The 221,444-nt window shown below is 66.7% G+C and carries 233 protein-coding genes, 2 tRNA genes, 3 pseudogenes and 3 riboswitches; of the genes and pseudogenes, 147 read left to right on the top strand and 91 right to left on the bottom strand.

Going from position 1 to position 221,444, the window contains the following annotated elements; all coding sequences use genetic code 11:
* Positions 1–50 precede the first annotated feature (50 nt).
* From AX767_RS09160 to mrdA, 4 genes are read left to right on the top strand one after another with little or no spacing between them, the layout of a single operon-like run.
* A complete protein-coding gene (locus AX767_RS09160) occupies positions 51–1,094 on the top strand; it encodes a rod shape-determining protein (RefSeq protein WP_068630624.1) in 1,044 nt (347 codons plus the stop codon).
* A 15-nt stretch (positions 1,095–1,109) separates the two neighbouring features.
* Complete coding sequence (mreC, locus tag AX767_RS09155; RefSeq protein ID WP_068630620.1) at positions 1,110–2,066, top strand: rod shape-determining protein MreC; 957 nt, start codon at positions 1,110–1,112, stop codon at positions 2,064–2,066.
* Positions 2,063–2,584: a rod shape-determining protein MreD gene (mreD, locus tag AX767_RS09150; RefSeq protein WP_068630617.1), complete on the top strand. Its 522-nt coding sequence runs from the start codon at positions 2,063–2,065 to the stop codon at positions 2,582–2,584. Before mreC ends, mreD begins: the two co-directional genes overlap by 4 nt.
* Before the next feature lie 13 nt (positions 2,585–2,597).
* Positions 2,598–4,568, top strand: coding sequence for a penicillin-binding protein 2 (mrdA, locus tag AX767_RS09145; RefSeq protein WP_068630615.1), 1,971 nt, complete (start codon positions 2,598–2,600; stop codon positions 4,566–4,568).
* 12 nt (positions 4,569–4,580) lie between these two features.
* On the opposite strand, the gene AX767_RS09140 is transcribed toward mrdA, so the two are convergent.
* Together AX767_RS09140 and AX767_RS09135 are read right to left on the bottom strand one after the other, a co-directional pair.
* Positions 4,581–5,339, bottom strand: coding sequence for a sulfite exporter TauE/SafE family protein (locus tag AX767_RS09140; protein WP_068630612.1), 759 nt, complete (start codon positions 5,337–5,339; stop codon positions 4,581–4,583).
* 318 nt (positions 5,340–5,657) lie between these two features.
* Positions 5,658–7,298 (bottom strand): GMC family oxidoreductase, encoded by a 1,641-nt coding sequence (locus AX767_RS09135; RefSeq protein WP_068630610.1) that lies wholly within the window; start codon positions 7,296–7,298, stop codon positions 5,658–5,660.
* A gap of 200 nt (positions 7,299–7,498) precedes the next feature.
* Between AX767_RS09135 and AX767_RS09130 the strand changes: the two genes are divergently transcribed.
* Positions 7,499–8,959: an amidase gene (locus AX767_RS09130; RefSeq protein ID WP_237288600.1), complete on the top strand. Its 1,461-nt coding sequence runs from the start codon at positions 7,499–7,501 to the stop codon at positions 8,957–8,959.
* A 272-nt stretch (positions 8,960–9,231) separates the two neighbouring features.
* Here the strand turns inward: AX767_RS09130 and AX767_RS09125 are convergent, their stop codons facing one another.
* Entirely contained in the window at positions 9,232–10,749 is a 1,518-nt protein-coding gene (locus tag AX767_RS09125) for a CoA-acylating methylmalonate-semialdehyde dehydrogenase (RefSeq protein WP_068630606.1), read from the bottom strand.
* A gap of 118 nt (positions 10,750–10,867) precedes the next feature.
* Between AX767_RS09125 and AX767_RS09120 the strand changes: the two genes are divergently transcribed.
* The 6 genes from AX767_RS09120 to AX767_RS22065 all read left to right on the top strand — a co-directional run bounded on the left by AX767_RS09120 (position 10,868) and on the right by AX767_RS22065 (position 15,748).
* Positions 10,868–11,812 carry a LysR family transcriptional regulator gene (locus tag AX767_RS09120; protein ID WP_068633517.1) on the top strand — a complete coding sequence of 315 codons (945 nt, stop codon included), beginning with the start codon at positions 10,868–10,870 and terminating at the stop codon, positions 11,810–11,812.
* Positions 11,813–11,919: 107 nt separating this feature from the next.
* Positions 11,920–13,086: an MlaE family ABC transporter permease gene (locus AX767_RS09115; protein ID WP_068630604.1), complete on the top strand. Its 1,167-nt coding sequence runs from the start codon at positions 11,920–11,922 to the stop codon at positions 13,084–13,086.
* On the top strand, positions 13,083–13,907 hold the full coding sequence (locus AX767_RS09110; RefSeq protein WP_068630602.1) for an ABC transporter ATP-binding protein: 825 nt from the start codon (positions 13,083–13,085) through the stop codon (positions 13,905–13,907). Before AX767_RS09115 ends, AX767_RS09110 begins: the two co-directional genes overlap by 4 nt.
* A gap of 6 nt (positions 13,908–13,913) precedes the next feature.
* Positions 13,914–14,870, top strand: coding sequence for an MlaD family protein (locus AX767_RS09105; protein WP_068630600.1), 957 nt, complete (start codon positions 13,914–13,916; stop codon positions 14,868–14,870).
* A gap of 12 nt (positions 14,871–14,882) precedes the next feature.
* Positions 14,883–15,572: an ABC-type transport auxiliary lipoprotein family protein gene (locus tag AX767_RS09100; protein WP_082754935.1), complete on the top strand. Its 690-nt coding sequence runs from the start codon at positions 14,883–14,885 to the stop codon at positions 15,570–15,572.
* A gap of 44 nt (positions 15,573–15,616) precedes the next feature.
* Complete coding sequence (locus tag AX767_RS22065) at positions 15,617–15,748, top strand: hypothetical protein (RefSeq protein ID WP_257721716.1); 132 nt, start codon at positions 15,617–15,619, stop codon at positions 15,746–15,748.
* Positions 15,749–15,751: 3 nt separating this feature from the next.
* Here the strand turns inward: AX767_RS22065 and AX767_RS09095 are convergent, their stop codons facing one another.
* The 6 genes from AX767_RS09095 to AX767_RS09070 form a co-directional block, all read right to left on the bottom strand.
* A complete protein-coding gene (locus tag AX767_RS09095; RefSeq protein WP_237288599.1) occupies positions 15,752–17,479 on the bottom strand; it encodes a cbb3-type cytochrome c oxidase subunit I in 1,728 nt (575 codons plus the stop codon).
* 50 nt (positions 17,480–17,529) lie between these two features.
* On the bottom strand, positions 17,530–17,844 hold the full coding sequence (gene sdhD / locus AX767_RS09090; protein WP_156481003.1) for a succinate dehydrogenase, hydrophobic membrane anchor protein: 315 nt from the start codon (positions 17,842–17,844) through the stop codon (positions 17,530–17,532).
* Positions 17,841–18,224, bottom strand: coding sequence for a succinate dehydrogenase, cytochrome b556 subunit (gene sdhC / locus AX767_RS09085; RefSeq protein WP_068630596.1), 384 nt, complete (start codon positions 18,222–18,224; stop codon positions 17,841–17,843). The genes sdhD and sdhC overlap by 4 nt, the downstream gene beginning before the upstream one ends.
* 37 nt (positions 18,225–18,261) lie before the next feature.
* A complete protein-coding gene (locus tag AX767_RS09080) occupies positions 18,262–18,594 on the bottom strand; it encodes a cupin domain-containing protein (RefSeq protein WP_068630594.1) in 333 nt (110 codons plus the stop codon).
* A gap of 443 nt (positions 18,595–19,037) precedes the next feature.
* On the bottom strand, positions 19,038–21,599 hold the full coding sequence (locus AX767_RS09075; protein WP_068630592.1) for a YbcC family protein: 2,562 nt from the start codon (positions 21,597–21,599) through the stop codon (positions 19,038–19,040).
* 20 nt (positions 21,600–21,619) lie between these two features.
* Entirely contained in the window at positions 21,620–23,161 is a 1,542-nt protein-coding gene (locus AX767_RS09070) for an NADH-quinone oxidoreductase subunit L (RefSeq protein ID WP_068630589.1), read from the bottom strand.
* Between the two features lie 97 nt (positions 23,162–23,258).
* On the opposite strand from AX767_RS09070, the gene AX767_RS09065 reads away from it, so the two are divergent.
* Positions 23,259–24,221: a LysR family transcriptional regulator gene (locus tag AX767_RS09065; RefSeq protein WP_068630587.1), complete on the top strand. Its 963-nt coding sequence runs from the start codon at positions 23,259–23,261 to the stop codon at positions 24,219–24,221.
* Between the two features lie 282 nt (positions 24,222–24,503).
* On the opposite strand, the gene AX767_RS09060 is transcribed toward AX767_RS09065, so the two are convergent.
* Both AX767_RS09060 and AX767_RS09055 read right to left on the bottom strand, forming a co-directional pair.
* Positions 24,504–25,154: a MarC family protein gene (locus AX767_RS09060; RefSeq protein WP_082754931.1), complete on the bottom strand. Its 651-nt coding sequence runs from the start codon at positions 25,152–25,154 to the stop codon at positions 24,504–24,506.
* A gap of 1 nt (position 25,155) precedes the next feature.
* Entirely contained in the window at positions 25,156–25,902 is a 747-nt protein-coding gene (locus AX767_RS09055; RefSeq protein WP_068630584.1) for an SDR family oxidoreductase, read from the bottom strand.
* A 72-nt stretch (positions 25,903–25,974) separates the two neighbouring features.
* Here AX767_RS09055 and AX767_RS09050 point away from each other — a divergent pair, with 72 nt between their 5' ends.
* Genes AX767_RS09050 through AX767_RS09040 form a run of 3 tightly spaced genes read left to right on the top strand, consistent with a single transcriptional unit; the run spans position 25,975 to position 28,174 of the window.
* A complete protein-coding gene (locus tag AX767_RS09050; RefSeq protein ID WP_068630582.1) occupies positions 25,975–26,604 on the top strand; it encodes a 2-hydroxychromene-2-carboxylate isomerase in 630 nt (209 codons plus the stop codon).
* A 2-nt stretch (positions 26,605–26,606) separates the two neighbouring features.
* Entirely contained in the window at positions 26,607–27,290 is a 684-nt protein-coding gene (locus AX767_RS09045; RefSeq protein ID WP_068633511.1) for a dienelactone hydrolase family protein, read from the top strand.
* Entirely contained in the window at positions 27,290–28,174 is an 885-nt protein-coding gene (locus tag AX767_RS09040) for an amidohydrolase family protein (protein ID WP_068630580.1), read from the top strand. The genes AX767_RS09045 and AX767_RS09040 overlap by 1 nt, the downstream gene beginning before the upstream one ends.
* A gap of 15 nt (positions 28,175–28,189) precedes the next feature.
* On the opposite strand, the gene AX767_RS09035 is transcribed toward AX767_RS09040, so the two are convergent.
* A complete protein-coding gene (locus AX767_RS09035; RefSeq protein ID WP_068630578.1) occupies positions 28,190–29,110 on the bottom strand; it encodes a LysR family transcriptional regulator in 921 nt (306 codons plus the stop codon).
* A gap of 209 nt (positions 29,111–29,319) precedes the next feature.
* Between AX767_RS09035 and AX767_RS09030 the strand changes: the two genes are divergently transcribed.
* Positions 29,320–29,676 carry an alpha/beta hydrolase gene (locus AX767_RS09030; RefSeq protein WP_068630575.1) on the top strand — a complete coding sequence of 119 codons (357 nt, stop codon included), beginning with the start codon at positions 29,320–29,322 and terminating at the stop codon, positions 29,674–29,676.
* Positions 29,677–29,744: 68 nt separating this feature from the next.
* Here the strand turns inward: AX767_RS09030 and AX767_RS09025 are convergent, their stop codons facing one another.
* Both AX767_RS09025 and hemB read right to left on the bottom strand, forming a co-directional pair.
* Positions 29,745–30,893 (bottom strand): magnesium transporter CorA family protein, encoded by a 1,149-nt coding sequence (locus AX767_RS09025; protein WP_068630573.1) that lies wholly within the window; start codon positions 30,891–30,893, stop codon positions 29,745–29,747.
* Between the two features lie 2 nt (positions 30,894–30,895).
* On the bottom strand, positions 30,896–31,921 hold the full coding sequence (gene hemB, locus AX767_RS09020) for a porphobilinogen synthase (RefSeq protein ID WP_068630571.1): 1,026 nt from the start codon (positions 31,919–31,921) through the stop codon (positions 30,896–30,898).
* Between the two features lie 320 nt (positions 31,922–32,241).
* Between hemB and AX767_RS09015 the strand changes: the two genes are divergently transcribed.
* The 21 genes from AX767_RS09015 to AX767_RS08915 all read left to right on the top strand — a co-directional run bounded on the left by AX767_RS09015 (position 32,242) and on the right by AX767_RS08915 (position 46,831).
* A complete protein-coding gene (locus AX767_RS09015) occupies positions 32,242–32,670 on the top strand; it encodes a CopD family protein (RefSeq protein ID WP_068630569.1) in 429 nt (142 codons plus the stop codon).
* A 2-nt stretch (positions 32,671–32,672) separates the two neighbouring features.
* Positions 32,673–33,785, top strand: a complete 1,113-nt coding sequence (locus AX767_RS09010; protein ID WP_068630566.1) for a VanZ family protein — start codon at positions 32,673–32,675, stop codon at positions 33,783–33,785.
* Positions 33,786–33,794: 9 nt separating this feature from the next.
* The gene (locus tag AX767_RS09005; RefSeq protein ID WP_068630564.1) at positions 33,795–34,136 is read left to right on the top strand and encodes a (2Fe-2S) ferredoxin domain-containing protein; all 342 of its coding nucleotides are present in this window, start codon (positions 33,795–33,797) and stop codon (positions 34,134–34,136) included.
* A 2-nt stretch (positions 34,137–34,138) separates the two neighbouring features.
* Positions 34,139–34,771: an alpha/beta hydrolase gene (locus AX767_RS09000; RefSeq protein WP_068633509.1), complete on the top strand. Its 633-nt coding sequence runs from the start codon at positions 34,139–34,141 to the stop codon at positions 34,769–34,771.
* 33 nt (positions 34,772–34,804) lie between these two features.
* Positions 34,805–35,977: a D-alanyl-D-alanine carboxypeptidase family protein gene (locus AX767_RS08995; protein WP_068630562.1), complete on the top strand. Its 1,173-nt coding sequence runs from the start codon at positions 34,805–34,807 to the stop codon at positions 35,975–35,977.
* A 160-nt stretch (positions 35,978–36,137) separates the two neighbouring features.
* The gene (gene rpsL / locus AX767_RS08990) at positions 36,138–36,515 is read left to right on the top strand and encodes a 30S ribosomal protein S12 (RefSeq protein WP_068630560.1); all 378 of its coding nucleotides are present in this window, start codon (positions 36,138–36,140) and stop codon (positions 36,513–36,515) included.
* 166 nt (positions 36,516–36,681) lie between these two features.
* A complete protein-coding gene (gene rpsG / locus AX767_RS08985) occupies positions 36,682–37,155 on the top strand; it encodes a 30S ribosomal protein S7 (protein ID WP_068630557.1) in 474 nt (157 codons plus the stop codon).
* Positions 37,156–37,241: 86 nt separating this feature from the next.
* Positions 37,242–39,341: an elongation factor G gene (fusA, locus tag AX767_RS08980; protein ID WP_068630555.1), complete on the top strand. Its 2,100-nt coding sequence runs from the start codon at positions 37,242–37,244 to the stop codon at positions 39,339–39,341.
* Positions 39,342–39,454: 113 nt separating this feature from the next.
* Positions 39,455–40,645, top strand: a complete 1,191-nt coding sequence (tuf, locus tag AX767_RS08975) for an elongation factor Tu (RefSeq protein WP_068630553.1) — start codon at positions 39,455–39,457, stop codon at positions 40,643–40,645.
* A 24-nt stretch (positions 40,646–40,669) separates the two neighbouring features.
* Entirely contained in the window at positions 40,670–40,984 is a 315-nt protein-coding gene (gene rpsJ, locus AX767_RS08970; protein WP_007838118.1) for a 30S ribosomal protein S10, read from the top strand.
* Positions 40,985–41,220: 236 nt separating this feature from the next.
* Positions 41,221–41,901 (top strand): 50S ribosomal protein L3, encoded by a 681-nt coding sequence (rplC, locus tag AX767_RS08965; protein WP_068630551.1) that lies wholly within the window; start codon positions 41,221–41,223, stop codon positions 41,899–41,901.
* Positions 41,901–42,521, top strand: coding sequence for a 50S ribosomal protein L4 (rplD, locus tag AX767_RS08960; RefSeq protein ID WP_068630549.1), 621 nt, complete (start codon positions 41,901–41,903; stop codon positions 42,519–42,521). Before rplC ends, rplD begins: the two co-directional genes overlap by 1 nt.
* Positions 42,518–42,856 carry a 50S ribosomal protein L23 gene (gene rplW, locus AX767_RS08955; RefSeq protein ID WP_068630547.1) on the top strand — a complete coding sequence of 113 codons (339 nt, stop codon included), beginning with the start codon at positions 42,518–42,520 and terminating at the stop codon, positions 42,854–42,856. The genes rplD and rplW overlap by 4 nt, the downstream gene beginning before the upstream one ends.
* A 2-nt stretch (positions 42,857–42,858) precedes the next feature.
* On the top strand, positions 42,859–43,683 hold the full coding sequence (rplB, locus tag AX767_RS08950) for a 50S ribosomal protein L2 (RefSeq protein WP_068630545.1): 825 nt from the start codon (positions 42,859–42,861) through the stop codon (positions 43,681–43,683).
* Between the two features lie 13 nt (positions 43,684–43,696).
* Positions 43,697–43,975, top strand: coding sequence for a 30S ribosomal protein S19 (gene rpsS, locus AX767_RS08945; RefSeq protein ID WP_007838132.1), 279 nt, complete (start codon positions 43,697–43,699; stop codon positions 43,973–43,975).
* A gap of 9 nt (positions 43,976–43,984) precedes the next feature.
* Positions 43,985–44,317, top strand: a complete 333-nt coding sequence (rplV, locus tag AX767_RS08940) for a 50S ribosomal protein L22 (RefSeq protein ID WP_007838134.1) — start codon at positions 43,985–43,987, stop codon at positions 44,315–44,317.
* A 13-nt stretch (positions 44,318–44,330) separates the two neighbouring features.
* Entirely contained in the window at positions 44,331–45,254 is a 924-nt protein-coding gene (gene rpsC / locus AX767_RS08935) for a 30S ribosomal protein S3 (RefSeq protein ID WP_068630543.1), read from the top strand.
* 26 nt (positions 45,255–45,280) lie between these two features.
* Complete coding sequence (gene rplP / locus AX767_RS08930; RefSeq protein WP_068630541.1) at positions 45,281–45,697, top strand: 50S ribosomal protein L16; 417 nt, start codon at positions 45,281–45,283, stop codon at positions 45,695–45,697.
* 56 nt (positions 45,698–45,753) lie between these two features.
* The gene (rpmC, locus tag AX767_RS08925) at positions 45,754–45,963 is read left to right on the top strand and encodes a 50S ribosomal protein L29 (protein ID WP_068633507.1); all 210 of its coding nucleotides are present in this window, start codon (positions 45,754–45,756) and stop codon (positions 45,961–45,963) included.
* A gap of 9 nt (positions 45,964–45,972) precedes the next feature.
* Positions 45,973–46,242, top strand: coding sequence for a 30S ribosomal protein S17 (rpsQ, locus tag AX767_RS08920; RefSeq protein ID WP_068630539.1), 270 nt, complete (start codon positions 45,973–45,975; stop codon positions 46,240–46,242).
* Between the two features lie 82 nt (positions 46,243–46,324).
* Complete coding sequence (locus AX767_RS08915; RefSeq protein ID WP_068630537.1) at positions 46,325–46,831, top strand: peroxiredoxin; 507 nt, start codon at positions 46,325–46,327, stop codon at positions 46,829–46,831.
* Here AX767_RS08915 and AX767_RS08910 read toward each other — a convergent pair whose 3' ends face one another.
* Both AX767_RS08910 and AX767_RS08905 read right to left on the bottom strand, forming a co-directional pair.
* Positions 46,832–47,416, bottom strand: a complete 585-nt coding sequence (locus AX767_RS08910) for a GNAT family N-acetyltransferase (protein WP_068630535.1) — start codon at positions 47,414–47,416, stop codon at positions 46,832–46,834.
* A 17-nt stretch (positions 47,417–47,433) separates the two neighbouring features.
* Positions 47,434–47,931, bottom strand: a complete 498-nt coding sequence (locus AX767_RS08905; RefSeq protein ID WP_068630533.1) for a TlpA disulfide reductase family protein — start codon at positions 47,929–47,931, stop codon at positions 47,434–47,436.
* A gap of 80 nt (positions 47,932–48,011) precedes the next feature.
* On the opposite strand from AX767_RS08905, the gene AX767_RS08900 reads away from it, so the two are divergent.
* From AX767_RS08900 to AX767_RS08835, 14 genes are all read left to right on the top strand, one after another.
* Positions 48,012–48,542, top strand: coding sequence for a hypothetical protein (locus tag AX767_RS08900; protein ID WP_068630531.1), 531 nt, complete (start codon positions 48,012–48,014; stop codon positions 48,540–48,542).
* An 84-nt stretch (positions 48,543–48,626) separates the two neighbouring features.
* Entirely contained in the window at positions 48,627–49,082 is a 456-nt protein-coding gene (locus tag AX767_RS08895) for a PTS sugar transporter subunit IIA (RefSeq protein WP_068630529.1), read from the top strand.
* Positions 49,051–49,320: an HPr family phosphocarrier protein gene (locus AX767_RS08890; protein WP_068630528.1), complete on the top strand. Its 270-nt coding sequence runs from the start codon at positions 49,051–49,053 to the stop codon at positions 49,318–49,320. The genes AX767_RS08895 and AX767_RS08890 overlap by 32 nt, the downstream gene beginning before the upstream one ends.
* Positions 49,317–51,119 carry a phosphoenolpyruvate--protein phosphotransferase gene (gene ptsP, locus AX767_RS08885; RefSeq protein WP_068630525.1) on the top strand — a complete coding sequence of 601 codons (1,803 nt, stop codon included), beginning with the start codon at positions 49,317–49,319 and terminating at the stop codon, positions 51,117–51,119. Before AX767_RS08890 ends, ptsP begins: the two co-directional genes overlap by 4 nt.
* Positions 51,120–51,208: 89 nt before the next feature.
* Complete coding sequence (locus AX767_RS08880) at positions 51,209–51,679, top strand: Spy/CpxP family protein refolding chaperone (protein WP_068630524.1); 471 nt, start codon at positions 51,209–51,211, stop codon at positions 51,677–51,679.
* A gap of 28 nt (positions 51,680–51,707) precedes the next feature.
* Positions 51,708–52,400, top strand: a complete 693-nt coding sequence (locus tag AX767_RS08875; protein ID WP_068630523.1) for a response regulator transcription factor — start codon at positions 51,708–51,710, stop codon at positions 52,398–52,400.
* Complete coding sequence (locus tag AX767_RS08870) at positions 52,397–53,689, top strand: HAMP domain-containing sensor histidine kinase (RefSeq protein WP_082754927.1); 1,293 nt, start codon at positions 52,397–52,399, stop codon at positions 53,687–53,689. Before AX767_RS08875 ends, AX767_RS08870 begins: the two co-directional genes overlap by 4 nt.
* Before the next feature lie 84 nt (positions 53,690–53,773).
* Positions 53,774–54,013: a hypothetical protein gene (locus tag AX767_RS08865; protein ID WP_068630521.1), complete on the top strand. Its 240-nt coding sequence runs from the start codon at positions 53,774–53,776 to the stop codon at positions 54,011–54,013.
* A 109-nt stretch (positions 54,014–54,122) separates the two neighbouring features.
* Positions 54,123–55,166: an NADP-dependent oxidoreductase gene (locus AX767_RS08860; protein WP_068630519.1), complete on the top strand. Its 1,044-nt coding sequence runs from the start codon at positions 54,123–54,125 to the stop codon at positions 55,164–55,166.
* 7 nt (positions 55,167–55,173) lie between these two features.
* Entirely contained in the window at positions 55,174–55,965 is a 792-nt protein-coding gene (locus AX767_RS08855) for a CbbQ/NirQ/NorQ/GpvN family protein (RefSeq protein WP_068630517.1), read from the top strand.
* Positions 55,962–57,806: a nitric oxide reductase activation protein NorD gene (locus tag AX767_RS08850; RefSeq protein WP_068630514.1), complete on the top strand. Its 1,845-nt coding sequence runs from the start codon at positions 55,962–55,964 to the stop codon at positions 57,804–57,806. Before AX767_RS08855 ends, AX767_RS08850 begins: the two co-directional genes overlap by 4 nt.
* Positions 57,803–58,084 carry a DUF6719 family protein gene (locus AX767_RS08845; RefSeq protein ID WP_156481001.1) on the top strand — a complete coding sequence of 94 codons (282 nt, stop codon included), beginning with the start codon at positions 57,803–57,805 and terminating at the stop codon, positions 58,082–58,084. Before AX767_RS08850 ends, AX767_RS08845 begins: the two co-directional genes overlap by 4 nt.
* A gap of 14 nt (positions 58,085–58,098) precedes the next feature.
* Positions 58,099–58,980: a glutathione-dependent disulfide-bond oxidoreductase gene (gene yghU, locus AX767_RS08840; RefSeq protein ID WP_068633502.1), complete on the top strand. Its 882-nt coding sequence runs from the start codon at positions 58,099–58,101 to the stop codon at positions 58,978–58,980.
* Positions 58,977–59,612: a glutathione S-transferase family protein gene (locus AX767_RS08835; RefSeq protein WP_068630510.1), complete on the top strand. Its 636-nt coding sequence runs from the start codon at positions 58,977–58,979 to the stop codon at positions 59,610–59,612. Before yghU ends, AX767_RS08835 begins: the two co-directional genes overlap by 4 nt.
* On the opposite strand, the gene AX767_RS08830 is transcribed toward AX767_RS08835, so the two are convergent.
* The 6 genes and pseudogenes from AX767_RS08830 to AX767_RS08810 form a co-directional block, all read right to left on the bottom strand.
* Positions 59,609–59,896, bottom strand: coding sequence for a DUF3325 domain-containing protein (locus AX767_RS08830; RefSeq protein ID WP_068630509.1), 288 nt, complete (start codon positions 59,894–59,896; stop codon positions 59,609–59,611). The two genes, AX767_RS08835 and AX767_RS08830, sit on opposite strands and share 4 nt — an antisense overlap.
* Positions 59,893–61,542, bottom strand: coding sequence for a PepSY-associated TM helix domain-containing protein (locus AX767_RS08825; protein WP_068630507.1), 1,650 nt, complete (start codon positions 61,540–61,542; stop codon positions 59,893–59,895). Before AX767_RS08825 ends, AX767_RS08830 begins: the two co-directional genes overlap by 4 nt.
* Positions 61,539–61,838 (bottom strand): DUF3649 domain-containing protein, encoded by a 300-nt coding sequence (locus tag AX767_RS08820; RefSeq protein WP_068630505.1) that lies wholly within the window; start codon positions 61,836–61,838, stop codon positions 61,539–61,541. Before AX767_RS08820 ends, AX767_RS08825 begins: the two co-directional genes overlap by 4 nt.
* Positions 61,835–62,575: a cobalt ABC transporter substrate-binding protein gene (locus AX767_RS08815; RefSeq protein ID WP_068630502.1), complete on the bottom strand. Its 741-nt coding sequence runs from the start codon at positions 62,573–62,575 to the stop codon at positions 61,835–61,837. The genes AX767_RS08820 and AX767_RS08815 overlap by 4 nt, the downstream gene beginning before the upstream one ends.
* A gap of 19 nt (positions 62,576–62,594) precedes the next feature.
* Positions 62,595–63,095 carry a TonB-dependent receptor domain-containing protein gene (locus AX767_RS22025; RefSeq protein WP_250636737.1) on the bottom strand — a complete coding sequence of 167 codons (501 nt, stop codon included), beginning with the start codon at positions 63,093–63,095 and terminating at the stop codon, positions 62,595–62,597.
* A 95-nt stretch (positions 63,096–63,190) separates the two neighbouring features.
* A pseudogene (locus AX767_RS08810) lies at positions 63,191–64,519 on the bottom strand (TonB-dependent receptor); the annotation flags it as partial.
* Between the two features lie 493 nt (positions 64,520–65,012).
* Between AX767_RS08810 and AX767_RS08805 the strand changes: the two are divergent.
* From AX767_RS08805 to AX767_RS08795, 3 genes are all read left to right on the top strand, one after another.
* Entirely contained in the window at positions 65,013–65,576 is a 564-nt protein-coding gene (locus tag AX767_RS08805; protein ID WP_156481000.1) for a hypothetical protein, read from the top strand.
* A 174-nt stretch (positions 65,577–65,750) separates the two neighbouring features.
* Entirely contained in the window at positions 65,751–66,287 is a 537-nt protein-coding gene (locus AX767_RS08800) for a hypothetical protein (RefSeq protein WP_068630497.1), read from the top strand.
* Positions 66,284–68,371 carry a TonB-dependent receptor gene (locus tag AX767_RS08795; RefSeq protein ID WP_082754925.1) on the top strand — a complete coding sequence of 696 codons (2,088 nt, stop codon included), beginning with the start codon at positions 66,284–66,286 and terminating at the stop codon, positions 68,369–68,371. Before AX767_RS08800 ends, AX767_RS08795 begins: the two co-directional genes overlap by 4 nt.
* Positions 68,372–68,381: 10 nt before the next feature.
* Here AX767_RS08795 and AX767_RS08790 read toward each other — a convergent pair whose 3' ends face one another.
* A complete protein-coding gene (locus tag AX767_RS08790; protein ID WP_068630495.1) occupies positions 68,382–69,170 on the bottom strand; it encodes an IclR family transcriptional regulator in 789 nt (262 codons plus the stop codon).
* 105 nt (positions 69,171–69,275) lie between these two features.
* Between AX767_RS08790 and AX767_RS08785 the strand changes: the two genes are divergently transcribed.
* From AX767_RS08785 to AX767_RS08775, 3 genes are read left to right on the top strand one after another with little or no spacing between them, the layout of a single operon-like run.
* Positions 69,276–70,244, top strand: coding sequence for a Bug family tripartite tricarboxylate transporter substrate binding protein (locus AX767_RS08785; RefSeq protein ID WP_068630493.1), 969 nt, complete (start codon positions 69,276–69,278; stop codon positions 70,242–70,244).
* Positions 70,245–70,259: 15 nt separating this feature from the next.
* Entirely contained in the window at positions 70,260–72,620 is a 2,361-nt protein-coding gene (locus AX767_RS08780) for a cytochrome P450/oxidoreductase (protein ID WP_068630491.1), read from the top strand.
* A gap of 58 nt (positions 72,621–72,678) precedes the next feature.
* Positions 72,679–73,200 (top strand): hypothetical protein, encoded by a 522-nt coding sequence (locus tag AX767_RS08775; RefSeq protein ID WP_082754923.1) that lies wholly within the window; start codon positions 72,679–72,681, stop codon positions 73,198–73,200.
* 1 nt (position 73,201) lies between these two features.
* On the opposite strand, the gene AX767_RS08770 is transcribed toward AX767_RS08775, so the two are convergent.
* The 9 genes from AX767_RS08770 to AX767_RS08730 all read right to left on the bottom strand — a co-directional run bounded on the left by AX767_RS08770 (position 73,202) and on the right by AX767_RS08730 (position 81,039).
* A complete protein-coding gene (locus AX767_RS08770) occupies positions 73,202–74,047 on the bottom strand; it encodes a DMT family transporter (protein WP_068630489.1) in 846 nt (281 codons plus the stop codon).
* 34 nt (positions 74,048–74,081) lie between these two features.
* Positions 74,082–75,209 carry an SLC13 family permease gene (locus tag AX767_RS08765; RefSeq protein WP_443082777.1) on the bottom strand — a complete coding sequence of 376 codons (1,128 nt, stop codon included), beginning with the start codon at positions 75,207–75,209 and terminating at the stop codon, positions 74,082–74,084.
* Positions 75,190–76,716: a class I adenylate-forming enzyme family protein gene (locus AX767_RS08760; RefSeq protein WP_156481120.1), complete on the bottom strand. Its 1,527-nt coding sequence runs from the start codon at positions 76,714–76,716 to the stop codon at positions 75,190–75,192. Before AX767_RS08760 ends, AX767_RS08765 begins: the two co-directional genes overlap by 20 nt.
* A gap of 275 nt (positions 76,717–76,991) precedes the next feature.
* On the bottom strand, positions 76,992–77,363 hold the full coding sequence (locus AX767_RS08755; RefSeq protein WP_068630483.1) for a 6-carboxytetrahydropterin synthase: 372 nt from the start codon (positions 77,361–77,363) through the stop codon (positions 76,992–76,994).
* Entirely contained in the window at positions 77,360–77,995 is a 636-nt protein-coding gene (gene queE / locus AX767_RS08750; RefSeq protein ID WP_068633498.1) for a 7-carboxy-7-deazaguanine synthase, read from the bottom strand. Before queE ends, AX767_RS08755 begins: the two co-directional genes overlap by 4 nt.
* 16 nt (positions 77,996–78,011) lie before the next feature.
* Positions 78,012–79,004 carry a lipoyl synthase gene (lipA, locus tag AX767_RS08745; RefSeq protein ID WP_068630481.1) on the bottom strand — a complete coding sequence of 331 codons (993 nt, stop codon included), beginning with the start codon at positions 79,002–79,004 and terminating at the stop codon, positions 78,012–78,014.
* Positions 79,005–79,014: 10 nt separating this feature from the next.
* Positions 79,015–79,716 (bottom strand): lipoyl(octanoyl) transferase LipB, encoded by a 702-nt coding sequence (gene lipB / locus AX767_RS08740; protein WP_068630478.1) that lies wholly within the window; start codon positions 79,714–79,716, stop codon positions 79,015–79,017.
* A gap of 151 nt (positions 79,717–79,867) precedes the next feature.
* Positions 79,868–80,149 (bottom strand): YbeD family protein, encoded by a 282-nt coding sequence (locus AX767_RS08735; RefSeq protein ID WP_068630477.1) that lies wholly within the window; start codon positions 80,147–80,149, stop codon positions 79,868–79,870.
* Positions 80,146–81,039 carry a D-amino acid aminotransferase gene (locus AX767_RS08730; RefSeq protein ID WP_068630475.1) on the bottom strand — a complete coding sequence of 298 codons (894 nt, stop codon included), beginning with the start codon at positions 81,037–81,039 and terminating at the stop codon, positions 80,146–80,148. Before AX767_RS08730 ends, AX767_RS08735 begins: the two co-directional genes overlap by 4 nt.
* A gap of 138 nt (positions 81,040–81,177) precedes the next feature.
* On the opposite strand from AX767_RS08730, the gene AX767_RS08725 reads away from it, so the two are divergent.
* The 16 genes from AX767_RS08725 (at position 81,178) to AX767_RS08650 (ending at position 95,552) form a co-directional block, all read left to right on the top strand.
* The gene (locus AX767_RS08725) at positions 81,178–81,648 is read left to right on the top strand and encodes an ATP synthase subunit I (RefSeq protein WP_068630473.1); all 471 of its coding nucleotides are present in this window, start codon (positions 81,178–81,180) and stop codon (positions 81,646–81,648) included.
* Between the two features lie 26 nt (positions 81,649–81,674).
* Positions 81,675–82,553, top strand: coding sequence for a F0F1 ATP synthase subunit A (gene atpB, locus AX767_RS08720; protein ID WP_068630471.1), 879 nt, complete (start codon positions 81,675–81,677; stop codon positions 82,551–82,553).
* Positions 82,554–82,613: 60 nt separating this feature from the next.
* Positions 82,614–82,883, top strand: coding sequence for a F0F1 ATP synthase subunit C (gene atpE / locus AX767_RS08715; RefSeq protein WP_013543869.1), 270 nt, complete (start codon positions 82,614–82,616; stop codon positions 82,881–82,883).
* 33 nt (positions 82,884–82,916) lie between these two features.
* On the top strand, positions 82,917–83,387 hold the full coding sequence (locus AX767_RS08710; protein WP_068630469.1) for a F0F1 ATP synthase subunit B: 471 nt from the start codon (positions 82,917–82,919) through the stop codon (positions 83,385–83,387).
* Between the two features lie 7 nt (positions 83,388–83,394).
* Complete coding sequence (locus AX767_RS08705; RefSeq protein WP_068630467.1) at positions 83,395–83,925, top strand: F0F1 ATP synthase subunit delta; 531 nt, start codon at positions 83,395–83,397, stop codon at positions 83,923–83,925.
* A gap of 47 nt (positions 83,926–83,972) precedes the next feature.
* Positions 83,973–85,526 carry a F0F1 ATP synthase subunit alpha gene (atpA, locus tag AX767_RS08700; RefSeq protein ID WP_068630465.1) on the top strand — a complete coding sequence of 518 codons (1,554 nt, stop codon included), beginning with the start codon at positions 83,973–83,975 and terminating at the stop codon, positions 85,524–85,526.
* Positions 85,527–85,550: 24 nt separating this feature from the next.
* Positions 85,551–86,426: a F0F1 ATP synthase subunit gamma gene (atpG, locus tag AX767_RS08695; RefSeq protein ID WP_068630463.1), complete on the top strand. Its 876-nt coding sequence runs from the start codon at positions 85,551–85,553 to the stop codon at positions 86,424–86,426.
* Between the two features lie 50 nt (positions 86,427–86,476).
* The gene (atpD, locus tag AX767_RS08690; RefSeq protein ID WP_068630462.1) at positions 86,477–87,892 is read left to right on the top strand and encodes a F0F1 ATP synthase subunit beta; all 1,416 of its coding nucleotides are present in this window, start codon (positions 86,477–86,479) and stop codon (positions 87,890–87,892) included.
* Positions 87,893–87,910: 18 nt separating this feature from the next.
* Entirely contained in the window at positions 87,911–88,330 is a 420-nt protein-coding gene (locus AX767_RS08685; RefSeq protein ID WP_068630460.1) for a F0F1 ATP synthase subunit epsilon, read from the top strand.
* A gap of 213 nt (positions 88,331–88,543) precedes the next feature.
* On the top strand, positions 88,544–89,713 hold the full coding sequence (locus tag AX767_RS08680; RefSeq protein WP_068633496.1) for an ROK family protein: 1,170 nt from the start codon (positions 88,544–88,546) through the stop codon (positions 89,711–89,713).
* Positions 89,710–91,224, top strand: a complete 1,515-nt coding sequence (locus AX767_RS08675; RefSeq protein ID WP_068630458.1) for a sugar ABC transporter ATP-binding protein — start codon at positions 89,710–89,712, stop codon at positions 91,222–91,224. The genes AX767_RS08680 and AX767_RS08675 overlap by 4 nt, the downstream gene beginning before the upstream one ends.
* A complete protein-coding gene (locus AX767_RS08670; RefSeq protein ID WP_068630456.1) occupies positions 91,193–92,209 on the top strand; it encodes an ABC transporter permease in 1,017 nt (338 codons plus the stop codon). The genes AX767_RS08675 and AX767_RS08670 overlap by 32 nt, the downstream gene beginning before the upstream one ends.
* Before the next feature lie 43 nt (positions 92,210–92,252).
* Positions 92,253–93,221 (top strand): substrate-binding domain-containing protein, encoded by a 969-nt coding sequence (locus tag AX767_RS08665; protein WP_068630454.1) that lies wholly within the window; start codon positions 92,253–92,255, stop codon positions 93,219–93,221.
* A complete protein-coding gene (locus tag AX767_RS08660) occupies positions 93,221–94,375 on the top strand; it encodes a Gfo/Idh/MocA family protein (RefSeq protein ID WP_068630452.1) in 1,155 nt (384 codons plus the stop codon). Before AX767_RS08665 ends, AX767_RS08660 begins: the two co-directional genes overlap by 1 nt.
* On the top strand, positions 94,360–95,043 hold the full coding sequence (locus tag AX767_RS08655; RefSeq protein WP_082754921.1) for a phosphatase PAP2 family protein: 684 nt from the start codon (positions 94,360–94,362) through the stop codon (positions 95,041–95,043). The genes AX767_RS08660 and AX767_RS08655 overlap by 16 nt, the downstream gene beginning before the upstream one ends.
* Entirely contained in the window at positions 95,040–95,552 is a 513-nt protein-coding gene (locus AX767_RS08650) for a DUF3617 domain-containing protein (RefSeq protein ID WP_068630450.1), read from the top strand. The genes AX767_RS08655 and AX767_RS08650 overlap by 4 nt, the downstream gene beginning before the upstream one ends.
* A gap of 27 nt (positions 95,553–95,579) precedes the next feature.
* On the opposite strand, the gene AX767_RS21565 is transcribed toward AX767_RS08650, so the two are convergent.
* Positions 95,580–95,876 carry a DUF1090 family protein gene (locus tag AX767_RS21565; protein ID WP_068630448.1) on the bottom strand — a complete coding sequence of 99 codons (297 nt, stop codon included), beginning with the start codon at positions 95,874–95,876 and terminating at the stop codon, positions 95,580–95,582.
* Between the two features lie 277 nt (positions 95,877–96,153).
* Here AX767_RS21565 and AX767_RS08640 point away from each other — a divergent pair, with 277 nt between their 5' ends.
* Together AX767_RS08640 and AX767_RS08635 are read left to right on the top strand one after the other, a co-directional pair.
* Positions 96,154–97,233 carry a ligase-associated DNA damage response exonuclease gene (locus AX767_RS08640; protein WP_237288598.1) on the top strand — a complete coding sequence of 360 codons (1,080 nt, stop codon included), beginning with the start codon at positions 96,154–96,156 and terminating at the stop codon, positions 97,231–97,233.
* Entirely contained in the window at positions 97,230–98,900 is a 1,671-nt protein-coding gene (locus tag AX767_RS08635; protein WP_068630446.1) for an ATP-dependent DNA ligase, read from the top strand. The genes AX767_RS08640 and AX767_RS08635 overlap by 4 nt, the downstream gene beginning before the upstream one ends.
* A 27-nt stretch (positions 98,901–98,927) precedes the next feature.
* Here AX767_RS08635 and AX767_RS08630 read toward each other — a convergent pair whose 3' ends face one another.
* Together AX767_RS08630 and AX767_RS08625 are read right to left on the bottom strand one after the other, a co-directional pair.
* On the bottom strand, positions 98,928–99,137 hold the full coding sequence (locus tag AX767_RS08630) for a BrnA antitoxin family protein (protein WP_068630445.1): 210 nt from the start codon (positions 99,135–99,137) through the stop codon (positions 98,928–98,930).
* An 8-nt stretch (positions 99,138–99,145) separates the two neighbouring features.
* Entirely contained in the window at positions 99,146–99,427 is a 282-nt protein-coding gene (locus AX767_RS08625; protein ID WP_068630443.1) for a BrnT family toxin, read from the bottom strand.
* A 178-nt stretch (positions 99,428–99,605) separates the two neighbouring features.
* On the opposite strand from AX767_RS08625, the gene AX767_RS21325 reads away from it, so the two are divergent.
* The 5 genes from AX767_RS21325 to AX767_RS08605 all read left to right on the top strand — a co-directional run bounded on the left by AX767_RS21325 (position 99,606) and on the right by AX767_RS08605 (position 104,475).
* Positions 99,606–99,758, top strand: coding sequence for a hypothetical protein (locus AX767_RS21325; protein ID WP_156480999.1), 153 nt, complete (start codon positions 99,606–99,608; stop codon positions 99,756–99,758).
* Positions 99,759–99,891: 133 nt separating this feature from the next.
* Positions 99,892–102,522, top strand: a complete 2,631-nt coding sequence (locus AX767_RS08620) for a ligase-associated DNA damage response DEXH box helicase (RefSeq protein ID WP_068630441.1) — start codon at positions 99,892–99,894, stop codon at positions 102,520–102,522.
* A 74-nt stretch (positions 102,523–102,596) separates the two neighbouring features.
* Positions 102,597–103,145, top strand: a complete 549-nt coding sequence (locus AX767_RS08615; RefSeq protein ID WP_068630440.1) for a hypothetical protein — start codon at positions 102,597–102,599, stop codon at positions 103,143–103,145.
* Between the two features lie 48 nt (positions 103,146–103,193).
* Positions 103,194–103,880: a ligase-associated DNA damage response endonuclease PdeM gene (gene pdeM / locus AX767_RS08610; RefSeq protein ID WP_443082770.1), complete on the top strand. Its 687-nt coding sequence runs from the start codon at positions 103,194–103,196 to the stop codon at positions 103,878–103,880.
* A gap of 25 nt (positions 103,881–103,905) precedes the next feature.
* A complete protein-coding gene (locus AX767_RS08605) occupies positions 103,906–104,475 on the top strand; it encodes a cyclic nucleotide-binding domain-containing protein (RefSeq protein WP_068630438.1) in 570 nt (189 codons plus the stop codon).
* Between the two features lie 9 nt (positions 104,476–104,484).
* Here AX767_RS08605 and AX767_RS08600 read toward each other — a convergent pair whose 3' ends face one another.
* From AX767_RS08600 to AX767_RS08590, 3 genes are read right to left on the bottom strand one after another with little or no spacing between them, the layout of a single operon-like run.
* Complete coding sequence (locus AX767_RS08600; protein WP_068630436.1) at positions 104,485–105,012, bottom strand: TPM domain-containing protein; 528 nt, start codon at positions 105,010–105,012, stop codon at positions 104,485–104,487.
* A gap of 2 nt (positions 105,013–105,014) precedes the next feature.
* Positions 105,015–105,932 carry a TPM domain-containing protein gene (locus AX767_RS08595; protein WP_068630433.1) on the bottom strand — a complete coding sequence of 306 codons (918 nt, stop codon included), beginning with the start codon at positions 105,930–105,932 and terminating at the stop codon, positions 105,015–105,017.
* Between the two features lie 15 nt (positions 105,933–105,947).
* Positions 105,948–106,562 carry a LemA family protein gene (locus AX767_RS08590; protein WP_068630431.1) on the bottom strand — a complete coding sequence of 205 codons (615 nt, stop codon included), beginning with the start codon at positions 106,560–106,562 and terminating at the stop codon, positions 105,948–105,950.
* Between the two features lie 120 nt (positions 106,563–106,682).
* Between AX767_RS08590 and AX767_RS08585 the strand changes: the two genes are divergently transcribed.
* From AX767_RS08585 to AX767_RS08575, 3 genes are read left to right on the top strand one after another with little or no spacing between them, the layout of a single operon-like run.
* Positions 106,683–107,129 carry a YybH family protein gene (locus tag AX767_RS08585; RefSeq protein WP_068630428.1) on the top strand — a complete coding sequence of 149 codons (447 nt, stop codon included), beginning with the start codon at positions 106,683–106,685 and terminating at the stop codon, positions 107,127–107,129.
* Positions 107,130–107,137: 8 nt separating this feature from the next.
* Positions 107,138–108,130 carry a YheT family hydrolase gene (locus AX767_RS08580; protein ID WP_068630426.1) on the top strand — a complete coding sequence of 331 codons (993 nt, stop codon included), beginning with the start codon at positions 107,138–107,140 and terminating at the stop codon, positions 108,128–108,130.
* Positions 108,131–108,169: 39 nt separating this feature from the next.
* Positions 108,170–108,697, top strand: coding sequence for a DUF2946 family protein (locus AX767_RS08575; RefSeq protein WP_068630425.1), 528 nt, complete (start codon positions 108,170–108,172; stop codon positions 108,695–108,697).
* A gap of 47 nt (positions 108,698–108,744) precedes the next feature.
* Here AX767_RS08575 and AX767_RS08570 read toward each other — a convergent pair whose 3' ends face one another.
* The 4 genes from AX767_RS08570 to AX767_RS08555 all read right to left on the bottom strand — a co-directional run bounded on the left by AX767_RS08570 (position 108,745) and on the right by AX767_RS08555 (position 115,321).
* A complete protein-coding gene (locus AX767_RS08570; RefSeq protein ID WP_068630423.1) occupies positions 108,745–109,395 on the bottom strand; it encodes a c-type cytochrome in 651 nt (216 codons plus the stop codon).
* Positions 109,396–109,460: 65 nt separating this feature from the next.
* On the bottom strand, positions 109,461–110,876 hold the full coding sequence (locus AX767_RS08565; protein ID WP_068630421.1) for an efflux transporter outer membrane subunit: 1,416 nt from the start codon (positions 110,874–110,876) through the stop codon (positions 109,461–109,463).
* Positions 110,869–114,030, bottom strand: a complete 3,162-nt coding sequence (locus AX767_RS08560) for an efflux RND transporter permease subunit (RefSeq protein WP_068630419.1) — start codon at positions 114,028–114,030, stop codon at positions 110,869–110,871. Before AX767_RS08560 ends, AX767_RS08565 begins: the two co-directional genes overlap by 8 nt.
* Before the next feature lie 13 nt (positions 114,031–114,043).
* A complete protein-coding gene (locus tag AX767_RS08555) occupies positions 114,044–115,321 on the bottom strand; it encodes an efflux RND transporter periplasmic adaptor subunit (protein ID WP_068630417.1) in 1,278 nt (425 codons plus the stop codon).
* Between the two features lie 166 nt (positions 115,322–115,487).
* Here AX767_RS08555 and AX767_RS08550 point away from each other — a divergent pair, with 166 nt between their 5' ends.
* From AX767_RS08550 to AX767_RS08540, 3 genes are all read left to right on the top strand, one after another.
* On the top strand, positions 115,488–116,177 hold the full coding sequence (locus tag AX767_RS08550; RefSeq protein WP_082754917.1) for a TetR family transcriptional regulator: 690 nt from the start codon (positions 115,488–115,490) through the stop codon (positions 116,175–116,177).
* Between the two features lie 10 nt (positions 116,178–116,187).
* Positions 116,188–116,262: transfer RNA gene (locus tag AX767_RS08545), tRNA-Arg, on the top strand.
* Positions 116,263–116,355: 93 nt separating this feature from the next.
* A complete protein-coding gene (locus AX767_RS08540; RefSeq protein WP_068630415.1) occupies positions 116,356–117,084 on the top strand; it encodes a glutathione S-transferase in 729 nt (242 codons plus the stop codon).
* A gap of 9 nt (positions 117,085–117,093) precedes the next feature.
* On the opposite strand, the gene rsmI is transcribed toward AX767_RS08540, so the two are convergent.
* Positions 117,094–118,038 (bottom strand): 16S rRNA (cytidine(1402)-2'-O)-methyltransferase, encoded by a 945-nt coding sequence (gene rsmI, locus AX767_RS08535; RefSeq protein ID WP_068630413.1) that lies wholly within the window; start codon positions 118,036–118,038, stop codon positions 117,094–117,096.
* Here rsmI and AX767_RS08530 point away from each other — a divergent pair.
* Genes AX767_RS08530 through AX767_RS08520 form a run of 3 tightly spaced genes read left to right on the top strand, consistent with a single transcriptional unit; the run spans position 118,038 to position 119,884 of the window.
* Complete coding sequence (locus AX767_RS08530) at positions 118,038–118,445, top strand: YraN family protein (RefSeq protein ID WP_068630410.1); 408 nt, start codon at positions 118,038–118,040, stop codon at positions 118,443–118,445. The genes rsmI and AX767_RS08530 overlap by 1 nt on opposite strands.
* A gap of 54 nt (positions 118,446–118,499) precedes the next feature.
* The gene (locus AX767_RS08525; protein ID WP_068630408.1) at positions 118,500–119,120 is read left to right on the top strand and encodes an SIS domain-containing protein; all 621 of its coding nucleotides are present in this window, start codon (positions 118,500–118,502) and stop codon (positions 119,118–119,120) included.
* The gene (locus tag AX767_RS08520) at positions 119,117–119,884 is read left to right on the top strand and encodes a BON domain-containing protein (RefSeq protein WP_068630405.1); all 768 of its coding nucleotides are present in this window, start codon (positions 119,117–119,119) and stop codon (positions 119,882–119,884) included. Before AX767_RS08525 ends, AX767_RS08520 begins: the two co-directional genes overlap by 4 nt.
* A gap of 13 nt (positions 119,885–119,897) precedes the next feature.
* On the opposite strand, the gene AX767_RS08515 is transcribed toward AX767_RS08520, so the two are convergent.
* The 3 genes from AX767_RS08515 to AX767_RS08505 are packed head-to-tail and all read right to left on the bottom strand — an operon-like array spanning position 119,898 to position 123,049.
* Entirely contained in the window at positions 119,898–120,821 is a 924-nt protein-coding gene (locus tag AX767_RS08515; protein ID WP_068630402.1) for an NAD(P)-dependent oxidoreductase, read from the bottom strand.
* 34 nt (positions 120,822–120,855) lie between these two features.
* Positions 120,856–121,992 carry a PilT/PilU family type 4a pilus ATPase gene (locus AX767_RS08510; RefSeq protein WP_068630400.1) on the bottom strand — a complete coding sequence of 379 codons (1,137 nt, stop codon included), beginning with the start codon at positions 121,990–121,992 and terminating at the stop codon, positions 120,856–120,858.
* A 13-nt stretch (positions 121,993–122,005) separates the two neighbouring features.
* Positions 122,006–123,049: a type IV pilus twitching motility protein PilT gene (locus tag AX767_RS08505; RefSeq protein WP_068630398.1), complete on the bottom strand. Its 1,044-nt coding sequence runs from the start codon at positions 123,047–123,049 to the stop codon at positions 122,006–122,008.
* Between the two features lie 47 nt (positions 123,050–123,096).
* On the opposite strand from AX767_RS08505, the gene AX767_RS08500 reads away from it, so the two are divergent.
* Positions 123,097–123,825 (top strand): YggS family pyridoxal phosphate-dependent enzyme, encoded by a 729-nt coding sequence (locus AX767_RS08500; protein WP_068630396.1) that lies wholly within the window; start codon positions 123,097–123,099, stop codon positions 123,823–123,825.
* Here AX767_RS08500 and AX767_RS08495 read toward each other — a convergent pair.
* From AX767_RS08495 to AX767_RS08460, 8 genes are read right to left on the bottom strand one after another with little or no spacing between them, the layout of a single operon-like run.
* Complete coding sequence (locus AX767_RS08495) at positions 123,788–124,336, bottom strand: GNAT family N-acetyltransferase (protein ID WP_068630395.1); 549 nt, start codon at positions 124,334–124,336, stop codon at positions 123,788–123,790. The two genes, AX767_RS08500 and AX767_RS08495, sit on opposite strands and share 38 nt — an antisense overlap.
* A complete protein-coding gene (locus tag AX767_RS08490; protein ID WP_068633488.1) occupies positions 124,333–124,998 on the bottom strand; it encodes a helix-turn-helix domain-containing protein in 666 nt (221 codons plus the stop codon). The genes AX767_RS08495 and AX767_RS08490 overlap by 4 nt, the downstream gene beginning before the upstream one ends.
* A 35-nt stretch (positions 124,999–125,033) precedes the next feature.
* Positions 125,034–126,194 (bottom strand): CaiB/BaiF CoA transferase family protein, encoded by a 1,161-nt coding sequence (locus tag AX767_RS08485; protein ID WP_068630394.1) that lies wholly within the window; start codon positions 126,192–126,194, stop codon positions 125,034–125,036.
* On the bottom strand, positions 126,191–126,643 hold the full coding sequence (locus tag AX767_RS08480; protein ID WP_068630392.1) for a PaaI family thioesterase: 453 nt from the start codon (positions 126,641–126,643) through the stop codon (positions 126,191–126,193). The genes AX767_RS08485 and AX767_RS08480 overlap by 4 nt, the downstream gene beginning before the upstream one ends.
* Positions 126,640–127,890 carry a CaiB/BaiF CoA transferase family protein gene (locus AX767_RS08475; RefSeq protein WP_068630390.1) on the bottom strand — a complete coding sequence of 417 codons (1,251 nt, stop codon included), beginning with the start codon at positions 127,888–127,890 and terminating at the stop codon, positions 126,640–126,642. Before AX767_RS08475 ends, AX767_RS08480 begins: the two co-directional genes overlap by 4 nt.
* Positions 127,887–128,867: a tripartite tricarboxylate transporter substrate binding protein gene (locus AX767_RS08470; protein WP_068630388.1), complete on the bottom strand. Its 981-nt coding sequence runs from the start codon at positions 128,865–128,867 to the stop codon at positions 127,887–127,889. Before AX767_RS08470 ends, AX767_RS08475 begins: the two co-directional genes overlap by 4 nt.
* A gap of 39 nt (positions 128,868–128,906) precedes the next feature.
* Positions 128,907–129,884 carry a Bug family tripartite tricarboxylate transporter substrate binding protein gene (locus tag AX767_RS08465; protein ID WP_068630385.1) on the bottom strand — a complete coding sequence of 326 codons (978 nt, stop codon included), beginning with the start codon at positions 129,882–129,884 and terminating at the stop codon, positions 128,907–128,909.
* Positions 129,885–129,914: 30 nt separating this feature from the next.
* Positions 129,915–131,636 (bottom strand): acyl-CoA dehydrogenase family protein, encoded by a 1,722-nt coding sequence (locus AX767_RS08460; protein WP_443082769.1) that lies wholly within the window; start codon positions 131,634–131,636, stop codon positions 129,915–129,917.
* A gap of 102 nt (positions 131,637–131,738) precedes the next feature.
* On the opposite strand from AX767_RS08460, the gene AX767_RS08455 reads away from it, so the two are divergent.
* Positions 131,739–132,644, top strand: coding sequence for a LysR family transcriptional regulator (locus AX767_RS08455; protein WP_068630381.1), 906 nt, complete (start codon positions 131,739–131,741; stop codon positions 132,642–132,644).
* Here AX767_RS08455 and AX767_RS08450 read toward each other — a convergent pair.
* Positions 132,633–133,103, bottom strand: a complete 471-nt coding sequence (locus AX767_RS08450) for an Lrp/AsnC ligand binding domain-containing protein (protein WP_068630378.1) — start codon at positions 133,101–133,103, stop codon at positions 132,633–132,635. The two genes, AX767_RS08455 and AX767_RS08450, sit on opposite strands and share 12 nt — an antisense overlap.
* Positions 133,104–133,192: 89 nt before the next feature.
* On the opposite strand from AX767_RS08450, the gene AX767_RS08445 reads away from it, so the two are divergent.
* The 4 genes from AX767_RS08445 to AX767_RS08430 all read left to right on the top strand — a co-directional run bounded on the left by AX767_RS08445 (position 133,193) and on the right by AX767_RS08430 (position 138,586).
* Entirely contained in the window at positions 133,193–136,174 is a 2,982-nt protein-coding gene (locus AX767_RS08445) for an L-glutamate gamma-semialdehyde dehydrogenase (RefSeq protein WP_068630376.1), read from the top strand.
* Positions 136,175–136,218: 44 nt separating this feature from the next.
* Positions 136,219–136,503 (top strand): hypothetical protein, encoded by a 285-nt coding sequence (locus AX767_RS08440; protein WP_068630375.1) that lies wholly within the window; start codon positions 136,219–136,221, stop codon positions 136,501–136,503.
* Between the two features lie 102 nt (positions 136,504–136,605).
* The gene (locus tag AX767_RS08435) at positions 136,606–137,880 is read left to right on the top strand and encodes a Glu/Leu/Phe/Val family dehydrogenase (protein ID WP_068630373.1); all 1,275 of its coding nucleotides are present in this window, start codon (positions 136,606–136,608) and stop codon (positions 137,878–137,880) included.
* Positions 137,881–137,956: 76 nt separating this feature from the next.
* A complete protein-coding gene (locus tag AX767_RS08430) occupies positions 137,957–138,586 on the top strand; it encodes a DUF2242 domain-containing protein (RefSeq protein WP_237288597.1) in 630 nt (209 codons plus the stop codon).
* A 1-nt stretch (position 138,587) separates the two neighbouring features.
* Here AX767_RS08430 and AX767_RS08425 read toward each other — a convergent pair whose 3' ends face one another.
* On the bottom strand, positions 138,588–138,971 hold the full coding sequence (locus AX767_RS08425; RefSeq protein ID WP_068630367.1) for a response regulator: 384 nt from the start codon (positions 138,969–138,971) through the stop codon (positions 138,588–138,590).
* 92 nt (positions 138,972–139,063) lie between these two features.
* Entirely contained in the window at positions 139,064–139,978 is a 915-nt protein-coding gene (rocF, locus tag AX767_RS08420) for an arginase (RefSeq protein ID WP_068630363.1), read from the bottom strand.
* A gap of 128 nt (positions 139,979–140,106) precedes the next feature.
* Here rocF and AX767_RS08415 point away from each other — a divergent pair, with 128 nt between their 5' ends.
* The 5 genes from AX767_RS08415 (at position 140,107) to AX767_RS08395 (ending at position 144,322) form a co-directional block, all read left to right on the top strand.
* The gene (locus AX767_RS08415; protein ID WP_068630358.1) at positions 140,107–141,738 is read left to right on the top strand and encodes a WS/DGAT/MGAT family O-acyltransferase; all 1,632 of its coding nucleotides are present in this window, start codon (positions 140,107–140,109) and stop codon (positions 141,736–141,738) included.
* Positions 141,739–141,874: 136 nt separating this feature from the next.
* The gene (locus tag AX767_RS08410) at positions 141,875–142,348 is read left to right on the top strand and encodes a hypothetical protein (RefSeq protein ID WP_210392587.1); all 474 of its coding nucleotides are present in this window, start codon (positions 141,875–141,877) and stop codon (positions 142,346–142,348) included.
* Between the two features lie 50 nt (positions 142,349–142,398).
* On the top strand, positions 142,399–142,836 hold the full coding sequence (locus AX767_RS08405) for a phasin family protein (RefSeq protein ID WP_068630355.1): 438 nt from the start codon (positions 142,399–142,401) through the stop codon (positions 142,834–142,836).
* A gap of 6 nt (positions 142,837–142,842) precedes the next feature.
* Positions 142,843–143,475 carry a TetR/AcrR family transcriptional regulator gene (locus AX767_RS08400; protein WP_068630354.1) on the top strand — a complete coding sequence of 211 codons (633 nt, stop codon included), beginning with the start codon at positions 142,843–142,845 and terminating at the stop codon, positions 143,473–143,475.
* Positions 143,476–143,545: 70 nt separating this feature from the next.
* Positions 143,546–144,322 (top strand): esterase/lipase family protein, encoded by a 777-nt coding sequence (locus AX767_RS08395; protein ID WP_068630353.1) that lies wholly within the window; start codon positions 143,546–143,548, stop codon positions 144,320–144,322.
* Positions 144,323–144,332: 10 nt separating this feature from the next.
* On the opposite strand, the gene AX767_RS08390 is transcribed toward AX767_RS08395, so the two are convergent.
* Positions 144,333–145,805, bottom strand: a complete 1,473-nt coding sequence (locus AX767_RS08390) for a sulfatase-like hydrolase/transferase (protein WP_068630352.1) — start codon at positions 145,803–145,805, stop codon at positions 144,333–144,335.
* 76 nt (positions 145,806–145,881) lie between these two features.
* Positions 145,882–146,049, top strand: a riboswitch (yybP-ykoY riboswitch).
* Positions 146,050–146,066: 17 nt separating this feature from the next.
* Here AX767_RS08390 and mntP point away from each other — a divergent pair.
* Positions 146,067–146,633: a manganese efflux pump MntP gene (mntP, locus tag AX767_RS08385; protein ID WP_068630351.1), complete on the top strand. Its 567-nt coding sequence runs from the start codon at positions 146,067–146,069 to the stop codon at positions 146,631–146,633.
* 4 nt (positions 146,634–146,637) lie between these two features.
* Here the strand turns inward: mntP and AX767_RS08380 are convergent, their stop codons facing one another.
* Together AX767_RS08380 and AX767_RS08375 are read right to left on the bottom strand one after the other, a co-directional pair.
* Positions 146,638–149,865 (bottom strand): bifunctional cytochrome P450/NADPH--P450 reductase, encoded by a 3,228-nt coding sequence (locus tag AX767_RS08380; protein ID WP_068630349.1) that lies wholly within the window; start codon positions 149,863–149,865, stop codon positions 146,638–146,640.
* Positions 149,866–149,961: 96 nt separating this feature from the next.
* Positions 149,962–150,627, bottom strand: coding sequence for a TetR/AcrR family transcriptional regulator (locus AX767_RS08375; RefSeq protein WP_068630348.1), 666 nt, complete (start codon positions 150,625–150,627; stop codon positions 149,962–149,964).
* 74 nt (positions 150,628–150,701) lie between these two features.
* Here AX767_RS08375 and AX767_RS08370 point away from each other — a divergent pair, with 74 nt between their 5' ends.
* From AX767_RS08370 to AX767_RS08355, 4 genes are all read left to right on the top strand, one after another.
* Positions 150,702–152,321: an AMP-binding protein gene (locus tag AX767_RS08370; protein ID WP_068630346.1), complete on the top strand. Its 1,620-nt coding sequence runs from the start codon at positions 150,702–150,704 to the stop codon at positions 152,319–152,321.
* A 1-nt stretch (position 152,322) separates the two neighbouring features.
* Entirely contained in the window at positions 152,323–155,625 is a 3,303-nt protein-coding gene (locus AX767_RS08365; protein WP_068630344.1) for a carboxyl transferase domain-containing protein, read from the top strand.
* 75 nt (positions 155,626–155,700) lie between these two features.
* The gene (locus AX767_RS08360; protein WP_068630343.1) at positions 155,701–156,933 is read left to right on the top strand and encodes a GDSL-type esterase/lipase family protein; all 1,233 of its coding nucleotides are present in this window, start codon (positions 155,701–155,703) and stop codon (positions 156,931–156,933) included.
* 116 nt (positions 156,934–157,049) lie between these two features.
* On the top strand, positions 157,050–157,457 hold the full coding sequence (locus AX767_RS08355) for a YXWGXW repeat-containing protein (protein ID WP_068630341.1): 408 nt from the start codon (positions 157,050–157,052) through the stop codon (positions 157,455–157,457).
* 4 nt (positions 157,458–157,461) lie between these two features.
* Here AX767_RS08355 and AX767_RS08350 read toward each other — a convergent pair whose 3' ends face one another.
* From AX767_RS08350 to purU, 4 genes are read right to left on the bottom strand one after another with little or no spacing between them, the layout of a single operon-like run.
* Positions 157,462–158,187, bottom strand: a complete 726-nt coding sequence (locus AX767_RS08350) for an LrgB family protein (protein WP_068630340.1) — start codon at positions 158,185–158,187, stop codon at positions 157,462–157,464.
* Complete coding sequence (locus tag AX767_RS08345) at positions 158,187–158,537, bottom strand: CidA/LrgA family protein (protein WP_068630337.1); 351 nt, start codon at positions 158,535–158,537, stop codon at positions 158,187–158,189. Before AX767_RS08345 ends, AX767_RS08350 begins: the two co-directional genes overlap by 1 nt.
* On the bottom strand, positions 158,537–160,042 hold the full coding sequence (locus tag AX767_RS08340; protein WP_068630336.1) for an FAD-linked oxidase C-terminal domain-containing protein: 1,506 nt from the start codon (positions 160,040–160,042) through the stop codon (positions 158,537–158,539). The genes AX767_RS08345 and AX767_RS08340 overlap by 1 nt, the downstream gene beginning before the upstream one ends.
* On the bottom strand, positions 160,043–160,894 hold the full coding sequence (gene purU, locus AX767_RS08335; protein ID WP_068630335.1) for a formyltetrahydrofolate deformylase: 852 nt from the start codon (positions 160,892–160,894) through the stop codon (positions 160,043–160,045).
* A 58-nt stretch (positions 160,895–160,952) separates the two neighbouring features.
* Here purU and AX767_RS08330 point away from each other — a divergent pair, with 58 nt between their 5' ends.
* Positions 160,953–162,287, top strand: coding sequence for an aminotransferase class III-fold pyridoxal phosphate-dependent enzyme (locus AX767_RS08330; RefSeq protein WP_068630334.1), 1,335 nt, complete (start codon positions 160,953–160,955; stop codon positions 162,285–162,287).
* A 21-nt stretch (positions 162,288–162,308) separates the two neighbouring features.
* Here AX767_RS08330 and AX767_RS08325 read toward each other — a convergent pair whose 3' ends face one another.
* A complete protein-coding gene (locus AX767_RS08325; protein WP_068630333.1) occupies positions 162,309–163,124 on the bottom strand; it encodes a ChaN family lipoprotein in 816 nt (271 codons plus the stop codon).
* 66 nt (positions 163,125–163,190) lie between these two features.
* Between AX767_RS08325 and AX767_RS21890 the strand changes: the two are divergent.
* Positions 163,191–163,542, top strand: a pseudogene (locus AX767_RS21890) (AbrB family transcriptional regulator); the annotation flags it as partial.
* Here the strand turns inward: AX767_RS21890 and AX767_RS08320 are convergent.
* Positions 163,540–163,851 carry a BTH_I0359 family protein gene (locus AX767_RS08320; protein WP_082754915.1) on the bottom strand — a complete coding sequence of 104 codons (312 nt, stop codon included), beginning with the start codon at positions 163,849–163,851 and terminating at the stop codon, positions 163,540–163,542. The pseudogene AX767_RS21890 and the gene AX767_RS08320 sit on opposite strands and share 3 nt — an antisense overlap.
* A 55-nt stretch (positions 163,852–163,906) precedes the next feature.
* Positions 163,907–165,070 (bottom strand): DUF3108 domain-containing protein, encoded by a 1,164-nt coding sequence (locus AX767_RS08315; protein WP_068630332.1) that lies wholly within the window; start codon positions 165,068–165,070, stop codon positions 163,907–163,909.
* An 88-nt stretch (positions 165,071–165,158) separates the two neighbouring features.
* On the opposite strand from AX767_RS08315, the gene AX767_RS08310 reads away from it, so the two are divergent.
* Positions 165,159–166,208, top strand: a complete 1,050-nt coding sequence (locus tag AX767_RS08310; RefSeq protein ID WP_068630330.1) for a fumarylacetoacetate hydrolase family protein — start codon at positions 165,159–165,161, stop codon at positions 166,206–166,208.
* A 6-nt stretch (positions 166,209–166,214) separates the two neighbouring features.
* On the opposite strand, the gene AX767_RS08305 is transcribed toward AX767_RS08310, so the two are convergent.
* From AX767_RS08305 to AX767_RS08295, 3 genes are read right to left on the bottom strand one after another with little or no spacing between them, the layout of a single operon-like run.
* Positions 166,215–167,384, bottom strand: a complete 1,170-nt coding sequence (locus AX767_RS08305; protein ID WP_068630328.1) for a toxin-antitoxin system YwqK family antitoxin — start codon at positions 167,382–167,384, stop codon at positions 166,215–166,217.
* Entirely contained in the window at positions 167,372–167,971 is a 600-nt protein-coding gene (locus AX767_RS08300) for a MarC family protein (RefSeq protein WP_068630327.1), read from the bottom strand. Before AX767_RS08300 ends, AX767_RS08305 begins: the two co-directional genes overlap by 13 nt.
* A gap of 7 nt (positions 167,972–167,978) precedes the next feature.
* The gene (locus tag AX767_RS08295; protein ID WP_068630326.1) at positions 167,979–168,395 is read right to left on the bottom strand and encodes a VOC family protein; all 417 of its coding nucleotides are present in this window, start codon (positions 168,393–168,395) and stop codon (positions 167,979–167,981) included.
* A gap of 59 nt (positions 168,396–168,454) precedes the next feature.
* Between AX767_RS08295 and AX767_RS08290 the strand changes: the two genes are divergently transcribed.
* The 7 genes from AX767_RS08290 (at position 168,455) to AX767_RS08260 (ending at position 175,673) form a co-directional block, all read left to right on the top strand.
* On the top strand, positions 168,455–169,435 hold the full coding sequence (locus AX767_RS08290) for a TraB/GumN family protein (protein WP_068630325.1): 981 nt from the start codon (positions 168,455–168,457) through the stop codon (positions 169,433–169,435).
* A gap of 25 nt (positions 169,436–169,460) precedes the next feature.
* Positions 169,461–169,832 (top strand): DUF2946 family protein, encoded by a 372-nt coding sequence (locus AX767_RS08285; RefSeq protein ID WP_068630324.1) that lies wholly within the window; start codon positions 169,461–169,463, stop codon positions 169,830–169,832.
* A 74-nt stretch (positions 169,833–169,906) separates the two neighbouring features.
* A complete protein-coding gene (locus AX767_RS08280) occupies positions 169,907–172,219 on the top strand; it encodes a TonB-dependent receptor (RefSeq protein WP_237288596.1) in 2,313 nt (770 codons plus the stop codon).
* A gap of 20 nt (positions 172,220–172,239) precedes the next feature.
* On the top strand, positions 172,240–173,133 hold the full coding sequence (locus AX767_RS22155; protein WP_068630322.1) for a copper chaperone PCu(A)C: 894 nt from the start codon (positions 172,240–172,242) through the stop codon (positions 173,131–173,133).
* 71 nt (positions 173,134–173,204) lie between these two features.
* Positions 173,205–173,690, top strand: coding sequence for a copper chaperone PCu(A)C (locus AX767_RS08270; protein ID WP_068630320.1), 486 nt, complete (start codon positions 173,205–173,207; stop codon positions 173,688–173,690).
* A gap of 62 nt (positions 173,691–173,752) precedes the next feature.
* Complete coding sequence (locus tag AX767_RS08265; RefSeq protein ID WP_068630318.1) at positions 173,753–174,388, top strand: PhaM family polyhydroxyalkanoate granule multifunctional regulatory protein; 636 nt, start codon at positions 173,753–173,755, stop codon at positions 174,386–174,388.
* Positions 174,389–174,392: 4 nt separating this feature from the next.
* Positions 174,393–175,673, top strand: a complete 1,281-nt coding sequence (locus AX767_RS08260; protein ID WP_068630317.1) for an FIST signal transduction protein — start codon at positions 174,393–174,395, stop codon at positions 175,671–175,673.
* Positions 175,674–175,696: 23 nt separating this feature from the next.
* Here AX767_RS08260 and AX767_RS08255 read toward each other — a convergent pair whose 3' ends face one another.
* The 5 genes from AX767_RS08255 to AX767_RS08235 form a co-directional block, all read right to left on the bottom strand.
* Positions 175,697–177,196 carry a carotenoid oxygenase family protein gene (locus AX767_RS08255; RefSeq protein ID WP_068630316.1) on the bottom strand — a complete coding sequence of 500 codons (1,500 nt, stop codon included), beginning with the start codon at positions 177,194–177,196 and terminating at the stop codon, positions 175,697–175,699.
* Positions 177,197–177,204: 8 nt separating this feature from the next.
* Positions 177,205–177,621 (bottom strand): DUF2141 domain-containing protein, encoded by a 417-nt coding sequence (locus AX767_RS08250; RefSeq protein WP_068630315.1) that lies wholly within the window; start codon positions 177,619–177,621, stop codon positions 177,205–177,207.
* 110 nt (positions 177,622–177,731) lie between these two features.
* Positions 177,732–178,994: a D-amino acid dehydrogenase gene (locus AX767_RS08245; RefSeq protein ID WP_068630314.1), complete on the bottom strand. Its 1,263-nt coding sequence runs from the start codon at positions 178,992–178,994 to the stop codon at positions 177,732–177,734.
* A gap of 24 nt (positions 178,995–179,018) precedes the next feature.
* Positions 179,019–179,128, bottom strand: a riboswitch (glycine riboswitch).
* Between the two features lie 127 nt (positions 179,129–179,255).
* Entirely contained in the window at positions 179,256–180,491 is a 1,236-nt protein-coding gene (locus AX767_RS08240) for an FAD-dependent oxidoreductase (protein WP_082754911.1), read from the bottom strand.
* Between the two features lie 79 nt (positions 180,492–180,570).
* Positions 180,571–180,677, bottom strand: a riboswitch (glycine riboswitch).
* A 188-nt stretch (positions 180,678–180,865) separates the two neighbouring features.
* The gene (locus AX767_RS08235) at positions 180,866–181,597 is read right to left on the bottom strand and encodes a helix-turn-helix domain-containing protein (RefSeq protein WP_068633483.1); all 732 of its coding nucleotides are present in this window, start codon (positions 181,595–181,597) and stop codon (positions 180,866–180,868) included.
* A gap of 123 nt (positions 181,598–181,720) precedes the next feature.
* On the opposite strand from AX767_RS08235, the gene AX767_RS08230 reads away from it, so the two are divergent.
* The 7 genes from AX767_RS08230 (at position 181,721) to AX767_RS08200 (ending at position 188,280) form a co-directional block, all read left to right on the top strand.
* Positions 181,721–182,527, top strand: coding sequence for a hypothetical protein (locus AX767_RS08230; RefSeq protein WP_068630312.1), 807 nt, complete (start codon positions 181,721–181,723; stop codon positions 182,525–182,527).
* A gap of 22 nt (positions 182,528–182,549) precedes the next feature.
* Positions 182,550–184,505, top strand: a complete 1,956-nt coding sequence (locus tag AX767_RS08225; RefSeq protein WP_068630310.1) for an MFS transporter — start codon at positions 182,550–182,552, stop codon at positions 184,503–184,505.
* On the top strand, positions 184,502–185,128 hold the full coding sequence (locus AX767_RS08220; RefSeq protein ID WP_210392585.1) for a phosphatase PAP2 family protein: 627 nt from the start codon (positions 184,502–184,504) through the stop codon (positions 185,126–185,128). The genes AX767_RS08225 and AX767_RS08220 overlap by 4 nt, the downstream gene beginning before the upstream one ends.
* A gap of 219 nt (positions 185,129–185,347) precedes the next feature.
* The gene (locus tag AX767_RS08215; RefSeq protein ID WP_237288635.1) at positions 185,348–185,749 is read left to right on the top strand and encodes a hypothetical protein; all 402 of its coding nucleotides are present in this window, start codon (positions 185,348–185,350) and stop codon (positions 185,747–185,749) included.
* A gap of 116 nt (positions 185,750–185,865) precedes the next feature.
* On the top strand, positions 185,866–186,651 hold the full coding sequence (locus AX767_RS08210; protein ID WP_237288634.1) for a DUF2145 domain-containing protein: 786 nt from the start codon (positions 185,866–185,868) through the stop codon (positions 186,649–186,651).
* 52 nt (positions 186,652–186,703) lie between these two features.
* Positions 186,704–187,786 (top strand): serine endopeptidase, encoded by a 1,083-nt coding sequence (locus AX767_RS08205; RefSeq protein WP_068630306.1) that lies wholly within the window; start codon positions 186,704–186,706, stop codon positions 187,784–187,786.
* A 113-nt stretch (positions 187,787–187,899) separates the two neighbouring features.
* Entirely contained in the window at positions 187,900–188,280 is a 381-nt protein-coding gene (locus tag AX767_RS08200) for a DUF3597 domain-containing protein (protein WP_068630304.1), read from the top strand.
* 144 nt (positions 188,281–188,424) lie between these two features.
* Here the strand turns inward: AX767_RS08200 and tgt are convergent, their stop codons facing one another.
* The 3 genes from tgt to queA are packed head-to-tail and all read right to left on the bottom strand — an operon-like array spanning position 188,425 to position 191,881.
* Positions 188,425–189,621, bottom strand: coding sequence for a tRNA guanosine(34) transglycosylase Tgt (tgt, locus tag AX767_RS08195; RefSeq protein WP_068630302.1), 1,197 nt, complete (start codon positions 189,619–189,621; stop codon positions 188,425–188,427).
* Positions 189,618–190,838 (bottom strand): PQQ-dependent sugar dehydrogenase, encoded by a 1,221-nt coding sequence (locus AX767_RS08190; protein ID WP_068630300.1) that lies wholly within the window; start codon positions 190,836–190,838, stop codon positions 189,618–189,620. Before AX767_RS08190 ends, tgt begins: the two co-directional genes overlap by 4 nt.
* Positions 190,835–191,881: a tRNA preQ1(34) S-adenosylmethionine ribosyltransferase-isomerase QueA gene (gene queA, locus AX767_RS08185; protein WP_068630298.1), complete on the bottom strand. Its 1,047-nt coding sequence runs from the start codon at positions 191,879–191,881 to the stop codon at positions 190,835–190,837. The genes AX767_RS08190 and queA overlap by 4 nt, the downstream gene beginning before the upstream one ends.
* Before the next feature lie 95 nt (positions 191,882–191,976).
* Here queA and AX767_RS08180 point away from each other — a divergent pair, with 95 nt between their 5' ends.
* From AX767_RS08180 to ubiA, 5 genes are all read left to right on the top strand, one after another.
* Complete coding sequence (locus tag AX767_RS08180) at positions 191,977–192,924, top strand: TIGR01777 family oxidoreductase (RefSeq protein ID WP_068630297.1); 948 nt, start codon at positions 191,977–191,979, stop codon at positions 192,922–192,924.
* 2 nt (positions 192,925–192,926) lie between these two features.
* Positions 192,927–195,041 (top strand): ATP-dependent DNA helicase RecG, encoded by a 2,115-nt coding sequence (gene recG, locus AX767_RS08175; protein ID WP_068633477.1) that lies wholly within the window; start codon positions 192,927–192,929, stop codon positions 195,039–195,041.
* Positions 195,042–195,084: 43 nt separating this feature from the next.
* Entirely contained in the window at positions 195,085–196,050 is a 966-nt protein-coding gene (locus AX767_RS08170) for a LysR substrate-binding domain-containing protein (RefSeq protein WP_068630296.1), read from the top strand.
* A gap of 104 nt (positions 196,051–196,154) precedes the next feature.
* Positions 196,155–196,739 carry a Dps family protein gene (locus tag AX767_RS08165; RefSeq protein WP_068630295.1) on the top strand — a complete coding sequence of 195 codons (585 nt, stop codon included), beginning with the start codon at positions 196,155–196,157 and terminating at the stop codon, positions 196,737–196,739.
* Complete coding sequence (ubiA, locus tag AX767_RS08160; RefSeq protein WP_068630294.1) at positions 196,729–197,628, top strand: 4-hydroxybenzoate octaprenyltransferase; 900 nt, start codon at positions 196,729–196,731, stop codon at positions 197,626–197,628. Before AX767_RS08165 ends, ubiA begins: the two co-directional genes overlap by 11 nt.
* Here ubiA and proC read toward each other — a convergent pair.
* Positions 197,625–198,488 (bottom strand): pyrroline-5-carboxylate reductase, encoded by an 864-nt coding sequence (gene proC / locus AX767_RS08155; protein WP_068630291.1) that lies wholly within the window; start codon positions 198,486–198,488, stop codon positions 197,625–197,627. The genes ubiA and proC overlap by 4 nt on opposite strands.
* On the bottom strand, positions 198,485–199,627 hold the full coding sequence (locus AX767_RS08150; protein WP_068630289.1) for an esterase-like activity of phytase family protein: 1,143 nt from the start codon (positions 199,625–199,627) through the stop codon (positions 198,485–198,487). The genes proC and AX767_RS08150 overlap by 4 nt, the downstream gene beginning before the upstream one ends.
* Positions 199,628–199,871: 244 nt before the next feature.
* Here AX767_RS08150 and rplN point away from each other — a divergent pair, with 244 nt between their 5' ends.
* The 18 genes from rplN to AX767_RS08065 all read left to right on the top strand — a co-directional run bounded on the left by rplN (position 199,872) and on the right by AX767_RS08065 (position 208,722).
* Entirely contained in the window at positions 199,872–200,240 is a 369-nt protein-coding gene (gene rplN / locus AX767_RS08145; RefSeq protein ID WP_068630284.1) for a 50S ribosomal protein L14, read from the top strand.
* A gap of 13 nt (positions 200,241–200,253) precedes the next feature.
* Positions 200,254–200,571 (top strand): 50S ribosomal protein L24, encoded by a 318-nt coding sequence (gene rplX / locus AX767_RS08140; RefSeq protein WP_068630282.1) that lies wholly within the window; start codon positions 200,254–200,256, stop codon positions 200,569–200,571.
* Between the two features lie 11 nt (positions 200,572–200,582).
* The gene (gene rplE / locus AX767_RS08135) at positions 200,583–201,122 is read left to right on the top strand and encodes a 50S ribosomal protein L5 (protein WP_068630280.1); all 540 of its coding nucleotides are present in this window, start codon (positions 200,583–200,585) and stop codon (positions 201,120–201,122) included.
* 7 nt (positions 201,123–201,129) lie between these two features.
* Positions 201,130–201,435 (top strand): 30S ribosomal protein S14, encoded by a 306-nt coding sequence (rpsN, locus tag AX767_RS08130; protein WP_068630277.1) that lies wholly within the window; start codon positions 201,130–201,132, stop codon positions 201,433–201,435.
* Between the two features lie 20 nt (positions 201,436–201,455).
* The gene (rpsH, locus tag AX767_RS08125; protein WP_068630275.1) at positions 201,456–201,851 is read left to right on the top strand and encodes a 30S ribosomal protein S8; all 396 of its coding nucleotides are present in this window, start codon (positions 201,456–201,458) and stop codon (positions 201,849–201,851) included.
* Positions 201,852–201,875: 24 nt separating this feature from the next.
* Positions 201,876–202,409 (top strand): 50S ribosomal protein L6, encoded by a 534-nt coding sequence (rplF, locus tag AX767_RS08120; RefSeq protein WP_068630264.1) that lies wholly within the window; start codon positions 201,876–201,878, stop codon positions 202,407–202,409.
* Positions 202,410–202,423: 14 nt separating this feature from the next.
* The gene (gene rplR / locus AX767_RS08115) at positions 202,424–202,789 is read left to right on the top strand and encodes a 50S ribosomal protein L18 (RefSeq protein WP_068633475.1); all 366 of its coding nucleotides are present in this window, start codon (positions 202,424–202,426) and stop codon (positions 202,787–202,789) included.
* Positions 202,790–202,807: 18 nt separating this feature from the next.
* Complete coding sequence (gene rpsE, locus AX767_RS08110; RefSeq protein ID WP_068630262.1) at positions 202,808–203,326, top strand: 30S ribosomal protein S5; 519 nt, start codon at positions 202,808–202,810, stop codon at positions 203,324–203,326.
* Positions 203,327–203,352: 26 nt separating this feature from the next.
* Complete coding sequence (rpmD, locus tag AX767_RS08105; RefSeq protein WP_068630260.1) at positions 203,353–203,538, top strand: 50S ribosomal protein L30; 186 nt, start codon at positions 203,353–203,355, stop codon at positions 203,536–203,538.
* An 11-nt stretch (positions 203,539–203,549) separates the two neighbouring features.
* On the top strand, positions 203,550–203,981 hold the full coding sequence (gene rplO, locus AX767_RS08100; RefSeq protein WP_068630258.1) for a 50S ribosomal protein L15: 432 nt from the start codon (positions 203,550–203,552) through the stop codon (positions 203,979–203,981).
* Between the two features lie 24 nt (positions 203,982–204,005).
* A complete protein-coding gene (gene secY, locus AX767_RS08095; protein WP_068630253.1) occupies positions 204,006–205,319 on the top strand; it encodes a preprotein translocase subunit SecY in 1,314 nt (437 codons plus the stop codon).
* A gap of 44 nt (positions 205,320–205,363) precedes the next feature.
* On the top strand, positions 205,364–205,477 hold the full coding sequence (rpmJ, locus tag AX767_RS20980) for a 50S ribosomal protein L36 (RefSeq protein ID WP_013544106.1): 114 nt from the start codon (positions 205,364–205,366) through the stop codon (positions 205,475–205,477).
* A 23-nt stretch (positions 205,478–205,500) separates the two neighbouring features.
* Positions 205,501–205,866 (top strand): 30S ribosomal protein S13, encoded by a 366-nt coding sequence (gene rpsM / locus AX767_RS08090; RefSeq protein WP_068630251.1) that lies wholly within the window; start codon positions 205,501–205,503, stop codon positions 205,864–205,866.
* A 13-nt stretch (positions 205,867–205,879) separates the two neighbouring features.
* Positions 205,880–206,284, top strand: coding sequence for a 30S ribosomal protein S11 (rpsK, locus tag AX767_RS08085; RefSeq protein WP_009124825.1), 405 nt, complete (start codon positions 205,880–205,882; stop codon positions 206,282–206,284).
* A 131-nt stretch (positions 206,285–206,415) separates the two neighbouring features.
* Positions 206,416–207,039 carry a 30S ribosomal protein S4 gene (gene rpsD, locus AX767_RS08080; RefSeq protein WP_068630249.1) on the top strand — a complete coding sequence of 208 codons (624 nt, stop codon included), beginning with the start codon at positions 206,416–206,418 and terminating at the stop codon, positions 207,037–207,039.
* A 126-nt stretch (positions 207,040–207,165) separates the two neighbouring features.
* Positions 207,166–208,155 carry a DNA-directed RNA polymerase subunit alpha gene (locus AX767_RS08075; protein ID WP_068630244.1) on the top strand — a complete coding sequence of 330 codons (990 nt, stop codon included), beginning with the start codon at positions 207,166–207,168 and terminating at the stop codon, positions 208,153–208,155.
* Positions 208,156–208,228: 73 nt separating this feature from the next.
* Positions 208,229–208,627, top strand: a complete 399-nt coding sequence (rplQ, locus tag AX767_RS08070; protein ID WP_068630237.1) for a 50S ribosomal protein L17 — start codon at positions 208,229–208,231, stop codon at positions 208,625–208,627.
* An 18-nt stretch (positions 208,628–208,645) separates the two neighbouring features.
* Positions 208,646–208,722, top strand: a tRNA-Met gene (locus tag AX767_RS08065).
* A 76-nt stretch (positions 208,723–208,798) separates the two neighbouring features.
* Here the strand turns inward: AX767_RS08065 and AX767_RS08060 are convergent.
* The 6 genes from AX767_RS08060 to AX767_RS08035 are packed head-to-tail and all read right to left on the bottom strand — an operon-like array spanning position 208,799 to position 215,730.
* A complete protein-coding gene (locus AX767_RS08060) occupies positions 208,799–209,197 on the bottom strand; it encodes a RidA family protein (protein WP_068630235.1) in 399 nt (132 codons plus the stop codon).
* On the bottom strand, positions 209,194–210,807 hold the full coding sequence (locus AX767_RS08055; protein ID WP_068630233.1) for an AMP-binding protein: 1,614 nt from the start codon (positions 210,805–210,807) through the stop codon (positions 209,194–209,196). The genes AX767_RS08060 and AX767_RS08055 overlap by 4 nt, the downstream gene beginning before the upstream one ends.
* Positions 210,808–210,810: 3 nt before the next feature.
* A complete protein-coding gene (locus AX767_RS08050) occupies positions 210,811–212,010 on the bottom strand; it encodes an acyl-CoA dehydrogenase family protein (protein ID WP_068630231.1) in 1,200 nt (399 codons plus the stop codon).
* A 5-nt stretch (positions 212,011–212,015) separates the two neighbouring features.
* On the bottom strand, positions 212,016–212,870 hold the full coding sequence (locus tag AX767_RS08045) for an enoyl-CoA hydratase family protein (RefSeq protein ID WP_068630230.1): 855 nt from the start codon (positions 212,868–212,870) through the stop codon (positions 212,016–212,018).
* Positions 212,867–213,343 carry a MarR family winged helix-turn-helix transcriptional regulator gene (locus AX767_RS08040; RefSeq protein ID WP_068633472.1) on the bottom strand — a complete coding sequence of 159 codons (477 nt, stop codon included), beginning with the start codon at positions 213,341–213,343 and terminating at the stop codon, positions 212,867–212,869. Before AX767_RS08040 ends, AX767_RS08045 begins: the two co-directional genes overlap by 4 nt.
* Before the next feature lie 5 nt (positions 213,344–213,348).
* Entirely contained in the window at positions 213,349–215,730 is a 2,382-nt protein-coding gene (locus tag AX767_RS08035) for a bifunctional salicylyl-CoA 5-hydroxylase/oxidoreductase (RefSeq protein ID WP_068630228.1), read from the bottom strand.
* A gap of 108 nt (positions 215,731–215,838) precedes the next feature.
* On the opposite strand from AX767_RS08035, the pseudogene AX767_RS08030 reads away from it, so the two are divergent.
* Together AX767_RS08030 and AX767_RS21875 are read left to right on the top strand one after the other, a co-directional pair.
* Positions 215,839–217,098, top strand: a pseudogene (locus tag AX767_RS08030) (class I SAM-dependent methyltransferase); the annotation flags it as partial.
* Between the two features lie 18 nt (positions 217,099–217,116).
* Entirely contained in the window at positions 217,117–217,440 is a 324-nt protein-coding gene (locus AX767_RS21875; RefSeq protein ID WP_335338856.1) for a DUF1840 domain-containing protein, read from the top strand.
* 18 nt (positions 217,441–217,458) lie between these two features.
* Here the strand turns inward: AX767_RS21875 and AX767_RS08025 are convergent, their stop codons facing one another.
* Genes AX767_RS08025 through AX767_RS08005 form a run of 5 tightly spaced genes read right to left on the bottom strand, consistent with a single transcriptional unit; the run spans position 217,459 to position 221,321 of the window.
* Entirely contained in the window at positions 217,459–218,475 is a 1,017-nt protein-coding gene (locus AX767_RS08025; RefSeq protein ID WP_068630226.1) for a Bug family tripartite tricarboxylate transporter substrate binding protein, read from the bottom strand.
* Complete coding sequence (locus AX767_RS08020) at positions 218,472–218,855, bottom strand: hypothetical protein (RefSeq protein WP_068630223.1); 384 nt, start codon at positions 218,853–218,855, stop codon at positions 218,472–218,474. The genes AX767_RS08025 and AX767_RS08020 overlap by 4 nt, the downstream gene beginning before the upstream one ends.
* Before the next feature lie 58 nt (positions 218,856–218,913).
* On the bottom strand, positions 218,914–219,339 hold the full coding sequence (locus AX767_RS08015) for a MarR family winged helix-turn-helix transcriptional regulator (protein ID WP_068630220.1): 426 nt from the start codon (positions 219,337–219,339) through the stop codon (positions 218,914–218,916).
* A gap of 9 nt (positions 219,340–219,348) precedes the next feature.
* Positions 219,349–220,311, bottom strand: coding sequence for an alpha-ketoacid dehydrogenase subunit beta (locus AX767_RS08010; RefSeq protein ID WP_068630218.1), 963 nt, complete (start codon positions 220,309–220,311; stop codon positions 219,349–219,351).
* Positions 220,302–221,321 (bottom strand): thiamine pyrophosphate-dependent dehydrogenase E1 component subunit alpha, encoded by a 1,020-nt coding sequence (locus tag AX767_RS08005; RefSeq protein ID WP_068630216.1) that lies wholly within the window; start codon positions 221,319–221,321, stop codon positions 220,302–220,304. Before AX767_RS08005 ends, AX767_RS08010 begins: the two co-directional genes overlap by 10 nt.
* Between the last annotated feature and the right edge of the window lie 123 nt (positions 221,322–221,444).

Raw genomic sequence — 221,444 nt, 5'->3', positions numbered from 1 at the left:
AAGGGCGACGACATGCCGAAGCGCATGCCGTGCCCCAGAGGATTTCCGCAATGTTCGGTACTTTTCGTCGGTACTTTTCGACCGACCTCGCGATCGACCTCGGCACCGCCAACACCCTGATCTTTGCCCGCGGCAAGGGCATCGTGCTGGACGAACCTTCGGTTGTCGCCATCCGCCACGAAGGCGGCCCCCACGGCAAGAAGGTGATTCAGGCGGTCGGCCGCGAGGCCAAGGCCATGCTCGGCAAGGTGCCCGGCAACATCGAGGCGATCCGCCCGATGAAGGACGGCGTGATCGCCGACTTCGTGATCACCGAGCAGATGATCAAGCAGTTCATCAAGATGGTGCATCCGCGCTCGATGCTCACGCCGAGCCCGCGCATCATCATCTGCGTGCCCTGCGGTTCGACCCAGGTCGAGCGCCGCGCCATCAAGGACGCGGCCGAAGCGGCCGGTGCCACGTCGGTCTATCTCATCGAAGAACCCATGGCCGCGGCCATCGGCGCCGGCCTGCCGGTGTCTGAAGCCTCCGGCTCGATGGTCGTCGACATCGGCGGCGGCACCACCGAAGTGGGCGTGATCTCGCTCGGCGGCATGGTCTACAAGGGCAGCGTCCGCGTCGGCGGCGACCGCTTCGACGAAGCCATCATCAATTACATCCGCCGCAACTACGGCATGCTGATCGGCGAGCCGACGGCCGAAGTCATCAAGAAGACCATCGGCTCGGCCTTCCCGGGCTCCGAGGTCAAGGAGATGGAAGTCAAGGGCCGCAACCTGTCCGAAGGCGTGCCGCGCAGCTTCACCATCAGCAGCAACGAAGTGCTGGAAGCGCTCACTGATCCGCTCAACAACATCGTGTCGGCCGTGAAGAACGCGCTGGAGCAAACACCGCCCGAACTCGGCGCCGACATCGCCGACCGCGGCATGATGCTCACCGGCGGCGGCGCCTTGCTGCGCGACCTCGACCGCCTGCTGGCCGAGGAAACCGGCCTGCCGGTGCTGGTCGCCGAAGACCCGCTGACCTGCGTGGTGCGCGGTTGCGGCATCGCCCTCGAGCGCATGGACCGCCTCGGCAGCATCTTCACCTCGGAATAACCCCAGCGGTCGCGTATGCCGCTCGGCACGCTTGATCGCAGCGCTCCGCCCCTGTTCAACCAGGGGATGTCGGCACTCAGCAAGCTGATCTTCTTCAGCGCGCTCGCGCTGTTCCTGATGGTGGCCGACGCGCGCTTCCACATCGTGCAGCCCGTGCGCGCGGCCATCGGCGCGGTGCTGTATCCGGTGCAGTGGCTGGCGCTCAAGCCGGTACAGATGGTGCTGGGCGGCGGCCGCTACCTCGAAGACCTGCAGACCGCGCAAAGCAACGAATCCGAAGCGCGCAAGGCGCTCGCGCTGCAGGCCGAGCGAGCCGGGCAGTCGGACACGCTGGCGCTCGAAAACGCGCGACTGCGCTCCCTGCTCGAACTGCGCGCCAGCAAGACCACGCCGAGCCGCGCGGCCGAGGTGCTCTACGACGCAGCCGATCCCTACACCCGCAAGATCGTGATCGACCAGGGCCTGACGCACGGCATCGTGGCCGGCTCCCCGGTGATGGACGAGCGCGGCGTGCTCGGGCAGGTGACGCAGGTGCAGCCCTTCACGAGCGAGATCACGCTGGTGATCGACCGCGACCTGTCGATCCCCGTGCAGAACACCCGCACCGGCGCGCGCAGCGTGGCCTTCGGCGACGCGACCGCGCACGGCGGCGGGCTCGAACTGCGCTTCATGCAGGCCAACTCCGATGTGCAGGAAGGCGACCTGCTGTCCACCAGCGGCGTCGACGGCGTCTATCCGCCGGGCCTGCCCGTCGCGCGGATCGACCGCATCGAGCGCCGCGCCGACTCCGCTTTCGCGCGCATCCACTGCGTGCCGCTCGCCCAGGTGAATGCGGCGCGCTACGTGCTGGTGCTGGCGCCGACCGGGGCACCGACGGCGCCGAAGCCTGTGGCAGCACCGGCTCCCGCATCTGGCAAGAAGAAGCCGGCGGACGCCAAGGCGGCCGACAAGAAGGAAGGACGCGCGCGATGATCATGCGACCCGGCCAGCAGCAACTGCTGCTCCCCGTCAGCCCGCTCTTCATGTGGGCCAGCCTCTTCGCGGCGCTGCTGCTCAATATGATTCCGGTGGGGCGCGCAGCCTGGACGCCCGACTTCCTCGCGCTGGCCATCGTGTTCTGGAGCGTTCACCAGCCGATGCGCATCGGCATCGGCGTGGCGTTCGCGTTCGGCCTGGCGATGGACGTGCACCAGTCGGCCATGCTCGGCCAGCACGCGCTGTCGTACACCACGCTCGGTTACTTCGCGATCGCGATCCACCGTCGCCTGCTCTGGTATCCGGTGGTGTCGCAGGCGCTGCAGGTGCTGCCGCTGTTCGCGTTGTCGCACCTGATCGAGCTGGCCATCCGCATGATCGGCGGCGGCGCGTTTCCGGGATGGAACCTGTTGATCTCGCCGGCACTCGAATCGCTGCTGTGGCCGCTCGCCAGCCTGCTGCTGTTGGCGCCCCAGCGGCGCACGCCCGACCCGGACGCCAACCGCCCGCTGTGACACTCTTCGCCCCATGACCGAAATCCGCAACGTCGCTGCCGAACTCGCCCGCTTCAAGCACCGCGTGATCGTCATCGGTTTTGCGGTGCTCGTGGCCTTCGGCCTGCTGTGCGCACGCCTGGTCTACTTGCAGGTGGTGCGCCACGAAGACCTCGCCGAGCAGGCCGAAAACAATCGCACCGCGATCGTGCCGGTGGTGCCCAACCGCGGCCTCATCCTCGACCGCAACGGCATCATCCTCGCGTCGAACTACTCGGCCTACACGCTGGAGATCACGCCGTCCAAGGCCGGCGACGTCGACACCACGATCGACGGCCTGGCCGAGGTGATCGATGTCACGCCGCGCGACCGTCGGCGTTTCAAGCGGCTGCGCGAAGACTCGCGCAGCTTCGATTCGGTGCCGATCCGCACCCGCCTGTCGGACGAGGAAGTCGCGCGCTTCGCGGCGCAGCGTTATCGCTTTCCCGGCGTCGAAATCAAGGCGCGACTGTTCCGCAACTACCCCAACGGCGAGACCGGGAGCCATGTGCTCGGCTACATCGGCCGCATCAACCAGCGCGAGAAGGAAGCGATGGAAGAGTGGGAGGACGAGGCGCTCGCCAACTACAAGGGCACCGACTACATCGGCAAGCTGGGCGTCGAGCAGAGCTACGAAAAAGAGCTGCACGGCCTGACCGGCGTCGAGCAGATGGAAACCTCGGCCGGCGGCCGTGCGGTGCGCCGGCTCGCGAGCCATCCGGCCACGCCGGGCAACACGATCATGCTGTCGCTCGACATCAAGCTGCAGAAGCTGGTCGAAGAGATGTTCGGCGAGCGCCGCGGTGCGCTGGTCGCGATCGATCCGAAGACCGGCGAAATACTGGCATTCGTGAGCAAGCCGACCTTCGACCCGAACCTGTTCGTCGAAGGCATCGACAGCGAGAGCTGGAAAGAGCTGAGCGAATCGATCGACAAGCCGCTTTTGAACCGCGCCCTGCGCGGCACCTATCCGCCCGGCTCGACCTACAAACCCTTCATGGCGCTCGCTGCGCTGCACAGCGGCAAGCGCGCGCCGAGCGTGGTGATCAACGACCCGGGTTACTACAACTTCGCGGGCCACCGTTTCGGTAGCCCCGAAGGCAACATCGGCGGCGTCGACATGCGCCGCGCGATCCAGCTGTCGAGCAACATCTACTTCTATTCGCTCGCCAACGAGATGGGCGTCGACCTGATCCACGACGAGATGAAGCCGCTCGGCTTCGGCCAGATCACCGGCATCGACATCGGCGGCGAAGTGCGCGGCGTGCTGCCGAGCCAGGAGTGGAAGCGCAACGCCTACAAGCGGCCCGAAGCCAAGAAGTGGTACGCCGGCGAAACCATTTCGCTCGGCATCGGCCAGGGCTACAACAGCTTCACGATGCTGCAGCTCGCACAGGCGACGGCCATCGTGGCCGACGGCGGCATCAAGCACAAGCCGCACGTCGTGCTGGCCACGCGCGACACCGTCACCGGCAAGACCACCCCCATCGTGCAGCCGCCGGCCGACAACCTCGGCTACACGGCGGCCAACATCGCGGTGATCCGCGAAGGCTTGCAGAGCGTCGTGAGCGCCGGCACCGCACGCAGCGTGTTCGCGGGTGCGCCCTATGTCGCTGCCGGAAAGACGGGCACCGCGCAGGCCGTGACACAGGCGCAAGGCACCAAGTACAACTCCCGCGCGCTCGAAGAGCACCAGCGCGACCACGCCCTGTTCATGGCCTTCGCGCCGGCCAGCGATCCAAAGATCGCGGTGGCCGTGATCGTCGAGAACGCGGGTTGGGGCGCCGGTGCGGCGGCTCCCATCGCGCGCCGTGTGTTCGACTACTGGCTCGCGAACCAGTACCCCAGCGAGGCCGACATGGAGGCCATCAAGACCGGCAAGGCGGGCGCGCCTATCGGCAAGCAGCGTGTCGCAAGCGACGTGGCCTGGCCCGCCGTGACTGCGTCACCCGCCACAACGCCCTGAAGAAGCCGCACGCTAGCGCACGAACGCGTCGTACGCCGTCTTCAGGATCAGCGCGCTCACCACGAAGATGAACACGCCGCGCACGAAGCCAGCCCCGTGCTTGAGCGCCACGCGCGTGCCGTAGAGGCTGCCCGCCACGTTGGCCACCGCCATCACCAGGCCGTAGCGCCACCACACATGTCCCTTGAAGGCCAGCAGCAGCAGCGCGGCGGCGTTCGTCATCACATTGATGATCTTGGCCGAGGCCGACGCGTTCAGAAAGTCATAGCCCATCCAGCGGACGAACAGGAACACCAGGAAGCTGCCGGCGCCCGGGCCGAAAAAGCCGTCGTACAGGCCGATCGACAGCCCGACGGCGCAGGCGGCAAGGGTTTCGGCGCGGCCGGTGAAGCGCGGCGCGTGGTGGCGCCCCATGTCTTTGCGCATCACGGTGTAAACCAGCACCGCCACGAGGATGAGCGGCAGCGCCTTGCGCAAGAAGTCGCCGGGAAACACCGTGACCGCCCAGGCGCCGGCCATGGCGCCGGCGAAGCCGAGCAGCGCCGCGGGCCACAGCGCACCCCAACGGATCGTCACGCGCTGGCTGAACTGGGCGGCCGATGCCGCCGTGCCCCAGATGGAGGCGCTTTTGTTGGTGCCCAGGAGCGTCGCGGGCGGTGCGCCGGGAAAGACCGCAAAGAGGGCAGGTACCAGGATCAGCCCACCGCCGCCCACGATCGAATCCACGAATCCCGCGAGCAGCGAAGCGCCCGTCAACACCAGCATTTCCATCCGGAGATTGTCCCATCGGCCGTGCGAAAACGACGGGCAAAAAAAAGCGCCGACCAGCGGCGCTTTGTCAAAAAACCGGCATCTCGATTGGAGCCTTGTGAATGTCGTTATTCGTCAGAAAGCTTGTCTCCTCGGACCCTCGGCAGCAGGCTGTGCCCGCTTGCGAGTGGCGAGACTTTAGGGCGTGCACCGTTGGAGTGCATCAGGGCTAACCCGCCAGCTTTGCAACCCATTTGTTTCCGGAAGTTAATGGGTGGGACGGGGCGCTCGGGTGGCAGCGGCCTGGCGGCTTGCGCCAAGGCCAGAAGCCCCGGGGCCCTAGCCCGGCTGGATGCGCGCTTCCTCGCGCATCCAGCCCGCCGCCATTTCCGCCATCATGAGCGTGGGGCTGTTGGTGTTGCCGCTCGTGATGGTCGGCATCGCGCCGGCATCGACCACGCGCAGGCCCTGGATCCCGCGCACCCGAAAGCGTGAATCGAGCACCGCCATCGGGTCGTTGTCGGCGCCCATCTTGGTGGTGCCGACCGGATGGAAGATGGTGGTCGCGATGTCGCCGGCCAGTCGCGCGAGCTCTTCGTCAGTCTGGTACTGCACGCCGGGCTTCCATTCTTCGGGCCGGTACTTCGCCAGGGCGGGTTGCGACGCGATGCGACGTGTCACCCGCAGCGAATCGGCCGCGACCTTGCGATCTTCGTCGGTGCTCAGGTAGTTGGGCGCGATGGCTGGCGCGTCCTGGTAGCGCGGGCTCTTGATGCGCACCGTGCCGCGGCTGGTCGGGTTGAGGTTGCACACGCTCGCGGTGAACGCCGGGAAGCTGTGCAGCGGTTCGCCGAAGGCGTCGAGCGACAGCGGCTGCACGTGGTACTCCAGGTTGGGCCAGACGTGGTCGGGCGAGCTGCGGGTGAAGGCGCCGAGCTGCGAGGGCGCCATGCTCATCGGGCCGCTGCGCTTCATCAGGTATTCGAGGCCGATCTTCGCCTTGCCGACCATCGACGAGGCCAGCACGTTGAGCGTCGGCGCCCCGTTGATCTTGTAGACGGCGCGAATCTGCAGATGGTCCTGCAGGTTGGCGCCGACGCCCGGCAGATCGGCCACCACGTCGATGCCATGCTGGCGCGAGAGGTCGGCCGGCCCGATGCCCGACAGCTGCAAGATCTGCGGCGAGCCGATGGCACCGCCGCACAACACGACTTCGCGTGTGGCGTGCGCGGTCACCATCTCGTGGCCGTCCCACACTTGCACGCCGGTGCAGCGCTGCGTGCCGTCGGCTTGCGTCTCGACGACCAGCTTCGTCACATGCGCGTTGACCCACATCTCGAAGTTCGGCCGACCGTAGCAGGTCGGTCGCAAGAACGCCTTGGCGGTGTTCCAGCGCCAGCCGTTCTTCTGGTTGACCTGGAAGTAGCCCACGCCCTCGTTGCTGCCGCGATTGAAGTCGGTGGTGTGCGGCACGCCGGCCTGGACCGCAGCGTCGGCGAAGGCGTCGAGGATGTCCCAGCGCAGCCGCTGCTTCTCGACGCGCCATTCGCCACCGGCACCGTGCAGGTCGTCCGCGCCGAGGTAGAAATCTTCGTGCTGCTTGAACGCCGGCAACACGTTGTCCCAGCGCCAGGCGTCGTCGCCGGTGAGCTGGGCCCACTGGTCGTAGTCGCGCGACTGGCCGCGCATGTAGATCATTCCGTTGATGCTCGAGCTGCCACCGAGCGTCTTGCCGCGCGGATAGCGCAGCGTGCGACCGTTCAGGCCGGCATCCGGTTCGGTGTTGTAGAGCCAGTCGGTGCGCGGGTTGCCGATGCAATACAGATAGCCGACAGGAATGTGGATCCAGTGGTAGTCGTCCTTGCGCCCGGCTTCGATGAGCAGCGTGCGTTTCTGCGCGTCGCGGGTGAGCCGGTTGCACATCAGCGCGCCTGCCGTGCCGCCGCCGATGACGATGTAGTCGAATGTGGTGTCGCTCAACGCGTTGTCTCCAGGTCAAAAATGGCGCGGGCCGGTGTGTCCGGGCCTCGGATTTTGCAGTTTAGGCGTCAAAGGCTGGCGGCTTGCTGACACCGACAGGACGGTCCGTGTCAGGACGGCTACGCTCATGCTCCAGAGGCTGCATAGACGGGTCTCGATTCGACAACCGAAGAGAAACGGAAACTGAAATGACGATGGCAATGAGCTGGTCCGAATGGGCGGACCACGATGCGGTGGCGCTGGCTGCGCGCGTACGCAACGGAGAAGTGAGTCCAGCTGGACTGGCGGCGCAGGCGAAGGCCGCCATCGACAAGGTCAACGGCCCGCTCGACGCGGTGGTCGAGGTGTTCGACGACGCCGTCATCGACCCGTTGGGCAACGGCACGAAAACCGATGGCGCCTTCGCCGGCGTGCCCTACCTGATGAAGGACCTCGGGCCGACGCTCAAGGGTCGGCTGCAGGAATTCGGCTCGCTGCTGATGCAGGGCCATCGCCCGGCCGAAGACAGCTTTCTCACCGGCAAGATCCGCCAGGCGGGGCTGAACATCATGGGCCGCACCACCACGCCCGAGTTCGGCGTGTGCAGCTCGGTGGAGAACACGCTGCACGTCACGCGCAACCCCTGGGACACGGCCTACACCACCTACGGTTCCTCGGCCGGTACCGGCGCCATCGTGGCCGCGGGCGTGCTGCCGATGTCGCACGCCACCGACGGCGGTGGCTCGATCCGCATCCCGGCCGGCGCGAACGGCAACATCGGCCTGAAGGTGTCGCGCGGCGTGTTCTCGCTGGCACCGAACCTGTCGGACTTGTCGGGCCTGGTGTCGATCCAGGGCTGCCACAGCCGCACGGTGCGCGACACCGCGGCCTTCGTCGACCAGTGCCGCGGCGGCGCGCCCGGCGAGTTCATGCCCTTCTGGTCGCCGGCCGAACCGTACAGCGAACTGATCAAGAAAGACCCGGGCCGCTTGCGCATCGCGCTGTCGCACGAGTGGGGCGACTACCGCGCGGTGCCGCATTTCGTGGCCGAGCTCGAACGCGTCGGCCGCTTCCTCGAGGGCCTGGGCCACCATGTCGAATGGGCGCTGCCGAAGGTCGACTTCCAGACCGCCTTCGCCGCGCAGACGACCTGCTACATCAGCAACTTCGCGCAGGTCATCGCGGGCCAGATCGCGCGCCTGGGCCATGAGCGCCCGCCGGCCGAACTGCTGGAGCCGATCAACATCAAGATCTGGGAAGCGGGCCTGCACACCACGTACACCGAGCGCTCGAAGATGCAGGCGGTGTTCAACACCACCGCGCGCGCCTTCGGCAACTTCTTCGAGGACTGGGACATCATCCTCACCCCCATCACCGCGCTGCCGACGCCGAAGGTCGGCACCACCGAGTACCTCACCGTCAGCGACAACCCGTCGGTCTACGACTGGTTCGGCCACCTGTGGAAAAACTTCGCCTACACCCCGCTCGCCAACCTGTGCGGCATGCCCGGCATCTCGCTGCCGCTTGCGGCGCAGCAGAACGGGCTGCCGCTGGGCATCCAGGCGCAGGCGCGACAGGCGAACGACGGGCTGTTGCTGCAACTGGCTGCGCAGATCGAACGGGCCATTGACGGGAAGTGGAATGCGGGTCAGCGGCCGGGTGTGCATGTCACTGGGGCTTGAATCCGGACTCTCGTTCGGGACGAGGCTCAGGCCGGCGGGGTGCACTGCTCCGTTCGTGTCCTCCGGCCTGCGGCCTCCCCCTTGACCTCACTGCGCAGTACACCCCACCGGCCTGAGCCTTGGACGCGGCGGCGGTTGATCAAGCTGCACTACACATCGCGTCCAGGCCGAGGGTGATGGGTGACTCCTGCAGCGAAGTAAAGGAGGAGCCGAAGGCGGGGGACATGAGCGGAAGGAGTCACCCATCGCCCTCGAGCCCACCCCGACACTCACTACTTCGCAGTGGGCATCACGAACTCGGCGCCCTTGCCGATGCTCTCGGGCCAGCGCTGCATGATCGACTTCTGCTTCGTATAGAAGCGCACGCCTTCTTCGCCATACGCGTGCATGTCGCCGAACAGCGAACGCTTCCAGCCGCCGAAACCGTGCCACGCCATCGGCACCGGGATCGGCACGTTGATGCCGACCATGCCGACCTGGATGCGCCGTGAGAACTCGCGCGCCACGTTGCCATCGCGGGTGAAGCACGAGACGCCGTTGCCGAACTCGTGGTCGTTGATCAGGTCGACGGCTTCCTTCAGGTCGTGCACACGCACGCACGAAAGCACCGGGCCGAAGATCTCTTCCTTGTAGATGCGCATGTCGGGCGTGACATGGTCGAACAGCGTGCCGCCCATCCAGAAGCCTTCGTCGCAACCTGCGCCTGCGGTCTTCGCGTCGAAGATGCGGCCGTCGGCCAGCAGGGTCGCGCCTTCCTTCTCGCCCAGCGCGATGTAGCCGGTGATGCGCTCGTGCGCGGCCTTCGTGACGATCGGGCCCATCTCGGCGGCGAGGTTCTCGCCGTGGAGCACCTTCAACGTCTTCGTGCGTTCGAGCAGCTTGGGCAGCAGCCGGTCGGCCACGTCGCCGACCAGCACCGCGACGCTGATCGCCATGCAGCGCTCGCCGGCCGAGCCGTAGCCCGCGCCGATCAGCGCGTCGACCGCCTGGTCGATGTCCGCATCGGGCATCACGACCATGTGGTTCTTCGCGCCGCCGAGGGCCTGCACGCGCTTGCCGTGGCGGGCGCCGGTTTCGTAGATGTAGTTGGCGATCGGCGTGGAGCCGACGAAGCTGATGGCCTTGACGTCGGGGTGTTCCAGCAGCGCGTCGACCGCGACCTTGTCGCCCTGCACCACGTTGAACACGCCGTCGGGCAGACCGGCTTCCGTGAGCAGTTCGGCCATGCGGAGCGACGCGCTCGGATCGGTCGGGCTGGGCTTGAGCACGAAGGTGTTGCCGGCGGCGATGGCCACCGGGAACATCCACATCGGCACCATCACCGGGAAGTTGAAGGGCGTGACGCCGGCCACCACGCCGAGCGGCTGGCGCAGCGTCCAGTTGTCGATGCCGGTGCTCACCTGGTCGGTGAAGTCACCCTTGAGCAGTTGCGGAATGCCGCAGGCGAATTCGACGATGTCGATGCCGCGCGAGACCTCGCCCTGCGCATCGGTGAACACCTTGCCGTGCTCGGCGGTGATCAGGTGCGCGAGCTCGTCCTTGTGCTCGTTGAGCAGTTGCAGGAACTTGAACATCACGCGGGCTCGGCGGATCGGCGGCGTGTCGGCCCAGGCGGGAAACGCCGCCTGCGCGGCAGCGACGGCAGCGCCGACTTCATCCGCGCTCGCGAGGCCGGCGGCGCCCGTCACGATGCCGGTGGCGGGGTTGGTCACGTCCTGCATGCGGCCCGAGTTGTTGGCGACCTTGCGGCCGTTGATGAAGTGGTCGATCGGGGTCTGGGTGATGGGCATGGCGTGTCTCGTGCGGGCAGTGAGCAACAGTGGAAGTGCCCGCAGTTTAGGCAGCGCGCTCCCCAGTGCCAAGGCGGGAAAACTGAATTGATTGTTCGCAGTGGTGAACAATCGAAGCATGAAAATCCAAAAGATCGAGTCGCTCTGGACACACCTTCACTGGCTCACGGTGCTGGCGCAGCAGGGCAGCTACACCGCAGCGGCGCAGCGCCTGGGCGTGAGCAAGGCGGCCATGAGCCAGCGCATTGCCGAGCTGGAGCGTGCGGCCGGCGTGCCGCTGGTGCAGCGCACCACGCGCAGCGTGCGGCTCACCGAGGCCGGCCAGCGGCTGGTCGACGACATGCGCGATCCGTTCGAGCGCATCGCGCACAGTTTCGCGGGCGTGCGCGACCTGGCCGGCATGCCAACCGGGCTGCTGCGCGTCACGGCGCCCGTGGCTTTTGCGCGGCAGCAACTCGTGCCGAGGCTTGCGGAATTTCTGCGCGCGCATCCCGAAGTGCGGCTCGAGCTCGACCTGTCGGACCGGCTCCGTTCGCTCGCGATGGAAGGCTTCGACCTTGCGATCCGCCACACCGCCGCGCCGCCCGATACGCATGTCGCGTGGACGCTCTGCGCGACGCGCTCGGTGCTGGTCGCGAGCCGCGCGTACCTGCGGCGGCGCGGCACGCCGGCCACGCCGCACGACCTGGCCCTGCACGATTGCCTGCACTACCCGCGCGTGCAGGACACACCGACATGGCACTTCGAGACCGTCGACGGCCCCGACGCGCAGCAGCGCATCACGGTGCCTGTGTCCGGCCCCTTGGCAGCCAACAACAGCGAAGCGCTGCGCGACGCGGCGATCGCAGGGCTCGGCATCGCGTTGACGCCCGACTTCAGCGCGCAGGCAGCACTGCAGTCGGGCAAGCTGGTCGAAGTGCTGCCGCGTTGGCGCCCGGTCGGCGCGTTCGGCGAACAGCTGTTCGCGATCCGCCCCTATGCGACGCACGTGCCGCGTGCCGTCGAGGCCTTCGTCGCGTGGTTGCGCGGCGCGCTCGCCCCGGGGTTTGCGGCGCGGTCTTGAGGCCGGCGGCTTCGACGGCGGGACTGTCATTGCCTCATTGCAGACACGACCCTGCGGTTACGATGACAAGGCCTCCACCCCACACCGCCCCCGAGCCCCACGCGCCCATGCCGTCACCCGCTGCGCCAGCCCCTGCGCCCGACGCCGAGAGCGTGCTGCCGCGCGTCGCAGGGCGCGAGGAGGGCGGCAGGCAGTGGGCGGTTGCGACCGGCCGCTGGACCGCGCTGGCGATGTCGCGCCGTTCGAGCTGGGAGGCGCTCTCGCAAAACCTCGAAGCCGCACCGCATTCCGATGTGCGCGCATGGGACTTGCGCGGCATCGAACAGCTCGACCACATCGGCGCCCAGCTGCTGTGGGGCCACTGGCACAACGCGTGGCCGACCACGCTCGAAATGTCGGCGCAGCAAAAGGCGGTGCTCGAGCAGGTCGCGCAATTCACCGTCGACACGCCGCCGCTGCCGTCGCCGACGCTGCGGGACCGCCTGAAGGCGTTTGCGCTCAACGGCCCGCGCATCGCGATGGTGGCGCGCGACTTCACGCGGCTCATCGGCCAGTTGCTGCTCGACATCTGCACGCTGATCCGCGCGCCGCACCGTGCCCCCTGGCGCGATTTCTCGGGGCACCTCTACCAGTTCGGCGCCACGGCGCTGCCGATCACGGCGTTGGTCGGGCTGCTGATCGGCGTGGTGCTTGCGTACCTCACCTCGCAGCAGCTGCGGCAGTACGGCGCCGAGACTTTCATCGTCAACATCCTGGGCCTTTCGCTGGTGCGCGAACTCGGCCCGGTGCTGGCGGCGGTGCTGGTCGCCGGGCGCTCCGGCTCGGCCATCACCGCGCAGATCGGCGTGATGCGCGTCACCGAAGAACTCGACGCGATGCGCGTGATGGGCATTCCGCACGGCTTCCGGCTCGTGATGCCGCGCGTTCTGGCACTGGCCATCGCGATGCCGCTCATCAGCCTCTGGACATCGGCCGCCGCGCTGGTGGGCGGCATGATCGCGGCCGATGCGGCGCTCGATCTTTCGCCCGCCTATTTCCTCTCGGCCTTGCCGCGCGCGGTGCCGATCACCAACCTCTGGCTCGCGCTCGCGAAGTCCGCGGTGTTCGGCATCCTGATCGCGCTCGTGGGCTGCTACTTCGGCATGAAGGTCAAGCCCAACACCGAGAGCCTGGGCAAAGGCACCACGTCGTCGGTCGTGACCTCGATCACCGTCGTGATCCTGGTTGACGCACTCTTTGCCGTGCTGTTCAAGGGCGTGGGGTTTCGCGCGTGAACACGCCAGGCGCAAACGACAACGTGGTGGAAATCCGCAAGCTCTGGACCGTGTTCGAGAGCCCGGAAGGCGACCAGGTCGTGCACCGCGATCTAGACCTCTCGATCACGCGCGGCGAAGTGCTGTCGCTGGTGGGTGGATCGGGCACCGGCAAGACGGTGCTGCTGCGCCAGATCCTCGGGCTGGAGCATCCGACGAAGGGCACGGTCAGCGTGCTGGGCGAAGCGCCGGGTCAGTTGAGCGCCACGGGCGCGGCGAACGTCGGCATGTTGTTCCAGCACGGCGCGCTGTTCTCGGCCTTCAGCGTGCTGGAGAACATCGCCTTTCCGCTGCGCGAACTCAAGCTGCTGCCCGATGCGCTCATCCGCGATGCGGCGCTGGTCAAGCTGCAGATGGTCGGACTCGGCCCGCAGCATGCGTACAGGAACCCGTCGGATTTGTCGGGCGGGATGATCAAGCGCGTGGCACTGGCGCGTGCGCTCATCATGGACCCGCCGCTGTTGCTGCTCGACGAGCCGACGGCCGGCCTTGACCCCGAAAGCGCCGACGATTTCTGCGACCTGCTGCGCAGCTTGCACCGCGAGCTGGGCCTGACGGTCGTGATGGTCACGCACGACCTCGACACGCTGTTCGACCTGTCCACCCGGATCGCGGTGCTGGCCGACCAGAAGGTCATCGTCACCGGCGAGGCGCGCGACGTCATCGCCTATCCGCACCCGTTCGTGCACGATTATTTTCTCGGCGGGCGCGGTCAGCGCGCCATGGAGGCGCTGCACGAAAAGCGCGTCGTTCCGCTCGCGCCGAAAGCCCCTGAAAGGTAAACCGCCATGGAAAACAAGGCCCACGCCCTCGCCGCCGGCGCCTTCGTGCTCGGCCTCATCGCCGCGCTGGTGGCGCTCGTGGTCTGGTTCACCCGGGACAACACGGTACGCAATGTGTACGAGCTCTCCACGCGCGAAGCGGTGAGCGGTCTGCAGCCGCAGGCGATGGTGCGCTACCGCGGCATCGCGGTCGGCAAGGTCACCTCGATCGACTTCGACCCCAAGACCAAGGGCAACGTGCGCGTGCGCATCACGGTCGACGAGCGCGTTCCGCTCACCACTTCGAGCTACGCCACGCTGAGCTACCAGGGCGTGACCGGCCTCGCGTTCATCGGTATCGACGACAAGGCCGATGGCAGCGCGTCGCTGGTGCCCGACAACGACAACCCGCCGCGCATTCCGCTCAAGCCGTCGACGCTCGCGCAACTGCAGGACCGCGGCGAAGCCATCCTCAATCAGGTCGAAGAGGTGACCAAGCGCGCCAATGCGTTGCTCGGCGATGCCAACCAGAAACGCATCGCCGACGCGCTGGAAAACATCTCGCAGCTGGCGACCAGCGCTAATCAGGTCACGCGCTCTTTCGAGGCCACGCTCAAGACGCGCATCGACCCGGCGCTGGCGGCCATTCCGCCGCTGGCCAACACCGCCCGCGAATCCATCGGCGAGTTCTCGCGCGTGGCGAAGTCGGTCAACGGCACGCTCACGCGACTGAACGCCGAGGGCGGCACCATCGATCGGCTGGGCACCGGCACGGCGGCGCTGCAGCAGACGCTGGAGTCGCTCAACAACGCCACGCTGCCGCGCTTCAACCGCGCGGCCGACGACACCTCGCTCGCTGCGCGCCGCGTCGGTCGCATGGCCGACACCATCGCCGACAACCCGCAGTCGGTGCTGTACGGCACCGGCGTGCCTGCGCCCGGCCCGGGGGAAGCCGGCTTCGTCGCGCCCCAGGCCCGCCCTTGAGAAAGCACAGACATGACCTCATTCGCTGACAAGAAAACAGGCCTCGCGGGTGTGGGCGCTGCCGTGATGCTCGCCCTCGCGGCGCTCACCGTGGGCGTGACGACCGGCTGTGGGGCGCTGCCCGACAAGCCCGGCCGCGTCGTGCATTACGACTTCGGCCCCGGTCCGCTGCCGGCCGCGAACCCCACCTCGACCGCGCCGACCGCGCCGTTGCCGCCAATCACGTTGGCCGACCTCGACACCAGCGCCTCGCGGCTTGAAGGCACACAGCTCAACTACCGGCTGGGGTATGCGGACGCCAACGAAGTGCGACCCTACGCCGGCTCCCGCTGGACGCTGCCACCCACGCAGCTGCTGCGCCAGCGCCTGCGCGATGCGCTGTCGCAGCGCCGCACGGTGCTCGGCACGCTGGAGGCCGCGAACCTGAACCGCACCGAGGGCCGCAGCACCGACGTGTTGCGCATCACGCTGGAAGAGTTCAGCCATTACTTCGAGTCGCCCGGCCAGAGCGTGGGCCTGGTGCGGGTGCGTGCCACGCTCGTGCGCGGCACGCCTTCGGGCGAACGCGTGATGGGCCAGCGTGTCGTCGTGATGAGCAGCCCGGCGCCGAGCGCGGATGCGGCCGGTGGCGTGAAGGCGCTGAGTGTGGCGACCGATGCGGCGATTGCCGACCTGGTGCAGTGGGTGGATCAGCCGCGTTGAGTTGCGCTGAGTGATCGACGGCTTTGCGCGGGATCGAGGCAAAGATGGCCGCCGACAAGAACACGAACGGCTTGCTCGGGCAATACATGGCCAAGGGTGTCGATGCCGTCACTGTCGCGGACATGCCGCAGACCGGAATCCTTCAGCTTTTCGAGTCTCAAAAACGAACGCAATAAAGTTCAGACCGCAGGTCGCTCGGCACCCTCATCGCCCGCTGCCTTTGCGCGCAAAGACAGAGAGGCTTTGCAAGTCGCAATCACCAGCGGCACAGCCCCGAACGCGATGAAAACCACGTCGCCCGGCATGCGCAGCCACTCGATCAGATGTGATCGTTCGCTTGCGATGTAGTCCAAACTTCGCGCGTGCCAATAGCCGTTTTGCAGCACGTCCCAAACTTGTAGAAGTCCGCCCGGGAAGAGGCTCATCACCACCATCATCGCGAGGCCGACATTCGTACCCCAGAACGCGCAGCGAACGTACTTCTCGATGCTTGGCCACTCCTCGTCGCGGCTTGTCTGTCGAAGCACGAACACCATGAGCGCGATCGCCAGCATGCCGAAGACGCCCATCATCGCGGCGTGCCCATGGTTCGGCGTCAACAAGGTGCCGACTTCGTAGTAGCTGACGATCGGCAGGTTGATCAGAAAGCCGAAGATGCCCGCGCCGACGAAGTTCCAGAACCCCACCGCCATCAGGAAATAGAACGTCCACTTGTGCGGAATCACCATCTGCTTGCCAGCGGCATCACGCTCTCCGCGCGTGGTGCGAACGAAGTCCCATGCATCCAGCGTGAGCAAGGTCAGGGGCACGACTTCCAGCGCCGAGAACAGCGCCGACAGTGCCATGTTCAGGTTCGTCTGTCCGGTGAAATACCAGTGGTGGCCGGTGCCCATCAAGCCGCCCAGGAAGTAAAGAATCGCGTCGAGGTAGATCACCCGCAGCGCCACGTTGCGGCGGGTGAGACCCAGTTGATAGAACGTCAGGGCGACGATCGTGGTCGCGAAGAATTCGAAGAATCCTTCGACCCACAGATGGATGATCCAGAAGCGCCAGGTGTCGACCACCGTGAAGTTCGTCTTCGCGCCGAACACCATGGCCGGGATGTAGAACACCGGGATGGCGAGCGCTGCCACCAGAAACATCCGGACGATCGGCCGCGCAGCGGGCTCAGTCAGTGTCCTCGGTCGAACCAGCGACCACAGCAGCGCGAACCAGGCGAACAACCCCACGACGAGCAGGACCTGCCAGACGCGGCCGAGCTCAAGGTACTCCCAGCCTTGGTTACCGAGCCAGAACCACAGTGGTCCCAGCAGCTGCGCGATGCCGGCCCATTCGCCCAGCAGGCTGCTGAAGATGACCACCGCAAACGCAGCGAACAGCGCATGGGTGCAACCCGCCAGCCAGCGCGGTTCGTCCGTTCGCAGGGATCGACCCAGGAACAATGCCGCTGCCACATACGCCGTCGCGATCCAGAAGATGGCCAGCTGCAGATGCCAGGTGCGCATCAGGTTGCTGGGAAAAACACTTTCGAGCTGAAAGCCATAGAAGCTGCCAGGATCGGCGCGGTAGTGGGCGACCGCGCCGCCCACCAGCGCCTGCGCAAGAAACAGCAGCGCGACTACCACGAAAAACTTGACGAGCGCGTCCTGCCCCCGGCTGGACCGGCCAGGCAGCATCTGTGGCTTCACGTTGTGGCCGCGCGTGATCCAGCCCAGGTAGTCGAACTTGCCGAAGGCCAGCAACACGGTGGAGATGCCGGCGAGCAGCACCATCAGGCTGAGAGCGCTCCACAGCAAGGCGCCCGAGATGGCCGTATTGCCAACGCTCGGGTCGTAGGGGAAGTTGTTGGTGTACGAATGCACTTCACCCGGCCGCGCCGCCACGGACGCCCAAGCGGCCCACGTCACGAACGCAGTGAACTGACGCAGTTCGGTCGGGTCGGTGATGAGGTCGACCTTCAGGCCGCCATTGCGTGAAGGGTCATGAGCCCGAGGGCGATCAGTGCCAGAACAGCGACACGTGCGGCGAGCGGCTTGACGTAATCCAGCGTGACATCGCGCAGACCCACCCATGCATGCGTCAGCAGCGCGGCGAAGAACACGAACGTGGCGACGCTGACGCCGGGATACCCGACCCAGCTTCGCCAGGCCTGATACGAACCGGGCGGATCGACCAGAAAATGCGCCAGCACGAAGCCGATGAAAACCAGCATGAACACTGCGCTCAGGCGCTGAATCAGCCACGGCACGAGGCTGCCGAAAGGTCTTCTCACAGCACGACGCCTGTGGCCAGCAACGCCATGGCCACGCCGCCGACGTTCGCGCTCCAGGCGCTGCGGCGCGCGTCGGCCAGGTGCGAGCCAATGCCAATGTCCATCAGCAGATGCCGCACGCCTGCGAGCAAGTGGTGCGACAGCGCCCAGATGAAGGCGATCAGCGCGATCTTGAAAAGGCCGGTGTTTGCCATCTTCGTCAGATGTTCGTACGACTCCTTGCTCGCCAGCGAAAGATGCAGGGCGTAAAAACAGAACGGGATGGCGATCGCCAAAACCACGCCCGTGACCCGATGCATGATCGAGGTGATGGCACCGACCGGCATCTGAATCTGCGTCAGCTTGAAGAACACCGGTCGAGCCGGAACGCGCCGCTTCATGGAGGGACGCAACGATGCAGCAGCGGCTTGAACGGCCTCATGCTTCATGAAGCAACAGAGTGACGAGCACACTTGAATCCTCGATGGCCACCAGGGAATGCGGCACGCCGCCCGCCAGACACTTCAGGCTGCCCGGCCCCATGATGTCTCGCGTGGTGCCGATGGAAAATTCAACGCTGCCTTCGAGGCATTGAATCGTGAATTCTCCGGCGACGTGGTGCTCGGGCATCTGTTTGCCGGCGAGGAGAACCATGCGGAACACTTCAATGTGTTGCGTCTTGTACAACGTCGCGGTTCGGGTCGTCTCGATCGCCGCGCCGAGCGGTCGGATGTCGATCAGCTCGCCGGACAAAGCATGGTGAATGGCCATTTCTGAATCCTCCTCGCCGAATGCTCGGCCACTGGCGGCGAAGCGTCTGTGCGTTAACGCACGCAGCCTCGAAGCGGTGGGCGTCCGAGCTACCGTCGCTCTTCTGGTGCGGGCTCTTATTCAGAGCGAGAAAAAGCCGGTCGATGGCACCGATGGAATTCGAGATGGATGGCCAGCACGAGGGGTCACCACTTTCACCAAGCGGGGCTGGGTGAGGCAAATGACCTAGCAGCTTCGACGGTCAGGCCGCCGGCCGCATCGGCGGGCAGCAGCGCCGGCGTGCCGTCGGTCCGCGTGTGTTGGGGTGCGTGCTGTTGGCGGGCGTGCGTCACTGTGTCCCCGGGAAGACGGGTGACGCATGAACGAGAGCGGCAACGGTGCCGAAGAGGGCCGCCAGGATGCCGGTTCGCATGCGCACAGCAAGCCCATCTGCATGCGCTACTTCACGCCACGACCGCAATCCACTGGCCTTGCGAATAGCGCTTGAAACCGCCGCCATCAGCAAAGCGCCACAGGTGGAACCAATCGTTGTGGAGCAGTTGGCGCACGACGGGGTGCAGGGCGATCACGCGCTCAATTGCCTCGGCATGGGCGTCGATGATGACCGTCAGGCGCAACGGCTCGTGCCGCCAACGCGTGCCGTCGTGTAACGACTGCTGTGCCAGGCCGATTCGCAGGTCGCCTCCGTTGCCTTCGAAGACACCGATGCGTCCGCCGACCACGTTGTGCAGCAGCTTGTTGCCACTGCCCAGGCGACTCGGATCGCAGGTGGATGCGTGGTACTGCCAGTTGATCCAGTGCGTCACCAGCATCGGCGCGGTCATCAGCAGCTCCAGGACGCTGCCGTCTGCGTCCTGGGCAGCGTCGTAGTCGTGCAGGAAGGCGCGGCCGTCGAGCACGGCACCCAGGCTGCGGGCGCGCGGCGCGATGAGGAAGGCCGCATTGCCGGCCAAGCCCCACTCCGGCCGCGTCTGGGCGCCGTCGTTGGCGCGGCGGCGCAGCTGCTGCAGCAACGTGGCATGCGGCGAGCGGGGGTCGAGTCCGAGCCCCGTGGCACGCTCGCGACGGACCTGGTCACCGGCGTGCAGGAACACGCTCTGCAACCGTGCCCAGCGCACCCGCGCGACGTCGTCCAGCAGATCGAGGTCGAAGCCCTCGATTTCGTCGGTGGTCGTGTTGTGCAGCGCAGCGACGAACGCCACGTCAGCGGGCACTGCAAGACCACGAGCCCGCAGGTTAGCCTGCACCTCCGGCTCGTTCAACAGCCACGCCAGCACACGCGCATTGACCTCGCCGGTCTGGCCGCAACAGGCCCCGCAGTCCAGCGCGGCCGCCTGCGCGTTGTTGGCGCTCTGGCTGCCATGGCCGACCAGCAGCACCAGCGGTGCGAGGCCAAAGTCCAAGCCCATGGCATGCAGTACGCGCGCGCCCAAGTCCACCTTGGCATCGAGATCCAGACCGCTGAGCACGGGCCGGCACACCGATTGGTAGCGCGGCCCGAGCCCGGCGCTGTCGACCGAGCGGCGTGCGGCGGCCGACGGGCGCAGCCACCGCGCCAGCTTGCCCAGATACCCGGCCCCGATCGCCTCGACCGACGAAAAGGCCGCGTTCGGCCAGCGGCTGCCAGCGCCCCAACGGTCGGCGTCGGCGAAGCGGGTCAGCCGGGCCTGGCGGGCGCAAGCCTGCAGGGCGTCACCGGGTGGGCCGAAGTCGGAGAGGGTGTCGGCCACGCGCTCGGTCACCTCCAGGGTGGGTGCCAGGAGACCGGGCAACTGCGGGCGCCGCGCTTCGGTGGCCAGCGGTGTGTAGGCCACCGGCAGGCCGAAGAAACCGGCGAAGCCGACGGTCTGTACCGCCGGCCAGGTCGCTTCGATGGCCCGGCGCAAGGGTTCGCTGCGCACGTCGATGCAGAAGGCGGCCTGGACCTCGACGCCCGAGTCCAGGCGCGACTTATCTGCCGGCGTGGCCGGCAGCGGCGCGACAGCCCGCAGCCGCTGTGCCAGACCACGCTGGTAGCCCAGCTCGAACGCGAGCTGCCAGGCCTCGTCGACCACCAAGGCGTTCTCGGCCTGCTGCAGCAGCGCGGGCGCACGGTCCCATTCGACCTGCAGGGCGGAAAAGGCGCGTTGCGCCGCCTTGTCGTCGCGGCACTCGAGCAAGATCGCGCCCCAGGCCAGTCGGATCGCGAGCAGGTCACGCAGGTGCGTGTCGCTGTCGCCCGCCAAGCGAGCCTCCCAAGCGAGGTAGGCGCACCACGATGCCCAGCCGTTCACTGTGAGCAGGACGGCTTCGAGGTAGTCGGCCCAGGCTTCTTGCGGCAATCCCAGCCGACGCAGTACCCAGCGTTCGGCGTCCTCGCGAGTGGCGGGGAGTGCGGCCAGGCCACGGGCGATGTCGGGCAGGCCCATCAGCACGCCGATGCCGTGGTCGTGCGTCAGCGTCGTGCGCCAGAAGGTGTAGAGCCCGCCTCCCCGGTCGGGCTGCCAATCGGCCTGGTGGACGTCGAAGTAGGCGGCGCAGACCTGGCTCACCTGATGGGTGATGGCCTGCCGCCACGAGAGCCGCCGCTGGCCCTGCGGGTCGTCGTCGAGCACGTCGATCAGCAGGGGCAGCCGGGGCAGATCGGGCCTCTCGGTGAGCGCAGCCACGGCCTGGTCGGCGTTCAGGCCGGCGACCCGGGCGGCGGGAAGTTGCGCCAGCGCTTCGTCGATGTCGGCGGCGACGATGCGGCCAGACGCCCAGGCCTCGCACAGCATCGCACGCGGTGGAAAAACGCGGATGTCGCCCAGCACCGCCATGCGCGCGGCCACGGTGCGCACGCTGTGGCCGATTCGCTCCCAGTGCGGATTGACGGCAATGGCGCGGTCCAGCGGCCAGGCCGGTGCAATGGCGCTGCAGGCCTGTGCGCAGGCGGCGTCAATGCGGCGGTTGATGTCGACGTTGGCCGACGGTTCTGGCTGCAGGCGGTGGCCGGGTTCGGCGGGCGGGGTTAGAAAGGTTTGCATGGGTGGTTCCTCGTTTCGGGTCAATCGGCGGCGACCACGGTCCAGCGCGCCGGCCACAGCCGCAGCGCGGCGCGCGTGGCGTGCTCGTCGACATAGAAGCCGGCATAGATCCAGCGGCGCCAGGTGGTTAAACCCGCCGGGCGGGCGTGCAGCAGGGCCAGGCTGGCGTAGAGCGCCGCCATGCCGGCCAGCGCCACCAGGCCGGCCACCCCCTGCGGCCTGTCATGCACGCCGAAGGGCAGCGCGTGGCCGATCATCGCGGCCAGCAACAGCGCGGCCACCATGCCGGTGCCGGTGAGGGCGCCGCGCACTTCACCGGGCGCGTCCGGATATCGCTTCGACGGCGCCCAAAGCAGCGGTGCCCAGGCCAGCGCCAGCACACCGCTCCACCACCAGGGCCAGGCAGCGACCTGAAACACCACCGCATGCAGCAGGAGCAGGGCCGCCACCAGGGCTGCGGACGCCAGCGGCGCGGCCCAGAGGCTCGTGACCGAAGGCGCCAGGACACCGCGCATCGTGCGCAGGCGCGCCGATTCCACCGCGCTGGAGGCGGCGAGGAAGGCATGCGCCTTGTAGAGCGAATGACCGATCAGGTGGAGCATCGCCAGCGTGTACAACCCCAGGCCACACTCCATCACCATGAAGCCCATCTGGGCCACGGTCGACCAGGCCAGACGCACCTTGATGCTGATCCGCGTGAGCATCACCAGGCCGGCAAGGAGCGCGGTGATCAGGCCGATGCCGACCAGCAACCAGCGCGCGATCGGCGCTGCGTCGAGCAAGGGCGCAAAGCGGATCAGCACGAAGCCGCCGAGGTTGATCACTCCCGCATGCAGCAGCGCCGACACCGGCGTCGGCGCCTCCATCACCTGGATCAGCCAGCCGTGAACGGGCAGCAGTGCGGTGCGCAGCACGACCGCAAGGGCCAGGCAGATCGCGCTGGCCTGCAGCGCCATCGACGGCGCACCGGCCTCGAGATGGCGCCACAAGTCCGACAAAGAGCCGGACCCGACCTCGTGCCAGGCCAAGGCCGCAGCGGCGATCAGCAGCACATCGGCCAGGCGGTCGGCCACGCGCTTCTTGTGTGCCGCCAGCAGGGCGAAGGGGCGACCGGCGTAGAAACACAGAAGGTGCTGCAAGGCCAGCCCGACAGTCGCCCAGGCAGCGATCAACACCAGCCAATGGTCTGCCAGCAGCAGCACGTGTACTGCGGCCAGCACGCCGCTGAGCGCGGCCACGTAGCGCGGTTGGCCTGGCTCACCCTGCAGGTAGCGCGACGAGAACACGCCGATCACGGTGCCAAGCAACTGCACCAGCAACGCCATCCAGGCGCCCGTGAGGTCGACGGCAAGGCCCGTAACAAGCGGGACCGGCGCGTTCGGCGTGGCAAGAGTTTGCAGCCCCAGGCTTGCTGCCGTGCCTGCGAGCGCGACCACCGCCAGCACTCGGAAACGCTGCCAGACTGCCGGCATGTCCGCATTGCGCCGATGCGGCGTGGCCGCCAACATCAGGATTGCAGGCATGAGGCTGCAGGCCGACAAAAGCACACTTGTAAGAGTCATCACGGGTCCACCCGAAAAAAGATCGGTTCATGATGCGAGCGGCATTGTGTTCTGTAAAATTCATTGATAAGAACGTATTGTTCTTTTTAAGAGAACAATGAAGATCGATCAGCTGAATTTCCATCACCTCCTGTATTTCTGGCGTGTCGCCAAGGTCGGGCATCTCACGCAGGTGGCGAATGAGTTGCACGTATCCCAGTCGGCGCTCTCAAATCAGATCCGCCAGCTAGAAGACCGCCTCGGGGAAGCGTTGTTCGAGCGCACGGGTCGCCGTCTTGTTCTGACTGACACGGGGCAGGTCGTGCTGTCCTATGCCGAGAACATCTTCGGGCTCGGTCAGGAACTGCTAGGCCGGTTGCAAGGCAGCGACGGGGGCATGGTGCGGTTGCGCGTAGGAAGCGTCGCAACGCTGTCGCGCAACTACCAGGAGAACTGGATCCAGCCGCTGCTCGCCGATCCGACGGTGACGCTCACGCTGGAGTCAGGAATGCTCGAAGAGCTGCTCACTCGCCTGCTTCAACACCAGCTTGACGTCGTGCTCGCCAACGAGGCGGTGCCGGCCGATCCGGATCGGCCGCTGCACTGCCGGTTCCTGGGCAGCCAGGACATCTCGCTCGTCGGCCCGGCGTCGACGTGGCGTGGGCGCACGCTGCGCATGCCCGAAGATCTCGACGGGCTGGAGCTGGCACTGCCAGGTCCGCGCCACGCGTCGCGCGGGCAGTTCGACGCACTGTGCGTGGCTGCGGGCGTCACCCCTCGTTTGCGGGCAGAGGTCGATGACATGGCGATGCTGCGCCTCGTAGCGCGCGACAGCGGCTGGCTCACGGTGCTGCCCGAGGTGGTGGTGCAGGACGAACTCCGTGATGGTGCGCTGGTGACGGTCGGGCGATCTTCACAGCTGCAGGAAAACTTCTACGCGATTACCACGTTGCACCGGCACCGCATGGAGCGGCTGGAGCAGTTGCTCGCACAGCGACCTGCGCTGGCGGCAGAGCAGCCGGATCTGCACCTGCCCGCCGTCCAAGCATCCAGCAAGACGCGCCGCAGGCGGAAAACTTAAGACCTCGCATCGCAGTCTTCCTGAGCGATGACTTCAACGGTGGGGGTCAACCTGCGGGTTCGCAAGCGATCCGCGTGTAGACGCGACGGGCCGCAATCCGCGGGGAGATCGGGTTTCCAAATGTCGAGGTTGGGCGAGTTGCAAGCCGATGAAGCCTGTATCCCGTGCGCCATGAAGAAGGCTTGCGGCATCAGCCTCGCAAGGATCAGCGATCGAGATCGCAGTGCACCCGATGCGCGGCTTTGCGCACCCGCACCTGCACAACGCTTCGGCGAAACCGCGCTACGCCCCGTGCAGCGCAGGAAAGAGCTTCGTCAGCCCGTCCGACATCACCTCCACCGCCAGCGCGGCGAGGATCAGCCCCATCAGCCGCGTCATGATGTTGATGCCGGTCTTGCCGAGCACGCGTGCGATCGGGTCGGCCAGCGAGAACGCCACCGCCGTCGCCAGCGCCACCACCACGCCGTAGCCGACCAGCACCAGCAGTTCCCAGAGGTGGCGCGTTTTCTCGGCGTAGATCACCACGGTCGACATCGTGGCCGGGCCGGTCAGGAGCGGGATGGTGAGGGGCACCACCGCGATGGAGGCGCCCATCGACGCCTTCACTTCGGTCGCGCGGATTTCCTCGGGGTTGCTCTTCTGCTCGGCCGGTTGCGCGTTCAGCATCGAGAGCGAACTCAGCAGCAGCAGCAGCCCGCCGCCGACCTGGAAGCTCGCGATCGAGATGCCGAAGAAGCTCAGCAACTGCAGCCCGAGCAACGCGCTGGTCGCGATGACCACGAACGCGCTGAAGGCCGACACCACGACGGTGCGCTTGCGCTGCGCATCGCTGTAGCCCTGCGTGTAGTGGATGAAGAACGGAACGATGGCCAGCGGGTTGACGATCGCCACCAACGTGACCAGCGGCTTGATCAGGTCCATCGAGGTCGCCATGTCAGCGGCCACCCGAAACGTCGAGGAACGCGCCCGTGGTGTAGCTCGCTTCGGCCGACAGCAGCCACACGATCGCATGGGCGATTTCTTCGGCCGAGCCGGTGCGCTTCATCGGCACCGTGGGCGCGAGTTGCGCAGCGCGTTCGGGCAGGCCGCCGGAGGCGTGGATCTCGGTGTCGATGAGCCCGGGCCGGACCGCGTTCACGCGGACGCCTTCGTCGGCGACTTCCTTCGCAAGACCGTTCGTGAAGGTGTCGATCGCGCCCTTGCTCGCAGCGTAGTCCACGTACTGGCCGGGCGAGCCGAGCCGCGAGGCGGCGCTCGACACATTGACGATCGCGCCGCCGCGGCCACCGTGTCGCGTGCTCATGCGCAGCACCGCTTCGCGTGCACAGACGAAGCTGCCGATCACGTTGATGCGCATCATGCGTTCGAGCCGCGCGACGCTCATCTCGTCCACGCGCGCCTGCATGTCGACGACGCCCGCGTTGTTGACCAGCGCGGTGAGCCGGCCGAGCGTCGCGTCGACCGTGCGGAACATCGCGACCACCTGCGCCTCGTCGCCGACGTCGGCCTGCACGGCGATCGCCTTGCCGCCTTCGGCGCGAATCGCGCGCACGACTTCGTCGGCCGCCGCCGCATTGCTTGTGTAGTTGACGGCGACGGCGTAACCGCGGCGCGCGGCGAGGAGGGCGGTGGCCGCGCCGATGCCGCGGCTGCCGCCGGTGACCAAGAGCACTTGTTCCAAATCCCGCCTCCTGCACAAAAGCTGCGCGTCAGTTAAAACTCCCGGTCGATTACATCACCGAGGAGGCAGCCCGTGAGCTCGACCGCACGCACCATCGACTACTACTTTGCGCCGCAAAGTCCGTGGACCTATCTGGGCCACGCCCGCTTCGCAGCGATTGCACGTACCGCCGGCGCCAAGGTGCGTGTGAGGCCGGTTGACCTTGGCAGCGTGTTCCCGGTGTCGGGCGGGTTGCCGCTCGGCAAGCGCGCGCCGCAGCGCCAGGCCTACCGGCTGGTGGACCTGGGACGTTTTTCGACGCATCTCTCGCTGCCGCTGAATCCCAAGCCGAAGTTCTTTCCGGTCGCGGGCGACGACGCGGCCAAGCTCATCATCGCCGTCGATCTGAACGATGGCGTGGATGCGGCGATGAAACTGTGCGGCGCGATCTTCACTGCGGTGTGGTCGCAGGAGCGCAACATCGCCGATCCGAAGGTGCTCGACGAGCTCATCGCAGAATGCGGATTGCCGGGCCGGCGAGGCGATCAGTCGCAGAGCCAGGCCGTGCAGGAGCGCTACGAAAGCTACACGCAGGAAGCGATCGCCACCGGCATTTTCGGCGCTCCGAGCTATGTGCTCGACGGCGAGATTTTCTGGGGACAGGACCGGCTCGAATTCGTCGAGCGGGCCCTCAAGACGACACCAACCAACGCAGGAGCATGACCATGGGTCAATTCATCGATCTCACCGCCGCAGACGGCTTCACCTTTCCCGCCTACGTGGCAGAGCCCAAGGGCACGCCGAAGGGCGCCGTCGTCGTGGTACAGGAAATCTTCGGCGTCAACTCGCACATCCGCAACGTCGCCGACGGGTATGCGGCCGAGGGTTACCTGGCTGTGGCGCCCGCCACCTTCCATCGTGTGAAGCAGGGCGTCGAGCTCGGCTACACCGACGAGGACATGAAGGCCGGCTTTGGCCTGAAGACCGACGTCGAAGCGCTGCCGGAACCCGGCGTGCTGCAGGATCTGCAGGCAGCCGTCGACTACGCGGGCAAGGCGGGCAAGGTCGGCATGGTCGGCTATTGCTGGGGTGGCTTGCTGACCTGGCGCGCGGCGGCCAAGGTGTCGGGCCTGTCGGCCGCGGCACCGTATTACGGCGGCGGCATGACGACACCCGAAGAAAGCGCGCTCGAACCGAAGGTGCCGGTGCTCGCACACTTCGGCAACAACGACCACTGGATTCCGCTCGACACCATCGAGACCTTCGAGAAAGCGCATCCTGAAGTCGAGGTGCACGTCTACGACTGCGGCCACGGCTTCAACTGCGATCAACGCGGCTCCTACAACGCCGGCGCGGCCGCGACCGCGAAGGAGCGCACGTTGTACTTCTTCAACAAGCACCTGGCCTGATGCGTTCGCTGCTGGCGCGCGTCGTCCTCGGGGCGGCGAGTGCCGTGGCGACGTTTGCCGCCGCGGCCGACTACGCCGGCCCGCTGTTCGACACGCACCTGCACTACAACCAGGAGGCGTGGGACGGCAACACCGGGCCGTTCCCGCCGACCGAAGCGCTGGCACGCATGCAGCGCAACGGCGTGAAAGCGATCGTCGCGAATTCGCGACCCAATGCCGGCACGCAAACCTTGGCCGCGGCGCGCGAAACGCGCGAGGCCGGCGTCACGGTCGTGCCGTTCGTGCGGCTCTACCGCAATCGCGACGACTACACGAACTGGTTTCGCGACGACACCATCTATGACATGGTGCAGGCCGAGCTTGCGCGCGGCACGGCCAGCGGCCCGTACCGTGGCATCGGCGAGTTCCATCTGTACGACAGCGCGAACGCCGATGGCCCGGTTGCGAAAAAATTGATCGCGCTGGCCGAACAGAAGCAGCTTGCGGTGTTGGCCCATGTCGACGATGTGGCGGTCGACCTGCTCATGGCCAATGCGCCGTCCAGAGGGCAGTCGCTGCGCCTCATCTGGGCGCACACCGGTATCTCGGGTCCGCCGGTGTCGCGTGTGCGGGCGATGCTCGTGCGCTACCCGTTGCTGATGGGTGAGTTGTCGTATCGGCCCGGCCTCACCTGTGCCGATGGCAAGTTGTGCGCCGAATGGCGTGAGCTGATCCTGCGGTTCCCCGACCGCTTCTTGGTCGGCTCGGACACCTGGGTGAACCAGCGCTGGAGCAGCTACGACGATTTGATGCGCGGGTACCGCGTCTGGCTCGGCGATTTACCGCCCGCAGTGGCGCAGCGCGTGGCGTGGGGCAATGCAGCCAGCCTCTTCGGTGTGAAGTAGCCGGGCGCGGCTTCATCACACCTTTTCGGTGCGCTTGCTCGCGAACTTGCTGCGCGCGCCGATGCGCGTTTCCAGGAAATCGAGGAAGGCCTTGAGCGCCGCGCTGTTGTGACGGCGTTGCAGGTATGCGGCCGAGAGCCACATGTCGCTGCGCACAAATTCCTGCAGCACCGGTTCGAGTTCGCCCTTGTCGATCGGGTGCTGCATGAGCAGCGTGGGCATATAGACCACGCCGTAACCTTGCGTCGCGACTTCGATCAGCGGGCCCGCTTCGGTCGCGTCCATGCGCGACTTGAGCGCCACGGCGAAAGGTTTGCCATCGACCACGAACTGCCAGTGCGGGTGCAAACCGAGCCGCGACGTGGTGAGCGCATCGTGCTTCGCCAGATCGGCCGGGTGTGCGGGCTTGCCGTGCTTCTTCCAGTAGCGCGGCGACGCGCACACCGCGAGTTCCATCAGGCGCAGCTTGCGCACAATGAGGTTGTCGTCCTCGATCGGCCCGAAGCGCAGCGCCACGTCGATCGCTTCTTCGGCGAGGTCCACGTTGCGGTTGCTCAGGTGCAGGCTGATGCTCACCTCGGGGTAGTAGCCCATGAACTGACCGACCAGATGCGGCAGGTCGCCTTGCCCCATCCCGTGCGGCGCCGACACACGCAGCCGTCCGCGCGGCGCGCTCGCGTGCTGCCGCAGTTCGGCGGTGGTGAGCGCGACCATCTCCAGCACCGGCTTGCTCCGTTCGAGCAGCAACTGCCCTGCGTCGGTGAGGCTGACGGAGCGCGTCGAACGATTCAGGAGGCGCACGCCGAAACGGGTTTCGAGTTCGGCGACGTATTTGCTGACGGTCGCCTTCGACATGTCGAGCGCGGTGGCAGCGCGCGAAAAACTCCCGCGAGCAGCCACCTCCTGGAAGGTCTTGATCAGGTCGAAGCTGTCCATGGTGAGCCGTTCATTGTTTCCATCACGCGAACGCCGCGGTTCAAGTTTAGGAGGGTTTTCCCTAGGATAACCGGTTCAAAATTCGTTCCACAGACCCGCCACACAGTGGGGTCTGGGTGAACAGGGCCCCGAGCGAGGAGGCCGCCCCGAAAGGGACGGTTCCCACCCAAGACCGGTTCGAAAGCATCCAACAGTTGAAGGAAATTGAAATGAATACCTCGAAGATCATCGCCGCTGCCGCTCTTTCCCTCCTCGCCGTCGCCGGCGTCGCCCAGGCCGAAACCTACGACGGTGTGCTCACCGTCCATTCGACGCTGAGCCGCTCGGAAGTCGCCTCGCAAGGCGTGGTCGCTGCCCGCAGCGAAAACGTCGCCGCCACCGCCTACGGTCAGGGCGTTCAGCCGCAACTGCTCGCCTCGGCACCGCGTGCGACCATCCGAGCCGAGGCCGTTGCCGCTGCACACGACCCGCTGTGGAACCTGGACCGCAAGGCATTCGTGAACAGCACGATCCCGTCGCAATACAAGCGCACGCACATGTCGTTCACCCGGCAGGCCGCCTTGTAATTGGCGCCTGACTTGGCAACAAGCCGGACCTGCGAAAGCAGACCCGGCTTTTTTCATGGGCACGCGGTTCAGCGCGCGGTGCGCGTCAGGTAGCGCTTGCGCCAGAACACCATCACCAGTACCACGGCCACCAGGGCCATCGAGCCCATCGCAACCCAGAAACCGTCGGCCTTGTGCACCAGCGGGATGAACTCGAAGTTCATGCCGAAGATGCCGGCGATCAGGTTGAGCGGCAGGAAGATGGCGGTCAGCACCGTGAGCACCCGCATGATGTCGTTGGTGCGATGGCTCTGGATGCTGAAGTGCATCTGGACGGCCGTCTCGGCGTTCTGCTCGAGGCGGCGCACATGGTGCACCACGCGCTCGATGTGCTCCAGCGCATCGCGGCTGCGCACCATCAGCAGCTCGCGTTCACGTGCCACGGCGGGCGTGCCGGGCGGCGGCAGGGTTTCCTGCGCATCGATCCAGTCTTGCACGGCGCCGCGCTGGTCTTCGCAAATGTCGTCCAGGTGTCGCAGCGACTGCCGCGCCGCCATCAACGCGCTCCAGTTGGTGAAGCGGCTGCGCGGATCGATCAGTTCGGCCTGCCAGTGGTCGAGCTGTCGCGTGAGTTCGCGCCGCAGGTCGAGGTACGCGTCGACGATGTGGTTGACGATGCGCAGCATCAGGTCGGCCGGACTCGTCGGCACACGCGCCGTGACGGCGCGCGCATCGAGCGCCGGCCGACCCTCGCGGTCGTCCGCAGCAGCGGCGAGCAGCTTGGCGGCATACGCATCCCGCACCGCGCCATCGACCGGATGCACCGAGAGCAGCACGCGATCGAACACTGCGAAGCCGACCGGACGCGTGTCGATGCGGCGCAGCACCGGCGGGCCGCCACGCAGCAAGGACGGTTCACCGTCGGTCGTGGTCCTGTCGCCCGGTGCCGAGCCGTCGCCTGCGGCCAGCCGGCGGAACACCAGCACGTCGTAGATCGAGGTGTAGTCGTAGTGCGAGGGCAACTGGTCGTTCAGCAGGTCGGCCACGTGCAGGTCGACCAGCGCGGTTCCGCACAACGTCTGCAGGATGCGTTGCACCTCGGCCAGCGATGCCTGGAACTCTTCGCGTGTGAGCGAGAGCCACAGGTAGCTGTCGGGCGCGCAGGCGCCCGGCGCGGTGAGCGGCGCCAGCGCGTCGTGCTCGTGCACCCGCGAGGCGGAGACTTCGAAGATCCGCACGGCTATCGTTTTTGGAGCAAGCGGGCCGCGTCGAGCGCGAAGTAGGTGAGCACACCATCGGCGCCCGCACGTTTGAACGCGAGCAGGGATTCGAGCATCACCGCGTCATGGTCGAGCCAGCCGTTTTGTGCTGCAGCCTTCAGCATGGCGTATTCGCCGCTGACCTGGTAGGCGAAGGTCGGCACGTGGAACTGGTCCTTCACGCGGCGCACGATGTCGAGGTAGGGCATGCCGGGCTTGACCATCACCATGTCGGCACCTTCGGCGATGTCGATGGCGACTTCGCGCAACGCTTCGTCGCTGTTGCCCGGGTCCATCTGGTAGACCTTCTTGTTGCTCTTGCCGAGGTTGGCCGCAGAACCGACCGCGTCGCGGAACGGCCCGTAGAAGGCGCTCGCGTACTTGGCGCTGTACGCCATGATTCGCGTATGGATGTCGCCGCGCGCTTCCAGTGCGGTGCGGATGGCGCCGATGCGGCCGTCCATCATGTCGCTCGGCGCCACGATGTCGACGCCGGCGCGCGACTGCGTGAGCGCCTGCTTCACCAGCACTTCGACGGTCGGGTCGTTGAGGATGTAGCCGGTGTCGTCGAGCAGGCCGTCCTGGCCGTGGCTGGTGTAGGGGTCGAGCGCCACGTCGGTCATGACGCCCAATTCGGGAAAGTGCTTCTTAAGTTCACTGACCACGCGCGGGATGAGGCCATCCGGATTGAAAGCCTCGTCGCCGTTCGGCGTCTTCAGCTTGGCGTCGATCACCGGAAACAGCGCCATGACCGGAATGCCGAGCGCAACGCATTGTTCGGCGACGGGCAGCAGCAGGTCGAGGCTCAAACGCTCGACGCCCGGCATCGACAAGACCGCGTCCCGTCGCTTGTTGCCCTCCTGCACGAATACCGGGTAGATGAGGTCGTGCGCAGTGAGTGCATGCTCACGCACCAAGTTCCGTGAAAAGGCGTCGCGCCGCAAACGTCGCGGTCGGCCGGCCGGGAAAGGCGCGATGGCGCCCAGTGGGGAAGCAGGGGTGGTCATGTCGAAAATTGTGCCCGAACCGGCGGGCCGCCGCGGTCTGGCGCCGCGTTGCCCCGAACGCATCGAAGGCCGACGACCGATACAAGGCGGTCACCTTTTTGCCTCAAACGTCAAAAAATAGTTACTCGAATGCTTGATACGTTCGGTTGGCTTTGTTAAATTTCGTCTTGGGCGGCTTGCCGCTCCCCGCTTTTCCTCCCTGAGCGGGTGCCTCGATGTGTGACAGCAAAAAGGCTTCCCAGCCCGACGTCTTTACGTCGGGCTTTTTTTTTGCCCGGTTTCGTCAGGCTGTGCGGCGGTACGGCCACTAAACTTCCGGGATGCTCTGGGTCAAGTCACTCCACATCGTGTTCGTCGCCAGCTGGTTCGCTGGTCTCTTCTATTTGCCGCGGATCTTCGTGAACTTGGCGATGGTGCCGCCGGAGTCGGTCGCCGAACGGGCGCGGCTGCTGTTGATGGGGCGCAAGTTGCTGCGCTTCACGACGATCCTCGCGGTGCCGGCGCTCGTCTTCGGTCTGTGGCTCTGGCTGGGTTACGGCATCGGACGCGGCCCGGGCAACGGCTGGATGCATGCCAAGCTGGCGCTGGTGCTGGTGACGCTGGGCTACCACCACGCTTGTGGCCGGCTGCTGCGCAAGCTCGAATCGGGTCAGTCGCGTTACAGCCACCGGTGGTTCCGATGGTTCAACGAGGCGCCGGTTCTCTTGCTGCTGGCCATCGTGGTCCTCGTCGTCGTCAAACCCTTCTGAACGTGGCGGCCCGGCACAAGACCACTGCGCTTCCGCTCGCCCTCGCCTACGCAGCGCTGATCGTCTACGCGAGCCTCTATCCGTTTTCCGAATGGCGCGACCAGGGCATCGCGCCGTGGGCGTATATCTCGGCGCCGTGGCCGAAATACTGGACCGGTTTCGATCTCGGCATCAACGTGGCGGGCTACGTGCCGCTCGGCTTTCTCGCCGCATTGACGGTGCTGCGCACGCGGCCCGATGCCGGCGTGTTCCAGGCCGTGTTGCGCGCGACACTGGCCGGCGTGGCGATTTCTTTCGCCATGGAAACGCTGCAAAGCTATTTGCCGGTGCGCATTCCGTCGAACGTCGATCTCGGCCTCAATTCGGCTGGCGCGCTGGTCGGCGCCGTGCTTGCGGCCGGCCTCGAGCGCTTCGGCGCGGTGGCGCACTGGAACCGGACGCGCGCCGACTGGTTCGTCGACGACGCGCGCGGCGCGCTGGTCTTGCTGGCGCTGTGGCCGATGGGCCTGCTGTTTCCCGCCGCGGTGACCTTCGGGCTCGGCCAGGTGTTCGAGCGGCTCGAGACCGCGGTCTCCGAATGGCTGCTCGACACACCCTTCATCGACTGGCTGCCGGTTCGCCAGTTCGAACTTGAACCGCTGGTGCCCGGCGTCGAAATGCTGTGCGTGATGCTCGGCGCACTGGTGCCGTGTCTGCTGGGTTTCTTCATCACCCGGTCGGTCGCGCGCCGGGCCGTCTTGCTGCCGGTGACGCTGGCGATCGGGGTCGGCGCGACGGCGCTGTCCGCGGCCTTGAGCTACGGGCCGCCGCATGCCTGGGCGTGGCTGAGCCTGCCGGTGCAGGTCGGCATCGCGGCCGCAGTGGTGCTGGGCGTGTCGATGCTGTGGGCACCACGCCGCCTGTGTGCCGCGCTGCTGCTGGTGGCGGTGATCGTGCACCTGAGCTTGCTGAACCAGGCGCCCGAGAGTGCCTACTTCGCGGAGACGCTGGCGCGCTGGGAGCAGGGGCGTTTCATCCGCTTTCACGGCCTCGCGCAGTGGCTGGGCTGGCTCTGGCCTTTTGCGACGCTGGGGTACGTGACGCTCGCGCTGTCGCGTCGCCCGTCGCAAATCTAGAATCGGGCGATGTCTTCCACGATGCCCAGTTACTACGGTCGCCACATTTTTTTCTGCCTCAACGAACGCAAGAACGGCGAGGACGCCTGCGCGAAGCACAACGCCCAGGAAGGATTCGACCGCTGCAAGTCGAAGGTCAAGGAAGCGGGTCTGGCGGGCGTCGGCAAGGTGCGCGTCAACAAGGCGGGCTGCCTCGATCGTTGCGCCGGTGGCCCGGTCGCCGTGGTGTATCCGGAAGCCGTCTGGTACACCTTCGTGGACAACGACGACATCGACGAAATCGTCGAGTCGCACCTGAAGAACGGCCGGGTGGTCGAGCGTCTCGTCCTGCCGGCCGACGTCGGACGTTGACCGTGAATTCGCAAACCGAGAAGCTCACGCTGCGCGGCGATGCGGGCGTCATCGAGGCTCAGCGCGACGCCGGTGTTGCTGGCATCCCCTCACGCGGGACCGTGGTCATCGCGCATCCGCATCCTTTGTTCGGCGGCACGATGGACAACAAGGTTGTGCAGACGCTGGCGCGCGCCTTCACGGCCAGCGGCTGGACGGCCGTGCGCTTCAATTTCCGCGGCGTCGGCGCGAGCGAAGGCACGCACGACGAGGGCCAGGGCGAAACCACCGACATGCGGGCGGTGGTGCAACAGGTCGCGCCCGACGGCGCGCTCGCCATCGCCGGGTTTTCGTTCGGGGCCTTCGTCGCGATCAATGCCTTGCAGTCGCTCTGGGGCACGCGCGAGATCGTTCGGATCGCGCTGGTCGGCGCGAGCGTGGCGCGCGTGGTGCCGCCGCCGTTGCCGGAAGCTGCCCATGAACACACGCTGGTCGTGCATGGCGAGCAGGACGACACGGTCGCCCTCGGCGCCGTGATGGATTGGGCGCGCCCGCAGTCACTTCCTGTCACAGTCGTTCCGGGTGGCGGCCATTTCTTTCACGGACAATTGCCGCTGCTCAAGCAGCTTGTCGTTCGTCATCTCCGTCCCGATTAGCGCGGACCTGTTTTTCGTCTCTGTCACACCCCAATGAATCGTTTTTCCAACGCGCTTCGCGCGCTGATGCTGGCCGCCGCCGCATCCCTCAGTTTGATCGCCGCCGCCCAGACGGTGCCGGCCCCGCCCGAAGTGGCCGCGCGCAGCTACCTGCTGCTCGACGTCACCGCCAACCAGTTTTTGGCGCAAAAAGACATCGACATGCCGGTCGAGCCGGCGTCGCTCACCAAGCTGATGTCGGCCTATGTGGTGTTCGACGCGCTGCGCGCCAAGAAGATCACGCTCGCGCAAACGATGCCTGTGTCGCAGCGCGCCTGGAAGATGCCCGGCTCGCGCATGTTCATCGACCCGAAGATGCAGGTGCCGGTCGAAGACCTGATCAAGGGCCTTATCGTCCAGTCGGGTAACGATGCGACGGTGGCGTTGGCTGAAGGTGTCGGCGGCACGGTCGAGCATTTCGTGGAACTCATGAACGACCAGGCCAAGGCGCTGGGCATGAAGAACACGACCTACAAGAACCCCGAAGGCCTGACCGCGCCGGGCCACACGACCACGGCCCGCGACCTGAGCATCCTGGCGACCAAGCTCATCCGCGATTTCCCGGAAGAGGCGAAGTACTACGCCATCAAGAAATACCGCTACGCCGGCACGCCTTCGACCAACGACACCAATCGCAACATGCTGCTGTTCCGCGACCCGACGGTGGACGGTCTCAAGACCGGGCACACCGAGGCCGCTGGCTTTTGCATGATCGCGACGGCCAAACGCGACTTCCCGAACATCCCCGGCGGCCGCCGCCTGCTGTCGATCGTGCTCGGCGCGTCGAGCGAAATTTCGCGTGCCAACGAATCGCAAAAACTGCTGAACTGGGGCTACACGGCCTATGACGGCGTGCGCCTTTTCGATGCCAACCAGCCCGTCGCGACCCCGGCGATCTGGAAGGGGAAGGTCAACACGGTCAAGCTGGGGCGGCCCGAGGCCATCGTGGTGGCGGTGCCGGCCGGCTCGGCCAGCAAGATCAAGACGCAGATTGCACGCCCTGACCCGCTCGTCGCGCCGCTCGCGAAATACCAGGCAGTCGGCTCGCTCAAGATATCCCTGGGCGATCAGCAAGTCGCGGACGTGCCGCTGGTGGCACTCGAAGGCGTTGATCAGGCCGGCATCATGGGCCGTGCCTGGGACGCTGTCCGGCTCTGGATCAAGTAGGCGCGCGACAGGCTTGGCTGGCGCTGGCCAGCCTGCTATACTCGTGGGCTTTTCGGAAATTTCCGAAGGGTTTTACGTTTTCGGCCAATTTCTGGCCGTTCCCCGGACGGGCAGGTTCACGCTTGTGCCTTGACCGGGATGTTTTGGGACTAATTCATTCATGCCAACCATCAATCAACTGGTGCGTCAGGGTCGAACGGTCGAAAAGATCAATTCGAAAAGCCCTGCCATGCAGAACTCGCCGCAACGCCGCGGTGTCTGCACCCGCGTCTACACCACGACGCCCAAGAAGCCCAACTCGGCACTCCGCAAGGTGGCCAAGGTTCGTCTGACCAATGGCTTCGAAGTCATCTCGTACATCGGCGGCGAAGGCCACAACCTGCAGGAACACAGCGTGGTGCTGGTTCGCGGCGGTCGTGTCAAGGACTTGCCAGGCGTGCGGTACCACATCGTTCGCGGCTCGCTCGACCTGCAAGGCGTGAAAGACCGCAAGCAGTCGCGTTCCAAGTACGGCGCGAAGAAGCCAAAGGCCAAGTAAGCCTGGCTTTTCTGCAAGCAATCGGTGTTTGTCCTGCCTTGGCGGGCGGTGCAAACGAAGTGACCCGAAGCGCGAATGTCTTGCGCGGGTCGAGTAAGTGAGGGTCCTTATGGCTCTCGCGGTGCTTCGACGAGAAGTGCCAACTGAAGCAATTTAGAGGTGAAAAATGCCACGTCGTCGCGAAGTCCCCAAACGTGAAATCCTGCCGGATCCGAAGTTCGGCAATGTCGAGCTGTCCAAATTCATGAACGTGATCATGGAAGGCGGCAAGAAAGCGATCGCCGAGCGCATCATTTACGGCGCACTTGAGCAGATCGAAAAGAAAAACCCGGGCAAGGATCCGGTGGAAGCCTTCACCATGGCCATCAACAATGTGAAGCCCATGGTCGAAGTAAAGTCGCGCCGGGTCGGTGGCGCGAACTACCAGGTGCCCGTCGAAGTGCGCCCGGTCCGTCGTCTGGCGCTGTCGATGCGCTGGATCAAGGAAGCCGCTCGCAAGCGCGGTGAAAAGTCGATGGCCCTGCGTCTGGCCAACGAACTCATGGAAGCCACGGAAGGCCGCGGCGGCGCCATGAAGAAGCGCGACGAAGTGCACCGCATGGCCGAAGCCAACAAGGCCTTCAGCCACTTCCGCTTCTAAGCACCGTCCCCCTCAAATCAGACTGGCTGGAAGCCCGACTCGCCGTATGGTGAGCGGGCTTTCATCCGTTAATGGAGTAATTTCTCATGGCACGCAATACACCCATCGAGCGCTACCGCAACATCGGGATCTCGGCGCACATCGACGCTGGCAAAACCACGACGACCGAGCGCATCCTGTTCTACACCGGTGTGAACCACAAAATCGGCGAAGTGCACGACGGTGCCGCGACGATGGACTGGATGGAGCAGGAGCAGGAACGTGGCATCACGATCACTTCGGCTGCGACCACCTGTTTCTGGAAGGGCATGGGCGGCACGTTCGACGAACACCGCATCAACATCATCGACACCCCGGGCCACGTCGACTTCACGATTGAAGTCGAGCGCTCGATGCGCGTGCTCGACGGCGCCGTCATGGTGTACGACGCCGTCGGCGGCGTGCAGCCCCAATCGGAAACCGTTTGGCGTCAGGCCAACAAGTACAAGGTTCCGCGCCTCGCGTTCGTCAACAAGATGGACCGCACCGGCGCCGACTTCCTGCGCGTGCGCCAGATGATGGTCGACCGCCTGAAGGCGAACCCGGTCGTGATCCAGATCCCCATCGGGGCCGAAGAGCGCTTCCAGGGCATCGTCGACCTCGTCAAGATGAAGGCGATCTACTGGGACGAAGACAAGGGTGTCACCTTCACCTACAAGGACATCCCGGCGGATCTGGCCGATGTCTGTGCCGAATACCGCGAGAAGCTGGTCGAAGCCGCCGCGGAGTCCAGCGAAGAGCTGATGAACAAGTACCTCGAAGGCGAGGCGCTGACCGAAGTCGAAATCAAGGCCGGCATCCGCCAGCGCACCATCGCCGGCGAAATCCAGCCGATGCTGTGCGGTTCGGCTTTCAAGAACAAGGGCGTGCAGGCCATGCTCGACGCCGTCGTCGAATACATGCCCGCGCCGACCGACATTCCGCCGGTCAAGGGCATGAACGAAGACGAAGAGCCGGTCACCCGCAAGGCCGACGACAGCGAGAAATTCTCGGCGCTGGCGTTCAAGCTGATGACCGACCCGTTCGTGGGCCAGCTCACATTCGTGCGCGTCTATTCCGGCGTGCTTTCGAAGGGCGACAGCGTCTACAACCCGGTCCGTGGCAAGAAAGAGCGCATCGGCCGGATCGTGCAAATGCACGCCAACAACCGCGTCGAAGTCAGCGAAATTCGCGCGGGCGACATCGCTGCCTGCATCGGTTTGAAGGAAGTGACCACCGGCGAAACGCTGTGCGATCCGACCGCCATCCTGACGCTCGAGCGCATGGTGTTCCCGGAATCGGTGATTTCGCAGGCCGTCGAACCCAAGACCAAGGTCGACCAGGAAAAGATGGGCATCGCTCTGCAGCGTCTCGCGCAGGAAGATCCTTCGTTCCGCGTGAAGACCGACGAAGAATCGGGTCAGACCATCATCGCCGGCATGGGCGAGCTGCACCTCGAAATTATCGTGGACCGCATGAAGCGTGAGTTCGGCGTGGAAGCCAACGTCGGCAAGCCCCAAGTGGCCTACCGCGAAACCATCCGCAAGACCGTCGAAGATGCCGAAGGCAAGTTCGTGCGTCAGTCGGGCGGCAAGGGCCAGTACGGCCACGTCGTGCTCAAGGTCGAGCCGCAAGAGCCAGGCAAGGGCTTCGAGTTCGTCGACGCCATCAAGGGCGGCGTGGTGCCGCGCGAATACATTCCCGCGGTCGAAAAGGGCGTGATCGAAGCCCTGGGCCAAGGCGTGCTGGCCGGTTACCCGGTGGTCGACGTCAAAGTCACGCTGCACTTCGGTTCGTACCACGACGTGGACTCGAACGAAATGGCGTTCAAAATGGCCGCGATCTTCGGTTTCAAGGAAGGCTGCCGCAAGGCCAGCCCGGTCATTCTCGAGCCGATGATGGCGGTGGAAGTCGAGACGCCTGAAGACTACGCCGGCAACGTGATGGGCGACCTGTCGTCGCGTCGCGGCATGGTGCAGGGCATGGAAGACATGATGGGCGGCGGCAAGGCCATCAAGGCCGAAGTGCCGCTGTCGGAAATGTTCGGCTACTCGACCACGCTGCGCTCGATGTCGCAAGGCCGCGCCACCTACACGATGGAATTCAAGCACTACGCTGAAGCACCCCGCAACGTGGCCGAAGCGATCGTCGCTTCCCGCGCGAAGTAACTTTGATCAATTTGTCTGCGACCGTGTGCCTCTCGCTGCCCGTGGCGAGAGATCCAGCAATGCGGTGCAAACGTTAAACCAACACACGGGCAATGCTCTTTCAAGGATAGAAAATGGCAAAAGGCAAGTTCACCCGCACCAAGCCCCACGTCAACGTGGGCACCATCGGCCACGTCGACCACGGCAAGACCACGCTGACGGCTGCGATCGCAACCGTTCTGTCGGCCAAATTCGGCGGCGAAGCCAAGGCGTACGACCAGATCGACGCGGCACCTGAAGAAAAGGCCCGCGGCATCACCATCAACACCGCCCACGTCGAATACGAAACGGCCAACCGCCACTACGCCCACGTCGACTGCCCCGGCCACGCTGACTATGTGAAGAACATGATCACCGGCGCCGCGCAAATGGACGGCGCCATCCTGGTCTGCTCCGCCGCTGACGGCCCGATGCCCCAGACCCGCGAACACATCCTGCTGGCCCGCCAAGTCGGTGTCGGCTACATCATCGTGTTCCTGAACAAGTGCGACATGGTCGACGACGCCGAACTGCTCGAACTCGTCGAAATGGAAGTGCGCGAACTCCTGGACAAATACGACTTCCCGGGCGACGACACCCCCATCATCCACGGCTCGGCCAAGCTTGCCCTCGAAGGCGACAAGGGTCCCCTGGGTGAGGAAGCCATCATGAAGCTGGCCGACGCCCTCGACACCTACATTCCCCAGCCAGAACGCGCCATCGACGGTGCCTTCCTGATGCCTGTGGAAGACGTGTTCTCGATCTCCGGTCGCGGCACCGTGGTGACCGGCGCCGTCGAGCGCGGCATCATCAAGGTCGGCGAAGAAATCGAAATCGTCGGTATCGCTGCCACCCAGAAGACCACCTGCACCGGCGTGGAAATGTTCAGGAAGCTGCTCGACCAGGGCCAGGCCGGCGACAACGTCGGCGTGCTGCTGCGCGGCACCAAGCGTGAAGACGTCCAGCGCGGCCAGGTGCTGTGCAAGCCGGGTTCGATCAAGCCGCACACCCACTTCACCGCTGAAGTCTATGTGCTGAGCAAGGACGAAGGCGGCCGTCACACGCCGTTCTTCAACAACTACCGCCCGCAGTTCTACTTCCGCACGACGGACGTGACCGGTGCGATCGAGCTGCCTGAAGGCAAGGAAATGGTCATGCCCGGCGACAACGTCAGCATCACCGTCAAGCTGATCAACCCGATCGCCATGGAAGAAGGCCTGCGCTTCGCCATCCGCGAAGGCGGCCGCACTGTGGGCTCTGGCGTCGTGGCCAAGGTTCTCGCTTAATCGACACGGCAAGGACACAACACCATGGCAACGAAGCAAAAGATCCGCATCCGCCTGAAGGCCTTCGATTACAAGCTGATCGACCAGTCCGCCGCGGAAATCGTCGACACCGCCAAGCGCACCGGCGCGATCGTCAAGGGCCCCGTGCCCCTGCCGACCCGCATGAAGCGTTTCGACATCCTGCGTTCGCCGCACGTCAACAAGACGTCGCGCGACCAGCTCGAGATCCGCACGCACCAGCGCCTGATGGACATCGTCGACCCGACCGACAAGACGGTGGACGCGCTGATGAAGCTCGACCTGCCGGCTGGCGTCGACGTCGAAATCAAACTGCAGTAGTCCGCACGGATTGAACTGACGGCCCGCTTGCAGCGATGCAGGCGGGCCTTGCTTTTGGCAACTTGCACAGCTTGCGATTTGCGGGCTATAATCGCCGGCTCTGCTACTCGTGCGTCTCGCCCGAGTGACGGGAATTTATCAACCCTTTTTTGTGGGCCGTTGAATCAACGGCCCAACGCTGTCGCCAATTGAAGTGACAGCGGCGGAAAAGGACTTCCATTTTTTGGAGAAAACATATGAGTCTGAGCAACTCCCTCGGGTTGCTGGGCCGCAAGGTGGGGATGATGCGTCTCTTCACCGATGACGGGGACGCAGTTCCTGTCACGGTGGTGGATGTGTCCAACAACCGTGTGACCCAGATCAAGTCGCAAGAGACCGACGGCTACGACGCACTTCAGGTGACGTTCGGTTCGCGCAAGGCATCGCGCGTGACCAAGCCGCAAGCCGGCCACCTCGCCAAGGCGGGTGTCGAAGCGGGCGAAATCATCCAGGAATTCCGCATTGCGGCCGACGTGGCCGCTGGCTACGCGCCAGGTGCCGTCGTTCCTGCCGGTTCGGTGTTCGCGGTGGGCCAGAAGGTCGACGTGCAGGGCACTTCGATCGGCAAGGGCTTCGCCGGCACCATCAAGCGTCACCACATGAAGTCGCAGCGCGCGTCGCACGGTAACAGCCGTTCGCACCGCGTTCCTGGCTCCATCGGCATGGCGCAGGATCCGGGCCGCGTGTTTCCGGGCAAGCGCATGACCGGCCATCTGGGTGTGGACACCGTCACCACCCAGAACCTGGTCGTGTTCCGTATCGACGAAGCGCGTCAACTCCTGCTGATCAAGGGTGCGATCCCTGGTTCGAAGGGTGGCTTCGTCACCGTGCGCCCGGCCATCAAGGCCAAGCCGCAAGCCGCAGAAGGAGCGAAGTAATGCAACTCGAACTCCTGAACGAACAAGGTCAGGCCTCGTCGAAGTACGACGCGCCCGAGACCGTGTTCGGCCGTGACTACAACGAAGACCTGGTTCACCAGATCGTCGTCGCATTCCAGGCCAACGCCCGTCAAGGCACGCGCGCCCAGAAGGACCGCGAACAGGTCCATCACTCGACCAAGAAGCCTTTCAAGCAAAAGGGAACGGGCCGCGCCCGTGCCGGTATGACGTCCTCGCCGCTGTGGCGCGGGGGTGGCCGGATTTTCCCGAACATGCCTGACGAAAACTTCACGCAGAAGATCAACAAGAAGATGTACCGCGCCGGCATGGCGTCCATCCTCTCGCAGCTCGCCCGTGAAGGCCGTCTGGCCGTGGTGGATTCGCTCACCGTCGATTCGCCGAAGACCAAGCCGCTCGCGGCCCGGTTCAAGGCCATGAATCTGCAGTCCGTGCTGGTGATCGCCGACGAAGTCGACGAAAACCTGTACCTGGCTTCGCGCAATCTGGTGAACATCCTTGTGGTCGAACCCCGCTACGCCGATCCGGTGTCGCTGGTGCACTACAAGAAGGTGCTCGTCACCAAGGCTGCTGTCGAAAAGCTCAAGGAGATGTTCGCATGAGCCGCATGAATCCTACGCCGCTGTCCCGCACCCAGTTCACCGAAGGCCGCCTGATGGCGGTGCTGGTCGCTCCCATCGTGTCCGAAAAGGCAACGATGGTCGGCGAGAAGTCGAACGCTGTCACCTTCAAGGTGCTGCAGGACGCCACCAAGCCCGAGATCAAGGCCGCCGTTGAACTGATGTTCAAGGTCGAAGTCAAGGGCGTTTCGGTGCTCAACACCAAGGGCAAGACCAAGCGCTTTGGCAAATCCATCGGTCGCCGCGACAACGTGCGCAAGGCCTATGTGACGCTGAAGGAAGGTCAAGAGCTCAACCTCGTCGGGGAAGGCGCTTAATCATGGCCGTCATCAAGATGAAACCTACTTCGCCGGGCCAACGCGGCGCGGTGAAGATTTCGCGGGACCACCTGTACAAGGGTGCACCGCACGCTCCGTTGCTCGAGCCGCAGTTCCAGGCTGCCGGTCGCAACAACAACGGTCACATCACGATTCGCCATCGCGGCGGTGGTCACAAGCACCACTACCGTGTGGTCGACTTCGTGCGCAACAAGGATGGCATTCCGGCCAAGGTCGAACGCATCGAGTACGACCCGAACCGCACCGCCCACATCGCACTGGTTTGCTACGCCGACGGCGAGCGCCGCTACATCATCGCCCCGCGCGGTCTTGAAGCCGGTGCCACGCTGATGAGCGGTTCCGAAGCCCCGATCCGCGCCGGCAACACCTTGCCGATCCGCAACATCCCGGTGGGTTCGACCATTCATTGCATCGAGCTGCAACCCGGCAAGGGCGCGCAGATCGCACGCTCCGCCGGTACGTCGGCCACGCTGCTGGCACGCGAAGGCGTCTATGCCCAGGTGCGCATGCGCTCGGGCGAAGTCCGCCGCGTGCACGTCGAGTGCCGCGCCACGATCGGTGAAGTCGCCAACGAAGAACACAGCCTGCGCCGTTTGGGCAAGGCCGGTGCCAAGCGCCACATGGGCATTCGCCCGACCGTTCGCGGTGTGGTGATGAACCCGGTCGATCACCCGCACGGCGGTGGCGAAGGCAAGACAGGCGAAGGCCGTCATCCAGTCGACCCATGGGGCAATCTGACCAAGGGCTACCGTACCCGTAACAACAAGCGCACGCAGGTATTCATCGTGTCGCGTCGCAAGAAGTAAGGGGTAGCAGCAAATGACTCGCTCACTCAAAAAAGGTCCGTTCGTCGACCACCACCTCGTGGCCAAGGCCGACAAGGCCGTGACGACCAAGGACAAGAAGCCGATCAAGACCTGGTCGCGTCGCTCGATGGTCCTGCCCGAGTTCATCGGTCTGACCATTGCCGTTCACAACGGCAAGCAGCACGTGCCCGTGTACATCACGGACCAGATGGTCGGCCACAAGCTCGGCGAATTTGCGCTCACCCGCACGTTCAAGGGGCACCCGGCGGACAAAAAAGTCCAGAAGAAGTAAGGAACGACCATGTCTGAAACACGTGCAGTCCTCCGCGGCGTTCGCCTCTCGGTCGACAAGGGCCGTCTGGTCGCTGACCTGATCCGCGGCAAGAAGGTCGATCAAGCGCTCAACGTTCTGCAGTTCACGCAGAAAAAAGCGGCTGTGATCATCAAGAAGGTGCTCGAGTCGGCAATTGCCAACGCCGAGCACAACGACGGTGCCGACATCGACGAACTGAAGGTCAAGACCATCTACGTCGAGCAAGGCGCCACGCTCAAGCGCTTCACCGCGCGCGCCAAGGGTCGCGGTAACCGCATCAGCAAGCCCACGTGCCATGTGTACGTGACGGTTGGCAACTAAAGGCCGGAAGACTATGGGACAAAAAATCCACCCCACCGGTTTCCGCCTCGCGGTGACCCGTAATTGGTCCAGCCGCTGGTACGCCAGCAACAAGGACTTCGCCGGCATGCTGGCGGAAGACATCAAGGTGCGCGAGTACCTGAAGAAGAAGCTCAAGAACGCATCCGTTTCACGCGTGCTGATCGAGCGTCCCGCCAAGAACGCACGCATCACGATCTACTCGGCACGTCCGGGCGTCGTGATCGGCAAGAAGGGCGAAGACATCGAGAACCTCAAGCGCGAACTCGGCAAGCAGCTGGGTGTGCCGGTCGCAGTGAACATCGAAGAAGTGCGCAAGCCCGAAATCGATGCCAAGCTCATCGCCGACAGCATCACGCAGCAGCTCGAAAAGCGGATCATGTTCCGCCGCGCCATGAAGCGTGCGATGCAGAACGCCATGCGTCTGGGTGCCCTGGGCATCAAGATCATGTCGTCGGGTCGTTTGAACGGTATTGAAATCGCGCGTTGCGAGTGGTACCGCGAAGGCCGCGTGCCGCTTCACACCCTGCGCGCCGACATCGACTACGGCACCTCGGAAGCCAAGACCACTTACGGCGTCATCGGCGTCAAGGTCTGGGTCTACAAGGGTGACACGCTGGGTCGCAACGACCTGCCGGCCGTCGAAACGCCGCGTCCTGACGACGAGCGTCGTCCGCGCGGTCCGCGCCGCGATGGCCGCCCGGGTGGCGACCGTCCGGGTGCAGACCGTCGTGGTCCCGCACGTCCGGCTGCCCGTGGCCCGATCGGTGGCAACACCGCACCGGCCGACGGCAGCGACAAGCCCGCAGAAGCTACTGGTGGTGCTCCGGCAGCACCGGGTGCAGACTCGAAACCCGCCGTTAAGCGCGTCCGCAAAGCCGCGCCAGCTGCAGCAGCTGACGGTGCCAAGACCGAGTAATCGGTCTTATCACGGAGTAAAACAACATGCTGCAACCTGCACGCAGAAAGTTCCGCAAGGAACAAAAGGGCCGCAACACCGGCATCGCGACTCGGGGCAACTCGGTCGCATTCGGTGACTTCGGTCTGAAATGCACCGACCGCGGTCGCCTCACGGCACGCCAGCTCGAAGCCGCGCGCCGCGCGATTTCGCGCCACGTCAAGCGCGGTGGTCGTATCTGGATTCGTGTGTTTCCCGACAAGCCGATCTCCCACAAGCCCGCAGAAGTGCGGATGGGTAACGGCAAGGGCAACCCCGAGTATTACGTCGCCGAGATCCAGCCCGGCAAGATCGTGTTCGAAATCGTCGGTGTTCCCGAAGAGCTCGCACGCGAAGCCTTCCGCCTGGCCGCTGCCAAGCTGCCGCTGCGCACGACGTTCGTCGCTCGCCAGCTCGGCGCCTGAGGAGAACACTGATGGCAACACGTAAAAAGAAGGACGCCGCGGCCAAGCCGGTCAAGGTGTCGAAGGCTGCAGCGCTGCGCGAAAAAGACGTCGCCGGCCTGGCAACCGAAATCAAGGATCTGCAGAAGGCCCATTTCGGCCTGCGCATGCAGAAGGCCACGCAACAGCTGTCGAACACCTCGACGCTGCGCGTGACACGCCGCGACATCGCTCGCGCCAAGACCATTCTTGCGCAGAAGTCGCAAGAAACCCCAGCCGCCAAGTAAGGAGCCAACATGACGGAAGCTAAAAAATCCCTCAAGCGCACCTTGATCGGCAAGGTCGTGAGCGACAAGCGTGAAAAGACCGTGACCGTGCTGGTCGAGCGTCGTGTGAAGCACGAGCTCTACGGCAAGATCGTGGCCAAGACGAGCAAGTACCACGCGCACGACGAGAAGGGTGAATACCATCTCGGTGACACCATCGAGATCACCGAAAGCCGGCCGATTTCGAAGACCAAGAACTGGGTTGTCACCCGTTTGGTCGAGAAAGCCATTTCGCTCTGATCGACACCGTTCGATCGCGCGCGGTGCGCATCCGGAAAACGGCCCACAATGTGGGCCGTTTTTCATTTTCAGGACACTCACCATGATCAAGGTCGGCGACGCTCTCCCTTCCACCACCCTGCACGAATATTCCGAAGTCGAGGGCGAGGCCTGCAGCATCGGACCGAATCCGGTCGATGTGGCCAAGGCCACGGCCGGCAAGACCATCGCGCTGTTCGCGTTGCCAGGCGCCTTCACGCCGACCTGCTCGGCCAAGCATGTGCCCGGCTACGTCGAGCACTTCGATGACTTCAAGGCTGCCGGGGTGGACGAGATCTGGTGTGTCAGCGTGAACGACGCTTTTGTCATGGGCGCGTGGGCGCGGGACCAGAAGACCGGCACCAAGGTCCGCATGTTGGCTGACGGCAGCGGTGATTTCGCCAAAGCCACCGGGCTCACGCTCGACCTGACAGGCCGCGGCATGGGCGTGCGCAGTAACCGCTATTCGGCGCTGGTCAAGGATGGCAAGGTGGCGACGCTCAATGTCGAAGCGCCCGGAAAGTTCGAAGTGAGCGACGCCGTCACGCTCCTGGGCCAGGCGCGAGGCTGATCAGAACAGCGCGACCTTGAGGTAGTTCGCCCCTGCGATCGGGTTGTGATAGTAGGGCGGCACCTCGGTGAAACCGAGGTCCTCGTAGAGCGCCCGCGCCGATTCCATGTCGTTCAGCGTGTCGAGCAACACGCAGGCGTAGCCGGCGCTGCGCGCGGCGTCCAGCGCCGCTTCGACCAGCTGCCGCCCAAGCCCCAACCCGCGAAAGCCGGGGCGAACGAACAGACGCTTCATCTCGGCGGCGTTGGCGTGATCCGCCGAGTCGAGAGGCCGCAAGGCGCAGCATCCGGCCACGTGGGCGGCCATGCCGTTGGCGCGTGGCAGCGTCGGTGCCTGGCGCGTCGGGTGGGACGCATCCACGTCCACGAGCGCCAGCAAAAGCGAACCGCGGGGTTCGGTGTACTCACCGGGCAGCCGGGCGAGCTCTTCCTCGAAATTCTGGAAACCGAGATCGATGGCGAGCGATTCGGCGTAGTCACGAAAGATCGCGCGTGCGGCGTCCAGCTCGGATGGCTCGTCGGGCGTGAGCAGCACCACGGTGGGCGTGTCGGCCAGCGGCAGGGGACGCGACACGGAATGGCTCACCCGATTCGGCCGGCCATTCAGGCTTCGGCGAGCAGTTTCTCGATCAGCTTGTGGAGCTCGGCGAAGTCCGGTTCTCCCACATAGCGCTTCACGATCTCGCCGCGCTTGTTGACGATGTACGTCGTCGGCGTCAGCGCCACGTCGCCCCACGCTTTGGCCACGGCGCCGGTGTTGTCGATCGCCACCTTGAACGGCAGCTTGCGTGTCTCGGCATAGTTGACGACGTACGCCGGCGGGTCGTAGCTCATGGCGACGGCCAGGGTGTCGTAGCCCTGCGACCTGTACTTATCGTACGTGGCGATCACTTTCGGCATCTCGGCCACGCAGGTCACGCAGCTGGTGGCCCAGAAGTTGACCAGCGTCACCTTGCCCTTCATGTCGTCGGTGGTCTTCTTGCTGCCGTCGAGCAGCACGAAGGTGCTGGCCGGCGCAGCCGACGTGCCGGTGTTGAGATAAACGCCCGCCCCCACGGCCAGGGCAATGGCGGTCGCGGCGGCATAGACGATTTTTTTCATGTGATCGGAGTGATGAAGCGCCGCAATTTTAGTTCCGGCGTCGCTGCCGCGCCGAACCGCTCGCGATAAGCTCGGCGCCGATGACTTTCCTGTCCTACCGCCTCCGCGCGATGGCCGCGACTTGCGGTCTCCTGCTGGCCGCCTGCAGTCCGACCTTCAACTGGCGAGACACGCCGATCGCCGACACCGGCCTGCTCGCGCTGATGCCCTGTAAACCCGATCGCGCGAGCCGCGCGCTGCCGCTCGGTACCGAGTCGGTGACGGTCGACATGGTCGGCTGCGAGGCGGGCGGCGCCACCTTCGCCATCGCCCACGCCGGCGCGCGCGACGTGCCGCAAGCCGAAGCGTGGCAGCGCGCCTGGCGCGCCGCGACACGCGCGCAGGCGGGCGAGGTCGACGTGGTCGAATCGCCCGGCGCGCTGCCCCGGGCGGCTGCCGCGCCGGCACCGGTGCGCCTGGAAGCCGGGGGCGCAATGCCGATGCAAGTGCTGTGGTTTGCGCGCCAGCAGCCAGGCGGCGCGGTCACGCTGTATCAGGCGACGGTGCTCGGGCGTCCGTCGTCGCCCGACGCCGTAACGACATTCTTCGAGTCGCTGCGGCTGCCGCGATAGCGCTGCGGCCCTCGGCCGATGAAGTCGTTTGTCTTCATCGCGGCACTGTCACCGCATAATCGACGCCCCATCCCCGCACCCCGCATGAACAGCATCTTCGTCATCGCCCACTCTCCGCTCGCACAGGCGCTGAGGCAGTGCGCGCTGCATGTGTTCCCCGACGCCGAACAGTTCGTCGTCGCGCTCGACGTGCTGCCCAACGTGTCGCCCGAAGAAACGTTGGCGGCGGCACGCATCACGCTGGCGCAACAGTTGCATGGACCCCGTTCGCAGGTGCTGGTGCTGGCCGACGTGTTCGGCGCCACGCCGTGCAACGTGGCGCAGAAACTGGTCGATGGCGCGCGGTCGCGTCTGGTCGCGGGCGTCAACCTGCCGATGCTGCTGCGCGCCGTGACCTACCGGCACGAACCGCTCGAAGCACTGGTGCAACGCGCGATCGCGGGTGGCACCGCCGGCGTCATGCAGGTCGCGGTCGCGGCCCCCCAAAACCAGGCGAGAAGAAAGCACAGTGATCAAGAAATCCGTGACCATCAGCAATAAGCTCGGCCTCCACGCACGCGCGTCGGCCAAGCTCACCAAACTCGCCGGCAGCTTTCCGTGCGAGGTGTGGTTGTCGCGCGGCGACCGCCGCATCAACGCCAAAAGCATCATGGGCGTGATGATGCTGGCCGCCGGCATCGGCGTCGCGGTCGAGCTCGAGACGAACGGCGATCGCGAGGAAGAAGCGATGGATGCGCTCGTCGCACTCATGAACGACAAGTTCGGCGAAGGCGAATGACCTTCGCCGTCCACGGCCTCCCCGTCGCCCGTGGCATCGCCATCGGCCGCGCGGTGCTGGTGGTGTCGAGCCGCATCGACGTGGCTCACTACTTCATCAAGCCCGAGCAGATCGAGGCCGAGATCGATCGCGTGCGCACGGCGCGCAATGCGGTGGCCGAAGAGCTCGTCAAGCTGCAGGCCAGCGTCGCGCTGATGGGCCCGAAGGACGCGCCGCACGAGCTCTCGGCGCTGCTCGAAGTGCACCAGATGCTGCTGCAGGACGAGGCGCTCACCGAGGGCGTGCGCCACTGGATCACCGACCGGCTCTACAACGCCGAATGGGCGGTGACGACGCAGCTCGAAGTGATCGCGCGCCAGTTCGACGAGATGGAGGACGAGTACCTGCGCGAGCGCAAGGCCGACCTCGAGCAGGTCGTCGAGCGCCTCCTGCACCGCATGAAGGGCACGGCCGCCGTGCTCGCGCCGACGCCGCCGCGCCGCAAGCGCGCGGCCGAGGCGGAGGACGATGACGACCTCACCGTCAGCGACACCCTCGACGCGCCGCTCGTGCTCATCGCGCACGACCTGTCGCCCGCGGACATGCTTCAGTTCAAGAAGAGCGTGTTCGCCGGCTTCGTGACCGACGTCGGCGGCCGCACCTCGCACACCGCGATCGTCGCGCGCAGCATGGACATCCCGGCCGTGGTCGGCGCCCGCACCGCGAGCCAGCTGGTGCGCCAGGACGACTGGGTCATCATCGACGGCGACGCCGGTGTGGTGATCGTCGATCCGTCGCCGATCATCCTGGCCGAGTACGGTTTCAAGCAGCGCCAGGGCGACCTCGAACGCGGTCGCCTCGCGCGCCTGCGACACAAGCCGGCCGTGACGCTCGACGGCCAGCGCGTCGACCTGCTCGCCAACATCGAAATGCCCGAGGACACGCTCAATGCGGTGAAGGCCGGCGCCGTCGGTGTCGGCCTGTTCCGCAGCGAATTCCTCTTCATGGGCCGCGAATCCCAACGCCTCTCGCGCCTGCCCGACGAGGAAGAGCAGTACCAGGCGTACAAGCGCGCCGTCGAAGGCATGCAGGGCATGCCGGTGACGATCCGCACCATCGACATCGGCGCCGACAAGCCGCTCGACGGCAAGTCGACCAGCAAGCAGGAAAACCTGAACCCCGCGCTCGGCCTGCGCGCCATTCGCTGGAGCCTGGCCGACCCGGCCATGTTCCTCACCCAGCTGCGCGCCATCTTGCGGGCGGCGACGCATGGCCAGATCCATCTGCTGATTCCAATGCTGGCGCACGCCACCGAGATCCGCCAGACGCTGTCGCTCATCGACTTCGCACGCGCCGAGCTCGACAACAAAGGCATCCCTTACGGTGCGGTGAAGCTCGGCGCGATGATCGAGATTCCGGCGGCGGCGCTCACGCTCAACCTGTTCCTCAAGCACTTCGATTTTTTGTCGATCGGCACCAACGACCTGATCCAGTACACGTTGGCGATCGACCGCGCCGACGAGGCCGTGGCCCACCTCTACGACCCGGCGCATCCGGCCGTGCTTCGGCTCGTGGCCGACACCATCGCCGAGTGCGTGCGCCAGGGCAAGGGCGTGAGCGTGTGCGGCGAAATGGCGGGCGACGTTCAGTTCACGCGGCTGCTGCTCGGTCTGGGGCTGCGCAGTTTTTCGATGCACCCCTCCCAGATCCTCGCGGTCAAGCAGGAGGTGCTGCGCGCCGATACCTTGCGACTCGCGCCTTGGGCGCAGCGCGTGCTCGAGGCCGACGATCCGGCGGCAGCGCTTCTCCTGCCGACATAAAACGAAACACAGCGATACCGCCGCGAAAGGACTTCGCAGGCGGCCGGTCGCACCATCGGGCTTCCTCTTTTTCCCACCAAGGACGTCTCATGAAGCACTGGATCAAACGCTCACTTTTCGGCCTCTTCGGCGGCGCGCTCGTCATCGGCAGCATCGCGGGATGCGCAGGCCAGCGGCACGGCTGGAGCGGCATGACAGAGCAAGACCGCGCCGAGTTCCGCACCAAGGTCGTCGACCGCGTCGGCAGCAAGCTCGACCTCGACACCGCGCAGAAACAGAGGCTCTCGGTGCTCGCCGAGAAGCTGCAAGCGCAACGCACCGCGATGCGCGATGCAGGCGGCGCCGGCGGCACGCGCTCGCAGTTCACCTCGCTCTTCGCCGGCGCCAGGCTCGACCAGGCCGGCGCCTCGAAGTTGATCGACGAGAAGACCGCCGTGCTGCGCAACGGCAGCCCGGAAGTCATCGCCGCCGCAGCCGACTTTTTCGACAACCTCAATCCGTCACAGCAGGTGAAGGTGCGCGAGTTCATGGAACGCGGCCGTCGCTGGCACCGCGGTTGATCGCACGCGGCTGGCCGACAATCCGCCAATGCACCGCATCCTCCTGATCGACGACGACGAACAGCTGGCTGCGCCGCTCGCGACTTACTTCGCGCGCTTCGACTGCGTGCTCGACAGCGCGACGCGGCCGAGTGCGGGCCTGGTCAAGCTGCGCGCGACGCGCTACGACGCCGCGATCCTCGACGTGATGCTGCCCGAGATGGACGGCTTCGCGCTGTGCCGCGAGATCCGCCGGGAGAGCGACATCCCGATCGTGATGCTGACCGCGCGCGGCGATGTGATGGACCGTGTGGTCGGGCTCGAACTCGGTGCCGACGACTACCTGCCCAAGCCGTTCGAGCCGCGCGAACTCGTGGCGCGCATTCAGACCATCCTGCGACGGCAGCGCACGCTGCCTGCGAGCGCTGCGGCGTCGACGCAGCGTCGTGTGTTCGAGGGCCTCGAGATCGATCTCGCCAAGCGCGCCGTGCTGCGCGCGGGCGAGGTCGTCGAGCTCACCGGCACCGAGTTCGAACTGCTCGCGCTGTTGGCGAGCGAGCCGGGCCGCATGTTCAGTCGCGACGACATCCTGAACCGGCTGCGCGGCCACGAGGCCGAGCTCTACACCCGCGCCGTCGACATCGTCGTGAGCCGGCTGCGCAAGAAGCTGGAGCCGCTCGACTGCATCAAGACGCTGCGCAACTCAGGCTATGCGCTCGCCGTCGGCAAGGCCGCCGAATGAGACACGCGGACCCGGTTGCACGCAGGCGCTGGCGGCACCGTTGGCGGCACTCGTTGCGCGCGCGGCTCATCACCGTGTTCGTGCTGCTCGCCCTCGCGATGGCGGCGGTGTTCATTGCCGGCGTGCAGCGTGCGCTCTCGAGCGGCTGGCGCGATGCCGCCCGGCCGATCGTCGCCGACTACGTCGACCGCCTCGTCGCCGAGATCGGCAATCCACCCGACGTGGCCCGGGCGCAGGCGCTGGTGGCGCGTCTGCCGCTGGCGGTGCGCATCAGCGGGCCGGGCGTGAACTGGGACTCGCACCCGAACCGCACGCACCGCCGCTGGATGGACGACCGGCGCGGCGACTGGCTGAGCCGCACCACCGCCGACGGCCACCGCATCACCTTCGGCCTGGGCACGCTGCCGTGGCAGCGCGATCCGGGCGGCATCGGCTGGCTCACGCTCGGCTTGTTGCTCCTGCTCACCGTGGCCGCCTACGCCTACGTGCGCAAGCTGCTGCGCCCGCTCGACGACATCCGCGCCGGTGCCGAGCGCTTCGGGCGCGGCGCGTTCGACACGCCGATCCCGCTGCGCCGCCGCGACGAACTCGGCGACCTCGCGCACCGCATCAACACCATGGCGCACGACCTCGAAGGCATGCTCGATGCCAAGCGCGGCCTGCTGCTCGCGCTCAGCCACGAGCTGCGATCGCCGCTGACCCGCGCGCGGCTCAACGCGGAACTGCTGCCGGCCACGTCCGACCACCAGACCGAGCGCGCTGCGCTGTTGCGCGACCTGAACGAGATGCGCGACCTCATCAGCGACTTGCTGGAGAGCGAACGCCTTGCAAGCCCGCACGCCGCGCTGCAACGCGAGCCCGTCGACCTGGCGGCACTGGTGCGCGACGTGATCGCCGAACTGCCGGCCGGCGAGACAGTGACGTTGATGCTGACGGAAGATCTGCCACCGCGCTCGCTCGACCGCGCCCGCGTGCGGCTCCTGGTGCGCAACCTGCTCGACAACGCGCTGCGTTACAGCGCTGGCGCAGCGCAACCGCCGCTGCTGAGCCTCGTCGCCGAAGGCAACGCCGTGCGCATCGAGGTGCGCGATTTCGGCTCCGGGGTCGATGCGGCGCAACTCGAGCACCTGACCGAACCCTTCTACCGGACCGACAGCGCCCGCCAGCGCGCGACCGGTGGCGTCGGCCTGGGCATGTACCTGTGCCGGCGGGTGGCCGAAGCGCACGGCGGCACGTTGAGCGTGCGCAATGCGCAGCCCGGCTTGGCGATCACGGTGATGCTGGCCTGAGGTGTGTCGGATGCAGGCGCGAGGTTGCGATCTGCCGCCCCGTGTTCACCCCGGGTTCAGGTGCACCATGCACATTGCGCCGCCATGACCCTTCCGAGCAAAAGACGAAGTGCGATCGCTGTTTCGCCGAAGCCTGCGACGCATGCGCGTGAGCTGGCCGTGCTGAACGCGGTCGCGGCGCTGCCTGCCGAGAGCCGAACGCCGAGCGCCGCCGTGACGGCGCTTTTGCGGCAGGGTTTCGACATTCCCTATTCGACGCTGGCCCAGATGCTGCGGCGGCTGGAACGCCAGGGTGCGATTCGACTGGAACGCAAGCGGTCGTAAAAACGGCGTCGAGCCGCTGTCGCGCGCGCTACGTCGAACGGCGGCGAGCGCGGATAGCATCCGCCTCGATCACCGACACCGTCGGCGACCCCCCCGCAGGAGACACAACATGACCGCCGCCCTCACCAACCACCAGGTCCGCCTGGCCCAGCGCCCCGAAACCACGGCCACGCGCGAGCACTGGAACTTCACGACCGAGCCGGTCGGCGATCCGGCCGAAGGCGGCGTGCTGGTGAAGGTGCTGTCGCTCTCGCTCGACCCCGCGATGCGCGGCTGGCTGAACGACGCACGCAGCTACATCCCGCCGGTGGCCATCGGCGAGGTGATGCGGGCTGGCGGCGTCGGCCGCGTGATCGCGTCGAAGAACCCGGCCTTCGCGGTCGGCGACACGGTGTACGGCACGCTCAACGTGCAGGAATACATGTTGATTGCGCAGGAAGAGCTCAAGCGCAACGGCCTGGTGAAGATCGACCTTTCGGTCGGCAGCATCGGCCAGTGGCTCAACGTGCTCGGCATGCCGGGCATGACCGGCTACTTCGGCCTCATGGACGTGGGCCAGCCGAAGCCGGGCGAGACGGTGGTCGTCTCGGGCGCGGCCGGTGCCGTCGGCCAGACGGTCGGCCAGCTGGCCAAGCTCAAAGGGTGCCGCGTGGTCGGCATCGCGGGCGGCGAGGCCAAGTGCAAGTGGGTGGTCGAAGAGCTCGGCTTCGACGCCTGCATCGACTACAAGGCCGGCGACGGTGCCGTGCGGGCCGGCCTGAAGGAGCACTGCCCGAAGGGCGTCGACATCTACTTCGACAACGTGGGCGGCGAGATCCTCGACCACGTGCTCGCCAAGATCGCGCGCAAGGCCCGCATCATCATCTGCGGCGCGATCAGCCAGTACAACAACGCCAACAGCATGCCCGGCGCCGGCCCGCGCAACTACCTGAGCCTGCTCGTGAACCGCGCGCGCATGGAAGGCATCGTGGTGTTCGACTACGCCGACCGCTACCCCATCGCGATCGCGGAACTCTCGGGCTACCTGAAGGACGGCCGCATGAAGAGCAAGGAAGACACGGTGAAGGGCCTCGACACGTTCCCCGAGTCGCTCAACAAGCTTTTCAAGGGCGAGAACTTCGGCAAGCTCGTCATGGAAGTCTCGGCCGACTGAGCAGCGCATGACCGCACCGGCCGTCGCTCCCTGGTACCTGCCGGTCGGCGACGAGGTGCAGGTGTTCGAGGCCGCGTACCGCGCGCGCCTGCCGGTGTTGCTGAAGGGCCCGACCGGCTGCGGCAAGACGCGCTTCATCGAACACATGGCGTGGCGGCTCGCGCGGGTGCCGCTCATCACCGTGGCCTGCCACGAAGACCTCACCGCGACCGATCTGGTCGGGCGTTATCTGCTGTCGGCCGACAGCACGGTCTGGATGGACGGCCCGCTGACGCGCGCGGTGCGCAGCGGTGCCATCTGCTACCTCGACGAGGTGGTCGAAGCGCGCAAGGACACGACCGTCGTCATCCATCCGCTGACCGATCACCGCCGCGTGCTGCCGATCGAGAAGACCGGCGAATCGATCGAGGCGCATCCGGACTTCCTGCTGGTCGTCTCGTACAACCCGGGCTACCAGAGCAGCCTGAAAGACCTGAAGCCATCGACCCGACAACGCTTCGTGAGCCTGGAATTCGGCTACCCGTCGGTCGAGGTGGAGGCCACCATCGTCGCGCACGAGAGCGGCGTCGGCAGCGCCTTCGCACTGCAGCTCGCGACCATCGGCCAGAAGGTGCGCGCGCTGCACGAGCAGGGGCTGGACGGCGGCGTCAGCACGCGGCTGCTGGTCTACACCGGCCAGCTGGTGGCCGGCGGCATCGCGCCGCGCCGGGCGTGCGACATCGCGATCACCCGCGCGATCAGCGACGACAGCGAAGTGCAACAGGCGGTGGCCGACATCGTCGACGTGCTGCTGCCATGAACCTCGACGCCGGGCCTCCTGCGGTTCGGTTCGACACGGTGCACCGCGCGCTGGCGTTGTTTGCCCAGGCGCTGCACGGCGAGGGGCGGGCCTTGCAACGCGACGACGGACCGGCACACGACGACGCGTCGATCCGCCTGCCGCCGGTGATCGCGGACTTCGCCAGTGAGCGCGAGAACCGCGGCGCCTATCGGCTCGCCGTGCTGCGCCAGCTCGACCGCGCGACCGCACCCGTGCCGGGCTTCAACGGTTGGCCGCGCCGCCGCTTGCTGCGTCGCGTGTTCATGCGGCTGGAAGACCTGCGCATCGACAGCGCGTTGGCGCGCCGCTATCCGGGCGCTCGCGTTGACCTGCAACGCGCGCAGGCGCTCGCGTTGACGCGTCGCGGCGCACCGCCGTCAGCCACGCGCCCGATGCACGGCATCGTCGACGCGCTCGTCCGCTTCACGCTCGGCGTCGCGCCTGCAGCGCCGGGCGCGGACCCGACGCGCGGTCGCGTGCTCGCCATCGCGGCCCAGGTCCGCCACGCAGCGGCGGATGCGAGCGACAGCGTGCGCGCCGCCCACGCGATCTGCGCGTGCCTCGAAGCGCCGGGCCGTCGCACGCAGCGCGATGTGCGGCCCGGCGAGATGGCCGTGCCGCCCGGTGAAGACCCGGACGACGGCTTGCCGGGCGGACGCGGCAACGCCGACATGCAACCCGCGATGGACGCCGCGGAAGGCGCTGCCGACGGCGGCTGGAACGCCGCGCTCGCGTTCTCCATCGACGGCGCCGCGCGGGCGCGCGACATCGCGTCGAGGCCGGCCGCGCCGGTCGCGCGACAACCCGAGCCACTCTCGGGGCACGGCTATTTCTACGACGAGTGGAACAGCGTCGAACACCGCTACCTGCCGGACTGGTGTCGCGTGGTCGAACGCCGCCTGCGCGGTGCCGACCTCGCATTCCAGGGCGACGTGCGCGAGCGCCATGCAGCGCTCGCCGCCCGCGTGCGGCGCCAGTTCGCCGCCATCCGCCCCGCCTCGCGCGAGCGCCTCTACCGCGCCTACGACGGCGAAGACATCGACATCGATCGCGTGATCGCAGAGGCCGTGGAACGCCGTGCCGGCCAGCAGAGCGATGGCCGCGTGTTCACCGCGCAGCAGCGGCCGCGGCGCGATGTGTGCGCCGCTTTCCTGGTCGACATGAGCGGCTCGACCGGCTTTCTGGTTCCACCGCCGGCCGGCTCGGTTCCGGCCGCAGTGCCCGACGAAGACGACTACTACCTCTACGCACCGCGCGTCGCACCGGCCGCCGTGCCCGAGCCGCCACGCCGGCGCGTGATCGATGTGGCGAAGGACGCGATGGCCCTGATGTGCGACGCGCTGCACACGCTCGGCGATCGCCATGCGGTGTACGGCTTCTCGGGCGAGGGCCGGCACCGGGTCGACTTCCTGATCGCGAAGGCGTTCGGCGATGCGTGGTCGCCGCGCACCGCGGCGGCCCTGTCGGCGATGCAGCCGATGGGCGCCACCCGCACTGGCGCCGCCATCCGCCATGCGGTGCGCCGGCTCGCGCGCGAACCGGCGCAGACGCGCGTGCTGATCGTGGTGTCCGACGGCTATCCGCAAGACGCCGACTACGGCCCTGACCCGCGAGATCCCGGCTACGGCATCCAGGACACCGCGCGTGCACTGCGCGAAGCCGAGCAGGCCGGCATCGCGACTTTCTGCATCGCGATCGATCCCGCAGGCCACGACTATTTGCGTACGATGTCCCGCGAAGATCGCTACCTGGTGATCGACGATGTCACGGCCTTGCCGGAACAACTCGGCAAGGTGTATCGGGCGCTCACCACACGATGAACCGCGGTACGTTCGCCGCTCTTTTTTCCGAAGGATGGTCCATGGCAACAAGAAAAATTTCGGCGCTGGCCTGTGTGCTGGTCAGCGTCACGGCCTGCACCACGCCGGTCGAGATCCTGAAGGAGGTGCCCGCGAACGGCACCGTTCGCCGTGGCGATGTGATCTTTGTCGACGACGGCAAATGTCCCGCCGGCGAAGTCAAGCGGATCGTGGGCGGCAACCAGATGACCGGTGCGCCACGACAGGTGGAATGCGTGAAAAGACCCGAAACCCGTTGAAGGCCGACAAGATCATGAACGAGACAACCCCCTACACACCACCCACCGTCTGGACCTGGAACAAGGGCGGCGGCGGCCGCTTTGCGAACATCAACCGGCCCATCGCAGGACCGACGCACGACAAAGACCTGCCGGTGGGTCGCCACCCGTTCCAGCTGTATTCGCTGGCGACGCCCAACGGCGTCAAGGTCACGGTCATGCTCGAGGAGTTGCTCCACCTCGGCCACAGCGGGGCGGAGTACGACGCCTGGCTTATCAAGATCAACGAGGGCGAGCAGTTCGGCAGCGGCTTCGTCGCGGTCAATCCGAACTCCAAGATCCCGGCGCTGCTCGACCGCAGCGGGCCGACACCGGTGCGCGTTTTCGAGTCCGGCGCGATGCTGATCTACCTGGCCGAGAAGTTCGGCAGCGCCTTCCTGCCGACGGGTGCCGACCGCGCCGAATGCCTGTCGTGGCTGTTCTGGCAGATGGGCAGTGCACCGTTTCTCGGCGGTGGCTTCGGCCACTTCTATGCCTACGCGCCGTTGAAGATCGAATACGCGATCGACCGCTATGCGATGGAGGTCAAACGCCAGCTTGACGTGCTCGACCGGCGGCTCGCCGAAAGCCGCTACCTCGCGGGCGACGACTACAGCATCGCCGACATGGCGGTCTGGCCCTGGTACGGCACGCTGGTCAAGAGCCAGCTCTACGAGGCCGGCGAGTTTCTGCAGGTGCAGGAGTACAAGAACGTGCTGCGCTGGACCGACGAGATCGCGAAGCGGCCCGCCGTGCAGCGCGGCCGCATGGTCAACCGCACGTGGGGCCAGCCGGCCAGCCAGCTGCACGAGCGCCACGCCGCCGCCGACTTCGACAGCCAGACGCAGGACAAGCTCGATCCGAAGGCCGCCGGATGATCACGCTCTACGACTGCGCCACCGCGCCGAGCCCGCGCCGAGCGCGCATCCTGCTGGCCGAAAAAGGCGTCGCGCACGACACGGTGAACATCGACCTGCGCAGCAACGAGCAGCTCGGCGACGCGTATCGACAAGTGAATCCGCAATGCACCGTGCCGGCGCTGCGCGACGCCGCCGACGGCATCCTGCTGGCCGACAACGCCGCGATCACCGCCTGGGTCGAAGCCCGCTTCCCCGAGCCGCCCTTGCTGGGCATCACGCCCGCCGAAAAAGCCGAGATCGCGAGCTGGAACTGGCGCACCGAATTCGAAGGGCTGGCCGCCATCGCCGAGGCGATGCGCAACAGCGCGCCGTCGCTCGCCAACCGCGCGCTCACGGGCCCGGTGGACTACGCGCAGATCCCCGAGCTGGCGCAGCGCGGACTGGCCCGGGTGCAGCAGTTCTTCGTCACGCTGAACGCCCGCCTGGCCGATCGCGAATTCATCGCGACGGACCGCTTCAGCGTCGTCGACATCACCGCAGTCGTTGCGGCCGACTTCGCGCGCGTCGTGAAGGTCAAGCCCGGCGAGCAGCACCCGCACCTGATGCGCTGGCGCGAGGCCATGGCGCTGCGGCCTTCGATGTCGCTCTAACGCCGGCTGGCCGCGTTGTGGCCGAGCCTCACGAGCGCGAGATAGGTCAGCCCGGCGCACACACTGGTGTGGCCGCTGTAGACCACCAGGCCGAACGCCCAGCCCCAGTGGTGCACGGCGACGATCAACGCCACGGTCAGCGCGCTCCAGCCGAAGACGCGCCACCCGCGCGCCGCCGGCGCTTCGAGAACGCGCGCGAAAAGGATTTCCTGCTGGCGCTCCGTGGCGAGCGCCAGCGCCATGAATCCCGACAGGCACAGAACGAAGGTGAGCAGGTGGGTCATGCGGTCTCGCCGGGTTGTGCGTCGGTCCGCGTGGCCCTGGCCCGCCGACCGGGCGGCACGGCGCGCGCACGGTGGCGGCTTGTGCGCAGCGCCAGGACGGCATGCAGTGCCGCCAGCGCCCACAGCATGAGGTCGACGCCGGCAAAGACCCAGTCGCCTTCGCGAAGGCTGCGCCACAGCGGCCGATCCGTCGTGACGGCGTTGGCGACCGGCAGCAGCGCGAGCACGATCGCACCGAACCAGAGTTGCTCGGTCCACGCCCGCTTGGCCGGGCGCAAGAAGGCATGCAGCAACGCGAGGGCCCAGACGATGAAGAACACATGGATCTCCCACTCGCCGCGCTTGGCCAGGGCGTCCGGCAGCAGGCGGTTGGCCCACAGGAATGACGCCATGGCGATCGACAGCCCGGCGATCGACGCGATGTTGAGCCGCTCCACCAGCCAGAAACCGACGTACGGCTTGTCCGGGTCGGGCAGCTTGGCGCGGCGCTTGACGGTCCACATCACGAGCCCGGTGCCGACCATGGCGGTGCCGGCCAGACTCACGATGAAGTAGAGCCAGCGCAGCGACAGGTCGCTGAACCGGCCCAGGTGCAGCGCGTACAGCACGCCGCGCGTTTCTGCCGCGCCGCCGACGCGGTCATGGGTTTCGAGCAGCTTGCCGGTGCTGCCTTCGAACAGCATGTACTGCGGACTCATCGACACACGCGCGCCATCGCCCCGCGCGACGGCCACGCGCGAGGCGGCATCGCCGGCGTGGGTGACGGTGACGCGGCTGATGTCGTGCGGCCCCCAGAGCGCTTGCGCCTGCCGCACCATGGCATCGACCGGGGCCAGTGGCGCCGCCTGTCCGCTGGCCTTGCCGGGCTGGATGAAAGCGCTGAGCTGCGCCGACAGGGCTTGCCGTTCGGCGGGCGTCTTGATCGCCGCCTGCTGGCCCCACGGCACGTAGAGCGCCATCAGCGTGACCAGTCCGGTGTACGTGATCATCAGGTGAAAGGGCAGCCCGAACACCGACAGCGCGTTGTGCGCGTCGAGCCACGAGCGCTGCCCCTTGCCCTCGCGGAAGGTGAAGAAGTCGATGAAGATCTTCTTGTGCGTGATGACGCCGCTCACGATCGCCACCAGCATGAACATCCCGGCCAGGCCCGCCAGCCAGCGTCCCCAGATCACCGGCATGTAGTGGAACTGGAAGTGAAAGCGATAGAAGAAGTCGCCGCCCAGCGTGTCGCGCGCAGCGACTTTTTTGCCGGTAGCGGGGTCGAAGTTGCCTTCGTCGAAGCCGCGTTGGCCGGGCTTTCCGGACGGGCCGGGCGCCGTGCGCCAGAACGAATAGGCGCTGTTGTTGCGGGCGTCCGGCAAGCGCACGCTCCACTGCGGACTGCCCGGCGCGATGACGGCGAATTCGTTCGCGACGCGCTGCGCCACGATCGCGGGATCGGGCACCTGCAACTGGTGCGCAAGCTCGGGGCGCAGCCACTGGGAAAGTTCGTCCTTGAAGTAGCTCACCGTGCCGGTGAGGAACATCGCGTAGAGCACCCAGCCCAACAGCAGGCCGACCCAGATGTGCAGGTCGGACATGGTCTGGCGCAGGCCCGGCACCCTGGCCTCGGGACCGGCGTCGCGCTCGATCACATCGGTCGTCATGGGGGGGTGCCCGTGGACCACACCGAGCCGGCGGCCAGCAGCAGCGGCAATGCCGCCACGAGCAGGCCGGCCCAGGCACGGCGTGCGTTGCGCACTGCGAAGACCCAGATCACCGCGCCCGCGTAGACGATGAAGCTCAGCAACATGCCGGTCAGCACGCCTTGCGGCTTGCTCATGGGAAGGGCGAGGGTGGCGACGCTCGTGAGCGCGGCCAGCGCGTAGCCGCCGAAGAGCGCGGCGGCAATGCGCGAGACCAGCGGACCGACGCTGCGGATTCGCGTCAGCACCGGGCTCACTTGTGGGGCTTGGCGGCAGGCCCGGCGGCGATCGGTGCCACGCCGGACGGCTTCACGTAGGTCAGCGTGGTCACGTAGCTGACGCCTTCGAATTTCTCGGTGCCCGTGGCGCCCTGGCGCTCGCCCGCGGTGGCGTCGGTCAAGCTGGCTTCTGCCACGTAAGTTCCTTTCCAGGGCATGTCGAACTTGACCCGACCCTGGTCGTCGGTGTGGCCTTCTTTCACCCAACCCGACTGCGTGACGAGCGTCACCTTGGTCTTGGGCTTGGGCTGGTCCTTGAAGACCAGCTTGAACTCGCCTTCGGTGCCCGTGGGCACGAGGTCGAGCACGAGCTTCGGCGCGACGGCGGCGAAGCCGGTGACGAGGCGCGCCGCCGGGTAGTAGCGATTGAGGGTTTCCTTGTCGCCCTGCTTCCATGTGTAGAGCGGATAGCCGGCGTCTTCGGCCACGATGGTGTCGTTGCGCCCGGCACCGAACGGCAGTGCAAAGCCGGTGGCCGTCTTCTCGGCGTCCACCTTCCGGTCGCCCTTGGCGGACACCAGCGTGGCGGTCGGCTTGCCGAATTTGTCGAGCAGGCCGGGCGAGGTTTCGCGCAGGTTCTCGCCGAATTCGCCGAAGCGGACGATGGCGGTCTTCTGGCCGGCTTGTTGTTCGATCCAGATCTGATGCGCCTGGGCAGCGCCCACGAACGTCATCAGGGCAATGGCAGAGGAAGCGAGGGAAAAAGTACGGGTCATGTCGAGGGGTCGGTTGGGTTCACAGGTCGATCGAAGCGGACAGCACGAAGGTCCGCGGCGTGCCGACGGTCACGTAGGTGCCGGTGGTCAGCCAGTAGTTCTTGTTCATCAGGTTCTCGACGTTGGCCCGGAACACGACCGGCTTGCCGGCGATGACGGTGCGATAGCGCGCGCCGATGTCCAAGCGCGTCCAGCTGTCGAACTTCGCCGAGTTGGCGGCGTTGAGGAACGAGCCCGAGGTGTAGATCGCACGGCCATTCAGGCTCAGGCCGGGAATCCACGGCGTGTCCCAGTCGAGGCCTGCGCTGAAGGTCTTGTCGGGCACGCCAGCCGCGTCGTTGCCCTGGTACAGGCCGCGCGCGGTCTCGGTGAGCTTGGCATCGACGAAGCTCGCGCTGACGATGCCGCGCAGTCCGCGTTGCACTTCACCGAAGGCCGACAGTTCGAGCCCGCGATTGCGCTGCTCGCCGAAGTAGCCGTAGACGTTCGACGCGTCGGCCTGGGCCGCGGGACGCGACAGCTGATAGACCGCGGCGGTGGTCGTGAAGGCCCGAGGTCGACCTTCACGCCGGCTTCGTACTGTGTGGACTTGTAGGGATTGAGCACCGCGCCGGTGTTGGCATAGCCCGGGCCGACGATGGCGCCGCGCGTCAGGCCTTCGGTGTAGTTGCCGTACAGCGAGACGTTGTCCACCGGCTTGAAGACGACGCCGGCCAGCGGCGACACCGCGCTCGCCTTGTACTGACTGGTCTGCGCGCCGGTCGTCGTGTTGTAGCCCTCGGCCTCGACGGTCTGGTCGCGCGCCCCGAGCGTCAGCAGAAAGCGCCCGTTCGCGAACGACATCGTGTCGGCGATCGCGAAGCTGGTGAGCGTGGTGTCGGAGGCCTTGTTGGGGGCGGTTCGCGGCGCGGTGACCAGCGGAAGCGGACGCGGGAAATAGAGGTTGGAGGCGACCGCGCCGGTCGACTGGATGTAGGCGTTGCCGCCTTCCTGCGTCAGGCCGGTGAGGCCGGCGGTGAGCGTGTGCTTGACGCTGCCGGTGTCGAAGCGAAAGCGCAGGCCGGCGTCGCCGCTCGTGGTCTTGCTGTACGAGTCGTAGAAGGAGCTGCGCGCGGTGAAATTGCCGGCGCCGTTCACGCCCACGGTCGTCACCGGGAAGATCTGCGTGTTCTTGCCGTCGCGGTAGCCGATCCCGGCGTAGGCGGTCAGCGAATCGGTGAGGTCGTACTCCAGGCGCGTCAGGACCGACGAGTCTTTCTGCGAGAGCGTCGTGTTCGGGAAGAAGTTGGAGCGCGCGTCCGGCGGCGCCGGAATGGCGCTGATCCCGGCGGTGCCCAGCAGGTTGATCTGCGGACGGAAATTGTCGGTCTCGTCGTGCTGCGTGATGGCATCCAGCGACCAGCGCAAACGCGGGCCGCGGTAGTCCAGTCCGAGCGCGCCCACGCCGGACTGGACGTTGCCTCCCGCGATCGACGCCTCGCCGTCCCGGACGAGGCCGTTGAAGCGGATGCCCCAGGCGTTGTCTTCGCCGAAGCGGCGCCCGGCATCGAGCTGCAGGCTGGTGTTCGACTGGCTCTCGAAAACGGTCGTGAGGCGGGTCAGGGGTTCTTCGCCCGCGCGCTTGGTCACGATGTTGATACCGCCGCCGATGCTGCCGTTCGGCGAAATGCCGTTGACCAACGCCCCCGGGCCCTTCAGCACCTCGACCCGTTCGACGATCTGCGCCGGCACGCGGCTGGACGGAATGAGCCCGTACAAGCCGTTGACGCCGACATCGCCCGCGGGCACGGCGAAGCCACGGATCTGGAAGGTGTCGTCGAAGCCGTTGCTGCCGGTCGACATGCGGATGGAAGCGTCGTTCACGACCACGTCGGCCAGCGTTCGCGCCTGTTGATCTTCCAGCAGCTGCGAGGTGTAGTTGACCGTGCTGAACGGGACATCCATGTCGTTCTGCGTGCCGAGCAAACCGAGGCTTCCGCCGCGCGCCACCTGACCGCCGGGATGCGCCGGTGTGAGCGTCGCATCGGCCTGGCCGGTCACCGTGATCGCCGGCAGGGTGGCGGGCTCGACCGTCTGGGCCGCAGCGCCACCCGCCGACAGGGCGATGACCCCGGTCCCCAGAAGGTGTGCGCACAGCGTGGTGAGGGGGAAACAGGTTCGGCGCACGGGCGCGCGTTGCTCGGATGGGAACGGGTGAAGCGTCATGAAGTGAGGGAGGGGCAGAAAGGAGAGAAGGAAAGTGACGGGCGATGCCCTGCGGCGCGGGCTGCATCATATTGGGAATGAGAACCAGTCTCAAAGAGAGCGGGAGATGCGCTTACTTTTCGTGCGGCATTGGTTGACGGCCGGGTTTGGGGGCCATCGACGGCGCGGCTGAATCCGTTGGCCCGTTCAGTGCGTAGTCGCTTCGATCCCAAAGGTATCCTCCGGACTCTCCATGCCGCCCCCGCAAGCCTCACACCGTCGTGCGCCCGCATCCCATGTTGTCGGGCGGCCGACCTTGCGCACCGTCGCGCGGGCGCTGCAATGGCTGATCGTGTGTCTGTTGGCGGTGTGCCTCCCCCTGCAAGCAGCCTCTGCCGCGGTCACTGCGATGCTGGGCGCGCGGCACACGCACCGGGTACCTGTCGTGAAGCAGCTGGTGGCGAACGATCCGCAGGACCCGATGGCGGGATGGCGCGACTTCCGGCGCATGCAGTACGGCGGCGTCGACCGGCACGCGCTCTCGCATGCGCACGCGCATGAGACCGGCGCGCGGCATCACCACGAGGCCGGCGATGCCAGCGTCGTCGCAGAAGACGCTTCCGATGTCGAACGTGGCCCTGCCACCGACCTGGGGCAGGCCAGCGCATCGTTCCTGTTCATGGCCGCCACCCGCGTGGCCGATCTGCCGCCCTCTCCGGAGGCGCTGGCCGTGCGGTGGAACGGGGCGGGCGCCGTGACGCCCGGCAACCCGGACCCGCGGCGCATCGAGCGGCCGCCGCAGCCGATCTCGGCTTGATCGGCTGACCTTTCGGGCCACGCGGTGGCCTGCGCTGCGACCTCTTCCGGGGTCGGGCGAGCGGCGATCGGCCCAGTGCCGTCGCGCCTCTGCCGCCCCGTGTCAACACCTCGGCGGGCGGTGTCTTTCTCGTTCACCTCGGGCGACCCCGTACGGGTTGCTCCGGAGCGTTCCATGCAGTGCATTCCTGAAGTCCTCCGTTCGGAGACCGGCCGTAGCCTGGGCTATGACCTCTATGTCTATCGCAGTCACCTCGAGGTGACGCGGTTGCCCACCACCGTGCGCGAAGGTTTCGCTTATGCCGCGACGCGTCGACCGGCACGCGCCATGCCCGACCGTTTTGCGCGCAAGTGGCTCCAGCTGCGGTGCAGCGCCTATGCACACAATCGCGCGTTCGACGAACAGGTCACCTCGCACTGGCTGCGCGCCATCGATGTCGTCGCGTGTCCGGTCACCGGGCTCACGCTGACGCATGGCGAACTCAGCGACAGCGACTGGTCCGTCTGCCGGCTGGACCCCGACGCAGACTACGCACCCGGCAATCTCGCCGTGATGAGCACGCGCGCCCGCGTGGCCCGCGGTCGGCGCAGCGTAGACGAGGTGCTGCAGCTGGCGCAGCGCGACACGCCGATCGACGGATTGCTGCCGGCCGAATGGTCGCGGCTGGCCACGCTGCTGCAGCGCGCGGGTGTCGGCCGGAGCCTTTCATGATCCGGACGCGAACCCAGGCCTTCCGCCTGACCCTCGGCACGCTTTCATTCTTTGGCGCCACGGCGTTCGCGCAGGACAGCCACCTGCCCGAAATCCAGGTGCGCGGTCCGCGCGACGCCACCATCGGCACGGCCGACAGCGCCAGCGAAGGCGCCGCCGAGCGCGAGTCGTTCCAGTCGCGGCCCAAGTTGCGGCCGGGCGACATCGTGGAAGCGGTGCCCGGCGTGGTCGCGACGCAGCACTCGGGCGACGGCAAGGCCAACCAGTATTTCCTGCGCGGCTTCAACCTCGACCACGGCACCGACTTCGCAGTCAGCGTCGACGGCATGCCCGTCAACATGCCGACGCACGGCCACGGGCAGGGCTATGCCGACCTGAACTTCCTGATTCCGGAGCTGGTCTCCGGCGTGCGCTACCGCAAGGGCCCGTATTTCGCCGAAGGTGGCGATTTCTCGCTCGCCGGCAGCGCGAGCCTCGACTACTTCAGCGCGCTGCCCGCGCCCTTCGTCGACATCACCTACGGGTCGAACAATTTCCGCCGCGCGCTCGCCGCAGGGTCGCGCACGGTGGGCGACCAGACCTGGCTCGGCGCGATCGAGATCGAAGGCAACGACGGTCCGTGGGACGTGCCCGAGAACCTGAAGAAGGCGAACGCGGTGCTGCGCTACTCGCAGGGTTCGCCGAACCGCGGCTTCAGCATCACAGGCATGGCCTACAAGAGCCGCTGGACCTCGACCGACCAGGTGCCCGAGCGCCTGATCGCGAGCGGCCAGCTGCCGCGCTTCGGCTCGCTCAACCCGACCGACGGCGGCAACACGCAGCGCCTGAGCCTGTCGGGCAAATGGTTCGACAAGGGGCCGGAGGGCGAGACGACGATCAGCGCGTACGCCATCGACTACCAATTCGACCTGTTCTCCGACTTCACCTACTTCCTGAACAACCCGGTCAACGGCGACCAGTTCGAGCAGACCGACCGTCGCCGCGTGTTCGGCGCCCAGGCCGCCCGCACGATGCCCACGAAGTTCGGCGCACTCGACGGCGTGCTGAGCTTCGGCGCGCAATGGCGCGGCGACCGCATCGGCGAGGTGGGGCTCTACAACACCGAGAACCGCGAGCGGCTCTCGACGGTGCGCAACGACAAGGTCCAGCAAGACCTGTATTCGGTGTACGGGCAGCAGCTCGTGTACTTCAGCGACCGGTTGCGCGGCTATGCGGGCCTGCGCGGCGACATGCTGCGCTACGACGTGCAAGGGCGAGAGCCGGTCTACGGTGCCCTCAACAGCGGCAGGGGCCACGACGCGATCGTGAGCCCGAAGGCCGGGCTCGCCTTCACGCTCACGCCCCAGCACGAGCTCTACCTGAACGCCGGCACCGGTTTCCACAGCAACGACGTGCGCGGCGCCACCATCTCGACCGACCCCGCGTCCGGTTTGCCGGCCGACCGCGTGCCGGCCCTCGTGAAGGGTCGGGGCGCCGAAGTCGGCTGGCGCTTCCAGCCGAACGAAGACCTCACGGCGACCGTCGCGCTCTGGCAGCTCAAGCTCGACTCCGAGCTGGTCTACGTCGGCGATGCCGGCTCGACCGAACCCGGTCGCGCGAGCAGCCGCCGCGGCGTCGAAGCCACGTTGCGCTGGAAGCTCGACCGGGCGTGGCGCCTCGAGCTCGACGGCGCGCTGTCGCGGGCGCGCTTTCGGGGTCTCGCGCCCGAAGGCGAAGGCAACTACGTCGACAACGCGGTGGAGCGCGTGTTCGCGGCCGGCGTCACCTACATCGACGGTCCGTGGACCGCATCGCTGCGGCTGCGTTACCTCGGCCCGCGCGCGCTCGACACGCAAAACACCGTGCGGTCGCGCTCGACGATGCTGCTCAATTTCGGTGGACGCTACGCGGTGAACAAGCACCTGACGCTCGGTCTCGACGTGTTCAACATCGCGGGCAAGAAGGGCAACGACATCGAGTATTACTACGCCTCGTGCACCGGCGGCGAGGTCGTGAGCGGTGCGTGCAACGGCGGTGTGAACGACCGCCACGTGCATCCGATGGAGCCGCGCAGCGCGCGCCTCAGTGCCCGCTGGACTTTCTGACCGCGGTGTCCTAAACCCCGCCCAGCAACGCGCTCGCCGCTTGCGCTTCACGGCGCACCGCGGTCGCGATCTCGCCATCCACCGAAGGATCGAAGCCGCCGCTCGCGCCGAGTGCGGTGATCACGGCGCACACGTGGCCGGCGTGGTCGTAGAGCGGCGCCGCGATCGCGCTGATGCCGCGCTGGTAGGTGTCGCGCACGACGGCGCAGCGGGCGGTGCGCACGCTCTCGCACAGGCGACCGATGGGGTCGACGCGTTCCAGCTGCGCGCGCAGGTCGGCCGGTGCCGCAGCGAGTTCTTCGTCGGCCAGCGCCCGCACGCGGGAGCCGTCGAGCAGCGCGAGGAACACGCGGCCGGTGGCCGACCACAGAAGTGACATCACCGAGCCGACGCGCACGTTCACCGTCACCGGCAGGCCGGGTTCCTCGAAGCGCACCACGGTCGGGCCGCGGTTGCCCATGACCGCGACGAAGCAGGTCACCTCCAGACGTTCGCGCAGGCGCAGCAGCGACGGCTCGGCAATGCGGATCGGGTCGGCCTGCCGCATGGCAGCGAGGCCGATCTGGATCGCCTCGGCGCCCAGGTGGTAGTGCTGCGAGCCGCCGTCCTGCGCGACCAGGCCTTCTTCCATCAGGCTGGCGAGGTAGCGGTGCACCTTGGCCGGGCTTTCCTCGACATGCGCCGCCAGCGCCGTGAGGCTGGCCTTGCCGCCGAGCCGCGCCAGGCCCTTCAGCACGACCATGCCGGTCTCGGCGGATTGCACGCGCTGGCGGCGGTTGGCGGTGGGGGCAGCGGACATCGGAAGAAGGGTAAACACCAAAAGGAATATTACGCAATGCGTATCAAAATTACGCAATCCGTAGTTACCCCTCGAACTCAACCCGCAACCCGCACTGGAGACAACATGAAAAAATTGCTGGCGATCGGCCTGATGGCACTCCCCCTCATCGCAGCCACGAGCGCCTTCGCGCAGGGCTACCCGACCAAGCCGATTCGTTGGGTCGTGCCTTACGCGGCCGGCGGCGGCTCCGACTTCCTGGCCCGCACCATCGGCCAGCCTTGGTCCACCGCGGTGAGCCAGCCGGTGCTGGTCGACAACAAGCCGGGCGGCAACACCGCGCTGGGCGCCGCCGAAGTCGCGCGCTCTGCGGCCGACGGCTACACGGTGCTCTCGGCCGACAACGGCACGCTCGTGTTCAACCCGGTGCTGTACAAGTCGCTCAGCTACAACCCGACGAAGGACCTGGCACCCGTCACGCTGATGGGGCGCTTCCCGATGATCCTGGTGGTCGGTCCCGGCATCAACGTGACCAGCGCGAAGGACTTCATCGCGCAGGCCAAGGCCAAGCCAGGCGGCCTCAACTACGCCTCGGCCGGCGCGGGCAGCCCGCACCACCTGGCGATGGAACTGCTCAAGTCGGAAGCGGGCCTCTTCATGGTCCACGCGCCGTACCGCGGCGCCGCACCGGCACTGGCCGACGTGGCCGGCGGCCAGGTGCCCGCGATGATGGTCGACCTCGCGGCCGGTGCCGGCTTCATCAAGGGCGGCAAGGTCAAGGCGCTGGCCGTGGCCAACGCGACGCGCCTGCCACAGCTGCCCGACGTGCCGACCTTCGCAGAGCTCGGCTACAAGAACGTCGAAGCCGCCGCGCTCGTCGGCCTGGTGGTGCCCGCCGCGACGCCGCCCGAGACCATCGCCGCGATCAACAAGCAGGTGGTGGCCGCGATCAACGACCCCGCCGTTCACAAGAAGCTGACGGACTTCGGCGTGGAGCCGGTCGGCAACACGCCGGCGCAGTTCGCGGCGTTGCTGAAGGCCGAAACCACGAAGTGGCAGAAGCTCATCACGGACCTGAAAATCACGTTGGACTGACCGGGAAGGATCGCGATGACGACGGTTGAAGTGGCCCGCCCCGCCGGCGGCTGCCCGGTGGCCCATGCTCCGCTTTCGGACGCCCGCACGCCGACGGGTTGCCCCGTGAGCCAGCGCGCGGCCGACTTCGACCCGTTCGAAGACGGCTACCAGCAGGACCCGCCCGAGTACGTGCGCTGGGCGCGCGAGCAGGAGCCGATCTTCTGGAGCCCGAAGCTGGGCTACTGGGTCGTCACGCGCTACGACGACATCAAGGCGATCTTCCGCGACAACATCACCTTCAGCCCGTCGATCGCGCTGGAGAAGATCACGCCGACCGGCGACGAGGCCAACGCGGTGCTCGCGAGCTACGGCTTCGCGCTGAACCGCACGCTGGTCAACGAGGACGAGCCCGCGCACATGCCGCGCCGCCGCGCGTTGATGGACCCGTTCACGCCCGAAGCGCTCAGGCACCACGAACCGATGGTGCGCGCGCTCGCGCGTGAGTACGTCGACCGTTTCATCGACGACGGGCGGGCCGATCTGGTCGACCAGATGCTGTGGGAGATCCCGCTCACCGTGGCGCTGCATTTCCTCGGCGTGCCCGAGGAAGACATGGACACGCTGCGCAAATATTCCATCGCGCACACCGTCAACACCTGGGGCCGGCCGAAGCCGGAAGAGCAGGTCGCGGTCGCGCATGCGGTCGGCAACTTCTGGCAGTTCGCCGGCAAGGTGCTCGACAAAATGCGGGAGAACCCGGAAGGCGGCGGCTGGATGCAGTACGGCTTGCGCAAGCAGCGCGACCTGCCCGAGGTCGTCACCGACTCGTACCTGCACTCGATGATGATGGCCGGCATCGTGGCTGCGCACGAAACCACGGCGAACGCGACGGCCAACGCGATGAAGCTGCTGCTGCAGCACCCCGACGTGTGGCGCGAGGTCTGCGAAGACCCGAGCCTGATCCCGAACGCGGTCGAAGAGTGCCTGCGCCATAACGGCTCGGTCGCAGCCTGGCGGCGCATGGTCACGGCCGATGCACAGGTCGGCGGCGTCGATCTGCCGGCGGGCTCCAAGCTGTTGATCGTCACCTCGTCGGCCAACCACGACGAAGGGCATTTCGCCGACGGCGATCTGTTCGACATCCGGCGCGACAACGCGAGCGACCACCTCACTTTCGGCTACGGCTCGCACCAGTGCATGGGCAAGAACCTGGCGCGCATGGAGATGCAGATCTTCATGGAGGAATTCGCGCGCCGCCTGCCGCACATGACGCTCTCGGTGCAGACCTTTTCGTACGTGCCGAACACCTCGTTCCGCGGGCCAGAGCATCTGTGGGTTGAATGGGATCCGTCGCTGAATCCCGAGCGTGCACAGCCCGCGCTGAGGCATCCCGAAACGCCGATGCCGGTGCGCATCGGCGAGCCGTCACGGGGCGCGATCACGCGGCCGGTGGTGGTGGACAGGGTGACACCCGTGGCCGATGGCATCGTGAAGCTGCGCCTCGTCGCGCCCGACAGCCGGCCGATGCCGCGCTGGGCGCCGGGCTCGCACATCGACATCGAATGCGGCCACCCGGACGTGTCGCGCCAGTACTCACTGTGTGGCGATCCGTCGGATGCGCACGCGTTCGAAATTGCGGTGCTGCGCGACCCCTCCAGCCGCGGTGGATCGTCGTGGGTGCACGCGAACGTCAAGCCTGGCGACAAGCTCCGGATCCGCGGACCGCGCAATCACTTTCACCTCGACGAATCGGCGAACAAACTCATCTTCATCGCCGGCGGCATCGGCATCACGCCGGTGAGCGCGATGGCGCGGCGCGCGAAGGTGCTGGGCATCGACTACGCGCTGCACTACAGCGGCCGCTCGCGCGCCGCCATGGCTTTCGTCGATGAACTCGGCGCGCTGCATGGCGATAGGCTCGTGGTCCATGCGCAGGAGGAAGGCCGCCGCAACGACCTCGCCGCGCTGCTCGCCACGCCGAGCGCCGACACGCAGGTCTACGCCTGCGGCCCGGCGCGCATGCTCGATGCGCTCGCATTGCATTGCGCCGCTGCGAATTGGCCCGAAGACGCGTTGCACGTCGAGCACTTCGAGTCGAAGCTCGGCACGCTCGATCCGTCGCGCGAACACGCCTTCGATGTCGAACTCAAAGACTCCGGCATCGTGGTCCACGTACCGGCCGACCAGACCCTGCTGACCGCGCTGCGCGCCGCCAACATCGATGTGCAGAGCGATTGCGAGGAAGGCCTCTGCGGCTCGTGCGAAGTGCGCGTGCTCGCCGGAAAAGTTGATCACCGCGACGTGGTGCTCACGCGCGGCGAGCGCGAAGCCGACACGCGAATGATGGCCTGCTGTTCGCGCGCCTGCAGCAGCCGGTTGGTGCTGGCGCTCTGAGAACACGCCCTTTGTTCGGCTAGTATCAAGCCGTTACAAAACAATCAGGGAGTGACTCATGAAGCGATTTTTCGCGGCAGGTGCCGTGGTGCTGGCGTTGTCCGGCTGTGCCAGTATCTTCAACGGCAAGACGCAGGCCATCACGATCAGCAGCGTGCCCGACGGTGCCACGGCGCTGGTCGTCAACCGGGCCGGTGTCACGGTCCACAACGGCGTGACGCCGCTGACCTTGCAGGTCAATCGCGGCGCCGGCTACTTCAAGTCCGAGGTCTACACGATCACCTTCGCCAAGGAAGGCTTCGCCTCGACCGAAGTGAAGCTCGAGTCGACGGTGAGCGGCTGGTACATCGGCAACCTCCTGTTCGGCGGTCTGATCGGGATGATCGGCGTCGACCCGGCGACCGGCGCGATGTACGTGTTCCCGGAAACCGTGAGCAGCACGCTGGAATCGAAGACGGCCAAGACTTCTTCGCGTGGTGACAGCCTGACGATCGTGTCGACGGCGTCGCTCACGCCCGAGCAGATGAAGCTGGCACGCCCATTGGCGACGGCGGCGCAAACGCCAGCCGCCGCGCAGTGAGCTAACGCGCCCGCGTTCCCATGACGGCTGCGGAAATGATCAGCGCTGCCGCCAGCGCGATCGTCCAGCTCAGCGGCCGTCCGGTGACCACGAGCAGCAACGCCGTCGATGCCAGCGGCGTGAGGTAGCTCAGGATGCCGATCTGCCGCGCATCGCCGCGCTTGAGGGCCATGTCCCACAGATAGAACGCGGCGCCCAGCGGGCCGAGCCCGCACAGCGCGACCAGCAGCCCGTCGCCCATCGACAGCGCCACCGACGGTTCCAGTAGCGCGTGGCAGGCCAGCGAGAGCAGGCCCGACACCAGACCGAACAGGCCGATGGCCGCGGTCGGAAACGCTGGCACACGTTGTGTCCAGAGCGAATAGCTCGCCCAGATGAAAGCCGAGCAGGCCGCGAGCGCGAAGCCCCAGGTTTCGCCGCTCGCGTGACCTGCATCGTTGCGCGCGCCGAGGATCGCGATGGCCGCGCCGACGAAGCCCAGCAATGCCGCCACCACATGCAGCGCGCGCAACGACACACCGCGCAACAGCACCGGCGCGAGCACCACCATCAAGAGCGGCCAGAGGTAGTTGACGAGATTGGCTTCCACCGGCGGCGCATGGCGCAGCGCGATGAAGAGCAGGAAGTGAAAGCCGAAGAGGCCGTAGATGCCAAGTGCCAGCGTGAGGGGCGGCACCTTCCACGCGGCGCGATCGCGCAGCACGCTCGGCAGGCTCAGCAGGCTCCCAAGGGTGAGTGCCAAGCCTGTGAGCAGAAAGGGTGGAAGGTGCGAGAGCGCCGTGCCGAGCGAAGCGAGCAGGGCCCAGAGCGCGATCGCCCCCAGCGCGTAGAGGTAGGAAGCGGGCATCCGCTGAGCTTATGCGAGCCCGCGAATGCCCCGTTCAGCCGAGACGCAACAGCAAGGCCGACGCGGCGCAAACGATCATGAACGGGATGCTGATCTTGTGGAACTCGGCCAGGCCGTGCGGAAGGCGCGCAAGTCGAAGCGCGATGAGGTTGGCGAGCGAGCCGAGCACGCAGCCAAAGCCACCGACGCTCACGCCGGCGGCCAGTGCAGGCAGGTCGCGCACCGGGCCGTCGAGCAGGATCGCGGCCGGCACGTTGCTGATGAATTGCGAAGTGACGACCGCGGCGAGGTAGGCCCGCCAGCCTTCGGCGATCGGCCATTGCTTCAGCTGCGCGGCGATGGCCGGCAGCTCCGCGAGCTGGCGCAGGTCGACGAACATCAGCGCGATGATCGCCAGCAGCGCCCAGTCGACGCCGCGCAGCACGCGCGGATAGAAGAGCAGGAACGCGCCGAACACCACGCCGAGGGCGGCCAGCAGCCAGTGCCGGTCGAGCGCGATCACGAAGGCGAGGAACAACACGCCGGCGAGCGTGAGCAGCCGGGGCTGCACAGGCGCCGTTTCGGTCGCGGGCTTGAGCGTGATGGGCGTGCGCGGCACGAGAAACCACACTGCCACGAAGAGCCAGAACAGCATGACGGCGACGGTCGGCGCCATCATGCCCATGAAGCCGAAGAAACTCACGCCCGACCGATGCCAGAGGTAGAGGTTTTGCGGGTTGCCGATCGGTGTGAGGGCCGAGCCGGCGTTCACTGCGAGTGCCTCGAGCACCACGAGTCTGGCCAGCGGCAAATGCGCTTGCGTCGCGAGCACGCGGGTGAGAGGCACCAGCAGGAACAGGCTCACGTCGTTGGTGACCAGCGCCGAGAGCACCGCAGCACCGGCGGTCAGCAGGAAGGCGAGGCTGCGCAGGTCGGTCATCTTGCCGAGCAGCCGTTGCGCGGTCGCTTGCAGCATGCCGCTCTTCTCCACGCCCTGCGTGATGGCGAGCAACCCCGCCAGCGCGCCGACGGTTTGCCAGTCGACCAGCTTCAGGGTGTCGAGCGGTGCGCGCGGCCGGATGAAGGCGAAGGCGATCGCCACGGCGACCAGCACCCAGAGCAGGCCGTTGCCGCTGCGCTCTGCCGGTGGTGTCTGCGGGCCATCAGCGGCGGGCATGCAAATCGCGCAGCTCGCGCTTGAGCACCTTGCCGATCGCGCTGCGCGGCAACTCGTCGATGAATTCGAGCGAGGCCAGGCGCTGGGTCTTGCCGAGCTGGTCGTTGGTCCATTGCAGCAGCGCGTCGGCCGGCGTGTCGTCGCCGGGCCGGCGCACCACGAAGGCCACCGGCGTCTCGCCCCATTGCACGGAAGGCACGCCGACCACGGCGACGTCGGCGACGGCGGGATGTGCGCGCACCACGGCTTCCAGATCGCTCGGGTAGATATTGAAACCGCCGCTGATGACCATGTCCTTCTTGCGATCGAACAGGGTGAGAAAGCCGTCGGCATCGAAACGGCCCACGTCGCCGGTGCGGATGAAGCGCTTGCCGGTGGCGTCGAACCATTCGGCTTCGCGCGTCTTCTCGGGCTGGCGGTGGTAGCCGGTCATCATGCCGGCCGAACTGCCGACCACCTCGCCATCGGCACCGGGCGCGACTTCGCAGCCTTCCTCGTCGATGAGGCGGATGTCGCTGCCTTCGGCCGGCTGCCCGACGGTGTGCAGCTTGGTCGGGTGCAGGTGCGCCTCGAGGATGCAGGTGCCGCCGCCTTCGGTCATGCCGTAGAACTCGATCAGTCCGCCCGGCCAGCGCGCGAGTACGTCGGCCTTCAGCGCCGCGTTAAAGGGTGCGCTGGTGCTGAACTTGAACCGGTAGGCAGAGAGGTCGTGCGCGTCGAAGGCGGGATGCGCCATCAGCCGCTGGTATTGCACGGGCACCAGCATCGTGTGCGTCACGCGGTGCTGTTGCGCGAGTTGCAGATAGCCGGCGGCATCGAATTTCGGCATCAGGATGACGCGGCCGCCGAACGCGATCGTCGGGAAGAACACGACGAGCGTGGTGTTGGAGTAGAGCGGCGTCGAGAGCAGCGTGACCGTCTCCGGGCTGTATTCGTACTTGCCGCCGCGTTGCACATGTGCCCAGCGCATCCCGTGGCCTTGCACGATGCCTTTCGGGTCGCCGGTGGTGCCCGAGGAATAGATGATGTTGAAAGGCCAGCCGGGTGCCGGCGAGACCTCGGCCGGGCGCGCGCCCGGTGCGGCCAGCCAGTCATCGAGCCCGCGGCCGGCGGCGGAACCGTCGATCGCGATGCGCAGCGGCGTTCCGTCCTGTGTCGGGCCCAGTGTCTCGACCGCGGCCATGTCGGTGAAGAGCAGGCGCGCCTCGGCGTCTTCCATCATGCGGAGGAGGCTGGCGGGCGTAGAGCCGGGCGCCAGCGGCGCGACAGCCACGCCCGCTCGCAAGGCACCGAGGAACACGGCGGCGTAGGAGACCGATGCGGCGGCGCAAATCGCGATCGCATCACCGGCTTTCAAGCCGTCGCGTTGCAGGCTGGCGGCGATCCGGTCCATCAGCGCGTCGAGCTGACCGTAAGTGAGCGAGGACTTGCTGTCTTGCAGCGCAAGGCTGTCCGGACGGGTCTGGGCGTGGAGGCGGATCAGGTCGGCAATGGCGCCGAAGTCGCGCGCCATGGCGGTGAGGAAGGAGTCCATGGATGTCGGTCGTGTAGAGCAGGGCTGTCGGTTGTACCCGCAATGCCGCAAGAGCGTAAAGATGGGTATCGATCCGGTGTGTCGGTGCACCGCTCGTCAACGCGACTCGGGGGCGCCGCGTTGCCAGAAGACGCAGGCCCAGCCCGGGCTGCCTCAAAGTATCTGGAGCACCCCATGAGTCATTCCACCCGCACCATTCTGGTTCGCGCCGACGACAAGCGTTCGGGCCCCCCGACCCGCCGTCCGGTCCCCCGTCAGTCCTGATCCAGCCACAGGTCGCAACGGTCGCCGATGCCGTCGCGCCACACCGAGACGCGGCAGAGCGGCAAGCCGCTGCCGGCCAGCGCCTCCACGATGTAAGCACACAGGTTTTCGAGGGTCGGCGCGCCGATGCCGTCGACCTCGTCGAGAAACCGGTGATCGAGCCGCTCGCGCAGGCTTTTGAGTTCCGCCCTCAACGCCCCCAGATCGACCACCATGCCGGTCGCCGGATCGGGCGTGCCGCGCAGCGCCACTTCGCTCTGGTAGGTGTGACCGTGGATGCGCGCACTGCTGTCGGTGTCGATCTGGCGCCGCAGCGTGTGCGCCGCATCAAAAAAGAAGCGCTGCGAAATCTCGTACTTCATCGGATGCCCACGACCTTGTGGGTCTGCACGCTGAGCCGCCAGCGCGGATCGGCCAGGCAATATCGGATCGCCCACGCGGTGTTGTCGCGCTGCAGCGGCCCGTCCATCGGTTGCAGCAAGCGGTGGCCGAAGGGCAGCGCCGCCAAGGCATCCAGATCCAGCCCCGGCTGCGGCACCACGACCTTGAGTTCATCGCCCGCGTGCACGAGAAGGGTGGCGCCGGCCTTGGGGCTCACGCAGACCCAATCGATCCCTGCAGGCACTTCGACCGTGCCGTTGGTCTCGACCGCGATCTGGAAGCCGCGCGCGTGCAGTGCCTGCAACAAGGCCTCGTCGACCTGCAGCAGCGGCTCGCCGCCGGTGAGCACGCAGAAGCGCTCTGCAGCTGATGCGGGCGTCCATTCGCTGGCGATCTGGTCGGCCAGCGCGTCGGCGCTTTTGTACTTGCCACCGGACGTGCCGTCGGTGCCGACGAACTCGGTGTCGCAGAACTGGCAGACCGCGGTTGCACGGTCTTGCTCGCGGCCGGTCCACAGGTTGCAGCCGGCAAAACGGCAGAACACGGCCGGGCGACCGGCGTTCGCGCCTTCGCCCTGCAGTGTGTAGAAGATCTCCTTGACCGCGTAGGTCACGCCACCGCCCGAACCGTCACGTTGCCGGCACGCCCGCGGCATGCGCCTGCTGGTCGGCGTGGTACGAACTGCGGACCATCGCACCGACAGCGGCGTGGCTGAAGCCCATTTTGTAGGCCTCTTCCTCGAACATCTTGAAGGTGTCCGGGTGCACGTAGCGGCGCACCGGCAGGTGCGAACCCGACGGCGACAGGTACTGGCCGATCGTGAGCATGTCGATGCCGTGTCCGCGCATGTCGCGCATCACCTGGAGGATCTCCTCGTCGGTCTCGCCGAGGCCGACCATGATGCCGCTCTTGGTCGGCACGGTCGGGTGCAGCGCCTTGAACTTCTTGAGCAGATTGAGGCTGAACTGGTAGTCGCTGCCGGGGCGCGCTTCCTTGTAGAGGCGCGGCGCGGTTTCCAGGTTGTGGTTCATCACGTCGGGCGGCGCGAGCTTGAGGATGTCGAGCGCGCGGTCGTCGCGGCCGCGAAAGTCGGGCACCAGGATCTCGATCTGCGTCATCGGCGAGAGCGCGCGGATGTTCCGGATGCAGTCGACGAAATGCTGGCTGCCGCCGTCGCGCAGATCGTCGCGGTCGACGCTGGTGATCACCACGTACTTCAGGCGCAACTTGGCAATGGTCTTCGCCAGGTTCAGCGGCTCGTCCTTGTCGAGCGGGTCGGGCCGGCCGTGGCCGACGTCGCAGAACGGGCAGCGACGCGTGCACTTGTCGCCCATGATCATGAACGTCGCGGTGCCGTTGCCGAAGCACTCGCCGATGTTCGGGCACGAGGCTTCCTCGCACACGGTGTGCAGGTTGCTCTCGCGCAGGATCTGCTTGATCTCGTAGAAGCGCGTGGTGGGCGAGCCGGCCTTGACGCGAATCCACTCCGGCTTCTTGAGCACTTCGCCGGTCTGCACCACCTTGACCGGGATGCGCGAGAGCTTCGCGCCGGCCTTCTGCTTGGCGAGCGGGTTGTAGTTTTCGGTGGATTGGGCGTCGCGAACGACTTCGGTGGTGCTCATGGTGGCTTGATCAAGGTGCCAGGTACGCAACGAGCTTTTGGCCCAGTGCCCCGGCCGCTTCGTCCCAGGTGGTTTGGATGCCGATTGTAGAAAGGTCGACCGTTTTCAGCCCCGCGTAGCCGCAAGGGTTGACCCGCGAGAAGGGTTCGAGGTCCATCGCGACGTTCAGCGCGACGCCGTGATACGTGCAATGGCGGCTGACCTTGATTCCGAGCGCTGCGATCTTGCCGAGGCCCCGGAACGGGTCGCTGGCGGGGAAGGGCCCCGTCAGAGCGGCGTGCGAAAACGGGTCGTCGAGCCGCACATAGATGCCGGGCGCGCCCGGCAGGCGATGCCCCGTCACCCCGAAATGCGCCAGCGTTCGCAGCACGGCTTCTTCGAGACGGTAGACGTATTCCTTGACGTAGTAGCCGGCGCGCCGCAGGTCGAGCAGCGGGTACGCCACCACCTGGCCCGGCCCGTGGAACGTGACCTGGCCGCCGCGGTCGGTTTGCACGACGGGAATGTCGCCCGGGGTCAGGAGGTGGTCCGGCTTGCCGGCCAGTCCCTGGGTGAACACCGGCGCGTGCTCGCAAATCCACAGCCGGTCGGGCGTGTCCGGCGCGCGCTCCAGCGTGATCTGCCGCATGGCTTCGAAGGTGGCGGCATAGTCGACGCGACCGAGCATCCGCACGTCGAGCGCGGGCGCCGTGGCGTTCGACGTGTCGCTCATCGGAGGTCCGGAGGCGCAGGCACACGAGCTTCGCCGATCGCGAGGGTCAAGAACGCATCGTCCGCGACACGACGGGCCTTGCGTGCGATGGCCAAGTTTTGGGGATCCAGTCCGCCGGCGCACAGCGTCGCCACGACGTGCCGCAGTCGCGTCACAGCACGACCTTGACCATCGGGTTCGTCGAGAGCGCGCGGTAAATGTCGTCGAGCTGCTCGCGGCTCGTCGCCGTGACGGTGATCGTCACGCCCAGGTAGTTGCCGGCTTTGCTGTTGCGCAGTTCGATCGTGCTGGCGTCGAACGCCGGGTCGAACTGTTCAGCGATCTGCGTGATGGCGTGCACGAAGCCGTCGGCCTTCAGCCCCATCACCTTGATGGGGAACTGCGAGGGATATTCGATCAGCGACTCCTGCTTGACGGGATCGGGCGTGCTCATGTCGGGGCTCCATGCGTTGTTGCGTTGTGCTGCTTGGCCGCCTGGTAGGCGGCATACAGCTGCTTGTAAATGGGGCCTGGCACGCCGTTCCCAATGGGTTGCCCATCGAGCGCGACGACCGGCAACACTTCCTTGCTGGCCGACGACAGGAACAGTTCGTCGGCGGCGAACACCTCGTCGCGCGTGATGTTCCGCAGCGCAAATGGAATGCCCGCTTCGGCGCACAGCCTTCCCAGCAGGCCGTAGCGAATGCCCGTGAGCACGCGCTCGTCGCTGGGCGGGCCGGCGACGCCGCCGTTTTTCACGACCCAGACGTTGCTCGACGAGGCCTCGCTCAGCACATCGTCGCGAAACATGACGGTCTCCGCCGCGCCGGCCTCGACACTGATCTGCCGCGCCAGCACCGCACCCAGCAAACTGGTGGCCTTGATGTGCGCTTTCTGCCAACGGAAATCAGGCGCCGTCACGCAGGTCACGCCCGCAGCGCGCACCGCATCTGCCACCGGCTTGAGCGGGTTCACCATGGCGAAAACCGTTGGCGTGAGCCCCTTCGGCATGGCGTGGTCGCGCGGCGCCACGCCGCGCGTGATCTGGAAGTAGACCGCCTGCGGCGCCGTCCCGCCCGGCGCGATCAGGCGCAAGGTGATGTCGCGCCACTGCGCCGTGGTCAGGGGATTGGGAATCTGCAATTCGGCCAGCGAGCGGCCCAAGCGCGCCATGTGCTCGTCGAAGCAAAAAGGTGCACCACCGTAGACCGGCACGACTTCGTACACGCCGTCGCCAAAAATAAAGCCGCGGTCGAGCACGCTGACCTTGGCGTCGCGGAGCGGCGTGAAGGCGCCGTCGAGGTAGCAGAGTGCGTCGTGCTGGGAGAAGTCGGGTTCATGCATGACGCAAATTATCCGTGGCGTTGCCGTCGGTCGCGCCTATGTCGCTCGACCTGTGACTTAGTGGCGGGATCGTCCAACTTCTTACATATAATCAATGGCTTTGTGAAATTCTCTGGATACAACGCGGGCGGCATTCCAATGACAAACAACGCCCCTGTGCCAGAGGTCGATGCCGAAGAATCTGATTTCAAGCCACTGACGGCCGATGAGGCCGCACGGTTGCGTGAGCGAAACCCCGAAATGTCGCCCTGGTGGGTGGTTGGCGCCCAAGTGGTGGCCGGCGCGGTGACTGCTTGCCTGGCCTGGATGTGGGTGGGTCAGCCGGTGGCGGCGGTGTCCGCGTTCTACGGGGCGATGGCGGTGGCGATTCCTGCAGCGTTGTTCGCGCAGGGCGTGCGTCGCAGGGAAGGCATGGCGACACAGGCTGCCATGCTGAGGTTTTTCGTGTGGGAGTCGATCAAGATTGTGTTGACCGTCGGATTGCTGGCGGCGGCGCCGGCGTTGATCGGGGGGCTCGTCTGGTTGGCTTTGCTGGCTGGTGTGGTGGTCGCCATGAAGATGTACTGGGTGGCACTGATGGTGCGGCCCGGGTTGTTGAAACGGAATTGATTGTTTTGGAAAAGAGACGCTGAAAGATGGCCGCCGAAGGACACGCCCCGACCGCGAGTGAATACATCGTTCACCACCTCCAGCACTGGCAAGTCGACTGGGGGCTGAATTCCGTGGTGCAGACCGCTATCGTTGACTTCAACGTCATCAACCTCGATTCGGTGCTCTATGCGCTGGCCATCGGCGTCATCGGCTGCTTCGTGCTGTGGCTCGCGGCGCGCAAGGCGACCGCCGGTGTGCCGGGTCGCTTCCAGGCAGCTGTCGAAATCCTGGTCGAGATGGTCGACAACCAGGCCAAGGCGAACATTCACAACGCGCAAAGCCGCAAGTTCATCGCGCCGCTCGCGCTCACCGTGTTCGTCTGGATCTTCCTGCTGAACGCCATGGACATGTTGCCGGTCGACCTGCTGCCGGCCCTCTGGGCCAAGCTGTTCGAGGTGGGTGGCCACGATCCGGCCCATGCCTACATGCGTGTCGTGCCGACGGCCGATCTCTCCACCACGCTGGGTCTGTCGACCTCCGTGCTGCTGCTGTGCCTGTTCTACGGCATCAAGGTCAAGGGCCTGGGCGGCTGGAGCCACGAACTCATCACCGCACCCTTCGGCGCACACCCGCTGTTGTGGCCGGTCAACCTGCTGATGCAGGTCATCGAATACTTGGCCAAAACTGTTTCGCATGGCATGCGGCTGTTCGGCAATATGTACGCGGGCGAGCTCGTGTTCATGCTGATCGCACTCATGGGCGGTGCGATGGCGGCCTCGTTGCCCGGCGTGCTGCTGCCCCTTGGGCACATCATTGCCGGAACCGTCTGGGCGATCTTTCACATTTTGATCATCACGCTTCAGGCATTCATTTTCATGATGTTGACGCTCATTTATCTGGGCCAGGCACATGAGGGCCATTGAGCCTCGTTTCTCGCTTTCGTTCTTTTCTTTCGCTTTCAATCTGTAATCTTAGGAGTCATCATGGAAAACATTCTCGGTCTCGTCGCTCTGGCTTGTGGTTTGATCGTCGGTCTCGGCGCGATCGGTGCTTCCATCGGCATCGCGTTGATGGGCGGCAAGTTCCTCGAATCGTCGGCCCGTCAGCCTGAACTCATGAACGACCTGCAAACCAAGATGTTCATCTTGGCCGGGCTGATCGACGCGGCCTTCCTGATCGGTGTGGCCATCGCCCTGTTGTTCGCCTTCGCCAACCCGTTCGCTGCGACCTTCCTGGCCAACCTGCCGAAGTAAGCCCGTTCAACGCCACTCAAGAAAGGTGTTGCCGTGAGTATCAACGCGACCCTGTTCGTTCAGGCCATCGTCTTCCTGCTGCTGGTGCTGTTCACGATGAAATTCGTGTGGCCGCCCATCGCAAAGGCGCTGGACGAACGCGCACAAAAGATCGCCGCGGGCCTGGCGGCCGCCGAGAAGGCCAAGGCGGAACTCGCTTCTGCCAATCAGCGCGTCGAGCAGGAACTGGTGAAGTCCCGCAACGAAACGACCAGCCTGCTGGCCGACGCCGAGCGCCGTGCCCAGCAAATCGTCGAAGAGGCCAAGGGCCGTGCCACGGTGGAGGGCGACAAGATCGTCGCCGCTGCGCATGCCGAGGCCGAGCAGCAATCCGTGCGAGCCCGTGAGGCGCTGCGCGAGCAGGTGGCCGCGCTGGCCGTCAAGGGTGCCGAGCAGATTCTCCGCAAGGAAGTCAATGCGGGCGTCCACGCCGACCTGCTCGCTCGCTTGAAGACCGAGCTCTGAGGACGACATGGCCGAACTCGCCACCATTGCTCGTCCGTACGCCGATGCGCTGTTCGATGCCTCGTCGGCCGACGTCGCAGGTGCGGCCGGCTGGATCGACCAGCTCGCCGTGATCGCCGGCAGCCCCCAGCTGCAGCAGTTCGCTTCCGACCCGAAGGTGTCGGCGGAACAGGTCTTTGACCTGGTGTCCGGGCTGATGTCGCCGGGCTTGCCTGAACACGGCAAGAACTTCCTGCGCGCCGTGATCGACAACCGACGCATCGCTGCGCTGCCCGAGGTCGCCGTCCAGTATCGCGCGCTCATGAACGCGCAGAGCGGCGCTTCGGACGCGGTGATCTACAGCGCCTTTCCGATCGCCGATGCAGAGTTGCACGACGTCGGCGTGGCGCTGGAGCGCCGCTTCGGCCGCAAGCTGACGACACGGGTCGAGTCCGACCCGTCGCTGATCGGCGGCATTCGCGTCGTGGTGGGTGACGAAGTCCTCGACACCTCCGTGAAGGCTCGTCTCGAGCAAATGAAAGCAGCGCTCACCGCTTGATGCGGGGAGTGGCCGTTGGCCCTATTTATTGAAAGAAGGAAAGAGTCATGCAACTCAATCCCGCAGAAATTTCCGAACTGATCAAGAGCCGTATCGAGGGTCTGGGTGTCAGCGCCGACATTCGCAATCAGGGCACCGTCGTCTCGGTGACCGATGGCATCGTGCGCGTGCACGGCCTGTCGGACGCGATGCAGGGCGAAATGCTCGAATTTCCGCCAAGTGCTGACGGCACGCCGTCGTTCGGCCTGGCGCTGAATCTCGAGCGCGACTCGGTCGGCGCCGTGATTCTGGGCGAATACGAGCACATCTCCGAAGGCGACACCGTGAAGTGCACGGGCCGCATCCTGGAAGTGCCGGTCGGCCCCGAACTGATCGGCCGCGTGGTGAATGCCCTGGGCCAGCCGATCGACGGCAAGGGTCCGATCAATGCCACGATGACCGACGTGATCGAAAAGGTCGCCCCGGGCGTGATCGCACGCAAGTCGGTCGATCAGCCGCTGCAAACCGGCCTGAAGTCCATCGACTCGATGGTGCCGATCGGCCGTGGCCAGCGCGAGCTGATCATTGGCGACCGCCAGACCGGCAAGACCGCCGTGGCCATCGACGCGATCATCAACCAGAAGGGCCAGGGCGTGACGTGCATCTACGTCGCCATCGGTCAGAAGGCGTCGTCGATCAAGAACGTGGTGCGCTCGCTGGAACAAGCCGGCGCCATGGACTACACCATCGTGGTCGCGGCTTCCGCTTCGGAATCGGCCGCGATGCAGTACGTTTCGGCGTACTCGGGCTGCACGATGGGCGAATACTTCCGCGACCGCGGCGAAGACGCACTGATCGTCTATGACGACCTGTCCAAGCAAGCTGTTGCGTACCGCCAAGTGTCGCTGCTGCTGCGCCGCCCGCCAGGCCGCGAAGCCTATCCCGGCGACGTGTTCTATCTCCATAGCCGCTTGCTCGAGCGCGCCGCCCGGGTGAACGCCGACTACGTCGAAGCCTTCACCAAGGGCGAAGTGAAGGGCAAGACCGGTTCGCTGACGGCACTGCCGATCATCGAAACGCAAGCCGGCGACGTGTCCGCTTTCGTGCCGACCAATGTGATCTCGATCACCGACGGCCAGATCTTCCTGGAAACCAGCCTGTTCAATGCCGGCATTCGCCCCGCAATCAACGCCGGTATCTCGGTGTCGCGCGTGGGTTCGTCGGCGCAGACCAAGATCATCAAGAGCCTGTCCGGCGGTATCCGTACCGACCTGGCCCAGTACCGCGAGTTGGCTGCGTTCGCGCAGTTCGCCTCCGACCTGGACGAAGCGACCCGCAAGCAACTCGACCGCGGTGCCCGCGTCACCGAATTGCTCAAGCAGGCGCAGTACAGCCCGCTGCCGATCTCGCTGATGGGCGCCACGCTGTTCGCCGTGAACAAGGGCTTCATGGACGACCTCGAAATCAAGAAAGTGCTGCCGTTCGAACACGGCCTGCACCAGTACCTGAAGTCGAGCCACGCGGCGCTGCTCGACAAGATCGAGAAGGCCAAGGCCCTCGACAAGGACGCAGAAGCCGAACTGACGACGGCCATCACGTCGTTCAAGAAGTCGTTCGCCTGATCGTCGACCAAGCAAGGAACACTCATGGCAGCTGGTAAGGAAATCCGCGGCAAGATCAAATCGGTGGAAAACACCAAGAAGATCACCAAGGCCATGGAAATGGTCTCGGTTTCCAAGATGCGCAAGGCGCAGGAACGCATGCGCGCTGCTCGCCCCTACAGCGAGAAGATTCGCAACATCGCGGCCAACCTCGGCAAGGCGAACCCCGAGTACACCCACGCGTTCATGAAGACGAACGAAGCCAAGGGCATCGGCTTCATCATCGTGACCAGCGACAAGGGCCTGTGCGGCGGGTTGAACACCAACCTGCTGCGCGCCGTGACTGTCAAGCTGCGCGAGGCGCAGGCGAACGGTGTCGCGATCGAATCGGTCGCGATCGGCAGCAAGGGTCTGGGGTTCCTCAACCGCATCGGTGCCCGCGTGGTGGCGCACGTCACCCACCTGGGCGATGTGCCGCATCTGGACAAGCTGATCGGCCCGGTCAAGACGCTTCTCGACGCATACGCCGAAGGCAAGATCTCGGCGGTCTATCTCTGCTACACGAAGTTCATCAACACGATCAAGCAGGAGCCGGTGGTCGAGCAGTTGCTGCCGCTGGCTGCCGACTCGCTTCAAACCGAGGCCGGCGCGCATTCGTGGGACTACATCTACGAACCCGATGCGCAAAGCGTGATCGACGAGCTGCTTGTTCGCTATGTCGAATCGCTGGTGTACCAGGCGGTCGCTGAAAACATGGCGTCCGAACATTCGGCGCGCATGGTGGCGATGAAGGCCGCGACCGACAACGCCGGCAATGTGATCGGCGAGCTCAAGCTGATCTACAACAAGACGCGCCAGGCCGGCATCACCAAAGAACTGTCCGAGATCGTCGCGGGCGCGGCAGCCGCCGCCGGCGTCTGAGTCGCCGCCCACTGTCGACGTCCCCCCAAACAACTTTTATCGGAGCACACATGGCTCAAGCAAACGCAGCACAAGGCAAGATCGTTCAATGCATCGGCGCCGTGGTCGACGTGGAATTTCCGCGTGACCAGATGCCCCGGATTTACGACGCCCTGAAGTTCGAAGGCAGCGCGCTGACGCTCGAGGTGCAGCAGCAACTCGGCGACGGCATCGTGCGCACCATTGCGCTCGGTTCGTCCGACGGCCTGCGCCGCGGCCTGATGGTGAGCAACACCAACGCACCCATCACGGTGCCGGTCGGCAAGGCCACGCTGGGTCGCATCATGGACGTGCTCGGCGCGCCGATCGACGAACGCGGTCCGGTCAGCCATGAGCTCACCGCATCGATCCATCGCAAGGCACCTGCCTACGACGAACTGTCGCCATCGCAAGACCTGCTGGAAACCGGCATCAAGGTGATCGACCTGATCTGCCCGTTCGCCAAGGGCGGCAAGGTGGGCCTGTTCGGTGGTGCCGGCGTGGGCAAGACCGTGAACATGATGGAACTCATCAACAACATCGCCAAGGCCCACTCGGGCGTGTCGGTGTTCGCCGGTGTGGGCGAGCGGACCCGCGAAGGCAACGACTTCTATCACGAGATGGCCGACTCCGGCGTCGTGAACCTCGAGAACCTCGAAGAGTCGAAAGTGGCCATGGTCTACGGCCAGATGAATGAGCCGCCGGGCAACCGTCTGCGCGTGGCGCTGACCGGCCTGACCATTGCCGAATCGTTCCGCGACGAAGGCCGCGACGTGCTGTTCTTCGTGGACAACATCTACCGCTACACGCTGGCCGGTACCGAAGTGTCGGCACTGCTGGGCCGGATGCCTTCCGCCGTGGGCTACCAGCCAACGCTGGCCGAGGAAATGGGCCGCCTGCAAGAGCGCATCACGTCGACCAAGGTCGGCTCGATCACCTCGATCCAGGCCGTGTACGTGCCTGCGGACGATTACACCGACCCGTCGCCTGCCACCACCTTCGCCCATCTGGATTCGACCGTGGCCTTGTCGCGCGACATCGCGTCGCTCGGCATCTACCCGGCGGTCGACCCGCTGGACTCGACCTCGCGCCAGCTCGACCCGAACGTGGTCGGCGAAGAGCACTACAACACGGCCCGCGCCGTGCAGGGCATGCTGCAGCGCTACAAGGAACTGCGCGACATCATCGCGATTCTGGGCATGGACGAACTGGCCCCCGACGACAAGCTCGCCGTGGCCCGTGCGCGCAAGATCCAGCGCTTCTTCTCGCAGCCGTTCCACGTGGCCGAAGTGTTCACAGGCTCGCCGGGCAAGTACGTGCCGCTGGCCGAAACCATCCGTGGTTTCAAGATGATCGTGAACGGCGAAGCCGACCACCTGCCGGAACAGGCGTTCTACATGGTGGGCGGCATCGACGAGGCGTTCGAAAAGGCCAAGAAAGTCGCGTAAAGCGGCCAAGGAACCCCCATGGCAAACACCATTCACGTCGACGTGGTCAGCGCGGAAGCGTCGATCTTCTCGGGCGAGGCGAGGTTCGTCGCGCTGCCCGGTGAAACCGGCGAGCTCGGCATCTATCCGCGTCACACGCCGCTGATCACCCGCATCCGTCCGGGCGCCGTGCGCATCGAGATGGCCGACGGAGGCGAGGAATTCGTGTTCGTCGCGGGCGGCATTCTCGAAGTGCAGCCCAACGCCGTCACCGTGTTGTCCGACACCGCGATCCGCGGCAAGGACCTCGACGACGAAAAGGCGAACCAGGCCAAGGCCGCCGCCGAGGAAGCGCTCAAGAACGCCAAGACCGACATCGACATCGCGATGGCGCAGTCGGAGTTACTGGTGATGGCCGCCCAGATCGCTGCGCTGCGCAAATACCGCCAGAAGAAGTAAGCGCCAAGCGTTGCTTGCCGCATTGAAAGCCGCCTTCGGGCGGCTTTTGCTTTGGGCACGCCAAAAACCACTTCGGTCTTTATTCGGTCGAAGATAAGCCTTGTCTGGCTGAAGCTGCGCCTCTACCATTCGCGTTCGCCCGGCACCAAGACCGGCGGCAAGAGACATTGGAGACACCGCGTGGAACGCTGGAGCGGACTGACAGCCGACGAAATGCAGTTGCTGGAAACGACCTTCTGGTCGGCCGGCGGCTCGCGGCATGGCATGGCCGAACGGCTCGGTTTTTCCAAGAGCAAGGCGAATGCGCTGATCGCCGGCCTGGTGGCCCAGGGCCTGCTCGCCGAATCCGGGCTGCAGCGTTCCTCGGGCGGTCGCCGCCCTGAAAATCTTCAACTCAACGGTTCTCTGGGCGTCGTGGTCGGCATCGACATCGGGGCCACCAGCCTCGATGTGGCGGTGCTCAGCCCGGACCTCGCCGTGCTGGCCCATCGCGCTGAGGCGGCCGACGTGAAGCGCGGCCCGGGCGTGGTTCTGGCCCGCGTCCGCGTCCTCATGCGCGAGTTGCTTGCCCAGTGCGGCCGCAGCGCACGCGATGTCATCGGCATCGGCATCGGCGTGCCGGGTCCGGTCAATTTCGAGATCGGCCAGTTGGTCAACCCGCCGCTGATGCCGGCCTGGGACGGTTTTTCGATCCGCGACTACCTGCGCGAGGACTACGCCGCGCCGGTGTTCGTCGACAACGACGTCAACCTGATGGCGCTCGGCGAACTCTGGCGCCTGCAGCGCTCGCTCACCAACTTCCTCGTGATCAAGGACGGGACCGGCATCGGCTGCGGCATCGTGTGCCACGGCGTCGTGTACCGCGGCGCGGCCGGCTCGGCGGGTGACGTCGGCCACATCTGCGTCGATCAGGAAGGCCCGCGCTGCCACTGCGGCAACGTCGGCTGCGTCGAGGTGATGGCGGCAGGACCCGCGATCACGCGCATGGCCGTCGAGGCCGCGGAGGCCGGCGACAGCGACGCGCTGGCCGAATGCCTTCGCACGCACGGCCACATCGATGCGCAGCATGTCGGCGAGGCCAGCCGTGCGGGCGACGCCGCGGCCAACGACATCATCCAGCGCGCCGGCAGCCTGATCGGCCAGATGCTGGCGTCGGTGGTGAATTTCTTCAATCCGTCGCACGTGTTCATCGGCGGCGGCATCACGCGCATCGGGCCGCTGTTTCTTGCGGCGGTGCGCCAGAGCGTCTACCAGCGTTCGCTCGCGCTCTCGACCCGACACTTGGAAATCCAGTACACACCGCTCGGCGCGCAGGGCGGCGTGATCGGCGCGGGCGTGCTGGCGATGCACGAAACACTGAAGGCGCGAGGCGTCGCACCATGAACAATCCCGTCAAGCACAGCGTGGCCGTCGCGTTCCACGACGTCGTCAAAAGCTTCGGGCCGGTGCAGGTGCTGCACGGTGTGAGCTTCGCGCTCGCGCCGGGCCGCGTGTATGGCCTGCTCGGCGAAAACGGCGCCGGCAAATCGACGCTGATGAAGATCCTCGCCGGCTATGAAACCCTGACGGGCGGCACGTTGCAGATCAATGGCTCGCAGCAGGTGTTCGGCAGTTCGCGTGACGCCGAGGCGCTGGGCATCGTGTTGATCCACCAGGAGTTCAACCTCGCCGAAGACCTGAGCGTGGCGCAGAACATCTTCCTCGGCCACGAAAAGAAAAACGGCTGGCTACTCGACGATGCGGCCATGGCGCGCGACGCTGCGGCCGCGCTCGCAGCGGTTGGCTTGCAGATCGACCCGACCACCAAGGTGCGTCGCCTGATCGTGGCCGAGAAGCAACTGGTCGAGATCGCCAAGGCGATCGCCCGGCGCGCGCGACTCCTGATCATGGACGAGCCGACCGCGACGCTCACGCCCGGCGAAACCGAACGTCTCTTCAAGCTCATCGCACAGCTGCGTGCCGACGGCGTGACCATCGTCTACATCTCGCACAAGCTGGACGAGGTGGAGCGCGTCACCGATGAAGTCATCGTCATGCGCGACGGCCGTTTTGTCGCTCGCGCGCAGACGGCGGACGTCACGCGCCACCAGATGGCCAACCTCATGGTTGGGCGCGAGCTGTCGGACCTGTACCCGCCACGCGATGCAGTCGTCGTCAGCGATGCCCCCGCCATGCGTGTGCGCCACTTCAATGTGCCCGGCTGGGCGCGAGACGCTGGCTTCGAAGTGCATGCGGGCGAGATCCTCGGCTTCGCAGGCCTCGTCGGTGCGGGCCGCACCGAACTCTTCGAGGGGCTGATAGGCCTGCGCCCCGGCAGCGGCGATGTGCAGATGCTCGGCCAGCCGGTGAAGCTGCGCAACCCGCGCGATGCCGCACGGCACGGCTTCACCTACCTCAGCGAAGACCGCAAGGGCAAGGGCCTGCACGTCGACTTCGGCTTGCGCCAGAACCTCACGCTGATGGCGCTCGAGCGATACGCGCGGCCCTGGCTCCAGCCAGAAGCCGAGCGCGCGGCGCTGGCCGAAGCGGTGCAGGACTACGGCATCCGCACCGGCTCGCTCGACGTGCGCGCGTCGTCGCTCTCGGGCGGCAACCAGCAGAAGCTCGCGCTCGCGAAAGTGCTCCAACCCCGACCGAAAGTCGTGGTGCTCGACGAGCCCACGCGCGGTGTCGACGTCGGGGCCAAGCGCGACATCTATTTCCTGATCCAGCGACTGGCCCGCGAAGGGCTCGCCGTGATCGTCGTCTCGTCCGAGCTGATGGAATTGATCGGCCTGTGCCACCGCGTCGCGGTGATGCGCGCGGGCCGGATCGTCACCACGCTGGACGCCGAACATCTCACCGAAGAGGGGCTTATCGCTCATGCCACCGGAACAGCCCCAGAACACGCCTGACGCGGCGCACCGCGCTGAAGCCAAACCCCGCTGGGCCGAAAGGCTGCGCGGCATCGGCCCGATCGCAGGCCTCGTGTTGCTCTGCATCGCAGGCACGCTGCTCAACAGCGACTTCGTGACCGTCGACAACGCGATGAACGTGCTCACGCGCACCGCCTTCATCGGCATCATCGCGGTGGGCATGTGCTTCGTGATCATCTCGGGCGGCATCGACCTCTCGGTGGGGTCGATGGCGGCGCTCATCGCAGGCAGCGTGATCATGTTCATCAACTGGGCCGGCCCGGCACTCGGCTCGCCTTTGCTCGCCGTGATGGCGGGCGCGACGCTCGCGGTGCTGTTGGGCGCGTTGTTCGGGCTGGCGCACGGCCTGCTCATCACCAAGGGCCGCATCGAGCCCTTCATCGTGACGCTGGGCACGCTCGGCATCTTCCGCGCCTACCTCACGTATTTCGCCGACGGCGGCGCGCTCACGCTGGACAACAACCTGTCGGACCTCTACGCGCCCGTGTATTACGCGAGCCTGCTGGGCATCCCGGTGCCGGTGTGGGTGTTCGTGGCCGTGGCGGTCGTCGGCGGCGTGATCCTGAACCGCACCGCCTACGGCCGCTATGTGCAGGCGATCGGCTCCAACGAGCAGGTCGCGCGCTATGCCGCGGTCGATGTCGACCGCGTGAAAATCCTTACCTATGTGCTGCTCGGCGTGTGTGTCGGCATCGCGACGCTGCTGTACGTGCCGCGCCTCGGCTCCGCCTCGCCCACCACCGGCCTGCTGTGGGAACTCGAAGCCATTGCCGCGGTGATCGTCGGCGGCACCGCGCTCAAAGGCGGCGCCGGCAGCATCACCGGCACGGTGATCGGCGCGATCCTGCTCTCGGTCATCAGCAACATCCTGAACCTCACCAGCGTCATCAGCGTCTACCTGAACGCCGCCGTGCAGGGCTTCGTGATCATCATCGTCGCGTTCCTGCAGCGCGGCCGGCGTTGAGTTTTCCGTTCCCGTTTCATCCACCACCAAGGAGACATCCAGCATGACAACCCTCACCCGTCGCCTCGCGCTCACCGCGGTTGCCACCGCGGCCATCGCGCTCACCAGCCTGCCTGCGCTCGCCGCCGAGAAGGTCAACCTCGGCGTGTCGATCCCGGCCGCCACGCACAGCTTCATGGGCGGCATCAACTACTGGGCGAACCAGGCCAAGAAGGACCTGGAAAAGCAGCACAAGGACCTGAAGATCACCATCAAGACCGCGGCCAACGCGCCCGAGCAGGCCAACCAGCTGCAGGACCTGAGCACCGTCACGAAGATCAACGCGCTCGTCGTGTTTCCGTTCGAGTCGGCCGCGCTGACCAAGCCGGTCGCGCAGGTCAAGGCCAAGGGCGCCTACGTCACCGTGGTCGATCGCGGCCTGACCGACACCAGCGCGCAGGACGCCTACGTCGCCGGCGACAACACCGCCTTCGGCCGCATCCCGGCCGAGTACATCGTGAAGGCGCTGGGCGGCAAGGGCAACGTGGTGGCGCTGCGCGGCATCGCGACCACGCTCGACAACGAACGCATGGACGCCTTCAACGCCGTGCTCAAGGGCTCGCCGGACATCAAGCTGCTCGATGCCAAGTACGCCAACTGGAACCGCGACGACGCCTTCAAGGTCACGCAGGACTACCTCACGCGCTTCAAGCAGATCGACGCCATCTGGGCCGCCGACGACGACATGGCCGTGGGCGTGCTCAAGGCCATCGAGCAGGCCAAGCGCACCGACATCAAGGTGGTGTTCGGCGGTGCGGGCGCCAAGGGCATGGTCAAGACCATCATGGACGCGAAGGACCCGCGCATCGCGGCCGACGTGAGCTACTCGCCGAAGTTCATCTACGACGCGATCAAGCTCACTGCCGAAGCGCGCCTGAAGGGCGAGAAGCTGCCGGCCACGACGATCATTCCGTCGGTGTTGATCACCAAGGACAACGCCAAGGAATTCTACTTCCCCGATTCGCCGTTCTGATGGTGTCTCGCAAGCTGCGCTACGCCATGGTCGGCGGTGGGCGCGACGCCTTCATCGGCGCCGTGCACCGCAAGGCCATGGCGCTGGACGGCCAGATCGAACTGGTCGCCGGCGCGCTCTCGTCGAGCCCGGACAAGGCGCGGGCCTCGGGCCGCGACGTGTTCCTGGCCGACGACCGCAACCACGGCGACTGGCAATCCCTCCTGGCCGACGAGCTCCGGCGGTCGCCCGAGGAGCGCATCGACTTCGTCTCGATCGTCACGCCGAACCACGTGCACTTCCCGGTGGCGAAGGCGTTTGTCGAGGCCGGCTTTCATGTCGTCTGCGACAAGCCGCTGGTGCACACGCGCGCAGAGGCCGATGCGCTCGTCGCCGCGGTGCACAAGCAAGGCACCGTCTTCGGTGTCACCTACAACTACACCGGCTATCCGATGGTCCGCCAGGCGCGCGAGATGGTGCGAAGCGGCCAGCTCGGCACCTTGCGCAAGGTGGTCGTCGAATACAACCAGGGCTGGCTCGCCACGCACCTCGAAGCCGAGGGCAACAAGCAGGCCGGCTGGCGCACCGACCCGGCGCGCAGCGGCGCGGCCGGTGCCATCGGCGACATCGGCTCGCACGCCGAGAACCTGCTGGCCACCGTGACCGGCCTCGAAATCGAGGCGCTCTGTGCCGACCTCGGCGCACTGGTGCCGGGTCGCGCGCTCGACGACGACGGCAGCCTGCTGTTGCGCTTCGCGGGCGGCGCGCGTGGCGTGCTGGTGGCCTCGCAGATCCACACGGGCGTCGAGAACGACCTGCGCCTGCGCATCTCCGGAACGCTCGGCACGCTCGACTGGCGGCAGGAAGCGCCAAGTGAGTTGATCCATTACCCGCATGACGGACCCAAGCAGATACTCACGCGCGGCTCGCCGTGGCTGTGCGAATCGGCACGGCGCGCGAGCCGGTTGCCGAGCGGGCATCCCGAAGGCTTCATCGAAGCGTTCGCGAACGTGTACGCCGGCGTGGCCGCGGACATTCGCGCACGGCTCGCAGGCCACGTCGCCGAGCCGATCGCGGCGGATTACCCGCGTGTGGAAGACGGCGCGCGGGGTGTGCGCTTCATCGAGCGCACCGTCGCTTCGGACGCGAGCGAGAGTAAGTGGACGGCCTGGTAGCTCCGCCGCCCTGGCACGTCGCGCTCGGCCGTCGCTGGTCCACCCTGTTCCTGCTCAAGCTCGTCGGCAACACCGTCGCCACGGTCGGCTTCTTCGTCCTGTATTTCGCGGTGATGCAGCGCGCGTTGCCGCACGCCTGGGTGTTGCCGCTCACGCCGATCGATCGCTGGCTCGAACTGCGCGTCGCGGCGCTGCCGCTCTATGCGTCGCTCTGGCTCTACCTCGCGCTGCCGCCGGCCTTCGCGAAGGACCTGCGCGAGCTCGGCGCATTCGCAATCAGCGCCGCGCTCATGAGTGCGATCGCGCTCACCATCTTCTGGTTCCTGCCGACGGCGGTGCCGATCTTCCCGATCGAGGGCGTCATGCATCCGGCGCTGCATTTCCTGAAGACCACCGACGCGGTGGGCAATGCGTTCCCGTCGCTGCACGTGTCGTTCTCGGTGTTCGCCTGCTGGTTTCTCGCGCGCCAACTGAAGGAAGTCGGTGCGCCGGCGTGGGTGCGCGTGCTCAACGTCGCGTGGGCGGTCGGTATCGTCTATTCGACGATGGCGGTGCGCCAGCACGTGGTGATCGACGTGGCCGGCGGGCTGCTGCTCGGCGGCGCCTTCTGTTTTAGACCGATCGCGCTATTTGCGTTGTCGCGTTCTGCCGGTACAAACCGGGGATGAACCTCCGACTCGCTTTCGTTCTCCCGTGCCTTTTGGCCGGCGCTTCGGCGGCCTTGGCCGCCGACTATCCGCCGCGCAAGCCCGGCCTGTGGGAGCTCAAGACCACCAGCGTCGGCGACACGAATCCGTCGCAAACCGTGCAGCAGTGCATCGACGCCAGGACCGACCAGGCCTTGCGCGACCTGGGCCAAGGCGCCAGCAAGATGGCGTGCGCCAAAAACGACCTGCGCAACGAAGGCGGCAAGCTGGTGCTCGATTCGGTCTGCAACCTCGGCCCGAGCACCGCCACCACGCACGCGGTGATGACGGGCGACCTGAGCTCGGCCTACCGCATGGAAAGCACGTCGACTTACAAGCCGCCATTCATGGGTAAGAACGAGGGCAAGATGACGCTCGACGCGAAGTGGATCGGTCCCTGCAAGGCCGACCAGAAGCCGGGCGACACGGTCATGCCGGGGGGCGTGAAGATGAACATTCTCGAGGTGATGGGCAGCTTAAAGAAGAAGTAGCGCGCTGCGCGTGCAATGGCGCCCGCGCTACGGACGTTGTGCGGTAAGCGCCCGCAGTATGTCCCGGGCTTCCTGCAACTCAAGCTCGAGTTCGCGGACCAGTTGTTGCTGTTGACCGATCTGATCGAGCCGCGTGAACGACTTGCTTTCTTTGCCGCAGCGAGTGTTCAACGTGGCGAGTTCCGTTTCCAGCCGCTGCCTGCGAAGCATTTGCCCTTTTTGTTTGGCAGCTTCCATCTGGCGTTGAACGGCGTCTTGCCGGGCGCAGTCCAGGCTGTCTGGCCCCACAGGTTGTGCCGAGGTGGTCGCGGCAAGCGCCAGCAAAGCGCAGGCAGTCCCCAACAAGAATGCATGTCGTGCCCTGTGACTGACGCGATCGCGTGGCGGTCGGCCTGGGCTGTCGTCATTGAGCGATCGCATCGTGCAGAGTGTCATCCACCGATTCTCGGCGCTACTGAAGATTCCTGATCCAGCCAGTGTGGCAACAGCACGCGCCGCGCGGCGAACGGGCCTGGCCGGGGTGGGCGTAGGCCGCTGCCGACAACGCTTCGCGGTGCCGAATCGGCGTGTTCGAAAGACGCAGCGCCTACGATGGCCGGCCATGTCCATGCACGTGCCGTCGACTCCTGTCAGTTTTGCGTCCCGCCCCGACGATCTCGTGGTTGCGCGGCCCGAAGGCCTGTACTGTCCGCCGGGCGATTTCTACATCGACCCGTGGCGGGCGGTCGATCGCGCCGTCATCACGCACGCGCATTCGGACCATGCGCGCGTCGGCCACAACCACTACCTCGCGCAGACCGACAGCGAAGGCACGCTGCGCACGCGACTCGGCGCCGACATCACCTTGCAGACGCTGCCCTACGGCGAAGCGGTCGTGCAGAACGGCGTGCGCATCTCGCTGCATCCGGCCGGCCATGTGCTCGGGTCTGCGCAGGTGCGGCTCGAACACGGAGGCCGCGTGTGGGTCGCGTCGGGCGACTACAAGACCGAGCCCGACGGCACCTGCACGCCGTTCGAGCCGGTGCCGTGCGACACCTTCATCACCGAATCGACCTTCGGTCTGCCGATCTACCGCTGGCCGACGCAGGCGCAACTGAGCGCCGACATCAACGCCTGGTGGCGTCGCAATGCGGACGACGGACGCGCCTCGGTGCTGCTCTGCTACGCGTTCGGCAAGGCGCAGCGCATCCTGCATGGCGCGGACGCGTCGATCGGGCCGATCGTGGTGCACGGTGCGGTCGAGCCGCTCAACGCGGTCTATCGCGCGGCCGGCGTCGCGCTGCCGCCGACGCTGCGCGTGAGCGACCCCGGCGTGAATCCGCAGATGCTCAAGCGCGCACTTGTGCTCGCGCCGCCGTCGGCGCAGGGCACGCCGTGGATGCGCCGCTTCGGCCACTACTCGGATGCGTTCGCGAGCGGCTGGATGCAGCTGCGCGGCACGCGGCGTCGTCGCGGTGTCGACCGCGGCTTCGTGATGAGCGACCACGCCGACTGGCCCGGACTGCAGAAGGCCATCGCCGGCACCGGTGCCGAGCGCGTGTTCGTCACGCACGGCAGCGTCGCGGTGCTGGTGCGCTGGCTGACGGAGAACGGCCTGGAAGCGCAGGGCTTCAAGACGGAGTACGGCGACGAGGACGTGGCGGACAAGGCGGAAGTGCCCCCCGCCAGCGCACCGGCATGAAAGCCTTCGCCGCCCTTTATCGCGAACTCGACGCCACCACATCGAGCCTCGCCAAGCAGGCTGCGCTGCAGCGCTATCTGCTGGACGCCGCGCAGGAAGACGCGGCCTGGGCCGTCTACTTTCTGGCCGGCGGCAAGCCGCGGCAACTGGTGCCGACCAAGCTGCTGCGGCTGCTCGCACAGGAGGCGGCCGGCCTGCCCGAGTGGCTGTTCGACGAAAGCTACGAGGCGGTCGGCGACCTGGCCGAAACCATCGCGCTGCTGCTGCCGCCACCGACCGAAGCACACGACATCGGTCTGGCCGTGTGGATCGAAGAGCGCCTGCTGCCGCTGCGAAAGACACCGCCCGACCAGCTCGCCGACACGCTGCGCGCGCAGTGGCGCCAGCTCGCACCGGACGAGCGCCTGGTCTACTTCAAGCTCATGACCGGCGCCTTCCGCGTCGGCGTGTCGAAGCTGCAGGTGACGCAGGCGCTGGCCGCCGTCGGCGCGATCGACGCCAAGCGCGTGGCGCAGCGCCTCATGGGCTACACGCACATCGCCGGCCAGCCCTCGGCGCGCGATTACGCCACGCTCATCGCGCCCGAGAGCGATGGCGAACAGAACCAGCAGACCAGTGGCCAGCCGTACCCGTTCTTTCTCGCACATCCGTTCAACGAGCCGGTCGAGCGCTTCGATGCGCTGCTCGGCGCGCCCGCGAACTGGCTGATCGAGTGGAAGTGGGATGGCATCCGGGCCCAGCTGGTCAAGCGCGCAGGGCAGGTGTGGCTGTGGTCGCGCGGCGAAGAACTGGTGACCGATCGCTTTCCGGAACTTGCGACGATGGGCGAGGCGCTGCCCGACGGCACCGTGCTCGATGGCGAGATCGTCGTGTGGCGCAAGGATGAGACATCGCCCGGCGGTGAAGGCAAGGTGCAGCCCTTCGCTGAACTGCAGCGCCGCATCGGCCGCAAGACGCTCGGCCCGAAGATCCTGCGCGACATTCCGGTCGTGCTGCTCGCCTACGACCTGCTCGAATGGCAGGGCAAGGACCAGCGCACGCTGCCGCAGGAAGAACGCCGCGTCGCGATGGACGAGCTCGTGGCGCAGCTGCAGCATCCGCAACTCATCGCAAGCCCGGTGCTCACCGGCAGTGACTGGAACGACCTCTCCCGCCAGCGCGAAGCCGCGCGCTCGATGGGCGTCGAAGGGATGATGTTGAAGCAGCGCCGCGCCGCCTACGGCGTGGGCCGCACCAAGGACGTCGGGACCTGGTGGAAGTGGAAGATCGACCCGCTCAGCATCGACGCCGTGCTCATCTACGCGCAGCGCGGCCACGGCCGCCGTGCCAGCCTCTACAGCGACTACACCTTCGCGGTATGGGACGGCCCGCCCGGCCAGGAAGACCGCAAGCTCGTGCCCTTCGCCAAGGCGTATTCGGGCCTCACCGATGCCGAGATGAACCGCGTCGACGCCGTCATCCGTAAGACCACGATCGAGAGCTTCGGCCCCGTGCGCAGCGTGAAGCCGACGCTGGTCTTCGAGCTCGGTTTCGAAGGGATCGCGAAAAGCACGCGCCACAAGAGCGGCATCGCGGTGCGCTTCCCGCGCATGCTGCGGTGGCGGGAGGACAAACCGGTGGAGGAGGCGGATACGCTGGAGACGCTGGGGGCGTTGTTGCCGGGATGAGGCCAAGCACCTGCCAGCAGCGCCCGCCTACTTCCAGTTCAAATTCAGCTTGCGATGCGAAGCTGCGCAATCCCGCAGATACAGGTTGATCAGGCTCTGGTACGGAATGCCCACATCCTCGGAGATCGACTTGAAGTACGTGATGGAGTCTTCATCCAAGCGGATCGTGATCTGCTTTTTCAGCTGGGCTGCGTAGGGATTTTTCCTTGCCGCCGAGAAATCATATTCTTTGCGCATGTGACACCTTAGGGGTAGGCCTTTGATTCGCGGCCGGTTGCTTTGCGAGCCGAAACGATGCGGATGACATTGCCTTCGCTTCGGTAGCAATGGCAGACCAGCAGCAACCTCAGCGCGCTGCTCAGGCCGAGGAGGACAAAGCGCTCTTCATCGTCTGAATGATCCGGATCGTCGATCAACCTGGCACGCTCGTCGACGAACACGGACTTCGCTTCGTCGAAGGTGACGCCGTGCTTCCTCGCGTTAAGGGCCGCCTTGCGTTCATCCCATTCGAACAGAAGTGAGCTCATGTCGATAGTTTAACTACGTTGTAGTTTTCAGAATAACTCCCCGCTGGAAGACCTGGCGATCACCCGGCCTCTGCCCGAAGCCGCGCTGGAGCGCTCCGTCCCGGCACCTGCGCCGATGTGCCGGTGTCGATCTCTGCATCGCCACAGACCCAGGATGCAAAATGCTGAAGGTTGCTCTATGGAACTCGTCAAACTCATTGCCGGCAAGCGCATCGACGTCGAGATCGACTACGAATCAATCTACGGCGAAAAGAAGCATCTTGTGGCCAACACAAAGGTGTTTTCAAGAAGTCTCGACGAGGCTTATCAAAAGCTGGTGCAGAGATGGTGAACTGTCGGCTGAATGCAGAGGGTCACCGTCGGCAAGTTGATGGCCCACGCGAATTGGTCGTGGCGACCGACCGCGAGTGCCGGAATGGGTGTCCGAATGCTTCGAATGATGAACATGCCACTCACAACACAGCATGCACCGCCGCCTAGCTGACTGGTTCCAATCCCGAAGCTGGAAACCCTTCAAGTTCCAGCGCGACGTCTGGAAGGCCATCGCGGCCGGCGAATCCGGCCTGCTCCACGCCACCACGGGCGCGGGCAAGACCTATGCGGTCTGGCTCGGCGCGCTGCTCGCATTCGCCGTGCCGCCCAAAACCGCCAAGCCGAAAAAGTCCGCGACCAAGGATGCGTCCGCGCGGGCACCGGCACGAAAAACCGCGCCGCCCCTCACCGTCCTCTGGATCACGCCGATGCGTGCGCTCGCGGCCGACACGCTGCGCGCGCTGCAGCAGCCCCTTGAATCGCTCGCGCCCGACTGGTCCGCTGGCGCGCGCAGCGGCGACACACCTTCGGCCGAGCGCAGTGCGCAGAACGCGCGTCTGCCCACCGTGCTGGTGACCACGCCCGAGAGCCTGTCGGTGCTGCTCTCGCGCGCCGACGCAAGCGAGGTGCTCGGCACGGTGAAGATGGTGGTGGTCGACGAGTGGCACGAGCTGCTCGGCAATAAGCGCGGCGTGCAGGTGCAGCTGGCGCTGGCACGGCTGCGGCGATGGAGCCCGGCGTTGTGCGTGTGGGGCATGTCGGCCACGCTCGGCAACCTGAACGATGCGATGCGCACGCTGCTCGGCAGCACGGCGGGCACGATGGTGCAGGGCGCGGTGCCGAAGCAGCTGGTGATCGATTCGCTGCTGCCCGGACGTGCCGAGCGCTTTCCGTGGGGCGGGCATCTCGGGCTCACGATGCTGCCGCAGGTGATCGAGGAGATCGCTTCGAGCAAGACGACGCTGGTCTTCACCAACACGCGGTCGCAGTCGGAGATCTGGTACCAGGCGATCCTCGAAGCCAAGCCCGAGTGGGCCGGCCTCATCGCGCTGCACCACGGCTCGCTCGACCGTGCGGTGCGCGAGTGGGTCGAGGCGGGGCTCAAGAGCGGTGAGCTGCGCGCGGTAGTGTGCACGTCGAGCCTCGACCTGGGCGTCGACTTCCTGCCGGTGGAGCGCGTGTTGCAGATCGGCTCGCCGAAAGGCGTCGCGCGCCTGCTGCAGCGCGCGGGACGCTCGGGCCATGCGCCGGGGCGGCCGTCGCGCATCACGCTCGTGCCGACGCACAGCATCGAGATGGTGGAGGGCGCTGCGGCGCGCGACGCCATCGCGGCCGGCCACATCGAGGCGCGCAGCACGCCCGAGCAACCGCTCGACGTGCTGGTGCAGCACCTCGTCACCGTCGCGCTGGGCGGCGGCTTCCTGCCCGACGACCTGTACGACGAAGTGCGCAGCACGGCGGCCTATGCGAAGCTGTCTCAGGACAGCTGGGACTGGTGTCTGGGTTTCGTGCGGCAGGGCGGCGCGTCGCTCGCGGCCTACCCCGACTACCAGCGCGCAGTGCCCGATGCCGAAGGCGTGTGGCGCGTGCCCGATGCGCGGCTGGCGCGCCGCCATCGCATGAACATCGGCACCATCGTGAGCGACGCGAGCATGGCGGTGCAGTACGTCGGCGGCACGAAAATCGGCACCGTCGAAGAGAGTTTTGCCGCGCGCATGAAGCCGGGCGACTGCTTCCTCTTCGGCGGCCGGCTGCTCGAGCTCGTGCGCATCCGCGAGATGACGGCATGGGTGCGCCGCGCCTCGGGCAAGCGCCCGGCGGTGCCGCGCTGGAACGGCGGACGCATGCCGCTCTCGACCACGCTGGCCGACGCGGTCGTGCAGCAGCTGGCGCTGGCCGGCGAGGGCAAGTACGACTCGCCCGAACTGCAATGCGTGCGGCCGCTGCTTGAAATCCAGCAGCAGTGGTCGGCCTTGCCGACGCCGCAAACCCTGCTGGCCGAAGTGCTGAAGACGCGCGAAGGTTCGCACCTGTTTCTCTATCCGTTCGCGGGCCGCCATGTGCACCTCGGGCTGGCCAGCCTGATCGCCTGGCGAGTGGCTCAACATGCACCGCGCACCTTCTCGATCGCGGTGAACGACTACGGATTCGAGCTGCTCAGCGCCACCGAAGTCGACTGGCCGACGTTGCTGCCGCAAGTGCTGGCGCCGGTCGACGAATCGAGGTTGCTGCACGAGGTGCTGGAGAGCCTGAACGCCGGCGAGCTGGCGCAACGGCGGTTTCGCGAAATCGCGCGCGTGTCGGGGCTGATCTTCCAGGGCTATCCCGGCGAGAAGCGCAGCAACAAGCAGCTGCAGGCGTCGTCGTCGCTGTTCTGGGAGGTGTTCCGCAAGTACGACCCGCAGAACCGGTTGTTGCTACAGGCCGAGGAGGAATTGCTGGCGCAGGAGCTGGAGATCGGGCGCCTGCGCGCGAGCCTCGCGCGCATCGCGTCGCAGGGGCTCGTGGTGCAGGCCCTCGCGCGGCCGACGCCGTTCGCGTTCCCGCTGATGATCGAGCGCTTTCGCGAAAAGCTGACCAACGAAAGCGTGGCCGATCGCATCGCGCGCATGGTTGACCAACTCGAAAAAGCCGCGGGTGGCGCGGTGCCGGCGGGCGGTGTCGACGCGGTCAAGAACACGCTCGCGTTCGGGCAGGAAGGTGCGCCGGAGCGCGGCGGTGCCGCCCGCGCCGGCAAGCCGCGCCGCGAGCGCAAGCCCTCGCGGCCGCTGCCGCCGTTGTGAGGTCAAAGGGTGGGTGGTCGGCCGACGACATCGGTGTCACCGTTGTCCGAACGCAGGCGTGCGACCATGCCGTCATGAGCCGTTCCAACATCCAGTTCCGCCGCAAGGTTATCGTCATCGTCCTGCTGGCGGTCGCGGTGCTGGGCGCCGTCATCCGTCACTACGCAGTCCCGGGCACGACCGCGCGCAACCTCGGCACCTTGATGATGGTGCTGTGGGTGCCGGTGATCGGCAACGTGGTGGGCTGGCTGATCGGCAAGGTGCGCCGGCCGGAAGCTGCCGTCGTGGCGCCACCCGATTTCGCAGAGGGCAGCGCCTTCGTGCCGCACGCGCTGGTCGAGATCACGCTGCGCCCCGCCGCCGTGCCGGCGGAAGACCGGCTTGTCGCCGAAGGGGTGCACCGCTGCGCGCTGGTGGTCGACAACCAGGGCTTTTCGGCGCGCTGGTTCGTGGCGGCCGGGGAAGGGTTCCGGCGCGGCCAGGCGAAGACGGTGCAGGTCGAGTTTCTTGCGTCAGCCAAGGCGGTGCCCCGCTTCTTGCCGGGTACCGTGTTCCGGATACTGGTCGGTGAAGCGTTCATCGGCGACGGCAAGGTGCTGCAGGGGCCGACGGACGCCGCGTGAATCCCGGGCACACGCACGGTTTCGGCGCTTTTGCGAAACTCCCGCGCAGTGACCGAAACCATTCTTTCGCCTTCCCTTTCTCCTGCTGCGCCATGCCATGTCCTTTGGGGTGGCGAGGTGCTTCATCTGCTGCCCGAACGCGCGTTGTGGTGGCCCGCCGGCAGCACCCTTTTCGTCGCCGATCTGCACCTGGGAAAAGCTGCGACCTATCGCGCGCTCGGCCAGCCGGTGCCCGGCGGCACGACGCGGGAGAATCTGTCGCGCCTCGATTTGCTCATCGCGCAGCACGCACCGGACCGCATCGTTTTTCTCGGCGACTTCCTCCATGCCGCGGCGGCCCGAAGCGTCTTGCCGGCGGTCGAGGCGTGGCGCGCGCGCCATGCCGGCATCGCGATGACGCTGGTGCGCGGCAACCACGACAGCCGCGCCGGCGATCCGCCCGCTGCGCTCTGCATCGACGTGGTCGACGAGCCCTTCCTGCTCGGCCCTTTCGCGTGCTGCCACCACCCGCAAACCCACGCAACGCACTTCGTTCTCGCTGGACACCTGCATCCGGCCTGTAAGCTCTACGGCAAGGGCCGCGACAGCGTGCGCATGCCGTGCTTCGTGAGCGACGCGCAGCAGGCGACGCTGCCGGCCTTCGGGGAGTTCACTGGCGGCTGGCTCATGGAAGCGGCGCCCGGGCGGCGGTTTCACGCGGTCGGGGGGGCAGCGGTGTGGGCCTTGCCGTCCTGACGCTGTTCCCTGTCTTACCGCTGCGATGCTTCACACCGATCCTCTCGAAATCACCGATCTGCGCGAACGCGCCGCACGCCTGCTCATGCACGCAGCGCCGCTGGCCGAACTGCAATTCGACGAGGCGCTGCGCGTCATCGACGCCATGGAACCGGTCTTCGTGCGCACCGGCCTGATCGTGATGGAGGAGGGCGAGTCCGACGACAGCGACTACATGGCGCTGGTGCTCGAAGGCGATGTGCGCGCCGAAAGCGGCACCGGCGTCACGGGCGAAGAAGTGGTGGTGTCGATGATCGGCCCCGGCAGCCTGATCGGCGAGATGGGCCTCATCGACGGCTCGCCACGCTCGGCGACCTGCACCGCGCTCACCGACCTGAAGCTGGCCACACTGTCCCGCGGCGCGTTGATGGGGCTCATCCAGACGCACCCCGGCACCGCGGCCCGGCTGCTGCTCGCGATCTCAAAAGGCCTCGCGGACCGCTTGCGCGAAAGCAACCGGCGGCTTCGCACTCTCACTCAGGTGACGCGTGCCGTGCAGCGCGAGCTGAACGCGACGCACGCGATCAATCAGCGGCTGCTGGAAAACGGCGCCTGAGCCGAGCGTTCAGAGCACCACAGGCGTGTCGGGTAACTCGTTGGGGTTGGCCGCGCCGTCCGTCAGCGGGAAGTGCGCGACCAGCAGCGCGGAAACTTCTTCGAGCGCCTGCGTGAGCCCGTCTTCAAAGCGGCGCTCGCGGAATGCGGCCCCCATGCGTTGCGTCATCGCAGCCCACTCGGTATCGCTCACGTGCGCGTCGATGCCGCGGTCGGCCACGATCTCGATCGCATGCTCGGCCAGCAAGAGGTAGATGAGCACGCCGTTGTTGTCGGCCGTGTCCCAGACGCGCAGCTTGCCGAACAGCATGATCGCGCGCTCGCGGGCCGGCGCCGCGCGCCAGAGGTAAGACATCGGCAGGCCGGCTTCAACGCAGATGCGGATCTCGCCGCTGTGGCGTTGCTCGCTGGCGCCCACGCGCTGGCCGAGCCGTGCAAGCAGCTCGACGGGCAGCACGCGTCGCACCCCGGCCTCGTCGATCCAGCGGTGACGCCAGATGCGCGCGACCCGCGCCCAGAAACCTGTTGCGTGCGCCATGGTCACCAGTCCCCCGAGGCGCCGCCGCCACCGAAATTGCCGCCACCGCCGGAACTGAAACCGCCACCCGACGAGCCGCCGCCGAATCCGCCGCCACCCCAGCCGCCGCCCCGTCCACCGCCGCCGCCCATGCCGCCGATCGGCAGCGGGATCGCGCCGGAGAACAGGGTGAAGATCAGCGCCACCACGGCGGCGATCACGGCGAGCACCACGCTGGAGGTGACGACGATCGCGATCACGCCGGCGCCGATGCCCGTGACCAGTGGCCCGAGCTTGTTGCCGAAAATCGAGCGCGCCACACGCCCCACGACCAGCACGCCGACAAACAGGAAGATGCCGAGTTCGCCCCAGTCGATGCCCTGGCCGCCACCGAGTGCACCGCCACGCTCGCCGCCGTTGCGCGCGGCCACTTCCGGCAGCGCTTCGCCGCTGATGCGTGCGGTGAGCTGGTCGAGCGCCGCGCCGATGCCGCCGGCAAAGTCGTTGTCGCGAAAGCGCGGCTTCATCTGCTCGTCGATGATGCGGGCCGCGGCGAGGTCGGGCACTGCGCCTTCGAGCGTCTTGGCGACTTCGATGCGCATCTTGCGATCGTCTTTGGCGACGATCAGCAGCACGCCGTCGCCGACGTCCTTGCGGCCGATCTTCCAGTCGTTGGCAATGCGGTTGGCGAAGCTCGCGATGTCTTCGGGCCCGGTGGTGGGCACCATCAGCACGACGATTTGGGAGCCCTTCTTCTGCTCGAACGCGGCGAGCTTCGCCTCGAGGCTGTCGCGTTGCGCGGCGTCGAGCGTGCCGGTCTGGTCGATCACCCGCGCGGTCAGCGCAGGCACCGGCAGCAGGCCTTGCGCCCACGCGCCGCCGCAGGCAAAGGCGATCAACAAGACCGCTGCGAGCGCACGCCAGATGCGGGCTGTGAGCATGCTGGGCTTGAAGATTTACTTCTTTGGGGCGGTGAAGTCGACCGTCGGCGGCCTGGAGATTTCAGCCTCGTTCTGCACGCTGAAGTTGGCCTTCGGCGGGTAGCCCATCACCTTCGCGGTGAGGTTGGTCGGGAAGCTGCGCGCCAGCACGTTGTAGTCGTTTACCGTCTGGATGTAGCGGTTGCGCGCCACGGTGATGCGGTTCTCGGTGCCTTCGAGCGTCACGCGCAGGTCGCGAAACGCCTGGTTGGCCTTGAGCTGCGGGTACTGTTCGGACACCACCATCAGGCGCGACAACGCGCTCGACAGTTCGCCCTGCGCTTGCTGGAACTTGCTGAAGGCCTCGGGGTTGTTCAGCGTCTCGGGCGTGACCTGGATCGAGGTCGCCTTGGCGCGTGCTTCGATCACCTTGGTGAGCGTGTCCTGCTCGAAGGCGGCTTCGCCTTTCACGCTGGCCACGATGTTCGGTACCAGGTCGGCGCGCCGCTGGTATTGGTTGACCACCTCGCTCCAGGCCGACTTGCTGGCCTCGTCGAGCTTCTGGAAGTCGTTGTAGCCGCAGCCGGTGAGGGTGGCCAGCGAGACGGCCGCGGCCAGCATCAGAAAGAAGCGTTTGAAGGTCTGGGTCATGGAGAACTCCCGTGAAGTGCGAAAACAGGGCGGAAAGGTAGCATAGATAAAGGCCCGCCGACGTGGCGCACAGCGGGTTGCAATCGAGGACCCCGCCCGCGCCGAGGCAAAATTCGCCGCATGCCCAAGACCAAGAACGTCGCCGCACTCGGCGACACCGCCGACGACATCGAAGCCGCGTTCTACGAGGCCCTGCAACGCGGCGACATCGACGCGCTGATGGGCGTCTGGTCGGACGACGACGAGGTGTTCTGCGTGCATCCCGGCGGCCCGCGGCTGGTCGGCACGGTCGCGATCCGCGCGGCGTTCGAGCAAATGTTCGCCAACGGCGCGATCCACGCCACGCCGGCGCGGGTGCGCAAAGTCGAATCCATCGCGAGCGCGGTGCACAACGTGCTGGAGCGCATCGAGGTGCTCACGACCGAAGGCGCGCGCCATGCCTTCGTGCTGGCGACCAACGTCTATCACAAGACGCCGCAGGGCTGGCGCATGGTGGCGCATCACGCGAGCCCCGGCAGTGCGCGCGAACCCGATGCAGTCGGCGAAGCGCCGCAAACCCTGCACTGAAACGCGCCATGGACGACGATTACCTGGCGCCGCGCTGGTTGCCCGGCGGCAACCTGCAGACCATCTGGCCTGCTCTTTATGCGCGCCGCAGCGAAGGGCCGTTGCCTGCGTACCGGCGCGAACGCTGGACGGCGCCCGACGGCGACTTCATCGATGTCGACCACGTCGACGCCCTCGGCCCCGGTGCGCGCCCGCTGCTCGTGCTCTTCCACGGCCTCGAAGGCTCGTCGCACAGTCATTACGCCGAGGCGTTCGCCGGTTTTGCCGCCGCCCGCGGCATGGCCTTCGCGGTGCCGCATTTCCGCGGTTGCAGCGGTGAGCTGAACCTCGCGCCACGCGCCTACCACTCGGGCGACTACGAAGAGATCGGCTGGATCCTCGGACGCCTGCGCGCGCAGCACGACGCGTCGGGCGGCGGGCCGATGCTGGTGGCTGGCGTGTCGCTCGGCGGCAATGCGTTGCTGCGCTGGGCGGAAGAGGCCGGCACCGAGGCCGCGAAGATCGCATCGGCCGTGGCTGCCGTCTCGGCCCCGGTCGATCTGGCCGCCGGCGGCGAAGCCATCGGGCGTGGCTTCAACAAGCTGGTCTACACGCGCATGTTCCTGCAGACCATGAAGCCGAAGGCGCTCGCCAAGCTGGCGCAGCATCCGGGTCTGTTCGACCGCGACACGCTGATGGCGGCGCGCGACCTGCATGCCTTCGACAATGTGTTCACCGCGCCGCTGCATGGCTTCAGGGACACCGACGACTACTGGCGACGCGGCTCGGCCAAGCCGCACCTGCAGATGATCCGTATCCCGACGCTGGTGGTGAACGCGCTGAACGATCCGTTCGTGCCCGGCGCCAGCCTGCCGCGGCAGGCCGATGTCGGATCGCATGTGACGCTGTGGCAGCCGAGACACGGCGGGCACGTCGGCTTCCCGCTCGGGCTTCCACCCGGCCACGTGCGCGGCATGCCGGCGCGCGTGGGCGGCTGGCTGGCCGCGCAATCAGGGCTTTGACCGACGGCGTGGTCTGCCGGTCGGCGGCAAAATCGCGCGATGGATGACATCGTCAAACAAGCGCTGGCCAAGTGGCCCAACGTCCCGCATTGCCATGGCTGGCTCGGCCTCGATGCGCGCGGCAACTGGTATATGCGTGACGACCGCACGCAGGCGGCCGGCCCGTTCGTCACGGCCAAAGGTTCCTTGCTGCGACACGACAAGCTGATCGATTTCATCCAGCGCAACTACGAGCATGACGATGCCGGCCAATGGTTCTTTCAGAACGGGCCGCAGCGCGTGTACGTGGAACTGGAAGCCGCACCGTTCGTCTGGCGCGTGGCGGACGATTTTTCGGTCACGGCGCACACCGGTGTGCCGGTCGAACCCTCGGCCTGTTTGCTGGACGAGGACGGCAAGCTCTACTTCGCCTCGCCGATCGGCCTCGGGCTGGTCCACACGCAGGATGTCGGCATTGCCGCCGAAGCGATCGAGCAGGGCCGCTGGCAGCCGGAGCCGGTCCAGGCGGCCGATTTGCCGGGCCGCTTTGCGTTCGTCATGAGTCCCGCAGCTGGCGCGCAGACGTAAAAGAGCCGGCACGAAGCCGGCTTTTTTCGACGCAGGAGCGACGTCGTTTATTTGGCGGCGGTGCTGGCCGGGGTCATGGTTGCAGGTGCAGCCGACGCCGCAGCCGGTGCAGCACCCGAGGCAGTCCCTTCGGGTGCGGCGGCACCCGCGGCAGGACGGTCAGGCACCGGAAATTTGGCGCCGCCCGCGTTGGCCATGTAAACCACCGCGCGGCCGATCTCGATGTCTTCATAGTCGCCGCCACCCTGGGCCGGCATCGCGCCCTTGCCTTTGAGTGCGTGGTCCAGCAGCACGATGTAGCCCTGGCCGATGCGTGGGCCCCAAGCCGTTGCGTCGTTCAGGTGCGGTGCGCCGGGAATGCCGGGTGCGCCGTGGCAGGTCACGCATTGCGCCTTGAACACCGTTTCGCCGGCGGCGAGTTCGCGGTTCGCATCGCGGATCTCGATGGCGCCGACACGCTTGAGACGCTCGGCGACTTCGCGATCGCGTCCGTCCTTGGACACGCCGTAGAGCGACATGGTGTCGCCTTCCGCCGTGCCCGCCGGATGCGTCCCCGATACCACGTACGACACGAGGCCCACGATGATCAGGATCGGAACGATGAACGAGAAAAATACCGCCAGCAGCAGCTGTTTGGGATTCTTGATCGGGCCGGTGTGGGCGTCTTCTGTGGCCTGGTAGTGCGGGTCTGCGCTCATGGCGTCCTCAAAATCGGGGGCTTTTTTCTAATCAACCGGGGATTATAGGGACGCCCCGTCCGGCCTCAACGCGCAGCCCAGCCGCCCCCGAGCGCCTTGTACAGCGTGACCTGGTTCTGCAGCTGCAGCAGGTGCACCTGCACCGCGGCCTGTTGCGCCGTGAATTGCGAGCGTTGCGCGTCGAGCAAGTCGAGCGCACTGGCAATGCCGTTGCGGTAACGCAGGTCGGACAGGCGGAAACGCGTGCCTTCGGCTGTGGCCTGTGCCTGCGTCGCGCGGTACTGCTCGCCGAGCGTCGCGCGTCCGGCGAGGCTGTCTGCCACTTCGCGGAACGCTGACTGGATCGACTTCTCGTATTGTGCGACCGCGATCTCGCGGCCTGCACGTGCCGAGTCGAGTCCGGCCTGATTGCGACCTGCGTCGAAAATCGGCAACGTGATCTGCGGTGCGAACGACCACGCCTTGGTGCCTGCCGAAAACAGGTTCGAAAACTCGCTGCTCGCGGTGCCGATGGAACTGGTCAGCGAGATGCGCGGGAAGAACGCCGCCCGCGCTGCGCCGATGTTGGCATTGGCGGCAAGCAGCTGCTGCTCGGCCGCGCGGATGTCCGGGCGCTCGGTCAGGAGGTCGGACGGCAGACCGGCCGGCACGTCGGGCATCGGCTTCACGCCGTCGAGTCCGGCGACGCCGCCCGCAGTGGCTTCTGGGGGCACCGGGGCGCCGAGCAGCAGCGCGAGTGCGTTTTCGTCCTGCAACCGCAGGCGTTGTTGCTGCGCGTACGACGCACGCGCCGTTTCGGCGAGCGAATTGGCCAGTTGGAAGTCGATCTCGGACGACACGCCGTTCTCGAAGCGCAGTTTGGTGAGGCGCACCGATTCGTCGCGCGTCCCGAGCGTCTGTTTCGTGATCTCCAGCAGTTCGTCGTCGGCGATCAGGGTGAGCCAGCCGTTCGCCACGGCGGCGATCAGGCTGATCTGCGCAGCCTTGCGCGACTCTTCGGTGGCGAGGTATTGCGCGAGCGCCGTGTCCTTCAAGCTGCGGATGCGGCCGAAGAAATCGAGCTCCCAGGCGGTGATTCCGAGGTTGACCGAGTATTGCGATGCCACGCTGGGAATGTCGCTGCTGAAACCCGCGAATGGATTGGGGCTGGAGCGCGAGCCGCTGCCGGACACGCCCACGGCCGGGAACAATGACGAACGCTGGATCTGGAACTGCGCGCGGGCTTGCTCGATGTTGAGCACCGACACCCGCAGGTCGCGGTTGTTGACCAGCGCGGTCTCGATCAGTTTCGCGAGGCGCGGATCGACGAAGAAGTCCTGCCACACGACGGCCGCGGCGGCGGTGCCCGTGGGCTGCGCCGGGTCGCCCGGGAACACGGTGGGCACCGGCGCGACCGGACGTTCGTAGGTCGGAATCAGGGAACAGCCGGCCAGGAGCAGGGCCGCGGCGAGAACGGTCGGAAACAGTTTTCTCTTATGCATGTTTTTCTTCCTCGATGCCAGCGGCTTCGGCGTGGCGGCGGTCGGCCTCCTGCTGACGCTTGCTGCCCTTGAATACCGTCCGCACGACAACGAAGAACACCGGCACGAAGAACACGGCGAGGACGGTGCCCGTCACCATGCCGCCCAGCACGCCGGTGCCGATGGCACGCTGGCTTGCCGAGCCTGCGCCGGAGGCGAGGAACAACGGCAGCACGCCGAGGCCGAAGGCCAGCGACGTCATCACGATCGGCCGGAACCGCAGGTGGGCCGCGGCGAGTGCCGACTCGACGACACCCTTGCCCGAAGCCTGCAGATCCTTGGCGAACTCGATGATCAGGATCGCGTTCTTCGCCGTCAGTCCGATGATGGTGATCAGCCCGACCTGGAAATACACGTCGTTGGAATAGGCGCGCAGCAGCGTCGCCAGCAGCACCCCCAGCACGCCGAGCGGCACCACCAGAATCACCGCGAGCGGGATGGTCCAGCTTTCGTACAACGCGGCCAGGCACAGGAACACCGCCAGGATGGCGAAGCCGTACAGGATGATGGCTTGCGAGCCCGCGAGCTTTTCTTCACGCGATTGGCCGGTCCATTCGTAGCCGAAGCCCGGCGGCAACTTGGCCGCCAGCGCTTCCATCTCGGCCATCGCGGCGCCCGAGCTGGACCCCGCTGCGGCCGAGCCGGAGATGCGCACGGCCGGGTAGCCGTTGTAGCGCACGGTTTGTTGTGCGCCGTTGACCCAGCGCGTCGTTGCGAAGGTCGACAGCGGCACCGGCTGGCCCTGCGCATTGCTCGCGTTGAGCTTGAGCAGGTCCTGCGGCTGCATGCGGGCCTGCGCATCGGCCTGGACCACCACGCGCTGCAGACGGCCCTGGTTCGGGAAGTCGTTGATGTAGGTGGAGCCCAGGGCGGTCGACAACGTGGTGTTGATCGCGTCGAAAGACACGCCCAGGGCGTTGGCCTTTTCGCGGTCGATGTCGATCTGCAGCTGCGGCGCGTCTTCCAGGCCGTCGGGGCGCACCTGCGACAACAGCTTGCTTTGACCCGCCATGCCGAGCAACTGGTTGCGTGCGTTGATCAGCGCTTCATGGCCGAGGCCGCTGCGGTCCTGCAGGCGGAAGGTGAAGCCGCTCGCATTGCCGAGTTCAGGAATCGGTGGCGGGCTGAGCGGGTAGATGAATGCATCGCGCACTTTGGAGAGCGCACCGAAGGCGCGGCCTGCGAGCGCGTCGGCCGACTGACCGGCTTCCTTGCGTTCGTCCCAGTTTTTCAGTGTCACGAACGCAAGGCCGGCGTTCTGGCCCTGGCCGGAAAAGCTGAATCCCAGCACGCCCACCATGCTCTGAACTTCGGGCTGCTTCAGGATGTAGCCCTCGACCTGCTTCATCACGTCGAGCGTGCGCTCTTGCGTGGCGCCGGGCGGCAGTTGCACGTTCACGATGATGTTGCCCTGGTCTTCCTGGGGCAGGAACGAGGTCGGCAGGCTGCGGAACACGAACACCACCGCGATCACGATCGCCGCGTAGATGAAGAGGTAGCGAGCGGCCCGCTTGAGCATGCGCGAAACCAGGCCTTCATAGCCCTTGGCCGTGCGGCCGAAGCCGCGGTTGAACCAGCCGAAGAAGCCCTTCTTTTCGTGGTGGCTCCCTTGCTCCACCGGCTTGAGCAGCGTGGCGCAAAGCGCCGGTGTGAGCGACAGCGCCATGAAGGCCGAGAAGCCGATCGAGGCCACCATCACCGCCGAGAACTGGCGGTAGATGTTGCCGGTCGAGCCGGCGAAGAAAGCGAGCGGCACGAACACCGAGATCAGCACCACGGTCACGCCGATGATGGCGCCCGAAATCTGCTTCATGGCCTTGCGCGTCGCTTCGAGCGGCGACAGGCCTTCCTCGGTCATGATCCGTTCGACGTTCTCGACCACGACGATCGCATCGTCCACCACGATGCCGATCACCAGCACCATGCCGAACATCGTCAGCACGTTGATTGAGAAGCCCAGGGCCGACAGCACGGCGAAGGTGCCGAGCAGCGCGATGGGCACCACGATGGTCGGGATGATCGTGTAACGCCAGTTCTGCAGGAACACGAACATCACGACGAACACCAGCGCGACGGCTTCGAACAGCGTCTTCACTACCTCGGTGATCGAGATGCTGATGAAGTTCGAGCTGTCGTAGGGAATGCTCCACTTCACGCCTTCGGGGAAGAACTTGGCGAGCTCCGTCATCTTGGCGCGGATCAGCTTGGCCGACTGCAGGGCATTGCCGCTCGGTGCGAGCTGGACGCCGATACCGACGGCCGGCTGGCCGTTCAGTCGCGCCGAGGTCGAATACGCTTGTGCGCCGAGTTCGATGCGCGCCACGTCTTTCAGGCGCACGGCCGAGCCGTCGGTGTTGGCGCGCAGCACGATGTTGCCGAACTGCGCCACCGTGTTGAGCTGGCCGTTGACGATGACGGTCGCGGCGATGCTCTGGCCAGTGATGTTGGGCAGGTCGCCGATGGAGCCCGACGACACCTGGGCGTTCTGCGACCGGATGGCGGCGTTCACTTCGGCGGTGGATAGCCGATAGCCCTGCAACTTGGCCGGATCGATCCAGATGCGCATGGCGCGCTCGGTGCCGAACAACTGCGCCTGTCCGATGCCCGCGACGCGCTGCAGTTCGGGCAGGACGTTGCGGGACGCATAGTCACCCAGGGCGATCGGGTCGATCGCGGGGTTGTCCGACGACAAGATGGTGAACAGCAGGAAGTTGTTGCGCGACTTGTCGACGCGCACACCTTGCTGCGTCACGGTGGCAGGCAGACGCGGCGTCGCGCGCGACAACCGGTTCTGCACGTCGACCTGTGCGAGGTCGGCGTTGGTGCCGGTTTCGAAGGTGATCGTGATGGTGCCGGTGCCATCGGCCTGGGCCACCGATTCCATGTAGATCAGGCCCGGCGACCCGTTCATTTCGCGCTCGATCACCGACAGCACGCTGTCTTCGAGTGTCTGGGCGGACGCGCCCGGATAGGCGGTGGTAATGACGATGGCGGGCGGCGCCACCGGCGGGTACTGGGAGATCGGTAACTGCTTGATCGCCACGCTGCCCATGACGATGACGAACAGCGCGATCACCCACGCGAAGATGGGGCGGTCGATGAAAAACTTGGCCATGCGGGTGGGCTCCTTACGGCTTCGTGGCCGGAGCCGATGCGGCAGCCGAAGCAGCCGGTGCAGGCGCCGTGGCAGCCGAAGGCGCCTTCCACGGCACGGCCTTCACCGGCGCCCCGGGCGGCATCATCTGCAGCTTCTGGAAGCCGTCGACCATGACCTGTTCACCGGCCTTCAGGCCATCGAGCACGATCCACTGGTTGTTCTGCGCGGCGCTGATCTTCACCGTGCGCTTGCTGATCTTGCCTTCGGCATCGACCACCGACACCGTGTCGCCCTGCTGGGTGCGCGTCACGGCCTGCTGCGGGATGGCGATGGCGTTGTTCATCTGGGCTTGCTCGATGCGCACGCGCACGTACAGCCCTGGCAACAGGTCGCCCTTCGGGTTGGGCACTTCGGCACGCAGGGTCACCTGACCACTGGTCGGGTCGACCGTGAGATCGGTGAACAAGAGCTTGCCCGCCAGCGGGTATTCGGTGCCGTCTTCAAGCACCACGCGCACGCTTGCCGCGCCGGCGCTGTCGGCCTGCTTGAACTGGCCGTCCTGCATCGCGCGGCGCAGCTTCAGGACATCGGTCGCCGATTGCGTGAAGTTCACATAGAGCGGGTTGATCTGCTGGATCACGGCGAGCTCGGTCGCGTCGCCCTGGCCGACCAATGCGCCTTCGGTGACGAGCGAGCGGCCGATGCGGCCCGAGATCGGTGCTGTCACCGCGGCATAGCCCAGGTTGATCTTCGCGGTGGCCACCGACGCGCGGCCCACTGCCACGTCGGCGTCGGCCGCTTTGGCGGATGCAACGGCGTTGGCGTATTCCTGCTTGCTCACCGCGTTGGCTTCGACCAGCGGTTTGTAGCGGTCGGCCAGCGCCTTGGCGAGCGCGGCGTTCGCTTCGGCGCGCGCCAGCCCGGCGGCGGCGCTCTGCGCGGCGGCGGCGTAGGGTGCCGGATCGATCTTGAAGAGCGGCTGGCCGGCCTTCACATCGGTGCCTTCCTTGAACAGGCGCTCCTGAAGGATGCCTGCCGCACGGGCGCGCACTTGTGCGATGCGCGAGGCTTCCAGCCGGCCAGGCAGTTCGGTCACCAGGCCGACGTTGCCCGGCGTGGCCACCACGACGCCCACTTCGGGCGGTGGGGGTTTGCCGCCGGCACCGCCTGCACCGCCCGGCGCGCCACTGGCGGCCGGTGCCTCGCCCTTGCCGCAGGCGGCGAGGGACAGGAGCGCAGCAACGGCTGCAGCGGTGGCGGCAGCGCGCCACGGGTACGACGAACGGTGAGAAACATGCAAGACAGGCATGCGATTCCTTCGGGGGACAACGATAAGAGGGGAGGCGAACAACCGGCAGCGGCGCATCAACCATGCCGCCGTGCCAAGCGAACGGCAGGCCGGTAGTTTACATACATTCGTGGATGTATATTAGGCGACCGGTTCAACATCGGAATTTACCCACAAGGAGACAGTTTTGGTACGCCGAACGAAGGAAGAGGCCCTCGCCACCCGTCATCGATTGATCGATGCGGCCGAGATCCTGTTCCAAGCCCAGGGGGTTTCGCAAACCTCGCTGCAGCAAATCGCCGAAAGGGCGGGGGCAACGCGCGGCGCCATCTACTGGCACTTCAAGGACAAGGCCGACCTGTTCAACGCGATGATGGAGCGCATCACGCTGCCGATGGAGGATTCGATGCGTTTCAAGGGAACGGCCGAGCAAGACCCGCTGGCCATCATCGAAACCGGCATGGTCCATGCGCTCCGCCTCGTCACCGAAGACCCGCAGGTGCGCCGCGTGTTCGAGGTGGCTATGCACAAGGTGGAATACACGGGCGAGATGGCGTCGGTGCAGCAGCGCCACATCGAGGCACGTAACAGCTGCGTGGTCGATTTCGAAAAAGCGCTTCGTCTGGCAGCACGGCGCGCGCACCTCAGGCTGCCTGTGCCTGCCGCCACGGCGGCACAGGGGCTGCACGCCCTCATGAGCGGGTTGATCCAGAACTGGCTCCTCGACCCGCTGGCCTTTGCGTTGGTGAACGCGGGCCGTCGCACCTTCAATGTCTATCTGACGGGCCTCGGCTTCGAACGGCCCGGCCTGCGCGCCGACGTGCCGTTGTTGCCGCTGGCGCCGACGCCGGCCTGGGCCGGCTGCCATAAGCGATAATCCAAAGCTTCTCGTCGTATTTCAACGGATAGAATTCGGCCCTCCGAAGGCTGAGATCCTGGTTCGATTCCAGGCGACGGGACCAGATTCAAGGCGTGCGCAAAGCCTGTCATGGCGCAACAGTTTCGCCTGACGCCCTGCAGATTGCCCGCAGCGGCCCGGTCTGCCACCATGGCGCATGCCCTACCAACTCCACTACTGGCCCACCATCCAGGGCCGCGGCGAATTCGTTCGCCTCGCACTGGAAGCCGCGGGTGCCGACTACCTCGATATCGCACGGCAGCCGCCGGCCCAGGGCGGCGGCGAGGCGGCGCTCGGCCGCAGCCTCAAAGACCCGGCCGTTCCGCGGGCGTCGTTCGCGCCGCCGTTCCTGGTCGATGGCGACCTCGTGGTCGGCCAGACAGCGGCGATCCTGCTCTACCTCGGGCCGCGGCTCGATCTGGCAGGCGCCGGCGAGGCCGATGCGCTCTGGACGCACCAATTGCAACTCACCATCGCCGACGCGGTGGCCGAGGCGCACGACACCCACCATCCGATTTCGACCGGCGCGTACTTCGAGGACCAGCGCGATGCCGCCCTGCAGCGCGCCAAGGGGTTCCGCGAGGAGCGCATCCCCAAGTTCCTGGGCTGGTTCGAACAGGTGCTGCAACGCAATCCAACGGGCGACCGTCATCTGGTGGGCGACACGCTGACCTACGCCGACCTGTCGCTGTTCCAGCTCGTCGCCGGGCTGCGCTATGCCTTTCCCAAGGCCGCGGCGCGTGCGCTGGCCGACACACCGGCCGTCGCGAAGCTGCACGCGAACGTCGCGCGCCGGCAGCGTGTGCACGACTATCTGCAGAGCCCGCGCCGTCTCGCCTTCAACGAAGAAGGCATTTTTCGCCACTACCCCGAACTGGACGGCTGAGCGCGGCGCTCAGTCGTTGGGCTCGTCGGAATTCCGGAGCCGGAGGGCCGTGTCATACAGCGCATTGCGCGGCGCGCCAGTGATCTCGGCGGCGAGGCGGACCGCGCTTTTGACCGGCAGCTCTTCGAGCAGCAGCCGCAGCACGCGTTCGCCTTCGGCGCCGTCGTCGACCGCGACCGTCATCGGGTGCAGCACCAAGGCGAATTCGCCGCGCGTGCGGTCCTTGCCCGCCGCGAACCAGTCGGGCAGGGCGCTGGCCTGGACGGTGACGATTTCTTCGAACTGTTTGGTGAGCTCACGCCCGACGGTGATGCGGCGGTCGCCGAGCACCGCCAGCGCGCGCGCCACGCTTTCGATGCGGTGCGGCGCTTCGAGCAGCACCACGGCGCGCGTCTCGAACGCCAGCGTTTTCACCGCCGCATCGCGCTCGCCGGCCTTGGTCGGCAGGAAGCCCGTGAAGACGAAGGCGCTGCCGTCGTCGCCAGCGCCGGCCACCAGGCCGGCCGCACCGATCAACGTGGTCACGCTGCTGGCGCCGGGCAGCGGCAGCACGCGTTGGCCGGCTGCGCGCACGGCCGCCACCAGCCGCGCGCCCGGGTCGCTCACGCCGGGCGTGCCCGCGTCGCTCACATAGGCGATGCGCTCGCCCTGCGCGAGCCGCGCGACCACGGTTTGTGCCGCTTCGGCCTCGTTGTGCTGGTGCACCGCCAGAAGCTGGCCGTTCGGCCGGTCGATGCCGTAGGCGCGCAGCAGGCTCTGGGTGTGACGCGTGTCCTCGCACGCGACGGCGTCGACCATTTGCAGAACGTGCAGCGCGCGCAGGGTGATGTCGGCGAGGTTGCCGATCGGCGTCGCGACGACATAGAGCGTGGCCTGCGGATAATGCTGACCAGCCGCGGCTTCATGGGCAGCCGACAGGGCGGCGCCGAACGACGCGGCAGCGAATGTAGCCAATGGGTTTTCTCCAGAACAACAACAGAACCGCAGGGAGTGCGACAACAACGACGACCAAGCAGCGGGGCGATGCGGCGGAAGATGCCGCGCTCGCCCATCTGCAGGACGCGGGTCTCGTGCTGGTCGCGCGCAATTATCGAACCCCCGGTCGCGGTGGCGGCGAGATCGACCTGATCATGCGCGATCCGCGCGACGGCACGCTGGCCTTCGTCGAGGTGAGGCAGCGCGCGAGCGGCACCCACGGCGGCGCCGGCGGCAGCATCACGCATGTCAAGCAGCGGCGCATTGTGTTCGCGGCGCGCCATTACCTCGGTCGGCTGCGCAGCCTGCCCCCCTGTCGCTTCGACGTGGTGCTGGTCGAAGCCGGCACGATCGAGTGGCTGCAGGGCGCTTTCGACGCAGGCTGACGCACGGCGCTGCACCTTTTGTTTCACGACCCCCAGTTATCATCGCGGCCCAACATGCTTGAGCAACGCATACAGCAGCACTTCATCGACAGCGCCGACCTCAAATACCAGGCCGGCCCGGCGCTCAGCAAGCCGATTTCACAGGCGATGCAGGCGTTGCTGGCCTGCGTGACCAGCGGCGGCAAGGTGCTCGCCTGTGGTGCGGGCGTCTCAGGCTTGCTGGCGGCCCAGTTCGCGGCCCATTTCGTCGGTCGCTTCGAACGCGACCGGCCCGAGCTCGGTGCGATCGCGCTGCCCGGCGACGCCACCGACCCGCGCGCCGACACCCCTGAATCCGCCGACGCAGACCGCTTCGCACGTCAGGTGCGCGCGCTCGGCCAGGCCGGCGACGTGCTGCTGGCGATCAGCGCGAGCGGCCAGTCCGCTGCGGTGCTGGCCGCCGTGTCGGCCGCCCACGCGCGCGACATGACGGTGGTCGCGCTGCTCGGCAGCGCCGCTTCGAACGCGTCGACCGGTGCCGGCGCCATCGGCCGTGCGTTGCGTGAAACCGATGTCCAGGTCTCGGTGCCGCATGAGCGTGCGGTGCGCGTCCACGAAGTCCACCTCCTTGCGCTGCATTGCCTGTGCGACGGGGTGGACGCCCAATTACTCGGTGAACAGGAACCTTCCCCATGACGAACTCTCTTCTCTCGACGCCCCGGCGCTTCGCGCTCGCGCTCCTGACAGGCACCGCACTGGTGACCGCGCTTTCTGGCTGCGTGCCCCTGGTGGTCGGCGGTGCCGCCATCGCGGGCGCCGGCATGGTCGCGACCGACCGCCGCAGCTCGGGTGCACAGCTCGACGACCAGGGCATCGAACTGCGGGGCGCCGCGCGCATCCGCGAAATCGCCAACGACGAGATGAACATCACGATCGTGAGCTTCAACCGCCAGGTGCTGATGATCGGTACCGTCGGCAGCGAGGCCGACAAGCGGCGCGCCGAAGAAGTGATGCGCCGTGTCGACAACGTGCGCTCGGTGGTGAACGAACTGGCCGTCGGGCCGGGCAGCACCTTCCCGCAGCGCTCGAACGACACCTACCTCACCGGCAAGGTGAAGGCGTCGCTGCTCGACGCCAAGGACATCTTCGCGAACTCGTTCAAGGTCGTGACCGAGCGCGGCACGGTCTACCTCATGGGCATCGCGACGCGCCGTGAAACCGACCGCGCCACTGAGATCACGCGCGGCGTGAGCGGCGTGGACCGCGTGGTGCGGGTGGTGGAAATCGTCAGCGAGGCCGACCTGGCCGCCGCGACCCGCGAAGGCGGCACCGGCCCGGCGCCCGTGTCGAACGGGGCGGCGCCCGCACCGGCGATCCAGCCCGCACCGGCCTCGACCTCGCGCGTGCCGCTGCCGCCGATGGAGCCGCTGCCGCCCGTGACGACGACGCCGGTGCGCTGAGGCGCCTCGGTCCTTACTTCAGCCGGGTGATGAGGCTGGAGGTGTCCCAGCGCGTGCCACCGGCCTGCTGCACGTCGGCGTAGAACTGGTCGACCAGCGCAGTCACCGGCAGCCGAGCGCCGTTGCGCTTGGCTTCGTCAAGCACCAGCCCGAGGTCCTTGCGCATCCAGTCGACCGCGAAGCCGTAGTCGAACTTGCCGGCGATCATGGTCTTGCCGCGGTTTTCCATCTGCCAGCTTTGCGCAGCGCCCTTGCTGATGACGCCGAGCACGGCTTCCATGTCGAGTCCGGCGCGCTGGCCGAAGGCAATGGCCTCGCTCAGCCCCTGCACGAGGCCGGCGATGCAGATCTGGTTGACCATCTTGGCCAGCTGGCCCGCGCCGCTGTCGCCGAGCAGCGTGACGGCGCGCGCGAAGGCGTCGATCACTGGCTGCACCGCCGCGAAGGTGGCTGCGTCGCCACCGCACATCACGGTCAGCGCGCCGTTCTGCGCACCGGCCTGGCCGCCCGAAACTGGCGCATCGATGAACTGCAGGCCGAGCGCCAAAGCGGCTTTGGACAGCTCGCGCGCCACGTCGGCCGAGGCGGTCGTGTGGTCGACGAAAACGGTTCCCTTTTTCATGCCGGAGAAGGCACCGTCGGCACCCAGCACCACCGAGCGCAGGTCGTCGTCGTTGCCGACGCAGCAAAACACGATGTCGGCATCCGCTGCGGCTTCTCGCGGCGTCGCCGCTTGGCCGAGCTTGGCAACCGCGCCGGCCGCGGCAATCTCGGTCTGCCAGGCCGCGGCCTTGGCGGCGCTGCGGTTGTAGACCGTCACGCTGTGGCCCGCCAGCGCGAGGTGGCCGGCCATCGGATAGCCCATCACCCCGAGACCGAGGAAGGCGACCTTGCGAGATGGAACGAGGGTGTAGATTTTGGTGTTGAGGCTGCTCATGCCGCGAGCTTAGCGCGCGGCGTGGCGTCCTGCCTCAGACAATCGCGAAGTGCTCGGTGCCGGCGGACAGATCGGCGGATTTCGCGCGCCGGCTGTTCAGCTTGATCTGCAGGCGCAGGTCGTTGGCCGAGTCGGCGTTGCGAATCGCTTCTTCGAAACTGATCGCGTTGTTCTCGAACAGGTCGAACAGCGCCTGGTCGAAGGTCTGCATGCCGAGGTTCCGGCTCTTTCGCATGATCTCCTTGATCTCGCCGACCTCGCCCTTGAAGATCATGTCGGAGATCAGCGGCGTGTTCAGCAAAATCTCGACCGCGGCGATACGACCCTGGCCGTCCTCGGTCGGCACGAGGCGTTGCGACACCAGCGAGCGCAGGTTGAGCGACAGGTCCATCAGCAATTGCGCGCGACGCTCTTCGGGGAAGAAGTTGATGATCCGGTCGAGCGCCTGATTGGCGCTGTTCGCGTGCAGCGTCGCCATGCAGAGGTGGCCGGTCTCGGCGAAGGCCACGGCGTGTTCCATGGTCTCGCGATCGCGGATTTCACCCATCAGGATCACGTCGGGCGCCTGACGCAACGTGTTTTTTAGTGCAGCTTCCCAGCTGTCGGTGTCGATGCCCACTTCGCGCTGCGTGATCACGCAGTTCTTGTGCGGATGCACGAATTCGACCGGGTCTTCGACCGTCACGATGTGACCGTAGGAGTTCGCATTGCGCCAGTCGATCATCGCGGCCAGCGTGGTCGATTTGCCCGAGCCCGTCGCGCCGACCATGATGGTCAGGCCGCGCTTGGTCATGGCCACTTCCTTGAGCACCTGCGGCATGCCCAGATCGTCGATGGTGGGCAGTTTCGCCGGGATCGTCCGCATCACCATGCCGACCTTGCCCTGCTGCACGAACGCGTTCACGCGAAAGCGGCCGACGCCGGTCGGGGAAATCGCGAAGTTGCACTCCTTGGTGCGCTCGAATTCGGCGGTCTGGCGGTCGTTCATGACCGAGCGCGTGAGCGCCAGCGTGTGCTGCGCGCCCAGTGCCTGCCCCGACACCTTGGTCACCTTGCCGTCGACCTTGATGGCGGGCGGAAAGTCGGCGGTGATGAACAAGTCGCTCCCGTTGCGGCTCACCATGAGCTTGAGCAATTCGTTGATGAACTGGCTGGCCTGATCGCGTTCCATGAGGGTCCTTCAATCAACCGGGGAAGTTTTCGGGAATCTTGGCCTTGCCGCGTGCCTCGGCCGCGCTGATCACGCTGCGGCGTACCAGGTCGGTCAGGTTCTGGTCGAGCGTCTGCATGCCCTGGCCCTGGCCAGTCTGGATCGACGAATACATTTGCGCAACCTTGCCTTCGCGGATCAAATTCCGGATGGCCGGCGTGCCGAGCATGATCTCGTGCGCCGCCACGCGGCCCTGGCCGTCCTTGGTCTTGCACAGCGTCTGTGAAATCACCGCCTGCAGCGATTCCGACAGCATCGCGCGGATCATGTCTTTCTCTTCGCCCGGGAACACGTCGATGATCCGGTCGATGGTCTTGGCGGCCGACGAGGTGTGCAGGGTGCCGAACACCAGATGGCCGGTTTCGGCCGCGGTCATGGCCAGGCGGATGGTTTCCAGGTCGCGCATTTCGCCAACCAGGATCGCGTCCGGGTCTTCGCGCAGCGCGGAGCGCAACGCCGCCGCGAAGCTCAGCGTCATCGGCCCCACTTCGCGCTGGTTGATCAGGCACTTCTTGGATTCGTGGACGAACTCGATCGGGTCTTCCACCGTGAGGATGTGGCCGTACTCGGTTTCGTTGAGGTAGTTGACCATCGCCGCCAGCGTGGTCGACTTGCCCGAGCCCGTGGGGCCGGTCACCAGCACCAGGCCGCGCGGCTTGAGCGCCAGGTCGCCGAAGATCTTGGGCGCGTTGAGCTGCTCGAGCGACAGGATCTTCGAGGGAATCGTCCGGAACACCGCCGCCGCGCCGCGCGACTGGTTGAACGCGTTCACCCGGAAGCGCGCCAGGCCTTCGATCTCGAACGAAAAGTCGACTTCCAGAAACTCTTCGTAGTGCTTGCGGTGCGTGTCGCTCATGATGTCGTACACCATGGCGTGCACCGCCTTGTGGTCGAGCGCATCGACGTTGATGCGCCGCACGTCCCCGTGGACCCGGATCATCGGCGGCAGACCCGCCGAAAGGTGCAAGTCCGAAGCCTTGTTCTTGACGCTGAACGCCAGCAATTGGGTAATGTCCACAGGGGTCCTCGATGGATCGGTGACGTTTTGATACGATTTTGGTGATTATGACGATGATTGGTGACAACCTCCAACTAGTTCGCGCGCGGATCGTGACGGCGTGCACAGCCGCCGGTCGCGATCCGGCGAGCGTGCACTTGCTTGCGGTCTCCAAAACCTTTGCGGCGGAGGCGGTGCGCGAGGCCCATACCGCCGGCCAGCGCGCCTTCGGGGAGAACTACATCCAGGAAGGCGTGGCCAAGATCGAAGCCCTGGCCGACCTGCGCGCCGACCTCGAATGGCACTGCATCGGCCCGATGCAAAGCAACAAGACGCGGCAGGTGGCCGAACATTTCGACTGGGTGCACAGCGTCGATCGCCTCAAGATCGCGCAACGCCTGAGCGAGCAACGGCCGGGGGGTATGCCACCGCTGCAGCTTTGCCTGCAGGTCAATATCAGCGGCGAGGCGAGCAAGAGCGGCCTGGCGCCTGGCGAACTGGCCGAGGTCGCGCGCACCGTGGCGGCGCTGCCTCGCGTTCGGCTGCGAGGGCTGATGGCGATTCCCGAGCCGGCCGATACGCTCGATGCCCAACGCGCGCCGCACCGCGCCTTGCGTGAACTGATGGCGTCGCTGAACGCGCGGGGCCTGGCGCTCGACACGCTGTCGATCGGCATGAGCGCCGACCTGGAAGCTGCCGTGTCCGAAGGCGCCACCCTGCTGCGCATCGGTAGCGCCATCTTCGGCGCGCGGCCGTCGTTCACGCCGGCAACGGCGCCGGCTGCACCAGTGGCTTGAAGAATATCGTGGTGCCGCAGAGGCCGCCCTCCGGCCACAGCGCATAGCCAGGGATCGTGCCGCAGCGCTGCCAGCCCAGCGCGGCGTAGAGCCGTTCCGCGTCGCCGCCGGTGGCGGTGTCGAGCACCAGAAGCGACTTGCCCTCGCGCAGCGCTTCATGCTCGACGGCCTGCATCAGCCGCGCTGCCAGGCCTTGCCGGCGCACGCGCCGATGCACCAGCATCTTCGACACGTCGGCCCGGTGCAGCTGGTTGTCGGGCTGGGCCAGCACCAGGTGCGCGGTGCCGACGATCGTGCCCTGGGCGTCCTCGGCCACCAGCAGCACGCGGTCGCCCCGAGAGGCAGCGTCGGCCACCTCGCGCCAGAAGCGCTCGGCGCGGTCCAGCGCCAGCGGCTGCATGAAGCTGACCGACGCGCCGCCCGCCACGCAATCGCAGAGGACTTCCGCCAGCGCGCGGATCTGCGCGTCGTCGGGCGCCGCAAGGCGGCGGACGTGGATGTGATCGCTCATTGGATTGCCTTCGCGCTCCGCGCTGCGGTGCGTGCTTGCCTGGAGTGGCCCGGCGCACTGCTCTTTCGGCCGATGGGCGCCGATTCGTTCGCGATCAGCACCGCATAGCGAGCCGGCCGATCGGTCGGGTTGCGGTATTCGAGCGGCCCGTCGAGCCGCATGGCGAGGCAGTCGCCGGGGGTCAGCTGCCAGGTCTGGCCGCCGTGGCGGAGTTCAATCTTGCCCTCGAGCAGCCACACCTGCTGTTCGAGCACGGCATCGGGCCGGGCGCCTTCGAGCACCACGCGTTCGCCAGCCGGGAATTCGACCTCGACGATGCGCAGCGCCGAGGGGTGATCGGGCGGCGAGACATTGCGCCGCAAGTAGCCCGAGGCCGGATCGCGCCAGACTGGCTGCTCGCTGTGCCGCATCAGCGGACTGGGCGCGGCGCGCTCGACCTCGAACAGTGCTGCCAGCGCCAGCCCGAGGCCCGCGGCGAGGCGGTCGAGCACCACCGCCGTGGCGCTGGTTTCGCCACGCTCGATCAGCGAGATGGTGGAGCGGCTGACGCCGCTGCGCGCCGCCAGCGCTTCGAGCGACAGGCCGCGTTCGGCACGCAGCGCGGTGACGCGGCGTGCGATGCGCTGGTTGATGTCGTCTGCGGCCACGGATTTCTCTGTCATGTTGGAATTGTCCTCCAACATAATGGTTTAAATCGTCAACCCGCCGCTGGATCGATCTCCAGAAAACCATCGCCCGGCGTCAGCGGCGCATGCCGATAGCTCGCGGGCGTGCGGCTGAGCTTGACCGGCGAGCCGACACCGCGGTAGCCGCCTTCCATCTCCACCACCATGCTGCGGTGCGCCGTGTGCGGATGCGTCAATGCCGCGTCGACCGAGAGCACCGGCGCGGACGGCACGCCTGCAGCCATCAGCTGGCCGACCAGCGTGCGACCGTCGAAGTCGGCGAGTGCGGCCTCGAGCAGTTGCTTGAGCCCTTCGCGGTGTACCGAGCGCCCGCCCGCATGCCGGTAGCGCTCGTCCTGCGCCAGGTCGGGCAGGCCGATGCAGCGGCAGAAGCTTGCGAACTGCCCGTCGTTGCCGACTGCCACGAAGATCGTGTCGGTGCCGGTGGCCAGTGCGTCGTAGGGATAGATGTTGGGATGGGCGTTGCCGGTGCGCTGCGGCGTGCGGCCGTCGAGGAACCAGTTGGCCGCATGCGGGTGCAGCAGCGACAGGCCGCTGTCGTAGAGCGCCGCCTCGACGAACTGGCCTTGGCCGCTGCGTTGGCGCTCCTGCAGCGCGAGCAGCACGCCGATCACCGCATTGAGACCGGTCACCATGTCGACCACCGGAAGACCCACGCGCATGGGGCCGCCGTCGGCCTCGCCGTTGACGCTCATGATGCCGGTCATGGCCTGCACGGCCGCGTCGTAGCCGGGCAGCGCGCCCAGCGGGCCGTCGGCGCCGAAGCCCGACACGCGACACCAGACCAGGCGCGGGAAGCGCTTAGACAGTTCGTCGTAGCCGATGCCCCAGCGTTCCATGGTGCCGGTCTTGAAGTTCTCGATCAGCACGTCGGCCTCGGCCAGCAGCGCGAGCAATGCGCTGCGACCTTCCCCGGTGGACAGGTTCAGATGCTGCACGCGCTTGTTGCGGTTGAGCCCGTGGTAGTACGAAGCCACGCCGTCCTTGAAGGGAGGGCCCCAGGTGCGCGTGTCGTCGCCCTGCGGCGGCTCGACCTTCAGCACGTCGGCGCCGTGGTCGCCGAGGATCTGGCCGCAGTAGGGGCCGCCGAGGATGCGGGAGATGTCGAGTACGCGGATGCCGGCGAGGGCGCCGGGCGATGCGGTGAGGGGTGCGGATGCGGGTGCGGTCATGCGGAAGGTGTGTCCGAAGTCGAGTCAGGGGAGGCGGCGCGCGCCACGAGCTTGAAGGTGCCGGTGGCCAGCGCCAGCAGCGTGCCGCGTGCGTCGCGGGCCTCGCCGCGTACAAAGCACAGCGAACGGCCGCGCCGTTCGCAGAAGGCCGACGCGACGACTTCGCCACTGGCGGCTGTGACGAAGTGGAGCGTCATGTCGACGGTCACGACGCCAAAGTGGACGGGGTCGTGGGCGCGCGCAGCGCTCGCCAGCGTGCAGTCGAGCAGAACGGCCAGCGCGCCGCCATGCATGGCTCCGCGACTGTTGGTGTGCAACGCGTTGAACGGCATTCGCACCTGTGCCCGGTCATGGCCTATGGCCTCGCCGCGCAGGCAGAACACCTGTGCCAGCGGTATTGGCAGCCCGAACAGTTCGCCTGTCGCCTCGCTGTCGAACGAAGCGCTCATCGCCCCTCCACGACGCCGGCTGCGTGCAGTTCGTCAATCCGGACTTCGTCCAGCGCCGCCCATTGCGTCAGCACCTCGTGCGTGTGCTGGCCCAACTGCGGCGGCGCGCGGTAGTGCACCGGGCTATCGCTCATGTTGAGCGCACTGCGGAGGATGGGAATGCGTTGCCCGCTGGCATGGTCGACCTCCACCGTCATCTGGCGGTGCAGCACCTGCGGGTCGTCGAACACCTGGTCCATGGTGTTGATGCGCGTGGTCGGAACATGAGCCGCTTCGAGAAGTGGCAGCCAGTGCTCGGTGGTGTGCGCGGCGAGCAGCGGATCGATCTCCGCGTGCAGCGCGAGCCGCGAGACGACGCGCTGGCCGTTGGTCGCGAAGAGCGGCAGCGTTGCGAGCGCCGGGCAGCCCAGCACGTTGCACAGGCTGACGAACTGGCGGTCGTTGCCGGCGGCCACGACCAGCCATCCGTTGGCGGTCTTGAACACCCCCGAGGGCGCGGCGATGGGGTTGTTGTTCCCCTGGCGCGTCGGGGCTTGGCCGCTGAGCAGGAAGCCCTGTGCCAGGTGCACGTTGAAGGCGACGCTGGCGTCGAGCATCGCCGCATCGATGAACTGCCCGCGACCCGTGATACCTCGCTGGATAAGCGCGCCCAGCACCGCGACGCTGGCCTGGTAGCCGGTGACGAGATCAGTAGCGGGAATTGCCGTACGCATCGGCGCCGCACTGGGTGTGCCGTCGGGCATGCCACATGTGCTCATCATCCCGGTCATGGCCTGCATCACGAAGTCGTAAGCAGGGCGAGAGGCATAGGGGCCGTCCTGTCCGAAGCCGGTCACGGAGCAGTAGACGAGTCGGGGGTTGATGGTCTTCAGGCTGTCCCAGTCGAGCCCGTAACGGCGCAGGGTGCCGGCCTTGAAGTTCTCGACAAGCACGTCGCAGTCACTCACCAGCGTGCGCACCAGTTCGGCGCCCGCGTGCTTTGAGAAGTCGATGGCAATGGAGCGCTTGTTCCGGTTGCAAGCCAGGAAGAAGTTCGAGTCACGGCCGGGGCCTGGCGTCGGCGAGTCCAGTGCGACGCCCAGTTCGCGCGCGTCGTCGCCGCGGCCCGGGCTCTCAACTTTCACGACATCAGCGCCCAGGTCGCCCAAAAGCTGCGCGCACCACGGGCCGGCGAGCACGCGGCTCAGGTCGAGCACGCGCACGCCGTCGAGCGCACGACGCGGCGGCGTGGATGCGGACGCGTTCACTCGATCAAACCCTTGGCCCGCAGTCGCGCCACACGTTCCTTCTCGCGGGCCGAGGTCGCCAGCGCGTACTTGCGGTAGTCCTCCGGCCCAAGGTAGTTGACGGGCTGGTTCAACTGGTCGAGCACGCGCTGGCTTGCGGCGGAGTCCAGCGCCTTCTTGAAGGCGTCATGCACCAGCTTCACACGCTGGGGGTCCATCCCGGCCGGGCCGGCGATGCCGTAGGGTGAATCGATGGAGGTGTCGATGCCCAGCTCCTTGAGCGTCGGTATCTGGGGATAGCGCTTCACGCGCTGGGGCGTGAGCATCACCAGATAACGCATCTTGCCCGCGTCGATGTGCGGCACAGCCACGCCCGACAGCGGCGCGGCATCGATGTGTCCGCCGAGGATGGCGTTGGTCACTTCGGCATCGCCCTTGAACGGGATCATGTTGAACTGCAGCTTGGCCGCTTCCCCGATCTCGTCCATCACGATGCGCGGCGTGCCGACCGCACCGGTGGCGCCGACATTGATCTTGCCGGGGCGGCGCGCGGCGTCGGCTGCGAAGTCCTCCCAGGTCTTCCAGGGCGCGTCGGCCTTCACCGCCAGGCCGAAGGCGTAGTCGGATAGCAGGATCACATACGAGAAGCTGGTGGCCGGATCGAATGGCACCTTGTTGATGTACGGCTCGCGGTAGACCGACGCTGGCAGCACGCCGAGCGTGTAGCCATCGGGCATGGCGCGCGTCAGGGTGGCGGCCGCGTTGGTGCCACTCGCTCCCGGCCGGTTGTCCAGAACAACGGCCTGGCCGAGTGTTTTGCCCGCTTCCTCGGCAACGGCGCGCAGGTGCTGGTCGGTCGGGCCGCCCGCCGCATACGGCACGATCAGCGTCAACGGCTTCTGCGGATAGGTCTGGCCCGTGGCGGCGCCGGCACCGAGCAGGGCAGCGGCGGCCAGGAAAGCGGCGCCGGCGGCATGCAGGCGTGAAATTAACTTCATGGTTCTTGTCTCCTTGTTTCGAATCGAATGGGCCAGGCTTCAGTCGAGTTGCGCGCCGGACTTTTGCACCACGTCCTGCCATTTCGCCGACTCGGCCGCGATGAACTGCCCGAGCTTCTGTGGCGACGTGTCGGCCGATGCCTCGAGGCCCTGCGACGCGAACATCTGCTTGACCTTCGGTGAATTGAGCACTTCGGCGAAGACGCGGTTGAGTTGGGTCACGCGGTCCGCGGGCGTCCCGGCCGGCGCGACGATGCCGAAGAACACGCTCACGTCGTAGCCCTTGTAGCCCTGCTCCGCGATCGTCGGCACGTCGGGCAGCGCCTGCGAACGCGCGGCCGTGGTCACGCCCAGCGCGCGCAGCTTGCCGGTCGTGACGTAGGGCAGGGCGGTGAGGATGTCGGTGAAGGTCAGGCTGACCTGGTTGCCCAGCAAGTCGTTCAGGGCCGGGCCGGTGCCCTTGTACGGGATGTGCTGCAGGTCGGTGCCGGCCACCGAGTTGAAGAGCACGCCCGCCAGATGCGACGACGCACCGTTGCCCGAAGACGCATAGCTGAGCTTGCCGGGGTGCGCCTTGGCGTAGGCCACCAGCTCCTGTACGTTCTTCACCGGCAGGGCAGGGTTCGCCACCAGGATGTTCGGCAGGTAGCCGACCTGGATCACCGGCGCGAAGCTCTTCACGGGGTCGTAGCCGATCCTTCTGTAGAGGCTCTTGTTGATCGCCAGCGGGCCCGAGGTGCCGAACATCAGCGTGTGGCCGTCGGCCTCGGCGCGCGCCACGTAGTCCGCGCCGATGTTGCCGCCTGCGCCCGCGCGGTTCTCCACGATCATGGGTTGGCCGAGGCGGTCCTTCATCTCGGCGGCCAGCGTGCGCGCCATCGCATCGGTCGGGCCGCCGGGCGGGAAAGGCACGACCAGCATGATCGGCTTGGAAGGGAAAGCGTCCGCTGCATGGGCTGCGGGCAGGGCCGACAGGAGCGTGGCACAGGCGGCCAGCAGGAAGGTCGAGCGTTTCAAGGGATGTCTCCGTTCGTTATGGGTCAAAGGTCAGGCCAGTGCCGCAGCGTTGCGAGAGGCCGCGGCATTCCAGTCGGCGGGCATGGCATCGGGCGACAGCGGATCGCGCGGCAGCACACGGTGCAGCAGCACCAGCTGCGACCAGCGCAGGCGCGGCCCGGACCCGCCGCGCGCGGCCTCCCAGGCCATCGCGATGGCGCTGGTGCAGTGGTAGAGCGCCGATGCGGCCTGGCGGGCCAGCACGTCGCCGCCTTCGCGTGCTGCGGTTTCGGCGAGCGCGGCGGCGCGTGCCAGCGCACCGCGCAGGGCCTGCGCGAACGCGGGTGCAAGGGCTGCGTCGTCGAGCAGCGCCTTGCAGTGCGCGCGCAGCACCGGCAGCGAGCCTTCGCGCTTCACTGCACGAATGACGTCAAGCGCCACGATGTTGCTGGTGCCCTCCCAGATCGAGCCCAGGTGCGCGTCGCGCACCAGGCGGGGATCGCTCCACTCTTCGATGTAGCCGCAGCCGCCGCGCACTTCCATCGCGTCGCCGGTCACCTTGCGGGCATCGCGGCAGGCGCGGAACTTGACGAGCGGCGTCAGGATGCGCAGCAGCGCATAGGCATCGGGCTCGCCCGCATCGGAGCGTGCGAGGGCGAGCGCGGTCTGGCACACCATCGTGCGAGCCTGTTCGGCCGGCACGCGCAGCTTGTCGAGCTGGCGCTGCATCAGCGGCATCTGATCGAGCGTGCGGCCGAAGGCGCGGCGTTCCGAGGCGATGAACTCTGCCTCGGCCACCGCACGGCGCATCAGGCCTGCGGCGCGCACGCCGTTCGACAAGCGCGAGTTGTTGACCATGTCGGCCATTTGCACGAAGCCGCGGCCTCCCTCGCCGACCAGGAACGCGACCGCGCCTTCGAGCCGGATCTCGCCGCTGGCCATCGAGCGCGTGCCCAGCTTGTCCTTGAGCCGGATGATCCGGTAGGCGTTGGCGCTGCCGTCGTCCAGCACGCGCGGCAGCAAGAACAGCGACACGCCTTTCATGCCGGCGAGCCCGTCGTCGGCGCGCGCCAGCACCATCGCGAAGTCGGCGTCGGGGTTCGAGCAGAACCACTTGTCGCCGCGCAGGCGCCAGCTGCCGTCGGCCTCTCGATGGGCCAGCGTCGCGGTGGCGGCGATGTCCGAGCCGGCGGCCTGTTCGGTCATGAACATTGCGCCCTGTGCCAGTTCGTCGAAGTCGAGCGAGGTCAGGCGCGGCAGGTATTTGGCGACGAGCTCGGGCGTGCCGAACTTCTTCAGCGTGCGGGTCAGCGAGTCGGTCATCGACACCGGACAGCACAGACCGAACTCGGCCTGCACGAAGAGATAGGTCAGCACGTACTTGACCAGCGGCGGCATCTTGCCCTGCCAGCCCAGCGTCTCGTCGCGGTGCGACATCGCGGCCAGGCCGAATTCGCTCAGGGCCAGCCGTTCCATCTCGACGTAGGCCGGATGCTTGTTCACCCGTTGCCGGTCGATGCCGGTGCGGGTGCGCAGCGTGAGCGTCGGCGGGTTCCGGTCGGCGGTGTGGGCGAGCTCGTCGAGCGGACCGCCAGACAGCGCGCCCAGGCGCTCGAAGTGCGGCTGCATGTGGCGCAGCAGGTCGGCGGGCAGGTAGAGCGCGAGCAGGCGGTGCAGCTCGGTGTCGGTGCTGAACAGGTTCTGCCCGTGGCGGTCGGGCACGGGATGGCTGGCGCTGCCAGCGGCACTCGATGGCGCGGCGAAATCGGTCATGGTTGTCTCCTGATTCGCCGTCATGTTGAAAGCCGCGACGATTCTTGTCTAATATCGAATTGGTCTTGTTCGATCCGATATGCCTATCGTGAGGCGCTCCCCATGGAACTGCGACATCTGCGCTACTTCGTCGTGCTTGCCGAGGAACTGCACTTCGGCCGGGCCGCGCGACGGCTCGCGATTTCGCAGCCACCGCTGAGCGTCGCCATCCGCCAGCTCGAGGATTCGGTGGCCGCGCGGCTGTTCGAGCGCAACAGCAAGGAGGTGCGGCTCACGCCCGCCGGCGTTGCGCTGCAGGCGTCGGCACGCCGGCTGCTGCGGCAGGCCGAGGACGCGGCCACGGAGGCGCGTGACGTGTCGCAGGGCTCGGCCGGGCGCCTGCGCATCGGCTTCGTCGGCGCGATGCTGTATCGCGGGCTGCCACAGGCGCTGGCCCGCTTTCGTGCGGCGCATCCCGCGGTGCGCATCACGCTGGCCGAACTCAACTCGGGCGAGCAGATGACCGAGCTGTTGCACGACCGCATGGACATCGGCTTCGTCCACACCAGCCGCATGCCGGCCGAGCTGCGGCACATGCTGCTGCTGTCGGAACCCTTCGTTGCCTGCCTCCCGGCCGGCCACCGGCTGGCGCGGCGTCGCACCGTGTCGCTCGCCGGCCTGCGCGACGAGCCCTTCGTGCTGTTCTCGCGCAATGCCTCGCCCGACTACCATGAGCGGATTCTTTCGATCTGCGCCGATGCGGGCTTTCGACCCGAAGTGCGCCACGAGGTGCGGCACTGGCTGTCGGTGGTGTCGCTGGTGTCGCAGGAACTGGGCGTGGCGCTGGTACCCGACGCGATGCGCCATGCGGCGCTGCGCGGTGCGGTGTTCCGGCCGCTGGAGGAGGAAGTGGCGCGCTCCGATGCCTACGGCGTGTGGCGCGACGGGCCCGTCAACGTTCTGATCCAGGGCTTCCTGCAGGCGATGCAGACCGAGTCGGCTATCGCGCCGACGGCCTCAGATGGGTAACCGCGTCGAGCTCTTTACCTCTTCCATCACCGCATAGGTCCGCGTCTCCCGCACGCCGGGCAGTTGCCACAGCACGGTGCCGGCAAAGTCACGGTAGGCCGCCATGTCGGCCATCTTCGTCTTGAGGAGGTAGTCGAAACCGCCCGCGACCATGTGGCATTCCATGATCTCGTCGCGCACCTGCACCGCGGCCTTGAATTGGTCGAACACGTTGGGCGTGGTGCGGTCCAGCAGCACCTCAACGAAGACGGTGAAACCGCGGCCGAGCTTGTGCGGGTCGAGCCGTGCTTCGTAACCCTGGATGAAGCCGTCGCGCGTCAGGCGCTGGACGCGCGCGAGCACGGCGGTCGGCGACAGCGCGACGGCTTCCGCGAGCTTGAGGTTGGAAATCCGCCCATCGTCTTGCAGGATATTCAGCAGTTTGAGATCGATGCGATCGAGGTCGAGAAGGGCTGGCATGCCGAAGATTATCCGGCGTATATCTGTTTCTTTAGCGAGTAATTCGAAGACACAACACGGAAAGTAGCGACATCACCCAAGGACTCACCATGCGCCTGCCCACGCCCTATCGCCCCGAAGCCGACGTCGTCGCGCACCGCCTCGCCGCATTGGCCGACGCTCTCGACTGGGCCGCCGCCGCCGCCGCGGCCGCCGCGCCCTGGGTGCAGCAGGTCCGCAAGCACCCGCCGCCGTTCTGGGCGATGGAAAGCCTGTTGCGCGAGTACCCGATCTCCAGCGCCGAAGGCCTCGCGCTCATGCGCCTGGCGGAAGCGCTGCTGCGGGTGCCCGATGCCGAGACCGCCATCGCGCTCACCGCCGACCAGCTCGGGCGCGCTGATTTCGACGGCGCGGCGGATTCGGCGCTCTCGCGCCTGTCGTCGTCGGCGATCGCGATGTCCAAAAAATTCCTGCCGCACAACGAAGGACAAGGCGACCACCCGCCGGGCCTGATGGCCAAGCTCGGCGCCCGCACGGTCGTTGCCGCCACCTTGCGCGCGGTGCAGCTGCTCGGCCGCCAGTTCGTGCTCGGCCAGACCATCGACGAGGCGATGGGCGAGGCGCGGTCGGCGCACCGCAAGCACGCGGCGCTGCGGTTCAGCTACGACATGCTCGGCGAAGGCGCGCGCACCGACGCGGATGCGATGCGCTACCTGGAGAGCTACGTTCATGCGATCAATGCGATCGCGACGGGTGCCGACCGGACGGGTGCGCCAGAGCAGAACGACGGCATCTCCATCAAGCTGAGCGCGCTGCACCCGCGTTATGAAGACGCTCAGCACGCGCGCGTGATGCGCGAACTGGTGCCGCGCGTCTGGCCGCTGTGCCAGCTCGCGGCGGCATCGAACCTCAACCTCACGATCGACGCCGAGGAAGTCGACCGGCTCGAACTGTCGCTCGATGTCTTCGAGGCGCTGGCCGCGAAGGTGGCGGCCGAACTGCCGCAGTGGCGCGGCTTCGGCCTCGCGCTGCAGTCGTACCAGACGCGCGCGCTGGAACTCATCGACCACGTCATCGCCATCGCCCGCAAACACAAGCTGCGCCTCATGTGCCGGCTGGTGAAGGGCGCCTACTGGGACGCCGAGATCAAGCGCGCCCAGGAGCTCGGCCTGCCGCACTACCCTGTCTTCACCCACAAGCACCACAGCGACGTGAGTTACCTTGCCTGCGCGCGGGCGCTGCTGGCCGCGCCCGACGCCATCTACCCGCAGTTCGCCACGCACAACGCTGGCACCATCGCGGCCATCTTGCAGATGGCAAAGCGTGCGAATGCCCCGTTCGAGCTGCAGCGGTTGCACGGCATGGGCGAGGGCATCTACCGCGAGGTGATGAAAACGACGACCGCGCCGGTGCGCATCTACGCGCCGGTCGGCCAGCACAAGGATCTTCTGGCCTACCTGGTGCGCCGCCTGCTGGAGAACGGCGCCAATTCGTCTTTCGTGAACCAGCTCGGCGACGAGTCGATCGGCATGGACGAATTGCTGGTGTCGCCGCTCTGGTTCGACGCCGCCGAATCGTTCCCGCTGCCGCCCCGTTTGTATGGTCCGTCACCCGCGCGGCCGAACAGCACGGGACTGGACCTCACGGTCGAGCCGATGCGCGCACCGTTGTTCGCCGCCTTCGCGTCGACCCGCGTGCCCACTGTGCCGGAGGCCGATGCCGCGTCGGCCGACCGTGCCGTCGCCGCGAGCGCCGCGTGCTTCCGCACCTGGCGCAAGACGCCGGTCGCGGCGCGCGCGGCGATGTTGCGCGACGCGGCCGATGCGCTCCAGGCGGACTTGCCGCGCTTTTGCGCGTTGCTCGTGAAAGAAGCTTTCAAGACCTGGGGCGACGCCATCGCCGAGGTGCGCGAGGCGGTCGATTTCCTGCGCTACTACGCCGACGAGGCCGAGCGGATCATGCAGCCCGTCGCGCTGCCCGGTCCCACGGGAGAAAGCAACGAACTGCGCCTGACCGCACGCGGCCCGTGGGTCTGCATCAGCCCGTGGAATTTCCCGCTGGCGATCTTCATGGGCCAGGTGGCCGCCGCACTCGCCACCGGCAACACGGTGCTCGCCAAACCGGCCGAACAGACGCCCGCCGTCGCGCTCGAAGCCGTGAAGCTGCTGCAGGCCGCCGGTGTGCCGGCCGACGCCTTGCAACTGCTGCATGGCCCCGGCGAGACCGTCGGTGCGGCGCTGGTCGCAGCGTCCGGCGTGGCGGGCGTCGTGTTCACCGGCTCGACGCAGGTCGCGAAGATCATCCACCGAGCGCTCGCCGCGAAAGACGGCGCGATCGTCCCGCTGATCGCCGAGACCGGCGGCATCAACGCGATGCTGGTCGATTCGAGCGCGCTGCCCGAGCAGGTGGTCGACGCAGTGGTGCAGAGCGCGTTCCGCTCGGCTGGCCAGCGCTGCTCCGCGCTGCGCCTCCTGGTGCTGCACGAGCGGATCGCCGACCACGTGATCGAGATGATTCATGGCGCAGCCGGTGCGCTCGTCGCCGGCGATGCGAGTGAACTTTCCACCGACGTCGGTCCCGTGATCGACCGCGAGGCGGCCGACACGATCCACCGCCACCTCGAGCGCCTCGATTCGACGGCCAAGGTGCTCGTGGCGCCCGCCGGCCCGGCGTCGGCGGCGACGACCCTGATCGCGCCGCACGCCTACGAAGTGACATCGATCGACGATGTGAAAGCGGAGATCTTTGGGCCGGTGTTGCAGATCGCACGCTGGTCGGGCGATCCGGCCGACGCGATCGACCGCATCAACGCGCTGGGCTACGGCCTCACGCTGGGCATTCAGACGCGCATCGATTCGCGCGCGCAGGCGCTGGCGTCGCGGGCGCACGTCGGCAACGTCTACGTCAACCGCAACATCATCGGCGCGGTGGTCGGCGTGCAGCCTTTCGGTGGTGAAGGCCTGAGCGGCACCGGGCCGAAAGCCGGCGGGCCGCACTACCTCTACCGCTTTTGCGCGGAGCAGACGGTCACGGTGAACACCACGGCCGCGGGCGGCAACGCGGCCTTGTTGGCAGGGCTGGGCGCCCATTGAGCGGCGCGATACTCGCGCATTCACTTCACACGAGAACAAGCACCATGGCCATGTCCGAGCAAGAGAGCGTCGAATTCGTCAACCAGGTAGGCCAGGAGGCTTACGAACTCATCATCAACCGCCTGGCGGCGCTGGGCGAACTGCCGTTGCGCGAGCTGCTGCCCTCGGTGGTCGGCGCGACGAACGTCTGCCTGGCCAACGTGCTGCGTGTCGTGATCGAGCCGACGGCTCCGGCGGACCGCGCGGCGGTCGCCGAGCAGCTCGTGGCTTCCAGTACGCGTCAATTGCGTGGATTGCTCGAGCCGATCATCAAAGGCCCCAAGGCCTGAAAAGCGTTTCGCGCATAACCGTCTGCGCATCGCGCATAGGCACTGGCGCCGCGCCAGGGACAGGTCTATCGTTCAAACGATCCATCCACCCGAGGTTTCTTCATGAGCGAAAAACTGTCCTTTGTGAGTCCCACGCCCAACAGCCCGTGGGGCACTTACCTGCAACAGGTCGACCGGGTGATTCCCTACCTCGGCGACCTGGCGCGGTGGGCAGAAACGCTCAAGCGCCCCAAGCGCGCGCTCATCGTCGACGTGCCGATCGAGATGGACGACGGCCGGATCGCCCACTACGAGGGCTACCGCGTTCAGCACAACATGTCGCGCGGCCCGGGCAAGGGCGGCGTGCGCTTCCACCCCGATGTGACGCTCGAGGAAGTGATGGCGCTGTCGGCCTGGATGACGGTCAAGACCGCGGCGGTGAACCTGCCCTACGGTGGCGCCAAGGGCGGCATCCGCGTCGACCCCAAGAAGCTGTCGCAGAAAGAGCTGGAGAAGGTCACGCGCCGCTACACCAGCGAGATCGGCATCATCATCGGCCCGCACACCGACATCCCGGCACCCGACGTCAACACCAACGGCCAGATCATGGCCTGGATGATGGACACGTACTCGATGAACACGGGCGGCACCGCCACCGGCGTCGTCACCGGCAAGCCGCTGCACCTCGGCGGCTCGCTCGGCCGCGTGAAGGCCACCGGCCGCGGCGTGTTTGTCACCGGCCGCGAGGCGGCGCGTCGCCTCGGCCTGGACCTGCGCGGTGCGCGCATCGCGGTGCAGGGCTTCGGCAACGTGGGCTCGGTCGCGGCCGAGCTGTTCGTGGAAGCGGGCGCGATCATCGTGGCCGTCCAGGACCACACCGGCACCATCGTGAACGACAAGGGGCTCGACCTCGCCGGCCTGGTGCCGATCTCGCGCACCGCCGGCGGCGCGACGGCCTTCCAGGGCGGCGACGTGGTGCCCAACGCGCAGTTCTGGGACGTGCAGTGTGACATCCTGATCCCGGCCGCGCTCGAAGGCCAGATCAGCGCCGAGCGCGCCAAGAAGACCACCGCCAAGCTGGTGCTCGAAGGCGCCAACGGCCCCACCGTGCCCGAAGCCGACGACATCCTCGCGCAGCGCGGCGTGCTGGTCGTGCCCGACGTGATCTGCAACGCCGGCGGCGTGACGGTGTCGTATTTCGAATGGGTGCAGGATTTCTCGTCCTTCTTCTGGGACGAGGACGAGATCAACGTGCGCCTGGACCGCATCATGATGAATGCGCTCAACCACATCTGGGACACGGCCGACAAGCACAAGATCACCTTGCGCACCGCCACCTATGCCGTGGCCTGCGAGCGCATCCTGATCGCGCGCCAGGAACGTGGCCTCTACCCCTGAGCTGTCGAGGTGTTGGTCCGGGCGCCGGCGTGATCCGGCGGGTAGCATCCGGCTGTCCATGCCTCATTTCTTTTCCATGCGCCTTTTCGTTCGTTGTGCCCTGGGTTCGTTCGCTGTTGCATCGGTGCTCGCGCTCGCAGCCTGCTCGGCCACCGCGCCGCGCCGCGTTTCGTACGAACCCGAGGAGTTCGACTCCACCACCACGCACACCCGCAGCTACGGCGCGACCGAGGCGCAAACCTGCGAGGCCGCACGGCGCGCATTGCTGAGCCAGGGTTACATGATCACGGCGTCCAACGCCGACCTGGTCACGGGCCGCAAGAGCTTCCAGCCGGCCGCCGAGGTGCATGTCGAAGTGGAGTTCCGCGCGGTGTGCGCACGCGATGTGGGCAAGGGCAATCAGCGCAACACCATCGCCTTCGTCACCGCGCTGCAAGACCGCTACAGCCTGAAGAAAACCAACAATTCGGCCAGCGTGGGCGTTGGCGTGATCGGGTCCCTATCGCTGCCGTTTTCGTCGAGCGACGACGCGATGGTCAAGGTGGCCAGCGAAACCCTCACCGATGAGCGCTTCTACGATCGCTTTTTCAGCCTGATGGACCGCTTCATCACCAAGCCGGGCGAAGAACCGCCACCCGAGCCGATCACCGCGCCACCTGCGCCGGCCACCACCTATCCGGTGCCGACCTCGCCGAACCGGGGCTGAGTCAGCTCGCGGCGGCCTGCCGCAGTACCGCTTCGAGTTGTTCGGTGCTGAACGGCTTTTGCAACCAAAAGGTGCCCGGGATCGGCTCGGTGGGTCGCGGCCGGCCGGTCGCGAAGATCACGTGCATGCGGTGGGCGCCATCCGGCAGTCCCGCCACCAGGTCGTAGCCGGAGAGCGCGGGCAGACCGATGTCGGTGAGCAGGATGTCGAAGGCGCCGTCGATGAAGCGGTCGCGGGCGACCTCGGCGCTCTTCACGCCGGTGGCCCAATGGCCCAGCAGCTGAAGCAGTTCGACGGTCGAGGCCAGCGCAGCGGGGTCGTCTTCGACCACCAGCACGCGCAAGGCGGCCGGCGGGGCGTCGGTCGGGGAAGTCGTGGCGGTCATGCATCGACTCTAGGCCAAGCGGGCGCCGAACGCAGTCGCACACGCGGCGCAATCGCGTGTCAGCCTCCGACCCGATCGCCCGCGGCGCCCGTTCAGCGCACCAGCGTCGACTTGCCGAACAGGCTTTCGATCAGCTCTACCGCGATCTCGGCCGTCTGGTTGCGCACGTCGAGCGCGGGATTGAGTTCCACCACGTCGACCGAGCCGAGTCGGCCGGTGTCGGCCACCATCTCCATGCACAGCTGCATCTCGCGGTAGGTCGGGCCGCCGCGCACGCCGGTGCCGACACCGGGTGCGATCGCCGGGTCGAGGCAGTCGAGGTCGAAGCTCACGTGCAGGTGGGTGTCTTCGTCGACGTCCTGCAGCGCTTCGGTGAGCGTGTGGCGCATGCCGTGCTCGTCGATGTGGCGCATGTCGAACACGTTGAGGCCGAGCGTGCGAATCGCCTGCTTTTCGTCGGCGTCGACGCTGCGGATGCCGAGAAAGCGCAGCGCATCGGGCGTGAGCGCCGCGCGTTCGCCGCTCCAGCCAGTGAGCGCGGCGGGCCCGTGGCCCAGCAGACACGCCACCGGCATGCCGTGGAGGTTGCCGCTCGGGCTGGTGTCGCCGGTGTTGACGTCGGTGTGCGCATCGAGCCAGAGCACGCAGAGCTTCTTCTTGCGCCGGCGCGCGTGCCAGGCGACCGCGCTGATCGAGCCGATCGCCAGGCAATGGTCGCCGCCCAGCATCAGCGGGATGTGGCCGGCACCGAGTGCGGCGTCGACCGCGTCGTACACCGAGCGGTTCCAGGCGACCACTTCGTCGAGGTGCCGCAGGCCCTGATCGGGCGCTGTCCAGGGCGTGGCCGGGCCGGCGAGGTTGCCGCGGTCGAGCACCGCATAGCCGAGCCGTGCGAGCGTCTGCTGCAGGCCGGCCACGCGCAATGCGTCAGGTCCCATGCCGGCGCCGCGCACGCTGGCGCCGACGTCGGTGGGGGCGCCGATCAGTTCGAGAGTGGGTGCGGTCATGAGTTCTCTTTCATTCAAGCCAAAAAAGGCCGTCGTCCGGGTGGAAACACCGAAGCCGCGGGGTGCCCCTGGGCGCCTCTGCGCGCTATCCTGCCGGAACAACGAGACAGATCACAAGGAGACAACGGATGAATCACCTGAGCGGCCTCGACGCCACCTTCCTGCACCTGGAAACCCCCGAGATGCCCATGCACGTGGGCTCGCTCAACGTGCTGGACCTCCCCGAAGGCTACAAGGGCGATTTCTACGAGGACGCCAAGGCCTTCATGGCCGGACGCATTCACCTCGCCGACGTGTTCACGCGCAAGCTGGCGCTCATGCCGTTCGACTTGTCCAATCCCGTCTGGGTGCAGGACGAGGACATCGATCTCGACTACCACGTGCGCCACATCTCGCTGCCCCGGCCGGGCACCAATCGCCAGCTGCAGCAGTACGTGGCGCGGCTGCATTCCACGCTGATCGACCGCAGCCGCCCGATGTGGGAGTTCTTCATCATCGACGGCCTGCAGAGCGGGCAGGTCGCGCTCTACACCAAGGTGCACCACGCGGGCATCGATGGCCAGGCCGGCGTCGCGCTGGGCAAGGCGATCTTCGACCTCGCGCCCGAAGGCCGCGCCGTGCGCCCGCCGCGCCCCCGTGCGCGCAGCAACAACTACCAGCTCGGCATGGCCGAACTCGCGAGCGCGGCGCTGCGCAACACCGCGCAGCAATACGTGAAGCTCTTCAAGATGGCACCGGCCATTGGCCGCCTGCTGGGCAGCCTTGCCAAGCCGGCGGAGAAGGCCGCCGAAAAAGACGTGAAGACGGCGGCGAAGAAGTTCAACATCCTCGCACCGCGCACGCCGTTCAACGTGTCGATCACCAACCAGCGCACCTTCGCCGGCCGCACGATTCCGCTGGCCGAGACCAAGGCGATCGCCAAACATTTCGGCGTCACACTGAACGACGTCGTCATGGCCACGGTGGCCGGTGCGCTCAGGCACTACCTGAAAGACAGCAACGAACTGCCCGACAAGTCGCTGGTGGCCGGCGTGCCGGTGAGCCTGCGCGAAGCGGGGGACGAGACAGCCAATAACCAGGCCAGCATGATCCTGGTGGGCCTTGCGACCGACATCAAGGACCCGGTGGCGCGGTTGAAGGCGATCAACGCCTCATCGACGCAGTCGAAGTCGACGATGAACAAGTTCAAGGCCGTGATCCTCGACGACTTCCCGATGTTCGCGGCGCCCTGGCTGGTGTCGGGCGTGTCGTCGATGATCGGCCGCTCGGGGCTGGTCAACGTGATCCCACCGGTCGCCAACGTGGCGATCTCCAACGTGGCGGGCGCGCCGTTCCCGATGTACTTCGCGGGCGCGCTGGTCACTTGCTACTACCCGGTATCGATCGCCAGCCACGGCATGGCGCTCAACGTCACGGTGCAGAGCTACAACGGACGCATGGACTACGGCCTCATCGCCTGCCGCCGCGCAGTGCCCGACGTGACCGGCATCGGCGACTACATGCTGGCCGAGCACAAGACGCTGATGGATCTGATGAACGCTGCCTCAGCGCCGATCGCTGCCGTCGTGGCGCCCGCCGCACCGGCTGCTGCCGCGGCGCGCAAGAAGCCGGCAGCGCGCAAGACCGTCGCGAAGACGCCCGCCAAAAAGACGCCGGCCAAGGCAGCCGTGAAGAAACCGGCCGCGCCCAAGCCGGCGGCACAGAAGCCAGCGGCGAAAAAGGTGCCGGTCAAGCGCGCCCGCGCCACGGCCACCGCCTGAGCGCATGGAACGCCGCCAGAAAAATGGGGCAGTTGGACTAAGTTTCCGGCGCTTCTAGCTTTGTTCGACTAGCGCCCCGGGGAGAAGATCAGGCCATCGCATCCCGCGAACCCGTTCACTCTTCAAGGAAATCACCATGTCCACGCAAAACCTCTCTTCCGTCGCCGTCCACGTCATCGGTCAGTACAACGAAGCCGGCAAGACCCTCGTGAGCGCCTACCGCACCGGCGCACACCGCGTGCTCGGCGGCGTCGCATCGCGCTTCACCCGCGTGCAGAAGGCCACCGACTTCCTGGCCAGCCGCCTGGACATCGACACCAGCCGCGTCGTGAACGTGATGGACCGCGTCGCCGCCGCCAGCACCAACGGCATCGAAGCCGTCGCTGGCCGCGCTGCGCAAATCGAATCGCCGGTCGTGACCTCGGTGATGAACACCGTCACCACGCTGAACCTGCCGATCGCCACGCTGTCGGCCCAGCTCGCCGACAAGGTCGCCGAAGGGGCCAAGGCCATCGAAGTGCGCGTGAGCGGTACGACGCCCGCCAAGGTGGTGCGCACCGTCAAGGCCAAGGCCAAGACGGTTCGTCGCGCTGTCCGCAAGGCCGTCTGATCCACCGGGCGCGGGTCGCTTTTTTTCGGTATCCAACAAAGGGACAACGCATGGCGACTCGCCCGGATCGAACGGTCGGACTGAAGAAGGCGCCGGCCAGGAAGTCGGCAACACGAAAGACTGCGGCGGGGAACAAAGCCGTTGCAGCCCCTGCCGCCAAGAAGACCGCCGAAGGCCTGCTGCGCGCAGGCCTGAAGGCGCTGGGTAGCGTGCGCGACGACGTCGCGCGCCGTCAGCACAACGTGATCGAAGGCCTGCTTGGCATCCAGAAGGCCGACGCGCCGCGCGCCTTCCCCGGGCTCGACACCTTCGGCATCCGAAAGTTCGAGGACGTGTTCGACCAGCGCGTCGCCACCGCCCTGCAACGGTTGGGCATGCCGACGGCCGACGAGGTCCAGGCGCTGCGCGACGAAGTGCGGCAGCTTCGCCAACAGCTCGCACGGACGACGGCGCCCGATGGGGTGCCCGCCCCGAAGCGCAAGCGCTGAGCGAGCGTGGCCACGCCCAGCACCCGCGATCGCATCCTGCTGACCAGCCTCGCGCTGTTCAATGCAGAAGGGCTGGCGGCGGTGTCGACGCACAAGATCGCGGCCGAAATGGGCATCAGCCCGGGCAACCTGCACTACCACTTCAAGGCCAAGCAACTGATCGTCGAATGGCTGTTTCGGCGCTTCGAACAACGGCTCGACGGCTTGAACGGCTCGTCGACCCCGATCACCGCGATCGACGACCTGTGGCTTGCGCTGCATCTGCGCTTCGAGGCGATCAACGAGTACCGGTTCATCTATCGCGACATGGCGTTCCTCGCGAGCGAGTACCCGGCGCTCGGCCAGCGGGCGCAGGACCTGACCGCGCAGAACCTGCTCGCCGCGCAAACGCTGTGCGAAGGCCTCGTGGCATCGGGCGTCATCGAAACCAGTGCCGAGCAGGCACGCATTCTGGCACTCCAGATGGTCTTCACCACCACCTGCTGGCTCTCCTTCGAGCGGCTCGTGCCGGGGCGCGATGCGCTGGCGCAGGCCGACCCCGGTCTCGCGGCTTTCTACACACTCACGCTGGTTTCTCCCTACGTTTCCAGCGAATCGAGGGCTTACCTCGATTACCTGCGCGGCAAATACCTCGGATAAACAAAGCCGCTGTCCCACTTGGGCGCGCCGACCGGCCCCGCATCCTCACCCCGATCCATAGGAGAGATTCATGTCCACTGCCACCCACCCAGAGATCGCCCCGCCGTCGCGCCTGCTGCTGCTCGGCGAAGTCCGCGCGCTGTGGGAAACCGGTGCAGGCATCGCCATGTGGCCGCTGCTCCAACTCACGCCGCGCGGAGATGGTCATCCGGTGCTGGTGCTGCCGGGGCTGGTCGCGAGCGACTCGTCGACCGGTATCCTGCGCCGCTACCTCAAGAGCCGCGGCTACGACGCGCACGGCTGGGGCCTCGGCCGCAATCTTGGCCCGCGCGAAGGCGTCGAAAGAGGAATGGTCGCCCTGTTGCAGAAGCTCAACGACGAGAGCGGGCAGAAAGTCAGCGTGGTGGGCTGGAGCCTCGGCGGCGTCTACGCGCGGATGCTGGCAACGGCGCATCCGCATTTGGTGCGCAACGTGATCACGCTGGGCAGCCCGTTTTCCGGCAGCCCGAGGTCGACCAACGCCTGGCGCGTGTATGAAGGCGTGAGCGGCCAGAGCGCCGAGGACCCGAAGCGCATGAAGCACGTGAGTCCGACGCCGCCGGTGCCGACCACCTCGATCTTCAGCCGCACCGACGGCGTCGTCGCCTGGCAATGCAGCGTCGAGAAGAATGGCCCGCAGGCGGAAAACATCGAAGTGATCGCCAGCCATATCGGGCTCGGCGCACACCCAGCCGTGCTCTACGCGCTGGCGGACCGCCTGGCACAGCCGGAAGACGACTGGAAGCCCTTCAATCGCACGCTGCTCGGGCCGCTGGTGTATCCGGACCCGCTTCGCAAGGGCCGTTGACCCGTTGCTGTCAATCGACGAATGACGTCACGCCGAACGGCAGCGTCGGCGGCTGCCAGCGGTAGTCGGCGTCGAGCACATTGCGATCGGTCGTGTTGCCCTGCCACTGGATGTGCCCGTGGTCCGACAGGTACATCCAGGCCCGATAGCCATCGGGGCGTCCGACCTTGCGGGTCAGCTGCAGCGTCTCCGAGACGACGAAGTCGTGATACAGCAAGGCCGAGTCGTATTCCTGCCGGGACTTGCGCACCCAGGCGGAGCGGCCCTGCTTTTTGAGCCCCTGTTCGACATCGTCGATGGTGTCGTCGAACGGGTTGGCGCCTTCGGGAAAGCGCAGGCTGTAGTGCGGGTGCGCGCCCATCAGATGCACCACGATCAGCTTGCGTTCGGCCGGGTCTTCGAGCGCTTCCTGCACGCAGTCGAGCAGCTCGCCGTCGAGCGAGGCGCCGGCCCGGCCCGGTGTGCGGTTCACGATATCGACGACGTCGGCCAGCCGCGCATGCTGCTGTTCGATCGCGACGTCGTCGTGGTTGCTCATCCACCAGATCTTGTAGCCTGCGGCTCGCGCCAGTGCCAGGACATGCTGCGGCTGCTGGTCTTGCGGCAGCCCGAAATTGAACATGTTGCGCAGCGAGGGCAGGGTGCTCGCGTCGACCGACCAGGCATTGCGCATCACCAGCATCTGGTCTTCGAGCTGGGCCTTGTGCGAGAGCAGCCGCGGTGTGGTGGCACGCCGATAGCCGTAGAGCGCCATGTTGTCCCGGTTGATGCTGTAGGTGATGACGAGCACCACCGTCGCCGGGCCGTGCTGCGCAATGAACGGCGCAGCCGCCCTCGCGCGGGCCATGGCGTCATCGCGCTCCCGCTGCTGGTCGGCCCAGCCCGCGCGAAGCGCCAGGACCGACTGGCTCCATTGGGTCCAGAACATGACCGGGTGCAGCCGGCGCCAGGGCTTGCTGAGGTAGGCGACGCTTCCCAGGAGCAGCGTGGCCGACAGCACGACGACGGTCCAGCGCGACAGGTTGGCCGGCCCGCGTGCGCCGAGCCGCGTCGATCTTGCGATGACGAGTCCCGCGAGCAGCACCGCCGACGACCACACCAGCATCGCGCGCCAGTGCATCGACAGGTATTCGCCTGCTTCGCGACCGTTGGTGTTGGCCGCCGCGGACTGGATCAGCGAACTGTCGGGCGCGGCCTGGTAGGTGTCGAGCAGGTAGGCGCGCGTCACGCCGTCGACGGTGAAAGCCATCGCCCACAGCCACACGACCACGCTGCGGGTCCGGTGCATCGCGGCGCTGCGCACCGGCCAGGCCAGCCATGCAAGCGCGGGCAGCGCAAGCGCGAGGAGTTGCGCCACCCGCCGGCCATCATGTCCGAGGGCGATCAGCGTCAACACGGTGGCACCCACGGCGCCGCATGCGAGCAGCGTCTGCCGGTGGGGGCCGGGCGCGGCGGCTGAGCTTTGGCTGGGGATGTCGGGCATGGGCGCGGAATTCTGCCAGCGCGACCGGGCGCGGCGATGAGCGCCCTCATGGCGGGCAAGCCCTCTAGAATCGCCGCTCCCTTGGGGAGTAGCCGGCCTTCGTTTCTTCGAAGGCGCCTGCGTCAACACACTCGGCATCTTTCATGCCGTGGCGCAGGCAACCGTATTTCGGTTGGCGAGACCATCGGCATGTCACCACGACGCAGGTCGGGCAGGGTGGCGTGCCTTTGCGTCCTCGCCCGGCCGGAAAACGTTTCCCACATGAATTTCGCTTCCACCGCGTTGCTGGCCCTGGCCATGTCGACCGACGCTTTCGCGGCCGCCGTCGGCAAGGGCACCGCGCTTCAGAAACCCCGCTGGTCGGAGGCGCTGCGCACGGGCGCGATCTTCGGCGTCATCGAGGCGATCACGCCGCTCATCGGCTGGGCGCTCGGCTATGCGGCCTCGAGCTATGTCAAGGACTGGGACCACTGGATCGCCTTCACGCTCCTGAGCGTGCTGGGCCTGCGGATGATCGTGGCCGCGTTGAAGGCGCCGGACGCCACGGCCGAGAAGCCGACACGCCACGGCTTCTGGCTGTTGGCGATCACCGGCTTCGCCACGAGCATCGATGCCATGGCGGTCGGCGTCGGGCTGGCGTTCCTGGACGTGAACATCCTGCCGGTCGCCGCCGCCATCGGCCTGGCCACCTTCGCGATGGTCACCATCGGCGTGATGGTCGGGCGGCTGCTCGGAAACATCGCCGGTCGCTGGGCGGAAGCCATCGGCGGCATCCTGCTCATCGGCATCGGCGCCGTCATCCTCTACGAGCACCTCACGGCGCTCTGAGCCTTCAGCTCGCGGCCCAGACGTCCAGCACGTAGCGCTGCGTGGACAGCATCTTGTCCATCCAGGCGTCGCTGTCCTCGCCGTGCTCGCGGGCGATGTCGGCGAGCGTGCGGCGCACGTCGGGTTCCATGCGCGAGCCGTCGCCGCACACGTACACCGTGGCGCCGGCTTCGAGCAGCTTCCACACGGCATCGGCCTGCTCGCGGATCAGGTCCTGCACATAGGCCTTGCGGCCGCCAGCACGCGAGAAGGCGGTGTGCAGGTCGACGAGGCCTTCCTTCGCCCACGCTTGCAACTGGCCGGCGTAGATGAAATCCTGCTGCGGGTGACGGCAGCCGAAGAACAGCATCGCGTCACCGAGCGTGGCGCCGGCCGTCTTTTGCGCGGCACGGTCTTGCAGGAAACCGCGAAAGGGCGCGAGCCCGGTGCCGGGGCCGACCATGATGATCGGCTTCGATGGATCGTCCGGCAGGCCGAATCCCTCGGCCGTGGTCGCGCGCACGAAGCCATGCACGGTGTCGCCGGGCTCGACACGCGCGAGGAAGTTGGAACACACGCCTTCGAAGGTGCCTCGACCCGAGCGGGCCGCCTCGCGCACCACGCCGACCGTGACGCTGCAGCGCCCCGCATCGACGCGCGGCGACGACGAGATCGAGTAGTAGCGCGGCGACAGCGGCGACAGCATTTCGAGGTACGCCGCGAACGGCAACTCGCAGACCGGGAACTCTTCCATCAGGTCGAGCACCGACTTGCGCGGCACCAGCACTTCGCGCTTGTAGTGCGCCGCCGTGGCTTCGTCGCTGCCGGTCAGTGCGGCGAAGGCTTTCTGCGTGACGGGGCAGCGCGTGTGCGTCGCCATGGTCGCGATCTGCTTGCGCGTGGCGACGTCCTGCAGCTCGACGTAGTCGCCGAGCAGCCGCTCGACCGCGATCACTTCGTCGACCGGCAGGAAAGCCTTGCGGCCCTGCGCTGCGTGCAATCGCACATGCGCGTCGCGCTCGAAGCCGAAACGCGCCATCGCCCGTTCGACCTGCGCGGCGCCGTTGCGCGGCACCACGCTCAGGTGGTCGCCGGCGCGGTAGTTCACGCCTTCGGGCAGTGCGAGTTCGACGTGGCGCGTCGATCGGCCCGACGGGGTTTCGCCACCGGTCGTCTGCAGTTCGTCGTTGGCCACGACGCGCATCGGGACGGCGCCGAGCGACTCGACCAGCCCACTGGTCTGTGGCGGCGGCAACGCTTCGACGGCGTACAGAGGCTCGGCCTGGATCGGTGCTTCGGCCTCGAGGTCGAAGCGCTTCGACAGCACCGGCCACAACGCATCCGCCCAGTCCTGGAAGGCGCCATCCATGTCTTCGCGCGCATCGCCTTCGCCACGCGCATGCACGCGCTCGGCGCCGAGTTCGGCCAGGCGCTCGTCGATGCGACGCGGCACCGACTGGTAGGTCGACGCCCAGTCGGTGTTGCCGCAGCCAAACACGCTGAAGGCGACGCCGTTGAGCGAGCCGTCGGCGCGTTCGAGCCAGCGCCAGAACTCGACCGCGTTGTCGGGCGCGGTGCCGTTGTACGAGGCGCTCACGATCGCGACCGCGCCGGCGGCCGGCAAGCGTTCGGCGTAGTCGTCGAGCGAAGCCAGCGTGACCGAGAAGCCACGCATCTCGCCCGCTTCGGCGAGCTGCCGTGCGAGGTCTTCGGCCGAGCCGAGGTTGGAGCCGTGCAGCACCAGCAGCGAAGTGCCGTGGCGCGAGGCGCGCGACGCGGCCAGCGGCACGGCCAGCGCGCCCGCGACCTGCGATGCGGCCGTATCGGCGATCGCCGTCGAAGGCCGGGCGCGCAATGCCGCCGCTTCGCGCGGCACCACCTTGATCCTGAAACCCTCGGGCTTGATCGTCAGCGCCTCCTTCACCTTGAGCTTGTAGTCGGTGTGGTCGATGAGCTTGAAGCGCTGGATCACCATGCCCAGCGTGAGCACCGCCTCCTGCAGCGCGAACTGGCGCCCGATGCAGGCACGCTGGCCGTTGCCGAAGGGCTTGAAGGCGTTGGCGGGCCGTGTGCGTTCGGCTTCGCGCGTGAAATTGTCGGGGTTGAACTGGTCGGCGTTCTCGCCCCAGATGCCCTTGTCACGGTGCAGCGCGAGCGCATGCATGATGACCATGTTTTTCTTGTGGATCGTGTACTTGCCGCCGATGGTCGTGTTCTCTTTTGCGCGCATCGAGATGGCCGGCGCGGTCGGATAGAGGCGCAGCGCCTCTTTCAGAATTTGCAGCACGTACTGCAGCCGGTTGACCTGTGCATAGGTCGGCCGCACGCTGAGGTCGGTGCCGAAGACACTGTCGACCTCGGCCTGCGCCCGGGCCATCACGTCGGGGTTCTTCAGCAGGAAATACGTCGCGAACGAGAGCAGGCCGCTGGTGGTTTCGTGCCCCGCGATCAGGAACTCGATGCACTCGTCGCGGATCATCTTGTCATCGAGCTTCTCGCCGCTCTTCTTGTCGACGCCCGCGATCATGTAGCTCAGCAGGTCGGGCTTGCTCGCGATGTCGGCACCGCTTTCGCGCCGCTCCTTGATGATGTCTTCCACCATCGTGTGCATGTACCGGATGTCCTTGCGCTGCTGCGTCAGCTGCTTCTTCATCATGAATTCTTCGAGCGGCAGGCCGCGGCGGTCCTGCACCGTCTCGAGCGTGCGCACCATCGCGTCGACGAAGGGATGGAAGCCCTCGCGGTAGAACGAATTGAAGCGGTAGCCGAAGCCGCACAGGCCGATGGTGTCGAGCGTGAGCGCCGTCATGTCGCGGGTCACGTCCACCTCGTCGTCGAAGTTCAGGCGCTCCCACTTGGTGACCAGCTGCTCGGCGATGTCGAGCATCATCGGGTGGTAGGCCTGCATCGCGCGCTGGCTGAAGTTGGCCAGGAGGATGTTGTGCGGCTTGCTCCATGTCGGCTCGTGCGTGTCGGAAGTGAAGAGCCCGTGCGATGCCGCACGCAGGCGCCGCAGCGCGCCCCTCGTGCTCTTGTCGAAGCGGGCCTCTTCGCACAACTCGTCGACCAGCGCGGGCGACGACACCACGATCACCGGCATGCCCGGCATGTCGAGCCAGTAGATGCCGCCCAGCTCCTGCGCGATGCGCCACATGTCCATCACCGGCGATTCGGAATCGATCGACAGCAGGTTGCCGACGAACGGCTTCTTCGACGGGTGCGGGATCGGATAGAGCGCGTTGTTGCCTGCCATGGGGTCTTGTGCCTTTGGAAATGTTCCGGTGCGGTTCACCGGGAGCGACCCCCGCAGTATCCCGACCGCGCAGGGCGGCGGCGGGACGGGGTTTCCCTATGCGGTGGGGCTTCGGGCGGGCGCTTCCCGCAAGCCGAGCACGCGCCAGGCCAACTTGGCCAGCGCCGCCACCATCTGGTCGGACGACAAACGCCCGCCCGGCTGGTACCACGTGTAGAGAAAACCGGGCAGGCTGCAAGCAGCCAGCGCGGTGATCATCGTGTCGTCGAAATCGAGGTCGCCATCGCGCCGTGCTTCTTCGAGCAACGGGCACAGTCGATCGTAGAAGTGGTGCGCCAGCTTCAACGAGGCGGCCTGGTACTCGGGCCGATACACCTGCGGTTCGCGGTACGGAAAGAAGGCGCACGGGTGGTGCGCGATGGTCGCGCGAATGAGCCGCTCGATGCCGTCCCTCACCTTGTCAACCGCGCGGCGATCGTCGTCGGGCGCGAAGTCCATCACCGTCAGGCACTCGACTGCGGGCCGCCACGAGAGCGTCTCGAAGATCTCCTGCTTGTCGCGGAAGTAGTAGTAGACGAAGGGCTTGGTGACGCCGAGCGCCCGGACGATCTGCGCCATCGTGGTGTTGGCGTAACCCTGATCGGCAAAGAGCTGCGCCGCCACCTGCAACACGCGCTCGCGTTGCAGGTCGGTGCGCCCGGTGGCGGCACGCTGGCGCCCGGTGCGAGAGGGTTTTTGCTGTGTCTCCGACGTTATACCCATCGGTAGGATTGTTCGTGCACGATGCAGCGGAGGCAAGCGCTGGCCCTGATCGCTAACCCTGAGAGAAAGACGCCATGGAGACAAAAAAACTGCCCGAACGGCCGCAGCAACCCCTGCACGCGTACTTGCGGCGCCACGCGCGCGAACGCGGCGCACAGCCAGCCTGCATCTGGTACGGACGCACGCTGAGTTGGGCCGAACTCGATGCCGCGAGCGATGCCTTCGCGGCACGCCTGCAGGCGATCGGCGTCAAGAAAGGGGAGCCGGTCGTGCTCTTCCTGAACAACTGCCCGCAGTACATCGTCGCGCACTTCGGCATCCAGAAGATCGGCGCCATCGTGTGCCCGAGTGGACCGCTCAACAAGGAGCACGAACTGGCCTACCAGGTCAACGACCTGAGGGCTCGCGTCATCGTCGCGGCGGCCCCGTTGATGTCCGTGGTGCGCAGGGTGCAGCCCGAGAGCTCGATCGCGCATGTGTTCGTCGTGCACTACGCCGACCTGTTGCCCGAGACGCCGGCACTCGACCTCCCGGCGGAGCTTGCCGCCGACCAGAGGGCTGAACGCCACGTGCCCGACGGCTGCGAGGACTTCCTGGCGGTGATGTCGAGCGACGCGAAGCCCTCGGCCGTGGAGTTCGACCTCGACGACGTGGCGCTCATGACCTACACCTCGGGCACCACCGGCCTGCCCAAGGGCGCAATGCTGAGCTACGGCAACGCGCTCTACAAGACGCGCTGCGCCGCCGATTGCAACGGCGTGACCGAGGCCGATGTGTTGCTGTCCATCGCGCCGCTGTATCACATCGCCGGCATGTTGATGGGCGTGAACGTGCCCGTGCTCACCGGCGCCGCGTCGGTGCTGCTGCACCGCTTCGACCCGCGCGTGGCGCTGCAGGCCATCGACCGCTTCAAGGTGAGCTGGTGGTACAGCATCGCGCCGATGAACGTCGCGTGCATGCAGGTGCCCGACATCGCGCGCTTCGATCTGTCGAGCCTCCGGATGAACCCGGTGACGAGCTTCGGCATCGCCTTCACCGAGCCGCTGGCGGCGCAGTGGCAGTCGCACGCGAAGAACTGTGCGTCTTTCGAGGCGGCTTACGGCCTGAGCGAAACCCACACCTGCGACACCTACACGCCACGCGATGCGCCGCGCTGGGGCACGCAGGGCATCCCCGCACCCGGCGTGCAGATCCGCATCGTCGATGCCGACACCGGCGTGGACAAACCGACCGGCGAAGTCGGCGAAATCATCCTCACCAGCGCGGGTACCTTCAAGGGCTACTGGAACAAGCCCGAGGCCACGGCGGCGACCCTGCGCAACGGCTGGGTGCACACCGGCGACATGGGCAAGCTCGATGCCGACGGCTATCTCACCTTCATCGGTCGCTTCAAGGAAATGATCAAAGTGTCGGGCTACAGCGTGTTCCCCGAAGAAGTCGAGACGATGCTCATCAAGCACCCGGCGGTGGCGCAGGCGGCCGTCATCGCGCAACCCGACGCCGACAAGGGCGAGGTGGTCAAGGCCTTCATCGTGAAGAAGCCCGGTGCCGCGCTCGAGGCCGCTGCGCTCATCGCCTGGTCGCGCGACAACATGGCGCCCTACAAGGTGCCGCGCGCCGTCAGTTTCATCGATGCGTTGCCCGCCACCGGCGCCGGCAAGGTGCTGCGTCGCCTGCTCAAAGACAAGGACTAGCGTGTTCAAGAAAATCCTCATCGCCAACCGCGGCGAAATCGCGGTGCGCCTGGTGCGCGCCCTGCGCGACCTCGGCATCGCCAGCGTGGCCGTGCATGCGCGCGACGATGCGGCCGCGCTGCATGTTCGGCTCGCCGACACCGCCATTGCGCTCGACGCGACGGGTCCGTCGGCCTACCTCGACATCGCCGCCGTCATCGCAGTCGCGAAGGCGCAAGGCTGCGACGCGGTGCATCCCGGCTACGGCTTCCTGAGCGAGCGAGCCGACTTCGCGCAGGCGTGCGCCGACGCGGGGCTCGTGTTCATCGGCCCGACGCCCGAACAGCTCGCGCTCTTCGGCGACAAGGCGCGCGCCCGCGCGCTCGCGACGCGGTGCGACGTGCCGGTGATGCCCGGCAGCGCCGGCGCGGTCACGCTGGCCGAAGCGCAGGCCTTCTTTGCCGAGCAACATGCGCAGGGTGCGGGCGTCATGGTCAAGGCCATCGGAGGCGGCGGTGGCCGCGGCATGCGCGCGGTGCTGAGCGTCGACGAACTGACCGAAGCGCATGCGCGCTGCGTCTCGGAAGCCCGGGCTGCGTTCGGCGTTGAAGGCGTGTACGTCGAGCGGCTGATGCGCAACGCACGCCACATCGAAGTGCAGGTGCTCGGCGACGGCACGGCGGTCGCCAGCCTCGGCGAGCGCGAGTGCACCTTGCAGCGCCGCTTCCAGAAGCTGATCGAGATCGCGCCGAGTCCGTCGCTGCCCGAAGCGCTGCGCGCGCAGGTCACGCAGGCTGCGCTGCGGATGGCCAAGACGGTCGGCTACAAGAGCCTCGGCACCTTCGAGTTCCTCGTTGATGCCGGATCGAAGACTCTGCCCTTCGTGTTCATCGAAGCCAATCCGCGCCTGCAGGTCGAGCACACGGTGACCGAGGCGGTCACGGGCCTCGACCTCGTGCAGCTGCAGCTTGCGGTCGCGGCCGGTCAGTCGCTGGCCGACCTGGGCGTCGATGCCGGCCGCACCGCGCCGCAACGCGGTTTCGCGATTCAGTGGCGCATCAACGCAGAGACGCTCGATGCCGATGGCAACGCCCGACCGTCGGGCGGCACGCTGTCGCGCTTCGATCTGCCGAGCGGCCCGGGCGTGCGTGTCGACACGCACGGCTATGCCGGCCTGGCGCCCTCGCCGCATTACGACACGCTGCTCGCCAAGCTCGTCGTGCAGTCGTCGTCTCCGGAATTCGCCGATGCGCTGCGACGCTCCGAACGCGCGCTGGCCGAATGCCACATCGACGGCCTCGCCACCAACCTGTCGTTGTTGCGTGCCCTGGCCGAACGGCCCGAGTTCGCGACGCAGGCGGTACATACGCGCTTCGTCGAAGTCCACCTGTCCGACCTGCTCGCCGCCGCGGCGCGCATCGATGGCACCACGAAAAAATTCGGTGCCTCTGACGGTGCGACAGCCGCCGCAGCGCCCGCCGCGTCCGACGCGTCGGATCCGCTGATCGTCCGGGCGCCGATGCCCGCCAAGCTCGTGCAGTTCGAGGTCGCCGTCGGCGACGTGTTGCCCGAAGGTGCGCAGCTGGGCGTGCTCGAGGCCATGAAGATGGAGCACCTGCTGCACGCGCCTTTCGCCGGCCGCGTGGTCGCGTTGCTGGCCGCGCCGGGCGACTACCTGGTCGAGGGGCAATCGCTGGTCCGGCTCGAGGCGGTCGATGCCGAAGCCGTCGAGACCACGGCGTTGGCGGAGATGGACCTCGACGTGATCCGCCCCGATCTGCAGAAGGTGATCGACCGCCACGCGCCGACGCTCGACGTCCACCGCGAAGCCGCCGTCGCCAAGCGCCACAAGCAGGGTGGCCGCACCGCGCGGGCCAACATCGCCGACCTCTGTGACACCGCCGCAGACGCGGGCAACTTCATCGAATACGGCGCGCTCGCCATCGCTGCGCAAACCCGTCGGCGTTCGCTCGAAGACCTGATCGCCAATACGCCGGCCGACGGCATGGTGACGGGCATCGGCAGTGTCAACGCCCAACAGTTCGGCCCCGAGAAATCGCGCTGCCTCGTGATGGCCTACGACTACACCGTGCTGGCCGGCACGCAAGGCATGCGCAATCACCACAAGAAGGACCGCATGCTGGCGCTCGCGCACCAGCTCAAGTTGCCGGTGGTGCTGTTCGCCGAAGGCGGCGGCGGGCGGCCGGGCGACACCGACATGCCGGTGGTCGCGGGCCTCAACAACCACACCTTCAGCCAGTTCGCGGCGCTGTCGGGCAAGGTGCCGGTCGTGGGCATCGTGCACGGCCGGTGCTTCGCGGGCAACGCGGCGCTGCTCGGCTGCGCCGATGTGATCATCGCGACGAAGGCCAGCAACATCGGCATGAGCGGCCCTGCCATGATCGAGGGCGGCGGCCTCGGCACCTTCACGCCGGAGCAGATCGGCCCGAGCAGCGTGCAGTCGCGCAACGGCGTGATCGACATTTTGGTCGACGACGAAGCGGCCGCCGTCGCGGCGGCCAAGCAATACCTTTCGTACTTTCAGGGCGCGACCACCGCCTGGGAATGCGCCGACCAGCGCGCACTGCGCCACGTGGTCCCCGAGAACCGGCTGCGCGTGTATGACGTGCGCGCCGCGCTGCGCGGCCTGGTCGACACGGACTCCGTGCTCGAACTGCGCGCCGGCTTCGGTGCCGGCGTGGTGACGGCGCTGGCGCGCATCGAAGGCAAGCCGGTCGGCGTGATGGCCAACAATCCGCACCACCTCGGCGGCGCGATCGATGCGGAGGCGGCCGACAAGTCCGCGCGTTTCATGCAGCTGTGCAACGCGCATGGCTTGCCGATCGTCTCGCTGTGCGACACGCCGGGTTTCATGGTTGGGCCCGAGGTCGAGGCCCAGGCCCAGGTGCGCCATGTGTGCCGCATGTTCATGATCGCGTCGCACCTGCGGGTGCCGTTCTTCGCGGTGGTGCTGCGCAAGGGCTATGGGCTCGGCGCGCAGGCCATGACGGCGGGCGGGTTCGATGCGCCGGTGTTCACGGTGGCGTGGCCCACCGGCGAATTCGGCGCCATGGGCCTCGAGGGCGCGGTGCGGCTCGGTTTCCGCAAGGAACTCGCAGCGGTGCCGGAAGGCGAAGAACGCGATGCGCTCTTCAAGGAACTGGTCGCTCTGCAGTATTCAAACGGCGAAGCGATTCACATGGCGCAGACGCTGGAAATCGATGCGGTGATCGACCCTGCCGACACGCGCGCGTGGCTGGTGCGCGGCCTGGCGTCGGCCACGCGGGCTACGTCGCCGGCGATGCCTTACGTCGACACCTGGTAACACTCGCGCGGGCTTCGCGCGTCCCCGTAGAGCGCACGGACTCGGTGTCTCCGTACACTGGGTCGCTTTGCCTGCATGCGCTTTCTTTCGTCTTTTCTGATCACGGTCGCCGCCGCGATCGCTGCGCTGCCGCTTCACGCGGCCGAGCCGGTCGCACCGTGGGTCGCGACTTGGGCCGCACCGGCGCTTGACTACAACAAGCCGGTGCCGATCCCGGGCGCGGCCACGCCGGTGCCCACCACTTTGCGCGACCAGACGGTGCGCGTCCGTGTGCTTCCGGCCATCGGCGGGACCCAGGTCCGCGTTCGCTTCTCCAACGTGTTCGGCCAGTCGCCGCTGCACATCCGCGCGGCAAGCGTGGCGCGCAGCACCGGCGCCGACGCGCTGTCGCCGCGCACGGTGCGCGCCCTGCATTTCGCCGGCCGGCCCGATGTGGTGCTGGGGCCGGGCGCCGAGCGCTGGAGCGACTTGGTCGACCTCGCCGTGGAGCCGCAACAGGCGCTCGGGGTGAGCCTCTATCTGGCCGATCCGACCCGGGTCGCCACTGTTTTCCCGATCGCAGAATCCGGTGCCTGGATCGCGCCGGGCGATGCGACCGCGGCCGCGACCTTGCGCGCCGCGATCCCTTCTGCGCAGGGTCATGTGGTCACGGGTGTCGACGTGCGCCGGCAGCCGCCGCCGCCGGTGGTCGCCGCGTTCGGCGACTCGATCACCTTCGGCGCGGGGACCCGGGAAGGCACGCAGGGCAGCTACCCGGTGCGGCTCGCACAGCGGCTGCGCGGCCAGCCTTCGCGCGTCGAGGCACCGAGCGTGCTCAACGTCGGCATCGGCGGCAACCGGCTGCTGACCGACGGCATCGGCCCGCGCGCGCTCGATCGCTTCGAGCGCGACGTGCTGTCGCAAAGCGGCGTGACGCACACCATCATCCTCATCGGCATCAACGACATCGGTCTCGGCGCAGTGGTCGGTGCCGACGAGTTGCCACTCGAGCAACTCACCGGCGGCCTGCACCAACTGACCGAGCTAGCGCGGGCGCGCGGCGTCAAGGTGTTGCTCGGCACGCTCACGCCGATGCAGGGGTCGGCCTACTTCAACGAGGCCACAGAGGCGAAGCGTCAGGGATTCAATCGCTGGATTCGCGGGCGACAGGATGTCGAAGGCGTGATCGACTTCGACGCCGCGCTGCGCGACCCGGGCAATCCGGCGGCGCTCAGGGCGGCCTACGACAGTGGCGACCATCTGCATCCGAGCGACGCCGGCTACGCGGCGATGGCTGCCGCCGTCGACGTGCGCGAGCTGCAGGAATAGTTCTTTCGGGCGCGCCGGATCCCGTCACAGCGCTACACAAGATTTCGTGTCGCGCTTACAGACGCTTCACATGGCGCGGGCAGCATGAGGGCTTCTCTCACTCAAAGGAGTACGCCATGAAAAAACTCATCCTTGCCGCGGGTGTTGCCACCGTCGTTTCGCTCGGTGCGTTCACCGTTCCCACGGTCGCACAGGCTCAGCCGGCGATCTATGTTCGGACGGCACCGCCGCCCGCGCGCTTCGAGCGTGTGCCGGCGCCGCGTCGCGGCTACGTCTGGGCACCGGGCCATTGGGAGTGGCGCGGCAATCGTCATGCGTGGGCGCCCGGTGTCTGGGTGAAGGCTCGCCCCGGCTACGCCTATCGTCAGCCGCAGTGGCGCCAGGATGGCGGCCGCTGGGAGATGCGTCGTGGCGGCTGGGATCGCGATGGCGACGGCGTGCCCAATCGCATGGACCGGGACCGCGACAACGACGGCGTGCGCAACCGCGACGATCGTCGCCCGAACAACCCGAACCGCAACTGAGCTTTCAGAGCAGCCTGAACACCAGCGGCATCAGCAGGGCGGCCAACACCACCTGCATGCCGAGGGCCAGGCCCGCATAGGCTCCCGCATCGGCGTCCACGTGCAAGGCACGTGCGGCGCCGATGCCATGTGCGGAGGTGCCGAGCGCGAAGCCGCGCGCGGCCATGCCGGTCGGGTCGGTACCGATGCGCAAGGCATCGAAGAGGTACTTCCCGGAGAGCGCACCGATCATCCCCGTGAGCACCGCGAACACGGCCGACAGCGCCGGAATGCCGCCGATCTTTTCGGCAATGCCCATGGCGACCGGTGCCGTCACCGACTTGGGCGCCAGCGACACCACCACGTCGTGCGGCAGGCCGACGGCCCAGCCGAGCAGCAACGCCGAACCGCTGGCCGCTGCGCCACCGAGTAACGCGGCAAGCAGCAGCCGGCCGTAGCGCGCCTTCAGTTCCGCGCGACGCTGCCACAGCGGCCAGGCCAACGCGACCACCGCGGGGCCGAGCAGGAAGTGGATGAACTGCGCGCCTGCAAAGTAGGTCGGATAGTCGACACCCGTCACCAGCAGGCCGCCCGCGATGACGACCACCGACCACAGCACCGGGTTCGCCCAGGGTGCGTTGTCGAGTTTGCTGTAGGCTGCCTGCGCGAGCAGGTACACGACGAGCGTGGCCGTGAGGCCGAACAGCGGCGTCGCGGAAAGATAGATCCAGAGTTCGACGAAGCGCGGCATCAGGCACGCGCCTTCTTGCGGTCGGGCCAATAGAGCACCAGCGCCGTCACGGCCAGACCGATCCAGGTCGACAGCGCGATGACGAACAGCATGCGGCCGCCATACTGGCTCAGCAGCGCGAGGTGCGTCATCACGCCGACACCCACCGGAATGAAAAGCAGCGAAAGATGCTGCAGCAGGAAGCCCGCGCACTCGCCGACCGGCCCGCGCACGAGTTCGAAGCGCAGGCCGACCAGCATCAACATGAGCCCAAGCACGGGGCCAGGCAGTGGCAGCGACAGGCCGCGCGAGAACACTTCGCCGAGCGACTGGAACACCAGCAACCAGGCGAGGCCACGCAAGCCGCTCATCAGAACCGTGGCAGGTCGGAAAAGGGCAGGGTCTTGCCGGCGCGAAAGACCTGCTTGCCGTACTCGGCGCAGCGTTGCAGCGTCGGGATCACCTTGCCGGGATTGAGCAGGCCGGCAGGATCGAACGCGCGCTTCACGCCGAACATCATCTCGTTCTCGGCTGCGGTGAACTGCACGCACATGCTGTTGAGCTTCTCCACACCCACGCCATGTTCGCCCGACACGGTGCCGCCCATCGCGACGCTGGTCTCGAGAATGTCCGCGCCGAAAAGCTCGCAGCGGTGCAGCTCGTCGGGGTCGTTCGCATCGAACAGCACCAGCGGATGCAGGTTGCCGTCGCCGGCGTGGAACACGTTGCAGCAGCGCAGGTTGTATTTGATTTCCATCTGCTGGATGGCCAGCAGGATGTCGGCCAGGCGTTTGCGCGGAATGGTCGAGTCGAGGCACATGTAGTCGGGGCTGATGCGACCCGAGGCAGGGAATGCATTCTTGCGGCCGCTCCAGAACTTGAGGCGCTCGTCTTCGCTGGTGCTGACCGCGATGGCCGTGGCGCCCGAGGCGCGCAGCACGTCGGTCATGCGGCCGATTTCTTCCTCGACCTCTTCGACGGTGCCGTCGGATTCACACAGCAGGATCGCCGCCGCGTCGAGGTCGTAGCCCGCGCGCACGAAGTCTTCGACCGCGGCCGTCATTGGCTTGTCCATCATCTCCAGGCCGGCCGGGATGATGCCGTTGGCGATCACCGAGGCGACCGCATCGCCGGCTTTGCGCACATCGTCGAAGCTGGCCATGATGCAGCGCGCGAGCTGCGGCTTGGGCACCAGCTTGACGGTGACCTCGGTGGTCACGGCCAGCATGCCTTCGCTGCCGATGACCAGCGCGAGCAGGTCGAACCCCGGGTTGTCGAGCGCCTCGCCGCCGAATTCGATCGGCTCGCCTTCGGCGGTGTAGCCGCGCACGCGCAACACGTTGTGCAGCGTGAGCCCGTACTTGAGGCAATGCACCCCGCCCGAGTTCTCGGCCACGTTGCCGCCGATGGTGCAGGCGATCTGGCTCGACGGATCGGGCGCGTAGTAGAGGTTGAAGGGGGCGGCCGCCTCGCTGATCGCCAGGTTGCGCACGCCGCACTGCACGACGGCGGTACGGCTCACCGGATCGATTTTCACGATGCGGTTGAACTTGGCCAGCGACATCGTCACGCCCATCGTGTCGGGCATCGCGCCGCCCGAGAGGCCGGTGCCGGCGCCGCGCGCCACCACAGGCACGCCCAAACCGTGGCAGGTGCGCAGCACCGCCGCCACCTGCGCTTCGGTTTCGGGCAGTGCCACGACGAGCGGTCGTGCACGGTAGGCAGTCAGGCCATCGCACTCGTAAGGCGTGGTGTCCTCGTCGTGCCAGATCAGCGCATGCGATGGCAGCTGCGTCGTGAGCGCCCGAACCACCTCGGCCTGGCGCGCCGACTTCGAGAGCAATGCGTGTTCGGCGGGGGTGTTCGGTGCGTTCATCTACTTGAAGATAACGGTGCGGTGGCCGTTGAGCAAGACCCGATGCTCGCTGTGCCATTTGACGGCGCGGGCCAGCACCTGGCTTTCGGTGTCGCGCCCCCGCGCGGTGAGGTCGTCGACCGTGTCGGTGTGGTCGGCGCGGGCCACGTCCTGTTCGATGATCGGGCCTTCGTCGAGGTCGGCGGTCACGTAGTGCGCGGTGGCGCCGATCAGCTTCACGCCGCGGTCGTGTGCCTGGTAGTAGGGCTTCGCGCCCTTGAAGCTTGGCAGGAACGAGTGGTGGATGTTGATCGCACGACCCGCGAGCGACTCGCACAGGCCGTTGCTCAGGATTTGCATATAGCGCGCCAGCACCACGAGCTCGGCACCTTCGGCCTCGACGATCTCCAGCTGCTTCGCTTCGGCCTGCGCCTTGGTTGCGGCCGTCACCGGGATGTGATGGAACGGCACGTTGTAGCTCGCGGCCAGCTGGTAGAAATCGCGGTGGTTCGAGACGATGGCGCGCACGTCGATCGCCAGGTGCCCGCTCTTCCAGCGGAACAGCAGGTCGTTCAGGCAATGGCCGTCCTTGCTGACGAGAATCACCGTTTTCATCGGCACGGCGGCGGCATGGAGTTGCCAGTTCATCGCGAAGCTGCCGGCCAGCACGCCGATCTGCATGCGCAAGGCGGTTTCGTCGTGCGCCGTGCACGCAAAGCGCACGCGCATGAAGAAGAGGCCGGTGCCGGGGTCGTTGAACTGCGCGGCTTCTTCGATGTTGCCGCCGCGTTCGAGAAGGAAGCCCGAGACAGCGTGCACGATGCCCGTGCGGTCGGGGCATGAGAGGGTAAGGATGTAGGCAGTCGTGGTCATCGGTCCCGATTGTCGCAGCGGTGCCAGAATGTTGGCTTCCCCCCTGCAGGAGCGACACATGGCCCACACCGAATTCAACATGGACAACCAGTGGTTGCCCTTCACCCCCAACCGTGCTTTCAGGAAAGACCCGCGCGTTTTCGTGGCGGCCGACGGCATGGAATTCACCACGCACGATGGCAGCAAGGTGATCGACGGCATCTCGTCGCTGTGGTGCGTCGGGGCCGGCCACAACCGCAAGCCGATCAGCGAGGCGATCAAGAAGCAGCTCGACACGCTCGACTACGCGACGGCGTTCCAGGTCAGCAACGACAAGGCCTTCAAGGCCGCCGAGATGATCGCGGCACTCGCGCCCGGCGACCTGAACAGGGTGCTGTTCTGCAATTCGGGCAGCGAAGCCGCCGACACCTCGATGAAGGTCGCGCTGGCCTACCACCGCGCACGGGGCGAAGGCCACCGCAACGTGTTCATCGGCCGTGAGAAGGGCTACCACGGCGTCGGCTTCGGCGGCATGTCGGTCGGCGGCATTCCGGGCAACCGCAAGGTGTTCGGTTCGGCGTTTTTGCCGCGCGTGGACCACATGCGTTTCATCCACGACCCGGTCAACCACGCCTATGTCCACAACCAGGAACCCGTGTGGGCCGAAGACCCGCTGCTGGAACTCGAGCAGCGCATCCTGCCGCTGCACGATCCGAGCAACGTGGCCGCGATCATCGTGGAGCCGGTGGCCGGGTCGGCCGGCTGGTACCTGCCGCCCAAGGGCTACCTGAAGCGCCTGCGCGAGATCTGCGACAAGCACGGCATCCTGCTGATCTTCGACGAGGTCATCACCGGTTTCGGCCGCATGGGCACCAACTTCGCGTCGGACTACTACGGCGTGGTGCCCGACATGCTGAACTTCGCCAAGTGCGTGACCAACGGCGTCATTCCGCTCGGCGGCGTGATCTGCCGCGACAAGCTCTACGACCAGATGATGAAGACCGACGCGCCCGAGCACGTGGTCGAGTTCTTCCACGGCTACACCTATTCGGGCCATCCGGTGGCGTGCGCCGCGGCCATCGCGACGCTCGACCTGATGAAGAGCGAGCAGCTCTTCTCGCGCGCCGGTGAAATGGGGCCGGTGCTGGGCAATGCGTTTCACAGCGCGTTCAAGGGCCTGCCCAACGTGATCGGCATTCGCAGTCTCGGCCTGGCCGCAGCGGTGGAACTCGCGCCGATCGCGGGCTCACCGGGCAAGCGGGCCTACGATATTTTTGTCGACTGCTATCACAAGGGGTCGCTGGTGCGGCCGGCGGGCGACGTGATCGTGATCGCGCCGCCGTTCATCGTCGAGAAGTCGCACATCGACACGCTGGTCAACACGCTCGCGGACGCGATCAAGAAGTTCGCCTGACTCCGGCGAGACCGGAGAAGGCTATTTGCGCAGCGAGGCGCAGTAGTCCTTCTCGGGCAGCGCGGGCGTGCGCCAGACGGCGTCATAGCCCACGCGACCGGTGCCTGTGCCGGCCTGCAGTTCGACCGATTTGAAGCTCACGTCGGTCGGCAGGTGCTGCGGCACGCCGAGCGCCTTGGCGGCATGGCCTGCGCCGCTGATCAGCAACACCGTCTTGCCAGGCTGGCGCGCCTTCACGATCGCCTGCGCCATCGCGCGGTCGCGCGCGATCTGCACGCGCGTCATCGGCACGATCTGCGTTTCGGGCAGGAGGTTGCAGTGGCCCTCGCGCACCGCGGCTTGCTGCGTGGCGCGTGCCGCGTCGCTCAGTTGGGCGTCGAGCGACACGTCGGCCATCGCGGTGCGGGTGCGAGACAGCGGCAGGTTGGCGCCGACCACCGGCACGCCGGCGCGCACGGCGGCCATCACGGCCGGGCCGTAGTCGTTCCAGCCCCAGGCCTTGTCGTTCCATTCGAGCGCGGCCTGCACCTGCGTTTCGGTGGACTTCGCGCCCAGCTTGTCGGTGCTGCGGCCTTCTTCGGCCATTTCGATCGCCAGTGCGGCCAGCTGGCCGCGCGCGACGAGCGCATCGACCGCCTCGCGTTCGAGCCGATGGTGGTCCGCCGCATCGTGTTGCTCGCCGAGCAGGATCGCGTCCACGGGCAGCAGCGATTCGATGCGCTGCGCGACGGGGCCGTCCGGCGCGTCGGCTTGCGGCGGCTGGGTGACCGAACACCCGACCACCAGGGCGAAGGCAGACAGCAGGAGCAGGCGACGGGGCAGGGGGTGGGCAGGCATCGCGCGATACTAGCGAAGCGCCGAGATCCGTGTCGCCATCCTTCGCCGCTTTCCGCTGTCCCTTTCTTGCCGTTTCCAAGTTGCCGCTATCTGGCGCGTGTCGCCGCGACGCTGCGGCTCGCGCTGGCCGCAACCGGGGCTTGCGTCGCCCTCCCCACGCCACTGCCCTGGATGATCGGCCCGCCTGCTGGCGGTACCGCTGGCATCGATCGCGGGTGCGCCGACCGCCAGCGCCAACGCACTGCGCAATGGCGGTCAATGGACCATCGGCACCGTGCTCGCGATCGTCTGGGCGCTGTTGCCGGGATGGGGCTTCGGCCTGCTGCTTCAGCGCTTGCATGCGAAGCGCATGTCCCACGTGCCCGTCGACTCCATGCGAGCCACTGCTTACTTCGCAGGTGCCATTGGCGGTGCGTCAGTGCAGAAGAACCGGGTTCTGGGCCAGCTCCGCGTAACCCTCGAGCGTGTCTTCGACCTCTTCCTGTGTGGGCGTGTTGAGCTGCCAGGCGGTGATCTGCTGCTGGAACAGTTCGGCCCACGAGCCATCGAGGTAGACCTCCTTGCCCGAACGTTTGTCCACGATCTCGAAGCCGTGGCGCGACAGCACCGGCAAATGCGGTGCCAGCGGCTCGTCGCCTTCCGTCGGCTGCAGATGCATCACGGCATACGACTCGGAGTCGTAGAGCATGTGCAAGTCGGAATTGCTGAGGAGTTCGATGGCATTCATGGGAGGTTAGATAGCAATCAACGCGCCAGTTTCAAGAGAATTTGCCAATTTCGGCTCAGGAGGGTGGCCCAAGGGGCAGCTGGTCGCGCAATTGCATGTCGGCGAAGTCGCCGTTCGGCTGGGTTTGCTTGATCCGCACCGGCAAGTAACCCAGCGCCGGCGCCAGCCAGAGCTCGATCTTGTCGTCGAACTCCTTGCGGGGGTTGCGGGTGAGCTTGCGGGCCGTGATCTCGCCCGCCATCAGGCTCAGCACCTCTTCGTCGCCCACGTTGAAAGTCCAGATGTCGGCATCGCGCGGCCCCACGGTCTGGACCGCGATCGTGCTGCCGGCCGGAAACCGGGTCGCGTCGCCGGCCAGCATCGCGCCGAGCTGCATCACCACGCTCAGGCGGTCTTGCGCGCCGACGAGAAGCGGCACGCTCGGCGCGTTGTTGCTGAACACGACCTTGCCCTCGCCCCGCACGAAGTGCGACGCGACCTCGACCTTGCGCTGGTCGGAGAAACGATCGGGTTCGATGCCGTTCCCGGTGATCACGCCGGTGCTGCGCTGCGTTCGCAGCGTCTTGAACAGCACGCCGAGCGACAGCCGCGCGTCGTAGGTGTTGCCGTCCTGCAGCCAGTCGACCTCGCCGTACACGCCTTTCATCGGCGACATGCCCTGCTGGCCCGACACGTCGTACTTGAGCTTGACCGAGCCGGGCACGCGCAACGACTGCGGGCCGGTGACGCGCACCGCGTCGCCTGTGCCGGCCACGCTGGCTGCATCCGATGCGCTGGCGGCAGGCGCTGCAATGACGTCGGAAACCGGCGCACTCGCAGCGGCCAGCGGTGCCGACGCGGTCGCATCGCCGACCTCGGCCGGTGGGGCGACGTCGACGGACGCCGGGGGCTCGGGCACCGGAGGCACCGCAACCGCCGCCGGTTTGGGGGGACGTACCGCGCGCGGTCTCGGCGGTTTCCGTGCCGGCACCTGCACCGCGGGCGCGGCCGGCGCTGCGGCAGGCGTAGCAGCAGCCGCTTCGGCCGCCGGCGGCGGCGCGATCACGATCGTGCGCGTGCTGAAGCGTGCTTCGAGCGGCGACGGCTTCGCGCCCGTGCCCATCGGCGCCAGGAACAACAGCGCCAGGTGGGCCAGCAGCACGGCCAGCGTCAACAGCACGGCTGCCCGCCACGGCGGGCGCGGCGGGTCGGGCAGGGCGGGAGCGGTGTGGGCGGTCATGCAGTGCGTGCGGGGTGGGACGGGCGGCGGCCCGCGAGGGTTCACTCGGTAAACTGCCGCCCGTTCAATCAGTTTAGTAGCCGCCACCATGAAACTCGCCACCCTCAAGGACGGCTCCCGCGACGGCCAGCTCGTCGTCGTCTCGCGCGACCTCACGCTCGCCCACTACGCCACCGGCATCGCCAGCCGCCTGCAGCAGGTGCTGGACGACTGGGGCTTCATGGCGCCGCAACTGCAGGACCTGTACGACGCCGTCAACACCGGCCGCGCGCGCCACGCGTTTCCGTTCGACCCGGCGCAGTGCATGGCGCCGCTGCCGCGCGCCTACCAGTGGGCCGACGGCTCGGCGTACCTCAACCACGTCGAGCTGGTCCGCAAGGCGCGCAACGCTGAAGTGCCCGAGAGCTTCTACGCCGACCCGCTCATGTACCAGGGCGGCAGCGACGACTTCCTCGGCCCGACCGACGACGTGGTCGTGCCGAGCGAAGCGATGGGCATCGATTTCGAGGCCGAGATCGCGGTCGTCACCGGCGACGTCAGGATGGGCGCGAGCCCGGAGCAGGCGCTCGACGGCATCCGCCTCGTGATGCTCGCCAACGACGTGAGCCTGCGCAACCTGATCCCGGCCGAACTGGCCAAGGGCTTCGGCTTCTTTCAAGCCAAGCCCGCCACCGCATTCAGCCCCGTCGCCGTCACGCTCGACGAGATCGGCGAGGCTTGGCAGGAAGGCCGCGTGCACCTCACGCTGCAAAGCACCTGGAACGGTCGCAAGGTCGGCCAGTGCGACGCCGGCCCGGAGATGACCTTTCACTTCGGCCAGCTCATCGCGCACATCGCGAAGACGCGCAACGTGCGCGCCGGCAGCATCGTCGGTAGCGGCACGGTCAGCAACCAGGGCGTCGAGGGCAAGGGCGGCCGCATGGAATGGCCCAAAGGCTATTCGTGCATCGCCGAAAAGCGTTGCATCGAGACGATCCAGGACGGCGCGCCCGCCACCGACTTCATGAAGTTCGGCGACACGATTCGCATCGAGATGAAGGGGCTCGATGGGCGATCGCTGTTCGGAGCGATCGAACAGGAGGTTGTGGCGACGACCGGGCGGGTGGTGGTGGCCGAAGCCCCTGCCCTCAACGCCTAGCCAGCCTTACCTCGCAAACGCCTTGCGCGACCCGTCCTCGAACACTTCGTCGTCGCGCAGCAACTGCCCGTTCTCGTCGAACGCGCGCTCTCGCGCGATGCGGCCCTTGTCGTCGTAGGCGGTCTCGGCGACGAGGCGGCCTTTCTCGTCGAAACTCTGGTGCGTGCCGAGCGACGTCGTGGTGCCGCCGCGCAGCCCGGCGCGGTAGCGGCCCTGGCGCGCGCGCTGGCCGTTGTCGTGAAACTCGCTGACCTCGACGATGCGCTGGGCGCCGCTGCCGCTGTAGGCGGTCTTGCTGCGCGGCTGGCCGTTCAGATAGAAGCTGTCGTCGTTCGTGGGCATGCCATCGGGCGACCAGCGCTGTTCGCGCACGAGCGTGCCGCGCTCCGAATAGTCGAGTTCGCGCTGGCGCACCGTGCGGCGGTCGTTCACGATGCCGTAGACCTCCGAGCGCTTCACGCCGGTCGACGAGAAGCGGCGCCCGACCGACTGCGTGCCGGTGATTTCGCCGCTCGATTCCACCTGGCCGTTGTCGTAGAGGCTTTCCCAGCGCGTGCGCTTGCCCGCGGTGTACGACACGCGCTGCCGCACCCGGCCGGCGCTGTCGAACAATTCCACTTGCGACGCGGCGGCGCCGAAGCCGCAGGCTTTCGCGTCGTCGAAGGCCGGTGCCAGCATTGGCTTGTCGCCGCAGCGCAGCGCGCTCGGCTGGCCGGCTTCGGTGAACTCGACGGAAGCCGACTCGCGGCTGCCTTCGCCGTTGAAGGCGATGCGGCGGCGGTTGCCGCCCGGATAGAAAGCGCGGATCAGTCCGGTTTCGCTACCGTCCACATAGACCGATTCGCGCAGCAGCTTGCCGGTGGGCGCGAACTCGCGCGCGGCGCCGTCAATGTTGCCTTTGGCGTTGACGTTGTGCTCCCGAACGAGCTTGCCGTCCTGGTAGTGGCGCACGAGTCCCATGAAGACGCCGTTCTGGATCTGCTGCTCGCGCTGCAGAACGCCGCTGTCGCGGTCCTTGCAGCGCATGAGTCCGGTTTTGCCGGCAGTGGTATTGCCGTTGGAAGGGTTGATGCCCTGACCGTTCATCTCGCAGTCCTGCACCGCATGCACGAGGCCGGCGCCACCGAACCACAGCAGCGCAAAAAAGAGCAGAGAGGTCGCTTTTATCGGGGCCATTCGGAGGCGAGCAGCTTCAAGCCGCGGATCATCATTTCGACGGACACGGCGACGAGGATCAGGCCCATCAGCCGCTCCAGCGCCAACACCACGCGGTTGCCGATCAGGCGCTGGATGCGTTCGGCCAGCACCAGCACGACGGCGCACACGGCCATCGTCACCGAGAGCGCCGCGATCCATTCGAGGCGGCGCTCCGGCGCCTGCGACACCAGCAACATCACCGTGGCCATCGCCGACGGGCCGGCCAGCGCCGGGATCGCGAGCGGCACGATCAGCGGCTCGCCTTCATGCGTGTGCTCGAAGCCGCCCTGGTTCGGGAAGATCATGCGCAGCGCGATGAGAAACAGCACCACCGCCCCGGCGATCTGCAACGACAGGCCCGACAGCCCCATGACGTGCAGGAAGCGGTCGCCGACGAACATGAAGCCGAGCAGCAGCGCGAAGGCGATCAGCACCTCGCGCACGATCACCAGCGTGCGGCGCTCGGGCGCCACGTTCTTCAGCGCGTTCGCGAAGATCGGGATGTTGCCGAGCGGGTCGCAGATGAGCAGCAGCAACACCGTGGCGGACGCGAAGGTGTAGCTCACACCGTGCTCACTTGTCGTACACGCTGGCGAGCGACCGGAAGCCCTTGACCTCGATCGGGTTGCCCGACGGATCGCGGAAAAACATCGTCCACTGCTCGCCGGGCTGGCCCTCGAAGCGCACCTGCGGCTTGAGCACGAAGTCGGTGTTCGCGGCTTCCAGGCGGGCCGCCATCGTCTTCCATTCGGCCAGATCCATCGCGAGGCCGAAGTGCGGCATCGGCACCATCACGTCGCCGACTCGGCCGGTGTTCGCGGTGGCGAACGGCTCGCCCAGGTGCAGCGAAATCTGGTGTGAGAAGAAGTCGAAGTCGACCCAGGTGTCGGTGCTGCGGCCTTCGGTGCAGCCGAGCACGCCGCCGTAGAAACGGCGCGCTTCGTTCAGGTCGCGGACATGGAAGGCGAGGTGGAAGAGGGGCGTGGTCATGCGCTGAATTATCGGGCGGCGGCTGACAGAATGGCCGCAAACCGATCCCGCTGCACTGCATGACGCCTTCCCTTGTCTCCTCGACCCTGCGTTCTGTCGTGCTCGGGTGGGCTTGCGCGCTCGGCGCCGCCGCGGCGCTGGCTCAGCCGGCGGCGGCGCCGCCCTGTGCGTTGCCGGCGCCGCCGTCCATGGCCGATCTGCAGGCTGCGTCGAAGCGCCCGGCCGATCGCGGTTTCCTCTGGCGCATCGAGAAAGACGGTCGTTCCTCGTGGCTCTACGGAACGATGCACGTCGGCAGGCCCGACTGGTATTTCCAGGGCCCGCGGCTGCTCGGCGCGCTCGGCGACAGCGACACGCTGGCCCTCGAGCTCGACATGGCCGACCCGGCCTCTCTGAAGGCCTTCACCGACGCGAGCGATGCCGGTGTGCTTGCGCGCATGCTGACGCCGGAGCGCCAGCGCCGGCTCGATCGGCAGGTGGCCGCCGCCTGCCTGCCCGAAGGATCGCTCGCCCGCCTGCGGCCGACGCTGCAGGTCATGGCGCTGGCCGGTCTCGCGGTGCGCAACGACGGGCTGTACGAGCAGTACGGCAGCGAGCGCTACCTCACGATGCGGGCGCGCACCGGCCAGCAACCGGTGGTCGCGCTCGAAACCGCGCGCGACCAGCTCGAGGCGCTGCTGGGCGACGACGAAGCCGAAGAAATCGCGGAGCTCGATGAAGCACTGGACCAGCTGGAGTCGGGCAGCGCACGCGACCTGACGCTGCGTCTCGCCAACGCCTGGGCCCGCAGCGACTGGACCGAGCTCGCCAGCTACCGCGCGTGGTGCGACTGCGTGAAAACTCCCGCCGATGAGCGTGCACTGCGTCGCCTGCTCGACGACCGCAACCCCGGCCTCGCCGACGGCATCGCGGCGCTGCACGCCAGGGGCCAGCGCGTGTTCGCCGCGGTCGGTGCGCTGCACATGGCCGGCACCGTGGGCCTGCCGGCGTTGATGGCCGCGCGCGGCTTTGTCGTGACGCCGGTGTTTCCGGCGCCCTGACGCGCGCGCCATAATCGCCGCCTCCATGCCCGCTTTCCTGCGCCACTCCCGCTTCCTCGCCCTCGTCGGGCGGGTCGTGCTGACGTGGTTCGTGTTGTCGCTCGGCGTGGCGGTCGCTTCGCCGGTCGTCAAGCCGCAGGCCATGGAACTTGTGTGCTCGGCGGCCGGCGCGGTCAAGGTGATCGTGCAGACCGACGACGGCGCGCAGGAAATGGGCGCCTCGCACATGGACTGCCCGCTGTGCGTGCTGACCGGCGCGCCGCCGCCAGCCACCCCGCTGGCCGACGTGCCGACGCTGCAGCCGCTGGCGCGCGCCGTTCAATCGATCCCCGCCGCGCGCATCGCCGCGGCCACCGCAGCGCCCTTGCCGGCGCGCGGGCCTCCCGCTTTCTCCTGACGCTTTCTTTTTCGCAGCGCGCGCCCCGGTGCGTGCGCTCGGCCGATTCGGCTTGAAGATTTCAGGAGTTTCCCGTGAGAAGAACACCCCTCGCCCTGGCGCTTGCCATGGCTTTCGGCGCCCCCGCCTCCGTGACCTGGGCGCAAGACAAGACGCCGGATGATTCCGGCATGACCCGCTCGCTCGGCGTCGTCACCGTCACCGGCAGCCGTCCGACCTCGCTGCCCACGCAGATCCCGACCACCATCGAAGGCGTGACGCGCGAGGAGATCGAGACGCGCATCAATGCGACCGACAGCGAAGACGCGCTCAAGTACCTGCCCAGCCTGCTGGTGCGCAAGCGCTACATCGGCGACTACAACCACGCGATCTTGTCGACGCGCGCCTCGGGCACCGGCAACAGCGCCCGCTCGGCGGTGTATGCCGACGGCATCCTCCTGTCGAACTACCTGGGCAACGGCATCGCCAACGGCACCAACTACGCGCCGCGCTGGGGCCTGGTCACACCCGAGGAAATCGAGCGGGTCGACGTGATGTACGGGCCGTTCTCGGCGGCGTACCCGGGCAACTCGGCCGGTGCCGTGGTCGACTACGTGACGCGCATGCCGACAAAGCTCGAAGCGCACGTGAAGGCCGGCTACTCGTCACAGCCCAACGACCTCTACGGCGCGAGCAAGATCTACAACGCCTGGCAGACCAGCGCGTCGCTCGGCAGCCAAAGCGGCGACTGGTCCTGGTGGATCGATGTGAACCGCACCAACAGCCACGGCCAGCCGCTGACCTTCACGACCGCGACGCTGGCCTCCGGCATCGCCGGCGCACGCGGCACGCCGGTGGCCGGCGCGGTGCCCGGGCTCAACACCACCCACACGCCTTGGTACCTGCTCGGCAGCGGCACGGCGTACCACACGGTTCAGGACCACGCCAAGCTCAAGCTGGCCTACGACTTCTCGTCCACCGTGCGCGCGACCTACACGCTGGGCTGGTGGCAGAACACGTCCGAAGGGCGGCCCGACAGCTACCTGCGCAACGCCAGCGGCCAGCCGGTGTTCAGCGGGCCGGTCAACATCGGCGGGCGCAGCTTCACGCTCGCGCCGACCGCGTTTCCGCTCACCAACGACACGCAGACCCACACCATGCACGGGCTCTCGGTCAAGAGCCATACGCAGGGCGTGTTCGACTGGGAAGTGGCCGCGAGCCTCTACGACTATTCGAAGGACCAGCAGCGCGCCCCCACCGTGGCACTGCCGCTCGCGTCCGTCGGCGGCGCCGGCACGCTACAAGACCAGGGCGGCACCGGCTGGAACACGCTCGCCGCCCGCGGCACCTGGCGGCCGCAGGGCCTCGGCGGCGCCCACATCGTCGACTTCGGCATCGGCCGCGACGCCTACAAGCTCGCGATCGCGAAGAAGAACGTGATCGGCAGCTGGCTCGACGGCCCGGCCAATCCGTGGTCGCCGGTGAGCAACGTCGGCGGCCGTTCCGAAACGGTCAGCGCCTGGGCGCAGGACAGCTGGGCCTTCGCGCCGAAGTGGAAGGCCGTGCTCGGCCTGCGCTACGAGGCCTGGAAGGCGACCGATGGGTTCACCTCGACCGCCACGTCGCTCCAGCGCTACGCCGCGCGCAGCGAGTCCGACGCCTCGCCCAAGGCCGCGCTGGCCTACCAGCTGGCCGACGACACCGTGCTCAAGGCGTCGCTCGGCCGCGCGGTGCGCTATCCGACGGTCGGCGAGCTGTACGGCGCGACCAGCGGCGGTGCGCTGTCGTTCATCAACGACCCGAACCTGAAGCCCGAGAAGTCGTGGACCGGCGAGTTGTCGCTGGAAAAAGACCTGGGCAGTGGCCTCGCCCGCGCCACGCTGTTCCACGAAACCACGAAGGACGCCCTTTTCAACCAGCTCATCCCCAACTCGACCGTTTCGCGCGTGCAGAACATCGACAAGGTGCGCACCACTGGCATCGAGCTGGCCTACACGGGGCAGGACGTGCTCATGAAGGGGCTCGACCTCGGCGGCAGCCTGACCTACGCCAATTCGAAGACCGTGGCGAACGCGGCCTTCCCGGCCAGCGTCGGCAAGTGGCAGCCGCGCGTGCCGCAATGGCGCTCGACGCTGTTCGCGACCTACCGGCCCGATGCGCATTGGGCCCTCACCGTCGCGGCGCGCTACAGCGGCAAGCAGTACTCGAACCTGGACAACAGCGACGTCAACGCCAACGCGTACTTCGGCGCGAGCAAGTATTTCACCGTCGACCTGCGCGCGCGCTACCAGATCAGCAAGCAGTGGTCGGCCGCCGTCGGCATCGACAACGCGAACAACGACAAGTACTGGAATTTCCATCCCTATCCGCAGCGCACCTACACCGCCGAGCTGCGGTGGGACCTGTGACCCGACCCGAAGGAACTGACATGACGCGACTTTTCATCCGCCAGGCGCTCGCCGCCACCGCCGTCCTGGCCGCTGCCGGCAGTGCGACCGCGCACATCACCCTGCCGCCCGGCGGTGCCACGGCCGGCACCGACTACGAAGCCGCCTTCCGCGTCGGCCATGCCTGCAAGGACGCCGCAGCCACCACCGGCGTGTCGGTGCGCCTGCCTCGTGGTTTCACGCTGACCGATGCGCAGGCGCGCAAAGGCTGGAAGCTCGAGGTGCAGCGGTCCGGCGACGGCGAAGTGCGCTGGACGGCTGACAGTCCGGCTACTGCCTTGCCGGGCGCCGAGCGCGCGGAATTCATCGTGCGCGGCAAGCTCACCGCCACGCCGGGACCGCTGTACTTCAAGGTGCTGCAAAGCTGCGACACCGGCAGTGCCGACTGGGCGCAACTGCCCACCGGCGCCGCCAGCGAAAAGCTCGCCTTCCCGGCCGCGCGCCTCGATGTGCTGGCGCCCGGCGTCGCGGCCGTCGACATCAAGGACGCCTGGATCCGGCCGACCGTCGCCGGACAGAGCGGCACCGGCGCCTTCATGACGCTCAGCGCCCCGTCGGGCGCCCGCCTCGTCGGCGTCTCGACGCCGGCCGCGGGCGTCGCCGAGGTGCACGAAATGAAGATGGAGGGCGACACCATGAAGATGCGCGCGGTGCAGGGCGGCCTCGAGTTGCCGCCGCGGCAAGTGATCGAACTCAAGCCGAGCGGCTACCACGTGATGCTGATGGACCTGAAGCAGCCGATGCCCAAGGGCGCGACCGTGCCGCTGACGCTGCGCTTCAAGGACGCGAAGGGCGCCGACAGCACACGCGAGGTCGACGTGCCGGTCGGCGCGCCCGACGGCGCGGCGGCCGCTGCACAGGGGCATGTGCATTGAAAGGGTCGCTCGCTTTCGGATCACTGAACTCCGGCGGCCACTTCGAGTCGCACTTTTCCTGAAAGACACTGATGACCTTTAAAACTGCTCTCAAAACCATCGCGGCCTGCGCACTGCTGGCCGGCGCCACAACCTCTTTTTCTCAAGCCCCCGCAGTGCAGGTGCGCGACGGCTGGGTGCGCCAGTCGGTGCCCGGCCAGAGCGGTACCGGCGCCTTCATGAAACTCACCGCGCCGGCCGGGACCACGCTGGTCGGCGTCTCGACGCCCGCGGCCGGCGTGGCCGAAGTGCACGAAATGAAGATGGACGGCGACACCATGAAGATGCGCGCGCTGAAAGACGGCTTGCCGCTGCCCGCGGGCCAGACCGTCGAACTCAAGCCGGGTGGTTACCACGTCATGTTGATGGACCTGAAAGCCGCATTGCCGAAGGGCGCCACCGTGCCGCTCACGCTGCGTTTCGAAGACGCCAAAGGCGCGAAGAGTTCGATGGACCTGACCCTGCCGGTCGGTGCGCCCGCGACGGCCGCCGCGATGCCCATGGACCACAAGCACTGAGGGGGCAGTCGCGGTCCCTTGGAGTAAGCTGACGCGACAAGAAACTCCTGGAGACATTTGTCATGAGCGACACCGCCAAACCCTTCGCGTTCAGCCAGTTCGTCCCCGGTTTCGACTTCCTCAAGAACCTCACGACGGGTGGCGGCAGTGGCAGCGGAAGCGCCATTCCCGGCCTCTCGAACTGGGTCGCGCCGACGCTCAGTGTCGAGGAGGTCGACAAGCGCATCCAGGAGCTCAAGACGGTGCAGTACTGGCTCGAACAAAACGGCCATGCGCTCAAGGCCACCATCCAGGCGCTCGAAGTGCAGAAGATGACGCTCTCCACGCTGCGGGGCATGAACGTGCGCATGGAAGACATCGCGAGCGCGTTCACGCGGGCCGCCGCACCGGCTGCAGCGACGACGCCCGCGCCCGAACCGGAACCCGAGCCGCAAGCCGAACCCGAGGCGAAATCAGCCGATATGCACAAGACGGCCGAACCGGCCGCCCCCGGCGTGGTCGATCCGCTCAAGTGGTGGGGCTCGCTCACCCAGCAGTTCCAGCAGATCGCCGCATCGGCGTTGCAGGACGCCGCCCACCTCAAGATGCCTGCCGCTGCCGAGAAAACGGCACCCGTCGCCCGAAAGCGCGCGACTGCGAAGAAGGCGCCCGCCAAAACATCCACTGCCGCGCGCAAGCGACCGGCCTCCAAACGCTGAATCCATGAAATTGTTCCCCTCCGGCCACGCCACCCATCCGCAATGGCGCATGGCGGCGGGCCTCGTGCTTGCGCAGCTGCGCGCGCAGATGGCGCTGCCCGAGTACGCGTCGTCGCCCACGCTGGGCCTGCTCTACATCACCGACCACTACGCTGGCGAGGCGCAGGACATCCTCGACCACCTGAGCGCCGAGCTGCCCGAGGTGACCGACTGGTCTGGCACGGTCGGCATCGGCGTGGCCGCCAACAACGCCGAGTACTTCGACGAGCCCGGCATCAGCCTGATGCTCTGCGCGCTGCCGAGCGATCAATACCGCGTGTTCTCCGGCGTCGCGCCGCTGGGCAGCGCCGAGATGGCCGGCTTCGAGGCGCACACGGCGCTGGTGCACGCCGACCCGGCGACGCCCGAACTCTCCGAACTGATCGGCGAGATGGCAGGCCGCACCGACACGGGCTACCTGTTCGGCGGCTTGTCTTCGGGGCGCGAGGGCGCGCTGCAATTCGCAGTCGGCGGCAACGGGAACATCAAGGGCCACGGCGCCGCCGGCGGGGTGTTCTCGGGCGGTCTGTCGGGCGTGGTGTTCGGTGAAGGCGTTCGCGTGGTGTCGCGCGTCACCCAGGGCTGTCAGCCGTTTTCCCGCAGCGGTGCGCCGCGCCAGCGCGAGATTACCGAAGCGGACGGCAACCTGATTCTGAAGATCGACGGCGTCGCGGCGCTCGACGTGCTGCTCGACGATCTGCAGGTGTCGCTCGAGCGCCCCCAGGAAGCGATCGAGGCCGTGCGCGCCACGCTGGTCGGCCTGGCCGATGCGGGTGCCGACGGCGTGCGCCGCACCGGTGACCTGGGCGCCGACGTGCTGGTGCGCCACATCATCGGGCTCGACCCGACGCGGCGTGGCATCGCCATCGCCGAACATGTCGAGGCCGGCACGCGCATGACCTTCTGCCGGCGCAATGCACAGGCGGCGCGCGCCGACCTGATGCGCATCTGCGCGGAAATCCGCGAAGAGCTGGAGCCCGAGGAGCAGACGCTGGCGGTGGCTCGCGCGGTGGCGGCCGGCGACGCCGAAGCCGCGCCGCACCCCGCGCGGCGCATCGCCGGCGCGGTGTACGTGAGCTGCTCGGGGCGCGGCGGTCCGCACTTCGGCGCACCGGGCGCCGAACTGCAGATCGTCCGGCACGCGCTCGGCGACGTGCCGCTCGCCGGCTTCTTCGCCGCCGGCGAGATCGCACGCCATCACCTGTACGGCTACACCGGCGTGCTGACCGTCTTCACGACCGATTGACTGGGCTGGTGGGCGCAGGCGTCTCAAGCCGCCACGAACACGCCGTGCAGCCCGAGCGGCAGCGCGTAGGGCAAGGTGGCCTGCGCGACCGGTCCGCTGCCCAGTGCGTCGGCGGCGAAGCACGACAGCACCGTCTTTTTTTGCGCGAGGTCGAGTACGGTGCCGAGCACCCATCCGGCGCCTAGCCCGTCCGGCACGAAGACGTGCTCTTCGACCATCGCGTTCGGTCCGTACACGAAGCGCTCGCTGGTGCCCCGGTCGATGTCGGTGCGCGCGATCGCGGTGAAGCCGGGGCGCGCGTCGAGCACGCCGGTCGCGTGCAACACATGGCGGTGCCTCAGGCCCACCTGCCGCGGATCGATGCGCGGGAACTCGGCTTCGAGCGGCAACACGTTTTGCGTCGCCAGGCCGGTGCCGAGGTTCAGCGTCACCACGGTGAGCTGCGGCTCCGGTGCGCGCACCCGCCGGCCGCGCATCACTTCGCGGCTGGAGGTGAAGACGGAGGTGGCGTCGGCCGAACGAACGTAGTCGAGGTGGATCACCGTGCCGCCGGCCGTGTCTTCCGACCACGCATTGCCCAGGTGGAACAGAAAACCTGCGGGCAAGGCGAGGGTCTGGCGTTTCGACCAGTCCTTCTTGTCGATGACGAGCACGCGCATGCCGAGTTCGGGGCGCCACACGTGGGCATCGAGAAAGCTCGCGCCCGCCTTTTTGCGCTCGGCGTCGTAGATCAGTGGTGGCATCAGGAACACGAGGTGCCGGTCGGTCACGGCGAAATCGTGGACCATCGACAGGTCGGTCACCGGCACGCCGTCGGCCCGGCGCAGCGCGCCGTCGGGCGCGACCTCCCACAGCACCAGCAAACCCTTGCCGGAACCGACGCCGAAATTCCACACGGTGCCGTCCGGATCGACCTTCGGGTGGGCCGAGAACGGCAGGCCGGCGAGGTCGGGTCGCCAGGTCTTCAGGCCGCGCGTCTCCAGCGTGCGTGGGTCGAGCCGCGTGGCCGAACCGCCTTCCCACAGCGCGAGCAGTTCGCCGCCGAGCGGCAGCACGCTGATGTTCGCGACGTTCATGCTGTCGGGCGAATCCGGCGGCGTCGATCCGCGCGGCACGGTGCCGAAGGCTTCGGTGAGGCGCCGGCCGGCGCGCACTTCAGCCACGCGTTTGGGCGTCGCGACGAAGCGGCCCTGGTGCACGACCTCACCGCGGTCGATCGCGAAGCGTTGCGTCATGCCGTCGCCGTCGAACCAGTGGTGGTAGCGCTCGCCGCCGAGTTCGTGGCCCGCCGGGCCGGTGCGAAAGAAGGTGCCGCTCAGCGCGTCGGGAAAGCGTCCGCGCACGGTCGCGCGCACGGGCGGCAGGTCGCCGGACAGGTTGGCGAAACCGGCTTTCCAGTCGGGCGTGGCGGCATCGAACTGGGCGAGCCAGTCGTCTGCCGGCGCGAGCGCGTGGGCCCAGGGGGCGAGGAGCGGGGCGCTGCCGGCGGCGGCCAGCAGGCGAAGCAGTTCGCGGCGTGTCATGACGCGGCTCAGTGCAGGTGAAGCGTGGTCGCGACGTCGGCGGCATCCACCGGCAGGGCGACGGCATCGAAGCCCGGCGGGCCCATCACGCCCCTGGCGTCGTTGGAGAAGCCGTAGCGCTCGGTGGGGATGCCGAGCATGTTGGCGTCCATCTTGCCGTTGCCGTTCTCATCGGCGAAAGCCCGCAGGGCATAGCGCCCCGGCGGCAGTCCGAGGAAGGCGACTTGCGCGGCGCCGTTGCGCAAGGGCGCGGTCTGTGAGGCCAGCGGTTGCGTCGCAGCATAAGTGGCGGCGCTGTCGTAGAGCGCGATGTAGAGCGTCGACGGCGTGGCCGGGCCATCGCTGACGGCGACGCGCAGGTCGGCGGCGCCGGCCGCGAGCGGCAACATCAGCAGCGCAGCGGCGAAAAGGTGGAAGCGGTTCATGGCGGGGTTCCTTGGCGTGAAGAAACCCGACCATCCCGCAGCCGGCCGACAGTCACCAGCGCGATGCGACGAAACGCAGCAGCGCGGCGTGAAGTGCCGGCTAGCCGGCTTCAGGTGAAGGCGAAATCCACTTCCGGCGCGAGCCCGCTCACGATGCGCGCGATCGACTTGCCCGAGCCGCACGAATGCGTCCAGCCCAGCGTGCCGTGGCCGGTGTTCAGGAAGAAGTTCGGAATCTTCGTCTTGCCGATCAGCGGCACGTTGCTCGGCGTGGCAGGGCGCAGGCCCGTCCAGAACTGCGCTTGAGTGGCGTCGCCCGCGCCGGGGAACAGGTCCTCGACCCGGCGCACGATGGCCTCGCAGCGCACCCGGTTCAGGTCGCGGTCGTAGCCGTTGAGCTCGGCCGTTCCGGCGATGCGCAGGCGGTCGCCGTGTTCGTCGGTGTAGCGCGAGAAGACGAGCTTGAACTCGTCGTCGGTCAGCGAGACCTGGTGCGCCCTGGAGGCGTCTTTCACCGGCATCGTCACCGAGTAGCCCTTGGCCGGATAGATCGGCAGGCGGATGCCGAGCGGCTGGGCGTAGATCGGGCTGAGCGAGCCCATCGCGAGCACGTAGGCATCGCCCACGATGCGCTGGAAGCGGCCTTCGTTGTCGGTGGCTTCGACGTGTTCGATGCGGCCGCCGGCTTCGCGAATCGCGGTGACGGTGTGGCTCATCAGGAACTTGACGCCGGCCGTCTCGCACAGCTTGACCAGCTCGCGCGCGAAGCGGTTCGCATCGCCCGATTCGTCTTCCGCCGTGTAGGTGGCACCGGCCAGTTGCGGACGAATGTGCGCGAGCGCGGGCTCGATCCGAACGGCTTCGTCGGCCGAGATCACGGTGCGTTCGCAACCGAGTGCGCGCATCTGCTCGGCCGGCTTGAGCGCGCCGTCGAACTCCTTTTGCGTCGTGTAGAAGTGCAGGATGCCCTGCGCACGCTCGTGGTACGCGATGCCGGCGTCGCGGCGCAGCGCCTGCAGCATGTCGCGGCTGTAGGTGCCCAGGCGCACGATCTGCTCGATGTTGTGCTTCGTGCGCGCCGGCGTGCATTCGCGCAGGAACTGCAGGCCCCACAGCCACTGCCGCATGTCGGCGCGGATGCGGAACAGCAGTGGCGCATCTTCCTTGCCGAGCCACTGCAGCACCTTGAGCGGTGCGCTCGGGTTGGCCCAGGGTTCGGCGTGACTGACGGAGATCTGCCCGCCGTTGGCGAAGCTGGTTTCGGCAGCCGGCGTGGCCTGCCGATCGATCACCGTGACTTCGTGGCCGAGTTGCTGGAGGTAATAGGCCGAGGTGACGCCGAGCAAGCCGGCGCCGAGAACGATCACGCGCATGGGAGAACCTTTTGAAGGTGGATTGCCGCTCCCCCTGTCCTTGGTACCTGAGAGATTCGTGCTGCAGGAATCGGCCTGCGGCAGTTGCTCCTTCGGTGCGTCACATGGCGTGACGGCTCTCCAGACGGCGTTTCAAAAGGTGCAGTACGTGACCTGTTTCAATGACATCGAAACCGGTGGACCTGAGCGTTCATGGGAGTTTGCGCCTTCGGTGGGGTGACTCGCGTCGCCCGCTCTCCTGCAGTGGTCGCGATTCTAGGGCTACATGCCCGTGAAAGCGAACGACAGTTCCGGCCGCAAGCCGCTCACGATGCGCGCGATCGACTTGCCGGCGCCGCAGGCATGCACCCAGCCGTGCGCGCCGGGCGCGGTGTTCAGGAACAGGTTGCGCAACCGGGTCTTTCCGACCAGCGGCAAGCCATCGGCGCTCGCGGCATGCGTGCGCATCTCGAACTGCGCGCGGCTCGCATCGACCGCGCCCGGCAGCAAAAGCGCCACGCGCCGCAGGATCGCGTTGAAGCGGTCGGCATCGGGCTCGCGCGCCTCGTCGGCTTCCGCATGCACCCTCGCCGACACGCGCAGGCTGTCGCCTTCAGGCGCGTGGACGCGGGTGATGCGCAGCTTGCCGCTCGCGTCGTGCAGTCCGACATGCGGCGCGCGCGCGGCGTTCTTGATCGGCAGCGTGACGATGTATTCATGCTCGGCGTGTAGCGGCATTTCGATGCCGAGCGCGTCGGCATGCTCGGCGCTACCCGTGCCGAGCGCCATGACATACGCCTGGGCGCGCCATTCCAGCAACTGTCCGTTCGGGTCGACGAGGTCGACGTGCGAAATGCGGCCCTCGTGCGCGTGCAGCGCCACGACCGTGTGGTTCGACAGGAAGCGAACGCCCGCGGCCCGGCACAGAAACACCATGCGGGTGGCTGCCGGTGCCGGATCGCGCGGCGGATCGTTGGCCAGGAAGGTGCCGCCGGCGATTTGCGGGCGCATCGCGATCAGCGCAGGCTCGATGCGCACCGCCTCGTCGGCGGACACCAGCTGCGCCTCGCAGCCCAGCGCATTCAGGCGCGGCGCCCGCTTTTCCAGGCATTCGAAGGCACGCGGGTCCATGTAGAACTTCAACAGTCCGGCACTGCCCGACGGCGCCGGGGCGCCGGCTTCGTCGTGCAGGGCGCGCTCGGTCGCGCGGCTGTAGGCCAAGAGACGCACCCTGTTTTCGACCGGATCGGGGCGGGGCACCTCGAAGATGCTGCCGAAGCGGCCGAGCTTTTCGCGCGCGGTGCGCCGGATCGCCGCAACGATCGCGTTGAGACGGTCCGGCGGCGTCGCCAGCAACACAGGCCGCATGGGCGGCTTGACGACCGCTTCGACACGGCCTCGCGCCTTGGCGCAAGGCGTGGCGTGGCGATCGATCACCGTCACTTCGTGGCCGAGTTGGGCCAGGTAATACGCCGAGGTGACGCCGAGCATTCCGGCGCCGAGTACAACCACTCGCATGTCGAATCCTTGTGGGATTGCGTGAAACGCGCGCGCGGCTGTCCGGGGTATGGACAGCCGAAAGCTGAATTCACTGTGTGCCGCTCCCGCTGTCCTTGGTACCTGAGAGATTCACCCGTCACGCGATGCGGCGGATTTGCTCCTTCGGTGCGTCACGCTGGGTGACGGCTCTCCAGTCGGCGATAAAGGTTTGCAGTTGACCAGCCGGAGCCGGCTGACCTGAGCGTTCATGGGAGGTTGCGCTCTGGGTGGGGCCATCTGGGAGACGCCCGCTTTCTGCAGATACGATTTTAAGGCGGTTAACATTTGTGTAAAGCTAGTATTTGTTACAAATTTCCGGGATAACCCTCGTATTCGTGTGATGCAACGTGCGCCTAACGGCGCAACCGCGTGAAGCCCTCGAACTCCCAGTTGCGCATGCCCAGCACCAGCGTGTAGCCCTCCACGTCTTTCGGCGCGAGCTTCTGGTCGGTCTGGTGCTGCTGCGCGAAGTCTTGCGCCACCCGCTGCATGCGCTCGCGAAACGACGGTGCGAGCGCGCGGCTGATGGTGCCGTGCACCAGCATCAATGCTTCGGCGGGTCCGTCGAAGCCGCCGCGGTAGTAGTCGAGCACCACGTGGTCTCGGAAGAATTCCATGAACGGCCCGTGCGGACGCCAGCGGAAGGTCTTCGCCAGCTTGAGCCGGTAGCGGTTCATCGGTCGCAGTTCGATGATGCCGATGCGGTCGAGCTGGGCGAAGCAGCCGATGCACTCCGCCTCGGTGATGCGGTAGGCCGCGGTGATCTGCTCCAGCGTCCACTGGCTCAGCACGTTGATGGCGACCAGCAGCAGCTTCTTGTCTTTCACCACGGCTTTCTCCTGCTCGTGCGTGAGTTCCCGCACCAGCGGCTGCGCATCGGCCACGCGACGCGCGAGGTCGGCGAAGTCCATCTTCAGCGCGCGGCAGATGGCATCGACGCGCGACAGCGGCATGTCGCCCTTGGCCAGCATGCGCTTGACGCTGGACTCGGCCATGTCGAGCGACCGCGCGAGGTCGGCATAGGTCATGCGCGCGTTCTTGAGTTCGGCCTTGAGGGCGAGGACGAGGTCGATGGTGGTGCTCATGGCAAGCGATGGGTATTGAAATTCGGTACCGAAGGTTGTGAAGATTCGCGCCGTATCGATTTTCAGCGCCATGGCGGCAGTTGCAAACCTACATTGCTTCCTCCTCAGTCCCCGGAGCTTGCCATGCAACTGTCCAGTCCCAGCCGTCGCGAACGCGGCCTCTTTTTCGCCTTCCTGTTGTTGTCGGGCGTGGCCGTCCTCGGTCCCGCGCTCACGGGCGTGCACGCTGGCGCATCGCTCTTCGCAGACGACCGCGCCTGGCACCACCTGCCCAACGCGATGGACGTCCTGAGCAATCTACCCTTCCTGGCGGTCGGCCTCTGGGGCCTGCGCTGGCTCGGCCGCTTCCACCGGCGCGCTGCGCACGGGCTGCCTGCCAGCACGCTCGCCTGCGCGTGGCTTTTCTTCGCGGGTTTCCTTGCCTGCACGGCCGGCTCGGTCTTCTATCACCTGCAGCCCGATCTGCTGCGGCTGGCTGCCGACCGTGCCGGCATGACGATCGCGTTCGCCGGCCTCATCGGCTTCGCCGTCTGCGAACGGGTGAGCCACCGTGCGGGCCCGGTCGCGGCCTGTGCCACCCTGGTCGGCGGCCTGCTGGCAGTGGCGGTGTGGCACGAGACGGGCAACGTCGCGCCCTGGGCGGTCGTGCAGTTCGGGGGCATGGCGCTGGTGGTCAGCCTTGCGCTCGCCAAGCCGATGCGCGGCGCAGTGGACCTCAAGCTGGGCTGGGTCATCTTTTTCTACGCGCTGGCCAAGGGCTTCGAACTCGGCGACCACGCCATCTACGAAGCCACGCATCACCTGGTGTCGGGCCACAGCCTCAAGCACCTGACGGCCGCACTGGCCGGATTGCCGGTGCTGCACGCGCTGCAGACCTTCGGCCGCCAGTCGCTGCGGCACAATCCGGGCGCGGCCGCCTTGACGGCCTGAGGAGCCCGCAAGGGACATTTGCATGACCACTTCCGCCGCTGCTGCCTCGTCTGCCGACACGCCCGATGCGAACGCGCACGCCAACCAGTTCGCGCTGCTCGGCCAGCGGCGATTCGCGCCGTTCTTCTGGACCCAGTTTGCCGGTGCCGCGAACGACAACCTGTTCAAGTTCGCGTTCACCGTGATGGTCACCTACCAGCTGCAGCTGAGCTGGATGCCGCCGGCGATGGCGGGCCTGGCGATCGGGGCGTTGTTCATCCTGCCGTTCCTGCTGTTCTCGGCCACGGCCGGCCAGCTCACCGACAAGTTCGACAAAACGAAGATGATCCGCTTCGTGAAGAACCTCGAGATCGGGATCATGCTGATCGCCGCCTGGGGGTTCTTCACTGCCAACGCGGCGATCCTGCTGGGCTGCGTGTTCCTCATGGGGCTGCACTCGACGTTGTTCGGTCCGGTCAAGTTCGCCTATTTGCCGCAGGTGCTCAGCGCCCGCGAACTCACCGGCGGCAACGGCATGGTCGAGATGGGCACTTTCGTCGCGATCCTGCTCGGCCAGGTGGCGGGCGGCCTGCTCGTGGCCGTGCCGCAGATCGGCCACACCGCGGTCGCCATCGCGTGCGTGCTGCTGGCGTTGGTGGGGCGCGGGGTGGCGCAGGCGATTCCGCGCGCGCCCGCCACCGATCCGGGCCTGGTCATCAACTGGAATCCATTCAGCGAAACCTGGCGCAACCTCCAGCTGGCGCACGGCAACGTGGTGGTGTTCCGCTCGCTGCTCGGCATTTCGTGGATGTGGTTCTTCGGCGCGGTGTTCCTGAGCCAGTTCCCGAGCTTCGCCAAGGAGGTGCTGCACGGCGACGAGCAGGTGGCCTCGCTGCTGCTCGTGGTGTTTTCCATCGGCATCGGCATCGGCTCGCTGCTGTGCGAAACGCTGAGCCGGCGGCAGGTGGAGATCGGCCTCGTGCCGCTCGGCGCCATTGGCATGAGCGTGTTCGCGATCGATCTGTACTTCGCCTCGCGCAGCCTGCCGCCCGTGGCGATCCAGGGGCTGGGCGAATTCCTCGGCCGTCCGGCGCACTGGCGCGTGATGATGGACCTCGGCTTGCTCTCGCTCTTCGCGGGGCTGTACAGCGTGCCGATGTATGCGCTGATCCAGCTGCGCAGCCAGCCGACGCACCGCGCGCGCATCATCGCGGCCAACAACATCCTGAACGCGCTGTTCATGATCGCCAGCTCGGTCATTGCCGGCTCGCTGCTGGGCGCAGGCTTCACGATTCCGCAGATCTTCCTGTTCACCGGCATCGCGAACGCGCTGGTCGCGTTCTACATTTTCATGCTGGTGCCGGAGTATCTGCTGCGCTTCGTCTCGTGGGTGCTGTCGCGCTTCGTCTATCGCTTCAAGGTGAACGGCGACGAGCACATCCCCACCGAGGGCGCCGCCATCCTGATCTGCAACCATGTGAGCTTCATCGACGCCGTGTTGCTCATGGCGGCGAGCCCGCGGCCGATCCGCTTTCTCATGGACCACCAGATCTTCAAGGTGCCGGTGCTGGGCTGGCTCTTCAAGCTGGCGAAAGCCATCCCGATCGCACCGCAGAAAGAAGACCCGGCCGCCTACGAGGCCGCCTTCGCGCAGGCCGTCGGCGTGCTGCGCGAAGGCGACTTGCTGGCGATCTTTCCCGAGGGCGCGCTCACGCGTGACGGTGAGTTGCAGCCCTTCCGGGGCGGCGTGATGAAGATCGTCGAGATGGCGCGCAGCCAGGGCATCGAGGCGCCGCTCGTGCCGATGGCGCTCAACAACCTTTGGGGCTCCTACTTCAGCCGCATCGAGGTGCGCGGCGGCAAGAACGTCGCGATGGCCAGGCCTTTTCGCCGCGGCTTCTTCAGCAGCGTCGGGCTGAACGTGGGCAGCCCCATCGCCCCGGCCGAAGCGCAGCCCGACCTGCTCAGACAGCGCGTGAGCGCCCTGCTCGACAAGTGAGTTGGCTGGATTTCACCTGGCTGGGCGACAGCGCGATCCTGATGCCGCTGGCCTTGCTGGTTTTTCTGTGGCTGGCGTGGTTTCCCCGAACGCGGCCGGGCGCGCTGCGCTGGGCGCTCGTGTTCGGAAGCGGAGCGCTCATCGTGCTGGTGTCCAAGCTGGCTTTCATCGGCTGGGGCGTCGGCAGCGCGCGGCTCGACTTCACCGGCTTCAGCGGCCACACCACCTTTGCCATGAGCGTCTGGCCCGTGGTGTTCTGGGTGATGGCGTCGCGCCGCGGCCATGAGGCGCGCATCGCTGCCGCCGTCTGCGGCTGGACGCTGGGCGTGCTGATCGGCGTGTCGCGGCTGGCCGTGGAGGCCCATTCGCTGTCGGAGGTGCTGGCGGGCTACGCGTTGGGGTTTTGCGTGAGCGGCGTCTTTTTGCGGCTCCAGCACGGCCGGCCGCACGTGCACCTGCGCGGCAGTCAGATCGCCTGGGGCCTGGCTGCAAGCCTGGCGGTGCCGCTGGCGTTGCTGGGGCCCGGCGCACCGGCACCCACGCAGGGCGTACTCGAATTCATTGCCGTTCGACTCGCGGGCGCCGAACGCCCGTTCACCCGCGACGACCTGCACCGCCGGTAGAACGGCGGCGGGTATCGTCTTGCGATACCTGAGGCGCAGCGGATCGCGCCCGGTGCATTCATATGCTGCCGCACGGGAAGGCGGGTTTGATCATTCGCCCACTTTCACTACGCCGCGAGGCATCACATGGACACCACTCCCACCCCGCTGACCGCATCGACTCTGAAGAGATCCTTTGCGACGCACTTGATCGCCGCGTGCGCGGCATTGGCCGGCGTCATGACGCCGTTCCACGCACAGGCCCAGAGCGAAGCTTCTGCGGCGCTTTCGCTGATGCCCGTGGCGTCGGTGGTCGGGGCCGCTTCGGTGGCAGGCGCCGCCGCGAGCACGGTCATCGTGTTGCCCGCCGCGCTGTCGGTGGGTGGCGCGGTGCTCACGGTGGCGGCGGTCGAAGCTTCGGTCGACGGCACGGTATACCTGCTCGAGCGCGCGTCGGATGGCGCGCGTGCCAGCGTCAGGCTGGGCAGCCGGGCGGCGAACGGCGCGTCGGTCGGGGTCGGCACGGCGGTGGTGGTCAGCGTGATCGGCACCGGTGTCGTGCTCTCGGCGGCCGGTGAAGTGCTGGCCTTCGTGCCGAACGCCCTCGGCCGTGCGCTGCTGCACAACGAGAAACTGACGTGAGCCGCGACACGCAACCGTTGCGCGAGCCGACCAACTTCGGTCCGTACGACGCCGAAACCGCCGCCGCATGGACGCGCTGGCAGCGCACGGGCCGGACGGTGCTTCGGGTCGCGGCGATCGGTCTGGCGGTGTTGCTGGCGGGCTTGTTCCTGTTTCCGGCCGACAAGGCGCATGCAGGCCGTTCTTGCGAGCAGGCCAAGGCTTCTCAGGCGCTGATCACCAAGGGCATGCAACTGGCCGAGCGGACTGCAGAGGCGCTCGACGCCACGGGCGCGCAAGTCGTGTTGCTTGCGCGCGCGGGACAGGATCTGCGCCAGTACGACCTGCGCTATTCACACCTCGGCATCGCCTACAAGACCGACGCCGGCGCGTGGCGCGTGGTACACAAGCTCAACCAGTGCGGCACGGCGACTGCCGCGATCTACCGGCAAGGACTCGGCAAATTTTTCCTCGACGATCTGTGGCGCTACGAGGCGGCATGGATGGTGCCGACGCCCGAGGTGCAGACCCGTCTGCGCGCATGGCTGCAAGCGCCGACGGCAAGCGTCACGCGCCTGGACACGCCGGCCTACAGCATCGTGAGCTACGCCTGGGGCCACCGTTACCAGCAATCGAACCAGTGGGCCATCGAGACGCTGGCCGCGGCGATGGAGCCCGCGACCGTTTACACCCGCGAGCAGGCGCAGGCGTGGCTGAAGTTCAAGGGGTACGAGCCGACCCCGCTCAGGCTCGGGCCGCTCACGCGGCTGGGTGGCCGCGTGAGCGCGGCCAACGTGGCGTTCGACGACCATCCGAACGACAAGCGATTCAGCGACCGCATCGAAACCGTCACCGTCGATTCGGTGTTCGCGTGGCTGCCGCGCGCCGGCCTGGCCGCGCCGCCCGTGGTGCTGAAGCTGTGACAAAGTCGGTCACCCAGAATGCCCTGCAGCATCCCACCGAAAGAAGAACCCGATGAGCAAGTCCCTTCGTCTGTCTGAAAAGTGGTTTCGTCGCGGCCTCTGGCTCGTCGCCGTGGTGTTCGCGAGCTTCCTGATCGGGCTGGGCAGCGCGGTCGTCGGCGACCTGCCGCAGGTCGAGCGCGTGCGCACCACCGACGACTTCATCGACCATGCAGCGGCCGACCCGCTGCGCGCCACGGTGAAGGCATCGGAAGTGGCCGAGCAGAACGCCGAGCGCGAACTCGAACAGGCGGAACTTCAGCTCGCTGCGGCGCAACAGGCCAGCCGCAACGCCCGCGAAACCTTCGGCAACTGGCTCGCCACGCGGCGCGCCACCGCGCAGCCCGACCAGGACACCGAACTCATCGCACGCACGCGCGCGCTCGATGCCTTGAAGGCCGACGAAGACAAGCAGCAGCGACGCGTCGGCGCACAACGGCAGGTCGCGCTCGACGCGCGGCAGGCCGACCAGAGTGCGCGGCAGCAGCTCGATGTGCTGGAGCAAGCGGCCGACGAGAAGCTGCAGGCTGAATACCGCCGCATCGAACTGCGCGTGTTCGGGCTGCGCCTGGCACTCACCCTGCCGCTGCTCGGCATCGCCGGCTGGCTTTTTGTGAAGAAACGCAAGAGCACGTACTGGCCGTTCGTGTGGGGCTTCATCTATTTCGCGCTGTTCGCGTTCTTCGTCGAGCTGGTGCCGTACCTGCCGAGTTACGGGGGCTATGTGCGCTACATCGTGGGCATCGTGGTGACGGTGCTCGTGGGGCGCTACGCGATCGTGGCACTGAACAACTACCTCGCGCGCCAGAAGCTGGCGGAGCTGCAGCCCGACCAGGTGCGGCGCGAAGAACTGAGCTACGACACCGCGCTGACGCGGCTCTCGAAGAGCGTCTGCCCGGGTTGCGAACGGCCGGTCGACCTGAAGAACCCCGACATCGATTTCTGCCCGCACTGCGGCATCGGTTTGTTCGACCGATGCGGGCATTGCACAGCGCGCAAGAGTGCATTTTCGAAGTTCTGCCACCAGTGCGGCACATCGGCGGGCGCGCCTGCGCAATCGGTCACGTCCGACACGCAGCCGGCCTCGGCGGTGTAACAGGGCGGCGACATCTGCGTGATACAACGGCCGGCTGCGCCGCACCTGCGGCTGCAGATTCGGGGAGGGCCCGAATTGATCCCCCCATTCCTCACTTTTGATGGAGCAAGAACATGAGCTTTTTCGGCAAGATTTTTTCCAAGATTTTTCCTTCGGCCAATGCGGCTGAAGTCCAGGCTGCACCGACGCCGGCACCCGCTCCGGGCGCACCGGCCGTGGCCGCACCGCCGCCTTCGATCCCGCTGGGCGACGTGCCCGCTATCCTGGACGCGATGCCGGGGGCTGACGGTCTGAACTGGCGCACGTCGATCGTCGACCTGCTCAAGCTGCTCGGCCTGGACAGCAGCCTTGCGGCACGCAAGGAACTGGCCGGCGAAATCCTCTACAGCAACGGCGAGCCGGGCTCGGCCGAGTGGAACATCGGTCTGCACAAGCAGGTGATGACCCGCATCGCCGCGAACGGCGGCACCTTGCCACCCGAGCTGCGCGACTGACTAGGCTCGCCCCCAGGCTGCGCGCGCTTCGTGTCGCTCCGCCTACCCCCTCCGGGGGCAACACCTGCGGCCCGGCGAAGCCGGTTCCGCGGTGTTTCACGAACAGCAAAAGGCCCGTCGAGACGGGCCTTTTGCTTTTTGACACTACACGCCGCGTGCCCGCTCGGCCTTGAACCGCGCGCGGAAGGCAGCGAATGCGCCGGCGTCGAGCGCCTCGCGCACTTCGCGCATCAGGTTCAGGTAGTAGTGCAGGTTGTGGATGGTGCAGAGCATCGGGCCGAGCATTTCGCCGCAGCGGTCGAGGTGATGCAGGTAGGCGCGGCTGAAGCCTTCGCGCCCGCCGTCGGCCCAGCTCACGCCCGATGTGCCGGCGCAGGCGTGGCAGGTGCAGCTGGCATCGAGCGGTTGCGGGTCGCTCTTGTGGCGTGCGTTGCGCATCTTCAGGTCGCCGTAGCGCGTGAAGATGGTGCCGTTGCGCGCATTGCGGGTGGGCATCACGCAGTCGAACATGTCGACGCCGTCGGCCACGCCCTGGACCAGGTCTTCGGGCGTGCCCACGCCCATCAGGTAGCGCGGCTTGTGGGCCGGCAAGCGGTGCGGCGTGTGGCCCATGATGTGCAGCATCTGATCTTTGGGCTCGCCCACGCTCACGCCGCCGACGGCGTAGCCGGGAAAGTCCATCTCGACCAGCGCGGCCAGCGACTCTTCCCGCAGGTTCTCGAACATGCCGCCCTGCACGATGCCGAACAGCGCGTTGGGGTTCGCCAGCTTCTCGAACTCGGTCTTGCAGCGCGCCGCCCAGCGCAGGCTCAGTTCCATCGAGGTGCGCGCTTCGGCTTCGGTCGTGATGTGGCCGTTCGTGTCGTAGGGCGTGCATTCGTCGAACTGCATGACGATGTCGCTGTTGAGGATGGTCTGGATCTGCATCGAGACCTCGGGCGTGAGGAAGAGCTTGTCGCCGTTGACCGGCGACGCGAACTTCACGCCCTCTTCGCTGATCTTGCGCATGGCGCCGAGCGACCACACCTGGAAGCCGCCCGAGTCGGTGAGGATCGGTTTGCCCCACTTCTCGAAGGCGTGCAGCCCGCCGAAGCTCGCCATCACGTCGAGCCCGGGCCGCATCCACAGGTGGAAGGTGTTGCCCAGGATGATCTGCGCGCCCATCTCTTCGAGGCTGCGCGGCATCACGCCCTTGACGGTGCCGTAGGTGCCCACGGGCATGAAGATCGGCGTCTGCACCACGCCGTGGTTCAGCGTGAGCGTGCCGCGGCGCGCGTGGCTTGCCGGGTCGGTCGCCAGCAGGTCGAACTTCAGGCGGGGCAGGGGCGTGGTGTCGGTCATTGTTTCGGGGCGGCGCTGCCATCGGGCAGCAGCATCAGGATGGTGCGGTTGAAGTCCTCAACGGCGAGCAGGCGCCCTTGCCGATCGACGGTGATGCCGGTCGGCTTGCCCATCGGGCGCACGCCGGGCTTCGGGCTCCAGCCGGCGAGCCAGTCGATCCGTGGGCCCGAGGGCAGGCCCTTGGCGTTGAGCCTGTAGCCCACCACGCGATGGCCCGCCGGTTGGTGTCCGCGCCAGGCGACCAGCAACTGCCCGGCAAAGCGGCTTCCGGCCGGCCCGGTGATCATCTGCAGCGGCGCCACGTGCGCGGGCCACAGCATCAGCGGCGCCTCGGTGGACTTGCAGTCGAAACGCTTCTCGTAGCCGCGCGCGGGCTGGCGGTTGCCGACGCAGTACGGCCAGCCGTAGTCGCGGCCCGCCTGCAGGCGATTGAGTTCCTCGGGTGGCTGGCCGACCGCTTCGTAGTCGATGGAGTTCTCGCCTTGCAGCACGGTGCCTTTGGCGGGACCCTCCGGCAACACGGTCAGCGCGACCGAGTTGCGCAAGCCCGTGGCAAAGGGCTTGAAGCTCTGCAACTTGAGGCCGGGGCCCGCGAGCACCGCTTCGTAGACGGCACCGCGCGGTCGCGCACCTGCGAGGTCGGGGCAGGGGAGTGGAAACTGCTTCGATGCATCGCGGCAGTTGTCCGAGTCGGAGCCCACGTTGACGAACAGACGCCCGTCGGGTGCGAAGGCCAGTTCTTTCAGCGGATGCGAACCGTCGCCCGGAAGGTCGGCGATCACCGTCTCGCGTTGCAGCGCCGCGCCGGGCGGCGGGATCGGCGTGCGCCAGACGACGTTCGACTCGCCGAGGTAGACCTTGCCGTCGGGTCCGATGACGAGGCCAAGTGGCCGGTCGAGTTGCTCGGCCAGCACCGTGAAGCGCGCGCGCCGTGGCGCAGCACCTTCCGTGGGAAGCGTCATTTCCAGCAGACGGCCGCGGCGCGGTTCCCATGAGCCCATGTCGACGACCCAATACCGACCGGGTGCGACTTCGAGGATGCGGCGCGGGGCGCGCAGGCCTTGTGCCTCGTCGGCCAGGAGCGCGACACAGGTGCCCGCCGGACTGCCGATGTCGAGCCGCGCATAGTCGCCACAGACGCCTTGCGGTGTGTAGCCGCGCGCAGCTGCTACGAGCGGCGACAGCGCCGCGAGGGCAAGCCACCAGGAGCGGTTCATGCAGGTTCCGTTCGCACGAGCAGCATGGCGTCGCCGTAGCTGAAGAAGCGGTAGCCTTGGGCGATGGCGTGGGCATACAGCGCCATCACACGCTCGTAACCGGCGAACGCACTGACCAGCATCATCAACGTGCTCTTGGGCAGATGGAAGTTGGTGATGAGCACATCGACATGCGCGAACGTGAACCCCGGCGTGATGAAAATGCGCGTGTCGCCCGACGCCTCGCCGCTCTTCGCCCAGGATTCGAGCGTGCGCACCGTGGTTGTGCCGACCGCGACGACGCGGCCGCCCCGCGCCTTGCACTCGGCGATCGCGTGCTGCGTGGCCTCGGGCACTTCGTAGCGCTCGGCATGCATCGTGTGTTCGGCGATGTTCTCGGTCTTGACCGGCTGGAAGGTGCCCGCGCCGACGTGCAGCGTGACGCTGGCGCGCTGCACGCCACGGCCTTCGAGTTCGGCGAGCAGGCCTTCATCGAAGTGCAGCGCGGCGGTCGGTGCGGCCACGGCGCCCGGGACGCGCGCGAACACGGTCTGGTAGCGGCTCTCGTCCTCGGCGGAGTCGGTGTGCTCGATGTACGGCGGCAGCGGCACGTGGCCGCAGCGGCTCATCAGCGCGTAGGGATCTTCCTGGGCCGCGCTCTCGAACGCGAAGCGGAACAGCGCGCCGTCTTCCGCCGGCCAGCGGCCCAGCAGCGTCGCAGTGAAGCCACCCACCATCCGCAGCGTGGTGCCGACCGGCGGCTTTTTGCTGACCTTCATGTGTGCGACGACCTCCTGGCCCTGCAGCACGCGCTCGACCAGCAGTTCGAGCTTGCCGCCGGTCGGCTTCTCGCCGAACAGGCGCGCCTTGACCACGCGCGTGTCGTTGAAGACCAGCAGGTCGCCCGCGCGCAGCAGCGAGGGCAGCGCTTTGAAGATGCGGTCGACCGGTGCGACGGCCGTGCCGTCGAGCAAGCGCGACGCGGTGCGTTCGGCGGCCGGATGCTGTGCCACCCGTTCGGGCGGCAGGTCGAAATCGAAATCGGAGAGCGTGAATTGGCGCATGCGCTTGAGGGCTGAACGGACCCGTTCCAAGGAAGGCGCGATTGTCCCACGCGCGAAAAGCCGCACGGGCGCGGGCGCGGCGGCAGAATCGGCCCATGACCTCCGCACCTGTCCCGAACTCCCCGAAGCCGCAACATGTTTTGGTGACGGGCGGCACGGGCTTCATCGGCCGGCTGCTCGTGCAGGCACTGCGCGACGACGGCCACACCGTGACGGTGTGGACGCGCAAGCCGGCCACCGCGGGCTTCGATGCCGCGGTGCACTGCGTGCGGCGGCTGGAAGACATCCCGCAGACGACCGCCGTCGACGTGGTGGTCAACCTCGCAGGCGCGCCCATTGCGGGGCCGCGCTGGACCGATGCGCGCAAGGCCGAGCTGCTGCGCAGTCGCGTCGGCCTGACCGACACGCTGGTCGGCTGGATCGGCCAGCGCGCGCTCAAACCGCGCGTGTTGCTGTCGGGTTCGGCCATCGGCTACTACGGCGTGCAGTCTCAGGGCGACCCGGCCGAACTGACCGAGTCGAGCCCGCCGCAGGCGGTCTTCATGTCCGAGCTCTGTCAGCAGTGGGAGGCCGCCGCCGGTGCCGCGAGTCGGCACGGCGTGCGCGTGGTCTGCATGCGTTTCGGGGTGGTCTTGGGCCATCACGGCTCGCTTCCTCTGTTGCTGCTGCCGGTGAAGCTCGGCGTGGCCGGCAAGCTGGGTACGGGGCAGCAGTCCATGTCGTGGGTCCACGTGCAGGATCTGTTGCGGGCCCTCGCGCATGTGTGGCGCATCGCCACCGATGCCGATGCGCCCACGGCGCCACAGGTCTACAACTTCACCGCGCCCGGTGCGTTGTCTCAGGCGGCCTTCTCCCGCACTGCCGCCGAGGTGCTGCACCGGCCATTCTGGTTTCCGACGCCGGGCTGGCCGTTGCGGCTGGCGCTGGGCGAACAGGCCGACCTGATGCTCGAAGGCCAGCGCGTGGCGCCCGCCCGGCTGCTGGCGAGTGGATTCCAGTTCCGCTTCCCGGATGCACGGAGCGCCCTGCAGGATCTTTGCTGACCGTGCCGCGTGCCGCCACCGCCACCGTGACCGCGAGCGACAGTGCCGCGCCCGCGCAGCCGCCCGGCACCGGCCTGAGCCTGGTGCAGCGCGCGCTGCGCAAGCTCGGCCTGGTGCGCGACATCGACTTCGCGCTCTACCTTCCGATGCGCTACGAGGACGAGACGCGCATCGTGAAGCTGGCCGATGCGCGCGATGGCGAACTGGCGCAGGTCGAGGGCGTGGTGATGGACTGCGAAGTGGTGTTCCGCCCGCGGCGCCAGTTGCTCGCCACGATCGACGATGGCAGCGACACCTGCCAGCTGCGCTTCTTCAACTTCTATCCGTCGCAGCAAAAGCAACTCGCCGTCGGCGCGCGGGTGCGGGTGCGCGGCGAAATGCGGGGCGGCTTTGTCGGCCGCACGATGATGCATCCGACCGTCAAGGCGGCCGGCACACTGCTGCCCGAGGCGCTGACGCCCGTGTATTCGACGATCGCCGGCCTCGCGCAACCGGTGCTGCGGCGCGAGGTGCGCTCAGGGCTGGCGCGCGCGGCGCTGGACGAGACCATTCCCGTCCAGATCGGGTTGCAGGGTGCGTGGGGTCTGCGGGAGGCGCTGTCGTTCCTGCACTACCCGACGCCCGACGTCGCGCTCGCCACGCTCGAAGACCGCAGCCATCCGGCGTGGCAGCGCATCAAGGGTGAGGAACTGCTGGCGCAGCAGTTGTCGCAACTGCAGGCGCGGCGCGAGCGCGCAGCGCAACGTGCGCCGGCGCTGCGCTCGGGCGCGTCGCCGGGCTCGCTGCATTCGCAATTGATGGCCGTGCTGCCATTCGGGCTGACGGGCGCGCAGACACGCGTCGGCGAAGAGATCGCGCGCGACCTCGTGCGCGCCGTCCCGATGCATCGGCTGCTGCAGGGCGACGTGGGCTCCGGCAAGACCGTGGTCGCTGCGCTGGCCGCAGCGCGCTGCATCGACGCGGGCTTTCAGTGCGCGTTGATGGCGCCCACCGAGATCCTCGCGGCCCAGCATTTCGGCAAGCTGATCGGCTGGCTCGATCCGCTGCTGGCCGAGCGCAGCCTGCGCGTCGCCTGGCTCACCGGCAGCCAGAAAAAAAAGGAACGCGACTCCATGACTGCCGCGGTTGAGAGCGGCGAAGCGGCGCTGGTGATCGGCACGCACGCCGTGATCTCCGAGAAGGTGCACTTCAAGCGGCTCGCGCTCGCGATCATCGACGAGCAGCATCGCTTCGGCGTGGCGCAGCGTCTCGCATTGCGCGGCAAGGCGACGCAAGGATTGGAGCCGCATCTCCTGATGATGAGCGCCACGCCGATCCCGCGCACGCTCGCCATGAGTTACTACGCCGACCTCGATGTGTCGACGCTCGACGAGCTGCCGCCGGGCCGCACACCGATCGTCACCAAGCTGGTGGCCGACCACCGGCGCGACGAGGTGATCGAGCGCATCCAGGCGCAGCTGTCGCAGGGCCGGCAGGTGTATTGGGTCTGCCCGCTGATCGAGGAGAGCGAAACCGTCGACCTGCGCAACGCGACCGAAACGCGCGACGAACTGGCCGGATCGCTCGGTGCGCACGTCAATGTCGGCCTCTTGCACTCGCGCATGCCGACGGCCGACAAGCAGGCGGTGATGGCCGCCTTCACCGCCAACGAAGTTCAGGTGCTCGTGAGCACGACGGTGATCGAAGTCGGCGTCGATGTGCCCAATGCATCGTTGATGGTGATCGAGCATGCCGAGCGCTTCGGCCTCTCTCAGTTGCATCAATTGCGCGGGCGCGTGGGCCGCGGATCGGCGGCATCGGCCTGCGTGCTGCTTTATGCGCCGAACGAAGGAGGTCGCGTCGGCGAGGCGGCGCGGGCGCGCCTGAAGGCGATGGTCGAGACCGGCGATGGCTTCGAGATCGCGCGGCGCGACCTGGAGATTCGCGGCCCCGGCGAATTCCTCGGCGCGCGGCAGTCGGGCGCGCCGCTGCTGCGCTTCGCCGATCTGGAGACCGATGCGTTGCTGCTCGACTGGGCGCGCGAACTCGCGCCGAAAATGCTCGCCGAGCATCCGCTGCTGGCTCAAAAGCATGTCGACCGCTGGCTCGGGACGAAGGCCGAATACCTGAAGGCCTGAGTCGGCGGCGGATTCGCGGGCTTGCGCATAATTGAGGGAAGCTATGACCCTCACAGAACTCAAATACATCGTCGCGGTTGCCCGCGAACGGCACTTCGGCAAGGCGGCCGAGTCCTGCTACGTCTCCCAGCCGACCTTGTCGGTTGCGATCAAGAAGCTCGAGGACGAACTCGAAGTGAAGCTGTTCGAGCGCAGCGCCGGCGAAGTCACGGTCACGCCGCTGGGCGAGCAGATCGTGCAGCAGGCGCAAAGCGTGCTCGACCAGGCCGCCAGCATCAAGGAGATCGCCAAGCGCGGCAAGGACCCGCTGGCCGGGCCGCTGAACCTCGGCGTGATCTACACCATCGGGCCATATCTGCTGCCCGACCTGGTGCGCCAGAACATCGCGCGCACGCCGCAGATGCCGCTGGTGCTGCAGGAGAACTTCACCGTCAAATTGCTCGAGATGCTGCGCGCCGGCGAGATCGATTGCGCCATCATGGCCGAGCCGTTTCCCGATACCGGCCTCGCGACGGCGGCGCTCTACGACGAGCCTTTCATGGCGGCGCTGCCGACGAGCCACCCATTGGCCTCGCAGGAGTCGATCACCTCAGAGCAGTTGCGCAACGAGACGATGCTGCTGCTCGGCACCGGCCACTGCTTTCGTGACCATGTGCTGGAAGTCTGCCCCGAGTTCGCGCGCTTCTCGAGCAACGCCGAAGGCATTCGCAAGAGCTTCGAAGGCTCCTCGCTGGAGACCATCAAGCACATGGTCGCGGCCGGCATGGGCGTCACGCTGGTGCCTCGCCTCTCGGTGCCGGCCGAGGCGCTCAAGCCACGCGGCAAGGGCAAGAAAGACAGCGATCAGATGGTGCGTTACCTGCCGGTGATCGACGCGGGCGGTCGCGAACCGCCAATGCGCCGCGTCGTCCTGGCCTGGCGCCGCAGCTTCACGCGCTACGAGGCGATCGCTGCGCTGCGCAACGCGATTTATGCGTGCGAGTTGCCGGGCGTGAAGCGTCTTTCCTGACGCGCTTTCGCGCATCGTTGCGATAGAGTGCCGCTGTTGCGCAGCGCGCGCTGCGCTTTCAGAAACCACCTCTGTCAATTCACTTCCAAGAAAGAACTTTCGCCATGGCCAAAGCTCCCAAGAACACCAAGATCAACGCCGCCCCGGCGCCTGTGGGCAAGGTGCCGAAAAAGGGCGGCGCCGTGGTCGCACCCGAGTCGGGCAGCCGGGCTGCACCGATCATCAACATCGGCATCGAGCGGCAAGATCGCGCCGCCATCGCCGAAGGCCTGAGCCGCGTGCTGGCCGACACCTACACGCTCTACCTCACGACGCACAATTTTCACTGGAACGTGACGGGCCCGCACTTCAATTCGCTGCATGCGATGTTCATGGGCCAGTACACCGAGCTCTGGAATGCGACCGACGTGATCGCCGAACGCATCCGCGCACTCGGCCATTACGCGCCGGGCTCGTATGCCGAGTTCAGCAAGATCGCGACCGTGCCCGATGTGCCGCAAACCCCGCCCAAGGCGATGGAGATGGTGCGCATCCTCGTGAAGGGCAACGAAACCGTGTCGCGTATCGCGCGCGAGTTCATTCCCGTGGCCGAAGAAGCCGGCGACGCACCGACCGCCGACATGCTGACCGCGCGCTGCACGGTGCACGACCAGACCGCCTGGATGCTGCGTTCGCTGCTTGAAGACTGACGCCGCTGCCGCCAACGCCACGCCCGCGTCGCGCGGGCGTTTTGCGTTGTACCTCGACCTGATCCGCTGGAGCCGGCCCGCGGGCTGGCTGCTTCTGCTGTGGCCGACGCTCGGTGCGTTGTGGTTCGCTGCCGATGGCTGGCCGGGCTGGCATCTTTTCACCGTGTTCGTGCTCGGCACGATCTTGATGCGCAGTGCCGGCTGCTGCGTCAACGACGTGGCCGACCGCGACTTCGACAAGCACGTGAAGCGCACTGCGCAGCGCCCGGTGACGAGCGGCGCCGTGTCGGTGAAAGAGGCGCTGACGCTCGGTGCGGTACTGGCGTTGCTTGCCTTCGGGCTGGTGCTCACGACGAACCGGCTGACGGTGATCTGGTCGTTCGGTGCGCTGGGAATCACGGTGCTCTATCCATTTGCCAAGCGCTTCGTCTCGGTGCCGCAGGCGGTGCTGGGCATCGCGTTCAGTTTCGGCATTCCGATGGCCTTCGCGGCCGTGCAAGGCCAGGTGCCGGCGTTGTTCGTGATCGCGCTGCTGGTCGGCAACCTCTGCTGGGTGCTCGCCTACGATACCGAATACGCGATGGTCGACCGCGACGACGATCTGAAGATCGGCATGAAGACGTCGGCCATCACCTTCGGGCGGTTCGACGTGGCGGCGGTCGTGACGAGCTACGCGGCGTTCCTCTCGATCTGGGCTGCGGCGGGCGCCAGCCGGGCGCTGGGCGCGGTGTTTTTTGGGGCCGTCGCGATCGCCGCGGTGCAAGCGTTCTGGCACTGGCGGCTCATTCGCAGCCGAACGCGCGACGGTTGTTTCAAGGCCTTCCGGCTGAACCACTGGCTGGGCTTCACCGTGTTTGCCGGCATCGCGGCCGGCTACGCGCTTCGCTAGGCTTTTCCGAACTCGTCGCCGAGTTCTGCAGCGCGCTTCTGCGCGGCGCGGATCGCGGTCTTGAACTGCGCCTTGATGTCCGCCCGCTGCATCGAGGTGATTGCGGCGTAGGTCGTGCCGCCTTTGGACGTCACGCGTTCGCGCAGCACGGCGGGCGATTCAGTCGCGCTTTTGGCGAGAGCCGAGGCGCCGGTGAAGGTGCCGATGGCGAGGCGCTGCGCCTGCTCCGGCGGCAGGCCCATCTCGATGCCCGCCTCGGTCATCGATTCGATGAAATAGAACACGTACGCCGGGCCCGAGCCGGACATCGCCGTGACGGCATCGAGTGCGCTTTCGGCGTCCACCCACAACAGTTCGCCGGTCGCTGCGAGCAGCTGCTCGACGAGCGCGCGGTTTGGACCGTCGACACCGGCGCGGGCGAACAAGCCGGTCATTCCCTGGCCCACCAGCGCCGGCGTGTTGGGCATGGCTCGCACCACGCGTTCGGTGCCGAGCCAGCGCGCAATGCTTTCCGACGGAATGCCGGCGGCCACGCTGAGGTGAAGCGCGTCGGCGGCAAAGGCACGCACCGGCCGGGCCGCCTCGGCAAAGGCCTGTGGCTTGACGGCCCACACCACCACCGCGCAACGGGCGAGCGCGTCACTGGCTTCCGCCCGGGCCGTGATGCCGAACGCGTCGGACAGTCGCGTGCGCGCCGCCTCGAAGGGCTCCACCACTTCGAAATCGCCAGCGTCGGCGCCCTGCCGGAGGAGGCCACCGACGATTGCGCTGGCCATGTTGCCGCCACCGATGAAGGCGATCGGAGGCAGCGGGCGTGGTGAGGCGGACGGGTGCGGCGGGAAGGGGGCGGCGATGGTCATGGTCGGTCGGTGAATTCGAAGGCAGCGAACTGGGTGATCTGCAGCGGGTTGAAATTGTCGTCGCTCACGACGACCAGCATGCGGTTGCCGTTGGCGAGCGGCGGTCCCCAGCACATGCCTTCACTGTTGTCCAGGCGCGAGAGACCGAGTGTGGCGAAGTCGGCCACGAGCCGTTTGGGCGCGGCAAGGCGGCGGGCATCGGTCGGCGGCAGGGCGTCGATCGCCAGCACGTCGCTTGCCGCACGCGTGTCGATCTCGTAGAGACGCAGCGAATTGCCCACGCCCGCGGCGTAGGCGCGTTCGAGCACGAGCATGCGGTGCTCGTCGATCATCAACACCTCGCTGACACCGTTGTCGGCATAGGTGCCGGGCACCAGCGGGCGCTGCGGGATGGCGTCGGGAAGGTAGGCGATCTGGCGCACCGCCGCGTCGCTCGCCAAGTCGATCTGCGTGAAGCGGCATGGGCCGCCCGGCGCGCCGACCGTCGGTTCGGGGCCGTCCTGGAGGAGCGCGTTTTCCATCGCGAGCCATGCGTGGCGGCCGTCCGGCGTCGTCGCGATCCCCTCGAAGCCGAGGTTGTCGCGCGGACCGCGTCGCCGTGCGGGGTCGACCTGGAACATGGGCGGTAGGGCGAACGCGCGCAGGAAGTGGCCGTCGCGCGAGGATTCATAGAGTGCCGGCCCGAATCCGCGTGCCACATCGCCTTCGCTGGACCACAGCAGCGTCCCGGTGCCGGGGCGCAGGCGCAGCGATTCCGGGTCGGGAACCGGGAGGCCGTCCATGGCGTGCCGGCGATCGGGCCACATCCCGCCGCCGGGTCGCTGCAGAAAAACAACGGCATCGGGTGAGGGCGCAGCGGCTGTGGCCGATGGCCAACGGGCGACATAGAACCGGGCCGGCGCGAGGTCCGAGCGGTCATCGCTGAGCATCAGGTACGCGCCTCGACCCGTGTCGTAGTCGATGCCGGACAGCCCGCCGGCGGTCGTTCCGCCGATCTGCAGCCGATGCGGCCATTGCGCCTCCGCCAAGCGCTGCAACTGCTGTGGTCGTTTTGGGCGCGCAGCGAGGGACGGGCCGTCGCACCCCCCGAGCGCAGCGCTTCCCAGCGCTGCCGTCCACGCGACCGTGGCGGCCAGCATCCTGCGGCGGGTAAGAGGCGGGGCATCGGAAGCGGACACAGGCCTGAGTCTAGTTTCCTGTCTTTCGCGTTGCAGGGCAGTTGACCTTCTGGCAAACGCATGGCACAATAGCGGGCTTCGCTTCAAAAAGGCGAAGCTTTCCGCCCAACCGGTGGTGCCTCGAGTGGTTCGAAGTGCTGACGACGGGCCCAAGACTGACCATTGCAAATTCGTTTGCAGCGGTACAAGTTGGGAACTATTCAAAATGATCCAAACTGAATCCAGGCTCGAAGTGGCCGACAACACGGGTGCGAAATCCGTGCTGTGTATCAAGGTGCTCGGTGGCTCCAAGCGGCGTTATGCCAGCGTGGGCGACGTCATCAAGGTCAGCATCAAGGAATGCGCTCCGCGTGGTCGCGTCAAAAAAGGCGAGATCTACAGCGCTGTGGTCGTCCGCACCGCCAAGGGCATCCGTCGTGCTGACGGCTCGCTCGTGAAATTCGATGGCAACGCAGCTGTGTTGCTCAACGCCAAGCTGGAGCCGATCGGCACCCGCATCTTCGGACCGGTGACGCGCGAGCTGCGCACCGAAAAGTTCATGAAGATCGTGTCGCTGGCTCCTGAAGTTCTGTAAGGACAACCACGCCATGAACAAGATTCGCAAAGGCGACCAGGTCATCGTGTTGGCCGGTCGTGACAAGGGCAAGCGCGGCACAGTGTCGCTGCGCAAGGACGATTCCTACCTGATCGTCGACGGCATCAACATCGTCAAGAAGCACGCCAAGCCGAACCCGCTCAAGGGAACGACTGGTGGCATCGTCGAAAAGACGATGCCGATCCATCAATCCAACGTGGCGATCTTCAATGCCGCGACCGGCAAGGCCGATCGCGTGGGCATCAAGGTCACGGACGGCAAGCGCTTTCGCGTCTTCAAGTCCAGCGGCGACGAAATCAAGCTGGCCTGAGGAGCATTCACATGGCACGTCTCCAACAACAATTCCGCGACAAGATCTCCAAGGATCTGACCGAAAAGTTCGGCTACAAGTCGCCGATGCAGGTTCCGCGCATCACCAAGATCACGCTCAACATGGGTGTGGGTGAAGCGGTTGCCGACAAGAAGGTTCTCGACAACGCCGTCGGCGACCTGACGAAGATTGCCGGCCAGAAGCCGGTCGTCACCAAGTCGAAGAAGGCCATCGCCGGCTTCAAGATCCGCGAAATGCAACCGATCGGCTGCATGGTCACGCTGCGCGGCGTGCAGATGTATGAGTTCCTGGACCGTTTCGTGACCGTGGCCCTGCCGCGTGTTCGTGACTTTCGCGGTATCTCCGGTCGTGCCTTCGATGGCCGTGGCAACTACAACATCGGCGTGAAAGAGCAGATCATTTTCCCCGAGATCGAATACGACAAGGTCGATGCCTTGCGCGGTCTCAACATCAGCATCACGACGACGGCCAAGACCGACGAAGAAGCCAAGGCGCTCCTCGCTGGTTTCCGTTTCCCGTTCAAGAACTGAGGCGACCATGGCTAAACAATCTCTGATTCAGCGCGAACTCAAGCGCGACAACCTGGTCGCCAAGTACGCTGCCAAGCACGCCGAGTTCAAGGCGATTGCCAACGACGCCAAGAAGAGCGACGAAGAGCGCGCAGCAGCCCGTCTGGGCCTGCAGAAGCTGCCGCGCAATGCGAACCCGACGCGTCAGCGCAACCGCTGTGCTATCACCGGTCGTCCGCGTGGCACTTTCCGTCAGTTCGGTCTGGCTCGCGCCAAGATCCGTGAACTGGCTTTCGCTGGCGACATCCCCGGTGTCACCAAGGCCAGCTGGTAAGCCAGGCAGGAGTAAACAACATGAGCATGAGTGATCCCATTGCCGACCTGCTGACGCGTATTCGTAACGCGCAGATGGTGGCGAAGCCCACCGTGTCGATCCCGTCTTCCAAGGTGAAGGCTGCGATTGCACAAGTCCTGAAGGACGAGGGTTACATCGACGGCTTCGAAGTGAAGACCGAGTCCGGCAAGTCCGAACTCGTCATCACCTTGAAGTACTACGCTGGCCGCCCGGTCATCGAGCGCATCGAGCGCGTGAGCCGTCCCGGTTTGCGCGTCTACAAGGCCAGCGCAGCCATTCCGCAAGTCCAGAACGGCCTCGGCGTCGCGATCGTCACGACCCCCCAGGGCGTGATGACCGACCGCAAGGCGCGCGCTACCGGTGTCGGTGGCGAAGTTCTGTGCTACGTCGCCTAACCGAGACATTGAGGAGTCACTGAAATGTCCCGAGTCGGAAAAATGCCGGTCGCCATCCCCGCAGGTGTGGATGTGTCGATCAAGGAAGACCAGATCAGCGTGAAGGGTTCGGGCGGTACGCTCAATCTCGCGCGCAATTCGCTGGTCAAGGTCGTCAACAACGACGGCAAGCTGAGCTTCGAGCCCGCCAACGAATCGCGTGAAGCGAATGCGATGAGCGGCACGATTCGCCAGCTGGTCAACAACATGGTGGTTGGCGTGACCAAGGGTTTCGAAAAGAAGCTCAATCTGGTCGGCGTCGGCTTCAAAGCTGCAGCCTCCGGCAACAAGCTGAATCTGCAAGTCGGGTACTCGCACCCGGTCAACATCGACATGCCGCAAGGCATCACGGTGGCCACCGCGACCCCGACCGAAATCGTGATCAAGGGTGCTGACCGTCAGCGCGTTGGTCAAATCGCCGCTGAGATCCGCGCTGTTCGTCCGCCTGAGCCGTACAAGGGCAAGGGCATCCGTTATTCGGACGAGAAGATCGTGATCAAAGAGACCAAGAAGAAGTAAGGGGCAGCAAAATGATGTTGACCAAAAAAGCACAGCGTCTGCGCCGCTCGCGTCAGACCCGCATCCGCATCGCCACGCAAGGGGTGGCTCGCCTCACGGTGAACCGCACCAACCTGCACATCTATGCCACCGTCATCTCCGACGACGGCACCAAGGTGATCGCGACTGCATCGACGGCCGAAGCCGAAATGCGCACGTCGCTCGGTGGCTCCGGCAAGGGCGGCAACGCCGCCGCTGCAACCGCGATCGGCAAGCGGATCGCCGAGAAGGCGAAGGCCGCCGGCGTCGAGAAGGTTGCCTTTGACCGCGCTGGTTTCGCCTACCACGGCCGCGTGAAAGCGCTGGCCGAGGCGGCGCGCGAAGCGGGCCTGCAGTTCTAACCGGACACGAGATTCAAAATGGCAAAGATTCAAGCAAGAACGCAGAACGAAGGCCCGGAAGACGGTTTGCGCGAGAAGATGATCGCGATCAACCGTGTCACCAAGGTGGTGAAGGGTGGTCGTATCCTCGGTTTCGCCGCACTGACCGTGGTCGGTGATGGCGACGGCAAGGTCGGCATGGGCAAGGGCAAGTCGAAGGAAGTGCCTGCTGCCGTGCAGAAGGCCATGGAAGAAGCGCGTCGCAACCTGTTCCAGATTTCGATCAAGAACGGCACCTTGCATCACCGCGTGACCGGCCACCATGGGGCCGCTTCGGTGGTCATGATCCCGGCACCCAAGGGTACCGGCATCATTGCCGGCGGCCCGATGCGCGCCGTCTTCGAAGTTCTGGGCATCACCGACATCGTGGCGAAGAGCCATGGTTCGTCGAATCCCTACAACATGGTGCGCGCCACCCTCGACGGGTTGAAGAACTCGACGACGGCATCCCGCGTGGCTGCCAAGCGCGGTCTCACCGTCGAGGAAATCTTCGCCTGATCGGCGAGTTTTTCGAAAGCAATCCCATGACGACGCAACAACAAATGCTCAAGGTCCAACTGGTTAAAAGCCCGATTGGTACCAAGGAATCGCATCGCGCGACCGTGCGTGGCCTCGGCCTGCGCAAGATCAACAGCGTGAGCGAACTCCAGGACACGCCCGCAGTGCGCGGCATGATCAACAAGATCAGTTATCTGGTCAAAGTGCTCTAAGAGAGACTGATATGCAACTCAATGGCATCAAGCCGGCCGCAGGCGCCAAGCACGCAAAGCGTCGCGTTGGTCGCGGTATCGGTTCTGGCATCGGCAAGACCGCAGGTCGTGGCCACAAGGGTCAAAAGTCGCGCGCCGGTGGTTTCCACAAGGTGGGCTTCGAAGGCGGTCAAATGCCGCTGCAGCGTCGCCTGCCCAAGCGGGGTTTCAAGTCGCATCTGCTGAAGTACAACGCCGAAGTCACGCTGACTGCACTCGAGCAGCTCGGCCTGGCCGAAGTCGACATGCTCGCGCTGAAGCAAGCGGGTCTCGTGGGCCAGATGATCAAGGTCGTCAAGGTCATCAAGACGGGTGAACTCACCAAGGCTGTCAAGCTGACCGGTGTGGGCGCCACCGCAGGTGCCAAGGCCGTGATCGAAGCTGCCGGCGGCAGCGTCGCCTGATCTCCCGACTGAAAGAAGCTCCTCGTGGCAACTAGCGCAGCAACGATCGCAAAAACGGGCAAGTTCGGAGACCTGCGTCGCCGACTCGTGTTTTTGCTGCTCGCTCTCGTGGTTTATCGCGTGGGCGCGCACATTCCTGTTCCGGGCATCAATCCGGACCAGCTGGCGCAGCTGTTCCAGGGTCAACAGGGCGGCATCCTGAGTCTGTTCAACATGTTCTCGGGTGGCGCGTTATCGCGCTTCACCGTGTTCGCGCTGGGGATCATGCCGTACATCTCGGCGTCGATCATCATGCAGTTGATGGGCTACGTCCTTCCGAGCTTTGAAGCGCTCAAGAAGGAAGGCGAAGCCGGCCGTCGCAAGATCACGCAGTACACGCGTTACGGTGCCCTGGGGCTGGCATTGTTCCAGTCGTTCAGTATTGCCGTGGCGCTCGAATCGTCTGCCGGTCTGGTGATCACCCCTGGCTTCGGCTTCCGGATCACCGCCATGGTCAGCCTGACGGCGGGGTCGATGTTCCTGATGTGGCTGGGCGAACAGATCACCGAGCGGGGCTTGGGCAACGGCATCTCGATCCTGATTTTCGCAGGCATCGCAGCGGGCTTGCCCGGCGCGGTGGGCGGCTTGCTTGAACTGGTGCGTACCGGTGCGATGAATGTCATCGCTGCATTGTTCATCGTGGCAGTCGTGATCCTAGTCACCTACTTCGTGGTGTTCGTGGAACGCGGCCAGCGCAAGATCTTGGTGAACTACGCACGTCGACAGGTCGGCAACAAGGTGTACGGCGGTCAGTCGTCGCACCTGCCCCTGAAGCTGAACATGGCGGGTGTGATTCCGCCGATCTTCGCCTCGTCGATCATTCTTCTGCCGGCAACGGTGGTGGGCTGGTTCAGCACGGGTGAGGGCGGGTTTCGCTGGATCAAGGACATTGCCGGCGCGCTGCGACCGGGTGAGCCCATCTATGTTCTGCTCTATGCCGCTGCAATCGTTTTCTTCTGCTTCTTCTACACGGCACTCGTGTTCAACAGCAAGGAAACGGCAGACAACCTGAAGAAGAGCGGTGCGTTCGTTCCGGGCATTCGTCCGGGCGACCAGACGGCTCGCTACATCGACAAGATTCTGGTTCGCCTGACGTTGGCTGGCGCGGTGTACATCACCTTCGTCTGCCTGCTGCCGGAGTTCCTGATCCTCAAGTACAACGTGCCGTTCTATTTCGGCGGCACTTCGCTCTTGATCATCGTCGTCGTGACCATGGATTTCATGGCCCAGGTGCAGAACTACATGATGTCCCAGCAGTACGAATCGCTGCTGAAGAAGGCCAACTTCAAGACGTCGTAACCAGTCCATATCGGATTCGCGAGAACAAGTTTTAGGAGAATGAAATGAGAGTTTCGGCTTCGGTCAAAACCATTTGTCGTAATTGCAAGGTCATCCGCCGCAAGGGTGTTGTGCGTGTGATCTGTACCGACCCGCGCCACAAGCAGCGCCAGGGTTGATCAAAGAGTATTAGAGGACGCACATGGCACGTATTGCTGGCATCAACATTCCGCCGCACAAGCACGCTGAAATTGGCCTGACCGCCATCTTCGGTATCGGTCGCACCCGCGCCCGTCAAATCTGCGAAGCGAGCGGTATCGAATATTCGAAGAAGATCAAGGATCTGACCGACTCGGATCTGGAAAAGATCCGCGATCAGATCGCTCTCTTCACCATCGAAGGCGATCTGCGCCGCGAGACGACGATGAACATCAAGCGCTTGATGGACATCGGCTGCTACCGCGGCTTCCGTCACCGTCGCGGCTTGCCGATGCGCGGTCAGCGCACGCGGACCAATGCCCGCACCCGCAAGGGTCCGCGCAAGGCCGCGCAGTCCCTGAAGAAATAAGGATTGAAACAGCATGGCTAAAGCACCTGCAAACAACGCCGCACAGCGCGTTCGCAAGAAGGTTCGTAAGAACGTTGCGGATGGCATCGCTCACGTGCACGCCTCGTTCAACAACACCATCATCACGATCACCGATCGCCAGGGCAACGCCCTGTCGTGGGCGTCGTCGGGCGGCCAGGGCTTCAAGGGCTCGCGCAAGTCGACGCCGTTCGCTGCGCAGGTCGCTTCCGAAGTCGCGGGCCGTGCGGCTGTCGAGCAAGGCATCAAGAACCTCGACGTCGAGATCAAGGGTCCGGGCCCAGGTCGCGAATCGTCGGTGCGCGCACTGGCTGCGCTCGGCATCCGGATCAATTCCATTGCCGACGTGACACCCGTCCCGCACAACGGTTGCCGTCCCCAGAAGCGTCGCCGCATCTGATCGTCAGTCGCAACGCGCAGCCTGCTTTCGAGCGGCTGCGCATTTGTTTTTTACCCAAGCCCACCGCCACCGGCACGCCGCCGCTGGCTCCCGCAGCAATTTGTTGCGGCAGATGACACAAAGGAAATCACGTGGCACGCTACCTCGGCCCCAAGGCCAAACTTTCCCGCCGCGAAGGCACCGACCTGTTCCTGAAGAGCGCTCGTCGTTCGATCCAGGACAAGTCGAAGTTCGATTCCAAGCCGGGCCAGCATGGCCGCACTTCGGGTCAGCGCACGTCCGACTTCGGTCTTCAACTGCGTGAAAAGCAGAAGGTCAAGCGCATGTACGGCGTGCTGGAAAAGCAATTCCGCCGCTACTTCGAAGAAGCAGACCGTCGCCGTGGCAACACGGGCGCCAACCTGCTGTTCTTGCTGGAATGCCGTCTTGACAACGTTGTCTATCGCATGGGCTTTGGCTCGACCCGCGCCGAGGCGCGCCAGCTCGTGTCGCACCGTGCCATCACGGTGAACGGCCAGTCGGTCAACATCGCGTCGTACCTGGTCAAGACAGGCGACGTGATCGCGGTGCGCGACAAGTCCAAGAAGCAGACCCGTGTGGCCGAAGCGCTGCAATTGGCTGCACAGGTCGGCATGCCGGCCTGGGTCGAAGTGAATGCCGACAAGGCCGAAGGCACCTTCAAGAAGGTTCCGGATCGCGACGAATTCGCTGCCGATATCAACGAATCGTTGATCGTCGAACTCTATTCGCGTTGATCCCTTGCTTGCGCCGTGCGGCGCAAGTTGTTTTTGATCCCGTTCCTGGCGCGCTGTGCACGGCGTGCCCGGCGCTTCACCAGCCTTACCGGTGTAACGAACCGGGGGTATTGAGAGGAAGTCTGCATGCAAACCACACTGCTGAAACCCAAGACCATCCAGGTCGAGCAACTCGCGCCGAACAAGGCCAAGGTCACGCTCGAGCCTTTCGAGCGCGGCTACGGCCACACGCTCGGCAACGCGCTGCGTCGCGTGCTGCTGTCCTCCATGGTCGGCTACTCGGCCACCGAAGTGACGATCGCCGGTGTTCTGCATGAATACTCGTCGATCGATGGTGTCCAGGAAGACGTCGTCAACATCCTGTTGAACCTCAAGGGCGTGGTGTTCAAGCTCCACAACCGCGATGAAGTCACGCTGAGCCTGCGCAAGGACGGCGAAGGCCCGGTGCTGGCATCGGACATCCAGACGCCGCACGACGTCGAGATCATCAACCCGGATCACGTCATCGCGAACCTGTCGCAAGGCGGCAAGCTCGACATGCAGATCAAGGTCGAAAAGGGTCGCGGCTACGTGCCCGGCACGATGCGTCGTTATGCGGACGAACCGACCAAGTCGATCGGCCGCATCGTTCTCGACGCCTCGTTCTCGCCCGTCAAGCGCGTGAGCTACACGGTCGAGAGCGCCCGTGTGGAGCAGCGCACCGACCTGGACAAGCTCCTGGTCGAAATCGAAACCAACGGCGCGATCACCGCCGAAGACGCCGTGCGCGCTTCGGCCAAGATCCTGGTGGAACAACTGGCGGTGTTCGCGCAGCTCGAAGGCGGCGAGCTCGCTGCGTTCGATGCACCTGCACCGCGCAGCGCACAGCAGTTCGATCCGATCCTGCTGCGTCCGGTCGACGAACTCGAACTCACGGTGCGTTCGGCCAACTGCCTGAAGGCGGAGAACATTTACTACATCGGTGATCTGATCCAGCGCACCGAGAACGAGCTGCTCAAGACCCCGAATCTGGGTCGCAAGTCGCTCAACGAAATCAAGGAAGTGCTCGCATCGCGCGGCCTCACCTTGGGTATGAAGCTCGAAAGCTGGCCGCCGGCCGGTCTCGACAAGCGCTAATCCGAAGCGTTCATTCGCAAAGGGCAGTACCTGACACGGCTGCCTTTATTAAAAATCTCAAAGGAAACTCACTATGCGTCACGGTCACGGCCTCCGCAAACTCAATCGCACCAGCTCGCACCGCCTCGCGATGCTGCAGAACATGATGAATTCGCTCATCGAGCATGAAGTCATCAAGACCACCGTTCCCAAGGCCAAGGAACTTCGTCGCGTCATCGAACCGATGATCACGCTGGCCAAGAAGCCGACGCTGGCGAACAAGCGCCTTGCATTCGACCGCCTGCGCGACCGCGACAGCGTCGTCAAGCTGTTCGCTGACCTCGGCCCACGTTTTGCCGCGCGTCCGGGCGGCTACACGCGCATCCTGAAAATGGGTTTCCGCGTGGGCGACAATGCGCCGATGGCTTTGGTCGAACTGGTCGACCGCCCTGAAATTAAAGACGACGCTGCCGCACAAAGCGCCGCAGAATAAGTTATAATTCCATCTTGCCGCGCGATGGAGCAGCCTGGTAGCTCGTTGGGCTCATAACCCAAAGGTCGCAAGTTCAAATCTTGCTCGCGCAACCAAATTGAAAAAGCCCTTTGAGAAATCAAAGGGCTTTTTTTTGCCCCGAGTTTCCAGGGCCGATGCGGCAAGCCGCGATCAGTCTGGCAGCACTGCCGTCACTTCGATCTCGACCTTCGCGCGCGCCTCGACCAGCCTGGCCACCTGCACACAGGTCATTGCCGGGAAATTGCGGCCCATCGCCTCGCGATAGACAGGCCCGAGCTCGCCCAGCCGCGCGTTGTATTCGTCGCGGTCGGTGATGTACCAGGTCATGCGCACCATGTGTTCCGGGCCGGCACCGGCCTCGCGAAGCACGTCGATGATGTTGCGCAGCGCCTGGCCGGTCTGGGCAATGAAATCGTCCGTCTCGAACTGTTGCTGGCCGTTCCACCCGATTTGCCCGCCGACGTACACGGTGGTGCCGCGCGCCGCGATGCCGTTGGCATAGCCCTTGGGCGGCAGCCAGCCTGCGGGTTGAAGAAATTTCATCGTCATGGTGTTTGTCTCAGTCTGAATCGTTGGAGTTTGCCGGTCTCGGTGCGCGGAAGCACATCGACGAATTCGATTTCCCGGGGGTATTTGAATGGCGCGATCGTCGCCTTGACGTGGTCTTGCAGCGCTTTCACCAGCACCGCATCGCCGATGCTGCCTGGCTTGAGCACGCAGTAGGCCTTCACGACCGTGCCGCGGTCGGGGTCGGGCTTGCCGATCACGCCGCACTCGGCCACTGCCGGGTGTTTGAGCAGCGCGTCTTCGACTTCGGGGCCGCCGATGTTGTAGCCGGCCGAGACGATCATGTCGTCCGCGCGCGCTTGATAAAAGAAGTAGCCGTCGTCGTCCTGCCTGAAGGCATCGCCCGGGTAGTTCCAGCCGTCCTTCACATAGTCGGTCTGCCGTGCGTCGTCCAGGTAACGGCAGCCGACGGGCCCGATGATCGCGAGCTTGCCGACGGTGCCGCGTGGCACTTCGTTGCCCGCGTCGTCGACCACCTTCGCGGTGAAGCCCGGCACGGCCTTGCCGATCGCGCCCCGCCTGACGTCGGCGCCGGCCGCCGAAATGTAGAAGTGAAACACCTCGGTGCCGCCGATGCCGTCGAGCATCTCGATGCCGGTGGCGTCCTTCCAGAGCTGGCGCGTCGCATCGGGCAGCGCTTCACCGGCACTCACGCAGATACGCAAGGCCGGCACGCCGTCGCGCTGCGCGAACGGCGCCATCTGCCGATAGAAGGTCGGGGCGGTGTAGCAAATGGTCGCGCCGACCTCGTTGATCAACTGCACCATGGCTTCGGGGTTGTACGGCCGGTCCGGAAAATACACCGAAGAGCCGGCCCACATCGGATAGATGAGCAAGCCGCCCAAGCCGAAGGTGAAGGCCAGTGGCGGCGAACCGATGACGATGTCGTCGCTGCGCGCCTGCAGCACGTGGCGTGGCCACGTTTCGCACATGGCGAGCACATCGCGATGCGTCGTTACCGGCGCCTTCGGCTTGCCCGTGGTGCCGGAGGTGAAGGCCAGCAGCGCGATGTCGTCGGCCGCCGTCGGGCATGCAACGAACACGCCGCTCTTGTTGGCCGCGCGGGCCGCCAGGGAATCGGTCGAGTCCGGCTGGTTGAAGGCCACGATGGTTGCCAGCGTCGGGCAGGCCTTCTGCGCCGTCAGCAACTCATCGAGCAGCTTGCCTTCGCACAGCGCGACCACCGGCTGCGATTTGTCGATGATCTCGCCGAGCTCCTTGGCGCGCAGCAGCGGCATCGTCGCCACGGCGACCAGGCCGGCCTTTGCCACGGCGAGCCACGAGAGCGCCATCGCAATGGAATTGCCGCCGCGCAGCAGCACCCGGTTGCCGGGTACGAGGCCGAGGTCTTCGGTCAGCACCTGCGCGATGCGATTCACTTCGACCGCCGCTTCGGCGTAGGTCAACGTGAGCGCGGGCGAACGCAACATCGGCTTGTCGCCGAAGCCCTTGGCGGCCGCCTTGTCGAGCAGTTCTTCGACGAGGTTCAACTGGTCGGGCAACTGCAGTTCGGGCAAGTCGTAGCGAAACACCGGCAACTGGTCGGCTGGCGGCAGCCGGTCATGGACGAAACGATCGACTTGTGCAGACACGCGCTACCCCTTGAGAACAGATTTACCGATGATCAGTTGCTGCACTTCCGTCGCGCCTTCGTAGATGCGCAGCGAGCGGATGTCGCGGTAAAGACTCTCAACTTTCGTGCCCACTTTGACGCCGAGGCCGCCATGCATCTGCAACGCCATGTCGATCACGCGGCTCGCGTTTTCGGTGGCGCACATCTTGGCCATCGCCGCGGCGGCCGAGACATCGCCGACCGCGGGCGCGCCGCGTGCTTCGGCGTCGTCGCGCATCCAGGCCGCGCGGTAGGTGAGCAGGGCGGCGCTGTCGATCAGCGCAGCCATTTCGCCGAGCCTTGCCTGCGTGAGTTGAAAATCCGCGAGCGTCTGGCCGAACATCTTTCGATGCTGTGCGTGATGCACCGCCTCGGCCAGTGCGCGCCGGCCCATGCCGAGCGCGGCCGCTGCCACCGATGCGCGAAAGATATCGAGCGTGCGCATCGCGAGCTTGAAGCCGCCGTTCAGGTCGCCGACCTGCGCTTCGCGCGCGACCTTACAACCGTCGAAGCGCAAGGTCGCCAGCGGATGCGGCGCCATCACCTGGATGTGCTCCGAGGCATCGAGTCCGGGAGTCGTCGCGTCGACGATGAAGGCCGTGATGCCGCGCGTGCCGGCGTTCGGTTCGGTCTTGGCGAACACGCAGTAGAAATCGGCGATGCCGCCGTTGCTGATCCACGTTTTTTCGCCATCGAGCTGCCAGCCATCGACGCTCGGTACGGCGCGCATGGCCATGGCGCCGACGTCCGATCCGGCCTCCGTCTCGCTCAGCGCGAAGGCCGCGATCTTTCGGCCGGTCGCGACGGCGGTGAGGTAGTCGGCGTGTTGTGCCGGCGTGCCTGCGAGCGTGATCACGCCGCTGCCGAGGCCCTGCATCGCGAAGGCGAAATCGGCGAGCGGCGAATGGAAGGCGAGTGTCTCGCGCAGCAAGACCAGCGCGCGCGAGTCGAGTCGCTCCAGCGCGCCGCCCGACGCCGCCGGCACGCAGTAGCGCAACCAGCCGCCGTCGCCGAGCTTTTGCACCCACTCGCGGCAGGCCGCGCGATCGTCCCGCTCATCGACGCGCTGCGCCGCGGCCCAGGGCAACAGGTCGTGCGCAAGTGCGCGGTGCTCGTCGCCGAAGAAGGGCAGTGCAAGGTGCGTCGTCGATGGCGGCGCAGGGGGCGAAACGAAAGCGGACATGGCGCTCAATCTCCCGCGAATACGGGCTTGCGCTTGGCGGCGAACGCCTCGTACGCCCGCTTGAAATCTTCGGTCTGCATGCAGATGGCCTGGGCCTGCGCCTCGGCCTCGATCGCCTGGTCGACGGTCATCGACCATTCCTGCGACAGCATCGTCTTCGTCATGCCGTGCGCAAAGCTCGGGCCCGCAGCCAGATCGCGCGCGACGGCGGTCGCGGCGGCGAGCAGCGCATCGCTTTCATGCAGCGCATTGAAGAAGCCCCAGGCCTGGCCTTCGACCGCGGTCATCGCGCGGCCGGTGAAGAGCAGCTCCGACGCGCGACCCTGGCCGATCATGCGCGGCAGCAGTGCGCAGGCGCCCATGTCGGCGCCTGCGAGGCCCACGCGGGTGAACAGGAACGCGGTCTTCGTCGCCGGTGTGCCGTAGCGCAGATCGCAGGCCAGCGCGATCATTGCGCCGGCCCCCGCGCAGATGCCGTCGATCGCGCCGACGATCGGCTGCGGGCACTGGCGGATCGCCTTGATCAGGTCGCCCGTCATGCGCGTGAACTCGAGCAGCTCGGGCATCTTCATCGTCGTCAGCGGGCCGATGATTTCGTGCACATCGCCGCCCGAGCAGAAGTTGCCGCCCGCGCCGGTGACCACGATCGCCTTCACGTCGGTCGCGTAGCTCAGCGCGCGGAACAGGTCGCGCAGCTCGGCGTACGAGTCGAAGGTCAGCGGATTCTTGCGCTCCGGACGGTTCAGCGTGACGGTGCCGACGCCGTCGGCGAACGACCACGCGAAATGCCTGGCGACGTAGCCGGCCAGTGGATTGAACTGCGCGCGCATGGGGCTGCGTTCGCCGATGTAGTGCTTCATGATTCGACTTCCTGCGGGGTGTTGGAGTGCTGCTTGACCTTGCCGAGCAGCTTGTGCAATTGCGCGATCTCGCGGGCCGTGAGACCGGCGAAGGCGTCGACGATCCAGCCTTCGTGCTGCTGCGCCATGTCGTTGAAGGTCTTGCGGCCCCGCGGCGTGAGGCGCACGCGCCAGGCGCGGCGGTCGCCCTCGACATCGACGCGCTCGACCAGTCCTTCGGTCACCAGCTGGTCGGTGATGCCGGTCACGTTGCCGCCCGTCACCATCATGCGGCGCGACAGCTCGTTCATCTTCATGCCTTCGGGCGCGCGCTCGAGTTGCGACATCAGGTCGAAGCGCGGCAGCGTCGTCGCGAACTGTTCGCGCAGGCCGTTGCGCACCTGCTTCTCGATGAGCTGCGTGCAGGTGAGCAAGCGCAGCCAGAGTCGCAACTCGTCGGGGTGCTCGCTGTGCGCGCGCGCTTCGAGGTCCATGGCGATCATTCCTCGTTGGCAGTCGTCTTGGCGGCCAATCCAGTCGCCGCAGCGGGCGTGGACATCTCTTTCTGCTTGGCGATTTCGCGGTACAGCTGATCGCGGCCGCTCAGGTACTGCTTCGGCCACTCGACCGCGCGGCTCTGCAGCTTGGCCGCTTCGTGCAGCGTCCACGCCGGGTCGGCCAGGTGCGGCCGCGCCACCGCGCACAGGTCGGCACGGCCGGCCGCGATGATGCTGTTGGCCTGGTCGGCGTCGGTGATGGCGCCGACCGCGATGGTCGCGATGCCGACCTCGTTGCGGATGCGGTCCGAGAACGGTGTCTGGTACATGCGCCCGTAGATCGGCCTGGCCGCGCGCGTCGTCTGGCCCGACGACACATCGATCACATCGGCGCCGGCGTCCTTGAAGGCGCGCGCCATCGCGATCGCGTCGTCGTCGGTGTTGCCGCCGGGCGTCCAGTCGTGCGCGGAGATGCGCACGCTCATCGGCCGGTCGGTCGGCCAGACGGCGCGCATCGCTGCGAACACTTCGAGCGGGTAGCGCAGGCGGTTGGCAAGGCAGCCACCGTAGTCGTCCTCGCGCAGGTTCGTGAGCGGGCTCAGGAAAGCCGCGAGCAGGTAGCCGTGCGCGGCGTGCAGCTCGAGCCAGTCGAAACCCGCCGCAGCGGCGCGCACGGTCGATGCGACGAACTGCTCGCGCAGCGTGTCCATGTCGGCGCGCGTCACCGCGGCGGGCAGCTGGTTCTGTGCGCCGTAGGCGATTGCGCTGGCTGCGAGCAGCGGCCAGTTGCCAGCCGGCAGCGGCTCGTCCGTGCCTTCCCAGCCGACCTGCGTCGAGCCCTTGGGGCCGCTGTGGCCGAGCTGGATGCCGACCTTCGCGCTGCTCTGGGCATGCACGAAGTCGACGATGCGGGTGAACGCCGCCGACTGCGCTTCGTTGTAGAGGCCGGTGCAGGCCGGCGTGATGCGGCCTTCGGGCGTCGGGCTGGTCATCTCGACCATCACGAGTGCGGCGCCGCCGAGCGCGCGCGCGCCCAGGTGCACCAGAAGGAAGTCCTGCGGCACGCCATCGACCGCGCTGTAGGTCGCCATCGGGGAGACGACGATGCGGTTCTTCAGCGTGAGCCCGCGCACGGTGAAGGGCATCAGCATCGGCGCGATCGCCTTCTTGCCGCCGGTCAGCCACTGTTCGTAGCCGCCGAGCCAGGCCGCGTCGCGCAGGCGCAGGTTCTCGTGGCTGATGCGCTGCGAGCGCGTGAGCATCGAATAGGCAAACTGCTCGATGGGCATGCCGCTGTAGCGGTCCACGTTCTCGAACCATTCGGTGGAATTGCGCGCGGCGTTCTGGATCTTGAGCACCTCGACGCCGCGCGTGGCTTCATAGTGCGTCAGCACCTCGTCGACGCTGCCGTCCTGCGCGAACGCGTTGGCGAGATCGATCGCATCTTCCAGCGCGAGCTTGGTGCCCGAGCCGATCGAGAAGTGCGCCGTGTGCGCGGCGTCGCCCATGAGCACCACCGGCACCGTCTTGCCCGCCACGTCGATGCGGTGCACCCAGTGCTTGCACACCACGCGCGGAAAGCGGATCCAGTTGGCCGATCCGCGCAGGTGAGTCGCGTTGCTGATGAGCGCATGCCCGCCAAGGTAGGCCGCGAAGAGTTTCTCGCAGAAGGCGATCGCCTCGGGCTGCTCCATGGCGTCGAGGCCGTGCGCCTTCCACGTTTCTTCGAGCGTCTCGACGATGAAGGTCGAGGTGTCGTCGTCGAACTGGTAGGCATGGGCCTGGAACCAGCCGTGTTCGGTTTGTTCGAAGGCGAAGGTGAAAGCGTCGAAGGTCTGGTGCGTGCCGAGCCACACGAAGCGGCACTTGCGCAGGTCGATGTCGGGCTGGAACACATCGGCGTAGCGTTGGCGGATGCGGCTGTTGAGGCCGTCGCAGGCGATCACGAGGTCGGCGTCGTACTGGGCGGCAAGCGCCTGGTCGTCAGCGGCGTCGCACTCGAACACGAGGTCGACGCCGAGCGCGAGGCAACGCTCCTGCAGGATGTTGAGCAACCGCTTGCGACCGACGCCGCAAAAACCATGGCCGCCGGAGCGAACCTGCCCGCCCTTGAAGAAGACCTGAATGTCGTCCCAATGGTGGAACGCCTCGCCGATGAGATGGGCGCTGACCGGGTCGGCCTCGACCAGGTTCGCCAGGGTCTGGTCGCTCAGCACGACCCCCCAGCCGAAGGTGTCGAAGGGTCGATTGCGTTCGACCACGGTGATCTGGAGCGAAGGCTGGCGCGCCTTCATGAGCAGGGCGAAGTAGAGCCCCGCAGGGCCCCCGCCGATGCAGAGGATGCGCCGGAGCCCGTTCGCCGACACGTGGGTGAGGCTATTCATGGATGAATAGTTTAAGCATAAACATTCTGCTGTCAACGCGATTGTTGGGCCCCCGCGAATGGAGAAGTCGCTGCAGGGAGCGCCAAAAATCAATACGATCTTTGGACCATGCCGAATCTGATTCTGAAAATCGAATCGCAGCTGGCTGCGTTGTCTGTTCCGATTGCGCTGGAGCTGCCTGACGGCAGACGTGTGTCGGCACCGGGGTCGCGTGTCACGCTGGCGTTCTCGGATTGGTCTGCGCTGGCCAAGCTCGCGGCTCGGCAGATCGGCGCCATCGGCGAGGCCTACGTCGAAGGCCGCGTGCAGATCGAAGGCAAGATGCGCGACCTGATCGATGCCGCTGCTGGCCTGGTGCCTGGCAATCCCGCCGAGACCGACACCCGCTGGTGGAGCCGGCTGCAACGGCGGTCCAGGTCGCGCGGTTCGCATTCGCTCGGCAAGGACGCCTCGCAGATCGAATTCCACTACGACGTCTCCGACGACTTCTATGCGCTGTGGCTCGATGCGCGTCGCGTGTATTCGTGTGCCTACTTCCGCACCGACGACATGACGTTGGACCAGGCACAGGAAGCCAAGCTCGATCACATCTGCCGCAAGCTCAGGCTGCAGCCAGGCGAGCACTACCTCGACATCGGCTCCGGCTGGGGCGCGCTGCTGCTGTGGGCCGCCGAGCACTACGGCGTCGACGCCACCGGCATCACCTTGTCGAAGAACCAGCATGCGCATGTGCAGCGCCTGATCGAGGCCAAAGGCCTCCAGGGTCGCGTGCGCGTCGAACTGCTCGACTACCGCAAGCTGGACACGTCGAAGCCTTTCGACAAGATCTCGTCGGTCGGCATGTTCGAGCACGTGGGCGCCGCGAACATGGCGCTGTATTTCAAGACCCTCTACGCCTTGCTCGCCCCGGGCGGCCTGGTCATGAACCACGGCATCACGGCAGGTCAGGTCGGCGCGCGCCAGCTCGGCGCCGGCATGGGTGACTTCATCGAAAAATACATCTTCCCGGGCGGCGAGCTGCTGCACGTGTCGCATGTGCTGCGCGACATGGCGAGCGCAGGCCTCGAAATGGTCGACACCGAAAACCTGCGTCCGCACTACGCGCGCACGCTCTGGGCCTGGTCGGATGCGCTGGAGTCACAGCTGGACGAGGCGCGCCGCGTGCTCGAGCGCAGCGGTGGGCGCGCGGGCAATGCCGAGCGCATCCTGCGTGCCTATCGTCTCTACCTGGCCGGCTCGGCCATGAGCTTCGAACAGGGCTGGATCTCGCTCCACCAGATGCTGGCCGCCAGGCCGGACGGCAAGCTGTCGACCGGCAGCTTGCGCGGGTCACAATCGGTGTACCCTTTTGTCCGCGATTACATCTACAACCAAGTGAGACCCCGCATGCTTTACCGGTTCAAGTCCCGTGCCACCCAAGACTTCGTGATGCTCGAAGTGCACGCCCGCCAGCTGTTCGACATCATCGGCAAGAGCGCTTCCCCGAACGGCGTCGTCACCGTCGAGCAGATGCCTGCGGCCATCTCGGCGCTGGAGGCGGCGATCGCTCAGGAACGTGGCAACGCGCACAACAACGACAAGTTCGCCGTCGAAGACCACGACAACGAGGCCGAAGCCGAACACATCGGCCTGCGCCAGCGTGCCTCGCCCCTGCTTCACATGCTCAAGGACTCGATGGCCGACGGAAAAGACGTCACCTGGGAAGTGTGAACGCTGCGCCGTCGGGCGCTAGTCCACCTTCGCGCCGGAGTCCTTGACGACCCTGGCCCATTTTTTGTGCTCGTCGTCGATGAGCTTCGTGAACTGCGCGGGGGTGCTGCCGCTCGGGATCGCGCCCTGAAGCTGCATCTTTTCCTTCATCGCCGGCGTCGCAAGCGACTTCGAGACCTCCTGCTGAATCCGGTTCACGGTGTCGGGTGACGTGCCGGCGGGCGCGAGCAGGCCGAACCATGAACTCGCCTCGTAACCTTTGAGCGCGGGACCACCCACTTCTTCGACCGTCGGCACATCGGGCAGCGCGCTGGAGCGGGTCGCGCTCGTCACGGCCAGCGCCTTCAACTTGCCGCCTTTGATCTGCTGCATCGACGAGGGCAGGTTGTCGAACATCACATCGGCGCTGCCGCCGACCATGTCCATCAGCGCGGGGCCGGAGCCGCGGTACGGGATATGGATCATGTAGGTGCCGGTCATGCTCTTGAAGAGCTCGCCGGCCAGGTGGATCGAGGTGCCGCTGCCGCTCGAGGCCATGTTCAGCTTGCCCGGGTTGGCCTTTGCGTACTTGATGAAGTCCGCCACGTTGTTGATGTTGAGCGCCTTCGCTTTCTCGGCGTTCATTTCCATCACGTTCGGCACGGCGGCGACCAGCGTCACAGGCACGAAGTCCTTGATCGGGTCGTAGGGCAGCTTGGGGTACAGCGCACGGTTGATGCCGTGCGTGCCGACCGTGCCCATGAGCAGCGTGTAGCCGTCGTTGGGCGCATGCGCCACGATCTCGGCGCCGAGATTGCCGCCAGCACCCGGCTTGTTGTCGACGATGAACTGCTGGCCGAACGCCTTCGACAGCTCGGGCGCGATCGCGCGCGCGAGGATGTCGGTGGTGCCGCCTGCCGCGAAGGGCACGACGATGCGCACCGGCTTGTTTGGCCAGGTGCCTTGCGCGGCCGCGGGGCCGGCCACTGCAACGATCGATGCGGCCGCCACGGCGGCCAACGCTGAGCGCCGGGTTGGCTGGAAAAGATGAGTCATGTCTGCTTTCTGGAAGGGAGTTGGAGGACGGCCACCGCGTCGCGCACCGGTTGCCCAGTGCGAACGCCCAGCGCGACAGCGGCTTCGTTGCAATGGCTTGTCACGCCGTCGTCGAGCGTGCTGCGCGCGTCGCCGATGCGTGCGCCCGAATGCGCCACGGCGCAGGCCGCGAGGCCCTGCGATTGAAGGAACGCCAATGCTGCGATGCCGGCGCCGTCACGGCCCACGCCCGCGTCGTTGAAAACGCTGAGCAACGGTCGCGCGGCGAGCGCATAGCGCGCCGAGCTGATGCCGCCATGCGAGCCACTCACCGCGATGCACCCGGCATCGGCCGGCCGCAGTTCGGTGATGGAATCGACCACGCGCAACGACATCGGCATGCCCAAGGTTGTAAGTGCGAAGCGGCCGAACTGGTGCGGGTAATAACCCCGGGCCGGCTCAGTCCGTTGTCTCGATCGCCGCGATCAGTTTGTCGAGCGTGGCGCCCAGTCGGGCCAGCTCGGCGGTGTCGACGCCAGCGAACAGCTCGGCCTCCCGCGCCTGCGCTTCGGCGCTGGCCACCTCGAACAGCGCCTTGCCGGCGGCCGTGAGGTAGAGCCGGCTGCGGCGCTGGTCGGTCGGGTCGTCGTGTCGCTGCACGCGCTTGTGTTGCTTCAAGCCGGTGAGCGCGCGGCTCACCGCCATCTTGTCGAGGCCGGTCAGGTCGGACACCTGCGTCGCGGTGATGCCAGGCTCGGCCGCCAACACCGCGAGCGTGCGCCATTCGTTCAGCGTGAGCTGGTGCTGGCGGCCGACGCGCTGCTGGAACGGCCGGGCGGTGAGGTTGACCACTCGCACCAGCTTGAAGAAGACCGACTCGACCACGTCGGTCCGTCAGCCGACCAACTTGCGTGCAGCCGTGGCGATGGCCTCGGCGCCTACGCGCGATTGCGCCTCGAGCACCGGCGCGTAGCCGACCGGGATGCGCGGCGCACCGAGCCGCGCGACCTTGCAGCCCGTCGCTTCGGCCGCCGTCGCGGCGATCTCCGCGCCGAAGCCGGCCGCCTGCACCGCTTCGTGCACGACCAGCAGGCGGCCGGTGCGCGTGCACGACGACAGCACCGCCTCGCGGTCCCACGGCCAGAGCGTGCGCAGGTCGAGCAGATCGACCGCGATGCCTTCGTTCGCCAGAGCGTCGCAGGCCGCAGCGCAGGCCTGCAGCTGCTTGCCCCAGCTCACGAGCGTGAGCGCGTCGCCAGTGCGGCGCCGGGCGGCGCGCCCCAGCGGCACGTCGAGCGCGAGGTCGACGGGGCCACGCACGCCCCACAGCGCCTTGTGCTCGATGTAGACGACTGGGTCGCCGCACGCGAGCGATGCGCGCAGCAGGCTGTAGTTGTCCTGCGGCGTCGACGGGCTCACCACCACCACGCCGGGCAGGTGTGCGAACCACGCTTCGAGCGACTGCGAATGCTGCGCCGCGGACGCATCCCAGATGCCGCCCGGCATGCGCGCCACCAGCGGCACGCGGCCCTGGCCACCGAACATGAAGCGGTTCTTGGCGGCCTGGTTGACCAGCTCGTCCATGCCGCAGAGCGCGAAGTCGACCACGCGCATCTCGACCACCGGTCGCAGGCCCGCGAGCGCCATGCCGACGCCCGCGCCCATGATCGCGGCCTCGCTGATCGGCGTGTCGATCACGCGGTCCGCGCCAAAGCGCTGCTGCAGTCCCTTGTACTGGCCGAAGATGCCGCCGCGGCCCACGTCTTCGCCGAGCACGACGACGTTCGAATCGGCCTCCATCGCATGCCGCACGGCGAGCGCTGCGGCCTCGGCGTAGCTCAAATCGATCAATGCCATTGGCCGGCTCCCGTGGTCTGCACGTCGGTGAAGGCGGCGCTGGCGTCGGGCCACGGCGCGGCGTCGGCGGCGTTCAGGGCCGTTTCGACTTCGGCTTTCGCTTCGGCCTCGATCGCATCGAGATCGGCGGCATCGAGGCCCGCTACCAGGCACTTGGCGCGTGCACTGGCGATCGGATCGGTCTCGAGGGCGGCAGCCAGTTCGGCCGGGTCGCGGTATGCAGCAGTATCGACCGACACGTGGCCTTTCACGCGGTAGGTGAGGGCGTGCAGCAATCGCGGGCCGGCGCCGCTGCGCACTTCGGCGACCAGCCGCGCTGCGGCCGCGTGCACCGCGAACACGTCGTTGCCGTCGACCTGCGTGGCGGCGATGTCGAGCGCTTCGGCGCGTGCCGAGGCGCCGTCGCCGGCGGTCATCGGGCCGCTGGCCGTGGTCGCGCTCCAGCGGTTGTCTTCGCAGACGAAGAGCACGGGCAGCGTGTACACGCGTGCCCAGTTCAGTGCTTCGAGAAAGGGGCCGCGGTTGATCGCGCCATCGCCGAAAAAGCAGACGGTGATCGCGTCGCGCTTTTGCAGTTTTTGCGCGTGCGCCGCGCCGACCGCGATTGGCAGCCCGGCGGCCACGACGCCGTTGGCCCCGAGCATCCCGACGGAAAAGTCGGCGATGTGCATCGAGCCGCCCTTGCCGCCGTTGAAGCCGGTCGCCTTGCCGAACAGCTCGGCCATCATCCGTGTGAGGTCGGCGCCCTTGGCGAGCGTGTGGCCGTGGCCGCGGTGCGTCGACGTGAGGTAGTCGGCAGCTTTCAGGTGCGCGCACACGCCGGCCGGCACGGCCTCCTGCCCGGTCGAAAGATGCAGTGGGCCACGCACTTTCGCGGCGCCGGCGGCCTCTTGGCCATACGCGCTCACGCCGCCCTGGCTGGCGATCTCGGCGGCGTTCTCGAAGGCGCGAATGCGCACCATCGTGCGGTAGAGCGCCCGTCGGTCGGGCGCTGAAATCGTCAAGTCCATATCGGCTCCAGCGCAGGAACAGCGTGCGCCATGCCGAAAATCGTATCGAACGTGACGATTCGGCGCAGCGGGGCTAACCCGACTGGTGTGCCACGCGAAATACGACGTGGTGATGACCCGGCG

The sequence above is a fragment of the Variovorax sp. PAMC 28711 genome (genome assembly GCF_001577265.1).
Classification (GTDB): Bacteria; Pseudomonadota; Gammaproteobacteria; order Burkholderiales; family Burkholderiaceae_C; genus Variovorax.
Note: the sequence above shows the minus strand (reverse complement) of the source record. Positions and strands in the feature narration are given on the sequence as shown.

Excerpts from the sequence above, each read along its gene's own strand:
- AX767_RS08315 (WP_068630332.1), bottom strand. The coding sequence starts at position 165,070 with ATGACCGCCCACACCGCTCCCGCCCTGCCCGACCCGCCGCGCCCGCCG.
- rplW (WP_068630547.1), top strand. The coding sequence starts at position 42,518 with ATGAGCCGCATGAATCCTACGCCGCTGTCCCGCACCCAGTTCACCGAA.
- atpA (WP_068630465.1), top strand. The coding sequence starts at position 83,973 with ATGCAACTCAATCCCGCAGAAATTTCCGAACTGATCAAGAGCCGTATC.
- rpsL (WP_068630560.1), top strand. The coding sequence starts at position 36,138 with ATGCCAACCATCAATCAACTGGTGCGTCAGGGTCGAACGGTCGAAAAG.
- AX767_RS21875 (WP_335338856.1), top strand. The coding sequence starts at position 217,117 with ATGCTTTACCGGTTCAAGTCCCGTGCCACCCAAGACTTCGTGATGCTC.
- AX767_RS08430 (WP_237288597.1), top strand. The coding sequence starts at position 137,957 with ATGCGCCTTTTCGTTCGTTGTGCCCTGGGTTCGTTCGCTGTTGCATCG.
- AX767_RS08410 (WP_210392587.1), top strand. The coding sequence starts at position 141,875 with ATGTCCACGCAAAACCTCTCTTCCGTCGCCGTCCACGTCATCGGTCAG.
- AX767_RS08325 (WP_068630333.1), bottom strand. The coding sequence starts at position 163,124 with ATGCCTGCCCACCCCCTGCCCCGTCGCCTGCTCCTGCTGTCTGCCTTC.
- AX767_RS08875 (WP_068630523.1), top strand. The coding sequence starts at position 51,708 with ATGCACCGCATCCTCCTGATCGACGACGACGAACAGCTGGCTGCGCCG.
- AX767_RS08150 (WP_068630289.1), bottom strand. The coding sequence starts at position 199,627 with ATGCTGGCCGCCACGGTCGCGTGGACGGCAGCGCTGGGAAGCGCTGCG.
- atpB (WP_068630471.1), top strand. The coding sequence starts at position 81,675 with ATGGCCGCCGAAGGACACGCCCCGACCGCGAGTGAATACATCGTTCAC.
- rplX (WP_068630282.1), top strand. The coding sequence starts at position 200,254 with ATGAACAAGATTCGCAAAGGCGACCAGGTCATCGTGTTGGCCGGTCGT.
- AX767_RS09005 (WP_068630564.1), top strand. The coding sequence starts at position 33,795 with ATGTCTTCCACGATGCCCAGTTACTACGGTCGCCACATTTTTTTCTGC.
- AX767_RS08025 (WP_068630226.1), bottom strand. The coding sequence starts at position 218,475 with ATGACTCATCTTTTCCAGCCAACCCGGCGCTCAGCGTTGGCCGCCGTG.
- AX767_RS08520 (WP_068630405.1), top strand. The coding sequence starts at position 119,117 with ATGACGAACTCTCTTCTCTCGACGCCCCGGCGCTTCGCGCTCGCGCTC.
- AX767_RS08870 (WP_082754927.1), top strand. The coding sequence starts at position 52,397 with ATGAGACACGCGGACCCGGTTGCACGCAGGCGCTGGCGGCACCGTTGG.
- AX767_RS08860 (WP_068630519.1), top strand. The coding sequence starts at position 54,123 with ATGACCGCCGCCCTCACCAACCACCAGGTCCGCCTGGCCCAGCGCCCC.
- AX767_RS08675 (WP_068630458.1), top strand. The coding sequence starts at position 89,710 with ATGAACAATCCCGTCAAGCACAGCGTGGCCGTCGCGTTCCACGACGTC.
- rplQ (WP_068630237.1), top strand. The coding sequence starts at position 208,229 with ATGCGTCACGGTCACGGCCTCCGCAAACTCAATCGCACCAGCTCGCAC.
- AX767_RS08075 (WP_068630244.1), top strand. The coding sequence starts at position 207,166 with ATGCAAACCACACTGCTGAAACCCAAGACCATCCAGGTCGAGCAACTC.
- AX767_RS08415 (WP_068630358.1), top strand. The coding sequence starts at position 140,107 with ATGAATCACCTGAGCGGCCTCGACGCCACCTTCCTGCACCTGGAAACC.
- mrdA (WP_068630615.1), top strand. The coding sequence starts at position 2,598 with ATGACCGAAATCCGCAACGTCGCTGCCGAACTCGCCCGCTTCAAGCAC.
- AX767_RS08375 (WP_068630348.1), bottom strand. The coding sequence starts at position 150,627 with ATGGGTATAACGTCGGAGACACAGCAAAAACCCTCTCGCACCGGGCGC.
- AX767_RS08235 (WP_068633483.1), bottom strand. The coding sequence starts at position 181,597 with ATGAGCACCACCATCGACCTCGTCCTCGCCCTCAAGGCCGAACTCAAG.
- AX767_RS09120 (WP_068633517.1), top strand. The coding sequence starts at position 10,868 with ATGAAAATCCAAAAGATCGAGTCGCTCTGGACACACCTTCACTGGCTC.
- AX767_RS08850 (WP_068630514.1), top strand. The coding sequence starts at position 55,962 with ATGAACCTCGACGCCGGGCCTCCTGCGGTTCGGTTCGACACGGTGCAC.
- AX767_RS08390 (WP_068630352.1), bottom strand. The coding sequence starts at position 145,805 with ATGCCCGACATCCCCAGCCAAAGCTCAGCCGCCGCGCCCGGCCCCCAC.
- AX767_RS08555 (WP_068630417.1), bottom strand. The coding sequence starts at position 115,321 with ATGCCTGTCTTGCATGTTTCTCACCGTTCGTCGTACCCGTGGCGCGCT.
- AX767_RS08495 (WP_068630395.1), bottom strand. The coding sequence starts at position 124,336 with ATGAGCGATCACATCCACGTCCGCCGCCTTGCGGCGCCCGACGACGCG.
- AX767_RS08660 (WP_068630452.1), top strand. The coding sequence starts at position 93,221 with ATGGTGTCTCGCAAGCTGCGCTACGCCATGGTCGGCGGTGGGCGCGAC.
- AX767_RS08330 (WP_068630334.1), top strand. The coding sequence starts at position 160,953 with ATGGCCCACACCGAATTCAACATGGACAACCAGTGGTTGCCCTTCACC.
- AX767_RS08305 (WP_068630328.1), bottom strand. The coding sequence starts at position 167,384 with ATGGCCCCGATAAAAGCGACCTCTCTGCTCTTTTTTGCGCTGCTGTGG.
- rpsJ (WP_007838118.1), top strand. The coding sequence starts at position 40,670 with ATGGCAACGAAGCAAAAGATCCGCATCCGCCTGAAGGCCTTCGATTAC.
- AX767_RS08735 (WP_068630477.1), bottom strand. The coding sequence starts at position 80,149 with ATGAGCACGCCCGATCCCGTCAAGCAGGAGTCGCTGATCGAATATCCC.
- rocF (WP_068630363.1), bottom strand. The coding sequence starts at position 139,978 with ATGACCGCACCCACTCTCGAACTGATCGGCGCCCCCACCGACGTCGGC.
- rpsE (WP_068630262.1), top strand. The coding sequence starts at position 202,808 with ATGGCAAAGATTCAAGCAAGAACGCAGAACGAAGGCCCGGAAGACGGT.
- AX767_RS08705 (WP_068630467.1), top strand. The coding sequence starts at position 83,395 with ATGGCCGAACTCGCCACCATTGCTCGTCCGTACGCCGATGCGCTGTTC.
- rplO (WP_068630258.1), top strand. The coding sequence starts at position 203,550 with ATGCAACTCAATGGCATCAAGCCGGCCGCAGGCGCCAAGCACGCAAAG.
- AX767_RS09060 (WP_082754931.1), bottom strand. The coding sequence starts at position 25,154 with ATGGCGACCTCGATGGACCTGATCAAGCCGCTGGTCACGTTGGTGGCG.
- AX767_RS08585 (WP_068630428.1), top strand. The coding sequence starts at position 106,683 with ATGCCCAAGACCAAGAACGTCGCCGCACTCGGCGACACCGCCGACGAC.
- rplE (WP_068630280.1), top strand. The coding sequence starts at position 200,583 with ATGGCACGTCTCCAACAACAATTCCGCGACAAGATCTCCAAGGATCTG.
- AX767_RS08540 (WP_068630415.1), top strand. The coding sequence starts at position 116,356 with ATGCCCTACCAACTCCACTACTGGCCCACCATCCAGGGCCGCGGCGAA.
- lipA (WP_068630481.1), bottom strand. The coding sequence starts at position 79,004 with ATGAGCACCACCGAAGTCGTTCGCGACGCCCAATCCACCGAAAACTAC.
- AX767_RS08500 (WP_068630396.1), top strand. The coding sequence starts at position 123,097 with ATGACGATGATTGGTGACAACCTCCAACTAGTTCGCGCGCGGATCGTG.
- rpsN (WP_068630277.1), top strand. The coding sequence starts at position 201,130 with ATGGCTAAACAATCTCTGATTCAGCGCGAACTCAAGCGCGACAACCTG.
- AX767_RS09105 (WP_068630600.1), top strand. The coding sequence starts at position 13,914 with ATGGAAAACAAGGCCCACGCCCTCGCCGCCGGCGCCTTCGTGCTCGGC.
- AX767_RS08775 (WP_082754923.1), top strand. The coding sequence starts at position 72,679 with ATGAAGCGATTTTTCGCGGCAGGTGCCGTGGTGCTGGCGTTGTCCGGC.
- AX767_RS08460 (WP_443082769.1), bottom strand. The coding sequence starts at position 131,636 with ATGACCGATTTCGCCGCGCCATCGAGTGCCGCTGGCAGCGCCAGCCAT.
- AX767_RS08395 (WP_068630353.1), top strand. The coding sequence starts at position 143,546 with ATGTCCACTGCCACCCACCCAGAGATCGCCCCGCCGTCGCGCCTGCTG.
- AX767_RS08640 (WP_237288598.1), top strand. The coding sequence starts at position 96,154 with ATGTCCATGCACGTGCCGTCGACTCCTGTCAGTTTTGCGTCCCGCCCC.
- AX767_RS08200 (WP_068630304.1), top strand. The coding sequence starts at position 187,900 with ATGAGCTTTTTCGGCAAGATTTTTTCCAAGATTTTTCCTTCGGCCAAT.
- AX767_RS09115 (WP_068630604.1), top strand. The coding sequence starts at position 11,920 with ATGCCGTCACCCGCTGCGCCAGCCCCTGCGCCCGACGCCGAGAGCGTG.
- AX767_RS08295 (WP_068630326.1), bottom strand. The coding sequence starts at position 168,395 with ATGACCACGCCCCTCTTCCACCTCGCCTTCCATGTCCGCGACCTGAAC.
- AX767_RS08730 (WP_068630475.1), bottom strand. The coding sequence starts at position 81,039 with ATGCATGAACCCGACTTCTCCCAGCACGACGCACTCTGCTACCTCGAC.
- AX767_RS08285 (WP_068630324.1), top strand. The coding sequence starts at position 169,461 with ATGCCCGCTTTCCTGCGCCACTCCCGCTTCCTCGCCCTCGTCGGGCGG.
- AX767_RS08855 (WP_068630517.1), top strand. The coding sequence starts at position 55,174 with ATGACCGCACCGGCCGTCGCTCCCTGGTACCTGCCGGTCGGCGACGAG.
- rplR (WP_068633475.1), top strand. The coding sequence starts at position 202,424 with ATGTTGACCAAAAAAGCACAGCGTCTGCGCCGCTCGCGTCAGACCCGC.
- AX767_RS08360 (WP_068630343.1), top strand. The coding sequence starts at position 155,701 with ATGCGCTTTCTTTCGTCTTTTCTGATCACGGTCGCCGCCGCGATCGCT.
- rplN (WP_068630284.1), top strand. The coding sequence starts at position 199,872 with ATGATCCAAACTGAATCCAGGCTCGAAGTGGCCGACAACACGGGTGCG.
- AX767_RS08825 (WP_068630507.1), bottom strand. The coding sequence starts at position 61,542 with ATGACGACCGATGTGATCGAGCGCGACGCCGGTCCCGAGGCCAGGGTG.
- AX767_RS08680 (WP_068633496.1), top strand. The coding sequence starts at position 88,544 with ATGCAGTTGCTGGAAACGACCTTCTGGTCGGCCGGCGGCTCGCGGCAT.
- AX767_RS09075 (WP_068630592.1), bottom strand. The coding sequence starts at position 21,599 with ATGCAAACCTTTCTAACCCCGCCCGCCGAACCCGGCCACCGCCTGCAG.
- AX767_RS08650 (WP_068630450.1), top strand. The coding sequence starts at position 95,040 with ATGAACCTCCGACTCGCTTTCGTTCTCCCGTGCCTTTTGGCCGGCGCT.
- AX767_RS08895 (WP_068630529.1), top strand. The coding sequence starts at position 48,627 with ATGAACAGCATCTTCGTCATCGCCCACTCTCCGCTCGCACAGGCGCTG.
- rplB (WP_068630545.1), top strand. The coding sequence starts at position 42,859 with ATGGCCGTCATCAAGATGAAACCTACTTCGCCGGGCCAACGCGGCGCG.
- AX767_RS08815 (WP_068630502.1), bottom strand. The coding sequence starts at position 62,575 with ATGACCCGTACTTTTTCCCTCGCTTCCTCTGCCATTGCCCTGATGACG.
- AX767_RS08435 (WP_068630373.1), top strand. The coding sequence starts at position 136,606 with ATGAGCGAAAAACTGTCCTTTGTGAGTCCCACGCCCAACAGCCCGTGG.
- AX767_RS08805 (WP_156481000.1), top strand. The coding sequence starts at position 65,013 with ATGCCGCCCCCGCAAGCCTCACACCGTCGTGCGCCCGCATCCCATGTT.
- AX767_RS08615 (WP_068630440.1), top strand. The coding sequence starts at position 102,597 with ATGAGCCGTTCCAACATCCAGTTCCGCCGCAAGGTTATCGTCATCGTC.
- AX767_RS09100 (WP_082754935.1), top strand. The coding sequence starts at position 14,883 with ATGACCTCATTCGCTGACAAGAAAACAGGCCTCGCGGGTGTGGGCGCT.
- AX767_RS08045 (WP_068630230.1), bottom strand. The coding sequence starts at position 212,870 with ATGAAGCACTACATCGGCGAACGCAGCCCCATGCGCGCGCAGTTCAAT.
- lipB (WP_068630478.1), bottom strand. The coding sequence starts at position 79,716 with ATGAGCGACACGTCGAACGCCACGGCGCCCGCGCTCGACGTGCGGATG.
- tuf (WP_068630553.1), top strand. The coding sequence starts at position 39,455 with ATGGCAAAAGGCAAGTTCACCCGCACCAAGCCCCACGTCAACGTGGGC.
- AX767_RS08630 (WP_068630445.1), bottom strand. The coding sequence starts at position 99,137 with ATGCGCAAAGAATATGATTTCTCGGCGGCAAGGAAAAATCCCTACGCA.
- AX767_RS08245 (WP_068630314.1), bottom strand. The coding sequence starts at position 178,994 with ATGCGCGTGATCGTTCTCGGCGCCGGCTTGCTCGGCGTCACCTCGGCC.
- mreC (WP_068630620.1), top strand. The coding sequence starts at position 1,110 with ATGCCGCTCGGCACGCTTGATCGCAGCGCTCCGCCCCTGTTCAACCAG.
- AX767_RS08340 (WP_068630336.1), bottom strand. The coding sequence starts at position 160,042 with ATGAACGCACCGAACACCCCCGCCGAACACGCATTGCTCTCGAAGTCG.
- AX767_RS09160 (WP_068630624.1), top strand. The coding sequence starts at position 51 with ATGTTCGGTACTTTTCGTCGGTACTTTTCGACCGACCTCGCGATCGAC.
- AX767_RS09130 (WP_237288600.1), top strand. The coding sequence starts at position 7,499 with ATGAGCTGGTCCGAATGGGCGGACCACGATGCGGTGGCGCTGGCTGCG.
- AX767_RS08250 (WP_068630315.1), bottom strand. The coding sequence starts at position 177,621 with ATGAACCGCTTCCACCTTTTCGCCGCTGCGCTGCTGATGTTGCCGCTC.
- mreD (WP_068630617.1), top strand. The coding sequence starts at position 2,063 with ATGATCATGCGACCCGGCCAGCAGCAACTGCTGCTCCCCGTCAGCCCG.
- hemB (WP_068630571.1), bottom strand. The coding sequence starts at position 31,921 with ATGACCACCCCTGCTTCCCCACTGGGCGCCATCGCGCCTTTCCCGGCC.
- AX767_RS08480 (WP_068630392.1), bottom strand. The coding sequence starts at position 126,643 with ATGAGCGCTTCGTTCGACAGCGAGGCGACAGGCGAACTGTTCGGGCTG.
- AX767_RS08770 (WP_068630489.1), bottom strand. The coding sequence starts at position 74,047 with ATGCCCGCTTCCTACCTCTACGCGCTGGGGGCGATCGCGCTCTGGGCC.
- AX767_RS08510 (WP_068630400.1), bottom strand. The coding sequence starts at position 121,992 with ATGGAACGCGATCAGGCCAGCCAGTTCATCAACGAATTGCTCAAGCTC.
- AX767_RS08575 (WP_068630425.1), top strand. The coding sequence starts at position 108,170 with ATGGATGACATCGTCAAACAAGCGCTGGCCAAGTGGCCCAACGTCCCG.
- rpsS (WP_007838132.1), top strand. The coding sequence starts at position 43,697 with ATGACTCGCTCACTCAAAAAAGGTCCGTTCGTCGACCACCACCTCGTG.
- AX767_RS08790 (WP_068630495.1), bottom strand. The coding sequence starts at position 69,170 with ATGTCCGCTGCCCCCACCGCCAACCGCCGCCAGCGCGTGCAATCCGCC.
- AX767_RS08830 (WP_068630509.1), bottom strand. The coding sequence starts at position 59,896 with ATGACCCACCTGCTCACCTTCGTTCTGTGCCTGTCGGGATTCATGGCG.
- AX767_RS08635 (WP_068630446.1), top strand. The coding sequence starts at position 97,230 with ATGAAAGCCTTCGCCGCCCTTTATCGCGAACTCGACGCCACCACATCG.
- AX767_RS08580 (WP_068630426.1), top strand. The coding sequence starts at position 107,138 with ATGGACGACGATTACCTGGCGCCGCGCTGGTTGCCCGGCGGCAACCTG.
- AX767_RS08845 (WP_156481001.1), top strand. The coding sequence starts at position 57,803 with ATGAACCGCGGTACGTTCGCCGCTCTTTTTTCCGAAGGATGGTCCATG.
- purU (WP_068630335.1), bottom strand. The coding sequence starts at position 160,894 with ATGACCACGACTGCCTACATCCTTACCCTCTCATGCCCCGACCGCACG.
- AX767_RS08570 (WP_068630423.1), bottom strand. The coding sequence starts at position 109,395 with ATGAGCGCAGACCCGCACTACCAGGCCACAGAAGACGCCCACACCGGC.
- AX767_RS08725 (WP_068630473.1), top strand. The coding sequence starts at position 81,178 with ATGACAAACAACGCCCCTGTGCCAGAGGTCGATGCCGAAGAATCTGAT.
- rpsQ (WP_068630539.1), top strand. The coding sequence starts at position 45,973 with ATGACGGAAGCTAAAAAATCCCTCAAGCGCACCTTGATCGGCAAGGTC.
- AX767_RS08515 (WP_068630402.1), bottom strand. The coding sequence starts at position 120,821 with ATGAGCAGCCTCAACACCAAAATCTACACCCTCGTTCCATCTCGCAAG.
- mntP (WP_068630351.1), top strand. The coding sequence starts at position 146,067 with ATGAATTTCGCTTCCACCGCGTTGCTGGCCCTGGCCATGTCGACCGAC.
- AX767_RS08165 (WP_068630295.1), top strand. The coding sequence starts at position 196,155 with ATGGCCAAAGCTCCCAAGAACACCAAGATCAACGCCGCCCCGGCGCCT.
- rpsH (WP_068630275.1), top strand. The coding sequence starts at position 201,456 with ATGAGCATGAGTGATCCCATTGCCGACCTGCTGACGCGTATTCGTAAC.
- AX767_RS09080 (WP_068630594.1), bottom strand. The coding sequence starts at position 18,594 with ATGGCCATTCACCATGCTTTGTCCGGCGAGCTGATCGACATCCGACCG.
- AX767_RS08625 (WP_068630443.1), bottom strand. The coding sequence starts at position 99,427 with ATGAGCTCACTTCTGTTCGAATGGGATGAACGCAAGGCGGCCCTTAAC.
- AX767_RS09070 (WP_068630589.1), bottom strand. The coding sequence starts at position 23,161 with ATGACTCTTACAAGTGTGCTTTTGTCGGCCTGCAGCCTCATGCCTGCA.
- AX767_RS08865 (WP_068630521.1), top strand. The coding sequence starts at position 53,774 with ATGACCCTTCCGAGCAAAAGACGAAGTGCGATCGCTGTTTCGCCGAAG.
- AX767_RS08265 (WP_068630318.1), top strand. The coding sequence starts at position 173,753 with ATGAGCGACACCGCCAAACCCTTCGCGTTCAGCCAGTTCGTCCCCGGT.
- atpG (WP_068630463.1), top strand. The coding sequence starts at position 85,551 with ATGGCAGCTGGTAAGGAAATCCGCGGCAAGATCAAATCGGTGGAAAAC.
- AX767_RS09125 (WP_068630606.1), bottom strand. The coding sequence starts at position 10,749 with ATGCCCATCACCCAGACCCCGATCGACCACTTCATCAACGGCCGCAAG.
- AX767_RS09030 (WP_068630575.1), top strand. The coding sequence starts at position 29,320 with ATGAATACCTCGAAGATCATCGCCGCTGCCGCTCTTTCCCTCCTCGCC.
- AX767_RS08445 (WP_068630376.1), top strand. The coding sequence starts at position 133,193 with ATGCGCCTGCCCACGCCCTATCGCCCCGAAGCCGACGTCGTCGCGCAC.
- AX767_RS08040 (WP_068633472.1), bottom strand. The coding sequence starts at position 213,343 with ATGGACCTCGAAGCGCGCGCGCACAGCGAGCACCCCGACGAGTTGCGA.
- AX767_RS08440 (WP_068630375.1), top strand. The coding sequence starts at position 136,219 with ATGGCCATGTCCGAGCAAGAGAGCGTCGAATTCGTCAACCAGGTAGGC.
- AX767_RS08565 (WP_068630421.1), bottom strand. The coding sequence starts at position 110,876 with ATGCATAAGAGAAAACTGTTTCCGACCGTTCTCGCCGCGGCCCTGCTC.
- atpE (WP_013543869.1), top strand. The coding sequence starts at position 82,614 with ATGGAAAACATTCTCGGTCTCGTCGCTCTGGCTTGTGGTTTGATCGTC.
- AX767_RS08450 (WP_068630378.1), bottom strand. The coding sequence starts at position 133,103 with ATGCCAGCCCTTCTCGACCTCGATCGCATCGATCTCAAACTGCTGAAT.
- AX767_RS08905 (WP_068630533.1), bottom strand. The coding sequence starts at position 47,931 with ATGAAAAAAATCGTCTATGCCGCCGCGACCGCCATTGCCCTGGCCGTG.
- AX767_RS08230 (WP_068630312.1), top strand. The coding sequence starts at position 181,721 with ATGCAACTGTCCAGTCCCAGCCGTCGCGAACGCGGCCTCTTTTTCGCC.
- atpD (WP_068630462.1), top strand. The coding sequence starts at position 86,477 with ATGGCTCAAGCAAACGCAGCACAAGGCAAGATCGTTCAATGCATCGGC.
- AX767_RS08785 (WP_068630493.1), top strand. The coding sequence starts at position 69,276 with ATGAAAAAATTGCTGGCGATCGGCCTGATGGCACTCCCCCTCATCGCA.
- AX767_RS08310 (WP_068630330.1), top strand. The coding sequence starts at position 165,159 with ATGAAACTCGCCACCCTCAAGGACGGCTCCCGCGACGGCCAGCTCGTC.
- AX767_RS08005 (WP_068630216.1), bottom strand. The coding sequence starts at position 221,321 with ATGGACTTGACGATTTCAGCGCCCGACCGACGGGCGCTCTACCGCACG.
- AX767_RS08915 (WP_068630537.1), top strand. The coding sequence starts at position 46,325 with ATGATCAAGGTCGGCGACGCTCTCCCTTCCACCACCCTGCACGAATAT.
- queA (WP_068630298.1), bottom strand. The coding sequence starts at position 191,881 with ATGCGCCAATTCACGCTCTCCGATTTCGATTTCGACCTGCCGCCCGAA.
- AX767_RS08800 (WP_068630497.1), top strand. The coding sequence starts at position 65,751 with ATGCAGTGCATTCCTGAAGTCCTCCGTTCGGAGACCGGCCGTAGCCTG.
- AX767_RS08270 (WP_068630320.1), top strand. The coding sequence starts at position 173,205 with ATGACCTTTAAAACTGCTCTCAAAACCATCGCGGCCTGCGCACTGCTG.
- rplF (WP_068630264.1), top strand. The coding sequence starts at position 201,876 with ATGTCCCGAGTCGGAAAAATGCCGGTCGCCATCCCCGCAGGTGTGGAT.
- AX767_RS08370 (WP_068630346.1), top strand. The coding sequence starts at position 150,702 with ATGGAGACAAAAAAACTGCCCGAACGGCCGCAGCAACCCCTGCACGCG.
- AX767_RS08180 (WP_068630297.1), top strand. The coding sequence starts at position 191,977 with ATGACCTCCGCACCTGTCCCGAACTCCCCGAAGCCGCAACATGTTTTG.
- AX767_RS08290 (WP_068630325.1), top strand. The coding sequence starts at position 168,455 with ATGACGCCTTCCCTTGTCTCCTCGACCCTGCGTTCTGTCGTGCTCGGG.
- AX767_RS08405 (WP_068630355.1), top strand. The coding sequence starts at position 142,399 with ATGGCGACTCGCCCGGATCGAACGGTCGGACTGAAGAAGGCGCCGGCC.
- AX767_RS08190 (WP_068630300.1), bottom strand. The coding sequence starts at position 190,838 with ATGAACCGCTCCTGGTGGCTTGCCCTCGCGGCGCTGTCGCCGCTCGTA.
- rpsC (WP_068630543.1), top strand. The coding sequence starts at position 44,331 with ATGGGACAAAAAATCCACCCCACCGGTTTCCGCCTCGCGGTGACCCGT.
- AX767_RS22065 (WP_257721716.1), top strand. The coding sequence starts at position 15,617 with ATGGCCGCCGACAAGAACACGAACGGCTTGCTCGGGCAATACATGGCC.
- AX767_RS08880 (WP_068630524.1), top strand. The coding sequence starts at position 51,209 with ATGAAGCACTGGATCAAACGCTCACTTTTCGGCCTCTTCGGCGGCGCG.
- AX767_RS08060 (WP_068630235.1), bottom strand. The coding sequence starts at position 209,197 with ATGACGATGAAATTTCTTCAACCCGCAGGCTGGCTGCCGCCCAAGGGC.
- AX767_RS08995 (WP_068630562.1), top strand. The coding sequence starts at position 34,805 with ATGAATCGTTTTTCCAACGCGCTTCGCGCGCTGATGCTGGCCGCCGCC.
- rpsM (WP_068630251.1), top strand. The coding sequence starts at position 205,501 with ATGGCACGTATTGCTGGCATCAACATTCCGCCGCACAAGCACGCTGAA.
- AX767_RS08560 (WP_068630419.1), bottom strand. The coding sequence starts at position 114,030 with ATGGCCAAGTTTTTCATCGACCGCCCCATCTTCGCGTGGGTGATCGCG.
- AX767_RS08605 (WP_068630438.1), top strand. The coding sequence starts at position 103,906 with ATGCTTCACACCGATCCTCTCGAAATCACCGATCTGCGCGAACGCGCC.
- AX767_RS08670 (WP_068630456.1), top strand. The coding sequence starts at position 91,193 with ATGCCACCGGAACAGCCCCAGAACACGCCTGACGCGGCGCACCGCGCT.
- AX767_RS08020 (WP_068630223.1), bottom strand. The coding sequence starts at position 218,855 with ATGCCGATGTCGTTGCGCGTGGTCGATTCCATCACCGAACTGCGGCCG.
- fusA (WP_068630555.1), top strand. The coding sequence starts at position 37,242 with ATGGCACGCAATACACCCATCGAGCGCTACCGCAACATCGGGATCTCG.
- AX767_RS08490 (WP_068633488.1), bottom strand. The coding sequence starts at position 124,998 with ATGACAGAGAAATCCGTGGCCGCAGACGACATCAACCAGCGCATCGCA.
- AX767_RS08780 (WP_068630491.1), top strand. The coding sequence starts at position 70,260 with ATGACGACGGTTGAAGTGGCCCGCCCCGCCGGCGGCTGCCCGGTGGCC.
- AX767_RS08595 (WP_068630433.1), bottom strand. The coding sequence starts at position 105,932 with ATGCTCACAGCCCGCATCTGGCGTGCGCTCGCAGCGGTCTTGTTGATC.
- AX767_RS08380 (WP_068630349.1), bottom strand. The coding sequence starts at position 149,865 with ATGGCAGGCAACAACGCGCTCTATCCGATCCCGCACCCGTCGAAGAAG.
- AX767_RS08345 (WP_068630337.1), bottom strand. The coding sequence starts at position 158,537 with ATGAGCGGCTTGCGTGGCCTCGCCTGGTTGCTGGTGTTCCAGTCGCTC.
- rplP (WP_068630541.1), top strand. The coding sequence starts at position 45,281 with ATGCTGCAACCTGCACGCAGAAAGTTCCGCAAGGAACAAAAGGGCCGC.
- AX767_RS21325 (WP_156480999.1), top strand. The coding sequence starts at position 99,606 with ATGGAACTCGTCAAACTCATTGCCGGCAAGCGCATCGACGTCGAGATC.
- ptsP (WP_068630525.1), top strand. The coding sequence starts at position 49,317 with ATGACCTTCGCCGTCCACGGCCTCCCCGTCGCCCGTGGCATCGCCATC.
- AX767_RS09040 (WP_068630580.1), top strand. The coding sequence starts at position 27,290 with ATGCGTTCGCTGCTGGCGCGCGTCGTCCTCGGGGCGGCGAGTGCCGTG.
- AX767_RS08215 (WP_237288635.1), top strand. The coding sequence starts at position 185,348 with ATGACGCCGTTCCACGCACAGGCCCAGAGCGAAGCTTCTGCGGCGCTT.
- AX767_RS08620 (WP_068630441.1), top strand. The coding sequence starts at position 99,892 with ATGCACCGCCGCCTAGCTGACTGGTTCCAATCCCGAAGCTGGAAACCC.
- AX767_RS08900 (WP_068630531.1), top strand. The coding sequence starts at position 48,012 with ATGACTTTCCTGTCCTACCGCCTCCGCGCGATGGCCGCGACTTGCGGT.
- AX767_RS08760 (WP_156481120.1), bottom strand. The coding sequence starts at position 76,716 with ATGGCGCGCGACTTCGGCGCCATTGCCGACCTGATCCGCCTCCACGCC.
- AX767_RS08795 (WP_082754925.1), top strand. The coding sequence starts at position 66,284 with ATGATCCGGACGCGAACCCAGGCCTTCCGCCTGACCCTCGGCACGCTT.
- rpsG (WP_068630557.1), top strand. The coding sequence starts at position 36,682 with ATGCCACGTCGTCGCGAAGTCCCCAAACGTGAAATCCTGCCGGATCCG.
- AX767_RS08170 (WP_068630296.1), top strand. The coding sequence starts at position 195,085 with ATGACCCTCACAGAACTCAAATACATCGTCGCGGTTGCCCGCGAACGG.
- rplC (WP_068630551.1), top strand. The coding sequence starts at position 41,221 with ATGAGTCTGAGCAACTCCCTCGGGTTGCTGGGCCGCAAGGTGGGGATG.
- rplV (WP_007838134.1), top strand. The coding sequence starts at position 43,985 with ATGTCTGAAACACGTGCAGTCCTCCGCGGCGTTCGCCTCTCGGTCGAC.
- AX767_RS08320 (WP_082754915.1), bottom strand. The coding sequence starts at position 163,851 with ATGAATGCCATCGAACTCCTCAGCAATTCCGACTTGCACATGCTCTAC.
- AX767_RS08035 (WP_068630228.1), bottom strand. The coding sequence starts at position 215,730 with ATGAATAGCCTCACCCACGTGTCGGCGAACGGGCTCCGGCGCATCCTC.
- AX767_RS08240 (WP_082754911.1), bottom strand. The coding sequence starts at position 180,491 with ATGCGAGTGGTTGTACTCGGCGCCGGAATGCTCGGCGTCACCTCGGCG.
- AX767_RS08590 (WP_068630431.1), bottom strand. The coding sequence starts at position 106,562 with ATGACCCAGACCTTCAAACGCTTCTTTCTGATGCTGGCCGCGGCCGTC.
- proC (WP_068630291.1), bottom strand. The coding sequence starts at position 198,488 with ATGACCATCGCCGCCCCCTTCCCGCCGCACCCGTCCGCCTCACCACGC.
- AX767_RS08050 (WP_068630231.1), bottom strand. The coding sequence starts at position 212,010 with ATGTCCGCTTTCGTTTCGCCCCCTGCGCCGCCATCGACGACGCACCTT.
- AX767_RS08225 (WP_068630310.1), top strand. The coding sequence starts at position 182,550 with ATGACCACTTCCGCCGCTGCTGCCTCGTCTGCCGACACGCCCGATGCG.
- AX767_RS09045 (WP_068633511.1), top strand. The coding sequence starts at position 26,607 with ATGGGTCAATTCATCGATCTCACCGCCGCAGACGGCTTCACCTTTCCC.
- AX767_RS08010 (WP_068630218.1), bottom strand. The coding sequence starts at position 220,311 with ATGGCATTGATCGATTTGAGCTACGCCGAGGCCGCAGCGCTCGCCGTG.
- AX767_RS09065 (WP_068630587.1), top strand. The coding sequence starts at position 23,259 with ATGAAGATCGATCAGCTGAATTTCCATCACCTCCTGTATTTCTGGCGT.
- tgt (WP_068630302.1), bottom strand. The coding sequence starts at position 189,621 with ATGACCGACACCACGCCCCTGCCCCGCCTGAAGTTCGACCTGCTGGCG.
- rpsK (WP_009124825.1), top strand. The coding sequence starts at position 205,880 with ATGGCTAAAGCACCTGCAAACAACGCCGCACAGCGCGTTCGCAAGAAG.
- AX767_RS09035 (WP_068630578.1), bottom strand. The coding sequence starts at position 29,110 with ATGGACAGCTTCGACCTGATCAAGACCTTCCAGGAGGTGGCTGCTCGC.
- AX767_RS22155 (WP_068630322.1), top strand. The coding sequence starts at position 172,240 with ATGACGCGACTTTTCATCCGCCAGGCGCTCGCCGCCACCGCCGTCCTG.
- AX767_RS08425 (WP_068630367.1), bottom strand. The coding sequence starts at position 138,971 with ATGACCGCCACGACTTCCCCGACCGACGCCCCGCCGGCCGCCTTGCGC.
- AX767_RS09140 (WP_068630612.1), bottom strand. The coding sequence starts at position 5,339 with ATGGAAATGCTGGTGTTGACGGGCGCTTCGCTGCTCGCGGGATTCGTG.
- AX767_RS08260 (WP_068630317.1), top strand. The coding sequence starts at position 174,393 with ATGAAATTGTTCCCCTCCGGCCACGCCACCCATCCGCAATGGCGCATG.
- AX767_RS08835 (WP_068630510.1), top strand. The coding sequence starts at position 58,977 with ATGATCACGCTCTACGACTGCGCCACCGCGCCGAGCCCGCGCCGAGCG.
- sdhC (WP_068630596.1), bottom strand. The coding sequence starts at position 18,224 with ATGAAGCGGCGCGTTCCGGCTCGACCGGTGTTCTTCAAGCTGACGCAG.
- AX767_RS08685 (WP_068630460.1), top strand. The coding sequence starts at position 87,911 with ATGGCAAACACCATTCACGTCGACGTGGTCAGCGCGGAAGCGTCGATC.
- AX767_RS08350 (WP_068630340.1), bottom strand. The coding sequence starts at position 158,187 with ATGCCGCGCTTCGTCGAACTCTGGATCTATCTTTCCGCGACGCCGCTG.
- AX767_RS08205 (WP_068630306.1), top strand. The coding sequence starts at position 186,704 with ATGAGCAAGTCCCTTCGTCTGTCTGAAAAGTGGTTTCGTCGCGGCCTC.
- rpmJ (WP_013544106.1), top strand. The coding sequence starts at position 205,364 with ATGAGAGTTTCGGCTTCGGTCAAAACCATTTGTCGTAATTGCAAGGTC.
- AX767_RS08600 (WP_068630436.1), bottom strand. The coding sequence starts at position 105,012 with ATGGCGCACGCAACAGGTTTCTGGGCGCGGGTCGCGCGCATCTGGCGT.
- AX767_RS08455 (WP_068630381.1), top strand. The coding sequence starts at position 131,739 with ATGGAACTGCGACATCTGCGCTACTTCGTCGTGCTTGCCGAGGAACTG.
- AX767_RS08470 (WP_068630388.1), bottom strand. The coding sequence starts at position 128,867 with ATGAAGTTAATTTCACGCCTGCATGCCGCCGGCGCCGCTTTCCTGGCC.
- AX767_RS08485 (WP_068630394.1), bottom strand. The coding sequence starts at position 126,194 with ATGACCGCACCCGCATCCGCACCCCTCACCGCATCGCCCGGCGCCCTC.
- AX767_RS09015 (WP_068630569.1), top strand. The coding sequence starts at position 32,242 with ATGCTCTGGGTCAAGTCACTCCACATCGTGTTCGTCGCCAGCTGGTTC.
- rplD (WP_068630549.1), top strand. The coding sequence starts at position 41,901 with ATGCAACTCGAACTCCTGAACGAACAAGGTCAGGCCTCGTCGAAGTAC.
- AX767_RS08530 (WP_068630410.1), top strand. The coding sequence starts at position 118,038 with ATGGGTTTTCTCCAGAACAACAACAGAACCGCAGGGAGTGCGACAACA.
- AX767_RS08755 (WP_068630483.1), bottom strand. The coding sequence starts at position 77,363 with ATGAAGTACGAGATTTCGCAGCGCTTCTTTTTTGATGCGGCGCACACG.
- yghU (WP_068633502.1), top strand. The coding sequence starts at position 58,099 with ATGAACGAGACAACCCCCTACACACCACCCACCGTCTGGACCTGGAAC.
- rpmD (WP_068630260.1), top strand. The coding sequence starts at position 203,353 with ATGACGACGCAACAACAAATGCTCAAGGTCCAACTGGTTAAAAGCCCG.
- AX767_RS08255 (WP_068630316.1), bottom strand. The coding sequence starts at position 177,196 with ATGACACGCCGCGAACTGCTTCGCCTGCTGGCCGCCGCCGGCAGCGCC.
- AX767_RS08525 (WP_068630408.1), top strand. The coding sequence starts at position 118,500 with ATGCTTGAGCAACGCATACAGCAGCACTTCATCGACAGCGCCGACCTC.
- AX767_RS08665 (WP_068630454.1), top strand. The coding sequence starts at position 92,253 with ATGACAACCCTCACCCGTCGCCTCGCGCTCACCGCGGTTGCCACCGCG.
- AX767_RS08355 (WP_068630341.1), top strand. The coding sequence starts at position 157,050 with ATGAAAAAACTCATCCTTGCCGCGGGTGTTGCCACCGTCGTTTCGCTC.